Source organism: Bacillus cereus group sp. BfR-BA-01316, assembly GCF_022664195.1.
GTDB lineage: Bacteria > Bacillota > Bacilli > Bacillales > Bacillaceae_G > Bacillus_A.
In genome coordinates, this window is sequence record NZ_JAKUGX010000005.1 from 1 (window position 1) to 218,185 (window position 218,185).

Below are 218,185 nucleotides of genomic sequence, written 5' to 3' on the forward strand. Positions count from 1 at the left end.
AGCAAGATGGATGGCTTTGCTTAGGGACAAATCAATGGGTATACTATGATTCAAGTTATATTCAATATGGTGTGCAATAAAGTAAAACTTTAATTGATGAGGATTGTCCACACTGATTATTGGACAATTGACCAATACCAATTGTTTTTTACCAGCAGTTTTACTATAAAAAGGCATCTTACTTGAGATGCCTTTTTATAAAAAAAATATAATTTTTACAAAGTGGATATTAAAAGCATAGTATAATATAATCGATATATTTATAAAAATAATTGGACGTGAAATAAAGGAGAAAAAATATGGAGTATGTGCTAATAGGTGGAATTTTAATATTATTAGCTGCAGTGTTTGTACTGTTTTATAAAAATAAACAGTTAGAATCAGAAAGTCAGCAAGTGGAATTTGAAAAGAAACAAGCGATTGAAACGTATGAAAGTGAAATTGCAGCTACGATTACAGAGCATAAAGAACAACAAAGTACTTTAAAGAATATGGAACAGAAAAAATATAACGATTTACAAGTGAATACAGCTAGAGAACTTGAAAATATGCGTATGATGAAAAATCAATTGGCTGTTCAACATAGTAAAGAACGTAGTGAAATGCAAGATAAGCATAGTAATGAAATACATATGTTTCAAAATTTAATTGCGGATTTACGAGAATATGCCAAAAATGGTGCTGAAGTGAATGCACATGAAACATTACATTATATGAAGCGAGGTTTCGTTGAGCAAGGAATAATACTAGAAGAAGAGTTTCATATTATACCAAACGTTTTTGTGAGAAGTAATAAATATAGAGATAAACGTGGCATAAATGATAATCGAATCCAGCACCTCACCTTATGTAAAACTGGCATTTATTTACTTGAGACGAAAGAATGGACGGGGACATTAATTCATGGTTTAACGAGAAAAAATGCTGGTATATATTCATTTATGATTGAGGAAATTGGTAAGTATCAACATGAAAGTGAAAAAGAAGAGACGTTTGAATTTATTACGGATGGAACTTCATTAACTTTGCAAGTAAGAAATGAAGTGAATCCAGCATATAAAGCGAAAAAATTAGCTCAAACTGTATATGACTATTTGGAAGAAGTGCAAGTAGATATTGTAAAGGAAAAAGTAAAACCTGTTGTATATTTTGAAAATGAGAGTGGAAAAGAAGTTATCGATCTTTCTAATGAAAAATTGCCGAGATTAAAAGATAGAGAGCAAATTGTAGCGTTTTTCAGAAATGAAATTTTAACAGGTAAAGTAATATATACAGCACAAGAACTACAAAAGATTAGACATATGATTGGTCAGATGAATTATGTTATGAAGTGAAAAATAAAGTAGGTGTTATTTGGATGGAGAAAGGTAAAAGCGCTATATTGTGGGGAATGTTGTACGCTTATTTTTGTTTGTATATATTAATGTACATTGTGTTTATTTTTATTATTGATATGGTTCATGTGCCATTGAGTGTAATGAGTATTTTTGTGGTAGTAATGCCTTTTATTTTATTAGTTATTATTCAAAAGTCTATATTACATGTTTCGGCAAGACGTAATAAAGATAAGAAACAACTGTTCACTGTAATGGTGGTGGGTCTTATACTATTGATAGTGTGCACCGTACAATTAGGTATAAATGAATACACTTCAAACTTTAATCAAGAGCGATGGTTAAAGTTTGAAGATAAACGGGTACATATGGTAGATGACCTAATGCAAGAACATAAATTAATAGGGAAATCAAACGAGGAAATTACAAAATTATTAGGGGCCCCTACAGAAACAAGAAGTTTGGAAGAGGGAATTACCACTTTGTACTATCTTGGGAATGAACGTGGTTTCATTCCTATAGATAGTGAATGTCTTGTTTTGCAATTTGATAGAGATGGTAGGGTTATAGAATATAAGGTGCAACGAGATTGAAATAGTGAGAGGAAGAAGCTATACCTTTTATAGCTTCTTTTCTATATTCCAATATAGAAAAAGTAGGCAAATAGTAGTCATTCCTATCTATACGAATGGGGTAGAGTTTGTTATATTGTAAATGGCTATTTAGTTTAGAAGTTTACTAGATAGTATTAAATTTTTTAGATTAGGGAGGGAAGTTAACACGAATTTCGATATAAGCGTGTTAAATAATTATTATGAAAAAAGGATTTTATAATGTTTTAGCTGCATCAATTGTATTTAGTATGGTAACGATTCCAACTTCTTCCTATGCTGACACAGTAGAAAAGACCGTAACAATTTCAACTGACGAGCAAGCTTTAAAAAGTATTGAAACCCATATGAAAGATGAAGATGGGCGTGGAGAGGACAAAGGAATAACAAATGAAGCGCAAGGAGATTTTCTTGTACATATAATAAGTTCAGCACCTTTATATGATTCTGCTGATTTACAAAAAGCGACAGGTGTTCAGATTTCAAATCAAGTAGTGAAAGCTGAGAAACGAAAAGGAAACGCTTACTATGTTGAAACATCATCTGGAGCTGGGTGGATACAAAATAGTGAAGGAAACGTAGAGGTTAAGGAAATTTATCACTTATCAAATGAACAGTTAGTAATTAATGAAGAAACAGCTACATATTCCGCACCATTCAATTCATATAAAGAAGAGAAAGTATTACAGCCGCAAACAATTATTGCAATTGGACAAGCTGGAGAGTGGTTCCAAGTCCAAATAGATAATGAGGTGAAATGGATCTATTCACCTTCAGCAAAATTTGAGGGTACAAAAGCATCTCTTATTCAAAGTACAACCCCAACGCGTACGAAACGTGAAGCGGTTATGTATGCAGCACCATCAGCAGAGAAAACAACGGATATTTACGGTGTACCATTAAAGGAAATGATTGTACCAACAGGAAATGAAAATATTCGTCCAGGTTATGCGATGAAACCAAAATACATTACAATTCATGAGACGGATAATTATAGTGTTGGAGCAAATGCTAGAAACCATGCGCAATATTTATACAGCCAAGCAACAGGAACGACTGATCGTTCAGCATCTTGGCATTTTACAGTAGATGATAAAGAAATTTATCAACATCTACCATTAAATGAAAATGGTTGGCATGCTGGAGATGGAGCAGAAGGAACTGGTAATAGAGAATCAATTGCTATTGAAATAGCTGTCAACCAAGATGGTGATTATAAAAAAGCTGTGGAAAATGCTCGCAAATTAGCGGCTTATTTAATGGGAGAATTAAATATACCTTTAGAAAATGTGAAAAAACATCAATTTTGGAGCGGGAAGAATTGTCCGGCTATTATGATAAAGAATAATGAATGGGAGCCATTCTTACAGGGAACAAAAGCTTATTATGATGCAAATCATAAAGATGATATTACAGGTGGTTGGTACGAAGCGGATATTCGTGAATTAGATAAAAGAGGTATTATGGTTGGAGATGGAAAAGGTTCTTATTGGCCTGAGCGTCTTGTAACACGCGGAGAATTTGCGAATTTAGTTTCAAGATCATTACAATTACCTGAGGGGAAATCGAATTTCAAAGATTTAAACACAGCACATCCATCGCTAGTAGATGGTATTAATCGTGCAGCTAGTGCTGGAATTATAAGTGGACGAGGGAATGACCTATTTGCACCGAATGATACGATTAAACGTGATGAAGCTGTCATTATGATTGATCGAGCGTTACAATACAAAAATATTAAGGGTAATTTAGTTCAATTACCATTTACGGATCAAAATTTAGCGTATGATAAACAAGCTGTCCAACGTGTTTATGGACTTGGAATTGTAAAAGGAAATGAGAACAATGAGTTTATGCCGAAAGGTTCTGCAACACGTGGAGAATCGGCAGCATTTATTAATAGAATGTTAAAAGTAATAGAGAAGTAAATAATAGAAAGGCATTCGCTTTAGCGAGTGCTTTTTTATTTTTCAATATGTTATAGAAAGGGGCTGTGAATTTTGACTGGAATAAGGAATGAAAGCGGAGGTGATGCATATATTTAGATGCATTGGGTAGTTTTTTATAATTTTGTATAAAATGAAAAGGAGGTAAGACGGTGAAAGCGATACCGACTGATGTCCTGAGTAAGGAATTGATGGAAAGAGAAGGGGTTATATCTATTACAGTGAAGGAATTTGAAAAGATAGAGGTGGCCGGAGTTGTTGTCTCTGGACCAGCTGTAATTTTGATTAATCAAGATTAAGTACATATTATCAATATAGAAAAGTAGTAAAAGCATCCGTTTAGGGTGCTTTTTGTTTGTATAGAAGTGTGCATATGATAGATAATTGGGGTATTGGAGGGGGAGTATGTGGCAATTATTATAACAATGTTATTAATGGGAGTTTTATTAGGTTTTGTCGGAGCCGGAGGAGCAGGATTTATCATCGCCATACTCACTCTAGTATTCCATATCCCTATTCATGTTGCGCTTGCAACATCTTTAACTGCTATGGCATTTACAACATTATCTGGAGTAGTAAGTCATTACCGAGAAGGGAATGTTGTGTTTGTAATAGGTGGGATTGTTGGGGGATTTGGAGCAATTGGTTCCTTTATTGGTTCAAAGTTTGGTTCGCTAATACCAGCGCATCTTCTGCACTGGTTTACAGCGGGTATGTTATTTTTATCTGCAATTTTTATGTTTATTCGATTGATTATGTTCCAAAACAGGGAGCAGTCGTCTTTAAAAGAGGGAAAAGAACTTACGAAAGATAACTTGATTAAATGTATATGTCTCGGACTGGTTACTGGAATTTTAGCTGGTTCGTTTGGGATTGGTTCAGCACCCTTTATCCAACTCGGGTTAATGGTTCTATTAGGTTTAACGATCCGTCAATCTGTAGGGACGACAATGCTCGTTATATTACCAATCGCAATTGGAGGTGGGCTTGGATATAGTTCGGAAGGGTATTTAGATTATGTATTATTAGTACAAGTTTTAATCGGGACAATGTTAGGCGCATATATAGGAGCTAAGTTTACAAATTATGCACCTCGCATGCTTCTAAGGTTTTCGATGATTATGACACCAATATTAGCTGGATGTATGTTGTTAGTAGATTAAAGAGAATATATAGAAACGTATTAATATATTTTACGAATGAATTATGTAAGTAATTCATATTTCCCATATAAAAGGATTTGCTTTAATATAATGAGTGTAAAGTTCGAGTATTCGAAGTATTACTTGAATTATATCCCTATCCCTTTTCTAAAAATGCGAACAAGTTTTGCCCTATTCTATTCAATAGTTTATTGTATAGAAATATATTGTTCGATGACCATTATGGAACGCACATAATGGGAAAATCCCGATCCTTAAAGAGGATGCCCCTAATCTTCATGTGAAAATATGATCGGATAAGAAAGCTGGCCAATTTATGGTCAGCTTTCTTTTTGTTCAATAAGTAATTCTTCTTTAATTTCTGTTTGCAATAATAAAGTTTTTCCGAAGCGGCGTTTGCACTCAGCTCTTACCTTTTGAATTGCCAGTAGCTGAGAAGTGGCGGGCACTGTGACAATGGCTTGCCGAGGTTTTCGATTTTCTTCACAAAAGACACACTCCACAACATATTTAGAAATCATATTTTCATCCTTCCATATTGAATTTCTAAGAAGGGACTGCTCATGAAGTTGATGTAATCTTTCGTCATCGTTTTACTTTTTTCCTCTTTTTTCAAGGATAAATATAAAGAAAGATCGAAATTTAATATGGGGGGAGATAGGATGAAAAGATGGATTGGGACGGCAGCTATATGTATGAATGAAAAGAATGAATTTTTAATGGTACTACAAGGAAAAGTAGATGAAGAGAAAAGATGGTCTGTGCCAAGCGGGGGACAAGAAGAGGGAGAAATACTTGAAGAGTGTTGTGTTCGTGAAGTATGGGAAGAAACGGGTTATGAAGTGGAAATTATAGAAAAACTATGTGAAAAGAAAGGGATAACATATGGGGTACCAGTTCATGTGCATTACTATATTGTAAAGTTAATAGGCGGTAACATGAAAATACAAGACCCCGATGAGTTAATACATGAAATAGATTGGAAAGGAATAGATGAAGTGAAAGAATTATCTTTATCGTTTCCAGAAGATTATGATCTATTATATAAATATATAAATAAAAAAGAAAGTGTTTAAACACTTTCTTTTTTAATGTATCCAAGATAAGAAAAGTGGAACAATGACTAAACTAGCTCCGGCTGTTAAAAGCATTGATAAACTTGCAATTGTGCCTTCTACAGGACCGATTTCAAATGCTTTTGATGTTCCGGTTCCATTCGCGCTAGTACCTAGCATTATACCTTTTGCGAGTGCTGTTTTAATGCGGCATATTCGTATGAGCGTAGGACCGAGTAATGCTCCAGTTAAGGCAGTTAATACGACGAAAACTGCTGTTAATTGTGACATGCCACCAATCATTTCTGAAATAGCCATTGCAATAGGTGTCGTTACAATATGTGGTGCTAAACTCTGTTCTATTGATGAATCAATTTGAAAAAAATTAGCTAATAGTGCTGAAGTAATAACTGATAGAAAAGAACCGACAATGACATTAATTAAAATAGCAGTTCCATGTTTTTTTAATAGATCAAAATATTTATAGATTGGCCATGCGAAAGCAACCGTTGCAGGTTTTAATAATTCTGTTAGCCAATGACTACCAGATTCGTAGGTTTCGTATGGTGTATCTAATCCGAGTAATAAAGCAATTAAAATGATTGGGCATACAAGAAGGGGAGAAAGTAAGCTCCAATTCCAGCGTTGATACATTTTTTTAGATACCCAATATGTGAATAGTGTTAATAGTAAACAAAGAAAGCCGATCATTGTGTTGATCCTTTCCGCTTTAATAGCAATTCTGTTAAAAGTCCTGTTACGAGAGTGACACAAAGTGTACTAATCACGATAATTAAAATGAGATCGATTCCATATTGTGATAATGTATCTTTGTAACGAATGACAGCGACTGCAGAAGGGATGAAAAATAAAATAAGTTCTTTTAATAAAAAGTCTGCGCCGTCTTGTATCCATTCTTTTTTCACTATGTTAAATTTTAATGATATTAACAATAAAAAAATACCGATTATACTTCCTGGAACTGGGAGGTGTGCCTGTTTTGCAATCCATTCACCTGTCCAAGCGAAACAAAATAATAATAAAATTTGTCCGCTTAACTTCCACCATTTCATACAGTAACCACCTCTTTGTTTTTTACATAAAAATTGTAAAAAATAATTAACAATTTCTACTATACGTTCATTCGAAAAATTTGTCTAATATATAAATTATATGTTATTAATATATTAGATGTATTAATCGAAAGTGAAAAGGGTGTCCAAAATGGAATTACGGCATTTGCAATATTTTGTTGTAGTGGCAGAGGAATTGCACTTTGGACGAGCGGCTGCTCGTCTACAAATGACACAACCACCACTTAGTCAACAAATTCAGCAATTAGAAAAAGAAATGGGAGTTATGTTATTTTCAAGAACGAAGAGAAAGGTTGAATTAACAGAAGCAGGAGGAATGTTTTTAAAAGAAGTAAAAAAAGCGTTTGAACAAATTGAAAAAGCAGTAGAAGTTGCACAAAGTGCTCAAAGGGGAGAAGTTGGATCACTTTCAATTGGTTTTGTAGGTGCGGCGATATATGATATTTTACCGTCAATTGTCAGGGAGTATAGAAAGAAATTTCCAAGAGTGTCTGTTGCATTACATGAATTGTCAACACCGGATCAGGTGCATGCACTTCATGATAATCGAATCGATATTGGATTTTTACGTCCGCCAATTCCAACGCAATTACTTGAGTTAGAACCAATTCAAAAACTTTCGTGTACGTTATGCTTACCGAAGGCGCATCCACTTGCTGAAAAGGACGAAATACATATCGAAGATTTAAGGGATGAACCGTTCGTATTTATTACGAGACCAGTATGGCCAGCGTTATACGATACAATTTTATCACTTTGCCGCGATGTCGGTTTTAGTCCGCACATTGTACAAGAAGCAACGGAGTATCAAACTGTCATGGGGCTTGTAGCAGCAGGTATTGGAATTACAGTAATACCTGTATCCGCAAATAAATTGTATAAAACAGAAGTTGTATATAAAGAGTTATGTGATTCTAATTTTGTTGCAGAAATGTCAGTGGCTTATAAAAAAATGAATAACAATCCAGAGTTGTTAGAGTTTTTGAAAATTGCAAGAGAGAAAAAAAGGATTGAAGTGGAAGATGCGAAGGCTGAATAGTTGATGAAGTTACAAGGCAGTCATGATAATTAAGTTATATAAAGATTCACTTCGTTAAACAAAAAACGGAAATGTAACTAAAGTGCATTTCCGTTTTTTGTTTTTTTGTTCAATGCTAAAGAGGTAAATATGCTTGGTTTCTAGGACTAAAGTCTTAGAAAAGATTCCGATTGAAGTGCGATGTTTAAAATGTCATATTTTCATACACTAGTAGTATAGAATGCGTATGTTATGAAGTAAGGTAGGGGAAGGGATCTATGTCTTTATGTCGGTTAGCGAGAAAAAATATACAAACATTTGCTGCCAAAAGGTTAAAACAATTTATGTGGATTGCTATGAATACAATGATTTGTTTTTTTATGATATCATTCCGATTCAATGAAGCTGTAATAAGTAAAGTGGGATATACACCTATATTTGTAAAGTGGTTTTATGCTATGTTTCTATTTGTAGTTTTTGTATGTATTTTCATTACATATAAAATGACAACCTCTCTTTTACAGGTAAGAAGAGAGGAGTTTAAATCGTATGAAGTAGTGAAGATGACAAGAAAAGAAATGTTATGTTTATTATGTCAGGAGCAATTATTAATTTACGGAGGAGCTTTTGTTTTCGGATTAATTCATGGTATGTTATTTTTGAAATTATTTATTATTATTTTTATGAAAGCAGTAGGAATCCAAGGAGTAACAAATGCACCGATTACGACGTATGCGATAATGGTAACAGCAGTTGTTATGATAACCGTCATTATAATATCAATGTGGCAATGTTGTAGGTTTACACAAAGGTTAAAGGGTGAAAAGTCATATGAAACAAGGAGAAAGGCATGAGAAATCATGGCTTTTTCTTCATTTTACACATGTTATTAATCATGATACAGTGGGAAGAACTGAAAAAAAAGAGTTAAGAAGAAAGGTTGTATGGAATGATAAATGAGCAAGCGATCGTAAAAGTTGATCGATTAACAAAACGAATTGGTTCAAAGACGTTAGTAGAAAATATTAGTTTTGAAGTGAAAAAAGGTGAAGTAGTTGGCTTATTAGGACCAAATGGTGCTGGAAAAACGACATTAATGCGAATGATGGTCGGAATGATTCGTATGACAGAAGGAGAAGTATGGATTGATGGTCAATCTGTAAAACAGCAATTTGAAAAAACTGCTGCGAAAATTGCACATGAACAAGGAAAAGCTGTTCTTGTCTCTAGTCACTTACTTTCAGAAGTTGAACTAATGTGTGACAGGGTTATTATTATTCAGCACGGAGAATATGTCGCAACTCAAAATATTCAAAGTGATAAAAAGGAAGAAACTGAAAAGATACATATACGTGTAGATGATGCGAATAAAGCAGCTGAAGTTTTAGAGTACGATGTTTTAGTAAAAGGTAATGAATTAATTATAAATGTGAAAGATGAAGAAATCCCAAATGTTCTTCGTACATTGATCGAGAAAAACATTCAAGTTTATCGTGTATATGAAGAAAGAAAAACGCTAGAAGAGCAGTTTTTAGAATTAACAGGGGGAAAAGATATTGTTTAATTTAGTTTATAACGAGCTGTATAAAATATTTAAGCGAAAGCGAACGATTATTCCTTTTGCAGTTATTGCGGTATTAATTATTGGGTTAGGATGGGTTACGGTAAAGTATTTAGAGCCAGAAACAAAAGGATGGAAAGCGGATTATACAGAACGCACTGTAGAAATTGAGAAAAAGCTCGGCATGAAAAAAGAGGATATTTTAACGGAAAAGTCAGGAGACGAGATTGTAAAGGAATACCAGCTTAAAATGAAGCATTTAGATACGAATACAGCGCCAGCAAGTAGTTCTCCACTTTCTTTCATGAGAGATACTGGCTTTATTGTTTTTCCTATTTTACTTCCGTTTATTCTCGTATATGCGAGTACAATTTTTGCGAATGAATATAGCTGGGGAACATATAAATTTTTAACGATTCGTCCAGCGAGCAGATTTAAAATTTTAACATCGAAATTTTTGGCCATCGTTATATTTGCGGCATTATTATTTATCTTTAATATGATTTTTTCAACATTATGTGGGCTAATTGTTTATAAATTCCAACAACCATCCTGGACTGAATTTATCGTTCAAGACGGAAATATTATAAAACAAAACATTTTCGTGGAAGCAAGTAAATATTATATTTTATCTTGGTTACCAACTCTTGTATATGCTGCATTTGCTTTTATGATTTCTGTTTTAACGAGATCAAGTGGAGGTGCAATTGGTATTTCTTTATTTCTTGCTTTATCAGGAGGAATAGCGCTAATTCCAGCAGCAAGATATGAATGGGCGAAATATTTATTACCAGCGAATACAGATTTATATGGGCTTTTAAAGGGTGGAAGCTTTATTGATGGAGTAACATTCCCATTTGCTTCTTGTATGCTTTTTCTATACTTAGCTGTATTTTTAGGGGTTTCCTATACTGTATTTATAAAACGAGATTTAACAGCATAAGCAAAAGCCGTTAAGGGTAACTTAACGGCTTTTTGTTTGCAATAATTGATGAATAGCTCCTTCGGCTAATAAGGCGAAATACTCCGCGCTAATAGGCAATGCTTTTTCATCTACTGTAAAAGCTGGATGATGCCATTCATGTGTACCACTTGTTCCCATAAAGACGAATGAACCTGGTGTTTCTTGTTGGTAAAAAGAAAAATCTTCTCCTGCCATTGATGGTGTAGGAGAGATAACGTTTAGGTCCATTTGCTCTGCAATTTGAACAGAAAGATTAGTGAGTACTTTATCGTTATGAACAGCAGGAGGACCTGGGTAAAATCGAAACTCTGTTTTTACACCTAGTGCATCAGAAATACCTTTAATGATACGTTCCATTAGTGCTGGAATCTTTTCACGTGTTTCAGCTTGGAATGTACGAACAGTTCCTTCTAATGTAGCTTTTTCAGGAATAACGTTCCACGTATTCCCTGAATGAATGTTTGTTACACTTACGACAGCGTTATGAGAGGAACTAATATTTCGGCTTACAATTGTTTGAAGTGCCATAACGATTTGAGATGATGCAACGATAGGATCGACGCCGGCATCAGGCACAGCTGCATGTGTTCCAACACCATGAATTTCAATTTCAAATCGATCTACTCCAGCCATTAGTGGACCGTCTTTAATACCGATTGTACCTACTGGTAAATCGGGCTTATTATGCATACCAAACACGGCTTGCACATTCTTTAAATGTCCAGCTTCAACAACTTTACATGCTCCGTTTCCACTTTCTTCAGCAGCTTGGAATATAAAGCGAACAGTTCCGTTAAGAGAAGCTTCTTTTTCTTTTAATAAGTAAGCCGCTCCCAACATAGCAGCTGTATGAAAATCATGCCCACAAGCATGCATTTTACCTTGTATTTTTGAAGTGTATGGAAGGTCTGTTTCTTCCTGGATAGGAAGGGCATCGATATCAGCACGAAGCGCTACAACTGGTCCGTTTTTATTACCAGCAATTTCAGCGATAATTCCTGTTTCTAAGTTGGAATCAATAATAGTGATATTGGCCTCTTCTAACCAATTTTTTATCGCTTTTGTCGTTTCAAATTCTTCGTATGATAGTTCTGGATTTTCATGTAAATGCCGACGAATGGAAATAAGTTTTTCTGTTAATTGATCTGGGATAGATGCCACTTATTATACCCTCTTTCTTAAGTGAAATATTTGTATTCATTATATAACACAATAATAAAAGAGAGGATTCTCAAATGAAAATCCTCTCTCGTTTATGCCGCAACTTTTTTATGAGTATGCTGTTTTCTATACCGTCCACGCATTGCATAGGCAATTTGCGGGATTGCGATACCGATTAAAATAAGTGATACACCGTACCATTGTGAAGATAGTACAGCTTCTTTTAAAACGAATACCGACATAATTGTTGTAACTGGTAGTTCCGCTGCGCCAAGAATAGTTGCTAAGCCAGATCCGATTTTTGGAATACCGATTGTAAAGGCAATGGACGGAATAACGATACTAAATATTCCTAATCCTAAGCCGTATTTCCAAAGGCCTTGAGAAATCGTTCCGTTAAAAATAAATGTTGGCGGGAATACGATCATGACTAAAGTTAAAGCACCAGCCATTAAAAGGACACCGCGTGGTAATGAAGGTACTTCAACGGCAACTTTACCACTTACAAAAATGTATGTTGCAAATGTAATAGCAGATAATAAGCCTAAAATGATTCCAGTCATATCGAAATCACCTGCTGATTTTTCTAATAACCCGCTTGATAAAAATGTACCTGCAAGTAAGAAGATAACCGAGATAACTTTTTCTTTTGAAGGCAATGTTTTCGTTGCGACCGCCTCAATGATAATCCCAACCCAAACGAACTGGAATAAAAGTATAATTGCAATTGAAGCTGGTACAGTTTTTAAGGAAGCGTAATAAAAAATCCCAGTAAAACTTGCAGACGTTCCTGCGACGAATAAAATTAACATTTGTTTCAGTGGAACACGATGTCTAGAAAATAGAAGTGTAATAGCAAGTAAAATAATCCAACCGAACAAATACTGGCTACCAATTACCTCTCCAAGTGAAAATCCTTCTGCATATGCAAGTTTAACAAAAATAGCTAAAACCCCATAACTACACGCTCCTAATAAAACTAAAAGAGAATAACGAAGCATGAAAAATTCCTCCCATCTATATGAAATTGTTCCGTAACGGACATATATAACTAGAGGGAAGTATACAAAATTAAAAATGAAGGGTCAAATGAAAGAAAAATGAAAAATTTTATAGAATAATAATAAAAGTATGATATTTATGCATAATCTTGAAATTTATAATAATTAAAGTATTGTAAAATCAGCTTTATGTTGTATAAAGATAGCATTTGAAAAAAATTTTTTAGGGTCGATATGTGTGAAGTTAATTGTAATGTGCTAATGATTTGAGAAACTGTGGAACCTTTGTTATGTTAGTAACAATTAGAAAGAGTTTCATAATTCAATTGAGATTTTTCTATATAATAGAAGGAAATAAAAACGTTTTATCCCGCGTTAACGGGCAGTAAGACTCCCACCTCAAAATTCGGCTGGAGCAAAGAAGTTAGATGGGAGATCAACTGCCCGTAAACGCCCGATTGGTTCAACTAATAATCAGTGGGATGAACAAAACCCCACTGATTAAAGTTTCACTTTATTAGAAACTGTGTGAAAGGGTAGTTTTTCTTATTATCACGTTGGAAACGTGAGTTCACGAATTGTTCATAGTATTTTTATGTGTTTTTGCTACAATATGTAAGGAGAGGAGTGGAATCATGCAAGATATTAGTATTTTTTTAGCGTTTGGAGCTGGGTTCCTATCATTTATATCCCCATGTTGCTTACCGCTTTATCCGGCATTTTTATCATACATAACAGGTATGTCGGTTTCTGAATTGAAAGAAGAAAATGCAATGCTTCGCAAAAGAAGTATGATACATACAGCATTTTTCTTACTTGGGTTTTCTATTATATTTATCGCAATTGGATTTGGTACAAGTTTTATCGGAGGAATCTTTACGAATTATAAAGATTTAATTAGGCAGTTAGGTGGTATATTTATCATTGTGTTCGGTCTTATTATTGTCGGTGTGTTTAAGCCGAAGTTTTTAATGCAAGATCGTAAATTTACTTTTAAAAATCGTCCGAGTGGTTATTTTGGTTCAGTTCTAATTGGATTGGCATTTGCTGCAGGATGGACACCTTGTACAGGGCCTATTTTAGTGTCTGTAATTGGATTAGCTGCAACAAATCCAGAATCGGCAATGATTTATATGATTGCTTACATACTTGGATTTGCTATCCCGTTTTTCGTACTTTCATTCTTTATTACGAAAATGTCTTGGATTAAAAGAAATAGTATGGCGTTCATGAAAATAGGAGGATACATTATGATTGTCATGGGGGTCTTTCTATACTTTAACTGGATGACGAAAATTATCGTATATTTCTCAAGTTTATTTGGTGGATTTACCGGTTTTTAGTATTATTCTGTGAAAATGTTGGAAATACTAACGGAAAAGCATATAATGAAATTATATTTTGCGTATAGCCACAAAAAAAGGATGAGAAAATATGAACATAGTTCTTTTATCAAGTATCGTTGCTGTTTGTATGGCTGTTGGTGCGATGTTTATTCGTTTAAAAGCAGCTAAGAAACCTGCAACATTGAAAAAAATTATACTCCCACCGTTTTTTATGAGCACAGGAGCACTGATGTATGTTTTTCCAGAATTTCGATTAACTCCAGCAGAAATGTTAGAAGCGATTGTCGTTGGTCTATTTTTCTCTATTTTTCTTATTAAAACATCTAAGTTTGAAATACGCGGACAAGAGATTTATTTGAAGCGTTCAAAAGCATTTGTATTTATTTTAATTGGATTACTTGTAGTGCGTATTGTGTTTAAAACATACTTAAGCCAATCTCTTGATTTAGGACAACTTAGCGGCATGTTCTTCTTACTTGCATTCGCAATGATTGTTTCATGGAGAATTGCGATGTACCGTTCCTTTACAAAATTACAGAAGGAAATGGAAAAAGAAGACGGTTTTTATAATGAAAAAGATATGAAGCTAACGTAAAAACTGTATATGTATAAAATAAAAAGACAGCGTCAAAGACGCTGTCTTTTTATTGGTATTGTTAACATCTTCTGTCCCAACCACGACGTATAAAACGTTTACCATTGATGTTAACTTGTTGAAAATAGGGGAAAAAATGAAGATTATTTTGCAAGTAAAGTTTTATAGTTAGAATAATCAATCTCTTTTTCTTGTAGTTTCTTAATTAAAAATTTATGATCGCGCTTCGGTGTAGCAACGATATATCCTTGTATGATTAAATCTTGTGTAATTTTTGGAGCGTTTTCCTTTATTGCAAGTTCCCCAATTTTACCAGCAATTTTTGATTTAGCAACATCGCGAAATAGTTCAGGAACAGGGCTTACGAGTTCTTCTAATAATTGTTTCTGCTCGTTATCCCATAAGTGTCGTGTTTGATCAATGTAGTGTTGCTCCCAATCTAAAATGGACATACCATCTTCTTTTGGTAATCGTTTTAGGAATTTTCTGAACATAAAATATCCACCAATAGACATAAGTCCTAATAATACAACAGTCCAAACGACAATAAACCAACTAAACCATCCTTCTAGCAATCGTATTCCCCCTTAACGAAAGCAGTTTTCTTTTATTTATATTATAAACAGTGAGATTCATAGAAAGCAAGAACGCTTGATCATTTTGACCAAGCGCTGTGATTTAAACGAAGTATAGTTGTTCAACACATAAAATATCATTGTCATTTTCTACATATTCAATGATGAGTGTGCCAACTTTACGATCTTTATCTTCAGTTGTGAAAATAGAGTAAGAAGTAAAACGTGTTGTTGATAGGCCGCTTATATGTGTAGGTAAAGAAATGTAGTCGTTATCGCGGAAGAATTCCATCAGTTCAATATCTTCAAATTCTTTTCGGTCAACTTGTTTGTTTGTATAGCGGCGTTGAAGTTGTTTTAAAGATTCATTCCAAGAAATTGCTTTTGTGTCGTATACCATTGTTCTATCTCCTTACTGTATGTAATTATTAAGAACATACGTTCTAAGCTAGTATACTCTTTTTATAAGAAAAGGGAAAGCAAAAAATAATGTAAGCTTGGATTTCCAAGCTTACATTATTTTTGAGTCCATCATAATCTCTATTTTTTATTATAAGTTAGATAAGTATAAGAAACAAGATGATATATATTTTGTTGATAGTTTTCAAAATTCTGTTTATTATTTATGTATTACAGTACAAGGGAATGAGAGGGATGACATACGTAATTTCACTCCAAGGACCGATGGCAAGTGGAAAAACAACATTGGCAAAAAGGTTAGAGCAACATGGGCTTTCGGTTATATATGAAAATCCATATCCAATTGTAGAAAAAAGAAAAGAATTGCATTTAGATATGAACTCAAAAGAGGGATTTATTAAAAATCAAAAAATGTTTATTGAAGCAAAAATAAAAGAGTTTCAAAATGTGAAAAGTTCAGTCATGATTTTTGATCGCGGACCAGAAGATATTGAATTTTATACACTCTTTTATCCGAAGATGATAGGGAAAGAGTGGGATATAGAAACAGAATTAAAAGATGAATTGTATAAATTAAGAGAATGCCGTTCGGATGCAATTTTTTATTTAGATGTTTCGAAAGAGAGTTTGTATGATAGAAAAAATAATGATAGGGCAAGAAATCGAAGTACATTTGAGGAACAATTTAAATTAGTAGAAGTTGAAAAAGAATGGTATAAACAATTTCCCGTAACTTATGTGGACACTAATATATTATTAGTGGACGAATTAGAGGCATATCTTATAGGGTGGCTAAGGAAGAAAAGGCTATGAAAAAAATATTATTATTCGTATACCCAACATTTGCGGAGTTTGAAATTACGGTAGCAACGGCATTGCTGAAAAATAAATATGAGATCATTACAGCAGGTTTAACAAAAGAAATAATTATAAGTGAAACGGGCTTGCAAGTACAGCCGCACATAGAATTAAATGAAGTGCGTGTGGAAGAGTATGAGGGTATTATTATTCCGGGCGGAGATGAAATACATATGAAAGAGGCAGAACTGCTTTTTTCAGTTATTCGTCAATTTTCTGAGCAAGAAAAATTAGTGGCAGCGATTTGTGCTGGACCGTATGCGTTAGCAAGAGCAGGTTTACTAAAAAAAATTTCTTATACAGTGACCATAGATTATCAAAAATTAGATTGTTTTCCAGTAGAAAATTTTGTGTATACAGAAGTTGTACAGCACGCAAATATTATTACAGCACAAGGACATGCATTTGTGCCATTTGGACTAGCGATTGCCTCTTATTTTGGAGTAGTGAATGAACATGATACAAATTTTTATCGTGGAAAGGGCAATATAATGATGGAGAATCTTTTACCGGAAAACGTGTAAAAGCTAGCAAATGCTAGCTTTTTTCCTTTTTACATCGATAAATCACTAACGTTTTCGGATCGCTCCAAATACCGTCATGAATTGTTAATTCATTTTCTATTTCTTTTTTCAGCCAGTCCTTCATTTCGGTGTGAAGAGACATATTATCAGGTATATTCAGCGACGGAAACATGCTAGAAATATAGTTTACGATTGGAGTGGCGCGATGAAAAACAAGTGCATTATGAATAATTGTTTCTTCAACAGTTGGAAAAACAGAGTGTAATAGCTCTTTACCATTCTCTAAACAAAATGGAGCTGCTGACGGTGATGTTTTTGGTAAATCAAATGCGACTAACATTTTGTTACACATTTCATCTATACGAGGCAATGAAACTTTAGAGTTTGTTGTAGCTAAAAGGGCGCCGCCAGGACGAATTACTTTATGGAATCCTTGAATAGTTTTTTCGACATCTTTCATGTGGTATAACATATGTCTTGCGATTATCCAATCATAACAATTAGCTTCGAAAGGAAGTTTACTAGCATCGCCGAGTTTCCATTCGATCATATTATTCTGTATAGCCGCTTCAGAAAGCATGGTTTCTGATTGGTCAAAGCCAGTTAACGGGCCTTTATGACCATTGTTTTGCAAAAGGGAAAGGAATTTTCCGTTAGCACAACCGACCTCTAATATTTTTTCTTCCCCTTGAAGTTGTAAATGTTCAATGACGACTTCATCTACATTCACTTGTTTCTCTTCGAAATGTTTATGCGTATCGATACGTGTTTGTAAATGGTTACTCACGTTGTATTGGCGTTTTACATCATTCATTTTTTCACATTCCACCTTTATGCAAAATTGCTGGATCGCATGTGTTAATACGTCTGTTTTCCTTAAAGCTTCGTAATGGAGTGCGTCTTCAAACCTTGCAAGTAATTTTTCTTCAATTCGAAAATGAATATCTTTTCGCTTCGCCACTGAAATCTCGCCCCTTTGCATCTGTTAGTGAGACTATAGCACGTCTGAAAAAAATCTGTAAATAAATTGTGTACACAAGTATGAGAGAGATAAAAAAATGCTTGAATAATATTTTAAACTATTGACGGTTTAACCGTTTTCATATATTCTTAAATTAAGTAATATTCAAATAATTCAAAAGAAATGAGAGAGTCACATGCTTCTTCAAGGAACACATCGAATTGGTCGTATGGCCATGCTGTTGGCGCTTGCGGATGAGAATGAAAGCCCTGTATTATCTATTCCAAAAGGTTGGAAATATTGTACTGGGAAAGTTGGTTCTATGAATTCGCAAAAAGTAGTAGCAGCAATGGAAACAGCGGCTAAGAGCAACCGAGTTATTGAAACAGATGTTTACAGAGAAACACATGCACTTTATCATGCAATTATGGAAGCTTTGTACGGAGTGACGAGAGGTCAAATTCAGTTAGCAGACGTTCTTCGTACAGTAGGACTTCGCTTTGCGATTGTGCGCGGTACACCATACGACGGAAAAAAAGAAGGCGAATGGGTTGCTGTTGCACTTTATGGAACGATTGGTGCACCTGTAAAAGGATCTGAGCATGAGGCGATTGGTTTAGGAATTAATCACATATGATTTGCCCATAGTCTATTAGTTAGAAGGGGGCCTTATTTTTTAGGACAGAAGTCTGTCTTAAAAAGATAAGGTCCCCTTTTGCCTTTATAAGGAGGAAAAAGAATGATTACGTTAACAGGACACACATTGACAGTTGAAGAAATGAAGAGGTTGTTACTTGAAGGTGAAGGTGTAACAGCTTGTCCAAATAGTATGCAAAAGGTAGCGGAGTGCCGCGAAGTAGTTGAGAAAATCGTGGAGGACGGAAAAGTCGTTTACGGTATTACAACTGGATTTGGAAAGTTTAGTGATGTGCTTATTCAAAAAGATGATGTAAAGGCACTTCAGCACAATTTAATTCAATCACATGCGTGCGGAATAGGCGATCCATTCCCGGAAGAGGTATCACGCGGTATGTTAATTTTACGAGCGAACACGATGTTAAAAGGAGTATCTGGTGTTAGACCGCTTGTTGTAAATATGCTTCTTGAGTTTGTAAATCGTAAAATTCATCCAGTCGTTCCGCAACAAGGTTCACTAGGAGCGAGCGGTGATTTAGCACCTTTATCTCATCTTGCTCTCGTTTTATTAGGTGAAGGTGAAGTGTTCTACAAAGGAAAACGAGTTCATGCGATGGTTGCTCTTACAGAAGAAGGACTTGAACCTATTGAACTTGAAGCAAAAGAAGGTCTTGCGTTAATCAATGGTACGCAGGCGATGACAGCGCAAGGAGTTCTTTCTTATATAGAAGCTGAAGCAACGGCTTATCAATCTGAATTAATTGCTTCTATGACAATTGAGGGATTGCGCGGCATTATTGATGCATTTGATGAAAATGTTCATAAAGCACGTGGTTATAAAGAACAAGTAGAAGTAGCAAGCAGAATTCGTGACGTTCTTCATGATAGTAAACTTATTACAAAGCAAGGAGAACTTCGGGTACAAGATGCATATTCACTTCGTTGTATCCCGCAAGTGCACGGTGCTTCTTGGCAAGTTTTAAATTATGTGAAAGAAAAATTAGAAATTGAAATGAATGCAGCAACAGATAATCCGCTTATTTTTGATGGCGGGGAAAAAGTAATTTCTGGTGGTAATTTCCACGGACAACCGATTGCATTTGCGATGGACTTCTTAAAAGTAGGAATGGCGGAACTTGCTAATATTTCAGAGCGTCGTATTGAGCGCCTAGTAAATCCGCAATTAAATGACTTACCACCATTTTTAAGTCCAGAGCCAGGACTTCAGTCTGGTGCAATGATTATGCAATATGCAGCGGCATCACTTGTTTCAGAAAATAAAACGTTAGCACATCCGGCGAGTGTAGATTCCATTCCATCGTCAGCTAATCAAGAAGATCACGTAAGTATGGGAACAATTGCTTCACGTCATGCACATCAAATTATTCAAAATGCAAGACGCGTTCTTGCAATTGAGATGATCTGTGCGATGCAAGCAGCAGAATATCGAGGAATTGAAAACATGAGTACAGTGACGAAGAGCTTCTACCATCAAGGTCGTCAGCAAGTACCTTCTATTACAAATGATCGCATATTCTCAACGGATATTGAAAATATTACGCATTGGTTAAAAACGAATTATTCGATAAAAGAAAGATTAGATGTAAACGCAGCACTATAAAATGAGAAAAGGGAGAGATTGAAATGGAAAATGTAAAACAAACAATTCGTGCGCCAAGAGGTACTGAATTACAAACGAAAGGGTGGGTTCAAGAAGCTGCACTTCGTATGTTAATGAACAATTTAGATCCTGAAGTTGCTGAAAAACCAGAAGAATTAGTTGTATACGGCGGAATTGGCCGTGCAGCTCGTAACTGGGAAAGCTACCATGCAATTGTTGATTCATTAAAAACGTTAGAAAGCGACGAAACGTTACTTGTTCAATCAGGAAAACCAGTTGCAATTTTTAAATCACATGAAGATGCGCCTCGCGTTCTTTTAGCGAACTCAAACTTAGTACCAAAATGGGCGAACTGGGATCACTTCCGTGAACTAGAGAAAAAAGGTCTTATGATGTACGGACAAATGACAGCGGGTAGCTGGATTTATATTGGAACACAAGGGATTTTACAAGGAACATATGAAACATTTGGTGAAGCGGCACGTCAACATTTCGATGGTTCATTAAAAGGTACAGTAACACTTACTGCTGGTTTAGGTGGTATGGGTGGTGCACAACCGCTTGCTGTAACGATGAACGGCGGTGTTGTAATTGCTATTGATGTAGATAAGCGTAGTATCGATCGTCGTATTGAAAAGAGATATTGTGATCTGTATACAGAATCTTTAGAAGAAGCGTTAACTATTGCGAACGAGTATAAAGAGAAGAAAGAACCGATTTCAATTGGATTGCTAGGAAATGCGGCAGAGATTTTACCAGAGCTAGTGAAGCGTAATATTACGCCAGATTTAGTTACGGATCAAACATCTGCTCATGATCCATTAAACGGTTATATTCCAGTAGGTTACACGTTAGAAGAAGCATCGAAGCTTCGTGAAGAAGATCCAGAACGTTATGTACAATTATCAAAAGAAAGTATGAAAAAACATGTAGAAGCAATGCTTGCAATGCAAGAAAAAGGTGCGATTACATTTGATTACGGAAATAACATTCGCCAAGTTGCTTTCGATGAAGGATTAAAAAAAGCTTTCGATTTCCCAGGATTCGTTCCAGCATTTATCCGTCCATTATTCTGTGAAGGAAAAGGACCATTCCGCTGGGTAGCACTTTCTGGTGATCCAGAAGATATTTATAAAACAGACGAAGTTATTTTACGCGAGTTCGCGGATAATGAGCATTTATGTAATTGGATTCGTATGGCACGTCAGCAAGTTGAGTTCCAAGGTCTTCCATCACGCATTTGTTGGCTTGGTTATGGCGAGCGTGCAAAATTTGGCCGCATTATTAATGAAATGGTGGCTAATGGTGAATTATCAGCACCGATCGTTATCGGCCGTGACCATTTAGATTGCGGATCAGTAGCATCTCCAAACCGTGAAACAGAATCTATGAAAGACGGTAGTGATGCAGTAGCAGACTGGCCAATTTTAAATGCATTAATTAACAGTGTAAACGGTGCAAGCTGGGTATCAGTTCACCACGGTGGTGGCGTTGGTATGGGTTATTCACTTCACGCTGGAATGGTTATCGTTGCAGATGGAACAGAAGCAGCGGCAAAACGTATTGAACGTGTATTAACTTCTGACCCTGGTATGGGTGTTGTTCGTCACGTTGATGCAGGTTATGACTTAGCGGTTCAAACTGCGAAAGAAAAAGGCGTTAACATTCCAATGATGAAATAAGGAGGAAGAAACATGCTGGACACTTTACTAATAAATATCGGTCAATTACTAACAATGGATCAAGAAGATGGTTTGTTAAGACGGGAAGCGATGAACACGCTTCCTGTAATTGAAAATGGTGCTGTTGGAATTGAAAATGGCGTAATTACTTTCGTTGGAACAGCCGAAGAAGCTAAAGGATTACAAGCGAAAGAAGTTATTGATTGCGGCGGGAAAATGGTTTCTCCTGGTCTTGTAGATCCGCATACTCATCTTGTATTTGGTGGATCTCGTGAAAATGAAATCGCGCTGAAATTACAAGGAGTTCCGTACTTAGAAATTTTAGAAAAAGGCGGAGGGATTCTTTCGACTGTAAATGCAACGAAACAGGCATCGAAAGAAGAACTAGTTCAAAAAGCTAAATTCCATTTAGACCGTATGCTATCTTTCGGGGTTACAACTGTAGAAGCGAAGAGTGGTTACGGACTAGATGATGAGACGGAATGGAAACAATTAGAGGCAACTGCACAATTACAAAAAGAGCACCCAATCGATTTAGTTTCAACATTTTTAGGGGCGCATGCAGTTCCGAAAGAGTACAAAGGAAGATCGAAAGAATTTTTACAATGGATGCTAGATTTATTACCAGAAATGAAAGAGAAGCAATTAGCTGAGTTTGTTGATATTTTCTGTGAAACAGGTGTGTTCTCTGTAGAAGAATCGAAAGAATTTTTATTAAAAGCGAAAGAGCTTGGCTTTGATGTGAAAATTCATGCAGATGAAATCGACCCTCTTGGTGGTGCGGAAGCAGCGGCTGAAATCGGTGCAGCATCAGCGGACCATTTAGTTGGCGCTTCTGATAAAGGAATTGAAATGCTTGCAAACTCTAATACAGTAGCAACTTTATTACCAGGAACAACTTTCTATTTAAATAAAGAAAGTTTCGCACGCGGCCGAAAAATGATCGATGAAGGTGTTGCAGTTGCTTTAGCTACAGACTTTAATCCAGGTAGCTGTCCAACTGAAAACATTCAGCTTATTATGAGCATTGCGATGCTGAAACTGAAAATGACACCAGAAGAAGTGTGGAATGCTGTAACGGTTAACTCATCTTACGCAATTAATCGTGGTGATGTAGCTGGGAAAATTAGAGTTGGTCGTAAGGCAGATTTAGTTTTATGGGATGCTTATAATTATGCTTACGTACCATATCATTACGGAGTAAGCCATGTGAACACAGTATGGAAGAACGGTAATATCGCATATACAAGAGGTGAACAATCGTGGAGCACGGCCACTATTTAAAGAAAAATGCAAAGTTTATCGATCGTGAAGTGACGAAATGGAGTGAGATGATTAAAGATTGGGAGGAAGGCGTAGAAATATTCGGTGCTGCTTTAATTGGAGCGCCTCTTTCTAAACCGTCTATTAGTCATTCAGGAGCATGTTTTGCACCGAAAACGATTCGTTCAATGTTAGATGCATATAGCACGTACGCAATTACAGAAGAACACGACATGAAAGAAAGTGTTCTTCATGATTGCGGTGATATTACGATGCATGTTACAGATATAAAAGAGAGTCATAACCGAATTGCGAAAACAGTTGGTCATTTGACGAAAGTAAATCCGAAAATGATACCAATCGTTCTTGGTGGTGACCACTCGATTAGTTTTCCGAGTATAACTGGTTTTGCAAATAGTAAAGGGAAGGTCGGTATTATTCAATTTGATGCCCATCATGATTTACGTAATCTAGATGATGGTGGTCCATCAAATGGTACACCGTTCCGTAGTTTGCTAGAAAATGGTGTGATTACAGGAAAACAACTCGTTCAAATTGGGATTCGTAATTTTTCAAATGCACGAGCGTACCATGAATATGCAAAAGAGCATGGCGTGACAGTGTATACAATGAAAGATGTAAGAGAGCGAGAAATAAAAGATCTTATTTCAGAAAGTATTGAAGTATTAAGAAAACAAGGTGTGACTTCTATTTATATTTCTCTTGATATGGACGTACTAGACCAAGCGTTTGCGCCAGGCTGTCCAGCAATTGGCCCTGGTGGAATGGATAGTACAACTTTACTTGATGCAATTGAATTCCTTGGTAAAGAGCCACTAGTTCAAGGGGTGGATATAGTAGAAATTGATCCAACTCTTGATTTTAGGGATATGACGAGTAGAGTAGCTGCGCAAGTGATTATGAGTTTTCTTTTAGCACGAGAAACGATTAGTAAACAGGTTAGTATATAAGCGAAGAATCGTGTGTGTGAAGTTTTGAAGTAACTGTTTCTGTCTTTCATGTTGCACATTATATAAAAATACATCGCTACTTATATGTAGTGATGTATTTTTTTGTTTTACAAGGTATATAAAATTGGAGAAAATGGGTGTGGAAATGTAACAAAATCGCGGGTTTTTTAGTGTTTCTGTACAGCTTGAATTTTTATGTGTAAATAAATTGACATAGAAAATAATTTTGTGATATTATAAAAATTTTGCTAAAAAAATAAATATGTGTTAAGATTGAGAAGGTTACCATATATGGAGGTGGATTATTTGTTTCAAATTGGCGATAACATCGTTTATCCAATGCACGGAGCAGGTATAATTAAAGCCATAGAAGAAAAGGAAATCTCAGGAGAAAAAAAACAGTATTATGTCATAAAAATGTCGGCTAGTAATATGGAAGTAATGATTCCTATGGGAAAAATATTGAGTTCAAATATACGACCAGTTACGGATATAAAGGCATTAACAAACATAATAGATATTTTTCAACATGGAGAATCAGACAGATTACTGACGTGGAAACAAAGGTATAAATTGAATACAGATAAAATAAAAACGGGTAAAATACAAGAAGGTGCTGAAGTTGTACGTGATTTATTACGTATGCAGAAAGAAAAAGCACTTAATGCAAGCGAAAAGAAAATGTTAGATAACGCACATGAATTTTTGATTAGTGAACTGGGATTAATTGAAGGTATCACAGAAAATCAAATAAAAAGCTTTTGTTAAGGTTCATTACAAATAATATATTACATCCCAAAAAAGATCTTGAATTTTTTGGGAATATAATTATAGAAAATCAATCATTTCAAAGACATTCAACTCTTTCAAACCACTTTTAAAGCATTAACCTCTTTTATTATTACTACAATTTAATCCATTTTTATTTTTTAATTTCTTTTACGAATGTTCGAAGTTTAATTAGCTACTTTGATAAAATAGTTACTTAATTTTTGCAATCCTGATTCACACTGGCACGGACAAGGAGCCGTAAGGATGAAAGAGAGGTAGGGCTTTCATTGTTTTAGGTATATATAAGTTTTTATTTTTAGAAGAATACTGAGCCACTCTCATTTCTATTGTTAAGAGATTTTCCATATGTGAGGAGATAATAATTGTTTATTTTCTTTATGTAAAAGAGATAAACGAATTGTTAGCCTTATATGGTCAACTAAAAAAGGTTTCCTAATTAGGAAACCTTTTTAATTTTTGTTTTTATCATTCTGTTTGTTTAATATACGAATGTTTAATAGTAAAGACATATAAATTGACGTTACTATTTAAAAGTAAGTATGATGCGATTATAGTAAGTTTTTTATAAGGAGGAAGAAAAATGACAAGTTCAAACAATAAAGCAGCAAATATTTATGCAGGAACAAATATAAATAATTGGGGATCTTTTGAAAATATCGATGAAACAAAGCTGTTTGATCCGATTCAAATTGGATCTTGGTCTCTTCACAATCGCATAGCGATGGCACCGATGACGAGATGTTTTGCAAATAATGAGACTGGCGAAGTTGGTGCTGACGTAGCCCGATATTACCGAAAGCGTGCTGCTGATGGGGTTGGATTAATTATTACAGAAGGAATCGTCATTAGCCCAAGAGCAAAAGGGAATCCGGGAGTACCAGGTATTTATACGAAAGAGCAAGTTGATTCTTGGAAACCTGTTACAGAGGCAGTACATAAAGAAGGCGGAACGATTATTGCTCAAATATGGCATGTTGGACGTATGAGTCATCACGAAATAATTGGTGATCAAATGCCACAAGCGCCGTCTGCTATTGCTGCGGAGGGTAATGTTCCGCGTTTTCGTAAACCGTTTGATACACCAGAAGCAATGACAATAGAAGAAATAAAAGAAGTTATCGGTCAATATGCACAAGCTGCAAAGAACGCAATCGAAGCTGGATTTGATGGAGTAGAAATTCACGGTGCACACGGATATTTAATTGATCAATTTACTTATGAATTTGCAAATAAGCGTACAGATAAATATGGTGGTGACTTAAAGCAAAGGTTAACATTTATGAAAGAAGTAACCGCGGCTGTAATAGAAGCAGTTGGAGCTGATAAAACACTTCTTCGTTTCTCTGCATTTAAAGGTGATAATCCTGCTTATATGTGGGAAAATCCAGAGCTTGCGATTGAAACGTTCGTAAATATGTTCAAAGAAGTTGGATTAACGATGATCCATCCGTCAACGATGAATTATACGCAAGTTATTACTGATGGAAAGAATTTTCATCAATTAGTAAGAAAATATTGGGAGGGTACTATCGTTGGAGTGGGTAATTTGAATCCGAAAGAGGCAGAAGAAGCATTGCAAGAAGGAACAATTGATGTAGCGGCGTTCGGAAGACCATTAATCGCTAACCCAGACTTTGTTCATCGAATTAAAAATGCTGAAAGTTTGGTTGAATATGACGCGAAAGAGCATCTTGCTACGTTATTGTGAATAAGGATAAAAAGAGAACACATCGAGTGTTCTCTTTTTATTATGGAATTTCATATATAGGGGGAAGCGGAATGAGTGAAGCGCTACTCGTTATTATTAGTATATTGCTCTTTTTGATGCTACTTTTAATTGTCTTTTTTATCATTACATTTTTTATTAAAAAACGGACGCATCATTCTATATTAAAACTGCATCCATACTTAGGTAGAATGCGCTATTTACTCGAAAAAATAGGCCCGGAATTTCGGCAATATTGGTTTGATCATGATACTGACGGAAAGCCTTTTTCGCGCTACGATTTTCAAAGTGTTATGTTTCTAGCAAAATATCGTTCTGAAATACTTGGTTTTGGATCAAAACGAGATTTTGATGCTTCTGGCTATTATATTGCTAATACATTATTTCCGATATTAACAGATGAATTAAGTGTGAATCTTACGCAAGAACGTGAGGGGAAAAAGTATGTAATTCATAAAGAAGGGTTATTTTCAAGAAGAGAAAAATTGACAGCGGATACAACAAACCTTTGGTTGTATGAAGAAGATGATGCAATTATAGTCGGCGAAAATCGTAAATATCCATGGAAACTGTATGGGATGTTTGGAGCGTCAGCGACATCTTACGGTGCGATTGGAGAAAATTATATTTTATCAGCTGGGTTTGGTGCAAAAATGGCAGGTGGTTCGTGGATTAATACTGGGGAAGGGGGCGTAATTCCAGAACATTTACATACGGGTGCGAATATCGTTGCGCAAATTGGTCCGGGATTATTCGGGTACCGTGACGAGGACGGGAATTTTTCGATGAAGGAATTTATGGAGAAGGCGAAAGAAAGTAATATTAAAGCGTTTGAATTGAAATTTGGGCAAGGAGCAAAAATACGTGGTGGTCATTTAGAAGGACAGAAGGTAAATGAGAAAATCGCTTCCGTTCGGAAAGTACGAGAAGGTGAAACGATTAATTCGCCAAATCGATTTTCATTTATTAATAGTGCGGCAGAGGCTTTATATTTTATTCAAGATTTGCAAGGAAACGGTGGTAAACCAGTGGGCATGAAAATTGTAATTGGTCAACAGAAGCCTTTGGAAGATTTATTAAAAACAATGAAAGAATTAAACATCTATCCAGATTTTATTACAATCGACGGTTCAGAAGGTGGATCAGGTGCAACGTATAAATCGATGGCAGATAGTATGGGGCTTCCACTTATACCGGCATTACTTACATTTATTGATACGGCGAATCATTACGGTGTTCGGGATAAATTAAAGGTGTTTGCCTCAGGGAAATTAATCACACCAGATAAAGTAGCGATTGCTTTAGCTATAGGTGCAGATGCCGTAAATTCAGCACGCGGCTTCATGATGGCAAGTGGCTGTATTATGGCGCTTCAATGTAATTCAGGGCAATGCCCATCGGGTGTTGCAACTACGAATCCGCACTACCAAAAAGCGTTAGATCCGTATGAGAAGAAATGGAGGGTAATGAACTACATTATTAGTATGAGATATAGTTTGTTTTCATTAGCGGCAGCGGCGGGGGTAAAGAGCCCGCGCCATTTAACGAGAGAGCATATTGTGTTTAAAGATGAGATGGGGCGGGTAGTTCCACTTTCGGAATTGTTTCCTTCCGTAATTGGAAAGTAAATATGTAGCTTAACAAAAAAATGAGTAAAAAGTCATACATTTGTATGGCTTTTTTGATTATGGGAAAAGTAGAAGTTTATTATATGAATGTTCCCGCTTGTCTGTTGCTCTTTTTCAAACAAATTATTTGATGGAGATGAGTTATCAGAATATTGTTTTTGATGAAAAAATGAAACGATATACGCATTGACAATAAAAACTAATTAGACTATAATAAATCTCGAATTCAAGATATTTTTGAAGGATAGTCAAAATCATAAAATCAATATTTAAAATATAATCATAAGAACTGTAGTTTTTTTTGTAAATTATCTCGAATTCGAGATAATTACTGAAAGAGATGAAATGTGTTAGTTTTTTAGAGAGACATCTCGAAATTGAGATAAAGTAGTATTGTGGATTGAATTTTATCATATGGACAAAATGAATAATGAATTTTAGCGAATAAACGTTTTTTATAATGAAATAAAAAAGGGCGTGGAGAAGACGATGGGTGAGGAATTAAAATTACCAGAGCGATATGATCAGCATAGAAAACAGATCGAACAAGGGTTATTACCAATTGAAGTAAGAGAATTAGACTAATTATATAAGTAATTGAAAGGGGAGAAAAAATGATGAAACATGTTTTTCAAAAAGGAAAAGATGAGTCAAAACCAACGCTATTATTGCTTCATGGTACGGGAGGAAATGAATTAGATTTATTACCGCTTGCAGAAAGAATTGATCCAAAAGCTTCTGTATTAAGTGTTCGTGGAAATGTATTAGAAAATGGGATGCCTCGTTTCTTCCGTCGATTAGCAGAAGGTATTTTTGATGAAGAGGATCTTGTTTTCCGTACGAAGGAATTAAATGAATTTTTAAATGAAGCAGCAAAAACATATGAATTTGATAGAGATAATATCGTAGCTGTTGGGTATTCAAATGGAGCAAATATTGCAGCGAGTTTATTATTCCATTATGAGAATGCATTAAAAGGTGCCATTCTTCATCATCCAATGGTCCCAAGAAGAGGGATAGAACTTCCTAATTTAGTAGAGAAAGCAGTGTTTATTGCTGCTGGAACAAATGATCCAATTTGTTCATCGACAGAGTCAGAGGAATTGAAGATGCTATTAGAAAATGCAAACGCTAATGTAACAATGCATTGGGAAAATAGAGGACATCAATTAACGATGAATGAAGTAGAGAAGGCAACAGAATGGTATGAAAAAATGTTTTCACATGCATAAATAGTAGACTAAATCGAGTATAAAATCACAAAGATTTTATACTCGATTTTTTTGTTGTAATTTAAGGAATTAAAAGAGAATAGGAAAGTTATGTTAAAATATAAAGAAAAGCAAAGGGGTTCCTGTTTTATTAATGAGCAGGAGTGTAGAATAATTGGCAATTTGTTTTAAGTGTGTCGATTTTTCTAATAATGAGGGGGAACTATTAGATATCAAACTACGAAAATGAAGAAATGCTAACGGGAGGGAATGTCTCAAACGTATATCGTTCGGAAGATACTGTTCGACGAGAATTAAAGCAAGGCAGTACCAAAATTCATAAGCTATTAAATCATTTGGAAAACAAAGGTTTTAGTTATGCACCAAAGTTTTTAGGTATTGATGATAAAGATAGAGAGATATTATCATTTATTGAAGGGAAAGCTGGTAATTATCCTTTAAAAGAGTACATGTGGTCTAATGGTGTTTTAAAAGAAATAGCGAAGATACTCCGTCTTTATCATGATGCTGTGAGTGATTTTCCTTTATCAGATGATTGGAAACCAATGGATAATACTCCAAATAAAATAGAGGTTGTATGCCACAATGATTTTGCAATATATAACATTATTTTTAATAACGAAAAACCAGTAGGTATTATTGATTTTGATGTTGCTGGTCCTGGACCAAGACTTTGGGACATAGCCTATACTCTTTACACTTGTGTCCCATTAAGTAGAGTTTATTATACGGAAACAGGTGAGGCAGTTTATTATAATTCATTACAGCATGCGGAGTGTATAAAGCAAAGGGTTAAATTATTTTTTGAATCTTACGGTGGGGGTATGGAAGAAGATTATCTGGAGATGGTATTGCTACGATTAGAAGGGTTATGTAAATATATGAAAAGAAAAGCTAAAGAAGGCGATATGAACTTCAAAAAAATGATAGATGAAGGACACCTTGAACATTATGAAAATGATATTAAATTCATTCGTGAACATGGAAGAGAATGGTTGTAATGAAATACGTTTTATACGCTAAAAAGCTCAGAGTCATATAGGGACTTTGAGCTTTTTAGCGTATTAGTGTAGATGTTTTCCACAATAACTGAACTACTTATAACATCTTGTAGATGCCTTTTATAGTTACGAGTTTGTTACAGGCTGAGATGTAGCAATTGGTAATTGGATATCGACAGTTGTTCCTATGTTTAATTCACTTGAAATGAATAATTTTCCGTGATGCTCTTGAATGATTTTATAGCACATCATTAAGCCGAGACCAGTTCCTTTTTCTTTCAAGCTATAAAAAGGTTCGCCAAGACGAGCCATGCGCTCTTCGGGAATCCCACAACCTTCATCGATAATGCGTATTGAAACAAAATCATTTTCTAACGAAGTTGTTTGAATGAATATGTTACCACCATCAGGCATCGCCTCAATCGCATTTTTTAATATGTTAATAAAAACTTGTTTTAATTGATTACTGTCACATTGAATGTCAGAAATATAATCGAAATGGTCCATAATGATATGAACGCTATGCATAATCGCTGTTGGTAAAATAAAAGTTACAACTTCTTCAATTAATGTTTGTACGTTGCATGTATGAATAGATAACACTTGTGGTTTAGACATCGCCATAAATTGGCTTGTTATAGATTCCATTTGTGAAATCTCACTCAGCATAACGTCCACATACCATTTATTTTCCTCATTTATTTCTGGATGTAATAATGTTAAAAATCCTTTTAATGAAGTGAGCGGGTTTCTAATTTCATGGGCAATTCCAGCTGTCAGTTGTCCTACTACTGCAAGCTTTTCGGATTTTCGTAATAACTTTTCAGTTTCTTTTAGTTCGGTAACGTCCCTTCCCATCACTATAAGACCTTTGCGTGAGCCATCAGGATGGAAGAGTGGGACCTTTGAAATACTTAAAACTAGGTCGAAATCATCTCTATGTATAATAAATTCCTCTCCGTGAAGAATTTGTCCTTTTTGCCATGTTAGTTCATCGACTTCTTCACAATGCAAAAAAGATTCGCGGTACGCTTCGTTATATTGAATGAGTTCATTATCTCTTTTTCCATGATAAGGTACGTTATGGAAATTGAAACAAGAAAGCGCATAGTCATTCGCTTCAAGCCAGCGTCCTTCATGATCCTTAAAAATAACAAATGCAGGCATTGAATTCATTAATGTGCGTAATCGTTTCTCACTCTCTTGTAATACTTTCTCAATTCTTTCTGATTTTTCAAGGGGTTTCATAATGGCGTATACACCTGTTAAACGATTTTTAACAAAAATAGGAACTAGTTTTGTTACGACATCTAGTAAATATCCGTCTTTATGATAAATAGAGACGATATACTCTTTTTGATTATCAGCTGCAGTATTTTTTATGTATTGTAGTACTTGATCAGAAATATGTGCTTCTAAAATAGAAGTGATTGTTTTTCGCTCTAATTCGTTAGAAGTATAACCTAATATTCTTTCAGCAGAGGGGTTAATATGTAAAATAACTCCTTCTAAATTCAATGAAATAATACTATCAGGGTTATGTTCAAAAAGAGATGCATACATTTCTGCTAAAGAACGGTTTTGTATATGGTTTCGCAATCGCCCAGATATGTTTGGGTGACGCTTTTTTTGAGTAGATGAATATTTTTTACGACTCATAATATTTCCTCCGTACAACTGGCATCTAAAAAAGATGGATCTATTAATAACTATAATATAGGTGTGATGTGTATTTCTATAAAAAATGGAAATTACATAGTGAATTTTCTTTTTTTATTTTTAGTGGAAGGTATAAAAGGTAGTAATAAGAGAATCTTATATTGCTTTATTAATTTTTTGTAAGTTACATGAATGTATTTTCGTTATAACATTAGACTAGAGAGGGGGAGAAAAATGAAAAGCTATATTCAAGGAATTGATCATGTACAAGTGGCGGCACCTGTAGGATGTGAAGAAGAAGCACGAGAATTTTATGGTAATAAAATTGGTATGAAGGAAATTCCGAAACCAGAAGAGTTAAAGAAGCGTGGCGGATGTTGGTTTAAGTGTGGAAATCAAGAGATTCATATTGGGGTCGAGCAAAACTTTAATCCAGCTAAAAAAGCGCATCCAGCTTTTTATGTTTTAAAAATTGATGAATTTAAACAAGAGCTAATAAAGCAAGGTGTTGAAGTAATAGATGATAATGCACGACCAGATGTGATTAGATTTTACGTATCAGATCCGTTTGGAAATCGAATTGAATTTATGCAAAATAAAAACTAGGTGAAGGTCCACCTAGTTTTTTATGCTTTTCTAAACAATCCTAATACTTCAACAGTTTCTGTAATATTAACGAATGCATGAGGATCAATTTTGGAAATCGTTAGTTTCATACTTGCTAACTCTTCACGAGAAACGACTGTCATAAGTACACGTTTTTTCTCGTTTGAATAAGCACCTTCACCATCAAGTAACGTAATTCCGCGTACTACAGTTGAAAGAAGTTTTTTTTTCATTTCTTCCGCTTGATTTGTTACAATCATAAGTGTAACTTTACGATGTTTTGTATGAACGGCATCAATTACTTTACCAGTTACATAAATTGAAAGTAAGCTTGTAAGGGCAACATCCCAAGTGAAGAAAAATCCTGCAATGACAACAACAACTGTATTTAATCCAATAAGGAATCCACCAAGTTTAATATCTCGCTTACGAGATAATAACATACCGATAATATCAAATCCACCAGTTGAACCATGGCAGTTAAAGACAAGGCCAATACCAGCGCCGGCGATGACACCGCCAAATACAGAAGATAAAAGTGGGTCTGTTGCTACGACTTTGACAGGAACATAGTATAGTGCAACAGATAATACAATTACAGAGACAACTGTGTTAAAAATTACTTTTTTTCCAAGACCTATGTATCCTAAAATAAGGATAGGTAAGTTCAATACAAAGTTAATAATGCCTGTGTTCACAGGGGTTGCAATTCCTAAAATAATGGCAATTCCGCCAATTCCACTACTTAAAATTTTATGGGGGATAAGGAAAAGATTAAAGGCAATTGCAATAATAATAGAACCAAAAATAACACCAAGAAATCTGACCATCTCTTTCCCGTCCTTCACTAAATAATCATATTATTTCAAGATTATATATGAAATTGAAAGTTTTAGGGGAAAACAGTTTATTTCGGAAAATTAGATTAATCTAAATAATTCGAGTGTTTGAAAATTTAGGGGGGATATAGATATGAAGATAACAACGTACCAACAGAAGAGTCCTTTAAAACAAGAGTGTGAGGATTCATTTTTTTGTAATGAAGATAAAATGATTTACGGTGTATGTGATGGAGCAACACCGCTCGTTCCGTTTTGTGATGAAGAAGGACATAATGGAGCATACATGGCTTCGCATTTATTTGCAAGTCATTTTACTTCGTTACGGGAGATTAATAGTTTACAAGGTGAAGTTGCAAAGGTGAATGAATTATTGCAAAACAAGATGCTAGAGTACAAGGTTGATACGAGAAAAAAAAATCATCTGTGGTGTACATGTATTGCAGCAGTTCAAATAGAAGGCGAGAAACTTGAATATGCACAGTTAGGTGATTGTATGATCGTTGCAATACTTCAGGATGGAGCGATGAGAGTATTAACGAAAGATACAGTTAAGGGAATTAGTAAACGTGCAAAAAAGAAGAGAGAAGAGAATCGTAAAAAAGGTTTACTAGTCCCGGAAGAACACGTTTTTCAAGATGTTCGGGAGCAGTTAAAATACAATCGCTATCTTGCAAATATGCCAAACGGCTACTCAGTTGCAAATGGGATGAAAGAAGCAATGACTTATTTACAACATGGGGAATTACATGTAGCTGACGTAAGTGGAATCTTTATTTGTTCGGACGGATTGTTCCATCCAGAGTGGTCGTTAGAACAAACTGTAGTATATATAAGAAAGAATAGTATAAAAGAGTATGTAGCAATCATTGAAAGACTAGAAGGAGAAAATAGAATAAGACCCGATGATAAAACAGTAATTATGATCGATTTTTAAGAGGAGGATGTTCATATGGAAATTAAATTTGCAAATTTAACATTTCAAGATGAGTTAGTTCCTTTAGAAAAAGTAAATAAACTAATTATCCACCATACGTCAGAAGATGGATGGGATGTGTATAAAACTCACGAATTTCATCAAAAGGTAAGAGGATGGAGCGGGATTGGTTACAATTATTTTATTGAAGAAGATGGAACTGTAGTCGAAGGGCGAGGTTTACATATTGGAGCACATGCGAAAGATAATAATAGTGATACAATTGGAATATGTATGACGGGAAATTTTGATAAATATGATCCTACTACCGCACAAATGAATTCATTATATTCTTTATGTAAAATGTTTATGAAGCAGTTTGCCATAGAGAAAGGAAATATACTCGGCCATAGGGAGTTAGAAGGGGTTACAAAAACTTGTCCAGGAAATCGCTTTTCTATGGTAGAGTTAAGAAAAGTATTATCTTAAATATAGAGGAGTAACTAACGATGATGAACATAAAAATACCAACTGATAAAAAAGAAGAGCTTGTAGCACAAATTCAGCAATTTTTCGTTGAAGAAGATTTAGATGAAATTGGACGTTTCCAAGCAGAACGTTTAATAGAAGAAATGATTAAATTAGTAGGACCATTTGCATACAATCAAGCAATTGGAGATGCAAGAAAACTTGTAAGTGAGAAATTAACGAATATTGAAGAAGATTTGTATGTGTTAGAGAAGAGTGAAGGTAAATAAAAAGAGCCAGATGGCTCTTTTTTTATTTGTTTTCTTTATGTTCTTTATATTCATGTACTTTTTCTTTTATATTACCGACAGTAATTTTGGCATTACCCTTTATCTTATCGTATTCGTAAAAAGAGCAGCTAGCAAAAGCTAACTGCCCATCTCCAAGGAGGAATCGTAGAAAATATAATGTTGTCTACAGTATTGACGGAATATTGAGTCTTGTTCATTTGGGGAGAATTTATTTATTATGTATGTTACATGAAAAGACCTATTAACATCCATGCTGCTCCTATAAGAATTAAAGATTCGAATGTAATCCAAAATTTACTTTTTTCTGTTTTTTGAAACTCTTTAATTACAGAAAACACGGCACTTATTCCTACAAGAATGAACAGAATAATTCGGATTGTATCAGTCGTTTGTATCACCACCTAAGATTTGAATAATTTAATTATATATTAATTACCATTTTGTAGAAACTTAATAAAATAATCCTTTGAATAGAAAGCGAGGAATAACAATGGGACTAGGAAACCGTGGAATGGCATTTGAAATGCTTATCAATCTAGCGAATGAAATGGATCAAAGAGGGGGAGTGGCGCTTATAAACAAGCGTCCCACTCCTGTGAAGGTGTTAAAAAGTAAAGGTGGCCGTGTACTAAATGGATTCTATGAAGCTAAAAGTACAGTAGACTATGACGGCGTGTATAAGGGACGAGCTATTGCATTTGAAGCGAATTCTACAGAGAATGCTGGAAGATTTGATTTAAAGAACATTGCACAGCATCAATTAGATTACCTGAAGAAAGCAGGGGAGATGGGAGCGATGTTAGATGGCATGATAAATTGATTTGGATCATAAGAGAGTAGCGAATAATATTGAAACAGCGAAAGAGAAGATGAATAACAAGAAACGTAAAATTTTAAAAGCTTAATGGATAACGGAACAATGCGCTTTTTTTCTATTCTATTAACCTTTTAAAACTATCTCTTTTTTAAACATGAGTTTATTTGCTTTCATTACAGTTGCTACAATTCCTACTCCTATTACAATAAATAACAGTGGCATTAATGGGAGTGCATATCGTTCATATGCCACATACAGACATGTTAGGTACGTTTGTAATAAAAGGATTAACCATAAAAACGTAGTCTCTCTCCACCTTTTCAAAAGAAAAACAAATGAAAGTACTGTACATATTAAAAACATCTGTTTTATGAAGTTAAAAATCTCATTCATATCTTTTGCAGAGACATCAAAAACTTCAATATTATGCTCTATAGAATAATACGGTTTCTTCCAAAGAATTTCTGGTTTTAAAATTAAATAACTCCGGATCATAGACTCTTTGTCTGTCTTCCACCATGCTTTCATTTTATCTATAGCTATTTTTTGTTCTAATTCCATAAATTCATGTGCTTCAATGTCAGGGTATTTTGCATGTAATTCTACTTCAAGTTCTCCCATATCCTTTCCTCCTGGATAGCCTTCTCCTTGATATGTCCCTAGTAATAATGGATTCCCTGCTCCAGCAGTTAACGGAATAAATTTATTGAATTGAATATAATTACGAGCCCACCATGGTCCAAGTACTATAAGTGCTATTCCTATACTTATAAATGCCTGTTTCGTCATAATACGGAACGGATAACGCTTCATCACAAGATACATAAACAGCAATATTGGATATAAAGCTATTTGCACGCGGAAGTACAATGCTAAAAAGTAGAATGTTAATACAATCAGAAGGTCTTTCGTTGAATGAGTATCAGCTAATTTTAAACTCCAATATAATAGTCCTAACGAAAAGAATAAAAATGGACCTTCTGTTAATGTTAAATTTTCTATAACGATTTCCGGAGGATAAATTGCTAATAAGAAAGCACCTATTAATCCTGCTGCGGGATTCAACAAATAAGTACCAATCTTATACGTTAGAAAAATACTTAGTACTCCTAATATTATAATGATTAATTTAGCCACAAAGAGACCGTCAACGCCATTACCAAAAAAATAAAATACAGCAGCTAATAAAGCTGGAAAACCTGGCATAATATGAATAGTTGGTTTATCAGGCTCATGATATGTTAACGTTCCCGTTTTTAATAAAATAGTAGCTGTTTTTTGATAACCTATATCATCACTAGCTATGGTCAAATCTGCACCATGTGTTTGTATAGTTATAAAACGAAGTGCAAAACCAACTATCATAATGATTCCTAAAAGAATCATACTAGGTCTGCGAATAAATCGGCCTAACATTTCATCCTCTCCTTTCATACATACACCTTTAGTAAACGGCAAGTAACTCCAAAATATACAACAAAGGTTGATTTTAGAGTTGCTTTTTGTTTTCTTCACTTTTTTTCGGTACTTTGCAACTAGATGGTAAATCCATTGACCACGGTAAGACTTTATCAATTTCCTCTTTATTGTTTAAATCGATATTTGGGAGCGTTTCAAACAAATATAGAAGATAATGATAGGGACTTAAATTGTTCTCTTTTGCGGTTTCAACCAAACTATACATGATGGCACTTCTTCTAGCACCTCTCGGTGTATTTGAGAACATCCAATTTTTTCTCCCAATCACAAATGGTTTAATAGAACGTTCACTTCTGTTGTTATCGATTTCTAAACGACCGTCTAATAAAGAAGCTTGAAGTGATTCAATTGTAGGTTGATTTGAGTAAGAAAGTGTTGTTTTCATAGAAAAATATATTCAACAAAATCATCCAAATTCCTTTGCGCCTTCTACTTTTTCTTTTAAACCATAGTCATGCTTTGTCATACATTACTCCTTCTTGTAGTTTGATCAGAATTCTCTTTTCATATTGCAAGTTGAATGATGTATCTACTATTAGTGTAAAGGGATTTATTTAAATATTCAAACGATTAATGATATAGAAAGGTAATTGTCATAGAATGTATACATTCGTAATGGTAAAAAAGAAAGTTAATTATAAGTATTTTGAAGTCCATATTGATTTCGTATAAGCAATTTTCAAATGAGCACGTTCCATATTATTTTGACTACTGCTACCAAATCGCGCTTGTCCAACTATTAAATTGCAATTGGATTCAATAGCGGTCTCAATTCGTTTTTGAATTAATGCTGTATGACAACCTTTACGTTGAAATTCTGGCAAAGTAGCAGAAGCAGCTAGTGAGGCGATATCTTTATTAACATACAGGACACCAATACTTGCAGGGATATTTTGAATTTCAGCTATGAAAAAATGCCAGCCTGGTTTATTGTAAAGAACTTCGTTATTTTGACGGACACCATCCTTTGTAAATGATGGCATATTAAATCCACGTACATAAATGTCTGCAAAAATATGAAACTCACTTTCTTTTAGTTTACGTACTGAAATGTTAGAAGGAAGAAGGGACGAATCTTCTCTCGGTATACTATATAAAGCGGTATGGAAGCTAGATTGGTAAAAACCTTTTTGAGATAAGTGTTGAAATAGTTCAGTTGTACCTTGCGCTGGTGTGATTTCAAAACGGCAAGGAATTTGTAGTGATTGATAATAAGAGATGATTGCATCTAACTCATCTGTATTTGTAAATGTAATGCCTTTTACCGTATTAAAAGCAGGACCAGCAATTACTTTTGATGAAAAGGCAGTGGAACTTCCAAATTTTTTCATTTGCACTTGCATTGGATTTTCTGCTATCGCTTGTAATGCCTTTAATCTAGAAGATAGCATATCTATTTCTGCGTTTTCAATTTCTTGTGCTACATCGAGCGTCATAATCGTACTCATAAAATTCCTCCGTTAATAAATATATTCTATATTACATATACGAGTTTTATTTTGGGATTCCTGTTGTAATGTAAGAGAACAAGAATTTTTTGGAAGGGAATTGGAAGTTTGCTGTCGAAGGGAGTAGAAATATATTAAAGGTGGTGCTCTCATGAAAAAGCAAGGCGTGCAGACATGCTCTAATTGCGGTTCTCATAATATAGGAGAAGGTGAGTTTGTCGGTTATGCACAAATACGGAAAAAAGAGACGATGTTTACATCATCTCCGGTAGATGCTTACATTTGTACGGACTGTGGTCATATCCTTTTATTAAAAGTACGAAATTATGAAAAGTTTAAACAAAATCCGTTATGATTGTTGAGAAGTGGTCGTATCCAACTCTGTATACGAGCCGTCTTATATTAAGAAAGCTTGATATGAGTGATATTTTACATATATATGAATACGCCTCAGATAACGAGTTGACAACTTATACTGTATGGGGTATTCACCAATCGCTAGATGACACGAAAATATTTTTAGAAAAAATTGTGAGTCGATATGAGAAAGAAAAAGTCGCTCCTCTTGGGATAGTATTAAAAGAGAAGCAGAAACTCATAGGGACATGTGGATTTATAAGTTATGATTCAATTATACATAAAGCGGAAATTGCATACGCTTTATCACGAAAATATTGGGGAAGAGGATTAGCTACGGAGGCTGCGTTAGCTTTCTTTAACTATGGTTTTAATGAATTACGTCTTAGCTGTATTGAAGCGGGATGCGATTTAGGTGATGAAGTATCTGAAAGGCTAATGAGGCGGTTAAGTATGGAGTATGAGCGTACGATTCAAGATGATTTATTTGTCAAAGGTAAGTATCGTGATACGAAAAGATATAGTATATCGCGAGAAAGATATATGAATAAATGAAATATTTCATATTGAAAACTCCTTTAAATGAATAAGGGAGTTTTTATTTTATAACAATAATTACCTTTAATTGTTATAATTGGTTATTGAGAGGTGTTGTTTTTATTAACTTTATAATCATATAAGAAAAACAGCTAAATCGTATATAAAACCGCTATATAACATAATCGCAACCATAAGTTGACAAAGTGCAACCGTAGGAAGATAGAGATAGGAGCAATGTTTTACGTATAATTTAGTTAAGAAAACAAAGGGGGACACACATATGGGATTTGGTGAGAAACTATTTAAATTAAGAAAGGAAAAGGGTCTTTCTCAAGAAGCATTAGCTGAGAAATTAAACACGACAAGGCAAGCGGTTAGTAAATGGGAAAATGGTCAAGGGTTTCCTGAAACTGAAAAACTAATAATGATTGGAAATGTATTTGAAGTATCTCTTGATTATTTATTAAAAGAAACTGCTGAGCAAAGTAATGAAAAGGAACATGGTTATTACGTAAGTAAAGAAATGGCAGAAGGGTATGTAGTGTATGGGCAAAAAATATCTAAATATATCGCGTTAGGATTTAGTTTGCTCATTTTATCTACAATACCGTATTTATTATTTAAGGAAGATGCAACAATGTCTACATTCCTTATCATTATTATTGCAGTTTTTGGAATTGGAGCAATGATGGTACCTGTAACTATAGAAGAGAGTCGATACAATGTATTAAAAAAGGAAGAACTACTATTTGATCAAAACTTTTTAAAAGAATTGACAAAAAGATATGCGACTATTAAGAAGAAGTATGCTGCAGTAGTGATCGTTGGATTATGCTTCATAGCAGCGGGTGCAATACCATTTTTGTTTGAGAAAAAGCGTATCACTTCAGGAGAGTTAGTACAGTATTATCCTTACTGTGTTGTACTTATTGCTATCGGATTCTATCTGTTTGTTCGTGTGTTAGGAGTGTTAGAAACGTATAGAATTTTAGTGGAAAATGAAGAGTATAGTAATCGTTTTATTTTCAAGCTAAAAAAGAAAGTAAGAAAAAAAGTAGATAGTTTTTAAATAGGAGAGAAACGTGTTTTGAATAATTTGTATTCAAAACATGTTTTTTTGTTTCTGAATTATTTCCAAAGAAATAATTCAGAAAATACAGAAAAATATCGTAATTATTTGTAGAAGTCTGTTATAATATACAGAAATGAAAACGCTTTAAAAGGAGGCTGTAAACAATATGATGATGAATGTACCGCTAACAATTAGTTCTATGATGGAAAGGGCAGAAAAACTATTCCCAAAGAAAGAAATCGTTTCACGCACACATGATACAGTTACGACATTAACGTATAAGCAGTTAGGAGAAAGAACGAGAAGACTTTCTAGTGCGTTAAAAAAGCTTGGGATTCAAGAAGGCGAACGTGTAGGAACGTTAGCGTGGAATCATCATCGACATGTAGAAGCATATTTTGCTATTCCGGGTATTGCTTCCGTTTTACACACAATTAATATTCGTTTATCTCCTCAACATATTTCATACATTATTCAACATGCAGAAGATCGAATGCTACTTATTGATGAAGATCTCGTACCACTTGTTGAAAATATTCAATCACAATTATCAACTGTACAAGCCTACATTATTATGACTGATAAAGACGAACTTCCAAAAACTACACTGGAGCCTGTATATCACTATGAAAAACTATTAGAAGAAGGCGATCCCAATTTCCAATTTGTAAAAGATATTGATGAAAATACACCTGCTGGTATGTGTTATACGTCAGCGACTACAGGAAATCCAAAAGGTGTTGTTTATACACATCGTAGTACAGTTCTGCACTGTATGGCACTTGGTTTAGCTGATACAGCAGCGTTATCGGAAAGTGATGCGGCAATGGCTATTGTACCAATGTTTCATGTGAACGCTTGGGGACTTCCTTTTGCAGCTACTTGGTTTGGGTCAAAACAAGTTCTGCCGGGACCGATGTTTACTCCGAAAATTTTATTAGAAATGATTCAAACTGAAAAAGTAACGATAGCTGCGGGTGTGCCGACAATTTGGCTTGGTGTTTTACAAGAGTTAGAAAATAATAGTTACGATTTATCTAGTATTACGAGAATATTATGCGGTGGTGCGGCTGCACCGAAAAGTGTTATTAAAGCATTTGAGAAAAAATATAATGTTCCTTTCGTACATGCATATGGCATGACTGAAACGAGTCCACTCGTAACGCTTGCACGTCTAAAAAGCTATGAAACAGATTTGTCGTATGAAGAACAACTTGAGATTCGCTCGAAGCAAGGATATCTTGTTCCTGGTGTAGAGATGAAAGTAGTTGGTGCAGAGGGTGAAGTGAAGTGGGATGGTACGGAGATGGGAGAACTATGTTTACGAGCGCCATGGATCGCTGCAAGCTATTATAACGATGAGCGTACTGTCGAAGGTTTTCGTGATGGTTGGTTATATACAGGAGATGTCGTTACGGTTGACGAGGAAGGGTGCGTAAAGATTGTTGATCGTACGAAGGATGTTATTAAAAGCGGTGGAGAATGGATTTCCTCAGTTGACCTTGAAAATGCTTTAATGGCACATGATGCAATATTTGAAGCAGCTGTCGTTGCAATTCCTCACCCGCAGTGGCAAGAGCGTCCAGTTGCCTGCGTTGTACAAAAGAAAAATAGTACTGTGACAAAAGAAGAGTTATATGAGTTTTTAAAACCGCAGTTTGCAAAATGGTGGTTGCCGGACGATATTGTATTTATGGAGGAAATACCGAAAACATCTGTTGGGAAGTTTTTAAAGCAAGCGCTTCGCAAAGAACTTGAGCATTTGCATAAAGAGAAATAAGATAAGTTTAATTGTAAACTTATCTTAAAAATTAGTTGACAAAAATTAAGTGGAAAGATAATATAACTCCTATAATATGTTATCTAAAATAGAATTTAAGTTTACAAATAGGAGAAGCAAATATGAATACAAAAAACTTAGTTTTCGTCGCTTTATTTAGTTCTATTATGGGAGTGTTAGGGTTAATACCTCCAATTGCTCTTGCTATTACACCAGTTCCGATTACATTACAATCACTTGGTGTTATGCTTGCTGGTGGACTGTTAGGATCACGTCTCGGTGCATTAAGTCAGCTTATTTTCTTACTTATAGTTGGAGTTGGAGCACCATTACTTGCTGGTGGACGCGGGGGTCCAGGTGTATTTGTTGGGCCAAGTGCAGGATATTTACTTGGTTATATCGTTGGAGCGTTTGTCATTGGATATTTAATTGAGCGTTTACGTGAAGTTTCTATTATAAAAGTATTATGCATTAATATAATTGGTGGTATTTTCGTAGTTTATGTATTTGGTATCATTGTCCAAGCTTTCGTAATGGATATTTCCGTATGGGAAACGATGAAAGTAAGTGTCGTATTTTTACCAGGTGATTGCATAAAGGCGATTATAGCAGCGATTCTTGTGACAAGATTACATCGCTCATTGAAACATATTATTACGCCTGCTTTGAAGAATAAAAAAATTACAAATGCAGGATAAGAAAAAGGAGAAACACGTTACGTGCGTGTTTCTTTTTATTATTTTGTAAAGAAAGGACGTCTCATATGGGGATTACAAAAGAATACAAAAAGTATGCCTCTTTACAACCGAATAAAATAGCGATTAAAGAAAATGATAGAGTGTTAACGTATAAAGATTGGTTCGAGTCAGTTTGTAAAGTAGCAAACTGGTTGAATGAAAAAGATACAAAAAACAAAACAGTAGCAATTGTTTTAGAAAATTGCGCTGAATTTTTACAAATATTTGCTGGAGCAGCGATGGCAGGTTGGATTTGTGTGCCATTAGATATAAAGTGGAAACGAAATGAACTTGAGGAAAGAATAGAGCTTAGTAACCCACATATTATTGTTGCAGAGCGGTACAGACTAAATGATATATCTAGGGAAGGAGAACATATACTTTCAATTGATGATTGGAAACAAATGATAGGAATTTATAATTCTACATATCACACGTTAGAAAATGTAGAAAATAATCCTTTTTATATGGGATTTACATCAGGATCTACTGGAAAAGCAAAAGCATTTTTACGTGCACAGCAGTCGTGGGTCCATAGTTTTGATTGTAATGTACATGACTTTCATATGAAAAATACAGATTCTATTTTAATAGCTGGAACATTCGTTCATTCTCTTTTCTTATATGGGGCAATAAGTGCATTATATTTAGGACAAACGGTGCACATAATGAGAAAGTTTGTACCAGTTCAAGTGCTATCTAGTATAGAGATGGAGAATATTTCTGTCATGTATACAGTCCCTACAATGCTTGAATCTTTGTATAAAGAAAATAAAGTAATTGAAAGTGAAATGAAAATTATTTCGTCAGGAGCAAAATGGGAAGCGGAAGCGAAAGAAAAGATAAAGAATATGTTTCCTTGTGCAAAAAGATATGAATTTTATGGTGCGTCTGAGCTGAGTTTTGTAACTGCATTGATCGATGAAGAGAGCGAGAGAAAGCCGAATTCAGTAGGGAAACCTTGTCATAATGTACAAGTTGGAATATGTAATGAAGCAGGAGAAGAATTACATATAGGCGAGATAGGAACTGTTTATGTAAAAAGTGATCAGTTTTTTATGGGCTATGTATCGGATGGATCTATAATCCCGCAATTGACCAAAGATGGTTGGATGACAGTGCATGATGTAGGCTATCAAGATGAGGAAGGCTTTATATATATAGTTGGTAGAGAGAAGAATATGATTCTATTCGGAGGGATTAATATTTACCCAGAAGAGATAGAAAGTGTGTTATATACTCATCCAGCTGTTGAAGAAATTGTTGTTGTCGGTGTAAAAGATAGTTATTGGGGTGAAAAGCCTGTCGCTATCGTAAAAGGGAGTGCTACAAAACAGCAATTAAAGAGCTTTTGCTTACAACGATTATCATCTTTTAAAATCCCTAAAGAATGGTGTTTTGTAGATGAAATACCTTATACGAGTAGCGGGAAGATAGCTCGTATTGTAGTGAAAAGTATAATTGAAAATCAGGAGAAAATATATGAATAAAGCGGTTATTGTAGAAGCGAAAAGGACGCCCATTGGTAAGAGAAATGGGATGTTGAAAGATTATGAAGTTCAGCAATTAGCAACGCCGCTTCTTACGTTTTTAAGTAAAGGAATTGAGAGAGAAATAGATGATGTCATATTAGGAAATGTCGTTGGACCAGGAGGTAACGTTGCAAGATTATCTGCTTTAGAAGCGGGGCTCGGTTATCATATTCCTGGTGTAACGATTGATCGGCAATGCGGCGCTGGATTAGAAGCAATTCGTACTGCATGTCATTTTATTCAAGGTGGGGCCGGTAATTGTTATATTGCTGGGGGAGTGGAGAGTGCAAGTACGTCACCTTTTCAAAATAGAGCGCGATTTTCACCTGAAACAATTGGAGATCCTGATATGGGATTAGCGGCTGAGTATGTTGCAGAGCAGTATAACATAACGAAAGAAATGCAAGATGAATATGCTTGTCTTAGTTATAAACGAACGCTGCAAGCATTAGAAAAAGGATATATACAAGAAGAGATATTACCTGGCTATTTTAATGGATTATTAGATGAAGCAGTAAAGCGAGAAATGAATTATGAAAGAATGATCAAGAGAACGAAGCCTGTATTTTTACAAAATGGAACAGTAACAGCAGGCAATTCGTGTGGTATAAATGATGGGGCATGTGCTGTTCTTGTAATGGAAGAAGAGCAAGCTCGAAAATTAGGATATAAGCCTGTTCTTCGTTTTGTTCATAGCGCTGTAGTTGGAGTAGACCCAAACCTTCCGGGAACTGGTCCGATATTTGCCGTGCAAAAATTGCTCAGAGAAATGAATTTAGTAATAGAAGATATTGATTGTATTGAGATGAATGAAGCATTTGCCGCTAAAGTTGTTGCATGTGCGCAAACGTTACAAATTCCGTATGACAAGTTAAATATAAATGGTGGTGCAATAGCACTTGGTCATCCGTACGGTGCGTCTGGAGCTATGCTTGTAACGCGCTTGTTTTATCAGGCTAAAAGAGAGTATATGAAATATGGAATTGCGACATTAGGAATTGGTGGGGGAATTGGGCTTGCTCTATTATTTGAGAAAGTAGAAGACTAGCAAGGAACTAGTTTTCTACTTTTTGAGGGACATATACATTACTTCCAGGTTTTGATTTTATTTCGTTCCAAGCAGCAATAGCATCAGCTTTTGATTTTCCTTTGTTGCATGGATCTTCGAAAAAAGCACGAGTAAAACGATTGTATTCAAACTGTGCACCGATAGTTGTTTTATATGAGGGATCTTTTTTGCGATCGTTTTCTTCATACCAAAAAGTGATAGCATCCTTATATGTTTTTCCTGCATTCTCTTTAAAAAACTTTTGAAGGGCTACTGTAAAGCGGAAGTTTTCTCCAATTTTTTCTTTGAAAAAAGTACGGACATCTTCGCTACAGCGGTGATTTTTAGTAATAATCGTTTGAAGAGAAAGATCTTTATAAGAGAGGGAAGTTTTACTTCCTTTTTGCTGAGGACTATTTTTAAATATTTTACCCGTAGTTAAATAATGTGAGATACGCTCGGTTATTTCGATTTTAGAGCCACTAGCTGGCAAATCATACTCACGACAAAATGTTTGTAGTTCTGTTTTTAACCAATAATAGTTTTGGAAATCTTCGAGTGATATAGAGTTTGTTAAAGGTGGACGCATGAATGTAACAACTTCTTTCTTCCATAATTTTCTTTAATTATAAAACGTATGTTCTTTTTGTGGAAGGATTAATTTGTAAATTTAATAGGAAGAGGAGATTGCATATGGAAAATGTAATGCAAGTTCGTGTTACGGGAATTTTAATTGAAGGTGAAAAAGTATTGTTAGTAAAACAAAGAGTCGCTAATCGGAATTGGTCTTTACCTGGAGGAAGAGTAGAAAATGGTGAAATGCTAGAAGAAGCGATGATTCGGGAAATGCGAGAAGAAACAGGATTAGAAACTAAGATTAAGAAATTACTCTATGTTTGTGATAAACCAGATGCTATACCATCTTTATTACATATTACATTTCTACTTGAAAGGGTTACAGGGGAACTTACGCTTCCGTCTAATGAATTTGATCTCAATCCAATTCATGATGTACAAATGGTAGCGATAGAAGAATTAAGTAGTTATGGTTTTTCTGAGAAGTTCATTAAACTTGCATCTGAAAAGTTCTTGAACGCAGGGAGTTATCAAGGATTAAAACAAAATATTGGTTTGTAAACATAAGAGGAGGCTGTGATTTTGAAACAGCCTCCTCTTACTATATAAGTTACGATTGTTGTCGCATTTTATAGGTAAATCGGTATTTCTTATGGAATTGTTCATATAATTTCATTTACTGCATTATTACGTACGAAGCAGAAAAGAGAATGGGATATCACCTAGTTCAATGGCATCCCATTCATAAAATAATCTACACCGCTGATTGTAAAGAAGAAACAAGTTGATTTAAAAACTCATCCCCAGTCATAATCGCTTTCCCACCGCCACGAGTACTCTTTTTATTTCCTCCGCCTTTTCCTTCAATAGAAGGGAGGGCATCTTTTAAAAGTGTATTCATATCAAGTGTCACTGCCTTACCGCAAGTAAGGATACATTGTAGTTTTTCGTCATTTTCAATGACGAAGTATGTAATTGCCTGTTCTTGTTGCTCTGTAATGATAGCAGAAAGTTTTGCGATTTCTTGCATAGAACGATTTGTAAATACTTTAGAAATAAGTATTCCAGCATGTATTTCTGTACGTTGTTGCAGTAGTTCATTTGCTTCTGCAAATAATAATTTTTCATTCATTGCTTGTATTGCTTTTTCGTTTTCTTTTTGAGAAGTAAGAAGTTGTGCTACTTTTGCTGGAATATCAGTTTCGCTACTGTTTAATTGTTTAGAAACATCTTTCATAATTTGTTGCTGCTGTCCCATTAATTTAAGTGTGCGCCAGCCAGCGATAAACGTTAAGCGTATCCCACCTTTATTTCGCTCCCATCCTAGTACTTGAATAGGACCTACCTCACCTGTGCGTTTCGGATGTGTTCCACCGCAGCCGTTGTAGTCATAGTTTTCAATAATAACAACGCGTATATTTTCTGTCATAGTTGGTTCTTTGCGAAGAGGTAATTTTTTCGCTTCTTCTAAGTTCATCCATTCAATACGAATAGGGTGGTTTTCAAAAACAATTTGATTAGCAATTTGTGCGGCCTTCTCAATCGTTTCTGTAGGCAGGTTTGCCGTTTCTAAATCAATTGTTACCGTTTCTTTTCCAAGATGGAATCCGATAGTGGGTATGTTAAAATGATCCCAAAAAGCAGCGGATAAAATGTGCTGAGCCGTATGTTGCTGCATATGATCAAAACGGCGTTGCCAATCGATTTTCCCGTCTACTTCTTCTGTATGTAATTGTTCTACTATGAAATGACGAATTTCCCCGTCTACTTCTTCAACATTGATTACAGGAATGTCATTTAATGTTCCAGTGTCATGTGGTTGTCCACCACCTGTCGGATAAAATGCAGTTTCATTTAAAACGACATATAAGTTTCCTGCTGCACTATAATCTTGCTTTATAACTTTAGTTGTAAAAATTTGCTGATAAGCGTCGATGTAATATAATTTTTGCTCCACTTCTCTTGCCCCTTTCTCATTCGCTAGTTTCATTGTAAAGCAATCTAAATAAGTTTCCTAATATTTCAGAAGAAAAAAACTCTTTTTAGAATTTTCTTGCTATAATGAGAAAAAGAGAAATACGGGGGTGGATGAAAATGTTATATGAAAACGGCGTAGATAAACTGCTTCGTCTCAACACAAATATTTCTGAATTATATCGAGAGTTAAATGAAATGACTCGGATTTTAGCGGAATGTAATCGAGAAAGTGTGAAATTTGATCGGTTATATGTGAAAGAGTTACTTTGGAAAAAAGAAGATGTGATAGCTAAGTATGATCAATTACTCGTCCAGCTTTGTATTAATGAGTGCTTTGATTTAAAAAGTGTAATTACTGGCGAATATAAATATACATATGAAGAAGTGGAAAACATTGTTTTAGAATTTAATGAAAAATATAATGTAGCTATTTTGATTAAAGATGTTTGTAAAGAACTACAGTTTACATATGGAATTGATATGGAAATAACGAGAACAGTTCGGGTATAAACATCTCAAGTATAGAAAAAGGAAAAAGAAAGCAGGTCCTTTGCTTTCTTTTTTTATGTAAGAAAAGGGAGAGTAGGTTTAAAGATGAAGGGGAAGTTACAGCATATTCATCCACTTGGAATGAGTATCATTATAGGGACATTATTTGCTAGGTTTGCAACTTCAATGAGCATTCCTTTTTTAGCAATATATTTAACGACTGTTAAAGAGGTATCAGCTGGAATGACTGGTGCTATTATTGGAACGAGTGCGCTTGTTGGAGTGTTTGCTAGTTTTATTGGGGGTAATTTATCGGACCGATTTGGCCGGCATATAATTATAATGTGGTCCATGATCGTTTGGATTTTTGTATTTATAGGATTTTCAGTTGCAGATCATGTTTTAAGTTTCTTTCTATTAAACGCTTTGAATGGATTATGTCGTTCTTTTTTTGAACCGACATCAAGAGCGTTATTATCAGATTTAACAAAACCAGAGTATCGTTTACTTGCGTATAATTTACGGTACGGTGCAATAAATGTAGGGGTAGCGATTGGTCCACTTGTTGGATTGCAGATTGGAAGTGCAAAATCAACAATTCCTTTTTTAGTAGCAGCAGGAGTATATATTCTATATACAGCTATATTAGCGCTTCAATTTAAGAAGTATCCACTTGAAAAAAAGAAAGTAAATACAGAAAACCCGGTCACAATGTTAAATGCGATTCATATGTTGCGAAAAGATATAGTATTTTTAGTTGCTTTAGTTGGTATTATTTTGAGTAATAGTGGTTTTTCACATTTAACAACGACAGTATCTCAATATTTTGCAAACGCACATATATTTCAAGATGGGATAAAGTTGTTCTCATATATGCTAACTTTAAATGCAATTACAGTAGTAGTTATTCAATACCCTGTTATTCAAATGTGTAAAAAGTATACGCCATTAGCGTCTATTATGGTAGGAACGTTATTTGTGAGCGGGGGATTGTTTGGATTTGGACTAGTAGAATCTATGTTAGGGGCTGCTATATGTACAATTATTTTTACATTCGGAGAAGTATTAATGTTTTCAATGACAGATGTATTTATTGATGAGATAGCTGTTTCACATTTGAAAGGGACATATTTTGGAGCTATGGGCTTTTCAGGAATTGGAGGAGTAATTGGTCCTTGGTTTGGCGGGATACTTCTCGATCATTATGGATATCAAAATGGCTTTATAGTATTTTTTATGTTAGCTGTTTTTTCAACCATTGCATTTCCAGTCCTATTAGTTACAAAAAGCTTAATGAAAAAAAGATATATTAGAAATTCTAAAATAGAAATACGTGCGAAATAACATAAGCCCCAGCAAACTAAAAGGTTGCTGGGGCTTATGTTTGTATTGATATCAATCCTTAATTCGAAAAAAGACTTTCTTTTCATGCGTATTGGCAACTTCATTTTTGGAAATATGAATAGCTAAATATCCATTCTCTAAACAGGCTAGCATCTTGTTATAAATGATATTAGCAGGTAAAGGGATGATCCGCTGTAAAGAAGTGTTTTTATGAAGTATGCAAATGTTTAGGCCTGTCTCCATCTTTTTAATGAGTACATTTTGTGCAGTTGCATTTGGTACATCTGTTTCCAAAATGTATTCTTGTTCTGTTTCACAAAGGTCAATATGAATTTGATTTGGAAAACTAAAATTACTACAAGAATCAGAACAAAATTGATCCATCCATTCTTCGAAACCATCAACATGAAAAAGACAATCCTTCTTTTTCTTGCCCATGAAAGACACCCTCCGTAAAATCTCAATTCATACTATGTTATGCATGAATGAAATAGAGGTGAAGAACAAATAGAAAAATATAAATATTTTATGTGTAAGATGCAGTGTGTGTGAATGTTTTTGTTTTACATATCATGATGTGCATGGTTTTTTTGACGTGAATGATTACGATTTTTAACTTTATGAGATCCACTTAAAGGTTCGGGCTGTCCAGAAGATTGCCCTTTTTTCTCGTTTTGACGATTTGATTGATTATTGTTTTTACCCATTGTATTTTACACCTCCTCTTCCTCTTTAGAATGAGAGAAGTTTGCGAATTTATACGAGAATGTTTTTCGGGAAAAGGGTAAAGATAAGTAGGACTAATTAATATAATATAGAAAGGGGAAAGTGCTATGCCGTATCATAAAGATAAGCAACAAGCTTTTCAGGCCGCAGAGCAAGGATTTGTTCAAGCGGAAAATACATTCAATAATATTGTGAAAAATGATCCGAATTACGGTCATGACTTAAAAGAGTTGCGCCAAGAAGTTCAGGAGGCGTACGAACAGATTCAAAATGCACTTGAAGTAGCATCAGAAACACAGCGTCCACAACTTGAGCAATATGAAAGTAATCTCCAAAATATTATGCGAAATGTAGATCAAATAGAAAAGTGAAAAGGTTGTTGTGAATTCAACAACCTCATTACTTTTAGTGCTACTATGCTGAAACAAAAAATTATTCTATCAATTCTTTCTTTAATTTGTGCAGTACATATATTTCAAGTGGACAAAGTGGAAGCTAAAATGTTGTTAAGAAAAGAGTTAGAGCCAACTGGCTATGTAACATGGGAAGTGCCAAATAATGAAAAAATTATCGCAATTACATTTGATGATGGACCGGACCCAACTTATACACCGCAAGTATTAGAATTATTACGTCAATATAAAGCGGAAGCGACTTTTTTTATGATTGGCTTTCGAGTTCAGCGTAATCCGTATTTAGTAAAGCAAGTGTTAAAAGAGGGACATGAAATTGGAAATCATACGATGAATCATTTGTATGCGAATAATTCATCAGACGAAAAGTTGAAAAATGATATTTTAAATGGAAAGAAATATTTTAAAAAATGGGTGAAAGAGCCTTTATTGTTCCGTCCACCAGGTGGATATATTAATGATGCTGTATTTACAACAGCGAAAGAAGCTGGATATCAAATTGTTTTATGGTCATGGCACCAAGACCCACGTGATTGGGCAAATCCAGGTACTGAATCCATTGTTAATCATGTTGTGAAAAATGCTAGAAGTGGAGATATTGTACTGTTACACGATGGGGGAAGTGATCGTAGTCAAACAGTGGCGGCATTAGCAAAAATTTTACCTGAGCTTAAAAAGCAGGGGTATCGATTTGTGACGGTTTCGGAGTTGCTACGTTATAAGCATTAAAAAAAATCCCAAAAGGCGTACCTTTTGGGATTTTTCGTTACTGATTCTTTTTTCGTTTCTTATTATTTTGTCGCTGCGCAGGTGTTAAAGGTTCATTTGCGAACTCTTCGTTATAACCAGTTCCTTGCCCTTGGGCGGATGCAGCATTCATTCCTGAAATAGTATGATTTGCTTTTCGTTTACCCATTTTTTCTCACCTCTACAATGTTTTTTATAGATGAATCATGAGTTGTTCATAACATATATGAACGTAAAGTAGAGTGCTTTACTTTACAATAATAGTATTTATAAGGAGCATGGACACTATTCAAATTTAGAAATATAAAGAAAACTTATTATAATCCATAAGTTTCTTATTATTTACTTATTTAGAAAGTTGTAATAAGATATTATCGTAAGGTATTGAAAAGTTTGTCTACATTTTATATTCAGACAAATTAGTCACGTTTAACAGGGGGGAAACATAATGGTCAAACATAATCCATTTCAATCACGTGCAACTTTTGAACTAGATGGAAAGACGTATCATTATTATCAATTGAAAGCGCTTGAAAACGCAGGGGTTGGCAACGTATCTCAATTACCATATTCCGTTAAAGTTTTACTTGAATCTGTACTTCGTCAAGTAGACGGACGCGTAATTACAGAAGAACACGTTACAAATTTAGCGAAATGGGGAACGAAAGATGTTCAAGATATCGATGTTCCGTTTAAACCATCTCGCGTAATCTTACAAGACTTCACAGGTGTTCCAGCTGTTGTAGATTTGGCTTCGCTTCGTAAAGCAATGGCAGACATGGGTGGGGATCCTGATAAAATTAATCCTGAAATTACTGTAGACCTTGTAATTGACCACTCTGTACAGGTTGATAGAGCGGGTACGGCAGACTCGCTTGCATTCAACATGGACTTAGAGTTTAAACGTAATGAAGAACGTTATAAATTTTTAAGCTGGGCACAGAAATCATTTGATAACTACCGTGCAGTTCCACCAGCAACAGGTATTGTACACCAAGTAAATCTTGAATATTTAGCACCGGTTGTTCATGCGGTGAAAAATGCTGAAGGTGACTTAGTTGCATACCCAGATTCATTAGTTGGAACAGACTCACATACAACAATGATTAATGGTATCGGTGTTCTTGGATGGGGCGTTGGTGGTATTGAAGCAGAAGCAGGAATGCTTGGACAGCCTTCATATTTCCCAGTACCTGAAGTAATCGGTGTGAAATTAACTGGTACACTTCCAAGTGGTACAACAGCAACTGACGTTGCATTAAAAGTAACACAAGTGTTACGTCAAAAAGGTGTAGTTGGTAAATTTGTTGAGTTCTTCGGTAATGGACTAAAGAGCATGCCTTTAGCTGACCGTGCAACAATTTCAAATATGGCACCAGAATACGGTGCAACTTGTGGATTCTTCCCAATCGACGACATTTCATTAGAATACTTACGTTTAACAGGTAGAGATGAAGAGCAAATTCGCGTTGTTGAAGAATATTGTAAAGCAAATGGCTTATTCTATACAGCAGACAGTAAAGATCCAATCTATACTGATCTTGTTGAAATCGATTTAAATACAATTGAATCTAATCTTTCTGGACCGAAACGTCCGCAAGATTTAATCCCACTTTCAAATATGAAAGAGGAGTTCCATAAAGCTGTTGTAGCACCAGTTGGAACACAAGGACTTGGATTCAATGAGCAAGAGTTTGATAAAGAAGTGAAAGTTACATTGAAAGATCAAGAAGTAACGATGAAAACAGGCGGAATTGCAATCGCTGCGATTACAAGCTGTACAAATACGTCAAATCCATACGTATTAATTGGAGCAGGTTTAGTTGCGAAGAAAGCAATTGAAAAAGGACTTAAAGTACCTGGTTTCGTAAAAACATCATTAGCACCAGGATCTAAAGTTGTTACAGAGTACTTAGATAAGTCTGGTTTAACAACGTATTTAGATCAATTAGGTTTCCAAACAGTTGGTTACGGCTGTACGACTTGTATCGGTAACTCTGGTCCATTAGCAGAGGAATTAGAAGAAGCAATCGCAGCAAACGATTTATTAGTAACATCTGTTTTATCTGGTAACCGTAACTTTGAAGGTCGTATTCACCCACTTGTAAAAGCTAACTACTTAGCATCACCACCACTTGTTGTGGCATATGCGCTTGCAGGTACTGTTGATATCGACCTGAAAAATGATGCAATCGGTAAAGATGCAAATGGTAACCCTATTTACTTTAACGATATTTGGCCATCAGCTAAAGAAATTGAAGATGTAGTTCAAAGTGTTGTTACATCTGAATTGTTCAAAAAAGAATATGCACAAGTATTTAACAGCAATGAGCGCTGGAATGAAATCCAAACTTCAAATGAAGCTTTATATACTTGGGATAATGATTCAACATACATTCAAAACCCACCGTTCTTCGAAGGACTATCTAAAGAGCCAGGTGAAGTTGAAACATTATCAGGTTTACGCATAGTTGGTAAATTTGGTGATTCTGTAACAACAGACCATATTTCACCAGCAGGTTCAATTGGTAAGCACACGCCAGCTGGACGTTATTTACTAGAAAACGGCGTACAACCAGTTGACTTTAACTCTTACGGTTCTCGTCGTGGTAACCATGAAGTTATGATGCGTGGTACATTCGCAAATATCCGTATTAAAAACCAAATCGCACCAGGAACAGAAGGCGGATATACAACATATTGGCCAACTGGTGAAGTAACATCTATCTATGATGCTGCTATGAAATATAAAGAAGATGGCACAGGCCTTCTAGTTGTTGCCGGTAAAGACTACGGTATGGGAAGTTCTCGTGACTGGGCTGCGAAAGGTACAAACTTATTAGGTATTAAAGCAGTAATCGCAGAAAGCTTCGAGCGTATTCACCGCAGTAACTTAGTATTAATGGGCGTATTACCATTACAATTTAAAGATGGCGACAGCGCTGAAACATTAGGTCTTGTTGGTGACGAGTCATTTGAAATTCAAATTGACAAAACGGTTAGACCACGCGATCTTGTAAAAGTGGTTGCAATCGATGCAGAAGGCAAAGAAAAACAATTCGAAGTAGTGGCTCGTTTCGATAGTGAAGTTGAAATTGATTACTACCGTCACGGTGGTATTTTACAAATGGTTCTTCGTGAGAAAATCGAAGAGTCTAAAGTGTCAAACTAAAAAGATTCAACAATATTTGTTGAATGTATATTTTAAAGAGGGATGAGATTTTCTCATCCCTCTTTAGTATGAAAAAACATCGGCATATTTAAAGGTCTCTAAGTGGAAAACTTATTGTCAGTTAATGTGGGATGGATTAAAGTTTTTTGTAAAATTAAGGGAGATTTAAAGTTGCATAGCCCATGTTAATGGTAAAATTAAATGTAAGGAATATTCAGATGATAAGGTGGTGTTTTTTGAAATGAACAAAGAAACTCGTATGTAGAGAGGGAGGATTCACATAATACAAAATTAAAAGGAGGTGGAATATGACAAAAAGGTATTGGGGAGTCATAATAACTTACATATTACTTTACTTTTCCATTTATTTATTCGAGCCGCTTTTTATAAATTTATTTAATTTTACAAAGGAAGCAGCCAATGCCTACGGTAGAATCTTCGGTTATTTTTTAGCTTTCATAGTAATTTTAATATTGATGAAACCTGATATTAAAAAAGGTTCTTCAAATGCTTATCCGCCCAAAAAAACTATATTATGGTGTATCTATGGTGTTCTTATTTATTTTTTAGTTCAAGCTATTTATGGATTAATAGCTATTGTTGTATTTAATATGGATCCTAACTCAGAACACTCAGAAATGATAAAAACCAATTTTATATCTTTCCCATTTAGAATAGTGAATATTGCAATTTTGGGGCCTATAATGGAAGAGATTCTAACAAAAAAAATCATTCTTGATACGTTACGCAAACGAACAAATGTCTACATTGCTTGTTTAATTACGTCTCTTGTATTTGCCTTACTTCATATGGAGTTAGCAAGTGTTATTCCTTATACTTTAGCAGGATTGGTGTATGCTTTTTTATATGTAAAAACTAATAGATTAATTGTTCCTATTGTTGTTCATATGACAATAAATACACTTGCTATTTTAATAAAACTTATATAGTAATACATATCGGCATTTAATAGGTCGTTGGCAGAAGAATATCCCCAGATAAAGTAGTGATTTTTATTTTATGTTTTGGAACTTAGGTTTTTAAAATAATATGAGTAAACAAAGAGGAAAGGGATGAAACCAAATGGTTTCATCCCTTTCCTTTTATTATGCAAAATTGGAGGAATGACAATGAATGAGTATAGAAGAATAATGTTGCCGCTATTACAAGAAAAGCTATTGCTAATTAGTGCGATTTGTAGCGGGATAGTAGCTGCCATTTTAAATTTATCTAGACCGCTTTTAATGGGATTAATTGTAGATAACCTTATTCAGCGGGAGTTAAAAGGTGCGTATGTATATATCGCTTTGTTTGCGGGTAGCCGCTTTATGATGTGGGTAAATAACTTGTTATTTGATTATATAAGCTCAAAAGCGAGTCAACGAATATTACGAAAGAAGCGTATAGATGTATTACGTCATTTTTTTTCACTACCGTTTGAAGAGAGCGAGAAGATCAAGCAAGGGGAGTTAGAAACTTTGGTCGTGTCTGATATTCCGAACTGGGTCAGATTATATGGATCTATATTAATAGAATATATACACGCTATTGCACAATTTATTGGTGCGATCATAGCACTGCAACATATAGATACACAGTTTATATTGTGGGTGACTCCATTTTTATTTTTAAGTGCAATTGTTCCAATGCTTATGGGGGGGAAAGTAAGGGATATTGCGGGTATTGCTCAAAAAAATCAATCAAGTGTTGTAGAGATAGTGTCACAGTTTGTAAAAGGTACACAAGATTTACGTAGTTTACAAAAAGAAGAATGGGCCATTGGCTTATTTAAAGGAGTGACGGCACAATCTTATAAAACAGAAGTAAAGAAGACGATGATGCAACATGGTATTGGGATAGTAGGAACGGTAATAGAAACAGGAGCATATATAGTTGTTCTTATTATAGGAGCACAAAAAATAATGAAAGGGGATATGGAAGTTGGATCACTCGTTGCGATATTAGCTACAATTGAGATGTTATTTTTCCCTGTTCGTTATGCGAGTGATTTATTGATGATGACACAAGTTGCTATTGCTTCGGCAAATCGAATTTTTTGCTTTTTATATATACGAGCTGAAGATAGGAATGTAGAAAGAGCGATGGGAATGAAGTTGAAAAATGTTTCATTTCAAGAGAACGGTGAAGAGAAGTATAGAATTAAAAATATTGATTTGCAAATTTATCCAGGTGAACTTGTTATCATTGTGGGAGAAAGTGGTGCTGGGAAAACAACCCTATTAAAGTTATTAACAGGATTATATAAACCGTCAAGTGGTAAGGTTGCTTATTACGGTAAGAAAGCTCGTATGACTACTGTATGGCAGGAACCGCGTTTTTTTCGGACGACAGTAAAAGAGAATATACATTTTCAAGAAGATATCATAGAAAAACAGTTTAAAAAAAGTATTGGACTTGTAAATATGAAGCCAATCTTAAAAAACTTATCGGAAGGAATCCATACTGTACTGCACAAAAGTGGAGAAGAGTTTTCGGGAGGAGAAAGAAAGCGTTTTGCATTACTGCGAGCGATTGTAACAGAGCCGAACATCGTTATTTTAGATGAACCGACTGCTGGATTGGATCCGAGTAATCAACAAGCTGTTTGGAATATGATTGAAGGGTTAGGAGAAAACGTAACGAGAATTGTGACGACACATGATGTGGAGAGGGCGATGATAGCTGATCGGGTTATTGTCATGAAGAATGGAATTATTGTGGAATGTGGGAATCCTAAAGAATTATTAAATTGCAACTCATTGTGCAAAGAGATGCAAACAAAAAGATAGGAGCTATGTAGCGTTCTTATCTTTATTCAGTCTTATTAAGTTGATACGTATAAGATTCAGGATCGCTAGTACTAAATTCTTTGACTAAAGTAAGTTGATTTGTATCTGGGTTATATTTGGAAATTTTGACCGTATGTTCGCTACTTAGTGATGGATTATATTCTTGAATAGCACATGTATTTTCAGCAATCTGTGTCATATTACTGGTGGAAACATTTTCTATGGAATCGTGATTTGTAGAAATTTCAACGACTCTCTCACCGTTGAAAAATAAAAGAACGATTACTAAAACAACTAAACATATTCGTATATAGCGAAGTTCTTTACTAATAGGGTGTTCTCCCAAAATAATCATCCTTTCTGTAACTATTGTATAGTAGTGGTGGTGATAGTCATCGTGAAAAAACTAACAATACCGAGGCCGGCTAAAAGGATAAATGAGATTAAAGCGATATAGAGACAAATGCGTCCAACTTGCTTTTTCTCAGGATCTTTACTGAAGAGCGAGATGATCCAAGCGATAATCCCGATTGGGGAAAATATAAAACTAAGAATATATAATAGTATTTTTTCAAATAAATTCATAAAAATAGCCCCCCTTTTTGAAGGTTTTACATGTGTAGTTTTCTTCGTATTAGCGCTGCTATTATGTAGGAAAGTACAGAATAAACAGCACTATAAACAATCCAAGCGTCTAAGTTTTGTAAAGCTATGTGTATATCAAATTCAGAGACGATAATGAAAAATATAAGTGGAATAGCAAAAGAAATAATAATAGCAGCCCATTTGAATTTGTATAGTAAGGTGCTAAAAAAAATACATAGTAATGGTAAAGTGAAAAAAACAAAAGTAAAAGGGTTGATAAGTAATTGTAAAATACATATCACCTCGAAGATTTTGTATGTATTTCTAATTATATGATAAAAAGGTAAAAATTTCATGCTAACTTAAAATATTCTAACTATTTCGAATGTGAATATTTCCAAGCTTGTCCGTATAAGCTAAAATAAGGTATATAGTATGTAGTTAATTATGTAATAAGAAGATAAACACGTAAGGGTGATATAATATGTGGCGGAAGCTTACCATTATTGTAGTGTTACTTTGTTTAGCGGGATATGCAGCTTATGAACAGTTTGGTAAAGAGGATCAAGTAGTACAAGAAAAGCCTGCCAAAAGTGAAGCTGCTATGAAAGAGATTTTCGCAAGGAACGGTATTGAAATTGGAAAGAGCGCACCAGATTTTGAATTACCAAAGATAGATGGAACGAATATAAAGTTATCTGATTTAAAAGGGAAGAAAGTTATTTTAAACTTTTGGGCAACGTGGTGTGGGCCTTGTCAGCAAGAAATGCCTGATATGGAGGCCTTTTATAAAGAACATAAAGAAAACGTAGAAATTTTAGCTATAAACTATACTCCTTCAGAAAAAGGAGGGGGAGAAGATAAGGTAAGGAACTTTGCTGCGGAAAAAGGAATTACTTTTCCTATTTTATTGGACAAGAACATTGATGTGACAACAGCGTATAAAGTAATTACGATCCCAACCTCTTATTTTATAGACACAAAAGGGGTCATTCAAGATAAGTTTATTGGACCAATGACACAAAAAGAGATGGAAAAACGGATTGAGAAATTAAAATAATAAGTGAGAAGGCAGAGATGGGAAGTGGCCATTTCTGCCTTTTCTTTTTCAAGTAGTGATAACTTCGTGATATGATAAAGTGAAACTTTAATCAGTGGGGGAGGTGTTCATCCCCCGCTGATTATTAGCCTGCACCAATCGGGGTAAAAGAAATATAATCGTTAATAGATGAAGGAGTGTATGGAGTGGGGAATGTATCCTTACCGTTAGATTATGTTGTAATTGATTTTGAAACAACAGGATTTAACCCTTATAATGATAAAATTATTCAAGTAGCAGCAGTGAAATATCACAATCATGAACTAGTAGATCAGTTTGTTTCGTATGTGAATCCAGAGCGTCCAATTCCGAGCCGGATAACGAGTTTAACAGGTATTACAAATTATCGTGTTTCAGACGCACCGACAATTGAAGAAGTATTACCGTTATTTTTAGCGTTTTTAGACGCAAATGTTATAGTGGCACACAATGCTTCTTTTGACATGCGTTTTTTAAAGAGTAATGTAAATATGCTTGGACTACCTGAGCCGAAAAATAAAGTTATCGATACTGTGTTTTTAGCGAAAAAATATATGAAGCATGCGCCTAATCATAAACTTGAAACGTTAAAACGAATGCTTGGAATTCGTTTAAGTTCTCATAATGCATTTGACGATTGTATTACATGTGCAGCTGTTTATCAAAAATGTGCAGCGGTTGAAGAAGAAGGAAAAAGAAAAGCGAATAAGGAAGTACTTGATGAAACAGCGGTATTTGAAGCGGTAAAAGAAATGCTTGTACGAAATAAACGTAATATTGAATGGATTCGCTGTATGAATGTGGGGAGTTATTTAGATATAAAAGCTTTTTACCCAATTATAAGGTTAAAGGTCAAAGGGCGAAAGAAATATGTGTTAACAGAAAAAATGGAAGACGATGTAAGAGAAATTTGTACGAGCTTAACATACGAGGCAGCATTGAAAAGTGAGATTGGCAACACGAGAATTATGATTGACAGTGTAGAGGATATTTTGAAGTTAGAGAGCTACATTGTAGAACAATACGATTCTGTATTCCGAGCGCTGGATGAATATAGAGCAAATAAAGTAAATGCGGATGAAGAAATTACAAAATATTTAAATATGATGGTGTAAAAAATCCCATGTGCAACATATGCGCATGGGATTTTTTATCAAAACATGAAATTTTCTTGCAAATCTGATTAAAGAGTTTTTCATTTGCTCATACTATGTAATAAGAAAACGTAGAAGAAAGGGTGAGCAGCATGAGAAGAAGTCGCCGTAGATCGTTTGAAGAGCTTGTAAATGAAAATAAACAACAATTATTAAGCGATCGTGATGCAATCGATCGAATTGAAAAACGTATTGAAAAACGTTATGAAATGCAACTTTTTAAACAGGCTGAATAATTCTTAACACTAGTACGATACTAGTGTTAAGGAGGCGATAGTAATGGGTAATCCAAAAAAGAATTCAAAAGACTTTGCACCAAATCAAATTGGAACACAATCGAAAAAAGCTGGTGGAAATAAAGGGAAGCAAATGCAAGATCAAACTGGTAAACAACCGATTGTAGATAACGGTTAAAGAAAAGGAGAATGTTGCATTCTCCTTTTTTATGTATAGATTTGAAGGGATATAGGTAATTTAAGATGGTATGTATTTATAATTAGGAGGGAAGTAAATGCCGAATCCAGACAATCGAAGTGACAATGCTGAAAAATTACAAGAGATGGTGCAAAATACAATTGATAATTTTAATGAAGCAAAAGAAACAGCGGAACTTTCTAATGGAAAAGATCGTGCTGCCATTGAAGCGAAAAATGAAAGACGTTTAGAAAGTATTGATTCATTAAAAAGTGAAATCAAAGATGAGTCTTAACAGAATGTACAAAAAGGGCTGACAAAAGTCAGCCCTTTTTCGTGATTGTAAAGTTTTCAACGAGTAAACGCCAATTTTGCGGGAACGGTAAACCGATTTTCCAATAACTAATACCGCCTATTCCTTGCTCTTTCATTAAATTAAATTTACTTTGCACGGACCGTGAATCTTCAAACCAAACTTCATGTTGGACGCCGTTTTCGTCAAAGTAATTAAAATGTGGAGCTTGAGCCGTGAAATCATAGCGGATAGGAACATTGTATTTACGAGCTAGTGCAACAGCTGCAACAGAGCTAATTGCTTTTGCAGGTGGATTTCCTTGTTTGAATGGCAGTTTCCAATCGAAACCGTATAAATTTTGCCCCATCATAATTTTTTGTGGTGGCATTTGAGATTTTGCATATTGAAGTACTTCTTTCACAGGACCAATAGGAGAAATCGCCATCGGTGGCCCGCCTTGCCAACCCCAGTCGTATGTCATAATGACGACGAAATCAACAATTTGTCCTTGTGCTTTATAATCATGAGCTTCAAAAAATTTCCCTTTTTGATTGGAACTTGTTTTCGGTACAAGCGTTGTACTTAATGTGTACCCGCTAGGTAAGCGTGTTTTTACATTTCGTAAAAAACGATTATATGCTTCGCGATCTTCAGGTGCTACATTCTCGAAATCAAAGTGAATGTCTCGCATACCGTATTTTTCAGCTGTTTGCAAAATGTTCGTAATAAATTTGTTTTGAATCGTTGCGTCACGTAAAAAAACAGATGCCAAATCGGCACTGAAATTTCCATTTTCGATATTTGTAATAACGAGCATAGGGATGGTTTTACCTTGCGTTGCAATATTAGCGATTTTAGCTGTTTCGGTGGGTTCTTTTAAAGTGCCGTCTCGTTTTGCTTCAAAGCTGAAGTAGGCTAAATATGTTAAAAATGGATTAATAGCACGTGTAGCATTTACTAAACTTTCTTTTATCGGTATTGTTGAAGGTTGTAAATAAGCAATGGATTCTGCTGCTCGTTTTGTTCCTTTTGGTACATATAATTGTTGTCCGACATGGAGAATAGATTTTAATGATAGGTTATTGACTTTAGCTAAACTGGCGAGAGGAACATTATATGTTTGAGAAATTCGATAAAGGCTGTCACCAGGCTGTACATAATAGTTATTGCCTTTTGTATTAACGATAAGTGCCTGACCAACAACGAGTGTTTCGGCTGGATTTAGTCCATTATCTTTTACAATCTCTTCAGGTGTAGATCCATATTTTGAAGCTAAACTATATACACTATCACCGCTACGAACAGTTACAATTTGAATCATGTGCTTGCCCCTTTCGATAAAAGATTCACTGTTTTTATTTTATTTTTGATTCCGCTGTATTATGATTAAATGTATGCAAGGCAGCAGAAGTGAAAGAAGGCGAATAGAAATGTTTGTAGCAGAACATGAAGTTGAAATCCGCTATGCGGAAACAGACCAGATGGGTGTTGTTTACCATTCAAACTATTTAGTGTGGCTAGAACTTGGGCGCACGAAACTTATACAAGAATTAGGATTTTCGTATGTTGAAATGGAGAAAGAGGGAATTATCTCTCCTGTATTAGACTTGCAAATTTCATATCGTAAAGCGATGCGTTACGGAGAAAAAGCAATTGTGAAAACGTGGATTGATACTGTGAGCCCGCTTCGTGTTGTATATGGTTATGAAATTTATAACGGTGATGGCGAGCTTTGTATTACTGCAAGTACAACGAATATTTGTGCGAAAAAAGAAGGGTTCCGCCCTGTATCATTTAAAAAATTATATCCTGAGTGGTATGCGAAATATGAGGAAATTAAAAAGAAATAAAAAAAGCGTGGCAGAAGCCACGTTTTTTTATTTTTCATAATTAAATTGTGGGAAATCATCACCGTCGTTAAGTGTAACTAATAAATTATGTCCATCGAAGAACCACTCATCATCGCCTTCAATAAAGAAGTTAATACCTTCTTCTTGAATTTGAACAGCAGGGTGCGCAGGGTCATCTTTACGAATACCTAAAGAAAGTCCTTTTTGCACAGTACTGCAACCACCGTATTGTACGAAAAAGCGTAGTGTTTCACCTGATTGTAAGTGTAATTCGTTTTTATACCATTGTGCTGCTTCTTTTGTTACGGAAAGATTCATGTATAGTTCCTCCAAATTATGTTGCTTTTTCTTTAGTATAAAAAATAACGCAAAAAGACGCTATTAATATGCTTCACGTTTTCTTTTTGCGTTATGTGGGTTACGATCTTATTTTTGCTTTTTTGAAAAGTTTGCTTTTGGTTCAGTTTTATTTATAATTCGTCCGATATTTGCACGGTGTTTATAAATAACCATACCTGCTAATAAACACATCGCAATAATGAAGATTTTATCCCCGCTAACAATGGATGCAATAACAGCAACGACAGCTGTTACCATAGAAGAAAGTGATACGTATCTTGTTGTAAATAAAAGGCTGAAAAAGACAACAGCTAATATTGCAAAAACAACTGGTGAATAGCATAATAATACCCCGGCAGAAGTTGCAACTGCTTTCCCCCCGCGGAATTTTGCGAAGATCGGATAGACATGTCCAAGAACAGCGGCTAATCCAAACCATAGTGGGTGAATATCTGACCCGAAAATAATCGGTAGAACTGTTGCTAATGTACCTTTTAAAATGTCAGCAATTGTTACGATAAAACCTGCTTTTTTCCCTAATGTACGGAATGTATTAGTTCCGCCTAGATTACCGCTTCCATGCTCACGAATGTCGATTCCATAACCGATTTTTCCAACGACTAATGCAAATGGAATCGAACCGAGTAGATAGGCAACGATAAATAAAAGATATGTAATAACCATGAGTTCAGTCTCCTTTATACAAATGTGTTGATAAAGGGTAAAAAGAGTTTTTCCCGTTTATTGTACCATACATTTGTAAAGAGCACATTTCTTTTTTATAAATGAAAAAGTCATTAATTTTTAAAAAAACTTTCACAGGAATGTTACATTTTTCACAAAAACACTAGAACTATATGTTGTATGATTTTAATCAAAAGACAACAACATGTTGATGGAGGGTTATGAATGTTGAAACAAAATGTACGTGGAGAAGAATTAATGAAAGTATTTGAGACAATTATCCACGGTAATGAACAAGATTTAATGCAGGAAAATGCAAATGTAGATGGCCGATCTCCAATGGGAGTAATGGGAACGTTCGCATCTGAGAGCGCAAAGTATTATGCAGTAGAAAAATTATTATCAGATCAAGTGAAAAAAGCGATAGATCAAAATATATTATATCCACATGATTTAGATTTTTATGCAACAGGAACGACGACTTGTTCACAAATTCCGTTAGCGCAAATGCTTGCTCACGGTTTTCATACTGGACATGGACATATGAGACAACCGCAAGACATTAAAAGTGCGTTGGCGCTTTCTTCAATTGTTTTTCAGGCGAATCAAAATATGCAGCACGGTGGTCAATCGTTTGCGCTCTTTGATATTGATTTAGCTCCATATGTGAGAAAAACAGTAGAGAGACATAAAAAACGATTACAGTCATATCCGCTTACGAAAGAACAAATAGAGGAATTTGCATGGAAAGAAACAGAAAATGATACGTATCAGGCGTGTGAGGCTTTCGTTCATAATTCAAATAGTATGCATAGTAGGGGCGGGGGACAAGTACCATTTATTTCTATTAACTACGGAACAGACACATCGCAAGAGGGAAGACTTTTAATTAAGCAACTTTTAAAAGCGACGCAAGCTGGACTGGGTAAAGGGGAAACACCGATTTTTCCTATTCAAATTTTCAAAATGAAAAAAGGCTTGAACTTTGAAGAGTGTGATCCGAACTATGATTTATTTGAATTAGCGTTAGAAACGACAGCTGAGCGATTATTCCCTAACTTTTCGTTTTTAGATGCTCCGTTTAATGCAGTGTACTATGATGGGCGACCTGAAAGTGAAGTATGTTATATGGGGTGTCGTACTCGTGTTATGTCTAATATACATGGGGAAGAAACAGCAATTGGAAGAGGGAATTTATCGTTTACTTCTATTAATTTAGTGAAATTAGCGCTAATTAGTGGTTCAACAGAAGCGTTTTTTGAAGCGCTAAGTTATTACTTAGATTTGGGCGTTAAGCAATTATTAGAGAGATTTGCTTATCAATGTACAAAGAGAGCAAGAGATTTTCAGTTCTTATATTCACAAGGTGTATGGCGCGGTGGAGAAACGTTACAACCTGAAGATGCTGTGGCACCCATTTTAAAACAAGGGACGTTAAGTCTTGGTTTTATCGGTCTTGCAGAATGTTTAGTAGCGTTAACTGGAAAGCACCATGGAGAAAATGAAGAATCGTGGAAGCTTGGATATGAAATTATTTCCTTTATGAGAGAGAGAATGGATAAGGCGACGGAAGAACATCAACTCAATTTCTCTGTAATTGCAACGCCAGCAGAAGGGTTATCAGGAAAGTTTGTGAAGAAAGATAGAGAAGAATTTGGTGAAATTAGCGGTGTGACAAATCATAATTATTATACAAATTCGTTTCATGTACCGGTGTATTACAATATTCAAGCGATAGATAAAATTCGATTAGAAGGACCGTTCCACGCTCTTTGTAATGGCGGACATATTACGTATATTGAACTAGATGGTGCAGCTGTGCATAATCAAAAGGCGTTAAAGCAAATTGTACAAGCGATGGCGCAGTACGGCGTAGGCTACGGTTCAATTAACCATCCTGTCGATCGTTGTAAGTGCTGTAGTTATCATGGCATTATCGGGAATGAATGTCCGAGCTGCGGAAATGAAGATGAGAATGAAATAGAAAGAATTCGCCGCATAACAGGATATCTTGTAGGAGATATGTCAAAGTGGAATAGCGCGAAACGTAGTGAAGAGATGGATCGGGTGAAGCATAAATGAAAGTTATGAATATCATTCATGATAGTGTAGTAGATGGAGAGGGGTTGCGGACAGTCGTGTTTTTTGCGGGCTGTCCGCATCGTTGTATCGGTTGCCATAATTCGAAATCATGGAATGTTTGCAATGGAACTGAAATGACGGTAGAAGAAATTGTGAAAGAGATTGAAAAAAATTCATTAACCGATGTAACATTTTCAGGTGGAGATCCATTTTTTCAAGCTGCTGAAGTGAAAAAAGTAGCAAAAGCAGTGAAGGATTTGAAAAAAAATCTATGGATTTATACAGGTTACACGTTAGAAGAGATACAGAGTGCTCAAAATAATGATATGATAGAATTGTTACATTATGGGGATGTTTTGGTCGATGGAAGATTTGAACTTGATAAAAAAGATTTAACACTTCCATTTCGCGGAAGCTCCAATCAACGTATTATTCGATTGAAAGAGTAAAAAGGCGGGATAGGTTATATGAATAAAACAGTATTACTTGTTGAAGATGAAAGAAGATTACGTGAGATTGTTAGTGATTATTTTCGTAATGAAGGCTTTGAAGTAATCGAAGCGGAAGATGGAAAAAAAGCGCTAGAATTATTTGCTGAACATACAATTGATTTAATTATGTTAGATATTATGTTACCAGAAATAGATGGTTGGTCTGTTTGTAGACGAATTAGAAAAGAGTCAGCGGTACCAATTATTATGCTGACAGCACGTTCTGATGAGGATGATACATTACTAGGCTTTGAACTAGGTGCAGATGAGTATGTCACAAAACCTTTTAGTCCGAAAGTATTAGTAGCTCGTGCAAAGACGTTATTGAAACGTGCGGATGGAGCGGTAGGAGTATCAGAAGAGAATACTATGTCTTTAGCTGGAATAGAAGTGAATCGACTATCTAGAACAGTTTTAGTAGATGGAGAAGAAATTATATTGACACATAAGGAGTTTGAGCTTCTCGTTTATTTAATGGAGAACAAAGGAATTGTGTTGTCACGCCAACATTTATTAGATCAGTTATGGGGATATGATTACTACGGCGATGACCGAACGGTTGATACACATATTAAAAAACTGCGAAATAAGCTAGGAGATAAGGCGAAGCATATCGGCACTGTTATTCGAGTAGGTTACAAATTTGAAGAATAACCTTTAAGTTACTATGCATCTCGGCTTTGGGATATAGCAAATTTACACTCTCCTTTGTAGGTGGAATGTACAAAAAATACTTTTCTTGTCTACAATGATAGATAGGAGTATTTTTTTAATTGGATTTCACGATGAGTTCACAAGAAGGACACAAACTGTGACTATACTGAAAGTACGAATTCACCAGAGAGGGGAAATAAAACATGGGATATTACGACGGACCGAATTTAAATGAAGAGCATAGTGAAACGAGAGAAATGAAAAAATCAGGTAGTAAAAAAGGATATTTTTTCACAGGTTTAGTTGGAGCTGTAGTCGGGGCGGTTTCGATTAGTTTTGCAGCACCATACATGCCATGGATGCAAAATAATGGGGCAGCAGTTTCGTCATTCAACTCTAATCAACAAGTGGAAGGTACTGTAGCTCCTGTTGTTAATAAAGTGAAGGGCGAAACAGATTTGCCAGGTATGATTGAAGGCGCAAAGGATGTTGTAGTTGGTGTAATTAATATGCAGAAGACTATTGATCCGTTTGCGATGCAACAGGCAGAACAAGAGCAAACAGCTGGTACAGGATCAGGTGTTATTTATAAAAAGTCAGGAAATAAAGCATATATTGTAACAAATAACCACGTAGTAGACGGTGCAAATAAACTTGCTGTTAAACTGAGCGATGGAAAGCAAGTTGATGCAAAATTAGTTGGTAAGGACCCTTGGTTAGACTTAGCAGTTGTAGAGATTGATGGATCTACTGTTAATAAAGTTGCAACTTTAGGTGATTCCAGTAAACTTCGTGCTGGTGAAAAAGCAATTGCAATCGGTAACCCACTTGGATTTGATGGCAGCGTAACAGAAGGCATTATCAGTAGTAAAGAACGTGAAATTCCAGTAGATATTGATGGGGACAAACGTCCAGACTGGCAAGCACAAGTTATTCAAACAGATGCAGCGATTAACCCTGGTAATAGTGGCGGTGCATTATTTAACCAAAACGGTGAATTAATTGGAATTAACTCAAGTAAAATTGCGCAGCAAGAAGTTGAGGGGATTGGTTTTGCAATTCCAGTTAATGTTGCAAAACCAGTTATTGAATCGCTTGAAAAAGACGGAGTAGTGAAACGCCCAGCTCTTGGTGTAGGTGTAGTTTCATTAGAAGATGTGCAAGCTTATGCATTAAACCAATTAAAAGTACCAAAAGAAGTAACAAATGGCGTTGTATTAGCTAAAATTTATCCTGTGTCACCGGCAGAAAAAGCTGGCTTAGAGCAATATGATCTTGTAGTAGCATTAGATGATCAAAAAGTAGAAAATTCACTTCAATTCCGTAAATACTTATATGAAAAGAAAAAAGTAGGCGAGAACGTAGAAGTTACATTCTACCGCAACGGTCAAAAAATGACGAAAACAGCTACATTAGCAGATAATTCAGCTACAAAAAATCAATAAATGTAAACTTTAATCAGTGGAGAGTTCTCTTCCTTCTGCTTATTAGCGTACATCAATCGGAATAAAGAAAGTCTCTTTCATGTTGAAAGAGACTTTCTTTATCGGATATAATAAAGGTATAGGAGGGATTAATTATGACAATTGAAAACCCAACTCGTACGGAAATTGGTGAAGTATTGAAGAAAAGTAAAACGATTGCAGTTGTTGGATTATCAGATAAGCCAGAACGCACATCGTATATGGTTTCAAAAGCAATGCAAGATGCTGGGTACCGCATTATTCCAGTAAATCCAACAGTAGATGAAGTACTCGGAGAAAAGGCGGTTTCTTCACTGACGGATATTAAAGAACATGTTGATATTGTAAATGTATTTCGTCGCTCAGAATTTTTAAAGGATGTTGCGAAAGAGTTTGTAGAGATTGATGCAGATGTTTTCTGGGCACAATTAGGAGTACAAGATGAAGATACATATAAACTTTTACAAGAAAAAGGCTATACAGTAATAATGGATCGTTGTATTAAAGTAGAGCATGTAATGACAAAATAGTATAGACTTTAAAGATAGAAAGATTGAGTCAGCCCTCGCTTTTTACATAAGTAGGGCGGATGAACGAGGTGTTCATCATGAGATTTTTTAAAGGCTGTTTTTGGGGATTGTTACTTGTTATCCCGTTTTGGATATTGATCATTTGGATCATGATAAAGGTTTGGAATGTATAATGTTGGAATACATATCCATTTCTCGTTGACAAACGATTATTTTTCTGAAATAGTAGCCTAGAGGAATCCTTGTGAAAAAAAACAAGGATTTTTCTATTGAAAATGGTATATAAAAGAGATAAGATAACTTGCCAAAACTATAGTCGAGGCGTTATTCTATAATAGAAACATATGTTCTGATTTGATTAGGAAAGGGGCAAGGAGTTTGGCGAAGCATCAGTTCCAATACAATGAAGATGCAATTCAAGTGTTAGAAGGACTTGAAGCCGTTCGAAAACGCCCGGGTATGTATATCGGGAGTACGGATAGCCGTGGATTGCATCATTTAGTATATGAAATAGTAGATAACTCCGTTGATGAAGCATTAGCGGGATTTGGCGACGAAATTTCTGTCGTAATACATAAAGATAATAGTATTAGCGTTATTGATAAAGGGCGAGGAATGCCTACGGGAATGCACAAGCTTGGAAAACCGACACCTGAAGTTATTTTAACTGTACTTCATGCTGGTGGTAAGTTTGGCCAAGGAGGCTATAAAACGAGTGGTGGTTTACACGGTGTTGGGGCATCAGTTGTAAACGCCTTGTCAGAATGGCTAGTAGTAACGATTAAGCGTGATGGTAGCATTTATGAACAACGCTTTGAAAATGGTGGTATTCCTGCAACGACGTTAGAGAAAATCGGGAAAACGAAAGAGTCTGGTACAACGATGCACTTTAAACCAGATACAACTATTTTCAGCACAACGAATTACAACTATGAAACATTATGTGAGAGATTACGTGAATCTGCATTCTTATTAAAAGGAATGAAAATCTCGATAAAAGACGAGCGTAATGATTTAGAAGATGTATTTCATTATGAAACAGGAATTGAGGCTTTCGTTTCATACTTAAACGAAGAGAAAGATTCGATTCATCCAGTTGTATATTTCTCTGGTGAGCAAAATGGAATTGAAGCAGAGTTAGCATTTCAGTTTAATGATGGCTACTCAGAAAACATTCTTTCGTTTGTAAACAACGTACGTACAAAAGACGGTGGAACACACGAAGCTGGATTTAAAACAGCAATGACACGTGTGTTCAATGAGTATGCTCGTAAAGTTTCTTTATTAAAAGAAAAAGACAAAAATTTAGAGGGTACAGATATTCGTGAAGGATTAGCTTCGATTGTTTCTGTACGTGTACCAGAAGACGTACTCCAGTTTGAAGGGCAAACGAAAGGGAAACTAGGTACAAGTGAAGCTCGTTCTTCAATTGATGCAATTGTATCTGAGCATTTAGCTTACTTTTTGGAAGAAAACCCGGATGTAGCTACACTTCTTGTGAGAAAGGCAATTAAAGCAGCACAAGCACGTGAGGCTGCTCGTAAAGCGAGAGAAGAAGCGCGTACTGGTAAGAAGAAGAAAAAATCAGAAGGTACTTTAAGCGGGAAGTTAACACCTGCACAATCACGTAATCCTCAGAAAAACGAATTGTATTTAGTAGAGGGTGACTCGGCTGGTGGTTCAGCAAAGCAAGGGCGAGATCGTCGTTTCCAAGCGGTGCTACCATTACGTGGTAAAGTAATTAACACGGAAAAAGCAAAGCTTGCTGATATTTTTAAGAACGAAGAGATCAATACGATTATTTACGCAATTGGCGGCGGCGTAGGGAATGAGTTCGCTGTTGAAGATATTAACTACGATAAAGTTGTTATTATGACCGATGCAGATACGGATGGAGCACATATTCAAGTGTTACTATTGACGTTCTTCTACCGTTATATGAAACCACTTATTGAAGCTGGTAAAGTATTTATCGCACTTCCACCTTTATATAAAGTAAGTAAAGGAAAAGGGAAAAGTGAAGTAATTGAATATGCATGGTCTGATGAAGAATTAGGTGGTGTAACGAAAAAGGTCGGTAAAGGCTATATGTTGCAGCGCTATAAAGGACTTGGCGAAATGAATGCCGATCAATTATGGGAAACAACGATGAACCCTGAAACACGTACGTTAATTCGTGTGAAAATTGACGATGCATCAAGAGCGGAGCGCCGAGTTACGACATTGATGGGTGATAAAGTAGAACCTCGCCGTAAATGGATTGAGCGTAATGTACAATTTGGTATGCAAGAAGAAGGAAATATTTTAGAAAATGAAATGATTATGGAGACGGAGGTGGAATAACATGCAGGCAGAGAAGTTTCATGACCTCCCGCTTGAAGACGTGTTAGGTGACCGCTTTGCGCGTTATAGTAAATATATTATTCAAGACCGCGCGCTTCCAGATGCGCGTGACGGTTTAAAACCAGTACAAAGACGTATTTTATATTCCATGTATGTAGAAGGAAATGTACATGATAAAGCGTTTCGTAAATCAGCTAAAACAGTAGGTAATGTTATCGGTAATTATCATCCACATGGTGATTCCTCTGTATATGAGGCGATGGTACGCTTAAGTCAAACTTGGAAAGTACGTAATGTTCTAGTTGAAATGCACGGAAATAACGGTAGTGTTGATGGGGATCCAGCAGCAGCAATGCGTTATACGGAAGCACGGTTATCACCAATCGCATCTGAGTTATTACGTGATCTTGATAAAGAAACAGTAGAATTCGTGTCAAATTTTGATGATACGAGTGAAGAACCTGTTGTATTACCAGCAATGTTCCCGAACTTATTAGTGAACGGATCTACAGGGATTTCCGCTGGTTATGCAACAGAAATTCCACCGCATCATCTTGGAGAAGTAATTGATGCGACGATGATGCGAATTGATAATCCGAATAGTACTGTTGATGATTTATTAACAGTTATTAAAGGACCAGATTTCCCTACAGGTGGTATTATACAAGGGATAGATGGCATTAAAAAAGCGTATGAAACAGGTAAAGGTAAAATTATTATTCGCGGAAAAGCAGAGGTTGAAACGATTCGTGGCGGGAAGCAACAAATCGTTATTACAGAAATTCCGTATGAAGTAAATAAAGCGAATCTTGTTAAGAAAATGGATGAATTACGTATAGATAAAAAGCTAGATGGAATTGCTGAAGTACGTGATGAGACAGATCGTACAGGTCTTCGTATCGTTGTAGAATTAAAAAAAGAAGCGAATGCTGAAGGTATTTTAAATTATTTATATAAAAATACAGATTTGCAAATTCCATACAACTTTAATATGGTAGCGATAAATAATCGTCGTCCGACACTTATGACATTACCTAAGATTTTGGATGCATATATTGGGCATCAGAAAGAAGTTGTTACAAGACGCTCGCAATATGAATTAAGAAAAGCAGAAAATCGTCAGCATATTGTAGAAGGTTTAAAGAAAGCATTATCAATTTTAGATGAAGTGATTGAAACGATTCGTGGGTCTAAAGATAAGCGTAATGCGAAAGATAATTTAAGTGCGAAATTTGGATTTACAGAGGCGCAGTCAGAAGCAATTGTTTCACTGCAATTATATCGTTTAACGAATACAGATATTACAGCGCTAGAGCAAGAAGCAGCGGAACTTAGTAAGAAAATTATAGAGTTACAGACGATTCTACAAAGTGAAAAAAGACTTTTTCAAGTTATAAAAACAGATTTGAAGAGAGTAAAGAAAACATATAGTGATAATCGCCGTGCGATAATTGAAGAGGAAATTGAAGAAATTAAAATCGATGTGGAAGTTATGATTCCGCAAGAAGATGTCATCGTTACTGTAACGAAAGAAGGCTATGTGAAACGAACAGGTTGGCGTTCGCATAATGCATCGAACGGGAAATACTTCGGTATGAAAGAGGGTGACATCTTACTTGAGCGTTTCGATACAAACACGACAGAAACCGTTCTTTTATTTACGAACAAAGGAAATTATATTTATCTTCCTGTGTATGAAATGCCAGAAATTCGTTGGAAAGATTTAGGTCAACACGTTGCGAATCTTGTTTCACTCGAGCGAGATGAATCGTTAATTTGGGCAACAGTCGTACCGAATTTTGAAGAAGAAAAACGATTTATCGTATTTGTTACACGAAACGGTATGATTAAGAAAACAGAATTAAACCAATATAAAGTACAGCGTTATTCACGGGCGTTCGTTGCTGTAAACTTGAAAAAAGATGATGAAGTTGTTGATATATTTGCGACAGATGGGACAAGTGATATTGTTCTTGCAACACATGGTGCATATGCACTTGTATTCAATGAAGAAGAAGTAAGTCCAGTTGGTGTAAGAGCAGCTGGTGTGAAAGCAATTAATTTAAAAGAAGATGACTATGTTGCTTCTGGTAAACCGTTAAATGGTGAAAAAGATCAACTTATTCTCGTTACGCAGCGCGGTGCTGTGAAACGTATAAAGGCATCAGAAATTGAGAAATCAACGAGGGCGAAGCGCGGCCTTGTAATTTTTAAAGAGTTAAAACGTAATCCGTACCGTATTGTCGGTATTGAAATTGTTCGAGATGATGAATTAGTTTACATGAAGACAGGGAAACACATTGTAGAAGAAATTGATCCGAAAGCGTTTCGAAATAAAGACCGGTATAGTAATGGTAGTTTAGTACTAGATGTTAATGATACTGGTGAAGTAATTGAAACGTGGACAAAAAAACGAACAGAGTAAATGTGAAAAAAACCTTGCTAGTGTATAACTAGCAAGGTTTTTAGTTATGAAAAGGTATGTATGAGCAAAACGTTATGTATATAAAAATAATCTTGTTATAATAATGAAATGAAATCGTTCTCACAAATGGAGGGGCAACATGAAAAAAATAGGTGTAGGGATTGTAGGATTTGGATTTTCTAGTACAACATTTCACATCCCGTTATTACAAACGATAGAAGAATACGATATCCGTGCTATTTTATCATCAAAAGAAGAAGTAGTGAAACAAGCATTACCAAATGCTGAAGTTGTTGGTACAATTGATGAATTAGTAAACCGAGCTGATATTGACTTAGTGGTCATTACTTCACCGAATACAACTCATTTTCCATATGTAAAAGAAGCGATTGTACACGGTAAGCATGTTGTTGTGGAGAAACCATTCGTTGTTTCAATTGAAGAGGGAGAAGAACTTATTTCATTAGCGAAGCAACATAATGTCGTTTTAAGTGTGTATCACAACCGTCGTTTTGATAATGATTTCTTAACGATAAAGAAACTATTACAAGAAAATAGAATAGGGAATGTATACGCATATGAAGCGCATTTCGATCGTTTCCGTCCACATGTACGTGATCGCTGGAGAGAAAAGAATTTACCAGGTTCAGGAATTTTATATGATTTAGGATCGCATTTAATGGATCAAGCGTTATCATTATTCGGGAAACCAGATGCGATAAATGCAGATGTAATAAAACAACGACCAGGTGCAGAAATTGATGATTATTTCCATGTCGTACTTCACTACGGAGTAAAACGTGTCATTTTACATAGTAGCAGTTATGTGAAACAAGCTGGACCACATTTTACACTGCATGGCGATAAGGGTTCTATCGTGAAGTATGGTATGGATTCACAGGAAGAACAATTAAAAACTGGAATGAAGCCAGGGGATAATGGTTATGGAGCAGACTCTGAAGAGAATTTTGCTATTTTAGAAACGGAAGAAAAGTTAGAGCGTATTCCGACAGAAGTCGGCTGTTATGACATGTATTATAAAGGTGTAAGAGATAGTATTGTAAATGGTGAGAAACCACCTGTAACAGCAGAAGAAGGCTTGGAAGTTATTAGACTTATTCAATTGGCAATTGAAAGTAGTGAAACTGGTAGAGTTATTTCGGTAAAATAAAAAAGACACGATTCTGTGTCTTTTTTTATTTTTGCGGAACAGAAAGTCCGTAAAAGAACATTGTAACTATATCTTGTATATGTTTTTCTCGATCTCCTTCAAGAAGCTGTGCCCCGAAATCATCACCTAATTTAGTGAACATTTGAATGTACAGTAACATCATTTCTTTTGAAAGATGAGGATTAATTTCATTTTTGCGCTGTGCTTGTTCTAATATTTCTAAATACCAAGGCAGGATTTTTTCGTTTTGATAACTATAAATAAATTCTCGGAGCTCTTCGTCTCTTTGCATCATTTGTAGTAGCATATCAGGCTGAAATAATCCGCCCGTATTCATTTTTTTTACAATCATTTTTTGCATCATATCATGAAAAGGTAATTTTTCTTCTGCAAGATCTTTATAATATTGAAATTCAGATATTATAAATTCTTGTATAAGTTCCCTAAATAACGCATCTTTACTTCCGAAATGATTATAAATTGTAACTTGAGAAACGTTTGCTTTTTTTGCAATATGTTCTATTTTCACTTCATTAAATCCACGTTCTGAAAATAATACGAAGGCTGCCTCTTTAATGGCACGTTTTTTCTTTTCTTTCACTTTTTCAAAGCCGTTCAATACAATCACCTCATTTAAAATATACAAGAAAAAATAATTGAAAACAATATTTTTGAAATATGGACATATAAATATTTCAAAAAGTTGTTGCGAATATGAAAGATGAGGAGTACAATAATTTTGAAATATCATACATTAAATATTTCAAAAAATGAGGTGGGCTTATGATTTCAGTTCAAAATGTCACAAAACAGTTTTCAAATGGGAAAGGCTTGTTTGATATTACATTTGAAGTGAAAGAAGGGGAAGTTTTTGGCTACTTAGGACCAAATGGTGCTGGGAAATCAACAACAATTCGTAATTTAATGGGATTTATAAAACCGACGGCTGGTAAAGCGACAATTTTCGGATTAGATTGTTGGGAAGATGCTGCGAAAATTCAAAGAGAAGTTGGCTATTTACCAGGAGAAATTTCTTTTATTGAAGGAATGAATGGATTAGAGTTTTTAAATTTGATGCAAGGAATGCGTGGGCTAAAGGAAACGAAGAGACGTGATGACTTGATAGAGCGTCTGCAATTCGATGTGAAAACACCAATTCGAAAAATGTCTAAAGGAATGAAACAAAAAGTAGGGATTGTTGCTGCATTTATGCATGATCCAGAAGTACTAATTTTAGATGAACCAACATCAGGACTCGATCCACTTATGCAACAAGTGTTTATAGATTTAATATTAGAGGAAAAGCAAAGAGGAAAAACGATTCTTATGTCGTCGCATATTTTCACTGAAATTGAGAGAACTTGTGACAGAGTGGCTATTATTAAAGATGGTCGCCTTGTAACAGTTGAAAACATTCATGATTTACAAGGCATGAGAAGACAGGTGATAGATGTAACTGTATCATCTCAAGAAGAAATCGAGTCTCTTAAACAATGTGATTTGCAATTTGAAGGAGTGAAAGGTAGAGAGGCGTCAATTATTGTGCAAGGAAACTATCAAACTGTTTTACAAATACTTTCAAACTATAATGTAACGGCACTTCAAACGAGAGCGACGGATTTAGAACATTTATTTATGCATTATTACGAGAAGAAAGAAGGGGTAAAGCATGAATAAACAACTATTTTTAGCTAGTTTGAAAGAAACTCAAAAAAATATTTTGAGTTATGCTACTGGTGCAGCTCTTTATTTATGGTTATTAATTTGGATATTCCCATCGATGGTTTCAGCGAAAGGGTTAAATGAATTAATAAGTGCCATGCCTGATAGTGTAAAAAAAATCGTTGGAATGGAAAGTCCGATTCAAAATGTAATGGATTTTTTAGCTGGTGAATATTATAGTCTATTGTTTATTATCATTTTAACAATTTTTTGTGTCACGGTTGCAACGCATTTAATTGCTCGTCATGTAGATAAAGGGGCGATGGCATATTTATTAGCAACACCTGTATCAAGGGTGCAAATTGCAATTACACAAGCTGCCGTTCTCATATTGGGGCTACTAATCATTGTATTTGTTACGTATGTAGCGGGTATAGTAGGTGCAGAATGGTTTTTAAAAGACAATAACTTAAATAAAGAATTATTTTTGAAGATAAATATAGTCGGAGGACTCATATTTTTAGTAGTTAGTGCCTATTCATTTTTCTTTTCTTGTATATGTAATGATGAAAGGAAGGCACTTAGTTATTCAGCAAGTTTAACAATCTTATTTTTCGTATTAGATATGGTAGGGAAATTAAGTGATAAGTTAGAATGGATGAGAAGTCTATCATTATTCACGCTGTTTCGTCCGAAAGAAATTGCCGAGGGATCATATAATATATGGCCGGTAAGTTTAGGGTTAACCGTTGGAGCAGTTTGCATCTTCTTGTTAGCAATAGTTGTGTTTAGAAAGAGAGATTTACCGTTATAAAGTAAAAAGTCCACTGTGAAAGTGGACTTTTTTGTTTGTGAATTTGAATCGATATGTTTATTGTGTAGCACCCTAAAAAGGATATTTATCTTTTAATTTACAAAAATATTCAAAAAAATAAACCTTTTTATAGGCTCCCCCGTCTAATACGTGTAAAGTTAAATTTGAAGTGAGGCTGAAACAGGAGGACCAATTGTGAAAGTAATTCCTTTATATAAGATGATTGTAAAAGAAGAAACGGATGTTTCTTTAGCAAAAAAGGGTAATCATGAGGCTTTTATGACACTTATACATACAGAAAAAGTAAAAATGTATCGCATTGCGAAGGCGATGTTACGTGATGAGACGAATATAGAGGATGCGATGCAGGCAACAATCTTAAAAGCTTATGAAAATATAAAAAAACTGAAAAAGGAAGAGTTTTTTCAAACTTGGCTCATTAGAATTTTAATAAATGAGTGTAACAATATAATTCGCTCTTATAAAAAAGTAATTGTAATTGAGGATCATGATAGTAATATGGTGGCGTTCGATCGATATGAAGATATTGACCTTTGTAATGCTATTCAGTCTTTAACGGAAGAACTAAGAGCTGTAACTGTACTTTATTATTATGAAGATATGAATCAAGAAAGTATTGCAACGCTTTTAGAAATTCCAAAAGGAACGGTTAAATCAAGATTGTCACGTGCAAGGGAACAATTAGAAGAGCGATTAAAGATGGAGTAGGAGGTGGTTAAAATGGATAAAGAAAAATCATTTGATGAAAAATTAAAAAAGAGAATAGAAAAAGATAATACCGTATTGCCACAGGCACTAAACGAAAAAATTAATGATACACTTCGTAATCTTCCTGTAAAAAGAAAGAGTTATAGAGTACATATGATGTTTATTAGTGCCGCTGTTCTAACACTGTCAATTGTATCTATGTCTGAGTTTTCTATACAGAGCTTTGCACAAAATGGAGGGATGTTTAATTACGTAAAGAAGAATGCGTTTTCTGATTATGAGAATGAAGAAGAAATAAAGTCGAACGTCAATTATCCAGATAAGGAAAAGATTCATCAAAAGATGCTTGATTCAATTGATCATTTCCAAAATGTTTCAGGGCAATTCGAAGAATATTCTAGCTCTACAAGAATTGCTACAACATATAAATATGCGATTGATACGGAGAAACAAAGTGGTATTTCATCTAAAGAAGACAAACTATCGAAAAAAAGCACGATTATTTATAGCGAGGACGGAAAAAAAGAGTTTAATGATAAGAATAATACGTATAAAGAGACGAGATGGAGCCCAAAAGCAAGAAATAATGAACTATTAAAATTAAGTCCTACGGAAAGGTTGTTGAGAAAATCAGGTGAGAAGAAACGGTATGATGACGAATATGTGGGATTCGCTAAGTACAGTATTCAATCAGAATTTGCTGATCTATTAATTCGATATAAAGATTGGAGTTATAAAGAAACGAAGTATCTTGGACTCGATTGCTACAAAATAGAAGGGGTAATAAACATAGAAATGCCTGTAAGTACATCTGAAGATTTGAGAGGGAAATTTGAAATGGTTGTAGATAAAAATACGGGGATTATGTTGAAGTTCCTTAGTTTCCATGAAGGTATGATTCAATATTCGATTACGACTGAATGGATACAAAGAAACAAAGGATTGAAAGAGAATGTATTTCAAAAGGATAGCACTAATTATGAAAAATTGAAAAACATATTAGATGAATAGAAAACGGAGGGAACTATATGGAGAATACCTCTCCTTCAAGAGAAAATAAAAATAAACGAAAATATAAAAAGACAACGATAATAAGTGTATTGTTAGGAGTATTACTATTTGGCGGAGTTGGTTATGGTGCTTATGTATATATGAAAACTTCTAATCTCGTACAAAAATCTAATTTGAACTTATCGCGTGGTGAAAAATCAAATTTACGTGAGAGAGCTGTAAAGCCAATTACAAACAACGTTTCAATGTTAATTATGGGAATTGATGAAAATCAAGAACGGCAAAAGGGGTATAATGGTGCATTTCATACGGATGCATTATTATTAGCTACGTTTAATAAAGAAGATAAGACAGTGAAGTTAACCAGTATACCACGAGATACATATACATATGTTCCAATCGAAAAGAAAAAAGATAAAATAACACATGCATATGGAAGTGGTTTCGTTAAAAACGGAAAAGATGGAGGGCCACAAGCTTCTGTTGAGGCAGTAGAAAAGTTACTGCAAGTGCCGGTAGATTATTTTGTGAAATTTAATTTTGGTTCATTTATTAAAATTGTTGATGGGCTCGATGGTGTTGAGGTAGATGTCCCGGTTGAATTTACTGAACAAAATAGTAAAGATGAACCTGATACGATTCACTTGAAAAAAGGGGTTCAAAAATTAACGGGAGAAGAAGCACTTGCTTTGGCGAGAACTCGTCATATTGATAGTGATGCAATGAGGGGACAGCGCCAACAACTTGTTATTGAGGCGATTTTAAGTAAATTAAAAAGTGTAGGGTCTATTACAAAACTGGAGAAAATGGTTGAGGCCGTCGATGGTGATTTTAAAACAAATTTAGCAGTGGATGATATTTTATCTTTTTATAAATATGGTTTAGATTGTTCAGTTGAGAAGATTCAGCTAAATGGTGATGATTTATATTTACCAAATGGCCCAAATGGACAGCGTGTATATTATTATAATCCTAATAAAAAAGACTTACAAAATTTGAGTAATACACTCAGAACACATCTTGGATTAAGTGCGAAACAAATTGAGGAAAATTAAAGCAGATTTTATATCTGCTTTTTTTGTTTTTGTAAGAAAAAGATTTCTAAAATATACATTATTTATTAACGATAATCTACAGTCTATTTATTAGAAAACATAATTAACACTATTAAATTAGTGTATATGTAACGATAAAAAACGATGTTAAAAAACTATATGGAATTTTTATGAATATTACTGTAAGAAAATAATTTTTTAAAAATTTTCAATAATAATACTTTACAAATTTTAAAAAATTAGTAGAATAAGAAGTAGTAAGAATCGTCTGATAAGTATATAAAGAAAAACAGAATTATCAGAAAATTCTTAAATAGGTATCGTTTAGAATTAGGGAGGGTACAGAAAATGAAAAAGAAAAAAATGAAAAAACTAACAGCAGTTGTAGTACCGGTTTTAGCAATGAGCATGGCACTAACAGCATGTTCTACATCAGGCGGAGATAAAAAGACAAGCACAAACTCAAGTGGAGATAGCAAGTCAGAGGGAAAATTAGCGGCAAAACAAGTGTTGAATCGAACAGTAAACCAAGAGATTCCAACGATGGATTCTTCTAAATCAACAGATACAGTATCTTCACAAATGCTAGGGAATACGATGGAAGGATTATATCGTCTGGATAAAGATAATAAGCCTATTCCAGCTGCAGCAGAATCTAGCACGAAAAGTGAAGATGGTAAAAAATATACATTTAAACTACGTAAAGATGCAAAATGGTCAAATGGAGATCCAGTAACGGCGAAAGATTTCGTATATGCTTGGCAACGTCTATTAGATCCAAAAACAGCTGCTGAGTATGCATTTATCGCATTCCCAATTAAAAATGCAGAAGTGGTTAATAAAGGTGAAAAACCTGTAGCTGAATTAGGAGTGAAAGCGGTAGATGATCTTACGCTTGAAGTTGAATTAGAGCAAGCGGTACCGTACTTCTTAAACTTAGTAGCATTCCCATCGTACTACCCATTAAATGAAAAATTCGTAAAAGAAAAAGGGGAGAAGTTCGGTATAGAGTCTGATACAACAGTTTATAATGGACCGTTCGTTCTTAAAGATTGGAAGCATGAACAAGGATGGCAATTAAAGAAAAATGATCAATATTGGGATAAAAAGACTGTAAAACTTGAAGAAGTTAACTTCAGTGTTGTTAAAGAACCAGCAACTCTTATCAATTTATATGATAGCGGTCAAGTTGACTTTGCTTTATTAACTGGAGAGTTCGTAGATAAATACAGAAATAAGAAAGATGAATTCGGAACATATTCACAAGTGAGTACGTATTTCATTCGTATGAACCAAAAACGTGATGGACAAGATACACCATTAAAGAGTAAAAAGTTACGTGAAGCAATTGCACTATCAGTTGATAAAAAGAATTTAGCAAACGTAATTTTAAATGATGGATCAAAAGAAGCTGACTTCTTAGTACCAAAAGGTTTAGCAACTGGACCAGACGGTAAAGACTTCCAAGAAACGTTTAAAAATGGTTTAAAACCAAATGCTAAAAAAGCTGCTGCAGCTTGGGAAGAAGCGAAAAAAGAGCTAGGTAAAGACCAAGTTACAATTGAATTCTTAAACTATGATACTGGTAATGCGAAAAAAGTTGGAGAATATATTAAGGACCAAATTGAGAAGAACTTAAAAGGTGTAACAGTTAACATTAAACTTCAACCATTTAAGCAAAAACTAAAATTAGAATCTGAGCAACAATATGATATTTCATACGGTGGTTGGAATCCAGATTATGCAGATCCAATGACGTTCTTAGATATGTTTGAGACTGGACATTCTCATAACCAAATGAGCTTCTCTGACCCTAAATATGACGGCATGGTGAAAAAAGCTGGAACGGAATTAATGAGCGATGCAAAGAAACGTTGGGAAGAGTTAGGAAAAGCTGAAAAAACATTACTTGAAGAAGATGTAGCGATTGTACCTTTATATCAACGTGGAGATTCTTATGTTTTACAACCAAATGTAAAAGGTGTAGTAAAACATAATATCAGTCCAGAATTTAGCTTTAAGTGGGCATACGTGACTGAAAAATAATAGAGTTAAAAAAGCATTTTAAAGTAGCTTAGCTACTTTGAAATGCTTTTTTTAGTTCAGTTAAATAGAGAAGAATAAGGCGTATAGTACGTACATACAGTAGATGGGGGATAAATCCTACTAAATTACGAAGAAAAAATCTGAATATTTAAAATAAAACTATTTACAAACGCGGAAAATAGAGTAGAATAATATTAGTTATAATTTTCTGAAAAGTAAATCGTTAACAAGGGGTCTCTCAAGGGTTGGTATTGTACATATAATTGGGGAGGGTATAAAAATGAAGAGAAAAAAGATGAAAAAGTTAACAGCAGTTGTAGTACCAGTTTTAGCGATGAGCGTTGCATTGACAGCGTGCTCTGGGTCAGGTGGAGAGAAGAAAACGACTACTACATCTAATAGTGGGGAAGAAAAAAAATCTGATATTAAATATGCAGCGAAGCAAGTATTAAATCGTACGGAAAACCAAGAAATTCCGACGATGGACACTTCTAAATCTACTGATACGTTAGGGGCACAAATTTTAGGGAACACAATGGAAGGATTATATCGTCTTGATAAAGATAATAAGCCTATTCCGGCTGCTGCAGAATCAAGTACGAAAAGCGAAGATGGTAAAAAATATACGTTTAAACTGCGTAAAGATGCGAAATGGTCAAATGGAGATCCTGTAACAGCGAAAGATTTCGTATACGGATGGCAGCGCTTACTTGATAAAAACACAGCGGCGGAATATGCGTTTATTGCCTACTATATTAAAAATGCAGAAGCGATTAATAAAGGTGAAAAACCTGGAACTGAATTAGGAGCGAAGGCGGTAGATGATTACACGCTAGAAGTAGAATTAGAAAAACCGGTACCGTACTTCTTAAATTTATTAGCATTCCCGTCATACTATCCATTAAATGAAAAGTTTGTAAAAGAAAAAGGAGATAAGTTTGGTTTAGAAGCAGATACAACGGTGTATAATGGGCCATTCGTTATGTCTTCATGGAAACATGAACAAGGATGGCAGTTGAAGAAAAATGATAAATATTGGGATAATAAGACTGTGAAATTAGAAGAAATTAATTATAGTGTAGTAAAAGAAGTTGCTACGAAAGTAAATTTATATGATACAGGATCAATTGATTTCACACTACTATCAGGAGAGTTTGTAGATAAATATAAATCGAATAAAGATGAATACGGTGAGTATGCAGAATCAAGTACATTCTTCTTACGTTTAAATCAAAAGCGTAACGGACAAGATACACCGTTAAAGAGTAAAAAACTTCGTGAAGCAATTGCATTATCAGTTGATAAAAAAGGTTTAGCAAATGTTATTTTAAATAATGGATCAAAAGCAACAGATCAATTGGTTCCAAAAGGGCTTGCGACAGGACCTGACGGTAAAGATTACCAAGATACGTTTAAAAATGGTCTGAAACAAGATACGAAAAAAGCAGCAGCTGCATGGGAAGAAGCGAAAAAGGAACTTGGAAAAGATCAAGTTACAATTGAATTACTAAGCTATGATGATGGAACTGCGAAAAAGATTGCTGATTATGTTAAAGATCAAATTGAGAAAAATTTAAAAGGTGTAACGATTAATACGAAAATTCAGCCGTTCAAACAAAAATTAAAATTAGAGTCAGCGCAAGATTATGAAATCTCTTATGCAGGTTGGAGTCCAGACTATGCGGATCCGATGACATTTATTGATATGTTTGAATCGAAGAGCCCATATAACCAAATGAGTTATTCAAACCCGAAATACGATGAAATGGTACAAAAAGCAGGTAATGAATTACTGTCTGATCCGAAGAAACGTTGGGAAGCGTTAGGGAAAGCAGAAAAATTATTCCTTGAAGAAGATGCAGGATTAGTTCCTTTATATCAAACAGGAAGATCATATGTAATGAAACCGAATGTAAAAGGCATCGTTAAACATAACATCAGTCCAGAATATAGCTTTAAGTGGGCGTATGTAACTGAGGATGGCGGGAAAAAATAATATAGAGGCATTTTAAAAGTGGCTAAGCTGCTTTTGAAATGCTTTTTTGTATGAATAGGAGAATAAGGCACATGGAAATTTTGAGAAATGTTGAGGTTGCTTTTAAAATTCTACTGTAGGAAATTAGAAAAGAGTTCAACAATTGGATAGATAAATGATAGCAGAGATTTCATATTGATGAGAAAAATATAGAACTTAGTAATAGAGAAGAATAAGAGGAGGTATGTTTACATATAGTAGATGGGGGATAATTCATATAGTAGTAATAGTAAAATAACAAGTTACTATCATAAAAAAATAAAATTTTAGAATATTCTTAAAAATACTTTACAAAACTGAAAAAAATAGTAGAATATTAATTAATAAGAATTTTCTGATAAATAAAGTTGGTAGAAATCTCTAAAAGTTAGTAGCGTACATATAATTGGGGAGGGTACAAGAATGAAGAAAAAGATGAAAAAGTTCACGGCGGTTGTAGCGCCAGTATTAGCAATGAGCATGGCGTTAACAGCATGTTCTGGATCTGGTGGGGAGAAGAAGACGACTACTACAACGTCTAATAGTGGGGAAGGGAAAAACTCTGATATTAAATACGCAGCAAAGCAAGTATTAAATCGTACAGAAACGAATGAAATTCCGACGATGGATACTTCAAAAAATACAGATACATTAGGATCTCAAATTTTAGGGAACACGATGGAAGGATTATATCGTCTTGATAAGGATAATAAGCCAATCCCAGCTGTAGCAGAATCTAGTACAAAAAGCGAGGATGGTAAAAAATATACATTCAAATTACGTAAAGATGCAAAATGGTCAAACGGTGATCCTGTAACTGCGAAAGATTTCGTATTTGCATGGCAACGTCTAGTAGATCCACAAACAGCTGCTGAGTATGCATTTATTGCTTACTATCTTAAAAATGCAGAAGCAATTAATCAAGGGAAAGCAGAAGTTTCTACGTTAGGTGTAAAAGCAGTTGATGATTATACGCTTGAAGTTGAATTAGACAGACCGGTACCATATTTCTTGAACTTAATGGCATTTGCATCATACTATCCGTTAAATGAAAAGTTTGTAAAAGAACAAGGGAAGAAATACGGTTTAGAGTCCGATACAACAGTTTATAACGGTCCATTTGTGCTTACTGATTGGAAACATGAGCAAGGTTGGAAGTTGAAGAAAAATGATCAGTATTGGGATAAAAAGACAGTGAAATTAGATGAAATTAATTATAGTGTGGTAAAAGAAGCAGCTACTAGGGTGAATTTATATGATACAGGCGCAATTGATTTTGCACTTTTATCTGGAGAATTCGTTGATAAGTATAGAAATAAAAAAGATGAGTTTGGAGCATATTCGGAAACAAGTACGTTTTACTTACGTCTAAATCAAAAACGTGGTGGGCAAGATACACCGTTAAAGAGCAAAAAATTACGTGAAGCAATTGCATTATCGGTTGATAAGAAGGGTTTAACTAATGTAATTTTAAATGATGGTTCAAAACCAGTTGATTACTTAGTAGCAAAAGGTTTAGCAAGTGGACCAGACGGTAAAGATTTCGCAGAAACATTCAAGAATGGTTTAAAACAAGATTCCAAAAAGGCAGCAGCAGCTTGGGAAGAAGCGAAAAAAGAACTTGGAAAAGATCAAGTGACAATTGAATTATTAAATTATGATACTGGTAATGCGAAAAAAGTTGGGGAGTACGTAAAAGATCAAATTGAAAAGAATTTAAAAGGTGTAACAGTAAATATTAAACTTCAACCATTTAAGCAAAAACTAAAATTAGAATCAGATCAAGATTATGATTTCTCATATGGTGGCTGGAATCCAGATTATGCGGATCCGATGACGTACCTTGATATGTTTGAAACAAAAAATTCTCAGAACCAAATGAGCTACTCAAATTCAAAATATGATGAAATTATTGATAAAAGTAAGACGGAATGGATGGCTGATGCAAAAAAACGTTGGGCAGAGTTAGGGAAGGCAGAGAAATTGTTACTTGAAGAAGATGTAGCGCTTGTACCTTTATATCAAAGTGCTAAAGCATATGTTATGCAACCAAATGTAAAGGGAATTGTGAAACATAATATTAGTCCGGAATATAGTTTCAAATGGGCGTATGTAGAAGAGAAATAATAAAAGAAAAAAGCATTTTCAAGTTGCGGTATTATAGCACTTGAAAATGCTTTTTTTTCTGTGCACTATTTTTTTATGGATGAATATATGTATTATAGAAAACTCAAAGGAGAATCTCATGAAACGAAACACATACATTGATTTTCTAGCTTATTACGGAATAGGGAGTGCTCATCCTGGTGGTTTTACATTAACAAAACAATTATTAGCACAATTGCCACTTAGACATAGAGCGAATGTCCTTGAGATAGGTTGCGGCACGGGGAAAACGGCGGCTTATATGGCAAAAGAATTTAGCTATCAAGTAACGGCGGTTGAAAAGAATGAAATTATGATTCAAAAAGCGAAAGATAGATGGTCGTATGAAGGGTTAAATATTCAATTGATTCAAGGGAATGTAGAACAATTACCTTGTTTACATGATTCATTTGAACTAGTGCTTGGGGAATCTATACTAGCTTTTACAAATAAAGGAAAGGTTATCTCGGAGTGTTATCGTGTATTGCAGAAGGATGGAAAGCTTGTTGTGATTGAGATGATTATTGATAGACATATTGAGAAGAATGAGGAAGAAAAAATTGTACAATTATACGGTATGAAAGAATTATTAACTGAAGATGAGTGGATTCATTTATTTCAGAAAGCAAACTTTAAAAGAATTATAATTGCAGGTGGCGGCACTATTGCAGAAACAGTTGCAGGACATATGGAAGAGCCGGAGTGGAATGTATCACCATTTATTCCAGAAGAATTGTATGAGGCGTGGGTACAACACGAACAAGTACTGTTTATGTATCAACATATTTTAGGGCATCGTGTTTTTATATGTGAAAAATAGAAAAAAGAGTTGGCTAAAGATAGTCAACTCTTTACTATGTTAGATGAAAAATAATGCAGCCAAAGTAATTCCGAAAATAAAACCAAATCCGAGTTCTAAGCCCCAGCCGCCACCAAAGCCACAACCGCCGCAACCACGACGACCACATCCGCAGCCACCGAATCCACCACTGAATTCACCATCGAATTCACCACCACACCCAAATCCACAGTTATCACATCTGCTAATACCACCGCAAATATCACATCCGCCGTTTGAATATGCGCCATGGTATCCAAATCCTGTATCAAAAGATGAACGCTGCTGCATTGGCTCAATCCAAACAGAATCATTTGTCACGTCTATTATTTTTCCTAAATGGATATGACCATCACGATCTTCAATTCGAACAACTTTGCCGAAATAACGTTGGCATGTATTATAACATTTTTGTCTATGCATGTTCTTTCCTCCTTCCCCCATTACAGTAATACGATATGTAAGGGGGACAAGTGCGGCTTGTACGAATGACCTATCTATCATAATTGTTACTCTTTTTAGGGGAGTATGGGTGAACAATAGAAAGGGAAATATTTCTTATGAAAAAGGAGTAGTGGCACTTTAAAAACAATTTTTGTTAATTATAGTAACTGTATTGTTTGGAATCAATACAGCTTGTGAAACTAAAAAAATCTATAATAGACTGTAGACAAAATGTAATAGTGCATTACGTTGTAAAACTTATGTATAAAAAGAGTATCTATTGAAGTGGAAAATAGTGAGCGTAACCACAGACACGGGTATGATGTGGCATCTTCATGGGGTATGCAAATACAAGGAGAGCTGACGATATTCGCCGTCAGTTCAAAAAGAATCGTGAGTTTAATGAGAGAAACAAGTTGAAAAATGATATAAAGAAAGGCGACTTTTCGTTCACAGTTGATCAAAAAGTCGTCTTTCTTATTTTATGTCCATTTTGTGAACTGAAAAACGTAAGTTTTTCAGTGACCTTGAAAAATCTAAAACTCGCTATTGTTCATTCGAATGTGAAAATTTTCTATATTAGTTTGCTTTCAAAACACTATCAATAATTTGTTTAAAGAGCCTATGTATAAAAAACACCATAAAAAAGTCCGATTGGTTAGAGCTAATAATCAGTTGCAGATGGAAACTTCACTTTATTCTAAAGAGTTTTTTTCTTAATCCACTGATCCGAGATCGAGATAGGAAAGGATACATTTCCAAGGACGACAGCGCTTTTTGCACCCGTAGCATTTGGAACGTTACTTGCGTTACCATGGTAGGTTTCATTTGCAAGAAGAGCGAATGCTACAGCTTCTTTAGCCTCCGAAGAGTATCCTAACTCTTCTTGGGTATAAACTTGAATTGATTCCCCAAGTAGTGATTGAATCATGTTGAGTAAAGTTTTATTATAGCTGCCACCACCTCCAACAATGACTTCGTCGATTTTAACTTGTGGAAAGATGAATTTACAATAGTTCTCTACAATGGATTTTGCTGTGAACATTGTTATAGTTGCTAATATATCGTGGCTGGAAAGCGAATTAAACTTATTTAATAGTATGTCAATATACTGCTTACCAAACAATTCTCTACCTGTTGTTTTGGGAGGAGGGCTCATAATATAAGGATGATTTATACAGTATGATAAGAGCTGTTCGTTTATTTTTCCTTTTTTAGCTAAATTACCACCTTCATCGTACTCTACGCTAAACAATTGGCGACATACTTCATCGATAATCATATTCCCGGGCCCTGTATCAAAGGCATACAGTTCATTAAGTGAGGCTTGCTTAGGAAAAACAGTTACATTTCCAATACCGCCTATGTTTTGTAACAATCTGCCCTTTGTTTCACTTCGATAAAGAACATATTCGGTATAAGGTACCAGAGGAGCGCCCTGTCCACCTGCTGCCATGTCCATAGTACGAAAGTTAGATATTACGGTTGTATTGGTTTCATAAGCAATTACCGAGGGTTCACCAATCTGTAGCGTTGAGGGTACCCAGTTTTGTTCTTGTAAAGGTTGATGGTAAATAGTTTGTCCATGGGATCCTATAAGGTCCAACTGTTCTAAAGGTAGTTTAGCTTTCTTGCAAACTTCCTTTGTAGCATCTGCAAATAATTTTCCGAGCTTAAAATTTAAACTACAAATTAGTTGCACGTTAGATGTATCTACAGACAAAGACTGTATAATTTCTCCTTCAACATCTTTTGGGAAAGGATATGTTAGAAACTCAATCATTTCTATTTCCGTCCTTACGCCGCTATTATTCACACGTACAAGCGCAGCATCAATACCATCTAATGATGTTCCAGACATTAACCCAACAATGTACATTATTATTACACCTACTTTTCATAGATTTTTAAGTTCCTTACTAATCAACAAAACGAGTTCTTATAAAACCATGATAAAGTGAAACTTAATGGCTTGATTAATATATATAACAAGATTATATACATTGTCACAGCGCCAGTTTTCTATAGTTATAAATATACTTTTTCCGCATTCTATATGTAGCTTCATCAGAAAAAGGGACTTTAACAATCTTGTAAGGATAGAATAATCATTCATGTGTACTACATTGATATCATAATTCTTAACACCTGACATGATAGCGTCAATCATAAATTTTTGTTCTTTTGGAAGGCTTGGATAAAAGCACAATTGTTCATGAGGCAGTACCCAATCTTGATGCTCTCAGGTAGTTCATTAAGATTCGAAAGTTCAGTTGATTCTCTAAAGGTATTTTAATCTACCACGAATTTTTTACTCAATAGCATGAACCTCTTTCTTATCCGTATAGTTTATAATTGTGTAAGCGTTAACAATTATGTATTATACTCGCTAATATTCTAGTTGTATATACAGTTTTGAAATTTCATTTTAATTTTACGGAAAATAATTGAAATTTATTTTTAGTGGTGTTATAGTCGTATCAAAGAAAGTGATTAGATTACGAATGGTAGAGGGATGGTGTATATGATAGAACATTTAACAACGGAATGTCGTAATGAAAAAACTATGTTTTTAGATGAAATGAAAACGCTTAATTTACTGGAGGTGATGAATGAAGAAGACATAAAAGTTGCTCACTGTGTTCAAAAGGAACTTCCTCAAATTGCAAAGGCTGTAGAGATGATTGTTGTAGCAATGAAACAAGGCGGCAGATTAATCTATATAGGTGCTGGAACAAGTGGACGGATTGGATTGTTGGATGCTGTAGAATGTCCACCAACGTTTAACACTGATCCTAATAAAGTAATAGGTCTAATCGCAGGTGGGGAAAGTGCATTTATTAAAGCGGTTGAAGGGGCAGAAGATAGTTTCACATTAAGCCTTAAAGATTTAAAGGAAATTCAATTAACTAGTAAGGATGTTGTAGTAGGTATTGCTGCAAGTGGGCGTACTCCTTATGTTATTGCAGGCTTAAATTATGCAAATCAACTTGGGGCAGGTACAGTTTCAATAAGTTGTAATAAAGAGTCAGAGATTGGAAAAATTGCTACAATTGCTATTGAAGTTGTAAACGGACCTGAGGTACTGACGGGATCTACTCGCTTAAAAGCCGGAACGGCTCAAAAATTAGTATGTAACATGCTCTCGACAGCTTCAATGGTTGGGATTGGAAAAGTTTATGGGAACTTAATGGTAGATTTACAGCTAACAAACGAAAAGCTAGTTGAACGTGCAAAACGTATTATTATGGATGCCACTGAATGTAGTTACAAAGTGGCAGAAGAATACTTAGTAAAGGCAAATAATCAACCTAAAATTGCCATTGTTATGATTTTGACAAATATTTCTTATGAAGAAGCGGTAGAACGCTTAAAAGTTGCAGAAGGATTTATAAGAAAAGCGCTTTGAAATTTATTAAATAAAAAAGAAGTAGTAGGGGGAATAAAGATGAAGGTATTATTCGTATGTTCTGGTGGAATGTCAAGCGCAATTATTGTAAGCGCTTTAAAAAAAGAGGGTGGAAAACAAGGGGTGGATTTAGAGGTATTGGCAGTTGGTACTCAAGAATTTGATTCAGAAGTACGTAACGGTTGGGATGTTGCTATGGTAGCCCCACAAGTAAAACATCGTTTTGATAGTTTTAAAAGCTCTGCAGATGAAGCCGGAGTACCATGTCAAGTAATCCCAGCCCAAGCATACAGCCCTCTTGGTGGACCTATTCTATTAAAGTTAGTAAATGAACTTATAAAGTAATAATCCAACAAATAGGTTTAACTATTAAATAGCTAAAGGGGAAATTGCAAATGGATAAGTTTATCGCTTTTTTAGAAAATAATCTTTCAACACCCATGGCTAAATTGTCTGAGCAAAAACATTTACGTGCAATACGTGATGGGGTAGTTTCTGCTTTACCATTCATCATCTTCGGGAGCTTATTTCTTATTATTGCCTTCCCACCCGTAGCAGCAGATTCCACAATAGGTGAATGGGCAGCAAAACACGTCGCAGATATTTTAATACCCTATCGATTAACGATGTTTATTATGACTCTATATATTACTTTTGGAATAGGCTATAGTTTGTCTCAAAGTTATAAGTTAGATCCTCTATCAGGAGGATTACTATCGGTAGCTGCTTTCTTGTTCACAATAGGCGTGAAAATGATAGAGGGTGTAGGTTTTGTGTTGCCGATGTCAAATCTTGGTGGGCATGGACTCTTTGTAGGGATGATTGTTTCCATATTTGCGGTTGAAATTTTACGTCTATGTAAGACCAAAAATATTACAATCAAAATGCCAGATTCCGTTCCAACTTCTGTAGCCCGTTCATTTGAAGCGTTAATACCAGTTACAATTGTACTGGTTATCATGACATTAATTACAGTAGTCTTGGGTATTGATCTACATTCACTTGTTGATAAAGCTGTTGCACCACTTATTAAAGCAGGAGATACACTACCGGGCGTATTAATCCCTGTCTTTTTAATAACATTCTTCTGGGCATTCGGTATTCATGGGGTATCAGTTGTAGGTGCTGTTGCTCGTCCAGTTTGGGAAGTTTATTTAGCTAATAATTCAGCAGCAGTTGCAGCTGGAAAGGCAATCCCTCACATAGCTCCTGAAACATTTTTCCAATGGTTTATTTGGATTGGTGGTTCTGGCGCAACATTAGGGTTAGTAATTGCTATGTTATTAACAGCAAAATCTAGTTATAGTAAGACGATGGCGAGAGCGACAATTGTTCCGAGCATATTTAACATCAATGAACCTGTTATTTTTGGGATGCCAATTGTATTAAATCCAATCTTAATTATTCCGTTTGTTATAACACCATTAATTGGTGCGACACTTGCGTACATCGCGACGTCAATAGGATTAGTTAATCCAACGTATGTAATGGTTCCATGGACATTGCCAGCCCCAATAGGTGCCTATCTTTCAACAGGCGGTGATTGGAGAGCAATCATTCTTGTATTAGTCAATCTTGCAATCTCAGTTACTATTTATCTACCATTCTTTAAAATGTATGATAAAAAGCTTTTAGAACAAGAAAATACAACAGAAACAACAGAAGACACGAACGTGGCCTTATAAAAATATTTGAAAGGAGTTTGGGACTAATTGCTTCAAGCTCCTTTTAATATGAAAAGAGAAGGGGGATAAAAATGAATTCAACATCCAAAATTCACTTTTTTAGTTACAAAAGTGCATTTTTACTTTTTAGTTTTATTCTTGTTTTTAATCTTATCTTTAATCCTTTAATGAATGTGGGTGGGATAGATAAACAATTGTCATTGTACCTAGGTAATACCTTTGCCTTCAGTGCAGGATTAACTGTTGTTATTACTTTGGTTGAAGGTAGGTTTAAAAACAAGAAACAAGCGTTAATTTTGTTCTTGTCTTTAATAGTAGTGAGTGCACTAATTTGTTACCCTATTGTCTATGCGTAAATGAAAAGAAAAAGTTCGTTATCTAAAATGAGGTGTTAGTGAAATGGAAAAGCAAAAGGGAATAAAAATTGCTACAATTGGTGGCGGATCCAGTTACACGCCAGAATTAATTGAAGGTTTCATTAAACGTTACGATGAGCTACCAGTTAGAGAAATTTGGTTAGTGGATATTGAAGAAGGAAGAGAAAAACTTGAAATTGTAGGGTCCTTAGCACAAAGAATGGTTGAAAAAGCAGGAGTTCCAATGGAAATTCATTTAACATTAGACCGTCGTCAAGCTTTACAGAATGCTGATTTTGTGACAACGCAAATGAGAGTCGGTTTACTAGATGCTCGAGTTAAAGACGAACGTATTCCTTTACAACTGGGATTAATTGGCCAAGAAACAAATGGTGCAGGTGGGCTATTTAAAGCATTACGAACAATCCCTGTGCTTCTAGAAGTCGCAGAAGAAATGCAAGAACTTTGCCCAAATGCATGGTTAATTAACTTTACAAACCCTGCTGGAATGGTAACGGAAGCTCTTCTTCGTTACAGTAAGCATAAAAAAGTTATTGGTGTATGTAATGTGCCATTTAATATGCATATGTCTATTTCAAAAATGTTAGGTATGGAGATGGGGAGAGTACACATTGATTTTGCGGGATTAAACCACATGGTATTTGGGACACACGTGTACGTTGATGATCAAGAAGTGACAGAGAAAGTGCTTGAAATGCTAGGAAATCCAGAAATTCAAATGACAATGAAGAATATTGCACCTCTTCCTTGGAATCCAAGATTTTTGAAATCATTAGGTGTAGTACCATGCCCATACCATCGTTATTATTACAAAACAAAAAATATTTTAGATGAAGAATTAGAAGCATTTAAATCAGGAAAAACCCGTGCTGAAATTGTCAAAAAACTAGAGGGAGATCTGTTTGATTTGTACAAAGATGAAAAACTTGACATTAAACCTCCACAATTAGAACAGCGGGGTGGTGCGTACTATAGTGACGCGGCGTGTAATGTTATTTCTTCTATTTATAATGATAAAAAAGACATTCAAGTATTAAATGTCCAAAACAAAGGATCCATTACCGAAATCGATTATGATTCAGCTGTTGAAGTAAGTTGTATTGTAACAAAAAATGGACCAGCCCCTATAACAATGGGGAAATTACCAGTTCAAGTTCAAGGGTTAATTCAACAAATCAAATCATTTGAAAGAGTAGGTGCTGAGGCAGCTGTAACAGGTTCTTATGATAAGGCTTTATTAGCCTTATCAATTAACCCGCTTATTCCAAGTGATGATTTAGCAGAAGCTGTATTACAGGAACTATTAAAAGCACATAAAGAGTATTTACCACTATTTTTTAGCTGATTAGAATAATAAGAAATTTAATAGTAAAGACCAATTGAAATCTGATATTCTCTGAAACATTGATTCTTTTAGGGAATGCCGTATTTAAAATTTATTAAGATGAGGAGTGTTAAGATATGTCAACAGAAATCAATAATAATGAAATGGAAATTTTTGAAATTATTTCTCATGGTGGAAATGCGAGAGGATTAGCTTATGAAGCATTAACAGCCGCAGAAGAATTTAACTTTGAAAGAGCGACAGAACTTATTAACCAAGCTGGGGAAGAACTTAGCTTGGCTCATAAAACACAAACAAAGTTAATTCAAGCTGAATTGAATGGAGTTCCAAGTGAAAAAACATTGTTAATGATCCATGCTCAAGATCACTTAATGACAGCGATAAGTGAACAAAAGCTGATTGAACATATGATTCGTATCATAAAAAAACTAGCGCCACAACAATAATGGAGGATGTAGAAAGGTAAAGGTGGTTTAAAGATGAGAAAATTAGGTGTTTCTATTTATCCGGAACATTCAACTATAGAAAAGGATAAAGAGTATATTGTACTGGCGCAAAAATATGGGTTCAAAAAAATCTTTACTTGCCTACTTTCGGTAGAAGGTGATAAAGAAAAAATTATTAAGGAATTTAAAGAAATAATTGAATTTGCAAATCAATTAGGCATGGAAGTAATGGTCGATATTTCTCCTCGAGTATTTGGGGATTTAGATATATCCTATGCTGATTTATCATTCTTTTCTGATTTAGGAGCGTATGGAATTCGTCTAGATATGGGGTTTACAGGGAATGAAGAGTCTATCATGACATATAATCCCTATAATTTAAAAATCGAAATTAATATGAGTAATGCAACGAATTATTTAGATAATATTATTGCTTATAAGCCTAATAAAGAGAACTTAGTAGGTTCACATAACTTCTATCCTCATCGTTATGCAGGATTAAGTTATGATCATTTTCTAAAGTGTTGTGAAAAATTCAAATTTCATAATATTCGAACTTCTGCATTCATCAGTTCGCACGCAGCAACTTATGGGCCTTGGCCAGTAACGGAAGGTTTATGTACACTTGAAATGCATCGTGAATTACCAATAGTAACGCAAGCGAAACACTTATTTGCAACAGAAGTAATTGATGATGTGATTATTGCTAACGCATATGCATCAGAGGTTGAATTAGAAGCGCTCGGTAAATTAAACCGTGAGCTATGTACGTTTAATATAGAACTATATGATACGATTACAGAGTTAGAAAAAAAGATTGTGCTAGAAGAACCTCATTTCTATCGTGGAGACGTTTCAGAATATCTTATTCGCTCGACTCAATCACGTGTAAAATATAAACGAGAAGAATTTGAACCAACATATACCCCTGATATTAGAAGGGGAGATATTTTAATTGAAAATAAGCTATACGGACAATATAAAGGTGAACTGCAAATTGCATTGAAAGAAATGCAGAATTTAGGTAAAACAAATGTAGTTGGTAGGATAGTTGAGGAAGAAATTTTTCTCCTTGATTATCTAAATCCTTGGGAGAAATTCCAATTTTCAATTAAGTGATTTTATCAAAAAAAATCTCAAACCAAGGGGAAAGGAAGGAACAGAACGCTCCTTCCTTTTTTGTTTATCCCACTATTCGAGGATAGGAATACTTTCACCTCAAAATTTGGTGGAAGCGAAGATGTTAGTTAGGCGGTAAACTACCTATAAAAGCTCGTTTGGTTAGGTGGAATAATCAATAGGGGATGAAGAAAACACCCACTGATTGAAGTTTTACTTTATGAATGAGGAGGAATCTATATGAATTATATTATCGGAGTAGACGGTGGTGGCACTAAAACTGAAGCAGTGGCTTATGATTTAACTGGTGAAAAAATAAGTGAAGGTAAAGCAGGATACGGAAACTTACTTTTAAATGAAAAGCAAGCTCTTATTAACATTATTGATGCTATTGCAAAATGCTTAGTTCCTTTGAAAAATGAAGAATGCCAGTATATATGCTTAGGGTTAGCGGGGTATGGAGGGGTTAAAAATACAAAAGGTATAAAAGATGCTCTTTCTGATGCGTTTAATATTCCATTTATGATTGTAAATGATGGAATTATTGCACATGCTGCTTTACTAAAGGGGAAAAATGGTATCTTAACAATTTCAGGGACAGGATCTGTTAGTATTGGAGTTCAAAATGATACTGAAAAATTGGCAGGTGGCTGGGGACATATTCTTGGTGATGAAGGAAGTGGCTATTGGATTGCTATGCAGGTTTTCATGAAAATGACGCAAGAAGAAGATGAAGGATTAAATTATAGTGACCTAACTAAGTTGATACTAACAAAACTTGGTTATCAGAGTGTGCTTGAGTTAAAAAAATTTATTTATTCCTCAACTAAGGCAGAGATTGCTTCTTTTGTTCCGATAATCGTTCAACAAGCAAAAGCAGGTGATGATTTTGCAAAGAATATTCTCAAACAAGCAGGCTGTCACCTTGCCAAGATTACGCTTGATGTTTGTGGAAAATTAAATTTTGACAACAATGTTACAATTGCTATTAAAGGAAGTGTGTTAACTAATATACAGATTGTACAAACTTCCTTTATTGAAAAAATTAAACAAGAAAAACCGGAAGTGCAATTTATTTTAGAAGATGTATCATCTACATTAGGCTGTTATTACTTAGCTCTGAAATATATGAGCTAATTAAAAGTTAAAGGGGCAATTCAATATGCATGTAGTGAATGTATTATTAAAAATTGAAAGTTTATTATATCAATTACCAAAATCTGAAAGAAAAATAGCGCAATATATTTTAAACAATCCACAAGAAGTTATTAGAATGACTATACATGAATTAGCTACTCATGCTAATGCGAGTAGCTCTGCGGTCACTAGGCTTTGTCGTTCTATTGAAATTTCTAGTTTTTCAGAGTTAAAGGTATCTTTATCATCGCATCTCTCATACCCAGAGAAGAAAGGTTTTTATGACATTGAACCAAATGAAACAATAACGGCTATTAAAGAAAAAATAGTTTCCAACTCTGTACAAGCGATACAAGAAACAGCACTTTATTTAGATGAAGTTGTTCTCAATCAAATAATTGAAGCTATGAGAAATGCAGATGTTATTTATGTTTATGGATTAGGAGCTTCATGGCTTGTTGCGGAAGATATTACTCATAAATGGTTACGTTTAGGAAAGATTGTAAGTGCATATCAGGATGCACATATCATGGCTACTGGACTTGCTGCATCAACAAAAAATTGTGTGTTTTTTAGTATATCCAATAGTGGAGAAACTGGAGAAGTACTGCGACTTGTTGATATTGCAAAAGCATCTGGTATTCAAACAATTGGATTGTCTCGATTTGGGAATAACAGATTAACCAATAAAGTTGATATGTCCTTACATCATGTTCGTGCACCAGAGGCTCAATTTCGTAGTGCAGCAACAAGTTCATTATTTGCCCAATTTCTGACTATTGACATAATCTTCTATGCATACGCATCAAAATATTATGATGAAAACATTAAGGAAATTGAACGTTCAAGAGAATCTGTATTAAGGTTCATAGGGAAAAAAAACACTAATTAAAGTTTCTTTTACTGTTGTATATCTTACGCGAAAGGGGAAATATACGAACAGGATACATAACGAGGAGGAAGAGAAATGAAATCTACAGATCAATTTCAGACGTACGAAGTTCCTTGGGAAGAATTTATTGAAGCATTGCGGGGGGAAATGAAGAAACAAGTAGGGGCGGATATTATTGATACGGTCGTATGTAATTTGAAAGATGGTTTTGAAGTGTATACATATGTGCAAGGAGATTTGGATTTTGAATATAAGGAGGCGCTTGAAAGAAAATACGGAAGCGATGCGAAGATACCTAACTTACTAACGGTTATGCTGTTAGCTAGTATTTACAATACAAGTGAAGAGAATATACGTTTACATGCAGATCAAAAGGAAAATCCGATTGTTGAAGTATATGTGAAGAAGTAAAGAGTGCGCTAATTATAGCGTGCTCTTTATTTCTTGTATTGAAAAGAAAATCAAACTTTAATGGTGGAATTTATAGCGGGAAAAGTATGAAAGCTATGTGTTATTTCAGATATATAATAAGGAAAAAACTCGAAATAAAATATGGGAGTAGTTCATTTTTGTTTACATAATGTAATTGTTGTGAACTGTTGTCCTAAAATACAAGTCATATATCTTGTTTCCCCTCATAAATTTAAACATAGGAATTTGTCTACAAAGGTGGCGAAGCCTCATCGTGAAAATTCGAATTTGTGCCACGTTCATGTTGTTTCTATTTATATGTTTACCTTTTTCAGCTTTTGCAAAAGGAGAGGAGGCAAAGGAAAGGGTCGTTTCACTTGTATATGATGATTCGGGCAGCATGAGAAATAACGATCGCTGGAAGTACGCCAATTACGCCTTGCAAAGTTTAGTTGCGCTATTAGATGAGAAAGATAAATTTTCTTACGTTCCAATGAGTAAGCAAAATAATCCGTTAAACATTTCGTTAACAAAGGATCAAAGGCAAACAGAAATTAATGGAATCGGCGCGTGGAAAACATATTTAAATACTCCATTTAGCGCAGTAGAAACGGCGATGCAATCTATAAAGAAGGAAGCAGATATAGATGGGAAACGTGAATTTTGGCTTATTGTATTAACTGACGGGGTATTTAATGATTTGGAGAAAGATAAGGTTGGCGGAAAAGAACAAATTACACAGAAGTTAGCACAGTTTAAGAAAGAGATGGATTCTAAAAAGATCTCTTTGCACCCAGTCTTAATCACGATGGAAGAGGATTTAGGGCAGCAAGAAAAAGAGCAGTTAAATACGTTTAAAGAGATTTGGAAAAAAGAAATGAATGGAGTTGTCATGCCGTCTAGCGGTGAGGATGGTATTGTGCAAAGTGTGAATCAAGTGGCGGCATTAGTTGCAAATCGTGATCCATTTTCTTCTGTTGAATCGATTGTCAAAACGAAAATAGTAGGGAAAAAAGTAGAGATTACAACACCGTTTCCATTAAAGCGTATGACGCTTGTACGACAATCACCTTCTTTGTCTAATTATAAAGTTATGCAACTTTCCAAACCGTTACAATTGCAGTCTTCTTTTTCCATACATGCACCAGGAGAAGCTAAATTATTCGGAAATATAGTGCATGTAAGTACAGCGAATCAGGAAGTGATTAAGCCAGGGACATATACGATAGAAGTGGATCAGGACATTGAGAATGAGGGATTACAAGTACTTGTTGAACCAGCGCTTAACTATACTGTTTCTACGTATGACAAAGATGATAAAGATAGAAAAAATGTTGAGAAAATGTATGAAGGTGTGACAGCTGTTATTGAAGCGAAACCTACTGAATTACCAATTCAAACTTCTTATTTCGAAGCAGAAGTAGAAATAGACGGAAAGCAGTATCCGATGAAGTGGGATGATAAAAGACATGTGTTTTATTACGAGACAAAAGTTGGTAAAGAGTTAGTACGCGGGAAAGTCCATATGAATATAAAGGGATTTTATAGACAGACGAAAGAATTCAAGATTGAACCAGCTGAAAAACCAAAATTAACACTTCAAGCTGTTACGAAAGATTATGAAGAAAAGGTAACAAATTTAGAAAATAGTAAACCATTTATTTTACAGCCACAGTTAAATGGTAAACCGATGACAGAAGAGGCTGTAAAGAAACTATTAAAATCTACTGGTGTCACATCGAATCAATCGATCAACTATGAATTAAAACAGCATGGTAGTCAAGTTTATGTTTATCCTCGACCTTATTACTCCGACACATTCAATTTTACAGATACCGGCACCGTAGAGGCTACCATCACGATCAATGATTCAAAATTACAAGAAGTAAAGGAAAAGATTGTACTGCACATTGAAAATGCGCCGTTTTTTGAGAAGTATACGCTCGTTTTTAAATTTGTAATTCCTATTACTTTATTACTTTTAATTGTAGGAATTATTATTTTAGGATGGATTGTTCGTCCGAGATTTCATCGGAAAGCATTACTATATTACGAATGGGATCAAGAAGTAGCGAAAGATTGGCTTTATCAATCTGAACCAGAGTTACTTAAAAATAAATGGTGGAAGCACTATTTTGGCATTCCATTCCGAGCAGAAAGAAAGACTGTGCAATCTGTAACATTAATAGCGAAAAAAGGATCGAAATCTATATTTGTAGCGAAAGAATCGCAAGTAGTTGGGATGATTATTGATGGAATGTTTATTACAGAGGAAGAAGTGGGAATGGAGCATAAGACGTTGTATCCAAATGAACTTTTAGTAATTGATAGAGGATATGGTAAGGAGATTTACCGGTACGAATGTGAATAGTAGATAGGGTGTAAGAGGGGCGGAGGAGGCCCGGCTCTCTTTATTCTTCTTTTCAAACAAGCAAGAATAGGAAGGTGGTTCACATGACATTACAAGTTCCAACAATTTTAATTGGCTTAGGTGGAATCGGTAGTACTGTCACACATCAAATATATGAAAGATTATCTGAGGAGCGTCGTAAAAAGGTAGCGATGCATGTATTTGATACAGATGTGAATACATTGAGTAAATTTGATCATATTCGGAAGTTTAAGACGCAAACGAGCTCGAGTAAAACACCGAGAGAGTATATTGCGGGAGATCCAACGATTCCAGAGTGGTTCCCGATGGACCCGACTATACTTGATAAACCGTTAACGGAAGGAGCGGGACAGTTACGTGTCATTTCACGTTTAGCGTTACGTGCTGCGATGAAAGAAGATAAACTCACATCGTTTTGGCAAGAAATCGAGAAGATTTTTCCAGTTACAAGTGATCAGACGGAATATGGTGTACGTGTCATTATTGTAACATCACTAGCTGGCGGAACAGGCTCAGGGATGTTTTTACAAATCGCATTATATTTGCGTGAAATGCTCCGGAAAAAATTGCAGCATCACAACATTTTAATTCGCGGTGCGTTTTTAATGCCAGATGTTTTAGTTAAGACGAGAACGGTTAGTGCGAAAGAGTTTGAAACTGTGCAAGCGAATGGTTATGCATCGTTAAAAGAGTTGCACGCTATTACGCTCGGGTCGACTGGTGAATTATCAAAACGAGGCGGCGTAACGATTGAATTAGAATATCGTCCTGATCAAGTGGATGAAGATGGAAGAACAAATCATACGATAAAGCAGCATCATTTACCGTACAATTATTGTTTCTTATATGATTATGAAAATTTACATGGGCACCATTTGCACAATTTATCGGATTATATGGAGCAAATGGCAAATACGATTTATTTACAGTTATTCAGTCCAATGTCTGCAAATCATTTTGCGCAAGAAGATAATCAAATTCAGCAATTGGCAGAATCGAGTGGGAAAGGGAGATATTGCGGAGCAGGAACGGCGAAGCTCATTTATCCGTATGAGCACGTTTTGAAATACTGTGCTTTAAAATGGGCGGTGCAAGGTTTAGATGAATCTTGGCTTCATTTAGATCAACTGTTTCAAGAGAAGAAGCAAAGATATGATCAAGATGTAAAGCGCGGTATGCAGCGTGAAAAGCCAGAGCGCGGGAAAAGTTATTTAGAAGATTTAGAGCATCTTGCTACTCGTCCAGAACAGGCCCATATTTTTTATAGACAAATGTTCAATGAGACGCGCGAAGGGGCCGAGGGCGGTAAGGTCGGTGTTGCAAAATCAAAATTGTTTTTAGATGCTGTAGAGAGTTACGTACACCGTACAGTGCAAAAAGATGAAGAATTAAACCGCCTGCAGCATGAGTGTAAAATATCGGCTGCGAAACTGAAAATGATGGAACAAATGAAAGGTGAAGTAGCGAGAGTTGATCATGCGGTTCGTTTATATGCTTATGCGATTCCGAGCCGTGTACATGAGCATGTGACTACACTTTTATATGACATGGTCGAATCAGACCGCTTTATACCGAGTGGATCAGAAGGACAGTCTTATCAATTAAATACATGGTTTTTAAAGAAAACGGATCCGGTTCATCCTGTCGCAGCACGTTTTATGCTGTATGAAATTCGTAAGCAGTTAGTAGAGAAGATGAATCGACTGCATGAAAATAATGAACAAAAGCGTAATTTAATTCAAAACTACGATAAGAAATTTAATGTGAGTAATATTGATGGAACGGTAACGGCTGTTCGCCGCGTTGAAATTGCTCAGCAACAAGGCTGGGTCGGGAAAATGTTTTATAATCAGCAACGTTTGTTCAAAAAAGAATTTGAAGATATCGTAACGCAATATGTCCACAAATTAAGTGAGTATCGTAAAGAAATGTTATTAGAACTCGTGTATCAATCGCTATACCAAGCAGTTGATAAAATGATCCAATATTGGGAAAGATTCTTTGATAATTTACACGAAACACGTGAAAATTTATTGTTTGAAATCCAAAAGCGAAGCAAGGAATTTGAGGGGAAAACGAACCCGACGAATGTATATGTATTAGCAGAAGAGAAATTGCAAGAAAAGATTTGGCAAGATATGCAGCAACATTTAAATTTAGGTGTATTACCGAAAGATATATCGTCCGAAATTTATATGAGCTTGTACGGGGAATATTGTCGTGATGCGAAAGCCGAAGAAATTCAGTCGAAAAAGGTGGAAGACTTCTATCGTGAACATATATTGAGTTATTGTTATGACGAACTTCAAGTGCGCTATCGTGACAAACTAGAGCTTAATATCGTTGAAGCATTGCGAAAAGAAGCAGATTTCAAGAAACGTGATCGTGATGAATACGTTCGTGAAAAAATTGAAGATCTTTTCCATTTAGCAAGTCCGTTCGTTCCGAAAGTTTCTCATCATAGAGAGTTACAATATTGGGGCGTACATCCATCTTTAAAACAAGAATTGCAAGAAGAGTTATTGCAAGAAATGTTTAAAGAAAAAGATACGGTAAACGAGGCGTTTTCACCATTTGAAGTGATTTGTTATCGTGCTCATTACGGATTATCGCTACAAGATTTCCCTAAGCTTTCATCTGGACATATTGCGAATGGTTTTATGAACGATAAAGGTGACTACTTTCAATCGTATTATCGCCGCGTGAACAAATTAAATAGTAAAAAATCTAGTTTGACGCCGCATTTAGATAAATATTGGCACTTACCAGCCTTTATGCCAGACTTGAATGCAACGCAAACGAAGTTAGATTACGATAAATGTAATCGTGCTCTTCTGTACGCGTATATGTATCGCTGGATTAGCTTAGTGGCTGTAGATGGACAGTTCGTGTATCAATATAACGGTGTCGGCCGTAGCTTTTTAATCCAGTCGATGGGGAAAAATATTTCAAGCGAAAGTTATAAGTTGCACAGAGCATTGCTTCATAATCCGTTTATTTATGAAAATATCTTGTCCAGGTTTGAAGAAGAGCAAGAAAAGGCAATGATACAAGGTGGGCATTTATATACACATGCATTTGTATTAGGTGCTCAAGATATTAGATGGCTTCGTAAAGAGCATGTCCATAATATTTTAGATATGATTTTAATGTATGATCGTGAGGCAAAATATGACCCGACGTTAGAAGAAACATCTGATGATTTGTTAAGGCTATTCCTTGATGAAATTGAGCTGTATTTCCAAAACTATTACGGAACAGGTGCAGATATGGTTGCAAAGAAAGAGAAAGAGATGTTTATGAAACAATTGTGGGATCGTTCGTATGCGAAAGGGTATGTGGATCCAAATAGTGCGCCTTATAAAAAATGGCAAAATGTATTACATGTTCCCGATGAAGAAGAAGTTCCAAAAACGAATGTATAATGAGTGAAAAGGGAATCCTTAAGAATGGCAATACAACTTTAGAAATGAGGGATTCCGATGCCGTTTTTAGGAAGTGTATATCAAATATTTGGATTATATCCAGAAATTTATTATGGAATGATTTCAGCAGAGCTGCAAGAAGAAGCTCAAAAGGAACATATCGATAATAATAGTACAGAAATTGAAGCGGAAGAATAAAGCGCAGATGAACATCTGCGCTTTTTTTATTGTCTTAAGTGAAAATACTGTTTGCAATTTGTAGGGAAGTTAATCGGTCTAACAAGATGAATAATTATTTCTATATAACGAATCGACTGGTTTTATCGTGTTTGCATATGGGGATTTCATTGAGTCCGATGTATAAAAATGAATTCCGAAATAATATAAAATGTATTGAAATGGGAATTAACAGTGTTTTCAAGTAGTATCGTATATTTTGGAATGCTATTTTGTTTATAATTATTCAATTCGGGTGAATTAATTATATTGTTGACAATATAATTAATCGTGTGATAAATTCAATCAATCTTCTAAAAATATGCCTGTTAATAAGCGTATTTTTAGAAGATTGATTTTTCTGATTTTTAGGTGTGTAATTTGTGGAGTTTATATAGGGAGTGGAAGTAAAGCATGAATATTATTAATGTGTAATAGCAAAAGTAATAAAGGTTGTAATGAGTAAGGGATAATTTTGAAAAAGAGGTTTCTACGAATGAGTTTATTTATAAAGAAAGCAATGAATGAAGAAAAGAAAAAAGTGTTACAGCAAACTTTAGGAGCAATTGATTTAACGCTTTTAGGAATTGGAGCAATTATTGGTACAGGCATTTTCGTATTAACAGGTATTGTAGCAGCGAAACATGCTGGTCCAGCAATTGTATTATCTTTCATGTTAGCTGCAATTGTATGTGCTTGTGTAGCCTTTTGTTATGCTGAATTTGCATCTACAGTCCCGGTCTCAGGAAGTGTGTATTCGTATACGTATATGACATTAGGTGAGATTTTTGCTTTTATAGTTGGCTGGTGTGTTATGTTAGAGTACTTATTAGCTACTTCTGCAGTGGCGGCGGGATGGTCAGCCTATTTTCAGTCATTGCTACTAGGGTTTAATATTCATATTCCGGCAATCGTTGCTTCTGCACCAGGGATGGGGAATGGTGGAATTATTGACTTGCCAGCGGTTATTATTATTTTAGTTGTTACATTTTTACTAAGTCGTGGTGTGAAAGAAAGTGCACGTATAAATAATATAATGGTTATTATTAAACTGGCTGTTATTTTAGTATTTATTATTGTAGGAGCAAAATATGTAAAGCCAGAGAATTGGCAGCCGTTTCTTCCTTTTGGATACCATGGTGTTATTGGAGGAGCTGCTACTGTATTTTTTGCCTTTTTAGGTTTCGATGCAGTTGCAACAGCAGCAGAGGAAGTGAAACGCCCACAACGTAACGTTCCAATTGGATTACTTGTCTCTTTATGCATTTGTACAATTCTTTATGTTGGTGTTTCATTCGTGTTAACTGGAATGGTTCCATTTACGGATCTGAATGTAGCTGATCCAGTTGCATATGCACTGCGTATTGTAGGAGAGGATAGAATTGCTGGTCTATTATCAGTTGGAGCGATAGCTGGTTTAACAACAGTTCTGTTAGTTGCTATGTTCGCATTTGTTCGAGTATCATACTCGATGAGCCGAGATGGATTATTACCAAAAAGATTTTCGAGCGTTCATAAACGTTATCAAACACCATTTTTTAATACATGGATTACGGGTATTCTTGCGGCTGTATTAGCAGGTTTATTGGACTTGAATTTGTTGGCAAACTTAGTGAATGTGGGAACGATAACAGCTTTTATATTTGTATCTATAGCTGTAATAGTATTAAGGAAGACACATCCTAATTTGAAAAGACCGTTCCGTGCTCCGTTAGTTCCATTCTTACCTATACTTGCGATAGTAAGTTGTTTATATTTAGCATCAAATCTTTCTAAAACTACTTTAATCAGTTTTGCAATTTGGGTTATTGTAGGTATTTTTATCTATTTTATATACGCGAAAAAACATAGTAATATTAGAAATAGAGTATAAGGTATTACAATGATGGTTGTAGGCTAAAAAGATTTATTTTTTACCTATAGCCATTTTTATTTGTGCGCACCTTGTTTTCGTGTTAACATAAAGCGAATTTTTTAAGGGAGAGAAAGAGATGAAATGGATTTATTTTATTATTATCAACGTTATAGCATTTAGTATGATGGGGCTTGATAAGCGAAAAGCAAAGAAAAAGCAGTGGAGAACGCCAGAAAGTACGTTGTTTTTATCAGCTGCAGCTGGAGGAGCGGTTGGAGCTTGGATTGGTATGTATATGTTTCATCATAAGACACATAAAAGTAAATTTGTCTTCGGTATTCCAGTGCTCGTTATTATAACAGTAGGAGTGTTTTTATACATATAACGGATTTGCAAGAGGGATGTCGAAAGAAATGCAGATTGAATATTGGTAAAGTAAGCATGTGAGACTTTATAATGAAGAAAAAAAGAGAAGAGGAGAAAAAGAAAGATGGGGAGTCAAACAGCACAGCAAAAGCAGGGGATTATATATGCAGCAGGTGCGTATACGATGTGGGGAGTTCTTCCGATTTATTGGAAATGGGTGGAGGAAGTTCCGGCAGATGAAATATTAGCACATCGCATCGTTTGGGCATTTGTTTTTATGTTGTTAGTTTTAGGAGTAACGAAGAGGTTTCGTCAGTTTGGTGGGGAGTTAGTGACCCTTTTTAAACGACCTAAATTATTAATCTCATTAACAATTGCTTCGGTACTTATTAGTGGAAACTGGTTTGTATACATATGGGCCGTAAATCATAACCATGTAATCGAAGCAAGTCTTGGGTATTATATTAATCCACTTATAAGTATTTTACTTGGTACAGTTGTTTTAAAAGAGAAGCTTAATTTTTGGCAATATGTTGCGGTTGGTTTAGCTGGATTAGGCGTTGTTATTTTAACGATACGTTTCGGATCAATTCCATGGGTTTCTCTTTCACTTGCTTTTTCATTTGGATTATATGGATTAACGAAAAAATTATTAAATTACGACGCAACAATTGGGCTTACGATGGAAACGATGTTAGTGACGCCATTTGCACTTATATATTTGTTTATGACAGGAGTGCATGGTTTCGGTTCGTTCGGTTCTATTTCGGCAATATCAACGTTTCTTTTAATAGGGGCGGGTATTGTTACAGCATTACCACTCTTTTATTTTGCTAAAGGAGCACAACTTATTCCGCTCTATATGATAGGATTTTTACAATACATCGCGCCGACTATTAGTTTAATTTTAGGTGTGTTCGTTTTTGGTGAACATTTCACATCTACTCATATGATTGCGTTTTTCTGTATATGGATTGCTTTATTTGTCTTTTCAATGGCGAAAACAAAGTTTCTACTACAGAAACAACCAAAATTTATTAAAAATAAATCAGCAAAAGTATCATAATGCGTAGTATTTTCTACGCATTTTTCTTTATACTTATATTATATAGAAATTCCATTATAGTCAGTGAGGAGCTGAAAAACATGGAAACAATTTTACATAATGACCCACTTATAGCAGCTGTAATTTCTTGGTTTTTAGCACAGTTAACGAAAGTCGTTTTTAAATTAATAAAAACAGGCGAGTTTGATTTTGCTAAGTTCTTTGCTTCAGGTGGAATGCCAAGTTCGCATGCTTCGACTGTTACTGCACTTGCTACAGGTGTCGGAGTGGTGGAAGGTGTGGAGAGTCCAATATTTGCGGTTGCCGCTATTTTTGCCATTATTGTTATGTACGATGCTTCAGGAGTAAGGCTTGCGGTTAGTAAGCAAGCGAAAATATTGAATGATTTTTTTCATGGTAGACAAACAGAATATAAAAAGTTAAATGAGCTCGTTGGACATACACCCTATCAAGTTGTTGTTGGTGCACTATTAGGAATTGTTGTCGGGGTTGGGTATTGTTTGTAAGCAGAATGTGTGTAATACACGTTCTGCTTTTCTTTGTTTTCATACATATTTAGCTAAGTTTTCGAATATCGTATACGGACTTAGAAAGGGTGGGTGAGCGGTGTGCTACTATATGACAAAGTGCGTGAGGAGATAGAGCGGAGAACGACTGCACTTCAAACGATGCAAAGGCAAGACGGAACGTGGTCATTTTGTTTTGAAGGAGCTTTGCTAACGGATTGTCATATGATTTTTTTACTCAAATTATTAGGGCGAAATGACGAAATAGAACCGTTTGTGAAAAGGTTAGCATCTCTTCAAACAAATGAAGGAATTTGGAAATTATATGAAGATGAAAAGGAAGGGAATTTATCCGCGACGATTCAAGCATATGCTGCTTTACTTGCTTCGGAAAAATATTCGAAAGAAGATATGAATATGAGGCGAGCTGAAATGTTTATTAAGGAACATGGGGGAGTTTCTCGTGCTCATTTTATGACGAAATTTTTATTAGCGATTCATGGAGAATATGAATTTCCCGCGCTTTTTCACTTTCCAACGCCAATCTTATTTTTACAAGATGACTCCCCCCTCAGTATATTTGGGCTAAGCAGCTCAGCGCGTATACATTTAATTCCGATGATGATTTGTATGAATAAGAGATTCCGTGTAGAGAAAAAGTTATTGCCAAATTTAAATCATATTGCAGGCGGGGGTGGACAATGGTTTCGAGAGGAGCGGTCTCCGCTGTTTCAATCGTTTTTAGGTGATGTGAAAAAGGTAATATCTTATCCATTATCGTTACATCATAAAGGATACGAAGAAGTAGAGCGCTTTATGAAGGAGCGTATAGATGAAAATGGAACATTATATAGTTACGCGAGTGCTACGTTTTATATGATTTATGCTTTGCTTGCATTAGGGCACTCTATTCAGTCTCCAATTATTGAGAAAGCTGTGACAGGATTAAAATCTTATATATGGAAGATGGACAGAGGAAGTCATTTGCAAAATTCTCCTTCTACCGTATGGGATACCGCTTTACTTAGCTATTCATTGCAAGAAGCTAAAGTTACAAATGAAAATAAGATGATTCAAAGGGCGACAGAGTATTTATTGCAAAAACAACAAACTAAAAAGGTAGATTGGAGCGTACATGCATCATCACTTGTAGCTGGCGGTTGGGGATTTTCAGATGTTAATACGACGATCCCTGATATAGACGATACTACAGCTGCTCTTAGAGCGTTAGCGCGAAGTAGAGGGAATGATAGAGTAGATGATGCGTGGGGAAGAGGCGTGGAATGGGTAAAAGGATTGCAAAACAATGATGGAGGCTGGGGAGCTTTTGAACGAGGGGTAACGAGCAAGTTACTAGCGAATTTGCCGATTGAAAATGCGAGTGATATGATAACCGATCCGTCCACACCAGATATTACAGGTAGGCTGTTAGAATTATTCGGAACGTATGCACCGAATGAATTGCCTGAAGAGCAAAAAAAGAAAGCCATCAAATGGTTAATGGATGTACAGGAACAGAATGGATCATGGTATGGAAAATGGGGGATATGTTATATATACGGGACATGGGCAACGATGACAGGCTTACGTGCATTAGGAGTGCCTTCTACTCATCCATCGTTGAAAAAAGCAGCTTCATGGCTCGAGCATTTGCAGCATGAAGACGGAGGGTGGGGAGAATCCTGTCAAAGTAGTGTAGAGAAAAAATTTATTTCTTTACCCTTTAGCACGCCGTCACAAACAGCGTGGGCACTTGATGCACTCATTTCTTACTACGATCAAGAAACACCGATTATTCGAAAAGGAATTTCATATTTGCTCGCGCAGTCTACTATGAATGAAAAATATCCTACTGGTACAGGGTTACCGGGTGGTTTTTATATTCGCTACCATAGTTATGGGCATATATATCCGTTACTTGCTTTAGCGCATTACGTAAAGAAATATAGAAAATAAACCGAGAGATACTCTCGGTTTATTTTGATGGGTAGTAGGTCCCTGTTGAAAAGAATAAGGAACGTTGTAGTGCCTTATTTTTCTGTTGATTGGCGTTTTTGACGTGCATCAGCGGCATTTGCACGTGCGTTTGCTTCTAAGTCATTGTGATCAGCGAGTTCGCGAGCGAACTCAACATCAATGCCATCGGCAGCTTTGTTTCGATTTACATTCTTTTTTTTCATTCGACACAATCTCCTTGTGTTTTATGCGGCGTTGCATAGTTAGTTTGACACAAATAGACTTTTTTATACAAAGAGGATTTGGAAAGCATAGAGCCGAAATATACAATATAACTAATAGAAATGGGGGATAGGGATGGACTTATTGAATGGGAAAACAGCTGTTGTAACGGGTGCTGCGCAGGGGATAGGAAAAGAAATCGCACGAGTTTTTGCAAAACTAGGGGCTAAAGTATTAATTAGTGATGTAAATGAAGAGAAGCTACAAGAAACGACACGTGAATTATCAGATGAAGGGTATGATGTGAGCTTATATCGATGTGATGTGAGTAATCAAAATGAAGCGAAGTCGTTAATTGAATATGCGGTGCAAAAATTTGGTACATTATATATTTTAGTCAATAACGCTGGGATTACAAAAGATGCAATGTTACATAAGATGGAGAAGTCTGCTTGGGAACAAGTATTACAAGTGAACTTAACTGGCGTTTTTTATTGTATGCAGCCAGCACTTCTTTATATGAGACAACAACAGTATGGACGGATTATTAATATTTCTTCTATTAGTAGGGAAGGAAATATTGGACAAGCAAATTATGCGGCTACAAAAGCAGGGGTTGTAGGTTTAACAAAAACAGCAGCGAAAGAGGTTGGAAGTTTTGGTATTACGTGTAATGCGATTTGTCCAGGATTTATGGATACTGATATGACAAAAACAATACCGGATAAAGTAAAAGAGAAAATGGTTGGAGCGATTCCAGTTGGAAGAATCGGAACACCGGAAGATATTGCAAACGCAGCTGCCTTTTTAGCATCAGAGTATGCGTCTTACATTACAGGAGAGGTATTAAATGTGAGCGGTGGATTGCAAGTGTAAATGAATACATAATGAAAAGAACCTGACCGAGTAGGTCAGGTTCTTTCTCGTTAATTTAAGTTAATCCAAACGCTCTTCACTTCTGTATAGTTGTTCAGCGCGTAAGATCCCATTTCGCGGCCAAGGCCAGATTGTTTAAATCCTCCAAATGGAGATGCTGCATCAAAGACGTTATAACAGTTTACCCATACTGTACCTGCACGTACTTTGCTTGCAATATAATGTGCCGTTTTTACGTTCTCTGTCCATACACCAGCCGCTAAGCCGAATTGTGATTTATTCGCACGATCAATTACTTCATCAATATCGTTAAACGGTAATGCGGAAATAACTGGACCGAAAATTTCTTCTTTAGCGATTGTCATCTCATCATTTACATCAGCGAATACTGTAGGAGAAACGAAGTAACCTTGATCGAATGGTTTGTTTCCTCCGCAAAGTACTTCAGCACCTTCTGCAATTCCTTTTTCAATATAACCCATTACACGTTTTTGTTGTTCTTCAGAAACAAGAGGTCCGATTGTAGTTTCTGGATTTAGACCAGCGCCTTGATTTAATTTTTTTGAATATAGAACGAGATCAGCCATGACATTATCGTACATTTTCTTCGGAATAAATAAGCGTGACCCAGCACAGCACACTTGTCCTTGGTTAAACATAACACCAGAAAGCGCAGCTGGAATCGCTCGAGATAAGTCAGCGTCTGGTAAAATAATGTTTGGCGACTTACCACCAAGCTCTAATGTAACGCGTTTTAACGATTCAGATGCTTGTCTCATAATTTGTTTGCCGACTGGAGTAGAACCTGTAAATGCAATTTTATCTACGAGTGGGTGATTAACGAGAGCTTGTCCAGCTGTTTCACCGAATCCAGGAACGATGTTAACAACACCTTTCGGGAATCCAGCTTCTTCAATTAATTCAGCTAAGTATAGAGCGGATAGTGGAGTTTGTTCTGCAGGTTTTAAAACGATTGTACATCCTGTTGCAAGGGCTGCACCCATTTTCCACATTGCCATAAGAAGTGGGAAGTTCCATGGGATAATTTGACCGACAACACCAACAGCTTCATGGCGTGTATAGTTAAAATATTCACCAGAAACAGGGATTGTTTGTCCAACGATTTTTGTAGCCCATCCAGCATAATAGCGCATATGTTCAATTGCAAGAGGAATGTCTGCTGCTAAAGTTTCGCGGATTGGTTTTCCATTATCTAAAGTTTCGAGCTGTGCCAGCTCTTCTTTATGTTCTTCCATTAAATCAGCAAGCTTGTACATAAGGCGGCTGCGTTCAGCGGTGCTCATGCGTGACCAAGGACCTTCATCGAAAGCCATTCGAGCAGCTACAACAGCTTTATGAATGTCTTCGCGACCAGCTTCAGCAACGATAGCGAGTGTTTTACCAGTTGCTGGGTTAGGAGTTTTAAACGTTTTTCCGGAAGCGCTTTCGAGGAACGCTCCGTTCACATATAGTTTCTTTGTGCCTTGAAGAAATTTCTCTACCTTTTCATGAAGATTTATAGCTAGTTGACTCATTGTATAACCCCCTTGAAAATATAATTTAAACGCAGTACGAGACGGCGTTTATTCCGAAATCAAGGATGTGGGAACTAGATGAAAAGCCTCTACTTAAAATCATAAATAACAAATACTGAAAATTCAAATTTCATTTTCATTACAATTGTAAAAAATATGTAATGAAACATTGTATTCTATATAATTACAAAAAATCCTGCGCGTTTTTGTTTTCTAGTAGGAAAAACTAGAAAAACAGTGGTACAATTATACATCGTGAGAGGAGGGAGAAAATGAAGAATTATCATGATGATCCGCGCTTTCGAGTTGCCCATAGAGAAGCGTTAATTGGTCTTGGATTAGCTATTATTAATTTTATAATATGGTATGGATTTGCTTATGGGCTTGGAAGTAAGGATCCGAGTGAATATACATATGTATTAGGTTTTCCAGCATGGTTTTTTTATAGCTGTATCGTTGGATTTATCGTAATGGTTATTTTGCTTATTTTAGTTGTTCGTTTTTTATTTCAAGATATTTCACTCGATGAGGAAGAAAAAAGTGAGGAATGATAGATGAATTGGTATGTAATAATCCCAATGATAATTTCTTTTATCGTTGTGTTTTTAATTGGCGTATATGCATCAAGACGTGTACAAGCAACCGCTAATAATAAATTTTTACAAGAATATTTTCTTGGTGGGCGTGAACTAGGTGGCTTATTATTAGCTATGACGATGATTGCTACGTACGGTAGTGCAAGTAGCTTTATTGGCGGGCCTGGTATTGCTTACAATATGGGTCTTGGATGGGTGCTGTTATCAGCGATTCAAGTTGTAACAGGATATATCGTTTTAACGGTTATTGGTAAAAAGTTTGCTATTATCGCTAGGAAGATGGAAGCAATTACGCTTATTGATTATTTAAAGGGCAGATACAATAATAAAGCGGTAGTTGTTCTTTCTGCGTTATGTATTATAATCTTTTTGTTCTCAGCAACAGTAGCCCAGTGGGTTGGCGGCGGACGATTAATTGAGTCGCTAACAGGACTTTCCTACACAACGGCACTATTTTTATTTACATTGTCTGTACTTGTGTATGTGTTAATTGGTGGATTTCGTGCAGTCGCTTTATCAGATACGTTATTAGGAATCATTATGCTAGTCGGAACAACGATCATTTTAATTGCTACTGTCATTGCTGGTGGCGGAGTTGAAAAGATTATGCAGGAACTTATTCAAATTAATCCGAATTTAATAACACCGTTCGGAGCGGATGGAAGTTTAACGAAATCATATGTCACATCATTTTGGATTTTAATTGGAATTGGTGTCGTTGGATTACCGCAAATTAGTGTGCGTGCTATGTCTTATAAAAATTCAAAAGCTATGCACCAAGCATTAATCATTGGAACGGTTGTCGTCGGTACAATTATGATTGGTATGCATTTAACAGGTGTGTTTGCAAGAGTAGTCCTTCCAGGCATAACGGTACCAGATAAAGTAATGCCACTACTCGCGATGGAAGTGTTGCCACCTTGGTTAGCTGGAGTTTTCTTAGCTGCACCAATGGCAGCGATCATGTCTACTGTGAACTCATTATTATTACTTGTAAGTTCGTCAATTATTAAAGATATATATGTGAACTACATAAATAAAGATGCCGCGGATAGTACGATAAAGAAAGGTAGCCTATGGATTACTGGTATCGTAGGATTACTCGTATATGCCGCCGCTATTAAGCCACCAGACTTTTTAATTTGGTTAAATTTATTTTCTTTCGGTGGTTTAGAAGCAGCGTTCATTTGGCCGATTGTGTTAGGTTTATATTGGAAAAAAGGAAATGCAACTGGAGCTCTCGCATCTATTTTAGTTGGAGTAGGTTCCTATATGTTTATTCACCTTTGCTACCCTAATCCATTCGGTATACATACAGTTGTTTTCCCGATTTGCTTTGCATTTATTTCTTATATAATTGGTAGTATGGTTACGATGAAAAAAGTAGCATAAAAATATAGAAAAACGTAGGGACTTCTAATATGAAGTTCCTACGTTTTTTGTTTATACAAAATTTATCTTTTTCATTCTGTATTCCGTCATGCATTCATAAAGTAATAACAATTGATGGGATGGAGTTGAGGTCTATGAAAAAAATATTATTTTTAGGAGACCCAGGAATTGATGACTCTTTAGCAATTATGTATGGATTGTTGCATCCTGATATTGATATTGTTGGAGTAGTAACGGGATATGGGAATATAACACAAGAAAAGGCGACGAGTAATGCGGCATATTTATTACAGTTAGCAGGGCGGGAAGATATACCTGTTATTAATGGAGCGAAAATTCCTTTATCTGGGGATTTTATAACGTATTATCCGGAAATTCACGGGGCAGACGGTTTGGGACCTATTAAGCCTCCTAAAACTTTTTCACCCAATATTAAACCTTTTTGCGCATTTTTCGATATCATTGAAAAATATAAAGGGGAACTAATCATTGTTGATGCCGGCAGATCAACAACATTAGCGACAGCGTTTATTTTGGAGAAACCGATGATGAAGTATGTGAAGGAATATTATATAATGGGCGGTGCTTTTTTAATGCCCGGAAATGTTACACCAGTCGCGGAAGCCAATTTTCATGGTGACCCAATTGCATCACAATTAGTTATGCAAAATGCGAAAAATGTGACATTAATACCGCTTAACGTTACTTCAGAAGCGATTATTACACCAGAAATGGTGAAATACATTACGAAACATTCTAAAACGAATTTCAAGAAATTAATAGAACCGATTTTCAATTATTATTATAAAGCTTATAAAAATCTGAATCCTAAAATAACAGGAAGCCCAGTGCACGATGTAGTTACGATGATGGTAGCGGTAAATCCATCTCTTTTAGATTACGTGTATCGCCGTGTTGATGTCGATACGATTGGAGCTGCAAAAGGAGAGAGTATCGCTGATTTTCGTCCGCAGCCTGAAGCGAAAGCATTGAAAAATTGGGTGAGAATTGGTTGGTCTTTACATTATAAAAAGTTTCTTGAGGATTTTGTGAAAATTATGACGTAGACATAATAGGAACATACAAGTAAAATAATGGAGATGATTATTTAAATAATCATCTCCATTATTTTGTTTTTTATATAAAGAGAGAAGAGTTACACAATAGGAGAGGAATTTCACTTGAAAAAAACTATAGTATGCGCAGTGATTGTGGGTATTTTTGTTTTGCTGATATCAGGTAACTTTTTAGTGGAAAAAGTGTGGAGTTCAAATAATGATGATGCGCAGTACATAGCATCCTTTATTGAAGAACATAAAGATGAAAAGAATAGTGCACTTTTAATAAAAAGAAATGATAAAGTCGTGTATTCTGTAAATCCAGATGTTGTATTGCCAGTTGCTAGTACGATGAAGTTAATTGTGGCGCTTGAATATACGAAACAAGTTACAGAGGGGAAAATCGATCCGTCTAGTTTCGTTTCAATTAATGATGTGAATCGTTATTATGTGCCGAGTACAGATGGTGGTGCACAAGATAGATGGCAAAATTATTTGCAAAAAAAGGAAAAGATAACTGAAGGAGCGGTTTCTTTAGAAGAAGTTGCAAAAGGAATGGTTAAGTTTAGTTCTAATGCAAATACTGAATATTTAATGGAGGTATTAGGATTAGACAATATTAATCGGAATTTACAAAGTTTAGCGCTTCCTGCACATCAACCGCTATTTCCGATCGTTTCATCTTTATACATTCCGGGATATTTGCATAAAGAATTACATGTTCCAAAATATAAAATAGAGAAAAAGTTAAAAGAAATGTCTCAAGAGCAATATCGTGAATATGCTATGATTATTCATGAACGCTTAAAAAAGAAGGGACTATTATTACAAAAGGAAATTCCTCTATATTTAGAGGAACGTTACGATAAAATTTGGTCGGATAGATTACCGGCTGCTTCCGCTAACGATTATATGGTACTGCTTCAAAAGGCAAATCATCAAGGTGGTCTTACAGAAGCAGAAGAAAAAGTGTGGGCGAATATCGTTGAAACAGATATGAGTGCAAAAAAATATCGTAAAACATTCAGACATGCCGGGCAAAAGAATGGTTATACACCATGGACGGTAACAAAAGCAGTTTATGCAATGGATAAACGCGGAAACTGTACAGAAATTGTTTTCTTGGCAAATAATTTAAATGAAGATGACAGTGCTGAAATACGTAAACATTTAGCAAATCTACACTTCCAAGTGTTGCAAAGTGATAAGTATGATGCGACTGTTATTAAATAAACTCGGTGCTATCAGCGCCGAGTTTATTTTTATGTACAAGCACTTTTTCACCATCCCTGGGTATGATGGGTAGTAACACTTAGGCGAAAGGGGAAAAGGTGATGAAACAGAGTAAAGAAGAGTTTATTAAGAATGAAGGCGCTGATTTCCCTGGGAAAACATATGTAGATTGTGTATTACAGCACGTATTTAATTTTCAGCGTAATTATTTATTAAAAGATATGTTTCAAGTGCATAGGGCACATATTACTATGTTAACTGAAGAAAAGTTAATGAAAAGAGAAGAAGCGAAAGTTATATTAACCGCACTTAAAAAAGTAGAGGGGATTCCAAAGGAGAAGTTGCTATATACAGAGCAACATGAAGATCTTTTTTTCTTAGTTGAACATTTGCTTTCTCAAGAAGCAAAGTGTGAATTTGTAAGTAATATGCATATCGGTAGAAGTAGAAATGATATGGGTGTAACGATGTATCGCATGAGTTTACGGCAATTTGTATTGCGGTTAATGGAACATCATTTATTGCTGCAAGAAAGTATGCTGGAGCTCGCCGGTGAACATATGGAAACAATTATGCCCGCGTATACACATACACAACCGGCGCAGCCGACAACATTTGGTCATTATGTTTTGGCAATTTACGATACGATGCAACGAGATTTAGAAAGAATGAAAAAAGCGTATCATCTTTTAAATCATTCTCCAATGGGGGCAGCTGCCCTTTCTACAACAAGCTTCCCAATTAAGCGAGAACGAGTGGCACAGTTACTTGGGTTTACAAATGTAATTGAGAACTCATATGATGCTGTTGCTGGAGCGGATTATTTATTAGAAGTTAGCTCGTTACTAATGGTTATTATGACGAATACGAGTAGATGGATTCATGATTTTTTACTATTAGCGACGAAAGAATATGATGGGATTACTGTAGCGAAGCCATATGTGCAAATAAGTAGTATTATGCCGCAAAAACGAAATCCTGTTTCAATAGAACATGCCCGTGCTATTACGAGTAGTGCTTTAGGGGAAGCATTTACTGTATTTCAAATGATTCATAATACACCATTTGGCGATATTGTCGATACGGAGGATGACTTGCAGCCATATTTATATAAAGGAATCGAAAAGGCGATTCGTGTTTTTTGTATTATGAACGCAGTTATTAGAACCATGAAAGTAGAAGAGGAAACGTTAAAAAATCGTTCATATAAACACGCGATTACGATTACAGATTTCGCAGATGTTTTAACAAAAAACTATGAAATACCATTTCGGCATGCACATCATGCAGCAAGTGCTATTGCGAATATGTCATTGGAGCAGAAAAAGGAGTTACATGAATTAAATTTCAAAGACATAAATGTATACTTACAAGAAAATTTGAAAGTAAATTTATTAGAAGAAGAGTGGAAAGAAATTATATCACCAGAAGCTTTTATTCAAAAAAGAAATGTATATGGTGGACCGAGTAAAAAAGAGATGGAGCGTATGATTAATAAACGTAAAGAATCGTTTCGAAAAGAAGAAGAGCTATTTGAGAAGGAAAAGAAGAGAGTGTTGCATGCTGAAAATGATTTGAACACATTAGTTTCAAATATTATTGAATCGTAAAAGAAGGATTTAATGAATTAATCGCCAATACTTAATTAAAATATAAATCGAGGGAAGAGATTGTCGATGATTCAATTGCATGTATATGAAGATGTTCTTCATTTCAAAAAGGATGTTATATCATTTTTAGAAAAGAACGAGCAGGAAAATAATTTACTATTAGGTGTATTACAAGTTGTTCAAGAGCCAAAGTTTATGGGGGTAATGAAACAAGGAGAAGAAGTTGTGACTGTGTTTCTTAAAACAGAGGAGAAACAAATTATTGTTGCTACATCTGAAATTTCCGAAGATGCTATAGTGGAACTTGCAAAGCAATTAACGCGCATATACCCGGATATTCCTGGACTGATTGGTAATAAGAAAATCGTACAGAAATTAGCGGAAGAGATTGCGATATTAGAACATAAAAAAACTACTGTTGTGATGGAGCAAGGTATATATGTATTAAAACAAGTAAAGAAAAAATGGGATAGGGAGGGTATTCTTCGGGAAATAAATCGTGATGAGCTACCGTTAATAGAAAAGTGGGTATATCAATTTTGTGAAGACGTGAAGCTCCCTACTACAAAAGAAAAAGCAAAACAAACTGCACATACATTAATAACTACAAATCGTCTATTTGGTCTGGAAGTGGACGGGAAATTAGTTTCTGTAGCTGCAAAAACGAGACCGACTACAAATAATATAACAGTCAATTTTGTATATACACCGAAAGAAGAACGGAAAAAAGGGTATGCTTCAAATTGTGTAGCCGCCCTCAGCCAACGAATGTTAAATGAAGGGTATAAAACAACTACATTATATACTGATCTAGCAAATCCAACATCGAATAAAATTTACCAGAAAATTGGTTATGAACAAATCATGGAGTCAGTACTTATATTTTTAGAGAAATAGAATGAAATGATTTATTTTAATTGAATATATATGAATGATAAAAAAGATAGTAGGGATTGATTATCCCTACTATCTTTTTTTTAACCGAGTAATAAATAGATAATCTGTGTTATTATCAGAATATTGATTGTTTTCTATCTCAGGATGGAGGTTATCGCAAAAAGTGCTATTAAATAGTGTTTTTGTTTTTCTTATTTAACTAAATTAGGCAGATTAGTTGAATGAGGAGAGTGTGGTGATTTTTGAAAAATACATATGCAAATAAAGATTTATGGAGGCAAGTATTTACAATGCTAAGTTATAAAAATAGTACAAGAGAAATAGTAGAGAATGGAACAGATACGGCAATAATTTCGGTTGGTGCAACAGAACAATTTGGTCCATATTTACCGATGCACTTGGATACATTGATAGCAGAGAAGTATGCAGAATCATTTGGAGAAGTTTTAAATGCTTACGTTTTGCCAACTATACCTTTTAATACATCGGAAGAACATGCAAACTGTAAAGGAACAATAACTGTAAGTCCAAATGTTTTAACTACAATGTTAGAGGAAATAGTATTTAACCTAAAAAGACAAGGGTTTAAGAAATTTGTGCTATGTAATGGACATGGTGGTGCATATTGGGAAGCTGCATTCGTTAAACATATGAATTATAAATATCAAGATATATTGCTAATAACTACGCATCGCCATAGGGCGTGGGAAGAATCATTGGCGGAAGCTGGCCTGGAAAACTTGAATGAGGTACATGGAGGATTATTATCTGTATGTACAGCAATGTGGTTATGTCCAGATTTAGTAAATCTTGAGTCTATGGGTTCAGCTGTTCCGAAAGAAAATAGAAAATTCGCAGACTATATTTACTGGGATAAACTAACAAAAGATGGGTGCTGGGGTGAATTCGAAAATAATGTGTATACACCTAAGCAACTTGCTGAAATTGGAGAAAGATTTTGGACCGCTTTTATCTCAAAAAGAGCAGAAAATTTAAAGTCAATACTTGAGGAAGCATATCATTTGAAAATGAAAAGATAAGGGCAGTAGTTGAAGAAGGAATAAATGAAATGGGGAAATTGTCTTTTTTCTTTTAATGAAATATTTATAACATAGTTGAGCACATTTAAATAAAGAATCCCGTATCGATAATTATTTAGTAGTTGTCGATACGGGATTTCAAATCCAATGCTCGGTCAAGAGTATGTGTATTTTATAAAATACAGCTCTCGTTATTCATCAATTCGAATAACCTCGCCTTGCGGGAAGTCTTCAGTTTCTAGTAAGTTACGAATAGCTTTCGCCACATATTCAGGTGACAGTAGTTTTCCTTCTTCTTTTAATGCGATGAAGCGTTCTAAGTTAATAAAGTCTTCCTTATTTGTTTCACGAATTTGTGCTTGCATATTTGTATCAACAACGCCAGGTGCAAAAGCGACAATTTTTACAGGACATTCTTTTTCTGCTTCTTCAGTAGCTACGCATTGTGTAAACATATTTACACCGGCTTTCGTTGTACAGTAAGCTCCCCATCCAAAGTAAGGATTTTTTCCTGCACCAGATGAAATGTTTATAACACGTTTATCTACTTTCCAGTCTTTCGTATGTTTCATGAAAGTGGAAGTAAGGATCATTGGTGCGATTAAATTAATATGAACGTTCGTAATGAATTGTTCACTTTCTGACTTTTCAATAGGTTTCATTGGTGCAAGTGTGCCTGCATTATTAATTAAATGAATAGATGAGACAGTGTCTTCTTCAATAGATGAAAAGATTTCGTTAAAGCGATTTTCTAAATTATGTACATCTTGAAGATCTATGGAATGGAAAATACAATTGCTGTTGTTTTGCTCTGCGAGTTTTGCAAGCTTTTTATTTTCTCTCCTAGAAATAGAGATAACGGTTGTATTTTCTTCTAACAATTGTACGGCGATTGCCTCACCTAAACCTTGTGAAGTTCCTGTTACGATAACGTAGCGCATAATGTAGCGAACTCCTCTCATATGTGTGGAATTTTGTTGGACAACGTATACAGTATAGCATCATTATTATTAATTCTTCACTTCTAACAACCGGTAAGATTGTTAAGTTTAGTATTTCTGAGGAGAGGGAAGATGAATATTCCTGTATGAAATGTACAAGTTCTCATAATAGCTATATGTTAGACTAATGAAGAGGAGTGGAAAATATGAGACATCAAATGGGACTATATAATGAACCTTTTCAATCTATTTATTCTGGCAAAAAAGTATATGAAGTTAGATTGTATGATAAAAAGCGTCAACAAATAAAACAAGGTGATGAAATTGTATTTACTAACCTTGTGACGGCAGAGAAAATTGCTGTAATAGTAACAGAAGTTAGGCGATACGAGAGCTTTAAAGAAATGTATGAACAAATTGATGAAAAATTATTTGATCGTGAAAATGTTAGTTTAGAGGAAAGGTTAGAAAGTACATACAAAATATATACGAAAGAACAAGAGCAAGAGTGGGGAACAATTGCAATTGGTATTAAGGTAATACTATGAGAAGAAATCGCGGTGCAGCCATAATTATACAGGATGGTAAAATCGCTCTTATAAAACGTGTTCGAGAAGGTGAGATGTATTTTGTTTTTCCAGGCGGGGGAATTGAAGAAGGAGAAACACCTGAAGAAGCAACGAAGCGAGAGGTTTACGAAGAATTAGGGATACATATACAAATGGGGCACCTTATCGCAACGGTGGAGTATAACGGTACCGAGTATTATTATGATGCCCATATTATAGATGGAATTTTTGGAAGCGGTAAAGGTGAGGAATTCAAACGGAAAGATAGAGGCAGCTATATTCCTTTATGGATGCCGGTAAATGAATTGGAAAATGTAAATATAAAACCTTATGAAGTGGTTGGAAGTATCTTCGATTATTATATAAGATAAGGTCTGACAACATACAAAAAAAACCATTGACATAGCCTTCTGATTTAAGTATTGTATTCGAGTATGTTTATAATCAGGAGGTTTATATGAGCAATCAAACTACTACACATCATGTGAAAATGACAACAGCAGATCCATCTGGAATTGGTCTATTTGGATTAGCGATGGTAACACTTGTAGCATCATCTCAAAAGTTAGGCTTAACAGATGGCGTTTCACTTGTATTACCATGGGCAATCTTTTTAGGAGGATTTGCACAAATCTTTGCATGTATTCACGATGCAAAGCATAATAATACGTTCGGTACAACAGCATTTGGTGCTTACGGCCTATTTTGGTTAGGTGTTGGAACGACTTGGTTAATTCAACTTGGAGTATTTGGCGAAAAATTAGCCCAAACTGCAGATTCAAAACAGCTTGGTGTAGCCTTTATCGGATACTTGATTTTTACGATCTTTATGACAATTGGTGCAATGGAAACACACAAAGTATTATTTATGATTTTCGTCCTTATTGATTTCTTATTTATCGGTCTTTCATTAAGTACTTTAGGTGTTATGCCGCATGCAATGCATAATTTAGCAGCGTATTCTGAACTATGTATTTCATTATTATCTTTCTATGGTTCAGCAGCAGCTGTGTTAAATACACACTTCGAAAAAGTTGTATTACCAGTTGGAAAACCATTTGGTATTTTTAAAAAGTAATAAAAAAGAACGGATGATTGTATAGTCATTTGTTCTTTTTTTTATGGAATTAAATAAAATAACAAAAAGTATAATTGAAATTGATTCTCATTATTAATATAATGAGAATGAGAATCGTTTATTGTAAGAGGGGGATGTCAAAGTGGCGAAAATTTTAATAGCGTATGCAAGTATGTCAGGAAATACAGAGAGTATTGCTGATTTAATTAAAGTAAGTTTAGATGCCTTTGATCATGAAGTAGTATTGCAAGAGATGGAAGGTATGGATGCTGAAGAATTATTAGCTTATGATGGAATCATTTTAGGATCTTATACGTGGGGTGATGGTGAATTACCATTTGAAGCGGAAGATTTCCATGATGAGTTAGAAAATATAGATTTAACGGGTAAAAAAGTGGCTGTTTTTGGATCAGGTGATACGGCGTATGAACTGTTTTGTGAAGCGGTAACGATATTTGAAGAACGTCTTGTAAAATGCGGGGCAGAACTTGTACAAGAAGGATTGAAAATTGAATTAGCTCCAGAAGATAAAGAAGACGTTGAAAAATGCAGTGATTTTGCAATTGCTTTTGCCGAGAAGTTCTAGGAATGGGAGTGTCAACGTGGAAACAATGTTAAGTGCAACTGCTATTACAAAGTTAAGAGATGGAAAGCTTTTGTTAGCTACTACATATAATGGTTTATTCATCGAAAAAGATGGAGAATGGAAACAGGTTTTAACTGATTTCCAAAAACGAATTCGAGATTTACATAGTGAAGGTAACGTAGTTTACGGAGTAGGAGACGAAGGAGTTTTTATTCGTAGTATGAATGGTGGAGAAACGTGGACGATCCAGCGCTTTCCAACGAAAGCAACGAGCTGGAATGTATGTAGTAATGAGAATGGAACAGTAATTGCTCATGGGGATAAAACACTGTATCATTCTAATAATTTTGGTGCCACATGGGAGACTATTCAGCCATTTCTTAATTACGGTAGTGAGGCACCCATCTATTCGATCATTATTTTTATATAAACATTACTTATTTATCGGTACGAAAATACATACTAAATATGGTGGTGTTTGGCTTTTTGATTTAGAGACACGTAAATTAAAAAGAATTAAAATAGCGATGAATCAGATGATTTCTGCGTTGACTATACATAATTCCTATTTAGTAGCGGCAAGTGGATCTTGCAGGGGAATTAGCGGGAATATTGCTTTTTGTAGAATAGATGAGAGTATCGAAAGTGATAAAATATGTTGGCATACATGTCAAAGTGAACAAAAAGCTAGTAGCTATTTAGACTTAAGCGTAGATCAACATGTGTTATATACAACGTCAACGCAAAATAAGGCGGGGATTAGCAATGTTTGCCGTGTGCTTCTTGAAGAAGGAATTGTTACAGTATGTGATTCGGTTAAAGGGCATGGTTGGCGCATTGTTAATGAAAAAGAAGGCTATGTTGTAGCTGGATCAGGTGAATTAAAAGCGATGCAGTGGAAGAAAAAAGCTGTATAGCTTTAAAAAAACTTTACTTTTATTATATTGATATGATATAGTTACTTTAAACCATTTTACTTTTAATAATATAGAGATTTAAATGAGCTGTAACTTCCGAGGAGGATAGCAATGTTAAATCTCCTTCGGGGGGTTGCAGTTTTTTAATTTATAGAGTATTATTGTAAAGTGGTTGAAAATGAATATGTACATATAGGTACATTGTAGGAGGATTTTTTAAATGCAAAACGGTAAAGTAAAATGGTTTAACGCAGAAAAAGGTTTCGGTTTCATCGAGGTTGAAGGCGGAGAAGACGTATTCGTTCATTTCTCAGCTATCCAAGGCGACGGCTTCAAATCTTTAGAAGAAGGTCAAGAAGTTACTTTCGAAGTAGAACAAGGTAACCGTGGACCTCAAGCAACAAACGTAAACAAGAAGTAATTATGAAAAAAAGAAGGGCTTGCCCTTCTTTTTTTTTGCGTTTTTTTTGATAAGTGAATGTCCTCCTATGTATATTTGTGAATAAGACTGAATTTTTGATTTATATTTAAGTTTATTAAATGTATAAACTGCATGTATAAATAGATACTGAAAATAAAGTGAAGCTGTTAATTAGGCTTTTCATATTAATAGGAATTAGAAAGAGGTATACAAATTGAAAAAGGCTACACATTTCATTGTGTTTGATATTGAAAGGAATTTTAGGCCGTATAAATCAGAAGATCCGTCAGAAATAGTTGATATTGGAGCTATAAAAATAGATGTGAGTACAATGAAGGTTATTGGAGAATTTTCAGAGTTAGTAAAACCAAGTGCCCCATTAACTCGTCATACAACAAAATTAACTGGAATTACAAAGAAAGATTTAATTGGTGTCGAGAAATTCCCTCAAATTATAGAGGAATTTATTCAGTTCATCGGAGAAGATTCTATATTTATTTCATGGGGAAAAGAAGATTATCGTTTTCTATCTCAAGATTGTACATTACACGGTGTAGAATGCCCATGTATGGAAAAAGAGAGCAGGTTTGATTTGCAAAAGTTCGTTTTCCAAGCGTATGAAGAATTGTTTGAACATACGCCAAGTTTACAGTTCGCAGTAGAACAGATCGGTTTAACATGGCAAGGAAAGCAACACCGAGCTTTAGCAGATGCTGAGAATACTGCAAATATATTTCTTAAAGTATATGGCGAGAGAGATATTAACAAACGATATAAAAGACATGGTGAGCTTGAACTTGTAAAGAACGGGAAACTAACAGAAAAAGCGAAAAAAAAGATGCGGAAATGGGTATTTAAAGAAATGAGAAAAAATACAGAGCGTCCTTTTGTATGGAGTGCATTCGAAAGTAGTGACACGTGGGAAAGTATAACGGAAAGATATTATATAAGTGAATCTGCAGTAGAACTTCTGAAAAAACACTTTCCTACGGCGGTGAGAAAAGCGGAGCGGCAGTTGAAGTATTTGGCTGAGATGAAGAAGCTGGAGAAAGAGGGAAAGGTAAAGTAAACGTATTACGGTATCTACGGCTAGTCCTCTTTTTATAAGGAGAATTTATTAGTGAGCAATGTAAAAACTCCTATTCCATTTATAGATATAGGAGTTTTTTAGTATTTACTTTTTAAGTGAGTTGATCACTCTTTATATTCTCGAATAAACTCACTGACATTATCTGAAAGAAGAAAATGTAAAGACGCCGTGATAGTAGATATATCCCAGTCCCACCAGGAAATTTGTTGAAGTTCTTCAATCACGTCTTGCAACTCATCCGGCTTCAAAAACTCAAATAGTAGAAAGTTTTAGTACCCATATACTTTTAGTGACCACCAAATAGATGCATAAATGTGACCAAAATAAAAGAGCGCTTGTTAAAAGCGCTCAGTAAAAAATAGTTATATGGAAGCATTTATTTAATATTGGAACCAAGAATTTTAGTACTGGATGTTTACAAACGTGGTCACGCTTGTGAACACATAATTGATATTATAAACACTTTATTAGTCACTGTTTATAAAAGAGTTCTATTCAATCCCGCTCGGATCATACTCATACTGTTGCTTCTTCTCAATCCGCTCAATCACGTCTTGCAATTCATCTGGCTTCAGAAACTCAATTGGAGAGAAGCCTTTCTCAAACGTAAGTGTATCAGCCTCAATCATTAATACATAGCGGTCGTTTACCTTTGCAATATGTATTAGGTCTCCGAAATCAGCCAGCAAAGCCTTCACAGAGATATGATCTGCTTTTAGCTTTAATTCCACCTCAGGGGCGTGCTCGACGATTTGAGCAGTAGCTTCCATTACTTCTTCTGTTGAAAATTGTTCCATAATTTCACGTTTCGGACTGGCAGCCCATACTTCCATTGCTTGGTCGAACTGTTCGCGTTCTTCTGTACCTTCTTCAAATACATCTTCAATTTGGTCGTATACCATGTCCATTACTTGTGTTTTCATAATTTCAGGCATAGAGCGTTCGTACTCGACGAATTTTAAGAAGTCCTCAAAGTAACGGGCGTGTGATGCTTGGTGTATTTTTAGTTCGCCAGGCTCCACCATACCTTCTTCAGGCATGTATGGATATTGGATAGATTTCATATTCTTTGTTGTGATGGCCATTTCAACGTTACGAATAAGCGTTGATTCATCAGAAATGGAAGCAACCTTTGGTTCGAAGTCACATTTCATTACGAATACGAATGGATCATCAAAGTATTTGCGTAGTTTTGCTTGAGCGATTAAAAATACACCACCACGTACAGCGCTTGTGTCAAGGTATGTATAAACGAGAGGTTCGCTCATATCTTTGAAGTTTTCTTTTGTTTCTGCAAAACGAATACGATTAAATAAGTTATAATGAGGGTTTGAATCAAGTTCGTGCCCTTCTTCTACAATAAAGCGACCAATCTTTGTTGGGGCTTGTTCTGTTTTTGCGTGACGTTCTACTTTTCGCTTTGAAATTTTTAATAATTCACCATTCAAAAATTCTTTTAAAGAGCTATCTTCATACTCTTCAGCATCTAATGTTTGAAAATGTTTATAGCGTTTATCAATTGCTTCACCTTTTCCTTCTACTTGTACTACATAAAAGGAAAGAAAATTTATTTCAAAATCCATATTTATCACCTTGTTTCATTTCATTAACTCTTATCAGTATAGAGATGGAAAAAACTTTCGTCAATTTATATAAGGAAGGGGGAGTCCCTTCCTTATATATTTGTTATTTTCGAAATTAAAATCCGTCTTCTAATGCTGAAAATGGTATGTTTAGTCTATTTTCTACTGTACGTAAACGCTGATTTAAGCGGTTTAATCTACGCGTATGACGCTCAACTGTGTTTTCTAGTTGACGTACTCTTTGCTCAAGCTCATTTACTCGTCTTTCTAATTGACGGTTTCCAGTACCAGGGAAAGAGATTGGAAGTTGAAATTGGCGATTTGAATCATATGGATTAATTTGCTCTGTTGGATCTATATATTGTTGGTATTGTGCCTGTAAATCATACTGAGGTTGGTAACCATATTGGTTATATGGATCATAAGGATTGTAGGGATACATAAAAACATCCTCCATTTCTTTATAATTAGGTTAAATTCACCATAATGTATGTGCAAAAGCGGAGTAGTGGCACGGCAAATACCTATATACGCTGAAGGGATTAATTGTTTTTACCTATAAAAACTCGGTTTAAGTTGTTTAATAATGATCACATATGAGAAATCGGTATTACGGTTTTTGAAGCATGCAGGTGAATAGAGAGGTGAAATGAAAGAGTTTTACATTTGTATTTCATCTGTCGAATGGTATATACTGGATAGAAATAGGTTGCATAAAAGTTACAATCTTATCAAACTCGAAAATTTATATAAATATGTATAGACATTTACAAAAGAAAAGAGTAATTTAAATAGAGTAAAAAACAACTTGTAACATTTTCTAAATATATTGTAAAATGATTGTAACAAAACATACATAAAATGAAATAATACATAAGAAATAATGTTGGGGAAAAGGAGAGAGTATATTGTTCCGAAAAATAAAGGGTATATTAGTAGGGGTGCTATGCGTAGCTGTAGTAAGTGGTTGTGGCACAAAAGTAAGTGATGTGGCATTAGTAAGTGATTTTGGTGGGAACGTTGTAGAGGCTAAGGCTGATGTACAGGATTCAATTAGCTTAGTGGATGGGCGTACTGGTACTGAAGTGAAAAAAATAGACTTATCGAGTTTAGGTTATTTTGAAGATGAGGCGAAATTCAAAAAATCGGTAACGAAGGTTGCAGGTGAAGTCGGGAAAAGCGTCGACAAAAAGATGGTCCCTTCACGTATAGCGCCTGATGGATCATGGCAAGAAGGAAAGCCTTCTTATGAATTAATGGAAAAAGAGTTAGTAGACAAATTATTAAATGTAGGTATGTGGGATTCTACTTATCAGTTACCAATTGTGGAGAAAAAACCTACTGCAACATTAAGTGATGCGCAAGGCAGTGGTACTGTAATTGGTAGGTATGAAACGAATTTAGGTGGTTCAACTGGTGGTCGTATTGAGAATATTCGTTTATCTGCTCAGAGCGTAAGTGGAGTTGTTTTAGCGAAAGGAGACCGTTTCTCTTTTAATGCACTAATTGGAGATACAACACCAGATAAAGGGTACCAATTAGGAAAAGAAATTGTAGATGGTAAATTAGTAGATGGTTATGGTGGTGGCGTTTGTCAAACATCATCTACTTTATTCAATGCAGCAGATCAAGCTGGTTTGAAAATGGTAGAGAGAACTACACATTCTAAAACAGTAGGTTATGTACCACAAGGAAGAGATGCTACAATTGCGTATCCATATTTAGACTTAGTATTTGAAAACACGAATGATGCTCCTGTTAAGCTTTATATGGGCATACAGGGCGGGAAGTTAGTTGCTGAAGTACATAAGATGAGATAAATATCATAAGCTATAAGAATAAAAGATTTGAAGCCGGTATTTCTAAGTTTGTTAGAAGTACCGGCTTTTTGTGTACAGTTTATTAAGAATAGTAATTTTGGTGGTGTATTGTTTGTATGTTCGAAAAAAGTGTAGATTTAATTCTTAGTTTTCCTATTGATATTGTTATGATTTAACTGTATTCTTCATAATAACAAATTAATAAATGGAAAAATTTATTAGTTTTTTATCAAGAGAGATGGAGGGACTGGCCCGATGAAATCTCAGCAACAGGCTATAAAAGTACTGTGCTAATTCCAGCAAACGTATGAGGCGTTTGGGAGATGGGGGAAATGGATTAACATTCAACTCTTCTTATATGTGTAAGAAGAGTTTTTTGTCTAGAAAGGGGGGAGCAAAGTGAAATTTGATGTGGCGTATTTTTTAGAAAGTTTTCCGCAATTATTTAAGTATGTATACATAACTTTAGGGATTACTGTTGTTTCAATGATTATTTCTTTCGTTATAGGGATTGGCCTGGCGATCATTACAAAAAACAAAACGGAATTGTTATATCCAATTGCAAGGGTGTATATCTCTTTCTTTAGAGGAACACCGTTATTAGTTCAATTGTTTGTGTTGTATTTCGGATTGCCACAAATATTTCCGACTTTTACAGTACTTACAGCTATGCAAGCAACTTTAATTGGTCTCAGTTTAAATAATGCTGCTTATTTGTCAGAGATAATTCGAGGTTCATTAAATGCTGTAGAATCAGGACAAATGGATGCTTGTTTATCCGTAGGAATGACAAAAGCACAAGCGATGCGACAAATCATCTTTCCGCAGGCTATTCGTGTAGCTGTGCCGTCACTTGGAAATAATTTTGTTGGATTGTTAAAAGAATCTTCGTTATCTTTTGCACTTGGGGTAGCTGAAATTTTAGCGCAAGCGAAAATGCTAGCGGCGCAATCGTATCGTTATATGGAAAGTTATTTAGCGGTAGCGATTGTGTATTGGGTTATTACAATCGTAATTAGCTGGGGACAGAAAAAGTTGGAGAAGAAACTTGACGCACCGTATCTATAACAGAAATGAGGTGATATATGTGATTGAGATAAGTGATTTGTATAAATCCTATAAAAATAATGAAGTACTAAAAGGGATCTCACTTGCTGTGAAAAAAGGGGAAGTGGTAGTAATTATTGGACCTTCTGGTTCAGGGAAATCGACATTGCTGAGATGTTTGAATTTATTAGAACAACCGGATGATGGGAGTATTAGAATTGAAGATTTAGAGATTCATACGAAAAAACTTTATAAAAAAGAAATAATACGATTACGCCAAAAAACAGCTATGGTTTTTCAAAACTACAATTTATTTAAAAATAAAACAGCATTGAAAAATATTACAACGCCATTAACGGTTGTACAGAAAAAAAGTGAAGAAGAGGCAAAGGGAATAGCGAGAGAAATATTAAAACAAGTAGGCTTAGCTGGTAAAGAAGATTTTTATCCGGCAATGTTATCCGGCGGGCAACAGCAAAGGATTGGGATTGCTAGAGCAATGGCTTTAAATCCAGCTGTACTTTTGTTTGATGAACCGACTTCAGCACTTGATCCAGAATTAGTTAATGAGGTATTGCAAGTTATTAAAGAATTGGCAAGACAGCATATAACGATGGTTATTGTTACACATGAAATGAATTTTGCAAAAGAGGTGGCGGATCGCATTATATTTATGGCTGATGGAATTATCGTAGAGCAGGGAACGCCAGAAGAGATTTTCCGAAACCCACAAAATGAACGTACGAAAAAGTTTTTACGGCAATTAAATGCTTCTGAAGAAGGCAATCATTTCGTTATTTAGGAGGAAGAGTTATGAAAAAATCGTCATTATTACTAACATTAGCATTAACGGTATCGACAGGGATTTTGTCTGCTTGTGGTTCTAATGCAGCAAGTGAAAAAACAAATGAAAAAGTAGTGAAAGTTGGGACTTCTGCAGGTCGTAGCCCATTTATTTTTAAAGAAGGTGAAAAAGTAAAAGGTTTTGATGCTGAAATTATTGAAGCGGCTGCTAAAAAGGCTGGATATAAAGTAGAATGGAATATTTCTGATTTTGAAGGATTATTCGGTTTATTAGATTCAGGCCGTATTGATACGATTGCAAATGAACTATCAGTTTCTCCAGAAAGAAAAAAGAAATATGACTTTTCAATCCCATATGTGTATTCAGGCTCTGTTTTCGCGGTGAAGAAAGATAATAAAACAATTAAGTCGCTAGAAGATTTAAAAGGAAAGACGGTAGGAGTTGGGCTTGGCACAGCAGGAGAACAAGAGTTAAAAGCATTAAACAAAGATAATGTCTTTACAATTAAAACGTTCTCAGAAGATCCAACAGCGGAATTGAATGAAGTAGGGCTGGGGCGTGTCGATGCTTATTATAATGATAAAGTTCAAGTGGAAACAACAATCACAAAGGCGAAACTAGATAATGTGAAAGTGGGATTTGGTCCACTTGAATGGGGAGAGATCGCATTTCCATTTGCAAAAAAGAGTGAAAAGTTAGAAGATATAAATAAGGCGCTAAAAGAATTAGAACAAGATGGAACATTAAGCGAAATATCGAAAAAATGGCTAAAAGTTGATGCTACAAAAAAACAAAATTAAGGTGTATTCGTTGAATAGGGCTATTGCCTATCAACTTATATAAAAAACTAAAGGAAACTGGAGAGGAAGTTATTCATGGTACAAATTCATCCAAAAACACGTATTGGTCATGTGGAATTTAAAGTGAAAGATTTAGAGCGTCAAATTGTTTTCTATGAGAATGTAGTAGGCTTAGAAGTAATTAAGCAAGAGGGGAATAAAGCATATTTAGCTGGAAAAGGTGGTAAGAATGCTTTACTCGTTCTTGAGCAGGTGGAAGATGCAGCGCTTCAAGAACCACGTACGACGGGTATATATCATGTCGCCTTTTTAGTTCCAACTCGTGAAGCTTTTGCTTCGGCACTATTTGGTGTTAAAAGGTAATTGATAGTCCGATTGAGCAAGAAGGACGTTATACATATTCAAATGAAATTTTACCAATTTCAAGGTTTAATAGCGCAAGTGATCATACGTATAGTGAGGCGTTTTATTTACAAGACTTAGAGGGTAATGGTATCGAAGTATATGCAGACCGTCCGCGTGATCAGTGGGGAGAGGGACTAGGAGGAAGTACGCCACTTGATTTAAAAGAACTAGCAAAGCTCGTTGATTATGAGTTTGATGGATTACCTGCTGACACTGTCGTTGGGCACGTACATTTACGAATAGCTGATGTCGAGAAGTCACATGAGTTTTATGTAGATACAGTAGGTTTTGAAGTACAACAGCGTGAAGATGATTGCTTATTTATTTCGGCAGGAGGTTATCATCACCATATCGGTGCAAATACGTGGAATGGGGTAAATAACCCGCATCCACCAGTACATGCAACGGGACTAAAAGTGTATACGATTGTACTGCCTCATAAAGAAGCGTTAGATGAAGTAAAAGAAAGATTAGTAGAAAAACAACATGAAATAAATGAAACTACAAATGTATTTACGGTAGTAGATCCGAGTGGTATTACAGTGCAGTTTGAAATAGAAGCAGTATAAAAGGAACCAGAAAGTGTGTAATCACTTTCTGGATTTTTTTTGATTATTTAGAGTTCAATCCAATACCTTCTCACAACATTACCATCTTCTTCAGTGTAATCTTCATCACGGAGACCACCGTTATGTAAAATCGTTTTCTCTGAAGCAGTATTCACTTCATCGCAAACGACAAGTGCTTTCGTGATGTTTAATTCCTTCGTTTTCTCCAATGATAACTCGAGTAGTTTCGTAGCATAACCTTTTCTTCTTTCAGAAGGGCGAATGCCATAACCGATATGACCGCCAGCATGAAATAAATGCTCTGTTAAACTATGGCGAATATTAACGGCTCCTACAACTCTATTTTCGTTTGTGACGAGCCAATAAGTAGAATCTGGCACCCAAGTTTTAGGTATGTTTATTCCGTTATGTGCGTCGTGTAATTCTTGAATCATTACCGTGAAATCGGAAGGGTCTTTTGAAATAACCCACGGAATCATCGTTTCACCACTATCTTTCCATTCGTTATAAAAATCTAAATATTCTTCTTGTAAATCAGTAGTAGGTGTAATTAAAGATACATTCATCATTTGTAATCTCCTTTATTTCAACAAAATTTCAGCATAAAAAGAAAGTGATTTATAACTTTCTCAACCTCATTTCATATGCCATTTTCAACTGCAAGTAAATTACACGTTTCACTTTGAAGATTTTCGTATGAAAAGTAGGTCAGTTTATTTATGCTAATATTTAAAATATTAACATAAATAAACTGGAATATTAAATGTATTTTAATAAAATGCTTTTATATCGATGGATAGATACATGTGATAATTTTCGTTTTATCTCTCTATAATGAATAAAAGGGGGAAGGGCTCGTGAGTTTAGATATTGATTTTATTATACGAATAGGGGTTGCTGGATTATTAGGAGCGATGATCGGTATTGAAAGAGAAATTCGTTCAAAAGAGGCAGGATTAAAAACGCATTTTTTAGTAGCGGTAGGAAGTGCTTTAATAATGGTTGTTTCGAAATATGCTTTTTCAGATATTGTGTTTGAAGACCATATGTCTCTTGATCCGAGTCGTATTGCAGCACAAGTTGTGAGTGGAGTAGGGTTTTTAGGTGCAGGTACAATTATTATTCAAAAGCAGGCAGTGAAAGGATTAACGACAGCGGCTGGTTTATGGGCAACTGCAGGAATTGGATTAGCAATTGGTGCAGGCATGTACGTAGTAGGAGTTGGAGCTACGATTCTCGTTTTAATTGGTTTAGAGATTGTAAGCCGTATTTTTAAGGTGCAATTTTTATTTCCACAAAATATATCAGTGCAAATGTGTATGAATAAACACGAAGCAGTTCAGCAAATATTAGAAATGTTACAAGCGAAAGCCATTCCAATCCTTTCGTATGAAGTTGATGTTTTACAGCAAGAGGAGGGAGTATTCTATAAAGTAGGAATGCAACTAAAAAATATATCGGCAGAAGAAAAGAATACATTCATTCAACATATGCAATCGTTACCGGAAATTACGTTTATAAAGCTAAAATCATAATAATGAAAAAGTGGGATAAATAATAGCGGGAATTTCGCTATTATTTATTCTTTTTTGACATAAATCGCAGAAGAAGTCAAGAATCGATGTTACTTTAAATAGATAAATGTGTAAACGTTTTCAAAGTTTTTCTCAATACATAATAAATAGTCAGAATAGTAAAAAAATGGAGCGGGACACTAAAAAATGTAAGGTAGGGGAGAGTATGAAAGGCTATTCGAAAAAAATGTTAGTAGGGGTAAGTTTTGCTAGTTTACTGTTAGGTAGCTTTCAAGGGAACATATCGGCAGAGGATACTAAGGGGGAACAAGTTTCTTATCGCAATGTGCTCAAAATGGAGCCGGTTGGTGTACAACTGCCAGTGCAAGAATTAGCTCATTCATCGAAAGTGCTCGAAAGCAAGTCTTTTGAGAAAAGGCTACAATTTGCTGATTTATCGCAAAGACCGCCTGAAGTAAAAAAGGAAAGTAAGCAATTAGCTGTGGCGAAAACTTATACAATTGCTGAATTAAATCAATTAAGTAATCAGCAGTTAGTAGATTTGCTCGTAACAATTGATGGGGAACAAATTACGGGGCTATTTCAGTTTAATAAGGACAGCCTTGCATTCTATCAAAATGATAGTAGGATGCAGGCGATTATTGATAAATTGAAGCAGCAAGGACAAGCTTATACGAAGGATGATTCAAAAGGGATTGAAACGTTAGTAGAGGTATTGCGCTCTGGGTTTTATTTAGGGTTTTATAATGCAGAATTAAGTAAACTTAATGAGCGGAGCTATCATGACAAGTGCTTGCCTGCATTGAAATCGATTTCCCAAAACCAAAATTTCAAACTCGGTACGTTAGAACAAAATAAAGTTGTATCATCATATGGGAAATTAATAGGAAACGCTTCTAGTGATGCGGAAACGATTTCATCAGCTGCGAACATTTTCAAGCAATATAATGATAATCTTTCTACATTTATAGATAATCGTTCATCAGGTAATGCAGTGTACGATATTATGCAAGGTGTCGATTATGATATTCAGTCGTATTTGTACGATACGAATAAAGCACCGAAAGATACAATGTGGTATCAAAAAATAGATAGTTATATTAATGAGTTAAGTAGATTTGCGTTAATGGGAACGATTACAGCGAAAAACGGATGGCTTATTAATAATGGGATCTATTATACAGGTAGACTCGGTATGTTCCATAGTACAGGGACGAAAGGATTGCAAGTTGTAACAGATGCGATGAAAATCTATCCTTATTTAGGTGAGCAATATTTCGTAGCAGCTGAGCAAATTACGACGAATTATGGCGGGAAAGATGCAAATGGTAACGTTGTTAATTTAGATCAAATACGAGAAGATGGGAAGAAAAAGTATTTGCCGAAAACGTATACATTTGATGATGGAGCAATTGTTTTAAAAGCTGGAGATAAAGTGACAGAAGAAAAAGTAAAACGGTTATATTGGGCGGCAAAAGAAGTGAAGGCTCAATTCCATCGTACTGTGGAAAGTGATCAGCCTTTAGAAAAAGGGAATCCTGATGATGTATTAACGATGGTTATTTACAATAGTCCAGCTGAATATCAATTTAACCGTCAATTGTACGGATATGAAACGAATAACGGCGGCCTTTATATAGAAGGAACAGGTACGTTCTTTACTTATGAACGTACACCCGAGGAAAGTATTTATAGTTTAGAAGAATTGTTCCGACATGAGTTCACGCATTACTTACAAGGTAGATATGAAGTGCCAGGACTTTGGGGACAAGGTAAATTATATGAAAATGAGAGATTATCTTGGTTTGAAGAAGGAAATGCTGAGTTTTTTGCAGGGGCAACGAGAACGGATAATGTTGTACCGAGAAAGAGCATTATAGGAGGACTATCTTCAAATCCAGCAGAACGTTATACGGCAGAGCGAACGTTAAATGCAAAGTATGGAACGTGGGATTTCTATAATTATTCCTTCGCTTTACAATCATATATGTACAATAAGAGATATGATATGTTTGACAAAATTCATGACCTTATTAGGAAAAATGATGTGACAGCATATGATGCATACCGCTCTGCTTTAAGTAAAGATGCAAATTTAAATAAAGAGTATCAAGACTATATGCAAATGTTAGTAGATAATCGTGAGAAATATAATGTGCCACTCGTGTCAGATGATTATTTAGCAACTCATGCACCGAAACCAGTTTCGGATATTGCGGCAGAAATTACAGCGGAAGCGAAATTAAATAATGTATCAGTAAAGAAAAATAAATCACAGTTCTTTAATACATTTACACTGCAAGGAACGTATACAGGTACTGCTGCAAAAGGAGAAAATGAAGACTGGAAAACAATTACGCAAAACGTTAATGATACGTTAAAACGTTTAAGTGCAAAAGAATGGACAGGCTATAAAACAGTAACAGCTTACTTTGTGAATTACCGTGTAAATGCATCAGGGCAATTTGAGTATGACGTTGTGTTCCACGGCATTAACACAGAAGAAGGTGCAGTGAATAAAGTGCCAGTTGCGGTTATAAATGGTCCGTATAGCGGAAATGTGAATGAAGCAATCTCGTTTAAAAGCGATGGATCAAAAGATGAAGATGGGAAAATTGCTTCTTATAAATGGGAGTTTGGCGATGGTACTGTAAGTAGTGAACAAAATCCAACTCACGTATATACAAATGAAGGAACATATACAGCGAAATTAACAGTAACAGATGATAAGGGAGCAGCTAATACGAATACAACAAGCGTGACAGTTCAAAAGAAAGAAGATAACAGTGTAGAACAAGAGCCAAATAATTCATTTAAAACAGCGAATAAACTGCAGTTAAATCAAGTTTTACGTGCTAGTTTAGGAAATGGTGATACAAGTGATTACTTTGAAATAAATGTAGAAATTGCGAAAAACCTTCAAATTAATGTAACGAAGGAAAATAATATCGGAGTAAACTGAGTGCTTTATTCAGAAGCAGATTTAAATAATTATATTACGTATGCTCAGCCGCAAGGGAATAAATTAGTAGGCAGCTACTATACGTATCCAGGGAAGTATTATTTACATGTATATCAGTATGGTGGGGGAACAGGGAATTATACGGTAGAAGTGAAATAGTAAAAGGGTCGCCGTGAATGGCGACCTTTTTTATTATGCGTTATACCCAAATAATTTTAGATCTTCTCCTGAGTCTGAAATTATTTTTTCGAATCGTAATCCTACTTTTTCTAAAAGCTTTCCTGAAACAGTGTTATCTATAGAAGTAATTGCTACAATTCGTTTCATTCCTAGCTTCTGTACACCGTATTCCATTACAGCAGAAGCTGATTCATAGCCGTATCCTTTCGAACGGAATTTTTCTAAAAAGGCAAATCCGATATCAACGTCTTCTAACGAGTCTCTTTTAATAAGACCGCACATACCAAGTGGAGTAAGATCTTCTTTTCGTTCTACTAAGTAAAGACCAAATCCAATTTTGTTATACATAGCGATTGGGCCGTTTAAAATATAATTTTTAGCATCTTCTAAGTTTCTAACCCCTTTATCGCCAATAAACTGAATCCATGCAGGATCATTTACTAACTCGAGAATAAACGGAGCATCTTTTACGTCGAACCAGCGAAGAGTGAGTCGTTCAGTTTCAAGAACTATCAATCTATTGCACCACCTTTAAAAGTTATAACAATTAGTATGGATTGTGCAAAATAAAAGTGCAAGTTATTTTAATTGATCTCTACTTGTTCACATAAAGTTCGATTGTTTTGTATAGAAGGATATTTTATAATTAGGATTGATTGTAAAGAGTGAGATACTTATACAATGACTCTTAGGAAACTAGGAGTTTTTACTATATAACTATCATTATTACTAAATATAACACACTACACATTCTACTTAAGGAGGTACATAATGAAGAAATTATATAATGCATCGTTTACTTATTTAATCATTGGTTTATTGTCAGGGATATTCGCTAGGGAGTATGGAAAATATAAAGGGATTCTAGGATCTACACTATTAAATCTTTTGCATACACACACTCTCGTACTTGGATTTTTCTTCTTTTTAATTGCTTTAGGATTAGCAAAAGTATTTGCGTTTCATGAAGTGAAAGGATTTAATAACTGGTTTATCTTACATAATATTGCGTTAACATTAATGTTAGGCTCGCTGGCAGCGAGAGGGCTTCTTCAATTAAATGGAGCGGACTTTAAAGGGTTAACTTATATTGTAGGTTTCTCTCACTCAATGATGGCATTTACTTTAGTTTGGTTTATGATTTTATTGAAGAAATCGTCTGAAATCTAGTTTTATAAAAAAGATCTTGTAGGGAATACTGCAAGTTCTTTTTTTATATGAAATTATATGAATCTTACTATTCTGATTATTTTGTATAAAAATGGTATAATTATTGTGGAGTAAATAATATAAAAGGGGAGCTCGTTATGGAAATAACAATTGAACGTTTAGTAAATGAATTAAAGGATGTACTTCCTGAAGAGCAAGTAGTGGTTAATAAGACAGTTAGAGAGTTACATAGTAAAGATGAATCTTACCATACTAGTAGTTTACCTGATGTAGTTGTTTATCCAAAGACGGCTGAGGAAGTTAGCGAGATTATGAAAGTAGCGAGTCAGCATGGAAAGGCTGTCGTTCCATTTGGAGTGGGCTCCAGCTTAGAGGGGCATATAATTCCGTATGAAAAGGGGATTACGGTTGATTTTTCATTAATGAACAAAATACTTGAAATAAGAGAGAAAGATTTTCTTGTAAAAGTACAACCGGGGGTGACTCGTTCTCAGCTCAATAAAGAATTGAAAAAGTATGGCTTATTTTTTAGTGTAGATCCAGGTGCAGATGCAACATTAGGAGGAATGGCTGCTACGAATGCGAGCGGAACGACAGCGGTTAAGTATGGCGTAATGCGTGATCAAGTTCGGGATTTAGAAGTGGTACTTGCTGATGGACAAGTGATACATACTGGCAATTTAGCGGCGAAGTCATCATCAGGTTATCATTTAAATGGTATTTTCGTAGGATCAGAAGGTACGCTTGGATGCTTTACAGAGCTAACATTAAAAGTATACGGCATACCAGAACATGTTATGGCTGCGAGAGCATCGTTTCCAACTATAAATGATGCAGTAGAAGCTGTTATTAATATACTGCAAGCTGGTATTCCAATTGCGAGAATAGAACTTGTTGATGAACTATCTATGAAACAAGTAAATCATTATAATGAAACAAATTACAGAGAAGAACCAACACTGTTTTTAGAGTTTCACGGAAATGAAGCAGGGCTAACGCAAGATATTGAATTTACGAAGGAAATTGTTTTTGATCATAAATGTAAAGAAGTTGCTTTTGAAACTGAAACAGCGGCGAGAAATAAATTGTGGGATGCAAGACATAACTTAGCTTATTCTTACGTTCATAGTTATTCAGGTAAAAAGCTAATGAGTACGGATGTTTGTTTACCAATTTCAGAATTAGCTGGTGCCATACAACATGCGAAAGAGACATTAGATAAAGTTGGTCTTGTTGGTGGTATTCTTGGTCATGTAGGAGACGGGAATTTTCACGTGCTCTTAATGGTTGATCCAAATGATAAAGATGAAGTGAAAAAAGCGGATGAAATAAATGAAAGTATCGTTCTGTATGCTCTTAAGCGTGGCGGAACGTGCACAGGAGAGCACGGCGTTGGAATAGGGAAGCAGAAGTATCAAGAAGAAGAACATGGGGCTGCGCTTTTAGTAATGGAAAAAATAAAGAAAGCTCTTGATCCGCAAAATATTTTAAATCCGAATAAAATTTTTAAGTTAAAAGATAAGGAATGATGAAGTTTGGAGAAACGAATTATACACTTTGAAGGATTGGTCGTCTTATTAGCTGCGGTTTATATATATGCATTATGTGGATTTAGCTGGCTATTATTTATCGTATTACTTTTTGCGCCTGATTTAGCGATGGTGGCGTACGCTATTAACAAACGTGTAGGTGCACAAATTTATAATCTATTTCACACATACATCATATCAATATTACTTGTTTTAATAGGGGTCTATTTTAAGGTGGATACAATTTTAATGGTTGGTTTAATATGGACAGCACATATTGGGATGGATCGAATGCTTGGGTATGGATTGAAGTATGAGACTGATTTTAAGGATACTCATATTCAGAGGTTATAAAAGTGATTTAAGAAGGAGGGATCAATTGAAACGATTTATTACTATTGAGAAATATAATACACAATGGGATAGTGAATTTTGTAAATTACAGACGTTTATTAATAACGTAATGGGAGAACACATTTTTTCTATAGAGCACGTTGGGAGTACATCCGTTAAAGGGCTTACTTCTAAACCAATATTGGATATAGATGTTGTAATAGAAGATTATGATGTTTTTCCAAAAGTAATAAAGAACCTTGAAAAGATAGGTTATTTTCATCAAGAAGAGTGGAGTTTTAAAGGGAGAGAAGCTTTTGGGAGAAAGAATCAATATGTTCCGAGGGATGGAAAGTATACAATTTGGATGGAACATCATTTATATGTATGTGATAAGAATAGTGAAGAGTTAAGAAGGCATGTAGTATTTCGGGATTATCTTCGTGAACATCCAGATGTTGTTATTGAATATGGGAAGTTAAAGAAAGAGTTAGCAGAAACGGCGGAAAATCGCTCAAGTTATAGCTTGGGTAAAACGGAATTCATTGAAGCTGTATTAGAAAAAGCTATGAAGGATAGTTGAATAAGGGAGTTTGGATCAATAAAAAAATTGACTAAGGTGGCAGAAATTATATAATGCCACCTATTATTTTTGAAGAAGAGGTTTTATTATATGCACTGACTTTATAAAACAATTACAATCTGTCCCTGCCAAATAATAAATTACATAAATATAATGGGAAATAAGAAGACAAGAAAAGGGGAAGTTTATGTATATACCAAAATATTTCACTATACAAGATGAAGAGACGAAGTACGAAATTATTGAACAAAATGGTTTTGCAACTTTATTTTCTCAACATAACGGAGCACCATATGCAACACATTTGCCGTTATTGTTAGATCGAGAAGCTCGCATTTTATATGGTCATTTTGCACGTTCAAATGAGCAGTGGAAAGATAGTGGAAATCAACAAGTGTTAGCTGTTTTTCAAGGGCCACATAGTTACATCTCTCCGTCATGGTATGAAACAAATAAAGCAGTACCAACATGGAACTATGTTGTGGTGCATGTATATGGAGAGTTAGAAATTGTTGAAGATGAACAGGAATTAATAGATTCTCTTCAAGATTTAGTACATAAATATGAAAATCCAAAGAGCACCTACTCACTGAATGATGTAGATCCGAATTATATTGAAGGATTAAGTAAAGGTATAGTTGGTTTTAAAATTAAGATTAGCAAGATAGAAGGAAAAGCGAAGTTAAGTCAAAATCATTCTGTGGAGAGAAGAGGATTAGTTATAGAAGAACTTGAGAAGGTTGGGAGTGAAGGGAGTAGGGGGATTGCAGGGTTGATGAAGAAGGGTGTTTAAAATAATGGTGGAGTGTGAATACACATTTATAAAGTGTTAATATATTGTATTTATAGATTTTTATAGTGATTTAGACGCTGTATTTATGGGTGGCAATTTTCTTTAGTGTTTTAAAAAAATTACAGCATGTGATTAATTTAATGGATTTAATGTTAAATAAATGTTGAGAAATATTAATGAGATATTTATATCTTAATATCTATTTGTTATTATTTATGTGAGAATATTCAAAAAAAGGGGATCTTATGAACATTCCAGTGAAGGGAAGCGAACAGGTTACAAAGCAACTTAATGAATGGTATCAAGCAATGTTACAACAACAATTGTCAAAAGCAACTAATTTAAAACAAGAAATTGATAAAAATATTGATGTTTTGAAACAAGAATCAAATAAAATGTTGCAAGAACAAAATTTATTATATTATTTCTTACTAGATTTTCGTTATAAAACGCTTGTTGATAGATTTAGTATCACAAAGAGAAGCTTTGACGAAATAGATTCTTTTAAAATTCCGACGGATGGTTTCTTATCTTATTATTACCATTTTTGTAAAGCGGTATATGCTACTATACTTAAAGATTATAAAGAAGCGAAAAAATATTATGAAAAAGCCGAGTTTTTTTTGAAAGACGTTCCAGAAGAAATCGAACAAGCTGAATTTCAATCTAAGTTAGCCTTATTCTATCATAATAATAATGAACCACTTTTAGCTATTCACTATGCAACTATTTCAAAAGATATCTTCTCTAAACACCAAGGTTATGAAAGTAATACTGCTTCTTGCGAAAATACTATTGGAATGAGTTGTGTATCTCTAAAACAGTTTGAACAGGCCGAGGAACATTTAAATTCTGCATTAAATTTATTACAAAAAAATAATGAAGAAAGATTAATTTCATTCGTGCGGCACAACTTAGGGTGGCTATATGCAAATCAAAACCTTTCTGAATTAGCTATCCGTCACTTATCAGAAGTAACAGAGAACATACCTAATCATTTCAAAGCTGTTTTTTTACAAGCTAGGGAATATTCTAAGTTAGGTGAAACAAATGTATCTTCTACCCTTATTGAAAAAGGATTGGAACTTTGTTCAGAAGTAGAGAATGAAGAATATACACATCATTTCAATATTTTAAAAACATTAAATAATAATGTGACTATCGAGGAATTAAAAAGGGTAATTGTTACAGGGATTTCTTATTTCAAAGAAGAGAATCTTTCTTATTATGTAGAAGAATATGCTGAGGTGATGGCAGCTAGGTTATATGAGGTATGTGATTATAAAACGTCTAGTGAATATTTTTGTTTAAGTCTTGAAGCAAGAAAAACAAATTTAGCTAAAGGGGCGTTAAAATAATGAAGAAACTGAGTTTAATGGTAATGAGTTTAGCTGTTACAGGTATTACAGTTTTTACGATAAATACTACTCCAAAGATTCAACAAACAGCAACCGCAAATACTGTCGTCAATAAGTTACAATCGACTCACGGAGAAGGGTGGTCTCCAACGAGACCTGAGTTAGTATACTTAGAGGGAAGACAACTCTAAAGTATTATTTTAAGAGTGCTAGCTTTAGTTGATATTATTTACTGGCTTGTAAACATTAAAGGTTTACAAGCCAGTTTTTTTTGTTAGAGCTACCTTCACATTATGTTGAAAGTAATCCGTCATAATTTTAAAATATTGTAATGAATTTTAATAAAAGATTGTTGAGGAATATAGTGAAGATATTGGAACATGCAAATTCTCATTAGTGATATTAAAATGGATTCATTCTCTTCTCCTTTATTTTTTATCAATATTTGTACAATAGCTGGATTTTTATATTCGAGAATAGTTGTTCCTTATCGATGTACCTGGATATAATAAGAAAAAATGAAGATTGAATAGAAGAATTTTAATAGAACAGTTACCAAGTTAACGCATTAGGAAAGAAATAGGTAGGAAGTAAAGAGCTCTCCTTTGTTCGTGACAGCTTGTTTGGTGTATGTACCTTTTTCGCATGGGAGGAAATTGATAGAGGTGATAATATACAACTGTAATCACATAGAATATGCTAACGATATGTAATACATAAAAGAAACGCAAACTAGAGTATTAAATTACGTTTTTTTACAAGATGGAGAAAAAAGTAGAGAAGGTGTTTTTATACGAAAACACCTTTTCTATTTATAATGTTCCTTTATGAAAAATAACGAATCGTGTACTTGAATTTAGTGGGAATTACACTAATAAATAATACAATTAGGAGCAGAAAAACAGTCTTAGTGCTCTAAATCACGTCCCGCAAAAAGTCCTATAAGGACGATTAGTCGGCGCAGGAGGTGTACAGTAATTCGCTTGTTCTGGAGAATATTCATAAGGATTTGCTAAAGTTTCAAGAAGTTTCTCCATTACGCTATAGTCTCCATCTTTAACAGCTGCTTCTAGTGCTTCTTCTACTCTGTGGTTCCTGGGGATGATTACTGGGTTGTTATTTTTCATTAATTTGTATGCATCATCTTTCGATTCTTTTTGTCTTTCTAACCGAGATTGCCATAGCTCGTACCATTCTTTAAATTCAGGACTTTCAAATAAAGGTGTATTTTCTAATGTAGTGTCAGTTAATGCACGGAATGTATTTGTATAATCTGCTTTATATTTTTCCATTGCTTTTAAAAGTTTCTCAATAAGTGATTGATCTTGCTCTTCATTGCTAAATAGTCCTAATTTCTTCTTCATTCCGAGGAACCAATTGTTTTCGTACTGCACGCTGAACTTTGAAATTTCATCTTGTGCAATCTTTAGCGCTGCTTCTTCATCTTCGTGTAGAATCGGCATTAAAGACTCAGCTAATCGTGCAAGGTCCCATGCAGCCATATACGGCTGATTTCCAAATGCGTAGCGGCCCTTTACATCAATAGAGCTAAATACTGTTCCTTGGTCATAACTATCCATAAAGGCACAAGGACCGTAATCAATCGTTTCACCGCTAATCGTTATATTGTCAGTATTCATTACGCCGTGAATGAAGCCGACGAGTTGCCATTTGGCGATGAGGCTGGCTTGTTTCTTAATAACTTCTTGTAGTAATGAAACGTATGGATTTTCAGTAGATTCAATTTCTGGATAATGTCTTTTTATCGTATAGTCAGCTAACGCTTTGAGATCCTCGATTGAGCCGCGAGTAGCGGCATATTGGAATGTTCCAACGCGTATATGACTGCTTGCAACTCTAGTTAAAATAGCTCCAGGTAGCTTTGTTTCGCGATATATTGGTTCGCCAGTTGAGACTACTGCTAAGCTACGAGTTGTGGGAATATCAAGCGCGTACATCGCTTCACTAATAATATATTCACGTAGCATCGGACCGAGCGCAGCACGGCCATCACCACGGCGAGAGTATGGAGTTGGACCGGAACCTTTCAGCTGAATATCAAAGCGTTCGCCTGAAGGAGTAATTTGTTCTCCAATTAAAAGGGCACGGCCATCTCCTAACATGTTGAAATGACCAAATTGGTGTCCAGCATATGCTTGAGCTAGCGGGTGAGCTCCTTCTGGAATTGCATTACCAGCGAGAATAGCAATTTCAGCTTCCTTTTTTAGTTCCTCAGGATTAAAGCCAAGAGATATTGCCAATGAGTTATTTAGTTTAATTAACTCCGGTGAGCTTACAGGAGTTGGGGGGATTTCTGTATAAAATGATTGTGGTAATGTAGTATAACTAGTATTTAAATTCCAACCAGCTTCATTATTTTTAGTCATTTTATCTCCTCCTTTTTATTATGTATTTGTACTTATGTATTCTTTGCAAGCTTAACTAAAAGTATTATATGGAATCTCCCCTTGCAATCTATTGTAAAGACTTCATTACACGGTGTCTATTTAACAGCAAATACAAAAACTCCATTTTTCAAAAAGATTGATCAAAATGGAGTTTTGTTATCATTCATTATTGAGCGAACTACATAGTAAACTTGCTTTGTTTAATTATTATTTGATTTTTACAATTATTTTACCTTTTGCTCTTCCAGACTCCGAATATTCCATTGCTTTTTGAGCATCTTCAAAAGGAAAAACTCGATCGATTATAGGTTTGATTTTTCCGGATTCAATATAGTTTGCAATTATACGTAATTGATCCCCACTTGGCTTCATAAATAAAAACGAATATTGAGAATTATGCTTTTTTTCAAGGGTAGTAAGTTTATTACTTGCTAATGAAAATAAGAGAGTTTTAAAAAATCCTGAACCAAATTCTTTACCGAAGCGAGCATTCGGTATTCCTGAAACGGAAACAATTTCCCCTCCGCTTTTTATAATATCGAATGATTTTTCAAGGGTTTTCCCGCCGATTGTATCAAATACAGCATCATAATTTTTTAGTATATCTTCAAATTTCTCTGTTTTGTAATTAATAATTTCATCTGCACCAAGAGATTTTACTAAATTCGCCCCAGCTTCACTAGCAGTCGTTGCAACAGTAGCACCCATTATTTTTGCTAACTGAATAGCGAAAGTACCGACACCACCGGATCCAGCGTGAATCAAAATCTTTTGTCCTTTTTGTAATTGCATGATGTCATGTAATGCTTGATATGATGTTAAGCCAACAAGTGGAATCGAAGCAGCTTCCTCAAAACTTAAATTTTTTGGCTTTAAGGCTATATCATCCTCATGAATGGCTATATATTCCGCAAAAGTACCGATTTTACCTTTTCTTGGACGTGCATATATTTCATCACCAACTTTAAAGCGGGTCACTTTTGCTCCAACCTTTACGATGACACCGGAAAAGTCATTCCCAAGGATTAGGGGCATTTTATATTTAAGCAACATCTTCACTTTTCCATCGCGTATTTTAAAATCAATTGGGTTAATACTAGCTGCATGAATTTCTGCGAGCACCTCATACTCATTTATTTCAGGAGTGGGCATCTCTGTCATACGCATTGGGACTTTCCCATATTTATCAATTACCATTGCTCTCATTTCCTATACCTCCAAATACCGTATCCTTATTTCAATAAAAGTTTTGCATTAGCTTCTCAATATCTAATACAAGATTTTTTAATAAACCTAATTTTGTACGTATATCAATATAATAAAAGTTTTTTGTACCTTCTTTTCGCATTAAAATAATACCGGCTTCTCGTAAAATTTTAAGGTGATGTGATACTGCTGGTCGAGAAAGGTGTGTTTGTTTAGTGATTTCTCCTACACGTAATCCTGTTTGACATTCCGTTTTCATTAGAACTAACAAAATAGCTTGACGTGTTTCATCACCAATTGCTACTAATACTTTTTGACAATCAATAAAATCTTCTTTAATAATATTTAACTGTTCTTGTTTATTCATTTCAATCACTGTACCTCCAATAATTAGTCGAAAGGTTTAAGATGATGAACCATTACATCGATACGGTAATGCTACATGATTGTTGTATGAGGTGCAATATTGAGAAAGAAAATCGAGACGAATCAATTTTTAGATAATGAAAATCATGAAGCATTTATTATAGGGAATAGAAAAGGATTAGAAGATTTACGTAATACAATGGATGAAGTTTAAAAAATAGAAAATGATCTAACAATGCTTCGTCTATAGATGGTGAAGGTTATGAAGTATTAGTCGCTATGGTATCTATATTTAATGAAGAATCCCCCTAAAATTAAACTTAGGGGGATTCACAAATTTATAATCATAAGATATTTTTTAATGTCTACTTTAGAAGGCTCTTCTTATTTTTCCATTTTATACATACATAATTTTCGAGATTATAGAGGTATAAAATGACAAAAGTAATTTGGGGAGTAATCTATCTATATGGTAATTCAAAATGAAATATAAGTCTATATTTTTGTTGTTTTTTTGATTATATTTATGTCACTGAGCTCAGAAGAATATATGTGGAGGGAAAATATATGAAATCAAAACATGTACCAGTTTTAATTGTTGGAGGGGGATTATCAGGATTAGCGTCTGCGTTATTTCTTGGAAAACAGAACATTGAGTACTTACTTATTGAAAGGCATCCGTCTACTGCAATTCATCCGAAAGCAGGCGGGATTACTTTTCGTACGATGGAGTTATTTCGAGAATTAGGTCTAGAAAAAAGAATTCGATTAGCTGGTAAAGCATTAGAGAATTGTCACGGGAGAATTGCGGTTCAAACAATAGCTGAGGTGAAGAATGAAGAGTTGGAACAAATAAGGGTGGCACAGTATGAAAATAACGAAAAGTTAGTTCGTAAAGTGGAAGAGATTAGCCCATCAAAACAAACTGCTTGTTATCAAATTACTTTAGAAGAGATGATGTTGCAAGAAGCACAGAGATTAGGCGGGAAGCTATCTTTTTATCATGAACTAGTTTCTTATGAGCAAAATGGAAACGGAGTAATAGCAACGATTCGAAATCGTGAAACGAAAGAAGAGAGCATGATTCATTGTGATTATGTAATTGCAGCGGATGGGGCGAAAAGTAACATACGTGAAGAGTTAGGGATTTTAACCGAGGGCCGCGGTACAATCGGTGGTTATTATATGAACATATATTTTGAAGCTGATTTGAGTGAATTTATAAAAGGGGACGCATTTGGTTTTACGATGATACGACATCCAGAAGTGCTTGGTGCACTTATTCCGGTTGATAACGTAAGGAAATGGATTTATCATGTAGCTTATGATCCAATAAAAGGAGAGAGACCAGAGGATTTCTCTATAGAACGCTGTAAACAAATTATTCAAACTGCAATCGGTAGCACAAATATTGAAACGGAAATATTAAGTGTTTTACCGTGGGAAGCGACTGAAAGTACTGCGACAAAATTTCAAGCCAATCGCATCTTTTTAGTTGGTGACTCGGCACATATTATGCCGCCAACAGGAGGATTCGGTTCAAATACAGGAATACAAGATGCACATAATTTAGCTTGGAAATTAGCGGCTGTTTTAAAAGGGAAAGCAAATCCAAAATTGTTAGCAACGTATCATGAAGAGAGATATCCTGTTGCAAAATTAACGACGGACCATGCAAGTAGTATATTATTTCGTGCTGCGGGTAGAGATGAAAGTAATTTGAGTAATATGGATAGTTTAGCTGTTACTGTTGGCTATCAGTATTCTTCAGAAGCAATTATAGAAGAATACAATACTCCGCATAGAATGGATATAGTAGATTTGAACGGACGCCCGGGAACACGCGCACCACATTTTTTGGGGATTTATGAAGGAAAGGAAGTTTCTATACTTGATCTATTCGGTAGCAACTTTGTGTTACTTACTGGGGCAGAGCCTAGTGTTTGGACTGAAGCGGCACATGACGTTTCATCTGAATTAGGAGTAAGTATAAAAGTATATCGGGTTGGTTTAAGTGGAGACTTTGTTGCTCAAGAAAATGTTTTTAGTGAATTATATGGGATAGGGCATGAAGGAGCTATAGTAATTAGACCAGATGGCTTTATTGGATGGCGTACGGAAAAAGCGGTAGTAAATCCAGATGTAGTACTTAAAGAGGTAATTAAAAATTTGTTATGTAATTTTTAAGTAATTAAGGAAGTGTTGTCTTATACAGAAGACAACACTTCCTACTATATAAAAACAAAATGGACGGTTAGTAAAATGACAGAAAAGACATTAACGAGAAATGTTGTTTTGGATGCAGCGGAAAAAGAATTAATACAATACGGATGGAGTAGGACGAAACTTGTTAGTATTGCAAAATTGCTTGATGTTAGTGTTGTTTATATAGAGTGCTACTATTATCGAATCGTGGATATAATTGTATTATGTTAACTCTCCAATGAACAAAATTTCTCCTTCATCATAAAATCCATCTTCATTATTAATTATCTCTTGGAAATGCAATGTTTGGACGTTGTTAGAAATTGATATTCTCCATTCATGCCCAAAGTCGGACGCATTTGAAAGTGGAATCCATTTTTGAAATTCGTTATCTCTATTGAAAAAATTGTGAAAGTATTCATCGTTTTTAAATATGATGATTTGTGAGTGCCATAAGCTTGCTACAGTGATTAAAACAATGACTCGATATGTATTTGTATCGTTCGGTTTTATTGTCATTAATTGATTCGCTTGATTTAATAAGGTTTGAATGCACAATCGCTTTACTTTCTTAGGTGTTTTACTAGAATCGATAAAAGTTTGTGAGACTGGTAAAGGGATGTGCCAGGATTCACAGTTATAGAAAGTAGATGGAAAGGCTTTAGTAGCGTCTTCAATTCTTTTTATAAGAGTTTTTGTTCTTCGCCCCATACCGCGTATTTTCTTTTCACGCATTGTTGATCATCTCCGTAAATTCTTGTAAGGCAGCTGAGTGAAAAATATCTTTTCGAGTAATAAAGGTAGTAGGAACCTTTTTAAAGTTATTTGGTAATGTATTTAAAGATAAACCATGTTCGTAATCTGGAATAATAGATTTCATCATAATAGCCGCGCCCATACCTGATTTTACACATGCAAGTATTGCTTCAATTGTTCCAAACTCTAGTAATCTTTTAGGTGAGATTCCTTCTTCTTGCAACCAGTTTTCTAATAGTCTTCTATAATAGCAACCGTGACTAAAAGCGAGTAAATTCATTTCGCCTAGTTCTTTAAGGGAAGATAAAGGGTTCTTGCTAATGAGAATTAATTCTTCTTCGCGAAATAAAATTGTATGAAGTCCAGTGTGCTGAATATTTCCAGCGATAAGAGCCCCGTCCAGTTTTCGCTCTAAAACGAGCGTAGTTAGTTGGTCTGTCGTATTTGTTTCTAAAATGAATTCGACTTCTGGAAATTTTTCGTAATAAGTCGTTAATATAGAAGGGAGGTGAACGGCCGTTGTAGATTCTGTACACCCGATTTTTAACGTTCCTTTCGGATGGGTTCCATTACTTTGAACAGCTTTAATGGATTGATCCATTAAGTGGATGATTTGTTTTGCATATGTTAATAAAATTTCTCCGTTAGAAGTTAAAGTAACGCCTTTTCCGTTTCGATAAAATAAAGGCACACCTAATTCGTTTTCTAGTTGTTTTATGCGCATCGTTACGCCAGATTGTACATAGTTTAAATTTTTAGCGGCGTGAGATATATTTCCTTCTCTCGCTACTTCGTAAAAAACAGTTAAATCTTTAATGTCCACATATCATCCCTCCGAAAAAGGTATCAATTTTTTTGATGGATTCTATTCTTAATGTTTATTTTACATGATATCAGAACCTCCATACAATGAAAGGGATATGGGGGAGATAACGTTGATAAGTGAAGAAAAAATTGAAAGGTACGGTAGTTCTAATAAATGGATCATGTTAGCTTTGGCAACGGTAGCACAGGCAAGTGCAACACTTATAACATATGGCGTAGGGGTGTTCGCTTTATTTTGGAAACAAAAATATGCACTTTCGAATATGCAAGTTGGTTTGTTAATAAGTGCCGTGAACATTGGTCCACTTTTTTGTATGCTTTTTGTTGGAAGGTTGCTTGATCGATATAACGAAAGAATATTAATTGGAGCGAGTTCTGTGTTACTTGGAGGGGCACTTTTACTTGTTCATACGGCAAGGGGATTTATTGGGCTGTTATTTGTCCTTCTTTTAATAGGGACTTTTTATAGCGTATCCCAGCCAGGGGGAAGTAAAGTAATCTTGAAATGGTTTCCGAAAGAAATACGTGGATTAGCTATGGGAATTAGGCAAGCTGGTATACCTATTGGCGGAGCGTTCGCAGGAGTAATAATCCCTTTGCTTACAATTAAATTTAGTTTAGCTTATACGATAAATGTTATTGCAACTATATGTATAGTAAGCGGGTTATTGTTTTTCATATTTTATAGGGAATCGTACGCCCGGGAACACACTAGCCAAGAAAATGTAAGTCTGTCTTTTTGGACACAGTTAAAAAAGGTGATATATAAAAATGATCTGTATCCAATTTTAATTACGGGTATTTGTATGATTTCTTTGCAAATGATATTAGTCGGACATTTTATGAAATTTTTAGCTGTTGAAAAATCGATAACACCTATTTTAGCAGGGGAAGTATTTTCGGTTATGCTATTTGCAGGAATGATAGGCCGAATTATATTAGCTACAATAAGTGATACATATTACAAAGGGGATCGTCATACACCTTTATTAATAACTGTATGTATTTCTTTTTGTTTAATTTTAGTTACTGTAATGAATATACACACAATGATGATTGAAGCATTATTTGTGGTAAGTGGACTGTTAGGGTTCTTTTCAATCGGTTGGTTTAGTCTTTTTATGGTTGAAGTTGCTGAGTCTGCAAGTGAGGAATTGATAGGCCTAACAGTGAGTTTTGCGCTTACACTTAATCAAATTGCTATTATCCTTGCACCTGCTTTGTTTGGTTATATAGTAGATGGAAAAGGCTACACATATGCATGGATGGGTATAGCTGCATTACTAAGTATCTCAGCGGTAAGTTTATGTAAAAGTAAAAGAATATTAAAAATGTAAATCTTTTATGAAGAAAATCTAAAGAAATGTCGTGGGAGTGACATTTCTTTTTTAATATGTTGTATAATCAAGTTATAAATGAGATTCGTTTTCATTAGCGTTCATTTCCTCTTTTGAAGTTACCTGTAATTTTAGCCATAATAAGTTGTTTTTCTTTTTCATTATTTGCCCGAGTTATTTTGTTTAAAAAATTTTCAACGTCATTTCCTTTTAAAATCATAATCTGTTTTCTGTAATATTCGATTATAACTATGTTATTTTTTGTTACTCGATAATGAAACATCAAATCATCTAAACGATTGCATTTATCAGTATTTTTCAAATTAACACCTCCATTCTTGTTAATGTGTAGCGAATGTTACATAAGAAATTGAAATTCAAGTTGGATGCATCCGATTGTAAGGTGGAAATTTTACAAAAAAGAAATACAATAGAGAGTAGTCAAAATTTGAGTGTGAGAAAAAGGAATCTAGTGTAATATGATGAATGATAGATAGATGATATAATTATAAAATGTTTAGAAATTAATAGATATAGAATAGGAATAGAATGGAAAAGTATAAAGTGAAACTGGATAAAAGAGGGTCCCTATATGTTTAAGAAATGGCTAATTGTTTTCTTTATTTTTGCTATTTTTTGTGGGAGTGTCGCTGCTCTCATACATGCAAATAAAGATAAGAAATATAATTTAAAGTCCTTTTCAGGTTATAAGAATAAATTTGAAAATGATAAACCGAAAGTCGATGCGAATCAACAAAAACGTTATGAGATTGCAGCAGCAAAACTAGATCAATATTTAAAAGATAAAGGATTTAATGGAACGGTTCTCGTAACAGATAAAAATAATGTAGTTTTACGAAAAGGCTACGGGTATGCGAATGTACAAGATAAAGTTTTAACAACGCCAAGTACAAAATATCGTATCGGTTCCATTACAAAAACAGTAGTTGCAATATCTATATTGCAGTTAAGAGAAAAAGGAAAATTAAATATAGAAGATAATGTGAATAAATATATTCCGTCATTTCCAGCAGATAAAAATATTACATTGAGAAATTTGCTAACGCATACTTCGGGGTTACCAGATCAGGGACAAGGTAGTGTTGATGCGGCGTCACGTTTAAAGTTAGTAACATGGATTGGAGCGCAAAAGTTGCAATTCCCTGCAGGGACAGGATGGAAATATACAGATTATAATTATATGGTACTTGCGTATATTGTAGAAAAGTTATCGAATAAACCGCTGGCTGAATATGTGAAAGAAAATATTTTTACTCCTGTTGGCATGCATGAATCTGGGATGGGGGCAACTTTCCCTGGAGATATGTTTTTAGCAGAAGGATATACGAAAAAAGATAATGAGTTAGTAGCTACGCCTCGTTTAAGAATGAATTGGCTATATGGTTGTGGTGAAATGTACACTACAGTTGATGATATGAAAAGGTTAGATGAGGCAATTATGGATGGTAAATTGCTTTCTAAACAAAGTTTATCAGATATGTTTACTGTATCACCTGCTAGAAAGTATGGATTTAGTTTCTATATTTACCCAGATTATTATCATAATCATGGGGTGTTAGCTGGTTGGAACACTTTTAATAATTTTAACTGGGATAAAAGAACATTTGTAATATTATTCTCTAACGTACAAAATGGTATGAATGATACATTTAATCAAGAGTTTAGGAAATTAGCGAATGATTTAATAGAAGGAAAATAATTATTTGAAAATCGGTATTGATATAAAATTATCAATACCGATTTTTTTATTTAGTAATGTTTTATTTAGTGAACAAGCAGGTATGAGAGGGGATTAATATTAGAATAAATTTATGAAGGAAGTTAAATGATATTAGTGTTAAATATAGGAAATGTATTTTGTGAATGTCATCTATTTGTATTGAAATAATGTGATTATCATGCGGAAGAATAATTGGTAATTTTTACATTGATGAAAAAGCTTGAGCTTCACACTATGTTAAACCTTACATTATTGTAGATATGAACAGGAGGTTGAAAAATGAAAAAAATAGTAAAGCTTTGTTTAATAGCTACATTATCTACAACGATTATTAGTGGATGTTCTTTTGAGGGGAATAATGAAAATGTCAAAGGGAAAGAGGATAAAAAAGTAGAGGTACAGAAAAACGCTGGAAAATATACGATGCCGGATGAAAAAGATAAACATGAAGGTACATGGCTACAATGGCCTCATGAATACACATATGGTCAAGAGTATAAACAAGAAGTCGAACCTATTTGGATTAAGATGGCAAGTGCTTTAACTGAGGGTGAAAAAGTCCACATTGTTGCATATGATGAGGAGGAGAAAGAGCGAATCAATAAGCTTTTAATAGATAAAGGGCTGAATATGGATAAAGTTGATTTCTTTATCGCTCCTACTGATGATGTGTGGGCAAGAGATAGTGGACCGATTTTTGTTTATGACAATAATAAAAATCTAAAAATATTAGATCCAGCATTTAATGGTTGGGGAAAGAAAACTCCATATAAAGATGATGCTCGTATACGTGAGAATGTTAGTAAACAATTAGGGATTGAAAGAATTGATTGGGGGAAATTTGTCCTTGAAGGTGGCGCAATTGAATTAGACAGCAATGGGACTGCTTTATTAACTCGAAGCGCAGTAACGAATAAAAATAGAAATCCTGATTTATCAGAAGAGGGAATTGAAAAATATATAAGTGACCTTGGGCTGACAAACTTTATTTGGTTAGATGGAGTGCCTAATTTAGATATTACTGATTTTCATATTGATGGATTCGCTAAATTTCATGGTAAATCTACAATCGTAACGATGGCAGAAGATGACTTGGCTGAATGGGGTTTGTCAAACAAAGATATGGATACATTGTTAGATGCAAAAAATGCTTCAGGAAAGAAATATAAGTATGAATACTTACCGCTTAGTAAAGATAAAGTTACTTTAGAAGGTGGAAAAACTCTTGATTATAAAGGATCGTATATCAATTATTATATTGGGAATAAAGTGGTATTGGTTCCTAATTATAATGATCCAAATGATAAAATCGCAAACGATACGATTCAGAAGTTATACCCAGATCGCAAAGTAGTGGGAATTGACGTGAGAGAACTTTATAAAAATGGCGGAATGATTCATTGTGTTACACAGCAACAACCGATTCAATTGAAGTAATCGATTATAGTTTCGTTATGTTGCTTTATAGACAAAATAGGTGAAATGCTATCTTTACTTATTTTGTCTTGTTTTAACATCTGTAATAAGAATGAAATGTATAATTTTAATGTAATGATAATTAAATAAAGTATATTGTCATTATTGTTTTATATGGAAAAGGAGAAAAATGTTTGTGTTAAAGAATTTTAAAAAAGTTTTTTCGTTGTTCCCTATCGTTCTACAGTACATTTTAAATGTTGCTTTGATCTGTTTGGGAATTGTTTTAAGTGTGTTTCTGATGAAAGAAGTTATTCAATTTATACAAGAACTGAAATTAAATAGTGAGGAATCTAGTTATCATTTGATTGATAGTATCGTCGTATTCTTTTTATATTTTGAATTCATCGTAATGATTATAAAGTATTTTTAAATGAACTTTCATTTTCCATTACGTTATTTTATATATATAGGTATTACGGCTATTGTTCGTCTAATTATTATAGACCATGATAGTCCAATGGATTCATTGTTATATGCTTGCGCGATTCTTGTATTAATTAGTGCTTTATTCATTGCAAATTCTAAAATAATACGTCGTGATTTAGAAGAGTGAACATTTGTTGTTTAAATCAAAAAAGATGTTTTATCTTTTGGTAAAAAGGAGTAACGGTATTGAAAGAAATAATCTTAACTAGTTTCATAATAATAGGGTTTATGATTCTACTATTTAATTGTATACTTTCATAATTTTTAAGATGAAAGAAAGCGTAAAATAGTAGTCAAGAAAGAGGTTTTGGTAAATATGGTTCATTACAATAATCAAAATAGTTTACATCAAATATTTACATTAAAGGGAACAGTTATAAGAGATATTTTCCCGCAGATTTTATTATATATATGCGTTTCAACGGTAGTAACTGTAATTAATTATTATTATGTAGCAATAAAAATGAATCAAACCCCTTGGGTAATTGTTGGAGGAGCTTTAGGTCTACTGTTAGTTTTTCGTACTAACACTGCCTATGATAGGTACTGGGAAGGTAGAAAGTTATTTGGCACGATTGGTGCTTGTACTAGAAATTTAGCAGTTAGTTTTTTATGTTATTGGGAGTCCGAAGGGAAAAAGACGGATCAGAAAAAACTAAAATTTTTACATCTATTAATTGCTTTTCCAAAGATAGCGAAAGGACATTTGAGAGATGAAAAAGATTTATCCGAAATAAAAGCATTGTTTGATATTTGTTCTGAGAAGGAAAGAGAAATGTTGACTGAGTCTATTCATTTACCGATTAGTATAGTTTTTATGTTAAAAACTATACTATCAAAAGGTTTGAAAACGGGTCAAATTCACCCAAATGCAATAATTAATATGGAAGCTGATTTGAATACTCTGCTTACGGCTGTGGGTGGATGTGATCGGATCAAAACAACGCCTATTCCTTTTGCGTATTTTGCTCATATTAAAATTTTACTGCTCATATTTTGCGGGACTTTATCGATTGGTCTTGTTGATAGTCTTGGATGGTTTACAGTACTTGCAACTACGTTTATAAGTTTTGCATTTATAGGGATTGAAGCAATAGGGGTTGAAATTGAGGATCCATTTGGTCAGGATCCAAACGATCTTCCACTAGAAGGAATTTGTATAGGGGTAGAAATGCATTTAGTGAATTTATATAATCAAAACGCTCTATCAGAAGTAATGGATTTGAATCTTGATAAAAAAATCATCTAATCCTTCATTGTGTACGACGATTGAAATTTTAAAATCTTGTCAAGAGTCAGTTTACGGCTTAACGACGGCTTTATATTTTTTATATAAATATATAATATTTCTCCGTGCTATAATCCATTCATGAAATGTGCACGTTTCAAAAATTGTAATGAAAAGAGAAATGAATTGGGGAATAGTTGGCTTATTGAAAACAGTTATTCAATCATTATTAAAAAGCGAGGTAAATAATATGGAACAAAAACATAATGGAATTATTTTTACTGCAATACCAGATAAATCGAATGAATATTATCGACCATTTTATGAAGACATTATTTATTTTAATGAATACTTAAATGAAAATAAAGCATTTACCGATCAACTTATATCTTTATCTGTTGAAGAGCAAGACTTTCATACAAACTTTTTTGAGTATGATGATATTTGGCTAAGAGATGTTGCACCAGTTGTAACAAATCATCTAGTTAAATTCAAATATCAACCAAATTACTTACCGAAAGATCAAGGACGATATTTAGATCAACAATTTAATAAATGGTTGAAAAAGAACGACTTTGAATATGTGACATCTCCATTGATATTAGACGGTGGAAATCTTATTTGGAATAAAAAAGATACCGTTATATTAACGGAACGCATATTTGATGATAATTATGATTGGACGGAAGAAGAAATTATAGAGCAACTGGAATGGGATTTAGATGTGAGTCGGGTTATTATTATTCCTGCTGAAGAGGGAGATGTACTTGCACACGCAGACGGAATGGTTAAATTTATTGATGAACATATAATGTTTATTAGTGATTTTTTAGGGGATCATGAATTTAGATATAATGTTCAAGAGATTATTCAAGAGATTATTCAAGAGCAAATGCCAGAGGCTGAATTTATAGTTGTTCCTTCGTCATATACAGAGAAGGGGCAATACGATGAAGAGATAGCGTCAGCAAAAGGTTTATATATAAATATGTTAGAAACATGTGATACGCTTTACGTTCCTAAGTTTGGATTAGCTAAAGATGAGGAAGTTTTACGATATATTCAACAGCATACTGAGAAACAAGCTATTCAAATTCATGTAGGAGAAATATCGACAATGGGAGGCGCGATGAATTGTTTAACGTGGTATTGTCCTCTTCATTTGTTACCTTCAAATATGAAGAGATTGAAAAATCAGAATAAAGATTTTTCAATTAGGAAGATTTTTGATTGGTTTTAATTAATAAGTTTAAAAAAGAAAATGTATTCAAGGAGTATTTATATGTATACCATCACTGAGTTTTCTCGTATTTGTAAGATGAGTAAGCGGATGTTAAGGCATTATGACAAAGAGGAGATATTAAAACCAGCATATGTGAATCCGGTAAATGGATATAGATATTATGAGCAAGGACAGCTAGAAATAGCATTGAAAATTAAAAAGCTGAGGGAGTACAAGTTTCCTTTACCGAAAATTAAAGTAATTCTCCAGTCGGCAGATCAAAATTCATTTATTAAACATATGCAAGCGCAAATTATAGAGTTGTCTCATGAGGTGAAACAAAATTTACAGGTTATTTCTGAAATGAATGAAATGGTAAGTATGAATAATGGTTTAAATATTGTTCGTCATAGAAGTTACGATATATTAATTGGAATGAGAAATGAAATAACGGTAATTGCTCAAAGATTACAAATAGATATAGATGATATGGATGATTATTTTTATGACTTATATGAAAAAGTACAAAAAAATAGCTTTCAAATAGTCGGTTCTCCATCCGTAGTTTTTTATGATAAAGAGTATATTCCAAATCACAGTGATATTGAATTAAGAATTCCGGTTATGAATGAAGACAATAGAGGCGTATTACAAGAGTGCGAAATAAAAAAGCTAAATCAGCATCAAATCGTTACTACTATGCATTATGGCAGCTATGACTATATAGGTTATGCTTATATGGCATTAGAAGAGTGGGTGGAAAGGAATGGCTATATAATAGATAGTTACCCATATGAAGTCTATATAAAGGGACCTGAATGTGATTGTTTAGTAGAGGAGTATGTTACACAAATTTGTTTTTTAGTTACGAAAATAGAATGAGAATAAGGATTGACATTAACATTATGTCAATCCTTATTCTATATACGTAAGCAATTTATCCCGCTATTTGCGGCAGTAAGACTCCCGCCTCAAAATTCGGCGAATGCGAGAGAGTTAGGTGGGAGTCGGGCTGCAAGTTAATGCGGGATAAAGTGATTCAAATGAAAAAAGCATGCAGAGCATATACTCTGCATGCTTTTTTCTACAATGCTGAAAACTCTTCAACAAGTGCATTAAAACGATTTAGTGCACTTTCAATCGGTTCTGGCGTAGTTAAATCAACGCCAGCTTTTTTCAGTAGGTTTAATGGATAGTCAGAACTTCCGCCTTTAAGGAATTCAATATAGTTTTTCTGTGCATTTGGATCACCGCTTAATAATTTATCGGCGATTTGAATGGCAGAGGCGAATCCAGTTGCGTATTTGTACACGTAAAATGGACGATAGAAATGAGGGATTCTAGACCATCCATATTTTACTTCTTCATCAAATACAAGTGAATCACCGTTATATTCTCTAAATAGCTTTTCATAAATTTCGCTAAAGACTTGGGCATTTAATGGTTTACCTTGCTCGGCCATTTCATGTGTGATTTTTTCAAATTCTGCGAACATGATTTGTGTAAAGAAGGTACCTTTAAATTTCTCGATGAAATGATTTACTAAATGATTACGTACATCAGTCTCTTTTGCTTCTTTTAATAAATGATGAATTAATAACACTTCATTTACTGTAGAAGCGACTTCTGCGACAAAAATGGAATAATGTGCAGAAATTCTTGGCTGGTATCCGTGTGAGTAATGCGTATGCATACCGTGACCACATTCATGAGTAAGGGTGAAAAGGCTATTTAAATCATCATGATGATTTAAAAGAATGAAAGGATGAACACCGTATACACCAAAGTTATAAGCGCCAGAACGTTTTCCTGGTGTTTCTCTCACGTCTATATAGCGTTTATCTTTAAAGCTTTTTAATGTTTCGATATATTCTTCACCTAAAGGAGCTAGTGACGCGATCATTATGTCAAACGCTTCGTCGTATGGAATGTCTTGTTTTACACCTTTTACTAAATCAACACTCAAGTCGTATTGTCGTAGTTCATCTACATTTAATTTTTCTTTTCTAAGTTCATTATATGTATGTAATGATTGAATATTTTTTTTCGTCGTATCGATTAAATTTTCATATACTTCTTTCGGAACCATGTCGCCAAATAATGATTTTTCTAAAGCTGATGGATATTTTCGTAGCTTTGAAACAGTAACATTATTTTTAATAGCTGCGGACAAAGTAGAAGCGATAGAGTTTTTTAACTGAACATATGGCTTGTAATAAGCTTTATAGGCTTCTTTACGTTTCTCACGATTCTCATCTTCTATTAACTTTGCATACATTCCGCGTGTTAAATTAACTTTTTCTCCATCATCATTAGTCACTTCACCAAATAGTATATCTGCATTATTTAACATGCCAAATGTATGCTGCGGGGAGGAGAGTGCTTCACCCATTTGTGATAAAATCTCTTCTTGGTCTTTATTCAAAACGTGTTTTTTATAACGGTATAACTCAAATAAGTCTTCTTTATAATAGTGTAAGCCTTCTGTTTCTTCTATGTAAGAATGCAATGTGTTTTCATCTACACTAAGCAAGAATGGAGAAAAGAAAGATTTAGCCGCACTTACTTTTACATGTAATTGTGATACTTTATCGACAAGAGCTTGGTTTGAAGTATCACGTGTATCAAGGTCAGATTGTAGTCTTGCATAAGCGAACATTATTGATAATATGCTAGATATTTCTTCACTTTTTGTTAAGTAAGCTAGCAGACTCTTCCCATCATGAATATTTCCATTAAACTCGTTCAATTCATTCGTTAATACTTCAATTTTATTAAAATCGTTTTCCCAATCTTCAATTGTATGGTAAATGTCCGTTAAATCCCATTTTTCTTTATCAGCAACTTGTAGTCGATCTTTAAGTTCTGTCATAATCATTTCCTTTCTAAATATGTAGTTATATTCCTATATAACTATGAAATACAACAAATTGCAAAAAATCCCTGCTGGAAAATAAAAAGCTTTGCCGGAAATGGCAAGGCTTTAAAAGTTATAATGTAATACCAAACGTTGAATGTAAAAGATTTTTATATTGCTCGTCTGTAACTGTTTCTTTCGTTTTTTTACCGTTTTTCGCTATTGTAAGGCTATCTTTTGTTAAAGAGGCATGCCCATCTTCAGTTAGTTTTACAATAAGAGGTACTTTATTAAAAGGGGAACCCTCATGTTCAACGATAATTTTTTGTGCTGCATTTGCTTTTTCCACATTTACTTCTTCCAAGTAAAATGCATAACCTACTGTCCAATCATCAGTAGAAGATTGATCTAGAAACTCATTATTTTTACGCATTTCTAAAATATAATTACCTTTTTCAGTCGTTTCTTTGCGAATACGATAATCTCCTGTTATGGAGTGAACGACTTCACCTGAGAAAGGGACAGGTGCAAGAGGTAAGTATGATCCGAATCCAACTTCAATTAAATAAAGTTCATGATGATGTTGTAAAACGGTTGCGACATGTCCGGAATCAACAGCCCATATAGAATTAGCAGCGTTATAAACTGTCCCTGAAACTAAATGAACATCGAATCCAGAGTCTTTAAGAAAGTAATACATAGTAGGATTTAATTCATAACAAAGACCGCCACGGTTGTTTACTAAAATTTTTTCTTTTAGATTTTCTTTTGATATTTCTTTAAAGTTATTTTCGAGAACGTTTAAGTTTTCAAATGGAACAGTTTGTGCCATTGCATACATAATGTGAGATAAATCTTCAAATGAAACTGTTTCTTTTTCTTCTATATTTAATCGTGTGAAATATTGTTTTTGAAAGTCTGTCATGAAAATCCCTCCGTTATGATTTTATAGGTAAATTGTAAACAATTTTGAATACGATGTGAATTTTAAACTATGTGGGGGTATTTATGGAATATTTGAAGTTACACCCAAGAAATAATGTGAGAGATTAAAAGATTACTACTTTACTAACGGTAGAACGAATATTATAATAATTTTAATGAATTATGCAAACGCTTTCTTGAAGGGGATGGTGTAAATATGTTGAAAAGGATTATGGTAGTCTGTTTATTGTTTGTTTTTCTTTTCCCTAATAAATATGAGGATAATAAGGTAGAGGCAGCAACGATAAACAATGGAACATTAATGCAGTATTTTGAGTGGTACGCTCCGAATGATGGAGATCATTGGAATCGTTTGCGTACTGATGCTGAAAATTTAGCTCATAAAGGAATCACATCTGTATGGATACCACCTGCATATAAAGGGACTTCACAAAATGATGTAGGGTATGGAGCTTATGACTTATATGATTTGGGGGAATTCAATCAAAAGGGAACGGTGCGGACGAAATATGGGACAAAAGCACAGTTGAAATCTGCAATTGAAGCTTTACATAAGCAAAGCATCGATGTGTACGGTGATGTAGTTATGAACCATAAAGGTGGGGCTGATTATACTGAAACCGTAACAGCTGTTGAGGTAGACCGTAACAATCGAAATATTGAAGTATCAGGTGATTATCAAATTAATGCGTGGACGGGGTTTAACTTTCCAGGGCGTGGAGATATTTATTCTAATTTCAAATGGAAATGGTATCATTTTGACGGAACGGATTGGGATGAAGGAAGGAAATTAAATCGAATTTATAAATTTAGGGGTATAGGTAAAGCGTGGGACTGGGAAGTGTCTAGCGAGAATGGGAATTATGATTATTTGATGTATGCAGATCTTGATTTTGATCATCCTGATGTTGCGAATGAGATGAAAAATTGGGGAACGTGGTATGCGAGTGAATTAAATTTAGATGGCTTTCGTTTAGATGCTGTTAAACATATCGATCATGAATATTTACGCGATTGGGTAAATCATGTCAGACAGCAAACGGGGAAAGAAATGTTTACAGTAGCTGAATATTGGCAAAATGATATCCAAGCTTTAAATAATTATTTGGCGAAAGTCAATTATAATCAATCTGTGTTCGATGCACCGCTTCATTACAATTTTCATTATGCTTCAAAAGGAAATGGGAATTATGATATGAGAAATATTTTAAATGGAACAGTAATGCAAGATCACCCTGCACTCGCAGTTACTCTCGTTGAGAATCATGATTCACAGCCTGGGCAGTCATTAGAATCTGTAGTAAATCCGTGGTTTAAACCGTTGGCATATGCATTTATTTTAACACGTGCAGAGGGCTATCCTTCAGTTTTCTATGGTGATTACTATGGGACAAGCGGAAATAGTAGTTATGAAATTCCAGCGTTAAAAGATAAAATTGATCCAATTTTGACGGCACGAAAAAACTTTGCATATGGTACGCAGCGTGATTATTTAGACCATCCAGATGTGATTGGCTGGACAAGAGAAGGTGATGGTGTACATGCTAATTCTGGTTTAGCGACATTAATCTCTGATGGACCAGGAGGATCAAAGTGGATGGATGTTGGAAAGAATAACGCAGGGGAAGTATGGTACGATATTACGGATAATCAAATAAATACTGTAACAATTAATAAGGATGGATGGGGGCAGTTCCACGTAAGTGGAGGCTCAGTTTCAATATATGTTCAGCAGTAAATCTGCTATGAAAAGAAGAGGCAGACTGGAAGATAAGTTTTCCTCTTCTTTTTTACATGCCGTATAGTTATTAAAGTATGACACCTTTACTTCTTATAAAACATATAGTATGATGATTTCAATAAATTAGATTTCAATGACTATAATATAAATTAATGAGAGGTGCTTTTTGTGAGTGCGGTAGGTTCTAAATAGGAAAAATTTAATGAAATAAATCGGATAAGAACAGGGGATTTTTATGTGCATCATACCCCTAATTTTGTCATGGATTTATTTCGAAACCTATGAAGATACCTACACTACTTTATAAAGCGTGTAATATGAGGAGTGCCATATACTTTTTAGATGGCTTATTTCCTTATACGTTATTACACTTGCCTTGTAAATGTAAAAGCTGCGGTATCCCCGCAGCTTTTTTGTATATGTTTTTAATGTATAAAAATGGTAATTGAATAATGTAGAACTCATTGGAATCTAATGAATAGGTATCTTCATTGATGATAGAAATCAATCATAGTGAGGAGAAACAAAATGAATACGATGACTTTTGAAAAGTTACAATATAACGAATTAATGGAAATAGTGAAATCATATTGTGTAAGTGGATTAGGAAAAGAATTATTAAATAAATTAGTGCCGAGTACGAGTATAAAAGTAGTGAGAAATCGTTTAAATGAAACGACAGAAGCACGAGCTATACTAGATGCAGAAGGGCATGTTCCTTTCTTCGGAATTTCTAATATTGCTAGTACAATTCAAAAATTAGAAAAAGGGATGATTTTAGACCCAGCAGAGTTAGTGAGCGTTTCAGACTTTTTACGTGGGTGTAGAAAGATTAAAAAGTTTATGATGGATAAAGAATTTTTTGCGCCAGTATTAGCTTCTTATGCAAATTCAATGACTGAATTTAAAAGTATCGAAGAAGAAATTAATTTTTCGATTAAGGGAAATAGCATTGATGCAGCGGCTAGTAAAGAGTTGAAACGAATTCGAAATAACATTGATTCTGTTGATGGAAAAATAAAAGAACGTTTAACGAAGTTATTAAATAGTAGTGCAAATAAGAAATATATTCAGGAATTCTTTATTAGTAAGAAGGATGATCGCTATACGATTCCGATCAAATCTACCTATAAAAATCAAGTTGCGGGAAGTATTGTTGAAGCATCTGCAAAAGGTTCTACTGTATTTATAGAACCACATACGGTTACAAAGTTAAATGCGGAACTAGCAAGTTGGAAAGCAGAAGAAGCGATGGAAGAGTATCAAATTTTAGCAACTTTATCAGGAATGGTATTAGAAAATATTTATCATATAAAAATTAATATGGAATTGATTAGCCAATATGATATGGTATTTGCGAAAGCGAAGTTTAGTAAATCGATCGATGGAATAGAGCCGAAATTAAACGATCATGGCTACATTCATTTAGTGAATTGTAAGCATCCGCTTTTAAGTGAGAAAGTAGTACCATTAAACTTTGAAATCGGTCAAGAATACCGTAGTTTAATTATTACTGGGCCGAATGCAGGCGGGAAAACAATCGTGCTAAAAACAATTGGATTGTTAACATTAGCGACGATGTCTGGTTTGCACATTGCTGGAGATAAAGAAACAGAAATTGCTATTTTTGAAAATGTGTTTGTAGATATTGGTGATAATCAAAGTATTGAAAACGCACTAAGCACATTTTCATCTCATATGAAAAATCTTTCCGAGATTATGAGGATGTCAAATAATAATACGTTGCTATTATTTGATGAAATAGGAAGCGGCACAGAACCGAATGAAGGTGCTGCGCTTGCGATATCAATTTTAGAAGAATTTTACCTTGCAGGATGTATTACAATTGCGAGTACGCATTACGGTGAAATTAAACGATTTTCAGAAATGCATGGTGATTTTATGAACGCGGCAATGCAATTTAATAGTGAGACATTGGAGCCGCTTTATAAATTAATGATCGGTAAATCTGGTGAAAGTAATGCACTTTGGATTGCAAATAAAATGAACGTAAAAGAACATGTACTGCAAAGAGCGAAAGAGTATATGGGGAATAAAGAATATCGTTTAGAAAAAGTGAATGAAAGTAAAATTAGAAAACCGAAATTCGTGCAAGAAAAAAGAGAAAATGACTATGAATATAAAATCGGCGACCGTGTGAATTTATTGGATCATGATGATTTTGGTATCATCTATAAGGAAAAAGATAATTTCTATAATGTCGTTGTATATTATAATGCTGAATTCGTTGAAGTGAATGTAAAACGTATTACTTTAGAGGTAGCGGCGAAAGAATTATACCCAGAAGGATATGATTTAAATACACTATTTGTCGATTATAAAGAAAGAAAAATGCAACACGATATTGAGCGCGGATCGAAAAAGGCGCTTCGTAAAATTGAAAAAGAAATGAGAAAGAATAGAGGATAATATAGAATGGTAACGATGAGACAAGAACAACAAAATGATTATAGTAAGACTGAAGAAGTTGTAAAAGCAGCGTTTTCAAAAGAAGAATTCAGTGATAAAACAGAACACGAACTTGTGAGTCGTATTAGAAAATGTGATGCATTTATTCCAGAATTATCATTAGTTGCGGTAGATGAAGAAATAGTTGGGCACATTCTGTTATCAAAAATTAAAATAGAACAGGATGGAACTTCTGTAGAATCATTGGCACTTGCACCAGTATCGGTTGCTCCAAGTCATCAGAAAAAAGGAATTGGTGGCAAACTTATATTAGTGACGCTAGAAAAAGCGAAAGAACTTGAATATGGATCAGTTGTAGTATTAGGGCATCCGGAGTATTATCCGAAATTTGGTTTTGAACGCGCGAGTAAGTGGAATATAAGAGCGCCATTTGAAGTGCCGGATGAAGTGTTTATGGTTATGGAACTAAGATTGAATGCTCTTCAAGGTGTTGAAGGGGTTGTTCAGTATTCGAGTGCTTTTTCTGAATAAAAGTACCGATTAAGAAATGTAATCATAAAAAACGCTATCTTTTTGTAGGGATGTACAGAAAGATAGCGTTTTTTTATTAAGCAGATCCACTTACGTATATGTATATTTTGCTCAATGAATAATTGAGATGGTAAAATTGATATAGAAATGTAAAGGGAGAGAATATGATGAAGAAGCGAGAAGCTAATAGTAAAGGTAATCTAGTCACGCTATATGTTACAAGACACGGTAAAACAATGTTAAATGCTAGTCATCGCGTGCAAGGTTGGGCGGATTCTCCACTAGTAGAAAAAGGTGTTGAAATTGCCGCAAATTTAGGAACTGGATTAAAAGATATAAATTTTGCTAGCGTTTATAGTAGTGATAGCGGTCGAGCGATTGAAACTGCTAATTTAGTATTAAAATATAGTGAGCAATCAAAGTTTAAACTTGAGAAAAGAAAAGATTTACGTGAATTGAATTTTGGCACTTTTGAAGGTGAAAAGGTTGAAAATATGTGGGACGCTATTGGAAAAGCGGCGGGTGTTAAATCACCAGATGAACTAATGAAATTTTCTATTGAAGAAATTATTAATCTAATTAGGGCAGCAGATCCTACGAAACAAGCTGAAGATTGGGAAGTATTTTCTACTCGTATAAAAACAGAGATTGATAAAATTAGTGAAGAAGCTGCTGAAAATGGTGGAGGTAACGTTTTAGTTGTAGTCCATGGACTTATGATTACTGCATTAATAGAAATGCTAGATCGCAGTAAAACAAAACTTGGAGTGAAAAATGCAAGTGTGACGAAGATTTTATATCGAGATGGAACATACACCGTCGAATCGGTTGGGGATATGAGTTATGTTGAAAAAGGAAAAGAAAGTGTGGAAATATAATAATATCTCAAATAGAAATAAGAAAAGGAAGTTAGAAAAATCTAGCTTCCTTTTCAGTTTGTGAATTATGGGATTAATAAAATCTTCCCAGTACTTTTTCTGCTTTCTAATAATTCATGAGCGCAGGCACCGTCTTGTAAAGAGAATGTAGTAGGACTCGCGATTGTTACTTTTCCGGTCGCAATCCATTCGAATAATTGAGAGGATCGTTTTTTCCGTTCTTCATAAGTCGTAAGAACATTCCAAAGGTCTCCGCCAGTTAAAGTTTTTGAAGTATCCATAAGCATACGCGGATCAACGGGCGCAGGATTACCACCAGCCATTCCGTAAAATACGACAGTACCACCAGTTTTAGTAGCATTAAAACTTTCCTCTAATGTAGAGCCTACTGATTCATATACAACATTTACTCCAGTACCATTTGTTATTTCAAGTACTTTCGTATGCCATGATTCAGTATATAAAAATACGTGATCGGCACCAGCGAATGCGGCTACTTTTGTTTTTTCATTTGATGACGTTAGGCCGATTACTTTTCCGCTTTGTAGTTTAATCATTTGAATAAGAAGTTGACCAACACCACCAGCTGCGGCATGAACTAAAGCTATATCACCCTGTTTTATTTGATAGCTATCTTTCGTTAAATAATGTGCTGTTAATCCTTGTAATAAGACAGAAGCGGCTGTTTCAAAAGAAATAGAATCTGGAAGTGGGATTGCTTTTTCTGATGGAACGGCAACTAATTCTGCATTTGCAAATGGAACGTCAGCAAATGCAATGCGGTCTCCAGGATTGATTGTAGTAACGTCAGCTCCTACTTTTTCAACAATACCAGCCCCTTCATAACCTAATATATAAGGCGGGTTGCCAGCGAGATGATAATCACCACGGCGTCTATAAATATCAGCGAAATTTAAACCGATTGCTTTCGTACGGACAAGAATTTCATTTGGATTTATGATTGGATTAGGTATTTCGTTATATTGTAGTACATCCGGATTTCCGAACTGTTCGAAACAAAGTGCTTTCATATGGAATACCTCCATTTATATTGTTTGTAGATGTTCTTTATCATACAATACAACTATCAATAGAAAAAGAAGATTATTTCGATGAAATCAATCGAAAATACCGATTGAGAAGAGGGATGATAAATGGAGATAAAACAATTAATTACATTTAAAGTAGCAGCAGAAAGTTTGAATTTCACACAAACTGCGAAGAAATTAAACTTTGCTCAGTCGAGCGTGACAGCGCAAATTAAAACGTTAGAGGCTGAGCTCGGTACGCCGTTATTTGAGAGATTAGGAAAACGCCTTTTCTTAACTGAAGCAGGAAAGAAGTTTCAACTATATGCCGATAAGATGATTGCGCTTAGTAATGAAGCGAAAATGGCTGTGAAAGATGATGAGGAAATAGCAGGTACGTTAATAATAGGTGCGCAAGAAAGTCAATGTACATACAGGCTTCCTTTCATATTAAAGAGGTTTAAAGCACAATTTCCACAAATAAAGCTTATATTTAAACCTGCGCATTCCAATAAAGATGCGAAGGAACAATTGATGGAGGGGAAAGTAGACCTTGCGTTTATTTTAGACGAATGTAAAACAGAAGATGTTTTACATGTGGAGCCACTTTTGAAAGAAGAATTAAAAGTAGTAGTTGCTCCGGGGCATCGTTTACTTGAACAACCGTCCGTTTCTACAAAAGATTTAGAGAGTGAAACACTTTTACTAACAGAACTCGGTTGCTCCTATCGAACTTTATTTGAAGAGTTATTTCGTGCAGATGACGTATATCCAGCAAATAAGATTGAGTTTGTTAGTGTAGAAGCAATTAAACAATGCGTCATTGCAGATTTAGGTATAGCGGTTTTACCGGCGATAGTAGTAGAAAAAGATATACGAGAAGGAACGATAAAAGAGTTACATCTAGAAAATACAATCTCTCCAATTTTTACGCAAATTGCTTGGCATAAAGATAAATGGATGACAGCGCCGTTACAACAATTTATTGATGTAACGAGGGAGTCTTTTAATTAACAGGTGTTGCAGTTGGACGAGTAACATAATAAATGATTAAGCTTATTTATGGAAAGAAAGAGCGTGCTTTGAAAAAGATTGATCAAAACGTGCTCTTTCTTTTTGTGATTATTTAGTTCAGTTGTATTAGTATAAATAAATTTTAACGTTATTGGCGGTTATTATAAGTCGATCTTTAGAACAATTGAATTAACTAAGGTCTGTATCAGGAGGAGTGTATCCGAGGTGACGAGCCATTGATACAATTTGTCCTTTATGATGAAATTCATGTGTTTCCGTATGAGTTAAAAGCCATAGCGGAGTTGTGCTCCAAGGTTCTTTTTGCCATTTCACTTCATTTGCTATATTTTCGAGCCACCGGTCATTGTATTCATCTAAAAAATGTTGTACAGTTTCATCTACTAACTTAAACCTGGCACGGACTTTCGCGACATCTGCATGTTCAATTTCATAATCGCTAGCAAATGAAAAATCTGCTCGTTTTTGGTTAAATGCGAATGATCCGAGCCAGTATCGATAGCAATCTGCTACATGAATATGGGTTTTTATAATGCTGCCATTTCCGAAGTTAGGAACCGTGCTGTGCAATTTTTCTAGTGAAATTTCTTCTAAAAACGTAAATAAAGCTTCTCGAGTGGAGCTAATAAGATTATATTGTTGTTTTAAAACATCTAACATGTAATTACACTCCTCTTTTGTTTACTGAAATATTTGTGCAGTAAGTAATTCTATATTTACGAGGAGTGGACCTTTTTTTATTGTTTTCAGTAAGCATATTAGGTGTATTTCTTGATTGTTTCTGATAGATTAAACAAAGTGAAACTTTAGTCAGTGGGATATTCTCCGCTGATAATAAACTGTATATAAGAAAGGAAATGATAGAGTGAATAGAATAGTTGGTTTAAAACAATTTGAAATAACGCGTGGAGCATTACTTAAATTTATGGAAACTTTAGATGACAAAACTGCGGATACGCAGCCGGATGGCTTTAATAACACAATCCGTTGGCATATCGGTCACGTGTTAAGTGCAGCAGAAACTTTCATGTTTGGAAGAGAGTTTAAACACTTACCAACTGAATATCCAGGTATGTTTGGATATGGATCGAGACCATCTAAATGGGGAAAAGAAGGACCATCATTAGAAGTGTTAACAGCTCAATTAAAAGAACAAGCAAAGCGCATTCATGAAATTCCAGCAGAAGCATTTGAAAATAAACTTCCAGAGCCATTCCTAGGATTGGAAACAGTAGGGGAGCTTTACGGTATGATGCTTTACCATGAAGCGGATCATATTGGTCAAATGAAGGCGATGGAACGAATTATTAAAGCTCTTTAGTAAAAAAACGAAATCCTAGATGGATTTCGTTTTTTTATTGAGCAAGCAAAGAAGATTAGTTGTTTCTAATATGTATTTACATAATCATCATTATCTTTTCGATTGCTTCAAATGTTTTAATTGTGTAACAATCATAATGCTAATGACAACGAGTAAAAACCATGAGCTAATTTTGCTAAGGTGAACGAGGTTCCATGTTTCCCGTTGATTTGGGTATTGCCATGCTCCGAAGAAAGTAGCGATGTTTTCTGCAATCCAAATAAAGAATCCAATAAGGAAAAAGGAGAGAACGAGCGGCATTTTATATGTAACACCTTGTAATGAAAATTCCACAAATGTTCGAAAGAAAACAATAAATAAAAGTAAAGTTAATACCCATCTAAAGTCATATAGAAAATGGTGTGTGAAAAAATTGAAGTAAATCATTGCTCCTAACGGCACGGCAAAAATGGCTTTCGGCCAATTATACATTTGTAAATGCAATCTTCTCCACGCTTGACATATGTAACTTGCGACGCTTGCATACATAAAACCGCTATAAAGTGGAACTCCAAAAACCTTCGAATACGCTTCTTCAGGATAACCCCATGAACCGAAATGTACTTTATATATTTCTAGTAGAAGGCCAATGAGGTGAAAAACAGTAATTACTTTTAATTCGTCTTTCGTCTCAAGTCCAGTCTTGTACATAATCCATTGCATAAGAAGACATACAATGAGTATGAAATCATAGCGATATAATCCTGGGATAGAAATGATTTTTGAAAGGGCTAGTGTTAAAAAAATAACGACTGGGAACAAGCAGGATAATGCTTGCTCGTAAGTGAAATGTAGTAGTTGTTTTATATAGAACATTGTGTCACCTTTGGTGTATTTATTAGAAAACTCAAAATAATGACTAAGTATACTACAATTTTAAAAATAAAACAGTAGTCTATTTTGCATGTATTTGTAAGTTTTAGAAGGGAATTGTAATAAGTGTTTTAATATTTTAACAAAGTAAAAAAATAGTTTGCTATTTAAAAAAAGTGGGGATATAATATCTAAATGAAAATGATAATTATTATCAATAATGATTATAAATAAAAAATAATTATAAAAAACAACTGAATATAAAGGATGAAATGAAACATGTTACATAAGTCTACTGTACATGCTGGTAATAATCGCTGGATACATATTAAGTTCGTATGTTTCATGAGCTTAACAATTGTATGTTTAATTGGATCTATATTTTTAGCCGTTGCATTCGGTGCAAAGGATATTCATTTGCAAACGGTATGGGCAGCGGTTTTTGATTACAATCCGAAATTAACGCAGCATCAAATTATTTATGAATTAAGGCTCCCAAGGGTAATTGGAGCGGCAGTTGTAGGAGCTGCTTTTGCAGTTGCTGGTGCTGTTATGCAAGGAGTAACACGAAATCCTTTAGCTGATGCAGGTGTGCTCGGAATAAATGCAGGTGCGATGTTTGTAGTAGCACTTAGTTTTGCCTTTTTCCCGCATATGCCGTATTCCTACTTAATGATTGTTTCCTTTATTGGAGCAGTTTTAAGTACCATACTCATTTTTATTATCGGATCGGCAACATCAGGAGGGTTAACACCGATGAGGTTAACGATTGCTGGGGCAGTTATGGCAGCGCTTTTACACTCATTAAGTTCAGGTATTGCAATTTATTATGATTTAAGCCAAGATTTAGCGTTTTGGTTTGCTGGTGGTGTTGCGGGGGTTAAGTGGGAACACTTGAAATTTTTAGTGCCTATTATTCTCATAACGATTGTTTTTGCAACAGTGCTAGGGCGATCTATTTCACTCATATCAATGGGGGATGATGTTGCTACGAATTTAGGTGTGAAAACGAACCGAACGAGAATACTTGGGATGATTATAGTAGTCATTCTTGCAGGTGTGTCTGTTTCAGCTGTTGGTTCCATTGGATTTGTAGGACTTGTTATTCCGCACATCGCTAGAAAATTAGTAGGTGTTAATTATCGGCTTATTATTCCTATGTCAGCATTATTAGGAGCTATGTTATTGGTGTTAGCTGATTTAGGGGCAAGAACAGTAAATCCTCCTAAAGAACTTGCGATAGGAATTATGGTAGCTCTTGTTGGAGTTCCGTTCTTCCTTTATATAGCACGTAAAGTTGGGAGGGAGTTATAAGTGAAGGATCTTTTTAACACGGATAAAAAGAGAGCTATTACTGTAACTACAATTTTCGGATGTATAAGTATCGCTGTAATTTTAATTAGTTTAAATACAGGTACGCTGAGCATCGCACCGCTCAAAGTAATTCAAATGCTTTTTGGCTATGGTGATTTTGAGAGTGCAACCGTGCTATACGATTATCGTATGCCAAGAATAATCATCACAATGTTAGCAGGTATTGGCCTTGGAGTTTCTGGTGCGATTTTGCAAGGGCTATCTCGTAATGCACTCGCAGATCCAGGTATTCTCGGATTACATTCGGGTGCATCTTTCGGGCTAATTGTATTCGTTACTCTCTTTCAGTCTATTAACGAGAGTGCATCGATTTTAATACCGTTATTTACGTTTGGCGGGGGAGTGTTAGCTGCATTTCTTATTATTTTACTTGCGAGTGACCGGTCAAAAGGTTTACTTCCTATAAGACTTATTCTCGTTGGGATTGCAGTTTCAGCTGGTTTTAGTGCACTTTCGTTATTTTTCTCTCTCAAGTTAAATGATGAGACGTATACATTCGCTTCTAGATGGCTAGTTGGTAACGTGTGGGGAAAAGATTGGATTCATGTTCTTGCATTAGTACCGTGGATTTTTATATTAACTCCGTACGCATGGTTAAAATCTAAAACGTTAAATGCACTGTCACTAGGTGATAGTGTAGCAGCAGGACTTGGTGTATCTGTTCAAAAAGAACGGTTACTGCTTTTAGCTACAGCGGTAGGATTGTCTTGTGCAAGTGTATCAATGGCAGGGGGAATTGGCTTTATCGGCTTAGTTTCTCCGCATATTGCAAGGAAGTTAGTAGGTACTACCTATCAACACTTCCTTCCGTTAGCTGGCATTATTGGAATGATTATTTTAGTACTCGCAGATACGATAGGTCGTTCTGTATTCGAGCCAAACTCTATTCCAGCTGGTGTAGTAGTAGCGGCTTTAGGAGCGCCGTATTTTCTTTATTTACTTACAAAAACAAAATAAATACTTCAAAGAGGAGAACATATGAAAAAGAAACTTTCCATTTTATTTAGCATTATGTGTATTTTAGTTTTATCAGCATGTGGTCAAACGAAATCTAGTGAAGAGGCAACTAAAAAAACAGGAAAAAGTAATGATCCAAAAATTGCTTCGATGTCTATTCACTTAACGAATAATTTACTTGCATTAGGAATTACACCAGTAGGTTCTGTTATTGGTGGAGATTTAAAAGATTTCTTACCGCACGCAAAAGAACGGCTGAAAGATACGAAGAAACTTGGTGTTGTAACAGATCCAAATATGGAAGCATTACTACAATTAAAACCATCTGAAATTTATGTTGATGAAAAATATGCTGGCAAAGATTTAGCGAAATACGAAAAAATTGCAAAAACACATTCTTTCAATTTAGATGAAGGCACGTGGAGAGATCATTTAAAAGAAGTTGGTAAGCTTGTAAACCGTGAGAAAGAAGCAGATAAATATATTCAAGACTATGAAGAACAATCAAAACGAGTAAAAAGTTTAATAGATAAAGAACTAGGTAATAACGAAAAAGTAATGGCAATTCGCGTTACTGCAAAAGAATTACGTGTATTTAGTACGAAAAGACCGATGGGACCAATCTTATTCCAAGACTTAGGATTACAACCTGCAAATGGTGTAGAGAAAATTGATGGAAACCGTCCTTTCGAAGTAATTTCACAAGAAGTATTACCTGACTTTGATGCGGATGCTATTTTCGTTGTCGTAAATAGAGACGATAAAGCAAAAGCAGCATTTAAACAACTTCAAGAAACACCGATTTGGAAAGATTTAAAAGCTGTTAAAGGTAAGCACGTATACATTATTAATGACCAACCATGGCTTGACTATTCTGCCTTAGGTAACAAAATAGCAATGGATGAAGCGGAGAAAATGTTTACGAAGTAATATCGTTTGGTTGTTAGGAAGGCCCTCTAAATTTGGAGGGTCTTTTTATCGTTGTTATTGTTAGAATAAATGAAAAATTATACAATGAAGTTAATTCAATGTAGAGGAGATGTGCCAATGTCGGCGCTTATTGTAAGTATCCTATTAAAAAAAACAGTTTATGGAACAAGGGGATAAATAGGCTAGAATTACTGTCCCCGCTATTTTAAAAAAGGGGAGTTTCAGATGACAATTAATCTTTTTCGAGATAAAACAATTAAATTATCAGCTATTAGAGCAACGGATGCTGAAGTAATGGCTGTGTGGCAAGAGGATAGTGAGTATTTAAGAAATGTAGATACAGATTTAGCATTCCCGCAATCTTTACATGAAATATCAAATGATGAACTACTAAAGGGACGGAGATCAAATAGTATTTCTTTCATGTTAAGAACAGTTCAAGATGATCGCTTAATTGGTTTTGTTGCAATTCATGGCATAGAGTGGAATAACAGAACAGGTTTATTAGCCATTGGAATAGGGGATGCAAATGATAGGGGAAAAGGATATGGGAGAGAAGCAATACATCTTATTTTAAAGTATGCTTTCTATGAAATAAATTTACACCGGGTTGGTCTCGATGTTATTTCCTATAATAAAGCTGCCGTTGCACTGTATAAAAAGATGGGTTTTCAGATGGAAGGATGTATGAGAGAAGCAGTTCAAAGAGATGGAAAGTGTTTTGATCGTATGATTATGGGGATATTGCGGGATGAATGGATAGTGCTGCAAGATTAAAAGTACATTCCATATTATATATGTAGTATGCAGGAGATATAACGGTAATTGGCGAAAATTTACAGTGCACTGATTGAATTTATAAGGAGTTATGCGAGATGAACTTAGAAAAAAGTAAGCCAGTAAACGAAGAGGTCGCTGAATTAAAAGAACTAATTAAAGAACTACACGGAAGTGTACATCAACTTCAAAGTGAAGTCCAACAACTAAGACACGAAAGACCGGTTGTTGAAGTGAGAAAAGGTGTTCAATTATCACCGGCAATCATCGGACAAATTGGTGGTATGATTTTAGGTGGATTAGCAATTATAGGTATATTCTGGTGATGAAAAAGGTTTGCAGCACTATGCTGCAAACCTTTTGTATTTGACGATATAATTTCATGCAATACAACCTTTACATTAAATAACGCAAATAAATGTAAGCATGTGATAACAATAGCGCAATGATTGTTAATGGGAAACCGATTTTTAAGAAGTCCATATAAGAGAATCCATGTCCTTCACGTTTTGCAATACCAGCAACGACTACGTTTGCTGATGCTCCGATTAACGTTCCGTTTCCTCCTAAGCAAGCTCCGAGAGATAACGCCCACCATAGTACTTCGATTTGCGGAGAGTCGACAGATAGTCCGAGTCCTGTAGCTAAATCTTGAATAAGCGGGATCATTGTTGCGACAAATGGGATATTGTCGATCGTCGCAGATGCGATGCCAGATACCCATAAGATAAGTATCGCAGCGAAACCGATGTCACCGTTTGTTACGTCGATTACTTCTTTTGCGAGTGAAGAAATAAGTCCGATATCAATTAACCCGCCAACGAGAACGAATAGTCCGGCGAAGAAGAAAATGGTTACCCATTCAACGTGGGCGAATATATCTTCAATATCATGTTCTTTCACGCCGATTAACATAAGGAGTGTAGCACCTGTCATCGCAATAACGGCAGCGTCTACATGAATAATAGAATGAAGTACAAAGCCTAAAATAGTTAGTCCTAAAATCGTAATGGATTTTAAAAGGAGGCTTTGATCTTTAATATAATCTTTTTCATTTAATGCCATTAGTTTATCGATTTGCTCAGTTGTTGTTTTTAGTTTGTTACGATACATGAAGTAAATAATACCGAGTGTAACGATAGAAATAATGATTACGATTGGAGCTAAGTTTAATAAGAAGGCATTAAAGTCTAAATGCTTATTAGCTGATCCAATCATAATGTTAGGCGGATCACCGATTAATGTTGCTGTTCCGCCTATATTTGAAAATAGTACTTCTGAAATTAAATAAGGAACAGGGTTTACTTTTAAAATACGTGTAATGGATAGTGTAACAGGTACGATTAATAATACGGTTGTTACGTTGTCCAAAAATGCAGAACCAACAGCGGTTAATAGGGATAGTAATAATAAAATGCGGATTGGTTTTCCGCCAGCTGCTTTTGCTGCTTTAATGGCTACAAATTCAAATACGCCTGATTGACTCGTAATATGTACGAGAATCATCATCCCAATTAAAAGGGTGATCGTTTCCCATTGAATATGTGATGTGAAAGCAGTATGTAAATCTACAATTCCAAAAATAATCATAATAACAGCACCGAATAGTGCGATTACAGCACGATTCAATTTCTCAGAAATAATAAAACCGTACGTGACTAAAAATACGGCAATTGCAAAATAATATTGCCAATTTGCTACTTCACGTGCTGATTGTTCCAAGCATGTCACCTTCTTTAAAGTATGTATTCAATTGTCGAAATGTATCTCACTGCATTAACATGGGATAAAATATATTGTAGCAAATTCAAAAAAGAAAGAAAACTATTTAACAAAGTGAAGGAAAAAATGAGATTTTTACATATCATATAAAAAATATAAAAAACACAGTGCAAATTATTAGGAAAAGTGAGCGTTGTCCTCTAATATAGAGATAGCAATTTACATTATTTTTGCGTAAAATGGTTTAAAGAGGTGAATTCCGATGGAAATAGTAAAAGATAGTTCTCTTATTCAAAATGAAATTGAACGTTTTGTAAATAAAGATGTATATATTCATTTAGAAACGACGAATGGAGCGTATGCGTCACACTTTAATGAAAAGATGATGACAGTTGGAGCATTCATTCGAAATGCAATTATTCGCTTTGAGCGCGGGAAAATAACTGGAACAAACCCATACCGAGTTGGTTTGAAAATGGATCATGGCTGGGTATATGCAGAAGGCATTACGCACTGGGAAATAGACGATAAAGAGCGTTTATTACTAGCAGGGCATGATAACCAAGGTCGCTTAGCGGTAGCGCTTGAGTTAAGCTTAACACCATTTAAGTAAGAAGGAGGGAAACTTATGGAGAGACATGTACTTGTTGTATTTCCGCATCCAGATGATGAAGCATTTGCTGCGGGAGGAACAATTCGCTTATTAACAGACCAAGGAGTACCTGTAACGTATGCATGTGGTACTCTTGGACAAATGGGACGTAACATGGGGAAAAATGTATTCGCTAACCGTGAAACGATTCCAAATATCCGTGAAAAAGAATTAAAAGATGCATGTGAAGCGATGGGGATTCAAGATTTAAGAATGCTTGGTTTCCATGATAAAACGTTAGAATTTGAAGATGTTGATTTTGTTGCAGATAAAATCGAAGCGATTATTCAAGAAGTAAATCCATCTCGAATTATTACATTTTATCCAGAACACGGAGTACATCCAGATCATGATGCATTTGGCCACGCTGTAGTTCGCGCTGTATCGCGTATGCCAAAAGAAGAGCGTCCAGTCATTCATGCGGTTGCGATTACGAGAAATCGCGAAGCTGTTTTAGGTGAGCCGGATGTTGTAAATAATATTAGTGAAGTATTTGAATATAAATTAGCTGCACTAGGCGCGCATCGTTCACAAACAGAAGCAATGCTTGAAGAAACACATGCAAAAATAAAAAACAAAGATGCAGCAACATTAAAATGGCTGCAACTTGAACAATTTTGGACTTATAAATGGGAGTAGGCTAGAAGGATCTCTTCTAGTATCTCTTACATATAAAAAGCGCCGTCACTTGTGATGGCGCTTTTTTGTGCTATTTTTTCGTACTAGCCAAATACATGAGCATGTGGAATTTTTCGTCTATTACATGATAATCAAAATAAGGTCCTGGATCTGTACAGTAACCGATATTTTCACTTTGCGTGATTTGAAATTTGTGGCCTGATAAATTTTCTTCTAAGTATTTTGGATATAAAATATGTTCGTGAGAATTTGGATATAAGGCTGAAATATTTTTCAAGGATTTGGCCGGGCTATCATAATACGAGTATCCGCCGACAATTGTTGAACTGCTATGTAAATAGTTTTTTAGAACGTGAATTGGGAACTGCGGATTGAGTAGTGAAAAATCAGTTACTGAAAAACTATCCACAAAAACATCGATGCTAAGCGGTTTCAATGGCAGATTTAAATCGGAATTTAAAATATAAAGGACGCGTGGCTTCGGATTCATACGCTCAATTCTGTTTCTAACCTTCTTGAGCATCGCAAGCGAGTAGCCACTGAATACATAGGATGCGCTTGGTTCAAGAACATCGATATATTTGGGTAGTGACACAAAAGCGTCAACGTTTGTTTCCACAATTAATTTGTTTGTCAAATCTATATTTTGTAGAACTTTTTGAAACTGAAAATTAATTTTTTCAAATAAGTTAATCATTTTGGGATTGATCTCTTTAATCGTTTCTTTATCGTAAAAATAAGATGGATAAGGAGACGTCTCGTACAAGTTCGCAGTAATGATAATACCCTCCTCGATAGCTGCTTCGTACCCACAGTTACAAGTTAAACTCCCCGTGTGAATGTAGACTTTTTTAATCGTTACATCTTTTATTTCAAGTGGAATGCGGCATTTCGGACAATAGAGCAGATTTACAAAGTCAAGCGGGATTCCTGTAATATTCTCTTCTTTGGATGAAGGCGAGCTAGTTTGAACCGCTTTTTCAATCAATTGGATAGCTTTTGATATGTCTTCTTTTTTTTGGGTCAGCTGTTCCTTTTTATCAATGAGCAAGTTGTTGTAGTAGTCGATATCCTCATGGTCCGAGAAGTTTGTGACACGCCGATATGATAAAATTCGTTGGATTTCTATCAATGAAAAATGAAGTTTTTTCAGCTCAGTAATAAAAGCCATGTCGTCGAAACACAATTGGTTCATTTGATACTGGGTGTTTTTTTTGTCTGGTATTAATAATCCTAGTTCAATGTAATAACGAACGGTATCAGTCGTAACATGAAAAAACTTCGCAAATGTACCAATTTTCATAGATGTCCCCCCAATGAAAAAAGTGGAGTTACTCCATTTTTTTCGCAAAATGAATTCAAAAAACTCTCAAATAGCTATTGACTTGGAGGAAGCTCCAAGTCATATGATTAACTTAATAAGTTTGAATATTGAGAATATTTTTGACTGTATTGTAACATACATGTCACGAAAGGAGAAGGATTAGCTATGGATAAGATGGATCATATGGATACTCTCTCACTATGGACAGCGACTGCAAACAGCTATGACAAAGGAAAACCTCTTGAAGGAAATGAAGAGGCGGATGTTGTCATTATTGGCGCAGGTTTCACAGGTCTTTCTTCTGCATATCATTTGCAAAAGTTAGGGAAGAGTGTCATTGTCCTTGAGCAGGAAACAATCGGATATGGCGCAAGCGGTCGCAACGGCGGGATGGTATTGCCGGGCTATAAGTCAACGATACAGGAGCTTGCCAAGAAGTATGGTGCCGAAGAGGCGAGACAGCTTAACGATCTTTCTCTGCTTAGTGTTGAATTAGTTAAAAACATTATCGACGAGCATCAAATCAACTGTAACTTCAGAAAGACAGGTCACATTGTGGCGGCTTACAAAGCCAAGCATTTTGAAGGATTGAAACATGAAAGTGAATACTTAAACAAAAATTTTGGATACGAATCAAGCGTGCTTAATCGAAGTCAGTTGCACCAAGAGATCGATTCCCCGCATTATTATGGCTGTTTAGTCGACAACTCGAGTTACTCGTTCCAACCACTGAACTATGCAATTGGTTTGGGAGAAGCAGCTAAATCGATCGGTGCAAAAATCTTTGAGCATTCGAAAGCACTATCTATTGAGTACGGCCGAAATAGTGTGAAAGTTGTAACAGAAAAAGGTGCTGTTACTGCGAAAGACATTATTGTGGCTACAGATGGTTACTCTGGAAAAATCATGACTGAACTGAATAAAGGCGTACTGCCAATTTCGGCACGTATTATTGCTACTGAACAGCTTCCAGAATCACTGGTGAATACCGTCATTCCTAAAGATCGCATGGTTTTTGATACAAGCAGTTTCCTTTACTATTTCAGGCGCACACCAGATAATCGGATCATATTTGGCGGTGGCGATATTCGTCCAAACTTAGGCGATGCTGTTTATCAAAATGTTTACGATGCCATGGTTAAAATAATGCCAAAACTAGAAGGAAGCAAGATTAATTTCCGGTGGGGTGGATTTATCGGGGTTACAATTGATACGTTCCCGGTTATCGGTAGATCCAAAGAAGGCGCATATTTCGCAACGGGTTATACGGGCCATGGCGCGTCTCTCTCGACATTGTTTGGTAAGTTATTGGCACAATGGATTGTTACGGGGAGTGCAGGTGGATACCGATTTGAAAAGGAACGCCTCAAATCATTCCCATTCTATAATCAGAAAACGATGCTGGTCAATATAGCACATATTGGTTTCAAACTGGTAGATATTATCGCGTAAAGGAGAGGTGTTTATGGAAATTAACATGTTCATTGACGGGAAATGGGTAGAAGCATTATCCGGTGCTAGACGAAACATTATCAATCCTGCAACGGGAGAGGTTATCGCAACGTCTGCTCATGGATCAGCAGATGATGCGAAGATAGCAATTAAGGTGGCTCGTAAAGCGTTTGACAGCGGAATCTGGTCGGATTTATCGGTTGATGAAAGAGCTGACTATCTATATAAGATTGCAGACCGTCTTGAAGAGAAGACAGCTGAAATTGCCCGTTTGGAAACTACAAATAACGGTAAGGTTATCCGTGCAACAACCCATGTAGATATTCCGGTATCGATTCAATGCTTCCGCTATTATGCCGACTTGATCAAAGGTATGAAAAAGGAATCTTACACTCGTGCTGATTCTTCGGAAACAATTATTATTCATGAACCGATTGGTGTTTGTGGACTTATTGTACCTTGGAACTTTCCGCTTATGTTAGCTGTTTGGCAAATTGCTCCTGCACTTGCCGCAGGGAATACAATTGTAATTAAACCTGCTGACGTCACTCCTGTAAGCGTATTCAAATTATTTGAAATTATCGAAGAGGTTGGACTTCCGGACGGAGTGGCAAACTTGGTATTGGGACCTGGGTCAAAGGTTGGAAATGAGCTTGCAGAGAGCCATGATGTTGACAAAATTGCCTTTACCGGTGGAACAAAAACAGGTCAAAGTATTATGCACGCAGCTGCGGGTAATATGAAAAAAATAACACTTGAACTGGGTGGTAAATCTCCACTTATTGTGTTCGACGATGTGGATTTTGAAACCGCAGTCGATAATGCGATGTTTGGTATTTTCCACAATGCTGGGCAAGTTTGTTCAGCTGCATCCCGTTTGCTTGTACAAGAGACCATTTACGATAAGTTTGTTGAAAGATTGGCCGAGCGTGCGAGCAAAATTGTAGTTGGCAACGGGGAAAGTGAGAACATTGAAATGGGAGCCCTCACAAACGAGTCTCATATGAATGAAGTTTTACATTATATAAAGAGAGGAATCGAAGAAGGTGCAAAATTAGTTTGTGGTGGTAAGCGCTTAACAGAAAATGGGCTTGATCGAGGGTTTTTCATTGCACCAACAATCTTTGCTGATGTAAATGCGAATATGTGTATTGTGCAGGAAGAGATTTTTGGTCCAGTCCTTGTTGTACAGAAATTTAAGGATGAGGAAGATGCCATCCAAAAAGCGAATGATTCCATTTATGGATTAGCCGGTGCTGTATTTACTGAAGATATGGACCGAGCAAAACGTGTTATTAGTAAATTGCGTGCGGGAATTACTTGGATTAATAGTTATCATCTCGCTTATGTGGAAGGCCCTTGGGGCGGATATAAGCAAAGTGGAATCGGCAGGGCGTTAGGTACTGTTGGGCTGGAGCACTTTATGGAAACGAAGCAAATCAATATCCACCAGCATGCTAAGCCTGTAGGTTGGTATGCGAATTAATTGAGCTTAACTTGCTATATAAATTATTTATAAGGGGATATGCTCATGAAAATAGTGGACAACCGTCCGTCATCAAAAATAGAGCAACCAGAAGTAATGAATAAGCCGGTGGATGATTCAGTGCTGGGAACCAAAAGTATTCCGTTACTATATTTACGGTTTGCTTTGGCAGGAATTATGGCTAACGTAATTCTAGGAGTTGTATCGGTTGTTGATGGTTATTTCGTCAGTGGCTTTCAAGAGCTGGAAATAGAAGGAATCGGAATTGGATTTACGGTCATGGTTATTACCCGTATGATTGGTGTTCTTTTGGGTGTGGGAGCCGGAGCGGTCATTTCACTTCGACTTGGAAAAGGGAAGATCGAAGAAGCTAGAAGTATTATGGGGCAAACTTTATGGTTTACTCTTTTCCTTTCCACTTTGTTAGCTATACTTGGATTGGTCTTTGAAAATGATATTATGATTTTATTCGGAGCAAGTGATGAAGCACTTCCATATGCAGTGCAATATAGCCGACTGCTATGGATTTCGTTGCCATTAACGATATTGGCCGTTGTATTAAGTATTTTAGCTAATATCGATGAAAAACCTATATTATCAATGAACAGTTGGCTAGTCGCAGCAGCTGTTGCTGGGATTGCAGAATGGATTATGGTAACGAAGTATGATATGGGGATGATGGGTTCTTCATGGGCCAATACGATTTCGCAATCAATTCCTGTTCTCCTAATCTTTTATTTCTGGTTTGGTAAAACAAAACTTAAGCCAAAAATGAAAGATATGATGATTAATCTCAAGAAGATTGGTGAAGTGGTTTGGACAGGCTTTGCATCTTTCTCGAGTCAGTTCATGATGTTTATTGCAATTATTTTCACCAACAACTTACTGCAAAGCTACGGTGGTGGTCTGCACGTTGCAGCTTTCACGATTCAAAACGGTTACATTACAAATCTCCTCGCCTTAGCAGCGCTCGGTGGGATGACAGGACTTCAACCAATTATTAGTTATAATTACGGTGCGGGCAACCTTGATCGTGTGAAACAAGCAATTAAGATGGGACTCATTTTTACAGTTTCCTTCTTTGTGATTGTGACAGCCATACTAATCATTTTTGCAGACCCAATTGTGTCATTTTTTTCTGGTGGTAATGCTGAATTGCAGAAACTGGGCATTTGGACGACAGTTATATTCAATTGTTTGTTTACGCTTAGTGCAGTTAGCTTGCTTATCTCTGGTTATTTCGAATCACAAGAGAGAAACTGGTCCGCAACGTTTATTAGTGTAAGCAAAATATTGTTGTTCATGTTACCGTTTCTATTTATTTTCCCGAAATTCTGGGGTGTAGAAGGTGTATGGTACGCTGCTCCTGCTGCAGAAATTCCAGGTGTTCTCATTGCCATATACTTTATGAAAAAAGAGTTTAAACGTTTAAAAAATACAAATGTTAAGACAGTAGATTTATAGACTTATTCCTTCAAAATTACCAATAAGAAAGAGAGAGGATCATTATGTTTTTTGCGAAAAAACTTACAGCAGAAGAAGCAGAGCAACTAGGTGCCTACACATGGGAACCATGGGTAGGCGAACCGAATAAAGGAACGTGGCATGTAGAAGAGCAGGAAGTTTTCTACGTGACAGATGGTGAAGTGTTTATTACTGTTGATGGGAAAAAATATCATATTACAAAGGACTGGATCGTTTCCTTGGCTAAGGACCTTGTTTGTGAATGGGATTGCCCAGTATTTCTGAAAAAGAATTATAAGATGAACCATGAGATTAATCTAAAATAATGTGAACTGGGGAGTGGACAAATGCTGAGAAGATGACTGCTCCTGCGTATGCAATGGATAAAATTAAGATTAGTAATGTTGAAGAAATGTATTGTAAATAAGTTTGCATACCGTCAAATGAATGCGCTTTCTTTTGTGGGTGCAATAAATACATAGGACGGTTATTTTAAAATAGGAGGCTTCACCATGGTAGTAATGAAAAATGTACAAACGTTGAAAAATTATATTGGTGGACAATGGATAGAATCCACAAGTAAACAAGTTGAAGATGTACCAAATCCAGCAACAGGAGAGATTATTGCTCGTGTGCCGCTTTCGACTAAAGAAGATGTAGATAGAGCTGTAGCAACTGCTAAAGAAGCATTCAAAACATGGAGAAGGATCGCAGTGCCTCGGCGTGCTCGGATTCTATTTCGCTATCAACAGCTATTAATTGAAAACTGGGAAGAGTTAGCTAAACTCGTAACCTTGGAAAACGGAAAAAGTTATAAAGAAGCATATGGTGAAGTACAGCGGGGGATTGAATGTGTTGAATTTGCCGCAGGTGCACCCACTTTAATGATGGGAGAGCAACTTCCTGATATTGCTACTGGTGTTGAATCAGGGATGTATCGTTACCCAATCGGAGTAATCGCAGGAATAACGCCATTTAACTTTCCGATGATGGTTCCATGCTGGATGTTTCCACTCGCGATTGCATGCGGAAATACGTTTGTATTAAAACCATCTGAAAGAACACCGTTGCTGGCTAATCGCATAGCTGAACTGTTTAAAGAAGCAGGTCTTCCAGATGGAGTACTAAATGTTGTGCATGGTGCACATGACGTCGTTAACGGCATTCTTGACAATGAGGATGTGAAGGCTGTATCTTTCGTGGGTTCTCAACCTGTGGCTGAGTATATATATAAAACAGCAGCAGCTAACGGCAAACGTGTACAAGCTCTTGCAGGGGCAAAAAATCATTCGATCGTATTAAAAGATGCGGACATTAGTTCTACAGTGAAAGAAATTACAAGTGCTGCTTTCGGTTCAGCTGGTGAACGATGCATGGCTGCGTCTGTTGTTGTCGTGGAAGAAGACGTTGCAGATGAGCTCGTTAATAGACTGCTTCAAGAGGCTAATGCTATTACTATTGGTAATGGCTTGGAAGAAGGTGTTTTCCTTGGTCCCGTTATTCGTGAAGGACATAAAGAGCGGACACTCGGATACATTCAATCCGGTGTAGAGCAGGGAGCGACACTTATTCGTGACGGACGTGAAGACGATGCAGTAAACAGCCAAGGTTATTTTGTTGGCCCAACGATTTTTGACAATGTGACACAGGAAATGAAAATTTGGCAAGATGAAATCTTCGCACCGGTTCTTTCTGTTGTACGCGTAAAAGACTTGATGGAAGCGATTCATGTTGCTAATGCATCGCCATTCGCAAATGGTGCATGCCTGTACACCGATAGCGCTAAAGCCATTCGTGAATTCCGTGAAGGAATTGATGCAGGTATGCTTGGGGTCAATCTTGGAGTTCCCGCTCCAATGGCATTTTTCCCATTCTCAGGTTATAAGAAATCCTTCTATGGTGATCTCCATGCAAATGGAAAAGATGGCGTAGAATTCTATACTCGTAAGAAAATGCTTACGGCTCGTTATTGAAAGAGTGATGTAAAATCATAAAAAGATAGAATGGAGTTGGTGATTGTGCAAGCGACAGAACAAACACAAAGTTTGAAAATAGCAGATGAAAAGTACCTTTGGCATGCAATGAGAGGAGCAGCCCCTAGTCCAACGAATTTAATTATCACAAAAGCAGAAGGGGCATGGGTGACGGATATTGATGGAAACCGTTATTTAGACGGTATGTCTGGTCTTTGGTGCGTGAATGTTGGGTATGGTCGAAAAGAGCTTGCAAGAGCGGCTTTTGAACAGCTTGAAGAAATGCCATACTTCCCTCTGACACAAAGTCATGTTCCTGCCATTAAATTAGCAGAAAAATTGAATGAATGGCTTGGTGACGAATACGTCATTTTCTTTTCTAACAGTGGATCGGAAGCGAATGAAACAGCGTTTAAAATTGCTCGTCAATATCATCAACAAAAAGGTGATCACGGACGCTATAAGTTTATTTCACGCTATCGTGCTTACCACGGTAACACAATGGGGGCTCTTGCAGCAACAGGTCAAGCACAACGAAAGTATAAATATGAACCATTGGGGCAAGGATTCCTGCATGTAGCACCGCCTGATACGTATCGCAATCCAGAGGATGTTCATACACTGGCAAGTGCTGATGAAATCGATCGTGTCATGACATGGGAGTTAAGCCAAACAGTAGCCGGTGTGATTATGGAGCCAATTATTACCGGAGGCGGAATTTTAATGCCTCCTGATGGATATATGGAAAAAGTAAAAGAAATTTGCGAGAAGCACGGTGCGTTGCTCATTTGTGATGAAGTTATATGTGGATTTGGCCGAACAGGGAAGCCGTTTGGATTTATGAATTATGGAGTCAAACCAGATATCATTACAATGGCAAAAGGCATTACAAGTGCGTATCTTCCTTTGTCAGCAACAGCAGTCAGACGAGAGGTTTATGAGGCATTCGTAGGTAGTGAAGATTATGATCGCTTCCGCCATGTGAATACGTTTGGAGGAAATCCTGCTGCTTGTGCCTTAGCTTTGAAGAATTTAGAAATTATGGAGAATGAGAAACTCATTGAACGTTCCAAAGAATTGGGTGAACGACTGCTAGATGAACTAGTGGATGTAAAAGAGCATCCAAACGTAGGAGATGTTCGCGGAAAAGGCCTTCTTTTAGGTATTGAACTAGTGGAAGATAAGCAAACAAAAGAACCGGCTTCCATTGAAAAGGTGAACAAAGTCATCAATGCTTGTAAAGAAAAAGGTCTAATTATTGGTAAAAATGGTGACACTGTTGCAGGTTACAATAATATTTTGCAGCTTGCGCCTCCATTAAGCATCACAGAGGAAGACTTTACTTTTATCGTTAAAACAATGAAAGAATGTTTAGCTCAACTTTAATTAATTATTGATAAATCTTGTTGAAAAGCGGAAGAGCCTATTGAGAGATATAACTTTAAATTCAGAAAGGGTTGAGTTTATGAAAGCTGATGTTGTATTGATAAATGGAGAAGTTATTACAGTAGACAAAAAGAATACAGTAGTCGAAGCTGTAGCAATAAAAGATAATCGTATCGTAGTCGTTGGCTCAAATCAGGAGGTTAAGAGTTTTATAGGAGAAAAAACGGTTGTAATTGACCTGCAAGGAAAAACGCTTCTTCCTGGATTCATTGATTCCCATATTCACCTCATTTCTCATGGATTGAATCAATTGGCGGTCAGTTGTAAAGCTGAACATATTGATTCTATCGAGGCTTTGTTAGATGATCTGAAAAAGAAGGCCTTAGAAACTCCAAAAGGTGAATGGATACGTGCTTGGGGCTTTAATGAAACCGCTGTGAAGGAAAAGCGTTATCCAACAATTACTGAGCTGGATGAAATTTCAGTTGAACACCCTATTATTGTATCCCGTACTTGCCACCACATAAGCGTGGTGAACAGTAAAGCACTAGGAATTGCGCAGATTAACGAGAACACACCGGATCCGAGTGGGGGGATTATTGAAAAGAATCAGGCAGGAAGGCTTACAGGAAAGTTAATTGAAGCAGCAAATATGAGGATGAGCGAAGTTGCAAGTTATACAGAAAGTGAAATGATGAAGGCTGTGAAAATTGCATCAGATCATTTCGTTGCAGCGGGCATAACAAGTATACATGACGCAGGTGGAGATGGACCTGAGAGTTACCGTTTACTACAACAAGCTGTGAAGAGTAAGGATATTCGTGTCCGAATATATGCAATGATATGTCAGATAAATAACTCCCATGAATTTGTTAATAAAATGGTCGAAGCTGGTGTGGTAACTGGTACCGGAGATGAGAGATTCAAAGTTGGACCAGCTAAATTGTTTACAGATGGAAGTAGCACCGGGCCTACAATTGCAACCCGTGAGTCGTACTCCAGTGATCCTAACAATTATGGCATTCTTTATTATAGTGAGGAAGAAATCTATCGGGTTTTAGGTGAAGCGCATAAAAAAGGTTATCAAATCACTGTACATGCACAAGGTGATAAAGCAATTGAAATGTATTTAAATTGTGTAGAAAAGGCATTGGAGGAATCACCAAGAAAAAACCACCGTCATCGGATCGAGCATGCGGGAATTTCTTCACCAGATTTACAAGAGAGAATGAAAAAACTCGAAGTGATTCCTATTCCAAATCCTCCATTCCCATATGAATTCGGAGAGATATATGCCCGGCACTATGGTGATCGTGTTAATCACATGTACGCTGCTCGGGATTTTATTGATCGTGGCATCATTGCAGCAGGTGGATCGGACGCGCCAGTTACTGACTATAATCCTTTATTAGGAATTCATGTTGCTGTAAATAGAAAAACCAAGTCTGGAATGGAGGTTGGTGCTAATCAATCTATAAGCGTAATGGAAGCTGTTAAATTATACACATGGAATGGCGCTTATGCGAGTTTTGAAGAAGAGATAAAAGGAAGCATAGAGATCGGAAAGTTGGCGGATTTAGTTATATTAGATGACAGCATTTTAAGTGTCAATCCAAACAAAATTAAAGATTTAAAAGTAGAAACAACTATTATTGATGGTGAAATTATCCATCAAGAAGAACAATCAGTGAAAATTTAGCCATAAAAAACTCCCCCTCCAATTGTTAGACTATGTATAACAATTGGAGGGGGAGTTCAGTTGTTTAGTTGAGCTTTTTAAATCCTGTCTAATTGACAAGGGTCACTGCATTATGTTTTTGATTGGTCAATTCATAATCGTGAAGGTACGAATGCGAGAATTATTTCATAATAAGGTAATTGTATTAAGTTATTAACTTTTTTGAAACGAATCGATTTTCCGAGAGAATAAAAAGGACATTCGTCTACTAACAAATATTCAGATTATGAACACTAGAAAACAAATACAACCTATCATATAATTGAAAGACTATATTGTAAAATCAATGTTAATATTACCCTCCTATAAGTATTAACATACGTGATTGAGGTGTTTTCTTTGTTGTTTTATGATCGAATTTCTATAATGGCCCCTCCTGTTCCATAGCTAAGGAAAGTCTATTCATTTCTGAGATTTTCAAAGTTATAGGAGGGTATTAAAAATGAAAAAAGTCTCAGTACCATCGCTTTGGTTAATGATAATTCTTGTGGCATTTCCGCAAATTAGTGAAACGATTTACACACCGTCTTTACCTGACATTTCAAAGGCGTTGCACGTAAGTAATAATGAGGTACAGTTAACACTTAGTGTTTATTTTGCTGGATTTGCTTTAGGTGTATTTTTTATTGGATGGTTATCCGATATAATTGGTCGTCGCCGGGCAATGTTACTTGGAATTGTCGTATATGGCGCTGGAAGTTTCTTATGCTTTATTGCAAGTTCCATTGAAGTTTTATTGTTAAGTCGTTTTATTCAAGCGTTTGGAGCAAGTGCTGGTTCAGTTGTGACACAAACGATTCTTCGTGAAAGTGTAGAAGGGCATAAGCGTCATGTTATGTTTGCTCAAATTTCAGCAATCATTGCTTTTACACCAGCGATAGGTCCTTTAATTGGGGGCTTTCTTGATCAAATGTTTGGATTTAAAATGGTGTTTTTAAGTTTAGTAGTTATGAGTGTTGGAATTTTGCTGTATACTTTTGTTTCTCTTCCGGAAACAAAAACGGACACAGTAACGGACAAAATAAATGTGTTTTCAGTGTTAAAAAGATTAATTACAAATCCGAAAGTAGTAACATACGGTCTATTGATTGGAGGAGCGAATGGTGTTTTATTTAGCTACTACGCAGAAGCGCCGTTTATCTTTATTGAATACTTTCAGTTATCACCTAGTATGTACGGATTTCTAGGAATTGTAGTTGCGTCTGCTTCTATTATTGGAGCGAAAGTTTCAAAACGGTTACTGCCTATTTATAAACCGGAGAAAATCATATATATAGGTTGTATTGTAATGACAGGGGGAGCAGTCATTTTATCTGTTATTACTTATGTTGGATCAAATCCCAACATAATATATATGATTGGATTTTTAGTAGCGATGTTTATATTGCTATTAGGAATTGGGGTAGCGTTACCGAATTGTCTTAGCTTAGCGTTAGTAGATTTTCAGGACGTCATTGGTACAGCAGGAGCATTGTTTAGCTTAGGGTACTATATAATAGTGACAGTGACAATTTGGGGTATGAGCCAGCTGCATACAGGTTCCTTAGTAGTCATGCCCCTATATTTTTTAGTTATTGTAGTAATTATGGTAGTTTTCACTCGAGTATTTATTTTGAATGATAGAGCTGAAAATTCTGTTTAAATATATAAAAAAGAGAGTCTCATTGAAAAATGAGACTCTCTTTTTTATAAAAATTATCATTCGAGCTGATAATTTTAGTACTACAGTTTTACAAATTTTATTTATTAAACAAGAGATTTTTTTAGCAACTGTTTTTTATCATCTACAATAAATTGTGAATATAGTTGCCATGTGGGGGGATATAAGATTTTATCTAAAACCTGGTATTGGCCTGTGTTTGTTCTACGTTTGGTTTATATTTGGTTTATGCTTGGTTTATATTTGGTTTATGTTTCGTTTTCGTTTGGTTTATGTTTGGTTTCATTAATTACAAAATCAGTTACAAAAGTTACAAAAGCTATTTTTGTTATCAAAATAGACTTATATTACGGAGGAGAGCATGAAAAAATGTCTTTAGGAGGGGACAAAAAATTTTGGTGAATAAAAATGTATTATCAAACTTGGACATACTCATGTTATGAATCTAAACATAAAGGGAAATAGTATGAATAAACCAATAGCATTTAAATGAAAACATTATTAATCAAAAATTTATGCTCATTTTAAGATGGCAGATATGATACAACATAAGATTTCGAGATTTGATAGGGATGATGAAACGATGTAATTATTTCGATTACAACGTTATCAGTAGTTGCTTAGTTTGTAAATATTAAAATTAGTAAAGATAATAGGGAAATATAGATTGTTTTTTGTTTGTACAATGATTATAAACTAGGTTTATCAGTATGATTTAGAATTAAATAGTTTATATAAAAGTAAGAAGATAATAGATTTACTTATAGCGTGCCGTTGATTCAGAAAGAAATACAATTGATTTTTATTTAGGTGAAACAAGAAAGCATAAGGCCGCAGAGCGTTTTTTTAAGAAAGCTTTGCGGCCCTTTTTATAGTTTAAACCTTTGTATTATTACTCTATACAAGTATGCGGTTGGTCCTAGGGTATTTCAGAACGAATCCATCATTGTAATAGGGAATTGTTTATTGTTTCTAGTTGGAAAATTTATATTGGGAGTCTTAAAGATATAGTAAATATAAAGGAGATGGGTTAAATAATGAAATACACACTTAAAGATCTTATAAATATAAACGAGTTTAAGAATATAACAGAGCAATTTTATAATTTAACTAAAGTTCCATTCTGTCTCCTTGATAATAATCAAAATGTTATATTTTCCAAAGGTGACCCTTTTTTTCATAATCCAAAAATCCAATCGTCCCAAGAAATGCATATTCCGATCATTATTGAGCAGGAGCATATAGCAACCTTTGTTATAGGAACAAGTATTAATAAAGAGGTTATTGCGGATTCTCATATAACACATTTTAAATGCATTGCAAATCTAATTGAAGAGATGGCAACACAACAATTACACCTTAAAAAATTTCATGAAAAAGATTCACAAATAAATGCGATAACAACTCATGAAGAAATTTGTTTAAGTAGTATATTACAAAATATGCCGATTATGATTAATGCTATTGATGAAAAAGGAAATATTATTATGTGGAATCGGGAATGTGAATTAGTAACTGGATATAATGCAGATGAAATAATTAACAATCCAAAAGTGATGAAATTGCTACATCCTCATAGACCTTATAGTAACGATTTGTTGGAAAATGGTCACGATTTTAGGGATTGGGAGATGGATATCACATGTAAAAATGGTGAGATGAAAACTATTATGTGGTCCAATATTTTACATAGTATTCCAGCTTTAGGATGGAGTATCGGAGCAATTGGAATTGATATAACTAAGCGTAAGAGGATGGAAGAGAAACTTAAACAAACCTCGACTGAACTAGAATTAATTTTTAAAGCAATTCCTGATTTGTATTTTTTGTCGGACCTTGATGGGACCATTAGGGACTGTAAAGTTAATTCCATATCTAAATTTTATGTTCCAATTGAAGAATTTATAGGAAAGAAATTCCAAGAAATATTACCAGTTTCTATTATAAAGCAATTTGAGAAGGCTATTAATCAAATAAAAACTTCAGCCGCTCCTGTATTAATAGATTATTCTCTACAACTAGATGATGAAATTTATTATTTTGAAGCAAGACTTTTACCGCTTTTTGAGGATGAAATTATGATTATTGTACGTGATATTACAGAACGTACAATAACGACGGAGTTATTAAAGAAATCAGATACCCTTAATGCAGTAGGACAATTGGCAGCTGGGGTCGCTCATAAAGTTCGTAACCCATTAACAGTAATTAAAGGGTTCGTGCAATTATTGCAACAGGAAGTAGGGAAGGATAAAGGATATTTAAGCCTAATACTTTCTGAAATTAGTAGTATTGAAACAGTTCTTCAAGAATTTTTATCTATTGCAAAACCGAATGCTGCAGTATTTGAGCCTAAAAATCTTTGTACTATATTAGATAATGTAGTTGACTTAATAAGTACACAAGCAATTATGAAGAATATTCGTATTGTATTAAATATGGATGTTGAAACCTTATTGGTTGAGTGTTGCGAAATTCAATTAAAACAAGTTTTCTATAGTATTTTACAAAATTCTATTGAGGCTATACAAAATGGTCAAGAAATCATTATAAGCGTGAAAAAATATAATAGTACCGAAGTTAAGATTAGTATTTTGGATAAAGGAGTAGGTATTCCTTCAGAAAGAATTAAAAGACTAGGTGAACCTTTTTATAGTACAAAAGAAAAAGGGACGGGTGTTGGGCTTATGATGAGTTATCGAATCATTGAAAGTCATGGTGGAAAAATCAGTATAAAAAGTCAAGTTGGGAAAGGAACTGCTGTTACTCTGTTTTTCCCAATTTATAACGGTAACTCAGTTGGTGATGCTAGTACAAATAACATGTAATCATAACTAGCAAATAAATCTCTGAAAATGAAAAATCAAACTATTATCTTGTAGAAACATAGGGAGTCTGAAGTGATTTGATCAGGCAAAGAAAAATGGATTTAATAGGGATAATTTAACTTGAATTTGAAGTACAACTCCTAATTTTATTAGACGTTACATTTTATGCATGAAGTAAAAGGATTCTTTCAAAATTTACTTAATAAGTTAGATTGATAATTCATGATGTAACAGAAGATAAAAAAGTTAATTTAGGGAAAAGAAGGTCGCTCTAAATACCATTTAGGTTAAGTTGCATGTATGTCTTAAAAGTGAAAAGTTTCTTTTTCTCGGCTATAGAAAAAGAAACTTTTTTACTTGAGTGATAATTTTTTATGATAGTTGTGAAAGGGTTTTGTTATATTTTCGAAAGAAAAATGCAATGTATATAAACTAAGATGAATTTACGCATATTGATTTTATATCATTCGCCATTGATGAAGGAACAGAGGAGATTTAATGTATGAAAACAAAAATTGCAATTATAGAAGATGAAGATAATATACGAGAGATATGTAAACGGTACCTAGAAAGAGAAGGGTATGAAGTATGCACTGCTGTGAACGGAACAGAAGGATGGAATGTATTTCAAGAATTTCAACCTGATCTAATTATTTTAGATTTGATGATGCCAGAAAAAGATGGATGGGAACTATGTGAGGAAATTCGCCAACATTCCAATGTACCTATTATTATGTTAACTGCGAGAGGAGAAGAAAGAGAACGGATTTTAGGATTAACAATGGGAGCGGATGATTATGTAACAAAACCCTTTTCACCTCGTGAATTAGTATTAAGGGTACAAATTATATTAAGAAGAGGAAGTCAAGTGACAATTCAAGGAATAGAGCCTACATCAGGAATGATAGAGTTTCCAGATTTGAAAATTGATCCAACGAAAAGAAGTGTATTTGTTTGTCAATATGAAATAGAGTTAACGGTGAAAGAGTTTGAGGTACTTTATCTCATGGCAAAACATCCTAAACAGGTGTTTTCAAGGTCTCAACTTCTTGAACAAATTTGGGGATTTGAGTATGAAGGTTGCACAAATGCAGTAACTGTATTAATGAGTCGTTTACGTGAGAAATTGGAGAAGCCTACAACAAAGAACCGTTGGGTTCATACGGTTTGGGGCATCGGTTATTGTTTTGAACCAGATGGAGGAAACGATAAATGAAGTTACGAAATCAACTTTTATTGATGAATCTATTAAGCACGGGTATCATGGTAATTTCTATATGGTACAGTGAAAGGCAAATGTTACTTAGACCAGAACAGACACGTTTATTAATAGTAATAGTAATTGTAGCGATGATTATATCTACAATTATTTACTGGTTAATGACACGTCCTATTATGAGATCTATTCAAAATTTAATTGCCTTAACCAAACAATTTAGTGATAGACAATTTGGAACGATGTACATAATAGGGAAAGAACCGGAAGAGTTTAAAGAATTAGCAGAAGCTTTTCAAGAAATGGCCAAAAAATTGGACGAAAGCTTTGCTAAGTTAGAAAAAGGAGAAAAAGCGCGTACAGAGCTGATTGCGAATATTTCCCATGACTTACGAACTCCCATGGCTAGCATACAATTGATGATAGAAGCGTTACAAGATGGATTAATTGAAGATCCTAATATGAAACAACAATATTTAACGACAATCCTAAATGATATACAACGATTAAGTGGATTAATTAATGATTTATTTGACCTTTCTAAGTTAGAACTTGGACAAGAAGTTTTTTATCCAAGTTTAATACATGTAGATAGCATTCTATTAAAAGTAATAGATTCACATGCTATCTTATTGCAAGATAAAGAGATTGATTTGCAATTGCACGTTTCTGAGACATTACCAAGAATTTGGATTATGCCATGTAAAATAGCGCGAGTTATCAATAATTTGTTGCATAACGCGATTCGGCATTCTCCTACATGTGGAACAATCGAATTAATTGTAGAGGAAAATAAACAGAAGCAGCAAGTCCAATTCACTTTGTGTGATGAAGGGGAGGGGATTTCTCCAGAGGATCAATTGCGTATATTTGACCGTTTCTTTAGAACGGATCCATCAAGAAGTTCACAATCTGGAGGCTCTGGACTTGGTTTAGCTATTGCAAAATCGCTAGTTGAACTGCATAAAGGACAAATTGGTGTTCGGGACCGCCAAGATGGGAAACAGGGATGTGAATTTTGGTTTACTCTTCCTGTTACATCAGAAAAAAATGAGGCGGTTGAAAGACTTTTGTAACATTTACGAAAGGAAATTGAAAGATATATATAATAAGAGTACTGTATCGAAGGTGATTATATTTTAATCTGAAGTATAATTTCATCTTTTGTGATTTTGTAGATATGATGAAAGAGAGGAAGAAATAAAATGGATCAAATGAAAAAAAAGTAACTCCCGCAAGATTAGTATTTGCTGTTCTAGTAAGTCCAGTTTTTTCTTTAAAAGCGGGAGCAAGTACAGTATCTTCAGCTTTTAGTGCGATCACTTCTGTTGAAAAAAAAACCCCGTCATTAAATATTAAAAATGGACAGGTGCCAGAAGAAAGTTTCAATTTCAACAGATGTAATTAAAACAGATGATTAAAAACTAGTTCGTTCAGATGTACTAGAAAAATAAAGTGGTATGGAAAAGGAACCTTATTTTCTAAACTGCCTTTATAGAATGAAAATAAAGAATCACATACATAAAAAATATACGGAACAGAGGTAACTACACGATGATTTTAAAACTATTATTTATACTTTTTGGCGTAATCTTAGTATTATGGGGTATATATAGAATGAAAACGGATGAAGCATTTATAGGAAAAACACAAACAAGAAAAAATATTTTTAATTTCTTTATTTTAGGAGAAGCAGCGGGACTGGGACAATTCTTAAGCGGAATTGCATGTATAATTATAGGGATTTTATCTTTTATAATTAAATAGTTTATAAATAAAAGGAACACAACTTTAAAATAAAAGTAGTGTTCCTTTTATTTTTGTCACCTGTCAGATTTACAATTTATCAGGTAGCAAAGTAAAACAGGGAGCAAGCATAGAAAATTTATTTTTCCTTTTTGTAGAGCTTCGTACGCCAAATACAGATGATCTTGAATCATGTAAACAGCTTTATATTCGCTTAATTTTTTTGCTTTTTCTGTAGTAACAATTGTCTCATTTTGGGAGATGTACGAGACAGGTGTAAATTCAGGGGAATCCAATATTTCCTATTTGGGTATGATAGAATAGTAATATATCTAAAACGGAGGAAAGACAAATGGACTCAAACACAAAGCAGTTTATTTATGATATCCGGCAAAGACAGAACAATTATATGGAAGATGTATTAACAGCAATACAGCACCCTAAAAAAGAGCAATCTAAACAAGTCATTCAAAATATAGTAGAGAAGATGGATATGATGATCAGTTTAGTTACTACTTACATGGCTATTGAATCAGAATCTATGAAAGAATTAAAAGAGCTTCAAGAAGAAATTATTCATGCTCAAGCATATATTCAAAAAAGAAAATTTGAAGAAACACAGAGATAATATCCTGTGTTTTTATTTTCGTTTCTTTCGGCTAACGACCTAAAGAAGTGTATACATAAAATGAATGTGTTGAAATTTTAAAAAAACTAAGCTGAGGTTTCCAATAGCATCTACAACCTCTTGTTTAAATTTTTCTTGGTTCTTTTTTTGCTATAAAAATATCAGTTCTGGTGCAAAAAGATGATAAATAAAAAAGAATCAAGGATTCCTAACAGAATCACCTGTTAAGCAGTTAATACAAACAATTCGTTGATAATGTTTCCACTTAAATATATTCTCCTTTTCCATACTGATCACACACCTTTTATAGAGTAGTACTATCAATATGTCCAAGTTTGATAGACCATTTCTCGTAGCACGAGGGATTTATTTGAATTAGTTGATTATAAAAAATAAAAAAGCTAACTTAAACTCATTAAAAGATACATGGTTGGATTTATCTGAAGAAAATCCAATTGCTGATTTTTTAAATGTTGATAGAACCACTATCTATCGCATATTAAAGCGAAATGGTTATTAAGAAAATTATTCATAACGAGTGCCATCTATACTTCTATAGACTATGTACATTTTTAGAAAAAATCTTTGTTTTGCCTAAAGACTTTATCATCATAAAAGGAGCTAAGTTCTATATCTTAGCTCCCTTATTGGCAAATTATTTAATTATAAAGGCTACGATTGCTAAAACGATACACACAATCCCACTTAATAATTGTCCTATTCCAGAACTCTGTCCATTAATTAACAAGTTGAAAAGATTTTTTCTGGTTTGAGTTTTTCCTACGAATGCATCATACTTCTTCATTTTATATACACCCGATAAAATTAATGCTGCACCAATAACGATAAGTACTACTTTTAAAGCCACTATATTTGCCTCCGCTTATTATGTATATGTTGAATTTTTCTCAATCATTTTTTAGTTGTTGTTATAGTCGTGAACAACACTCGTCTATAATTTATAAAAAATAGACTTTTTGTATCATTTATCGTTTGTGTCCATGACTGTCAAATTTATAACTCCTGCCATTAATTTCAACAGTGACGTCTTGATAAATTGAACCGTCCGCTTTAGCATAATATGAAAAGTATCCATAACCATGGGTAGTGGTTTCGTAAGGACCTTGGAACCATCCTATCTTAGCTGCTCCAGAATCATCGAAATAATACCATTTACCATCGATTTGTTGCCAACCCTTTTGCATTTCGCCTTTATCGTTATAATAGTATATCTTACCATCAACTTTATCAAATCCTGTTAGTTTAGCTTCTCCGTCATGATTAAAATAATATCTTTTTTCCTCAATGGTTTCATAACTATCTAAATTACTGTTTTTACCATCTTCGAAATGATATTTTTTACCATTAACTTCCTTCCAACCAGTATAGTTAGGCCCTTCTTCTAAGCTGTAATATACCAGTGTAGGCTTCTCTTTTCCATCCCATCCAGGTAAAGAAATTTTAGAAACCCCATTTTTTCTAATAGAACCATCTTTTCCGAATACTAACACTTTGTCATTAAAAATAACAGTCTCCCAATTATTATCTAGCGCTTCTCCATTGAACTTAGAAGCTCTCTCAAGTACGCCTTTGTCAGAAAAGTGAAGAATTCTATTTTCATCTTCTACACGTATTTCATTTGTAGTTGCCTTGTAATTTTGGAAATAATAAATTTTACCATCAATTTCCCGCAAACCTTCTTTAATAATTGCTCCAGAAGCATCAGAATAGTGTAGACCATTTTGATCTTCCTTCCATGCTGATCGTAGCACAGAACCATCGTCATTGAAGTTGTAGTACTTCCCATCATTCTCGAATCCATTTGTATTGATTAATCCTTCATACAAGCCAAAATAATATGTCTTTCCCTCAACTTCATGCCAACCTGTCAAGAGAATTCCATCAGAGCCTGCATAATACTGATTGCCATCTCGGTTTACCCAACTGTTCTTTATTACGGTTCCAGAAGAATCTTTTGCAATCTGTTTAGTAGGATCCTTTTCATCAGCTATTATCTGTATTCCGTCATACTTCTGTTTCTCATTTTCTTTACCTGGATACCACTCTCTTAGCCAGTTATGAATTTCATTGTTGCTTTTTGCAGTGAAACGAATTTCGGATTTGAAACTCCAATCAGTAGCGAATCCATGAATGTTTTGATTACCAGCCAAACTTACTCCATTCTTGTTTTTCAAATGGAACTGAACATTATTGTAAAAAGATTTTTGATCAATCTGGACAAGTTCAAACACTTCATCATCACCAATTGAATCGGAATATTGAAGTGCATTTCCTTCTTTCCCTGAAAGATATTTTGAACCTGTTTTTACCAATACTTTATTCGTCCCTTTTTTATAGGGGATAATTTGATAAGGTTTACCATCATTTAGTGTAGTAAATGGTAGTGCAATAGGTGTCTCTAGGATGCTAGTACGATCTGCCAATATATCAGGTAACCGATTATTAAAATCTGCAAGAGCTTCGGAGTTATTCGTAACATAATTAGAAAGAACATCTTTGCCTACTGGCTGTGAAGTAATTGTTGCTAATATTCGTTTTCCTTCTGGTAGTTTACTAAAAAGATCTTCATTAACATAACGAATATCACGTAAACCAGAACCATTAGTAAGAAAATATCCTGGGAATTCTTGACGTTCAAATTCAGCTGCTAAAACATTTTTACCACCGCTATTGTCACTTTTTAGATAATAGGTTTTGAAATTCGTAAGTGAAACACCCGTATTTCCTTCATCTAATTGTTTTTGTGTAATATACAAAATATCATGTTTAGATAGTTCTGGTTCATCAGGAGTTAAGTCTACTATTGTACCAGCGCCCTTAATACGAATTTGTTCTCCATGCTTGATTGTTTTATATTCAACTTTCCCATTGGTATAAGCAATTTTAATTTTCTTGCTAAAATTCTGATCTTTATAATAATCAAACACACTAATACAAAATTCCCCTTTGTTAAAAGTAGGAGCTTTATAAGCAACATTTTCTAAACGAGATGCATAACTGTTTTTTGCATCTTGTTCTTCTAACCATTTCCCAAATGGCTCTTTAAGAAACGTGTCATATACATTTCCAAATGTTGTAACAATCGTTGCGAATGTATCAACATCTGCTTTCACTTTATATTCTGTTACGGGGCTGGCGCTGAATAAAATCCCCATTGCAATCCCTACAGGAAGGACTTTTCGCATACTTTTTTTTGCATTTCCATTCATAATTGTGCTCCTCACTTTGTGCTAACTTATTTTTTCTATTTGTTAAACTGCATTTAACGTTCCGAAGTTTATCTTAGTATAAACACCTTTCAAATTTCTTTCATAAATGTTACAAAAGTCTTGCATGAATACCGTATAAAATTCTGAATTTTATACGGTATTCTATATTTTTTCAGCCTGACCCCATGCTCATTAAGCGAAGATTTTTAAGTATCCCAAAATAAAATTTTCATTTGTAAAATGAATTAAGTAGTAAACAAGAAAGGCTGGCAAAATGCCAACCTTTCTTGTCTTTTGGGTCTCAATTTTTATTTTAATAAATCAATAATAACTAAAAGGAATAGTTTATATCGTTCTTGTTATACAAAGGCCTTTTTATTAAACTATCCATTTTATGGGGTACAGTTCATTTCGTATTGGGTTATTTGTTAGCCTGATGGATATGTAGCGAAACCCAGGACAGTAATACCTAAAAAAATATGAGTGTTATTACAATTTAAAATGAATTCATAAGAAAAGACACTCTTAAGAGTGTCTTTTCTTAGCAGCCGAATCCGCTGCAGCTAGCTCCAACTATGATTAATAAGATAAAGAGCACAACTAGTAAGGCGAATCCGCCACCAAAACCACAGCCTCCACTGCAACTACCACCATATCCCATAATAATTTCCCCTTTACGTAAGAGGGGAAATTATTGTTTCACTCTTTTGTTTTAACGGGTTTACATTACTTTATGTTCTTTAATAATGAATGAGCAGGTCCTTTGAGAAATGATTAAAGAAAAACAACATGCAGGAATAAAGTTAGCGAAACGAAAAGGAATTTACAGAGGAGAGATAGTTAAGGTTTTGTTGAATAAAAATGCGTTACAATAGTTTATTATTTAATAGAGAGTTTTGGAAAAAAACCTTTATTTTTCAATAATATTGAATTTATGTTTTTAGTTACTAATATAGTGATGGATTGTATTCGATTCGTATATAACAATTTTCCAGAAAAAGTAATTGTATTTTTCAGATAAATGAATTATTATAAAATAAGAAATTTTACAATTTTAAAAAGGGAGGAAAATGAAGAGGCTTTTACGACTTAATAATAAAGAACAACTTTTAAGTGTGATAAAAATGATACTCGCCTCATCATTTTCAGACCAAAAAGGAATTAGGGTACAGCGTCTTACTTTAAAATGCGGCTATGAATCATCTAAGAGGGGGAAGTGAAGTGGCAAACAAAGAATTGAAAAGAGGTTTAGAAGCACGTCATATTCAAATGATTGCTTTAGGCGGAACAATTGGTGTTGGTTTGTTTATGGGGTCAGCCAGCACGATTAAATGGACAGGTCCTTCAGTAATGCTTGCATATGCAATTGCAGGTATTTTTATCTTCTTCATCATGCGTGCCATGGGAGAAATGTTGTATATGGAGCCAAGTACAGGCTCATTTGCGACGTTCGGTCATAAGTATATTCACCCGTTAGCTGGTTATATGACAGCTTGGAGTAACTGGTTCCAGTGGGTTATCGTTGGGATGTCAGAGATTATCGCGGTTGGAGCGTATATGCAATATTGGTTCCCGGATTTGCCAGCTTGGATACCGGGTGTTATTGCAATGGTTATTCTTGGTGCAGCTAACTTAATTTCTGTTAAGTCATTTGGTGAATTTGAATTTTGGTTTGCGATGATTAAAATCGTTACGATTTTATTAATGATTATTGCGGGGTTTGGTCTTATTTTCTTCGGAATTGGTAACGGCGGAGAAGCAATCGGCATATCTAATCTTTGGACAAACGGTGGTTTCTTTACAGGTGGTTTTTCAGGATTCTTCTTTGCATTATCGCTTGTAGTTGGAGCATATCAAGGTGTGGAATTAATCGGGATTACTGCTGGTGAAGCGAAAGATCCGAAGAAGACACTTACAAGAGCAATTCAAAGTACAATTTGGCGTATTTTAATTTTCTATATTGGTGCTATTTTCGTTATTGTAACTGTTTATCCTTGGGATCAATTAAGTTCAATTGGTAGTCCGTTCGTAGCGACTTTTGCGAAGGTCGGTATTACGGCAGCTGCTGGACTTATTAACTTCGTTGTTATTACAGCGGCAATGTCTGGTTGTAACAGTGGTATTTATAGTGCTGGACGTATGCTTTATACGTTAGGTGTAAATGGACAAGCACCAAAATACTTTGCGAAAATTTCTAAAAATGGTGTACCTTTATTCGGTACAGTTGGCGTGATTATCGGTTTAGCGGTTGGTGTTGTTTTAAGCTACATTGCACCGAAAAACTTATTCGTATATGTATATAGTGCAAGTGTACTTCCTGGTATGGTACCATGGTTTGTCATTTTAATTAGTCAAATCCGTTTTAGAAAAGAAAAAGGAGCAGAGATGAAAGATCATCCGTTCAAAATGCCATTTGCTCCTGTTACAAACTATTTAACAATTGCCTTTTTAATTATGGTATTAATCGGTATGTGGTTTAATGATGATACTCGTATTTCACTAATTGTAGGTATTGTTTTCTTAGCTATCGTAACAATTAGTTTCTATGCTTTCGGAATAGGGAAGAGAGCTCCGTTAGACGTTCAAAATGATCAAGAGATTTCAAGTAAATAAAGGTAATAAAAAAGTCCGATTTCTTATTTAGAAATCGGACTTTTGTTATTAAAACTTTTCTAATACAATCTTCCCAATTGTACGTCCACTTTCAAGTAATGCATGTGCTTTTTTAAGGTTTTCTGCATTAATTGGTGTTAACGTATCATTTAAAGTAGTTTGAAGAATACCTTCATCTAATAGTTCGCTTACTTTATTTAATAGTTCATGCTGCGTAATCATATCACCAGTTTCATACATCGCTTTTGTGAACATAAACTCCCAAACGAATGTAGCGCTTTTACTTTTTAAAATCCCCATCTCAAGAGGGTGTTCATTTTCTACGATAGAGCAAATTTTCCCTTGTGGTTTAATGATGTCACCCATCGCGTGCCAATGTTGATCAGTATTGTTTAAGCAGAAGATATAATCTACATCTTTTAGCCCAAATTCTAATATTTGATCTTTTAAAGGTTGGTGATGATTAACTATATAATCGGCACCGAATTTTTCAACCCAGTGTATGGTTTCGTTGCGGGATGCGGTTGCGATTACGTTTAGTCCAGCCCATTTAGCTAACTGAATAGCAATCGAGCCAACCCCACCAGCTCCGCCGATAATTAAAATGTTTTTAAATGAATTTTCATCTTTCTTATTATAATCAATCCCTAAACGTTCAAACAAACCTTCCCATGCTGTAATTGCTGTTAAAGGAAGTGCTGCAGATTCAGCGGCAGTTAAAGTTTTTGGTTTTTTACCGACAATTCTTTCATCAACCAAATTGTATTCACTATATGTACCTTGTCTCGTAATACTTCCAGCGTAAAATACTTCATCGCCTTCTTTAAATAATGTACAACCTTCGCCAGTTTGTACGACAATACCACTAGCATCCCAGCCAAGTATTTTCGCTACATCTTCTTTTTTATCTTTCGGAGAGCGAACTTTTGTATCAACTGGATTAACGGAAATAGCGTTAATTTTAACGAGTATATCTCTTCCTGTGGCAACAGGTCTTTCAACTTCAATATCAATTAAACTGTTTTCTTCTTCAATAGGTAAGTATTCATGTAAACCAATTGCTTTCATTTGTATTCCCTCCATTAAAGTAAGAGTCTATTCTTTTTTATTATAGTGGGTAAAGCACCGTTATGTAAAAAAGTAGACTCCTTTTTATGCTGTCGTTTGTTTAGTTTTAAAATTCTGATAAATAATGTGCAATCGGTATAGAAAGCGATGCGAGGTGAATGACTAATGACAGTAAAACTAAGCAAAAGCGATTATTTAATCGTAATGGCAATTATCATTATGTATTCGTTAATTGGTCACGTATTAAATTTAGATGTTTTAAAAGTTATGGCTATTCAACAAAATGGATTTAGCATTAGTTTTGTAGGCATTGCTATATGTTATATCACGGCTGTTTTATTGTTTTTTGTTATTCGGAAATTAAAAACTGATAAGTAATGCTGTAATGAAGAATTTGTGAACAACCTGAAAAAATAGTTGAAACAATGAAAGAAGAGAAGGAGTTTATTCCTAACAGGCGGAATGCTTTACTGTATTACTTTATTCAAAACTAAATGTAAAGGTGGATACATAATGACAGTAAAGAAGCTTTATTTCGTCCCAGCAGGTCGTTGTATGTTAGATCATTCTTCTATTAATAGTACACTTGCATCAGGTGAATTATTGAATTTGCCTGTATGGTGTTATCTTTTGGAAACAGAAGAGGGGCCTATTTTAGTAGATACAGGTATGCCAGAAAGTGCGGTTAACAATGAAGACCTTTTTAACGGCACATTTGTTGAAGGACAAATTTTACCGAAAATGACGGAAGAAGATAGAATCGTAAATGTTTTAAAACGTGCAGGGTATGAGCCGGAAGACCTTCTTTATATTATTAGCTCTCACTTGCATTTTGATCATGCAGGAGGAAATGGTGCTTTTATAAATACACCAATCATTGTACAGCGTGCTGAATATGAGGCGGCACAGCATAGCGAAGAATATTTGAAAGAATGTATACTGCCGAATTTAAACTACAAAATCATTGAAGGCGATTATGAAGTCGTACCAGGAGTTCAATTATTGTATACACCGGGCCATACTCCAGGGCATCAGTCGCTATTAATTGAGACAGAAAAATCCGGTTCTGTATTATTAACAATTGATGCATCTTATACGAAAGAAAATTTTGAAGATGAAGTGCCGTTCGCTGGATTTGATTCGGAATTAGCTTTATCTTCAATTAAACGTTTAAAAGAAGTTGTGATGAAAGAGAACCCAATTGTTTTCTTTGGTCATGATATGGAGCAGGAAAAGAGTTGTAAAGTGTTCCCTGAATATATATAAGTAGAAAAAGTCATGGGCCTATTAGCTCATGACTTTTTCTATTAAATAACCTTTTTAAATAAGTTATATACTTTTTTCGAATTACCTTCATTTAATTGATAATAAGTAAGATCTACGTCATCAGGAGTTTTTTGATGGGCAATCATAACTTCACTACTATTGTTATCTACTATCCAAATTAAATATTGTTTATAAGTCCCATCTTGGAAAGTAATCCACATGTTACAATCTACTAAATCAGAACCTTCTTCATCGAGCGTTAAATCGCCTTTTTTTGCTGTATCCATACTGTTAATGAATGTTTTTAATTCATCTGTTTTTGTAAGGAAGATAGATTTTTTTGTCTTAAGCGACTCTACATGTATATCTTTTATTTCCTGTTTTCCTAAAAAAACAGGAGGTGCATTTGGGTCTCTTTGAGTTGAAATAATAGTAGCTTTCTTCTTCGGTTTATTTGTTGTATAGAAATCTTGAATAGATTTTCCAGAGTTTAAAAACCATACGATTCCAAAAACAATGAATGCGCTACCTAGCAGTAAAATGATTTTCTTAATAGGGTATTCTCCTCTCTATTGCTTCATGTGAAGAGCTTTTCTATTAATATATGATAGGTAAGCGTAAAGTATTATAGTTGAACGTGATTATGCTTCACGGTTTTTATAGGGCGGTCAACGAGTAAATTGTAAGTAAGCCCAATTAATACGAAAATTCCACCGACAACTTTGCCAATTGAAAGTTTGTTTGACAGGAAGAGATCAATGACAGTTCCCGTAAACAATTGTCCAATAAAGATGAGTAACGTTAAATAAAACGCTGGTATTTTAGGAGTAATATAGTTTGATAATGAGATGACGATAACGCCTACTAATCCGCCTAAGTATACGGCGATAGGAATTGATTGCAACGTATGACTAGGAATATACAATGAATCTGAACTGAAAATTAAAAATAACATAGAGAAAAATAATCCAGTAATATAATTGAAAAATGTACCTTCCCAATTTCCAATTTTCTTTGCTAAATTCGCGTTAATAATTCTTGCAATAACGATAGAAACACCAGCTAAAATAGCGATACAAATATATAACATTTTCTTGCCTCCATTAATAAATTGTCATGATTATAATTCCAGAAGAGATGAATAATAATCCAATTAGTTTTTTCTGTTCAAACTTCGCAACCTTCATTCCTAATAAACCGAAATGATCAATAACAATTGAAGCAATGGATTGACCGAGTAAGCTTAATGCGATCGTAATAGAGGCACCAAGGGCGGAGAAACTTATGTTGTTAAAAAGAACAGTAAAAACTCCAATGGCTCCGGCGCTATATAAATAAAGTGGAATACCTTTATCAAAATGGATTTTATTTTTGTTAATGAATAAAACGAAAATGACTGCTATTAAACCTACAAGATGAATGATAACACTCGCTGTATAATTGCCAGTCGACCCAGATAAAATCCCATTCAATGGGAGCATAATGGCAATAAGCACACCAATAAAGACAGAAAGAAAGTTATACAATGTAATATCCCCTTTTTATATTTCATATTTGTAATGACTGTATCATGCTGAAATTGTGTATTACTATGACATATGTCATAGTGAAAGAAGAAAATTTTGTTTACAATTGGGATAAGTTGTAAAGGTGGGGGACTATGAAGAAAGTATGTAATTCTAATAAATTAGCAGAGTATATGAAACAAAATAATATTGATTCATTTTTTAGTAGTGATATGAAACCATATATGGAACTTATATTTTTTAAAAAGAATGAGTTTATTTGTAGAGAAAATGAAGAGATTGATTATTTATATTTTTTTGTTGAAGGAAAAGCGAAAGCATTTAACACATTAAGTAACGGGAAATCTGTATTACTATGTTTTTATGATAGTTTGCAGTTACTAGGAGATGTTGAGTTAATTCACTCTCAAAGAATCACTTCAAACGTACAAGTAATGGCAGATTCTTATTGTGTTGGTCTACCTTTAGGAAAAGTGAGAAACCAACTATTTCATGATGCGAAATTTTTAAGATGTATTTGTGGATCATTAGCTCACAAATTAAATAGACTTTCAAAAAATAGTACAATTAATTTACTATATCCACTTGAAAATCGACTTGCGAGTTACATGTTAGCAGCAGGGGAAAGAGCGGTTCAGCACGGAAACAGAATTGTATTTAGTGGGAATTTAACGGAAACAGCTGAATTGTTAGGAACGAGTTATCGGCATTTATTGCGCACATTGAATACGTTTTGTGATAAAGAGATTATAAAGAAAAATAATGGTTGCTTTGAAGTGATGAATGTAAATGTTTTGCGGGAATTGGCGGCGGATGTTTATAAATAGGAGGGTATTATAAATGATTACACCTATATTTAGAATTTTTGATATTGAAAAAGCTCAGTTATTTTACTTTAACTTTTTAGGATTTAAACTGGATTGGGAACATCGGTATGAGGAAAATATGCCATTATATATGCAAATTTCGTTAAATGGTGCTGTAATACATTTATCTGAACATCATGGGGATGCTTCACCAGGCGGTGCAATTCGTGTGAAAATAGAGGATTTAAAAAGTTATTATGCTATTTTATCAAGTAAAGATTATGCGTATTCAAAACCTGATATAGCGAGAACACCTTGGGATACAATGGAATTAACTGTGATTGATCCATTTTTGAATAGAATAATATTTTATGAGGAAATGGTTTAGAAATTGAGGTGTCATAAATAATTTATCAAAATAGGGGTTACAATGAAAAGAAAACTAGCGATAATTTCAGATATTTATGGAAATAGTCACGCTTTAAAGGCGGTATTAAAAGATATTTCACGTCGTAAGGTCGAAATGATAATAAATTTAGGTGATAGTGTGTATGGGCCGTTAGATCCTTTAGGGACAATTGAAATATTAATGAGTAACGAGATGATACATATTAAGGGGAGTTTACTTTATAGTGAACTGCTCTTTTTATTTTGGGTAGATATTGAATTATATAAAAATAAAATGTTATGATTACGGAAACGCATGAACACATGAACATATATTCATGTGTTTGTGAGAAGGAGGGATTGGAGTGAAAGATATAATTATCGTTGGAGCTGGACAAGCTGGATTAACAATGGGATACTACTTGAAGCAGGAAGGATATAATTTCTTATTACTTGAGGCGGGAAATAGAATTGGCGATTCTTGGAGAGACCGCTATGATTCTTTGCAGCTCTTCACACCAAGGGAATATAGTAGTTTACCAGGTATGATATTAAAAGGAGAAGGTAATGGATTTCCATGTAAAGATGAAATTGCAATTTATTTAGAAGAATATGCAAGGTATTTTCAATTGCCGGTACAATTACAGACTGAAGTTTTAAAAATAAGAAAAGAGAAAGAAACTTTTGAATTACACACTCCTACAGAAATTTTACAATCGAAAAAAGTTATTGTTGCAACAGGTGGTTTTCAGCAACCATTCATCCCCTCATTTTCACAACATCTTTCATCACATATTTTTCAAATACATTCATCACAATATAAATCACCATTACAAATTCCAAAGGGAAAAGTACTTGTAGTAGGTGGTGGGAATTCAGGCATGCAAATAGCAGTAGAACTTGCAAAAACTCATGAAGTTACAATGGCTATAAGTCATCCTTTAACGTTTTTACCGTTATATCTTTTTAGAAAAAGCATTTTTAATTGGTTAGAAAAAATGGGTTTATTGTATGCCGAAATACATACAAAGAGAGGAAGGTGGTTTCAGAAAAGAAAGGATCCCATTTTTGGTTTTGAAGGTAAGGAACTTATTCGTAGTGGAGCAATGAAACTACAGGGAAAAGTAGTAAGTGCATCAGAAAATAACATTATGTTTCAGAATGGTGATACGTATAGTGCACAAAGTATTATATGGTCAACTGGTTTTGTTCAAGATTATAAATGGATTGAAATAGAAAAGGCAGTAAATGAGAATGGATTTCCTAATCATATAAAGGGAATCAGTCCAGTAAAAGGATTGTATTATATTGGATTACCGTGGCAATCTCAAAGGGGTTCTGCGCTTATTTGTGGTGTAGGAAAGGATGCGGTGTATTTGCTTTCTGAAATCAAAAAATAGATCAGTAGCAATAGCTACTGATCATCCATATGTACATGAATTAGGAGAGGTCAAACATTTATTAGCTTTATTATAATAGATTTTCATAGATAAAAAAACTGAAAATTCGCATTTAAATGTTGAGAAAGTTTTTTGTATCGAAATATATAAAAAAATGGGGATTTTTATTGAAAGAAAATATGATATTTATATTTTAGTAAAGTATGATATAGTCTATATAAGATTCGTTTCCTTAAATTAGGTTTTTTGTATAGTAATTACATTCGCAGTTGGGAAGGGGAAAAGATTGTGAAGTTTGATGATCAACGTCTACTAGGAATACGATTAGGTTCTGTACTCATAACAGAAGAAAATCAATATTTAGTAATTAAGAAGAAAGATCATTATGCACTATTAAACATACATAGTTTAGAATGCACACATGTCGAAGTGCAGTTAGAGCATATTGAAGAACTGCTGCATGAAGATTTCCAAGAAAGTATAACGGAAATTATCGCACCAGAACATATTAAAATTGTGGTGAAAAATGTTATATAAAGAAAGAAGCTGGGAGAATCAGCTTCTTTCTTTATATCTGTTTCGCTCATTATATAGATAATATTTTTAAAACCTCACCAATAATCCCATCCTTTTGATGGACACCTAAATCGGAATTCGTCATAATAACAGCGCCATTACCTCGGTATGGATTACATACCATCATACATTGAAATCCAACACCCCATCCAAGTGAGTAAATTTGTAAGTCTTCATTAGAATTATCTAGAAAAACACCTAACCCAGTCCATTTTGAGCAGCCTTGAGGAGAAATCATATCTAGTACTGTTTTTTGAGAAAGTTTTAGTTTGCTATTTCCCTGTAAGGAATGAATGATTTCAATAATTAAAGTTGATAAGTCAGTTGGTGTTGTCCAAATGCCTGAAGCAGCTGCGAATGGATAAAATGGATACTTCTCATTTGTTACAGTTCCATCTTTATTATGCCCGCAAGCAAAATCATCGGTTTTATCTATGTCTTCGGGAGAGAAGAGTGTACTATTTTTCATTTGTAGTGGCTGGAAGATAAGTTCTTCTAGTAACTGACTGAAGGATTTCCCCGTAATATCTTCAAGTAGTTGTTCGATTATACAAAAGTTTGCGTCTGAGTAATGAAATTCACTTTCTGGTTCATAATTCATTTCTATAGGTACTGGGCAATATAATGTTCTACCAGAAAGGAGTTCAGGAATTTTAGGTATTCCTTTCTCTAGCTTATAATGTTCAAAACTATTAGGAGGATCAATGATTCCAGATTGGTGACTTAATAAGTTTCGCAACGTGATTTTTTTCTTTGAAGTAAATAGATTGGTAGGGATATTCCAAGATGTGAGTCGATTATTTACGTCTTCATCTAAATGTACGATTTCTTGATCAGATAATGTTAGTACGAGTATTGCGGTGATGAATTTGCTAATAGAACAAGAATTGAATATGGAATCCGTAGTGACAGTTCTAGTTGTTCCAGATTCAAGTGTTCCGAAGGCAGTCGCTTCATCAAGTCTACCATCACGTATAACAGCAAGGCTTAATCCGGCAACGTAATATTGGTTCATTTTCTCGTATATATTGTTACTTTTTAAGTTCATAGTAACTCCCTTCTTTTAAAAACAGAATATTTATTTTATTATACATGAGTAAATAGAGAGAGGATCTGTAATTGAAACAAAAAGAGAGGTTTTAATAGAGGGAAGGAGAGTAAAAGCAAACACTTCATCTTTTATCGATGAAGTGTTTCTTATTTTAAGTTAATTCGAAGTGAACATGTGAAGGAATTTATCCCGGTACATGTACATAAGCCATGAGGTTGTTATTAAGGAAATAAGTGCTCCTTTGTTTTCAATTGGTGCATTGAAAACAAGCCAACCAACTATATCAAATAATAAATGTAGTGCGATTGAAAGAACTACAAATAGTAATAATGTCTTCAAAAATCTTTTCATAAAGTGTCCCCCTAAAATAAAAGGTTTTATCAATAATGTTGTATATTACTATTATACATTAAATGTGTCTTGTGGTAAAATTTACATAAGTTACTTAAATAAAACATATGAAAGCTAGTGAAGGAGGAGCAGTCATGGGATTTTGGATTGTCATACCGATTGTGGCTTTTGGGTTAATTTATATTGCGGAGAAACTAAATAAAATTGAAAAGAGAACAGATGCAAGGTTAAAAAGGATTGAGAAGCAGCTGCAATTAATTACGAAAGAAATGGGGATTGTAGAAAGAGATCCTGAAATTAATAAAGAATTGCGTCAGCTTGTGGAAGATGGAAAAACGATTACAGCAGTTAAGAGAGTAAGAGAAGCATTTGGTTTTTCAATACTAGAAGCAAAGCAATATGTCGATAAATTATAAAAAAGATCATCCATTTGGAAGATCTTTTTTAATGAATCATTCGTGTATTTACATAAGCCGCAATTAAAACGTGGCCAATTACAATGATGGGAATAATAATTTTGACGTTAGGAGTAGTGAAGACACTACCGAGTGTTGCGAGGACACCAGCACTTAAATTATAAAGCCCAACAATTTTTGATAACTTCACTTTATCTGATACACGGCGTTCATTGTAACCTGATAAAAGCCAAGTGTACTGTTTTACTCCAATGAAATAAGCTAGCGAAAATGAGATGATTGCTACTATGAATAATGATGGAGAAGCGAAGAGGGTCACCGGAACCACCTCCATTAATGAACTATAAATTAATTATAGTATGAATGTTATAATTTAACAAAATACAATTGTGATTATAAGCTTAATAGCAAAAATGGAGTATTTGTTAGGAAGGGAGATTACATATGAATATTTCAGAATTCCAGAGATATGTAGCAAGTTTTAGTAAAGAAAAAGGGTTTCAACATACAACAATTGAAGAGCGTACGATGTATGCAATGGCGGAATTAGGGGAATTAACAGAAGCTATATTAAAGCGTGATAAAATACAAGATTCGAAACGAGAGATCGGTTTAGAAATGTTTGATGTAATTTGGAATGTATGTGATTTAGCAAATAAATTAAATATTGATTTAGAGAAGGCGTTTGAAGAAAAAATGATGATTAATAAAAAGCGTGAATGGTAAAAGGAAGGTTAAGTTTCAAAGTGTACAAAATTTTGTACGCTTTTTTATTAATGGCATGAAAAATATGTAAGTAAAGATGGAACAAACTTTTGAAATGAATTGTCTATTTTAGGTAATAACCATTTAGTTTGAAAGAAAGGATCGATAAAAATGAAAACGAATATATTATTAAAAGTAGGGTTATGTGTAAGTTTACTAGGAGTAACTCAATTTGTTAGTGCAATATCTTCCGTGCAAGCAGAACAAAAGCTAGGGCAAAAAGTAATAAAGAATGAGACAGGAACAATTTCAGTTTCTCAGTTAAACAAGCATGTATGGGTTCATACAGAATTAGGTTATTTTAACGGAGAAGCAGTTCCTTCGAACGGTCTAGTTCTTAATACTTCTAAAGGGTTAGTACTTGTCGATTCTTCTTGGGATGATAAGTTAACGAAGGAACTAATAGAGATGGTAGAAAAGAAATTTCAGAAGAGAGTAACGGATGTCATTATTACACATGCGCACGCTGATCGAATTGGTGGAATTAAAACGTTGAAAGAAAGAGGGATTAAAGCACATAGTACAGCGTTAACTGCAGAACTAGCAAAAAAAAATGGATATGAGGAGCCGCTTGGAGACTTACAAACGATTACGAATATGAAGTTTGGAAATATAAAAGTAGAAACGTTCTATCCAGGTAAAGGGCATACAGAAGATAACATTGTTGTATGGCTGCCACAATATAATATTTTAGCTGGAGGCTGTCTAGTAAAATCAGCTGACTCGAAAGATTTAGGAAATGTTGCTGATGCGTATGTAAATGAATGGTCCACATCGATTGAAAATGTGTTGAACCGATATGGAAATATGAAATTAGTAGTACCTGGTCACGGTGATGTAGGTGGCAAAGGATTGCTTTTACATACAATGGATTTGTTGAAATAAGAAACAAGAAATAAAATACGCTATTCTTTCTATTGGATTATAGGAAAGAATAGCGTATTTATATGTGAAATTCTGTATTCATTGAATCACAATTATTTACTCAAGAGATTCAAAACGCTTTATCGCCAAATATATTAAGAAATCTTAGTTTTGTACAATGAGCTAGTAAAAGATTCATTTTTATTTATATATTGCTAGACGTTCTTTAAAGTAATTATTTAGCCTTTTGGAAGCATCAACAGAAGTGTACATGCTTATGTATGAATTTTATGGTGTCAATAAAAAAATTATGTCAACAAGATGAACTGTCACAAATTTTTATATATTATTGTGATTGATATCACATCCCTTTTTCTCAATGGATATTATGCTTAGTTTGTAAGGAATGATTGGGAGAGGGTGGGATGATATGTTTTGTTATCAATGTGAACAAACGCCAACAGGCGGATGTAAAGTAATGGGTGTTTGCGGTAAAAATGAAACAATCGCAAGTTTACAAGATACGATTGTGTTTGGATTAAAAGGAATTGCGGCTTATCGTACGCATGCTGCTCAGCTAGGGTATACAGATGCATTTGTAGACGCTACAACGCAAGAAGCGTTATATATGACATTAACAAATTCTAACTTTAATGAACAAGAGCATATTGATATGGCTATGAAAGTAGGGAAATCAGCTTTACGAGTGATGGAGTTGTTGGATGAGGCACACACGAATCACTTTGGTGTTCCAGAGCCTGTTCAAATTACACAAAACCATGTAGAAGGTAAGGCAATTGTAGTTACTGGTCATAATCTATTTGCATTAGAGGAATTATTAAAGCAAACAGAAGGAAAAGAAATTAATATTTATACGCATTCCGAAATGCTACCAGCACACGGATATCCAAGGCTGAAAAAATATAAACATTTAAAAGGAAACATTGGTAAGGCGTGGTATGATCAACGACGTCTTTTTGAAAAATTTACTGGTGCAATATTGGCAACAACGAATTGTGTTATGCCAATTAAAGGGTCATACTCTGATCGATTCTTTTCATATGACATTGCAGGCCTAGAAGGTGTACGAAAAATTGAAAATGATGATTTTACACCATTGATTCAAAAAGCGCTAGAACTTCCAGAAGTACATATGGAGTCGGATGAACAGTTAGTAACAGGGTTTCATCATAATACCGTATTATCATTAGCTCCAGAAATTATTGAGGCAGTAAAGGAAGGGAAAATAAAGCGTTTCTTTGTTATTGCAGGTTGTGATGCCCCAGGAAAAGGCGGAGAATATTATCGTGAATTAGCAACGTCACTTCCGCCAGAAACGGTTATTTTAACAACTTCTTGTGGGAAATTCCGCTTTAATGATGTAAATTATGGTGTTGTTCCCGGTACGGAGATTCCACGTTACATTGACTTAGGACAATGTAATAATTCAATTTCTACAGTGAAAATAGCCGCCGCTTTAGCAGATGCTTTTCAATGTGAAGTGAATGAATTGCCAGTGAGTATTGTCCTATCTTGGTTTGAACAAAAAGCGGTTGCCATTTTACTTGGGCTATTTAGTCTTGGGATTCAAGATATTCGCATTGGTCCAGAGGCACCTGAATTTATTTCGCCTGGTGTGCTTGATGTATTACAAGAAACATTTGGTTTAAAACTAATTACAACCGCAGCAGAAGACATGAATATGATGTTATCGTAACAAAAAGGATGTCCTATATGTAGAGTTGGCTTTATAAAGAATTTGTATGTATTCGCAAACTTATGTATTAGATGCACAGGTGCATTAGTAGAAGAACAAAAGAATGATCCGTCTCCTTAATAAGGAGAGCTAGCCACATTCATTAACTTCGGAATAGTATAGCGCCCCAAAACAAAAATGTAGAATTTTTGTTTTGGGGTATTTCTTTTTCTTAGCTGGATAGGTATGTGGTGAGATTTCTTAAAAAGAAAATAGGCAGTATCCAATAGGTAATAGCGGATTTTTTAAAAAAATTTAAAAGTCTAGTTGACATTCACCGCTACTTAGTCATACAATGTACTTGTAATAAG

General features: G+C 34.9%; 210 protein-coding genes, 14 pseudogenes and 1 riboswitch. Of the genes and pseudogenes, 166 read left to right on the forward strand and 58 right to left on the reverse strand.

Annotated elements, in window-relative coordinates:
* Window positions 1-299 precede the first annotated feature (299 nt).
* The 5 genes from MR071_RS05770 to MR071_RS05790 all read left to right on the forward strand — a co-directional run bounded on the left by MR071_RS05770 (window position 300) and on the right by MR071_RS05790 (window position 5,054).
* Window positions 300-1,334 carry an NERD domain-containing protein gene (locus tag MR071_RS05770; RefSeq protein ID WP_242235368.1) on the forward strand — a complete coding sequence of 345 codons (1,035 nt, stop codon included), beginning with the start codon at window positions 300-302 and terminating at the stop codon, window positions 1,332-1,334.
* A 23-nt stretch (window positions 1,335-1,357) separates the two neighbouring features.
* Window positions 1,358-1,927 (forward strand): hypothetical protein, encoded by a 570-nt coding sequence (locus tag MR071_RS05775; RefSeq protein ID WP_105585321.1) that lies wholly within the window; start codon window positions 1,358-1,360, stop codon window positions 1,925-1,927.
* Between the two features lie 221 nt (window positions 1,928-2,148).
* Window positions 2,149-3,873, forward strand: a complete 1,725-nt coding sequence (locus MR071_RS05780) for an S-layer homology domain-containing protein (RefSeq protein WP_242235370.1) — start codon at window positions 2,149-2,151, stop codon at window positions 3,871-3,873.
* 170 nt (window positions 3,874-4,043) lie between these two features.
* Complete coding sequence (locus tag MR071_RS05785) at window positions 4,044-4,190, forward strand: BC1881 family protein (protein WP_002146257.1); 147 nt, start codon at window positions 4,044-4,046, stop codon at window positions 4,188-4,190.
* A gap of 108 nt (window positions 4,191-4,298) precedes the next feature.
* Window positions 4,299-5,054, forward strand: a complete 756-nt coding sequence (locus tag MR071_RS05790; RefSeq protein WP_002160876.1) for a sulfite exporter TauE/SafE family protein — start codon at window positions 4,299-4,301, stop codon at window positions 5,052-5,054.
* Window positions 5,055-5,374: 320 nt separating this feature from the next.
* On the opposite strand, the gene MR071_RS05795 is transcribed toward MR071_RS05790, so the two are convergent.
* Complete coding sequence (locus MR071_RS05795) at window positions 5,375-5,575, reverse strand: DUF3903 domain-containing protein (protein ID WP_070144415.1); 201 nt, start codon at window positions 5,573-5,575, stop codon at window positions 5,375-5,377.
* A gap of 141 nt (window positions 5,576-5,716) precedes the next feature.
* On the opposite strand from MR071_RS05795, the gene MR071_RS05800 reads away from it, so the two are divergent.
* Window positions 5,717-6,130 (forward strand): NUDIX hydrolase, encoded by a 414-nt coding sequence (locus MR071_RS05800; RefSeq protein ID WP_105585319.1) that lies wholly within the window; start codon window positions 5,717-5,719, stop codon window positions 6,128-6,130.
* A gap of 12 nt (window positions 6,131-6,142) precedes the next feature.
* Here the strand turns inward: MR071_RS05800 and MR071_RS05805 are convergent, their stop codons facing one another.
* The gene (locus tag MR071_RS05805) at window positions 6,143-6,820 is read right to left on the reverse strand and encodes an LrgB family protein (protein ID WP_105585318.1); all 678 of its coding nucleotides are present in this window, start codon (window positions 6,818-6,820) and stop codon (window positions 6,143-6,145) included.
* Window positions 6,817-7,182 (reverse strand): CidA/LrgA family holin-like protein, encoded by a 366-nt coding sequence (locus MR071_RS05810; protein WP_000872360.1) that lies wholly within the window; start codon window positions 7,180-7,182, stop codon window positions 6,817-6,819. Before MR071_RS05810 ends, MR071_RS05805 begins: the two co-directional genes overlap by 4 nt.
* A 151-nt stretch (window positions 7,183-7,333) precedes the next feature.
* Here MR071_RS05810 and alsR point away from each other — a divergent pair, with 151 nt between their 5' ends.
* From alsR to MR071_RS05830, 4 genes are all read left to right on the forward strand, one after another.
* Window positions 7,334-8,242 carry an acetoin biosynthesis transcriptional regulator AlsR gene (gene alsR, locus MR071_RS05815; RefSeq protein ID WP_105585317.1) on the forward strand — a complete coding sequence of 303 codons (909 nt, stop codon included), beginning with the start codon at window positions 7,334-7,336 and terminating at the stop codon, window positions 8,240-8,242.
* Between the two features lie 257 nt (window positions 8,243-8,499).
* Window positions 8,500-9,075 (forward strand): FtsX-like permease family protein, encoded by a 576-nt coding sequence (locus MR071_RS05820; RefSeq protein ID WP_105585316.1) that lies wholly within the window; start codon window positions 8,500-8,502, stop codon window positions 9,073-9,075.
* Between the two features lie 95 nt (window positions 9,076-9,170).
* Window positions 9,171-9,785, forward strand: a complete 615-nt coding sequence (locus MR071_RS05825; RefSeq protein WP_242235375.1) for an ATP-binding cassette domain-containing protein — start codon at window positions 9,171-9,173, stop codon at window positions 9,783-9,785.
* Entirely contained in the window at window positions 9,778-10,725 is a 948-nt protein-coding gene (locus tag MR071_RS05830) for an ABC transporter permease (RefSeq protein ID WP_242235377.1), read from the forward strand. Before MR071_RS05825 ends, MR071_RS05830 begins: the two co-directional genes overlap by 8 nt.
* 21 nt (window positions 10,726-10,746) lie before the next feature.
* Here MR071_RS05830 and MR071_RS05835 read toward each other — a convergent pair whose 3' ends face one another.
* On the reverse strand, window positions 10,747-11,907 hold the full coding sequence (locus tag MR071_RS05835; protein ID WP_105585313.1) for a M20 peptidase aminoacylase family protein: 1,161 nt from the start codon (window positions 11,905-11,907) through the stop codon (window positions 10,747-10,749).
* Window positions 11,908-11,999: 92 nt separating this feature from the next.
* Window positions 12,000-12,908 carry an EamA family transporter gene (locus tag MR071_RS05840; protein ID WP_242235379.1) on the reverse strand — a complete coding sequence of 303 codons (909 nt, stop codon included), beginning with the start codon at window positions 12,906-12,908 and terminating at the stop codon, window positions 12,000-12,002.
* Between the two features lie 535 nt (window positions 12,909-13,443).
* Between MR071_RS05840 and MR071_RS25615 the strand changes: the two are divergent.
* The 3 genes and pseudogenes from MR071_RS25615 to MR071_RS05850 form a co-directional block, all read left to right on the forward strand.
* Window positions 13,444-13,527 (forward strand): annotated as a pseudogene (locus tag MR071_RS25615) (peptidase T); the annotation flags it as partial.
* 16 nt (window positions 13,528-13,543) lie between these two features.
* On the forward strand, window positions 13,544-14,251 hold the full coding sequence (ccdA, locus tag MR071_RS05845) for a cytochrome c-type biogenesis protein CcdA (protein WP_105585311.1): 708 nt from the start codon (window positions 13,544-13,546) through the stop codon (window positions 14,249-14,251).
* A 91-nt stretch (window positions 14,252-14,342) separates the two neighbouring features.
* Entirely contained in the window at window positions 14,343-14,849 is a 507-nt protein-coding gene (locus MR071_RS05850) for a CcdC family protein (protein WP_002160885.1), read from the forward strand.
* Window positions 14,850-14,992: 143 nt separating this feature from the next.
* On the opposite strand, the gene MR071_RS05855 is transcribed toward MR071_RS05850, so the two are convergent.
* Together MR071_RS05855 and MR071_RS05860 are read right to left on the reverse strand one after the other, a co-directional pair.
* Window positions 14,993-15,424, reverse strand: coding sequence for a DUF2621 domain-containing protein (locus MR071_RS05855; protein ID WP_105585310.1), 432 nt, complete (start codon window positions 15,422-15,424; stop codon window positions 14,993-14,995).
* A 103-nt stretch (window positions 15,425-15,527) separates the two neighbouring features.
* Complete coding sequence (locus MR071_RS05860) at window positions 15,528-15,824, reverse strand: hypothetical protein (RefSeq protein ID WP_002160887.1); 297 nt, start codon at window positions 15,822-15,824, stop codon at window positions 15,528-15,530.
* Window positions 15,825-16,078: 254 nt separating this feature from the next.
* Between MR071_RS05860 and MR071_RS05865 the strand changes: the two genes are divergently transcribed.
* On the forward strand, window positions 16,079-16,657 hold the full coding sequence (locus tag MR071_RS05865; RefSeq protein ID WP_242235382.1) for an AAA family ATPase: 579 nt from the start codon (window positions 16,079-16,081) through the stop codon (window positions 16,655-16,657).
* The gene (locus tag MR071_RS05870) at window positions 16,654-17,226 is read left to right on the forward strand and encodes a DJ-1/PfpI family protein (protein ID WP_242235384.1); all 573 of its coding nucleotides are present in this window, start codon (window positions 16,654-16,656) and stop codon (window positions 17,224-17,226) included. The genes MR071_RS05865 and MR071_RS05870 overlap by 4 nt, the downstream gene beginning before the upstream one ends.
* A gap of 13 nt (window positions 17,227-17,239) precedes the next feature.
* Here the strand turns inward: MR071_RS05870 and MR071_RS05875 are convergent, their stop codons facing one another.
* Complete coding sequence (locus MR071_RS05875) at window positions 17,240-18,187, reverse strand: class I SAM-dependent methyltransferase (RefSeq protein ID WP_105585306.1); 948 nt, start codon at window positions 18,185-18,187, stop codon at window positions 17,240-17,242.
* A gap of 196 nt (window positions 18,188-18,383) precedes the next feature.
* Between MR071_RS05875 and hutP the strand changes: the two genes are divergently transcribed.
* The 11 genes and pseudogenes from hutP (at window position 18,384) to MR071_RS05930 (ending at window position 30,739) form a co-directional block, all read left to right on the forward strand.
* Entirely contained in the window at window positions 18,384-18,824 is a 441-nt protein-coding gene (gene hutP / locus MR071_RS05880) for a hut operon transcriptional regulator HutP (protein WP_000926519.1), read from the forward strand.
* 102 nt (window positions 18,825-18,926) lie between these two features.
* On the forward strand, window positions 18,927-20,444 hold the full coding sequence (hutH, locus tag MR071_RS05885) for a histidine ammonia-lyase (protein ID WP_242235386.1): 1,518 nt from the start codon (window positions 18,927-18,929) through the stop codon (window positions 20,442-20,444).
* A gap of 23 nt (window positions 20,445-20,467) precedes the next feature.
* Entirely contained in the window at window positions 20,468-22,126 is a 1,659-nt protein-coding gene (gene hutU, locus MR071_RS05890; protein ID WP_105585304.1) for a urocanate hydratase, read from the forward strand.
* 12 nt (window positions 22,127-22,138) lie between these two features.
* Window positions 22,139-23,410 (forward strand): imidazolonepropionase, encoded by a 1,272-nt coding sequence (gene hutI / locus MR071_RS05895; RefSeq protein ID WP_105585303.1) that lies wholly within the window; start codon window positions 22,139-22,141, stop codon window positions 23,408-23,410.
* A complete protein-coding gene (gene hutG / locus MR071_RS05900) occupies window positions 23,389-24,360 on the forward strand; it encodes a formimidoylglutamase (protein ID WP_193657768.1) in 972 nt (323 codons plus the stop codon). The genes hutI and hutG overlap by 22 nt, the downstream gene beginning before the upstream one ends.
* A gap of 306 nt (window positions 24,361-24,666) precedes the next feature.
* On the forward strand, window positions 24,667-25,128 hold the full coding sequence (locus MR071_RS05905) for a CarD family transcriptional regulator (protein WP_181149476.1): 462 nt from the start codon (window positions 24,667-24,669) through the stop codon (window positions 25,126-25,128).
* Between the two features lie 604 nt (window positions 25,129-25,732).
* Window positions 25,733-26,860 carry an alkene reductase gene (locus tag MR071_RS05910; RefSeq protein WP_105585300.1) on the forward strand — a complete coding sequence of 376 codons (1,128 nt, stop codon included), beginning with the start codon at window positions 25,733-25,735 and terminating at the stop codon, window positions 26,858-26,860.
* A gap of 71 nt (window positions 26,861-26,931) precedes the next feature.
* Window positions 26,932-28,506: an FMN-binding glutamate synthase family protein gene (locus MR071_RS05915; protein ID WP_105585299.1), complete on the forward strand. Its 1,575-nt coding sequence runs from the start codon at window positions 26,932-26,934 to the stop codon at window positions 28,504-28,506.
* 483 nt (window positions 28,507-28,989) lie between these two features.
* Window positions 28,990-29,091, forward strand: a pseudogene (locus MR071_RS05920) (ring-cleaving dioxygenase); the annotation flags it as partial.
* A 32-nt stretch (window positions 29,092-29,123) separates the two neighbouring features.
* On the forward strand, window positions 29,124-29,738 hold the full coding sequence (locus MR071_RS05925; RefSeq protein ID WP_105585440.1) for an alpha/beta hydrolase: 615 nt from the start codon (window positions 29,124-29,126) through the stop codon (window positions 29,736-29,738).
* A gap of 209 nt (window positions 29,739-29,947) precedes the next feature.
* Window positions 29,948-30,739 (forward strand): phosphotransferase, encoded by a 792-nt coding sequence (locus MR071_RS05930; protein ID WP_105585298.1) that lies wholly within the window; start codon window positions 29,948-29,950, stop codon window positions 30,737-30,739.
* Between the two features lie 126 nt (window positions 30,740-30,865).
* On the opposite strand, the gene MR071_RS05935 is transcribed toward MR071_RS05930, so the two are convergent.
* Window positions 30,866-32,398, reverse strand: a complete 1,533-nt coding sequence (locus MR071_RS05935) for a BA3702 family sensor histidine kinase (RefSeq protein WP_105585297.1) — start codon at window positions 32,396-32,398, stop codon at window positions 30,866-30,868.
* Between the two features lie 234 nt (window positions 32,399-32,632).
* Here MR071_RS05935 and MR071_RS05940 point away from each other — a divergent pair, with 234 nt between their 5' ends.
* Window positions 32,633-33,004 carry a VOC family protein gene (locus MR071_RS05940; protein WP_002111168.1) on the forward strand — a complete coding sequence of 124 codons (372 nt, stop codon included), beginning with the start codon at window positions 32,633-32,635 and terminating at the stop codon, window positions 33,002-33,004.
* Between the two features lie 20 nt (window positions 33,005-33,024).
* Here the strand turns inward: MR071_RS05940 and MR071_RS05945 are convergent, their stop codons facing one another.
* On the reverse strand, window positions 33,025-33,834 hold the full coding sequence (locus MR071_RS05945) for a YitT family protein (protein WP_105585296.1): 810 nt from the start codon (window positions 33,832-33,834) through the stop codon (window positions 33,025-33,027).
* A 142-nt stretch (window positions 33,835-33,976) separates the two neighbouring features.
* On the opposite strand from MR071_RS05945, the gene MR071_RS05950 reads away from it, so the two are divergent.
* From MR071_RS05950 to MR071_RS05960, 3 genes are read left to right on the forward strand one after another with little or no spacing between them, the layout of a single operon-like run.
* The gene (locus tag MR071_RS05950) at window positions 33,977-34,780 is read left to right on the forward strand and encodes a protein phosphatase 2C domain-containing protein (RefSeq protein WP_242235388.1); all 804 of its coding nucleotides are present in this window, start codon (window positions 33,977-33,979) and stop codon (window positions 34,778-34,780) included.
* 15 nt (window positions 34,781-34,795) lie between these two features.
* A complete protein-coding gene (locus MR071_RS05955; RefSeq protein WP_242235391.1) occupies window positions 34,796-35,248 on the forward strand; it encodes a peptidoglycan recognition protein family protein in 453 nt (150 codons plus the stop codon).
* Between the two features lie 20 nt (window positions 35,249-35,268).
* On the forward strand, window positions 35,269-35,517 hold the full coding sequence (locus MR071_RS05960; RefSeq protein WP_105585293.1) for a DUF2164 domain-containing protein: 249 nt from the start codon (window positions 35,269-35,271) through the stop codon (window positions 35,515-35,517).
* Between the two features lie 22 nt (window positions 35,518-35,539).
* Here MR071_RS05960 and MR071_RS05965 read toward each other — a convergent pair.
* A pseudogene (locus MR071_RS05965) lies at window positions 35,540-35,632 on the reverse strand (CsbD family protein); the annotation flags it as partial.
* A 396-nt stretch (window positions 35,633-36,028) separates the two neighbouring features.
* Between MR071_RS05965 and MR071_RS05970 the strand changes: the two are divergent.
* Window positions 36,029-36,443 (forward strand): annotated as a pseudogene (locus MR071_RS05970) (Holliday junction resolvase RecU).
* Between the two features lie 35 nt (window positions 36,444-36,478).
* Here the strand turns inward: MR071_RS05970 and MR071_RS05975 are convergent.
* The 3 genes and pseudogenes from MR071_RS05975 to MR071_RS05985 all read right to left on the reverse strand — a co-directional run bounded on the left by MR071_RS05975 (window position 36,479) and on the right by MR071_RS05985 (window position 39,282).
* Window positions 36,479-37,771 carry a glycosyltransferase family 39 protein gene (locus tag MR071_RS05975; protein ID WP_142395800.1) on the reverse strand — a complete coding sequence of 431 codons (1,293 nt, stop codon included), beginning with the start codon at window positions 37,769-37,771 and terminating at the stop codon, window positions 36,479-36,481.
* A 73-nt stretch (window positions 37,772-37,844) separates the two neighbouring features.
* Window positions 37,845-38,180: pseudogene (locus MR071_RS05980) on the reverse strand (IS66 family transposase); the annotation flags it as partial.
* A gap of 289 nt (window positions 38,181-38,469) precedes the next feature.
* A complete protein-coding gene (locus MR071_RS05985; RefSeq protein WP_242235393.1) occupies window positions 38,470-39,282 on the reverse strand; it encodes a GNAT family N-acetyltransferase in 813 nt (270 codons plus the stop codon).
* A 151-nt stretch (window positions 39,283-39,433) separates the two neighbouring features.
* Between MR071_RS05985 and MR071_RS05990 the strand changes: the two genes are divergently transcribed.
* The 7 genes from MR071_RS05990 to MR071_RS06020 all read left to right on the forward strand — a co-directional run bounded on the left by MR071_RS05990 (window position 39,434) and on the right by MR071_RS06020 (window position 46,348).
* Window positions 39,434-39,637 carry a hypothetical protein gene (locus MR071_RS05990; RefSeq protein ID WP_105585291.1) on the forward strand — a complete coding sequence of 68 codons (204 nt, stop codon included), beginning with the start codon at window positions 39,434-39,436 and terminating at the stop codon, window positions 39,635-39,637.
* Window positions 39,634-40,194 (forward strand): GNAT family N-acetyltransferase, encoded by a 561-nt coding sequence (locus MR071_RS05995; RefSeq protein WP_105585290.1) that lies wholly within the window; start codon window positions 39,634-39,636, stop codon window positions 40,192-40,194. Before MR071_RS05990 ends, MR071_RS05995 begins: the two co-directional genes overlap by 4 nt.
* 265 nt (window positions 40,195-40,459) lie before the next feature.
* Window positions 40,460-41,248 carry a helix-turn-helix domain-containing protein gene (locus tag MR071_RS06000; protein ID WP_105585289.1) on the forward strand — a complete coding sequence of 263 codons (789 nt, stop codon included), beginning with the start codon at window positions 40,460-40,462 and terminating at the stop codon, window positions 41,246-41,248.
* Between the two features lie 169 nt (window positions 41,249-41,417).
* Window positions 41,418-43,031: a long-chain fatty acid--CoA ligase gene (locus MR071_RS06005; protein ID WP_105585288.1), complete on the forward strand. Its 1,614-nt coding sequence runs from the start codon at window positions 41,418-41,420 to the stop codon at window positions 43,029-43,031.
* Between the two features lie 122 nt (window positions 43,032-43,153).
* Entirely contained in the window at window positions 43,154-43,729 is a 576-nt protein-coding gene (locus MR071_RS06010; RefSeq protein WP_002066624.1) for a biotin transporter BioY, read from the forward strand.
* Window positions 43,730-43,794: 65 nt separating this feature from the next.
* Window positions 43,795-45,258 carry an acyl-CoA synthetase gene (locus tag MR071_RS06015; RefSeq protein WP_242235395.1) on the forward strand — a complete coding sequence of 488 codons (1,464 nt, stop codon included), beginning with the start codon at window positions 43,795-43,797 and terminating at the stop codon, window positions 45,256-45,258.
* A complete protein-coding gene (locus MR071_RS06020; RefSeq protein ID WP_242235397.1) occupies window positions 45,251-46,348 on the forward strand; it encodes an acetyl-CoA C-acyltransferase in 1,098 nt (365 codons plus the stop codon). Before MR071_RS06015 ends, MR071_RS06020 begins: the two co-directional genes overlap by 8 nt.
* Before the next feature lie 7 nt (window positions 46,349-46,355).
* Here MR071_RS06020 and MR071_RS06025 read toward each other — a convergent pair whose 3' ends face one another.
* Window positions 46,356-46,937 carry a DUF6434 domain-containing protein gene (locus tag MR071_RS06025; protein WP_105585285.1) on the reverse strand — a complete coding sequence of 194 codons (582 nt, stop codon included), beginning with the start codon at window positions 46,935-46,937 and terminating at the stop codon, window positions 46,356-46,358.
* A gap of 104 nt (window positions 46,938-47,041) precedes the next feature.
* Here MR071_RS06025 and MR071_RS06030 point away from each other — a divergent pair, with 104 nt between their 5' ends.
* Window positions 47,042-47,485 carry an NUDIX hydrolase gene (locus MR071_RS06030; protein WP_105585284.1) on the forward strand — a complete coding sequence of 148 codons (444 nt, stop codon included), beginning with the start codon at window positions 47,042-47,044 and terminating at the stop codon, window positions 47,483-47,485.
* A 193-nt stretch (window positions 47,486-47,678) separates the two neighbouring features.
* Here the strand turns inward: MR071_RS06030 and MR071_RS06035 are convergent, their stop codons facing one another.
* Window positions 47,679-48,881, reverse strand: coding sequence for an alanyl-tRNA editing protein (locus MR071_RS06035; RefSeq protein WP_242235398.1), 1,203 nt, complete (start codon window positions 48,879-48,881; stop codon window positions 47,679-47,681).
* Window positions 48,882-49,018: 137 nt separating this feature from the next.
* On the opposite strand from MR071_RS06035, the gene MR071_RS06040 reads away from it, so the two are divergent.
* Together MR071_RS06040 and MR071_RS06045 are read left to right on the forward strand one after the other, a co-directional pair.
* Window positions 49,019-49,411, forward strand: coding sequence for a hypothetical protein (locus tag MR071_RS06040; RefSeq protein WP_142395799.1), 393 nt, complete (start codon window positions 49,019-49,021; stop codon window positions 49,409-49,411).
* A gap of 84 nt (window positions 49,412-49,495) precedes the next feature.
* Window positions 49,496-50,734 (forward strand): MDR family MFS transporter, encoded by a 1,239-nt coding sequence (locus tag MR071_RS06045; RefSeq protein ID WP_105585281.1) that lies wholly within the window; start codon window positions 49,496-49,498, stop codon window positions 50,732-50,734.
* Window positions 50,735-50,785: 51 nt separating this feature from the next.
* Here the strand turns inward: MR071_RS06045 and MR071_RS06050 are convergent, their stop codons facing one another.
* Both MR071_RS06050 and MR071_RS06055 read right to left on the reverse strand, forming a co-directional pair.
* On the reverse strand, window positions 50,786-51,172 hold the full coding sequence (locus MR071_RS06050) for an Hsp20/alpha crystallin family protein (protein WP_142395798.1): 387 nt from the start codon (window positions 51,170-51,172) through the stop codon (window positions 50,786-50,788).
* Between the two features lie 125 nt (window positions 51,173-51,297).
* On the reverse strand, window positions 51,298-51,441 hold the full coding sequence (locus MR071_RS06055) for a small acid-soluble spore protein P (RefSeq protein WP_002014281.1): 144 nt from the start codon (window positions 51,439-51,441) through the stop codon (window positions 51,298-51,300).
* Window positions 51,442-51,567: 126 nt separating this feature from the next.
* On the opposite strand from MR071_RS06055, the gene MR071_RS06060 reads away from it, so the two are divergent.
* Together MR071_RS06060 and pdaB are read left to right on the forward strand one after the other, a co-directional pair.
* A complete protein-coding gene (locus MR071_RS06060) occupies window positions 51,568-51,831 on the forward strand; it encodes a hypothetical protein (RefSeq protein ID WP_105585279.1) in 264 nt (87 codons plus the stop codon).
* Window positions 51,832-51,876: 45 nt separating this feature from the next.
* The gene (gene pdaB, locus MR071_RS06065; RefSeq protein ID WP_105585278.1) at window positions 51,877-52,602 is read left to right on the forward strand and encodes a polysaccharide deacetylase family sporulation protein PdaB; all 726 of its coding nucleotides are present in this window, start codon (window positions 51,877-51,879) and stop codon (window positions 52,600-52,602) included.
* A gap of 37 nt (window positions 52,603-52,639) precedes the next feature.
* Here the strand turns inward: pdaB and sspO are convergent, their stop codons facing one another.
* Entirely contained in the window at window positions 52,640-52,789 is a 150-nt protein-coding gene (gene sspO / locus MR071_RS06070) for a small acid-soluble spore protein O (RefSeq protein ID WP_242235400.1), read from the reverse strand.
* A 279-nt stretch (window positions 52,790-53,068) separates the two neighbouring features.
* Here sspO and acnA point away from each other — a divergent pair, with 279 nt between their 5' ends.
* The 3 genes from acnA to MR071_RS06085 all read left to right on the forward strand — a co-directional run bounded on the left by acnA (window position 53,069) and on the right by MR071_RS06085 (window position 58,581).
* Window positions 53,069-55,792, forward strand: coding sequence for an aconitate hydratase AcnA (acnA, locus tag MR071_RS06075; RefSeq protein ID WP_105585276.1), 2,724 nt, complete (start codon window positions 53,069-53,071; stop codon window positions 55,790-55,792).
* A 308-nt stretch (window positions 55,793-56,100) separates the two neighbouring features.
* Window positions 56,101-56,742 (forward strand): CPBP family intramembrane glutamic endopeptidase, encoded by a 642-nt coding sequence (locus MR071_RS06080; protein WP_105585275.1) that lies wholly within the window; start codon window positions 56,101-56,103, stop codon window positions 56,740-56,742.
* Window positions 56,743-56,865: 123 nt separating this feature from the next.
* Window positions 56,866-58,581: an ATP-binding cassette domain-containing protein gene (locus MR071_RS06085; RefSeq protein ID WP_105585274.1), complete on the forward strand. Its 1,716-nt coding sequence runs from the start codon at window positions 56,866-56,868 to the stop codon at window positions 58,579-58,581.
* Window positions 58,582-58,603: 22 nt separating this feature from the next.
* Here the strand turns inward: MR071_RS06085 and MR071_RS06090 are convergent, their stop codons facing one another.
* On the reverse strand, window positions 58,604-58,936 hold the full coding sequence (locus tag MR071_RS06090) for a YmzC family protein (RefSeq protein ID WP_105585273.1): 333 nt from the start codon (window positions 58,934-58,936) through the stop codon (window positions 58,604-58,606).
* Window positions 58,937-58,947: 11 nt separating this feature from the next.
* Window positions 58,948-59,166, reverse strand: coding sequence for a hypothetical protein (locus MR071_RS06095; protein ID WP_105585272.1), 219 nt, complete (start codon window positions 59,164-59,166; stop codon window positions 58,948-58,950).
* Window positions 59,167-59,650: 484 nt separating this feature from the next.
* Here MR071_RS06095 and MR071_RS06100 point away from each other — a divergent pair, with 484 nt between their 5' ends.
* From MR071_RS06100 to tlp, 5 genes are all read left to right on the forward strand, one after another.
* On the forward strand, window positions 59,651-60,226 hold the full coding sequence (locus tag MR071_RS06100; RefSeq protein WP_105585270.1) for a TlpA family protein disulfide reductase: 576 nt from the start codon (window positions 59,651-59,653) through the stop codon (window positions 60,224-60,226).
* A 185-nt stretch (window positions 60,227-60,411) separates the two neighbouring features.
* The gene (locus MR071_RS06105; protein WP_105585269.1) at window positions 60,412-61,359 is read left to right on the forward strand and encodes a 3'-5' exonuclease; all 948 of its coding nucleotides are present in this window, start codon (window positions 60,412-60,414) and stop codon (window positions 61,357-61,359) included.
* Window positions 61,360-61,490: 131 nt separating this feature from the next.
* Window positions 61,491-61,634: an FbpB family small basic protein gene (locus tag MR071_RS06110; protein WP_105585268.1), complete on the forward strand. Its 144-nt coding sequence runs from the start codon at window positions 61,491-61,493 to the stop codon at window positions 61,632-61,634.
* Between the two features lie 43 nt (window positions 61,635-61,677).
* Window positions 61,678-61,812 carry an acid-soluble spore protein SspN gene (gene sspN, locus MR071_RS06115; protein WP_000527988.1) on the forward strand — a complete coding sequence of 45 codons (135 nt, stop codon included), beginning with the start codon at window positions 61,678-61,680 and terminating at the stop codon, window positions 61,810-61,812.
* A gap of 97 nt (window positions 61,813-61,909) precedes the next feature.
* Window positions 61,910-62,107: a small acid-soluble spore protein Tlp gene (tlp, locus tag MR071_RS06120; RefSeq protein WP_105585267.1), complete on the forward strand. Its 198-nt coding sequence runs from the start codon at window positions 61,910-61,912 to the stop codon at window positions 62,105-62,107.
* Window positions 62,108-62,135: 28 nt separating this feature from the next.
* Here the strand turns inward: tlp and MR071_RS06125 are convergent, their stop codons facing one another.
* Window positions 62,136-63,428, reverse strand: a complete 1,293-nt coding sequence (locus MR071_RS06125; RefSeq protein ID WP_105585266.1) for a glycoside hydrolase family 18 protein — start codon at window positions 63,426-63,428, stop codon at window positions 62,136-62,138.
* Between the two features lie 109 nt (window positions 63,429-63,537).
* Between MR071_RS06125 and MR071_RS06130 the strand changes: the two genes are divergently transcribed.
* Window positions 63,538-63,957 carry an acyl-CoA thioesterase gene (locus tag MR071_RS06130; protein WP_000495819.1) on the forward strand — a complete coding sequence of 140 codons (420 nt, stop codon included), beginning with the start codon at window positions 63,538-63,540 and terminating at the stop codon, window positions 63,955-63,957.
* Between the two features lie 27 nt (window positions 63,958-63,984).
* On the opposite strand, the gene MR071_RS06135 is transcribed toward MR071_RS06130, so the two are convergent.
* Both MR071_RS06135 and plsY read right to left on the reverse strand, forming a co-directional pair.
* Window positions 63,985-64,275: a HesB/YadR/YfhF family protein gene (locus tag MR071_RS06135; RefSeq protein WP_105585265.1), complete on the reverse strand. Its 291-nt coding sequence runs from the start codon at window positions 64,273-64,275 to the stop codon at window positions 63,985-63,987.
* Between the two features lie 108 nt (window positions 64,276-64,383).
* Complete coding sequence (gene plsY / locus MR071_RS06140) at window positions 64,384-64,980, reverse strand: glycerol-3-phosphate 1-O-acyltransferase PlsY (RefSeq protein WP_105585264.1); 597 nt, start codon at window positions 64,978-64,980, stop codon at window positions 64,384-64,386.
* A gap of 225 nt (window positions 64,981-65,205) precedes the next feature.
* Here plsY and MR071_RS06145 point away from each other — a divergent pair, with 225 nt between their 5' ends.
* From MR071_RS06145 to MR071_RS06180, 8 genes are all read left to right on the forward strand, one after another.
* Window positions 65,206-67,062 carry an anaerobic ribonucleoside triphosphate reductase gene (locus MR071_RS06145; protein WP_105585263.1) on the forward strand — a complete coding sequence of 619 codons (1,857 nt, stop codon included), beginning with the start codon at window positions 65,206-65,208 and terminating at the stop codon, window positions 67,060-67,062.
* Entirely contained in the window at window positions 67,059-67,511 is a 453-nt protein-coding gene (gene nrdG / locus MR071_RS06150) for an anaerobic ribonucleoside-triphosphate reductase activating protein (protein WP_105585262.1), read from the forward strand. The genes MR071_RS06145 and nrdG overlap by 4 nt, the downstream gene beginning before the upstream one ends.
* Window positions 67,512-67,529: 18 nt before the next feature.
* Entirely contained in the window at window positions 67,530-68,207 is a 678-nt protein-coding gene (locus MR071_RS06155) for a response regulator transcription factor (protein ID WP_002087776.1), read from the forward strand.
* A 203-nt stretch (window positions 68,208-68,410) separates the two neighbouring features.
* Complete coding sequence (locus MR071_RS06160; protein ID WP_105585261.1) at window positions 68,411-69,652, forward strand: S1C family serine protease; 1,242 nt, start codon at window positions 68,411-68,413, stop codon at window positions 69,650-69,652.
* A 134-nt stretch (window positions 69,653-69,786) separates the two neighbouring features.
* The gene (locus MR071_RS06165; protein WP_002137699.1) at window positions 69,787-70,200 is read left to right on the forward strand and encodes a CoA-binding protein; all 414 of its coding nucleotides are present in this window, start codon (window positions 69,787-69,789) and stop codon (window positions 70,198-70,200) included.
* 378 nt (window positions 70,201-70,578) lie between these two features.
* Window positions 70,579-72,543 carry a DNA topoisomerase IV subunit B gene (parE, locus tag MR071_RS06170; protein WP_085312101.1) on the forward strand — a complete coding sequence of 655 codons (1,965 nt, stop codon included), beginning with the start codon at window positions 70,579-70,581 and terminating at the stop codon, window positions 72,541-72,543.
* Between the two features lies 1 nt (window position 72,544).
* Window positions 72,545-74,968 carry a DNA topoisomerase IV subunit A gene (parC, locus tag MR071_RS06175; protein WP_242235402.1) on the forward strand — a complete coding sequence of 808 codons (2,424 nt, stop codon included), beginning with the start codon at window positions 72,545-72,547 and terminating at the stop codon, window positions 74,966-74,968.
* A 139-nt stretch (window positions 74,969-75,107) separates the two neighbouring features.
* Window positions 75,108-76,139: an oxidoreductase gene (locus MR071_RS06180; RefSeq protein WP_242235404.1), complete on the forward strand. Its 1,032-nt coding sequence runs from the start codon at window positions 75,108-75,110 to the stop codon at window positions 76,137-76,139.
* A gap of 25 nt (window positions 76,140-76,164) precedes the next feature.
* Here MR071_RS06180 and MR071_RS06185 read toward each other — a convergent pair whose 3' ends face one another.
* Window positions 76,165-76,758 (reverse strand): TetR/AcrR family transcriptional regulator, encoded by a 594-nt coding sequence (locus MR071_RS06185; protein ID WP_142395797.1) that lies wholly within the window; start codon window positions 76,756-76,758, stop codon window positions 76,165-76,167.
* Between the two features lie 164 nt (window positions 76,759-76,922).
* Between MR071_RS06185 and MR071_RS06190 the strand changes: the two genes are divergently transcribed.
* The 9 genes from MR071_RS06190 to MR071_RS06230 all read left to right on the forward strand — a co-directional run bounded on the left by MR071_RS06190 (window position 76,923) and on the right by MR071_RS06230 (window position 88,435).
* Window positions 76,923-77,816: an ABC transporter ATP-binding protein gene (locus tag MR071_RS06190; protein WP_105585257.1), complete on the forward strand. Its 894-nt coding sequence runs from the start codon at window positions 76,923-76,925 to the stop codon at window positions 77,814-77,816.
* Complete coding sequence (locus MR071_RS06195; RefSeq protein ID WP_105585256.1) at window positions 77,809-78,615, forward strand: ABC transporter permease subunit; 807 nt, start codon at window positions 77,809-77,811, stop codon at window positions 78,613-78,615. Before MR071_RS06190 ends, MR071_RS06195 begins: the two co-directional genes overlap by 8 nt.
* Window positions 78,616-78,810: 195 nt before the next feature.
* The gene (locus MR071_RS06200) at window positions 78,811-79,344 is read left to right on the forward strand and encodes an RNA polymerase sigma factor (RefSeq protein WP_000864747.1); all 534 of its coding nucleotides are present in this window, start codon (window positions 78,811-78,813) and stop codon (window positions 79,342-79,344) included.
* Between the two features lie 12 nt (window positions 79,345-79,356).
* Window positions 79,357-80,355, forward strand: coding sequence for an anti-sigma factor (locus MR071_RS06205; RefSeq protein WP_242235407.1), 999 nt, complete (start codon window positions 79,357-79,359; stop codon window positions 80,353-80,355).
* A gap of 17 nt (window positions 80,356-80,372) precedes the next feature.
* Window positions 80,373-81,410: an LCP family protein gene (locus MR071_RS06210; protein ID WP_105585254.1), complete on the forward strand. Its 1,038-nt coding sequence runs from the start codon at window positions 80,373-80,375 to the stop codon at window positions 81,408-81,410.
* Window positions 81,411-81,758: 348 nt separating this feature from the next.
* Window positions 81,759-83,456, forward strand: a complete 1,698-nt coding sequence (locus MR071_RS06215; protein WP_002066447.1) for a peptide ABC transporter substrate-binding protein — start codon at window positions 81,759-81,761, stop codon at window positions 83,454-83,456.
* 280 nt (window positions 83,457-83,736) lie between these two features.
* Window positions 83,737-85,452 carry a peptide ABC transporter substrate-binding protein gene (locus MR071_RS06220; RefSeq protein WP_002185196.1) on the forward strand — a complete coding sequence of 572 codons (1,716 nt, stop codon included), beginning with the start codon at window positions 83,737-83,739 and terminating at the stop codon, window positions 85,450-85,452.
* A gap of 441 nt (window positions 85,453-85,893) precedes the next feature.
* A complete protein-coding gene (locus tag MR071_RS06225) occupies window positions 85,894-87,597 on the forward strand; it encodes a peptide ABC transporter substrate-binding protein (protein ID WP_105585253.1) in 1,704 nt (567 codons plus the stop codon).
* 118 nt (window positions 87,598-87,715) lie between these two features.
* Complete coding sequence (locus tag MR071_RS06230) at window positions 87,716-88,435, forward strand: class I SAM-dependent methyltransferase (protein WP_242235409.1); 720 nt, start codon at window positions 87,716-87,718, stop codon at window positions 88,433-88,435.
* A gap of 39 nt (window positions 88,436-88,474) precedes the next feature.
* On the opposite strand, the gene MR071_RS06235 is transcribed toward MR071_RS06230, so the two are convergent.
* Window positions 88,475-88,876: a hypothetical protein gene (locus MR071_RS06235; RefSeq protein WP_242235411.1), complete on the reverse strand. Its 402-nt coding sequence runs from the start codon at window positions 88,874-88,876 to the stop codon at window positions 88,475-88,477.
* A gap of 288 nt (window positions 88,877-89,164) precedes the next feature.
* Here MR071_RS06235 and MR071_RS06240 point away from each other — a divergent pair.
* A pseudogene (locus tag MR071_RS06240) lies at window positions 89,165-89,317 on the forward strand (IS5/IS1182 family transposase); the annotation flags it as partial.
* 280 nt (window positions 89,318-89,597) lie between these two features.
* On the opposite strand, the gene anmK reads toward MR071_RS06240, so the two are convergent.
* Window positions 89,598-90,776 carry an anhydro-N-acetylmuramic acid kinase AnmK gene (anmK, locus tag MR071_RS06245; RefSeq protein WP_242235412.1) on the reverse strand — a complete coding sequence of 393 codons (1,179 nt, stop codon included), beginning with the start codon at window positions 90,774-90,776 and terminating at the stop codon, window positions 89,598-89,600.
* A 60-nt stretch (window positions 90,777-90,836) separates the two neighbouring features.
* Window positions 90,837-91,124: pseudogene (locus tag MR071_RS25760) on the reverse strand (family 10 glycosylhydrolase); the annotation flags it as partial.
* A 297-nt stretch (window positions 91,125-91,421) separates the two neighbouring features.
* Here MR071_RS25760 and murQ point away from each other — a divergent pair.
* The 18 genes from murQ (at window position 91,422) to MR071_RS06335 (ending at window position 111,500) form a co-directional block, all read left to right on the forward strand.
* Complete coding sequence (gene murQ, locus MR071_RS06250; protein WP_242235414.1) at window positions 91,422-92,306, forward strand: N-acetylmuramic acid 6-phosphate etherase; 885 nt, start codon at window positions 91,422-91,424, stop codon at window positions 92,304-92,306.
* Window positions 92,307-92,345: 39 nt separating this feature from the next.
* A complete protein-coding gene (locus MR071_RS06255) occupies window positions 92,346-92,651 on the forward strand; it encodes a PTS sugar transporter subunit IIB (RefSeq protein WP_105585246.1) in 306 nt (101 codons plus the stop codon).
* Window positions 92,652-92,701: 50 nt separating this feature from the next.
* Entirely contained in the window at window positions 92,702-93,991 is a 1,290-nt protein-coding gene (locus tag MR071_RS06260; protein ID WP_002146353.1) for a PTS sugar transporter subunit IIC, read from the forward strand.
* A 71-nt stretch (window positions 93,992-94,062) separates the two neighbouring features.
* Window positions 94,063-94,347, forward strand: a complete 285-nt coding sequence (locus MR071_RS06265) for a hypothetical protein (protein WP_242235416.1) — start codon at window positions 94,063-94,065, stop codon at window positions 94,345-94,347.
* A 43-nt stretch (window positions 94,348-94,390) separates the two neighbouring features.
* Window positions 94,391-95,713, forward strand: coding sequence for a 6-phospho-beta-glucosidase (locus tag MR071_RS06270; protein WP_105585245.1), 1,323 nt, complete (start codon window positions 94,391-94,393; stop codon window positions 95,711-95,713).
* 116 nt (window positions 95,714-95,829) lie between these two features.
* A complete protein-coding gene (locus MR071_RS06275; protein WP_078181164.1) occupies window positions 95,830-96,159 on the forward strand; it encodes a PTS lactose/cellobiose transporter subunit IIA in 330 nt (109 codons plus the stop codon).
* Window positions 96,160-96,192: 33 nt separating this feature from the next.
* Window positions 96,193-97,278, forward strand: coding sequence for a DUF871 domain-containing protein (locus MR071_RS06280; RefSeq protein WP_242235417.1), 1,086 nt, complete (start codon window positions 96,193-96,195; stop codon window positions 97,276-97,278).
* 240 nt (window positions 97,279-97,518) lie between these two features.
* Entirely contained in the window at window positions 97,519-98,415 is an 897-nt protein-coding gene (locus MR071_RS06285; RefSeq protein ID WP_105585243.1) for a BadF/BadG/BcrA/BcrD ATPase family protein, read from the forward strand.
* 25 nt (window positions 98,416-98,440) lie between these two features.
* Window positions 98,441-99,307 carry a MurR/RpiR family transcriptional regulator gene (locus tag MR071_RS06290; RefSeq protein WP_002146363.1) on the forward strand — a complete coding sequence of 289 codons (867 nt, stop codon included), beginning with the start codon at window positions 98,441-98,443 and terminating at the stop codon, window positions 99,305-99,307.
* A gap of 75 nt (window positions 99,308-99,382) precedes the next feature.
* Window positions 99,383-99,718 (forward strand): hypothetical protein, encoded by a 336-nt coding sequence (locus MR071_RS06295; protein ID WP_078174159.1) that lies wholly within the window; start codon window positions 99,383-99,385, stop codon window positions 99,716-99,718.
* A gap of 274 nt (window positions 99,719-99,992) precedes the next feature.
* Window positions 99,993-102,089 carry a vWA domain-containing protein gene (locus tag MR071_RS06300; RefSeq protein WP_242235420.1) on the forward strand — a complete coding sequence of 699 codons (2,097 nt, stop codon included), beginning with the start codon at window positions 99,993-99,995 and terminating at the stop codon, window positions 102,087-102,089.
* Window positions 102,090-102,172: 83 nt separating this feature from the next.
* Window positions 102,173-105,535 carry a tubulin-like doman-containing protein gene (locus MR071_RS06305; protein ID WP_242235422.1) on the forward strand — a complete coding sequence of 1,121 codons (3,363 nt, stop codon included), beginning with the start codon at window positions 102,173-102,175 and terminating at the stop codon, window positions 105,533-105,535.
* 57 nt (window positions 105,536-105,592) lie between these two features.
* Entirely contained in the window at window positions 105,593-105,733 is a 141-nt protein-coding gene (locus tag MR071_RS06310) for a hypothetical protein (protein ID WP_002128471.1), read from the forward strand.
* Between the two features lie 514 nt (window positions 105,734-106,247).
* Complete coding sequence (locus tag MR071_RS06315; RefSeq protein WP_105585240.1) at window positions 106,248-107,624, forward strand: branched-chain amino acid transporter BcaP; 1,377 nt, start codon at window positions 106,248-106,250, stop codon at window positions 107,622-107,624.
* A 118-nt stretch (window positions 107,625-107,742) separates the two neighbouring features.
* On the forward strand, window positions 107,743-107,991 hold the full coding sequence (locus MR071_RS06320; RefSeq protein ID WP_000871335.1) for a DUF1294 domain-containing protein: 249 nt from the start codon (window positions 107,743-107,745) through the stop codon (window positions 107,989-107,991).
* A gap of 105 nt (window positions 107,992-108,096) precedes the next feature.
* Entirely contained in the window at window positions 108,097-109,038 is a 942-nt protein-coding gene (gene rarD, locus MR071_RS06325; protein WP_105585238.1) for an EamA family transporter RarD, read from the forward strand.
* Window positions 109,039-109,118: 80 nt separating this feature from the next.
* Entirely contained in the window at window positions 109,119-109,544 is a 426-nt protein-coding gene (locus MR071_RS06330) for a divergent PAP2 family protein (RefSeq protein ID WP_002111092.1), read from the forward strand.
* Window positions 109,545-109,646: 102 nt separating this feature from the next.
* Window positions 109,647-111,500, forward strand: a complete 1,854-nt coding sequence (locus MR071_RS06335) for a terpene cyclase/mutase family protein (RefSeq protein ID WP_105585237.1) — start codon at window positions 109,647-109,649, stop codon at window positions 111,498-111,500.
* 74 nt (window positions 111,501-111,574) lie between these two features.
* Here the strand turns inward: MR071_RS06335 and MR071_RS06340 are convergent, their stop codons facing one another.
* Window positions 111,575-111,724, reverse strand: a complete 150-nt coding sequence (locus tag MR071_RS06340) for a YfhD family protein (RefSeq protein ID WP_002066466.1) — start codon at window positions 111,722-111,724, stop codon at window positions 111,575-111,577.
* A gap of 133 nt (window positions 111,725-111,857) precedes the next feature.
* Here MR071_RS06340 and fabG point away from each other — a divergent pair, with 133 nt between their 5' ends.
* Window positions 111,858-112,598 carry a 3-oxoacyl-ACP reductase FabG gene (gene fabG / locus MR071_RS06345; protein ID WP_242235424.1) on the forward strand — a complete coding sequence of 247 codons (741 nt, stop codon included), beginning with the start codon at window positions 111,858-111,860 and terminating at the stop codon, window positions 112,596-112,598.
* Between the two features lie 50 nt (window positions 112,599-112,648).
* On the opposite strand, the gene dhaS is transcribed toward fabG, so the two are convergent.
* Window positions 112,649-114,133, reverse strand: a complete 1,485-nt coding sequence (gene dhaS / locus MR071_RS06350; protein WP_242235425.1) for an aldehyde dehydrogenase DhaS — start codon at window positions 114,131-114,133, stop codon at window positions 112,649-112,651.
* Between the two features lie 272 nt (window positions 114,134-114,405).
* Here dhaS and MR071_RS06355 point away from each other — a divergent pair, with 272 nt between their 5' ends.
* The 7 genes from MR071_RS06355 to MR071_RS06385 all read left to right on the forward strand — a co-directional run bounded on the left by MR071_RS06355 (window position 114,406) and on the right by MR071_RS06385 (window position 121,959).
* A complete protein-coding gene (locus tag MR071_RS06355; RefSeq protein WP_002014357.1) occupies window positions 114,406-114,684 on the forward strand; it encodes a YhdT family protein in 279 nt (92 codons plus the stop codon).
* Window positions 114,685-114,687: 3 nt separating this feature from the next.
* The gene (panF, locus tag MR071_RS06360) at window positions 114,688-116,121 is read left to right on the forward strand and encodes a sodium/pantothenate symporter (protein ID WP_242235427.1); all 1,434 of its coding nucleotides are present in this window, start codon (window positions 114,688-114,690) and stop codon (window positions 116,119-116,121) included.
* 134 nt (window positions 116,122-116,255) lie between these two features.
* Entirely contained in the window at window positions 116,256-117,188 is a 933-nt protein-coding gene (locus tag MR071_RS06365) for a nucleoside hydrolase (RefSeq protein ID WP_242235428.1), read from the forward strand.
* 114 nt (window positions 117,189-117,302) lie between these two features.
* Window positions 117,303-118,412 carry a serine hydrolase gene (locus tag MR071_RS06370; protein ID WP_242235430.1) on the forward strand — a complete coding sequence of 370 codons (1,110 nt, stop codon included), beginning with the start codon at window positions 117,303-117,305 and terminating at the stop codon, window positions 118,410-118,412.
* A gap of 101 nt (window positions 118,413-118,513) precedes the next feature.
* Window positions 118,514-120,022, forward strand: a complete 1,509-nt coding sequence (argH, locus tag MR071_RS06375) for an argininosuccinate lyase (RefSeq protein WP_105585233.1) — start codon at window positions 118,514-118,516, stop codon at window positions 120,020-120,022.
* Window positions 120,023-120,082: 60 nt separating this feature from the next.
* Entirely contained in the window at window positions 120,083-120,919 is an 837-nt protein-coding gene (locus MR071_RS06380) for a GNAT family N-acetyltransferase (RefSeq protein WP_242235432.1), read from the forward strand.
* A 242-nt stretch (window positions 120,920-121,161) separates the two neighbouring features.
* Complete coding sequence (locus tag MR071_RS06385) at window positions 121,162-121,959, forward strand: creatininase family protein (protein WP_242235434.1); 798 nt, start codon at window positions 121,162-121,164, stop codon at window positions 121,957-121,959.
* Between the two features lie 191 nt (window positions 121,960-122,150).
* Here the strand turns inward: MR071_RS06385 and MR071_RS06390 are convergent, their stop codons facing one another.
* Window positions 122,151-122,900, reverse strand: a complete 750-nt coding sequence (locus MR071_RS06390; RefSeq protein ID WP_105585231.1) for a (S)-benzoin forming benzil reductase — start codon at window positions 122,898-122,900, stop codon at window positions 122,151-122,153.
* Window positions 122,901-123,106: 206 nt separating this feature from the next.
* On the opposite strand from MR071_RS06390, the gene MR071_RS06395 reads away from it, so the two are divergent.
* From MR071_RS06395 to MR071_RS06425, 7 genes and pseudogenes are all read left to right on the forward strand, one after another.
* Window positions 123,107-123,448, forward strand: coding sequence for an ASCH domain-containing protein (locus MR071_RS06395; RefSeq protein ID WP_105585230.1), 342 nt, complete (start codon window positions 123,107-123,109; stop codon window positions 123,446-123,448).
* On the forward strand, window positions 123,445-123,840 hold the full coding sequence (locus tag MR071_RS06400; RefSeq protein ID WP_105585229.1) for an NUDIX hydrolase: 396 nt from the start codon (window positions 123,445-123,447) through the stop codon (window positions 123,838-123,840). The genes MR071_RS06395 and MR071_RS06400 overlap by 4 nt, the downstream gene beginning before the upstream one ends.
* An 86-nt stretch (window positions 123,841-123,926) precedes the next feature.
* Window positions 123,927-124,547: an acetate uptake transporter gene (locus MR071_RS06405; protein ID WP_002199725.1), complete on the forward strand. Its 621-nt coding sequence runs from the start codon at window positions 123,927-123,929 to the stop codon at window positions 124,545-124,547.
* A 142-nt stretch (window positions 124,548-124,689) separates the two neighbouring features.
* Window positions 124,690-125,133, forward strand: coding sequence for a flavodoxin (locus tag MR071_RS06410; protein WP_001062757.1), 444 nt, complete (start codon window positions 124,690-124,692; stop codon window positions 125,131-125,133).
* A gap of 16 nt (window positions 125,134-125,149) precedes the next feature.
* Window positions 125,150-126,050, forward strand: a pseudogene (locus MR071_RS06415) (WD40/YVTN/BNR-like repeat-containing protein).
* Window positions 126,051-126,270: 220 nt separating this feature from the next.
* Complete coding sequence (gene cspB, locus MR071_RS06420) at window positions 126,271-126,471, forward strand: cold shock-like protein CspB (RefSeq protein WP_001179147.1); 201 nt, start codon at window positions 126,271-126,273, stop codon at window positions 126,469-126,471.
* Window positions 126,472-126,685: 214 nt separating this feature from the next.
* Window positions 126,686-127,540 (forward strand): exonuclease, encoded by an 855-nt coding sequence (locus MR071_RS06425; RefSeq protein ID WP_242235437.1) that lies wholly within the window; start codon window positions 126,686-126,688, stop codon window positions 127,538-127,540.
* A 512-nt stretch (window positions 127,541-128,052) separates the two neighbouring features.
* On the opposite strand, the gene MR071_RS06430 is transcribed toward MR071_RS06425, so the two are convergent.
* Together MR071_RS06430 and MR071_RS06435 are read right to left on the reverse strand one after the other, a co-directional pair.
* Window positions 128,053-129,144 carry a DUF3900 domain-containing protein gene (locus MR071_RS06430; protein WP_105585226.1) on the reverse strand — a complete coding sequence of 364 codons (1,092 nt, stop codon included), beginning with the start codon at window positions 129,142-129,144 and terminating at the stop codon, window positions 128,053-128,055.
* 115 nt (window positions 129,145-129,259) lie between these two features.
* Window positions 129,260-129,586, reverse strand: a complete 327-nt coding sequence (locus tag MR071_RS06435; RefSeq protein ID WP_142395794.1) for a hypothetical protein — start codon at window positions 129,584-129,586, stop codon at window positions 129,260-129,262.
* A gap of 466 nt (window positions 129,587-130,052) precedes the next feature.
* Between MR071_RS06435 and MR071_RS06440 the strand changes: the two genes are divergently transcribed.
* The 5 genes and pseudogenes from MR071_RS06440 (at window position 130,053) to MR071_RS06460 (ending at window position 134,590) form a co-directional block, all read left to right on the forward strand.
* Window positions 130,053-130,964, forward strand: a complete 912-nt coding sequence (locus MR071_RS06440) for a VanW family protein (RefSeq protein ID WP_105585224.1) — start codon at window positions 130,053-130,055, stop codon at window positions 130,962-130,964.
* A gap of 223 nt (window positions 130,965-131,187) precedes the next feature.
* Window positions 131,188-131,294, forward strand: a riboswitch (SAM riboswitch).
* Between the two features lie 69 nt (window positions 131,295-131,363).
* On the forward strand, window positions 131,364-132,032 hold the full coding sequence (locus MR071_RS06445; RefSeq protein ID WP_105585223.1) for an amino acid ABC transporter permease: 669 nt from the start codon (window positions 131,364-131,366) through the stop codon (window positions 132,030-132,032).
* 19 nt (window positions 132,033-132,051) lie between these two features.
* The gene (locus MR071_RS06450; protein ID WP_242235439.1) at window positions 132,052-132,813 is read left to right on the forward strand and encodes an amino acid ABC transporter ATP-binding protein; all 762 of its coding nucleotides are present in this window, start codon (window positions 132,052-132,054) and stop codon (window positions 132,811-132,813) included.
* Window positions 132,814-132,824: 11 nt separating this feature from the next.
* On the forward strand, window positions 132,825-133,616 hold the full coding sequence (locus MR071_RS06455) for an amino acid ABC transporter substrate-binding protein (RefSeq protein WP_105585221.1): 792 nt from the start codon (window positions 132,825-132,827) through the stop codon (window positions 133,614-133,616).
* A 75-nt stretch (window positions 133,617-133,691) separates the two neighbouring features.
* A pseudogene (locus MR071_RS06460) lies at window positions 133,692-134,590 on the forward strand (VOC family protein).
* A 47-nt stretch (window positions 134,591-134,637) separates the two neighbouring features.
* Here the strand turns inward: MR071_RS06460 and MR071_RS06465 are convergent.
* On the reverse strand, window positions 134,638-135,156 hold the full coding sequence (locus MR071_RS06465; protein ID WP_105585436.1) for a GNAT family N-acetyltransferase: 519 nt from the start codon (window positions 135,154-135,156) through the stop codon (window positions 134,638-134,640).
* Window positions 135,157-135,447: 291 nt separating this feature from the next.
* Between MR071_RS06465 and MR071_RS06470 the strand changes: the two genes are divergently transcribed.
* Both MR071_RS06470 and colA read left to right on the forward strand, forming a co-directional pair.
* The gene (locus MR071_RS06470) at window positions 135,448-136,125 is read left to right on the forward strand and encodes an MgtC/SapB family protein (protein ID WP_105585219.1); all 678 of its coding nucleotides are present in this window, start codon (window positions 135,448-135,450) and stop codon (window positions 136,123-136,125) included.
* Window positions 136,126-136,330: 205 nt separating this feature from the next.
* Window positions 136,331-139,246, forward strand: a pseudogene (gene colA / locus MR071_RS06475) (collagenase ColA).
* 33 nt (window positions 139,247-139,279) lie between these two features.
* Here the strand turns inward: colA and MR071_RS06480 are convergent.
* Complete coding sequence (locus MR071_RS06480) at window positions 139,280-139,783, reverse strand: GNAT family N-acetyltransferase (RefSeq protein ID WP_105585217.1); 504 nt, start codon at window positions 139,781-139,783, stop codon at window positions 139,280-139,282.
* A gap of 255 nt (window positions 139,784-140,038) precedes the next feature.
* Here MR071_RS06480 and MR071_RS06485 point away from each other — a divergent pair, with 255 nt between their 5' ends.
* The 7 genes from MR071_RS06485 to MR071_RS06515 all read left to right on the forward strand — a co-directional run bounded on the left by MR071_RS06485 (window position 140,039) and on the right by MR071_RS06515 (window position 145,224).
* Entirely contained in the window at window positions 140,039-140,437 is a 399-nt protein-coding gene (locus tag MR071_RS06485; protein ID WP_242235441.1) for a DUF2871 family protein, read from the forward strand.
* 137 nt (window positions 140,438-140,574) lie between these two features.
* Window positions 140,575-141,966 carry an FAD-binding oxidoreductase gene (locus MR071_RS06490; RefSeq protein ID WP_105585216.1) on the forward strand — a complete coding sequence of 464 codons (1,392 nt, stop codon included), beginning with the start codon at window positions 140,575-140,577 and terminating at the stop codon, window positions 141,964-141,966.
* Window positions 141,967-141,972: 6 nt separating this feature from the next.
* Entirely contained in the window at window positions 141,973-142,320 is a 348-nt protein-coding gene (locus MR071_RS06495) for a DUF4260 domain-containing protein (protein ID WP_105585215.1), read from the forward strand.
* A 25-nt stretch (window positions 142,321-142,345) separates the two neighbouring features.
* Entirely contained in the window at window positions 142,346-142,882 is a 537-nt protein-coding gene (locus MR071_RS06500; RefSeq protein WP_105585214.1) for a GrpB family protein, read from the forward strand.
* Between the two features lie 187 nt (window positions 142,883-143,069).
* Window positions 143,070-143,675, forward strand: coding sequence for an FMN-binding negative transcriptional regulator (locus MR071_RS06505; protein ID WP_242235443.1), 606 nt, complete (start codon window positions 143,070-143,072; stop codon window positions 143,673-143,675).
* Between the two features lie 245 nt (window positions 143,676-143,920).
* Complete coding sequence (locus MR071_RS06510; RefSeq protein WP_105585212.1) at window positions 143,921-145,033, forward strand: response regulator aspartate phosphatase; 1,113 nt, start codon at window positions 143,921-143,923, stop codon at window positions 145,031-145,033.
* Window positions 145,033-145,224, forward strand: coding sequence for a Phr family secreted Rap phosphatase inhibitor (locus tag MR071_RS06515; protein ID WP_002165311.1), 192 nt, complete (start codon window positions 145,033-145,035; stop codon window positions 145,222-145,224). The genes MR071_RS06510 and MR071_RS06515 overlap by 1 nt, the downstream gene beginning before the upstream one ends.
* 729 nt (window positions 145,225-145,953) lie before the next feature.
* Here the strand turns inward: MR071_RS06515 and MR071_RS06520 are convergent.
* From MR071_RS06520 to MR071_RS06530, 3 genes are all read right to left on the reverse strand, one after another.
* The gene (locus MR071_RS06520) at window positions 145,954-147,420 is read right to left on the reverse strand and encodes a protein adenylyltransferase SelO (protein ID WP_105585211.1); all 1,467 of its coding nucleotides are present in this window, start codon (window positions 147,418-147,420) and stop codon (window positions 145,954-145,956) included.
* Between the two features lie 228 nt (window positions 147,421-147,648).
* On the reverse strand, window positions 147,649-148,647 hold the full coding sequence (locus tag MR071_RS06525) for an NADP-dependent oxidoreductase (protein WP_105585210.1): 999 nt from the start codon (window positions 148,645-148,647) through the stop codon (window positions 147,649-147,651).
* Window positions 148,648-148,678: 31 nt separating this feature from the next.
* Window positions 148,679-149,023: an ArsR/SmtB family transcription factor gene (locus tag MR071_RS06530; protein WP_105585209.1), complete on the reverse strand. Its 345-nt coding sequence runs from the start codon at window positions 149,021-149,023 to the stop codon at window positions 148,679-148,681.
* A 557-nt stretch (window positions 149,024-149,580) separates the two neighbouring features.
* On the opposite strand from MR071_RS06530, the gene MR071_RS06535 reads away from it, so the two are divergent.
* Together MR071_RS06535 and MR071_RS06540 are read left to right on the forward strand one after the other, a co-directional pair.
* The gene (locus MR071_RS06535; protein ID WP_242235445.1) at window positions 149,581-151,200 is read left to right on the forward strand and encodes an FAD-dependent oxidoreductase; all 1,620 of its coding nucleotides are present in this window, start codon (window positions 149,581-149,583) and stop codon (window positions 151,198-151,200) included.
* A 75-nt stretch (window positions 151,201-151,275) separates the two neighbouring features.
* Window positions 151,276-151,449, forward strand: a complete 174-nt coding sequence (locus MR071_RS06540; RefSeq protein WP_242235446.1) for a hypothetical protein — start codon at window positions 151,276-151,278, stop codon at window positions 151,447-151,449.
* Here MR071_RS06540 and MR071_RS06545 read toward each other — a convergent pair.
* Window positions 151,441-151,953 (reverse strand): DUF3916 domain-containing protein, encoded by a 513-nt coding sequence (locus MR071_RS06545; RefSeq protein WP_242235448.1) that lies wholly within the window; start codon window positions 151,951-151,953, stop codon window positions 151,441-151,443. The two genes, MR071_RS06540 and MR071_RS06545, sit on opposite strands and share 9 nt — an antisense overlap.
* Window positions 151,946-152,797 (reverse strand): LysR family transcriptional regulator, encoded by an 852-nt coding sequence (locus MR071_RS06550; protein WP_105585206.1) that lies wholly within the window; start codon window positions 152,795-152,797, stop codon window positions 151,946-151,948. Before MR071_RS06550 ends, MR071_RS06545 begins: the two co-directional genes overlap by 8 nt.
* A 112-nt stretch (window positions 152,798-152,909) precedes the next feature.
* Between MR071_RS06550 and MR071_RS06555 the strand changes: the two genes are divergently transcribed.
* Window positions 152,910-154,136 carry an MFS transporter gene (locus tag MR071_RS06555; RefSeq protein WP_105585205.1) on the forward strand — a complete coding sequence of 409 codons (1,227 nt, stop codon included), beginning with the start codon at window positions 152,910-152,912 and terminating at the stop codon, window positions 154,134-154,136.
* Between the two features lie 94 nt (window positions 154,137-154,230).
* On the opposite strand, the gene MR071_RS06560 is transcribed toward MR071_RS06555, so the two are convergent.
* Entirely contained in the window at window positions 154,231-154,458 is a 228-nt protein-coding gene (locus tag MR071_RS06560) for a hypothetical protein (protein WP_242235450.1), read from the reverse strand.
* 270 nt (window positions 154,459-154,728) lie between these two features.
* Here MR071_RS06560 and MR071_RS06565 point away from each other — a divergent pair, with 270 nt between their 5' ends.
* The 6 genes and pseudogenes from MR071_RS06565 (at window position 154,729) to MR071_RS06590 (ending at window position 161,114) form a co-directional block, all read left to right on the forward strand.
* Complete coding sequence (locus tag MR071_RS06565) at window positions 154,729-155,856, forward strand: serine hydrolase domain-containing protein (RefSeq protein WP_105585203.1); 1,128 nt, start codon at window positions 154,729-154,731, stop codon at window positions 155,854-155,856.
* A 300-nt stretch (window positions 155,857-156,156) separates the two neighbouring features.
* Window positions 156,157-157,314, forward strand: coding sequence for an agmatine deiminase family protein (locus tag MR071_RS06570; protein ID WP_242235452.1), 1,158 nt, complete (start codon window positions 156,157-156,159; stop codon window positions 157,312-157,314).
* Between the two features lie 175 nt (window positions 157,315-157,489).
* Window positions 157,490-157,909: pseudogene (psiE, locus tag MR071_RS06575) on the forward strand (phosphate-starvation-inducible protein PsiE).
* Between the two features lie 189 nt (window positions 157,910-158,098).
* Window positions 158,099-159,031: a bestrophin family protein gene (locus MR071_RS06580; protein ID WP_242235454.1), complete on the forward strand. Its 933-nt coding sequence runs from the start codon at window positions 158,099-158,101 to the stop codon at window positions 159,029-159,031.
* Window positions 159,032-159,260: 229 nt separating this feature from the next.
* Window positions 159,261-160,250, forward strand: coding sequence for an agmatine deiminase family protein (locus MR071_RS06585; protein WP_105585435.1), 990 nt, complete (start codon window positions 159,261-159,263; stop codon window positions 160,248-160,250).
* Window positions 160,251-160,292: 42 nt separating this feature from the next.
* Window positions 160,293-161,114 carry a MerR family transcriptional regulator gene (locus MR071_RS06590; RefSeq protein ID WP_242235456.1) on the forward strand — a complete coding sequence of 274 codons (822 nt, stop codon included), beginning with the start codon at window positions 160,293-160,295 and terminating at the stop codon, window positions 161,112-161,114.
* Window positions 161,115-161,316: 202 nt separating this feature from the next.
* Here the strand turns inward: MR071_RS06590 and pepF are convergent, their stop codons facing one another.
* Together pepF and MR071_RS06600 are read right to left on the reverse strand one after the other, a co-directional pair.
* Window positions 161,317-163,104, reverse strand: a complete 1,788-nt coding sequence (gene pepF / locus MR071_RS06595) for an oligoendopeptidase F (protein ID WP_105585199.1) — start codon at window positions 163,102-163,104, stop codon at window positions 161,317-161,319.
* 118 nt (window positions 163,105-163,222) lie between these two features.
* Window positions 163,223-164,014: an arylamine N-acetyltransferase family protein gene (locus MR071_RS06600; protein ID WP_105585198.1), complete on the reverse strand. Its 792-nt coding sequence runs from the start codon at window positions 164,012-164,014 to the stop codon at window positions 163,223-163,225.
* A 216-nt stretch (window positions 164,015-164,230) separates the two neighbouring features.
* On the opposite strand from MR071_RS06600, the gene amyS reads away from it, so the two are divergent.
* The 4 genes from amyS (at window position 164,231) to MR071_RS06620 (ending at window position 169,614) form a co-directional block, all read left to right on the forward strand.
* Window positions 164,231-165,772, forward strand: coding sequence for an alpha-amylase (amyS, locus tag MR071_RS06605; RefSeq protein WP_105585197.1), 1,542 nt, complete (start codon window positions 164,231-164,233; stop codon window positions 165,770-165,772).
* 531 nt (window positions 165,773-166,303) lie between these two features.
* Window positions 166,304-168,205 carry an endonuclease MutS2 gene (locus tag MR071_RS06610; RefSeq protein WP_242235458.1) on the forward strand — a complete coding sequence of 634 codons (1,902 nt, stop codon included), beginning with the start codon at window positions 166,304-166,306 and terminating at the stop codon, window positions 168,203-168,205.
* 6 nt (window positions 168,206-168,211) lie between these two features.
* The gene (locus tag MR071_RS06615; RefSeq protein WP_242235460.1) at window positions 168,212-168,736 is read left to right on the forward strand and encodes a GNAT family N-acetyltransferase; all 525 of its coding nucleotides are present in this window, start codon (window positions 168,212-168,214) and stop codon (window positions 168,734-168,736) included.
* A 167-nt stretch (window positions 168,737-168,903) separates the two neighbouring features.
* Complete coding sequence (locus MR071_RS06620) at window positions 168,904-169,614, forward strand: histidine phosphatase family protein (RefSeq protein WP_105585194.1); 711 nt, start codon at window positions 168,904-168,906, stop codon at window positions 169,612-169,614.
* Window positions 169,615-169,679: 65 nt separating this feature from the next.
* On the opposite strand, the gene MR071_RS06625 is transcribed toward MR071_RS06620, so the two are convergent.
* Window positions 169,680-170,645, reverse strand: a complete 966-nt coding sequence (locus tag MR071_RS06625; RefSeq protein ID WP_242235462.1) for a quinone oxidoreductase family protein — start codon at window positions 170,643-170,645, stop codon at window positions 169,680-169,682.
* Window positions 170,646-170,768: 123 nt separating this feature from the next.
* On the opposite strand from MR071_RS06625, the gene MR071_RS06630 reads away from it, so the two are divergent.
* The gene (locus tag MR071_RS06630; protein WP_242235464.1) at window positions 170,769-171,656 is read left to right on the forward strand and encodes a LysR family transcriptional regulator; all 888 of its coding nucleotides are present in this window, start codon (window positions 170,769-170,771) and stop codon (window positions 171,654-171,656) included.
* 189 nt (window positions 171,657-171,845) lie between these two features.
* On the opposite strand, the gene MR071_RS06635 is transcribed toward MR071_RS06630, so the two are convergent.
* Entirely contained in the window at window positions 171,846-172,334 is a 489-nt protein-coding gene (locus MR071_RS06635; protein WP_242235466.1) for a DinB family protein, read from the reverse strand.
* A 205-nt stretch (window positions 172,335-172,539) separates the two neighbouring features.
* On the opposite strand from MR071_RS06635, the gene MR071_RS06640 reads away from it, so the two are divergent.
* Window positions 172,540-172,995 carry a DinB family protein gene (locus tag MR071_RS06640; RefSeq protein ID WP_242235469.1) on the forward strand — a complete coding sequence of 152 codons (456 nt, stop codon included), beginning with the start codon at window positions 172,540-172,542 and terminating at the stop codon, window positions 172,993-172,995.
* A 90-nt stretch (window positions 172,996-173,085) separates the two neighbouring features.
* Here MR071_RS06640 and MR071_RS06645 read toward each other — a convergent pair whose 3' ends face one another.
* Window positions 173,086-173,850 (reverse strand): DUF817 domain-containing protein, encoded by a 765-nt coding sequence (locus MR071_RS06645; protein ID WP_242235471.1) that lies wholly within the window; start codon window positions 173,848-173,850, stop codon window positions 173,086-173,088.
* 276 nt (window positions 173,851-174,126) lie between these two features.
* Between MR071_RS06645 and MR071_RS06650 the strand changes: the two genes are divergently transcribed.
* The 5 genes from MR071_RS06650 (at window position 174,127) to MR071_RS06670 (ending at window position 178,211) form a co-directional block, all read left to right on the forward strand.
* A complete protein-coding gene (locus MR071_RS06650) occupies window positions 174,127-175,161 on the forward strand; it encodes a FecCD family ABC transporter permease (RefSeq protein WP_105585189.1) in 1,035 nt (344 codons plus the stop codon).
* Window positions 175,162-176,178, forward strand: a complete 1,017-nt coding sequence (locus MR071_RS06655) for a FecCD family ABC transporter permease (RefSeq protein ID WP_242235473.1) — start codon at window positions 175,162-175,164, stop codon at window positions 176,176-176,178.
* Between the two features lie 21 nt (window positions 176,179-176,199).
* Entirely contained in the window at window positions 176,200-177,108 is a 909-nt protein-coding gene (locus MR071_RS06660) for an iron-hydroxamate ABC transporter substrate-binding protein (RefSeq protein ID WP_242235475.1), read from the forward strand.
* 225 nt (window positions 177,109-177,333) lie between these two features.
* Entirely contained in the window at window positions 177,334-177,885 is a 552-nt protein-coding gene (locus tag MR071_RS06665; RefSeq protein ID WP_105585186.1) for a GNAT family N-acetyltransferase, read from the forward strand.
* 98 nt (window positions 177,886-177,983) lie between these two features.
* Window positions 177,984-178,211, forward strand: a complete 228-nt coding sequence (locus MR071_RS06670) for a coiled-coil domain-containing protein (protein WP_002111012.1) — start codon at window positions 177,984-177,986, stop codon at window positions 178,209-178,211.
* Between the two features lie 70 nt (window positions 178,212-178,281).
* Here MR071_RS06670 and MR071_RS06675 read toward each other — a convergent pair whose 3' ends face one another.
* A complete protein-coding gene (locus MR071_RS06675; protein WP_242235477.1) occupies window positions 178,282-179,607 on the reverse strand; it encodes an ArsB/NhaD family transporter in 1,326 nt (441 codons plus the stop codon).
* A 262-nt stretch (window positions 179,608-179,869) separates the two neighbouring features.
* On the opposite strand from MR071_RS06675, the gene MR071_RS06680 reads away from it, so the two are divergent.
* Together MR071_RS06680 and bshB2 are read left to right on the forward strand one after the other, a co-directional pair.
* On the forward strand, window positions 179,870-180,220 hold the full coding sequence (locus MR071_RS06680; protein ID WP_098220375.1) for a YojF family protein: 351 nt from the start codon (window positions 179,870-179,872) through the stop codon (window positions 180,218-180,220).
* A gap of 15 nt (window positions 180,221-180,235) precedes the next feature.
* Window positions 180,236-180,898 carry a bacillithiol biosynthesis deacetylase BshB2 gene (bshB2, locus tag MR071_RS06685; protein ID WP_242235479.1) on the forward strand — a complete coding sequence of 221 codons (663 nt, stop codon included), beginning with the start codon at window positions 180,236-180,238 and terminating at the stop codon, window positions 180,896-180,898.
* Between the two features lie 70 nt (window positions 180,899-180,968).
* On the opposite strand, the gene MR071_RS06690 is transcribed toward bshB2, so the two are convergent.
* Complete coding sequence (locus MR071_RS06690; protein WP_105585183.1) at window positions 180,969-182,201, reverse strand: MerR family transcriptional regulator; 1,233 nt, start codon at window positions 182,199-182,201, stop codon at window positions 180,969-180,971.
* Window positions 182,202-182,387: 186 nt separating this feature from the next.
* On the opposite strand from MR071_RS06690, the gene MR071_RS06695 reads away from it, so the two are divergent.
* The 15 genes and pseudogenes from MR071_RS06695 to MR071_RS06765 all read left to right on the forward strand — a co-directional run.
* Entirely contained in the window at window positions 182,388-183,674 is a 1,287-nt protein-coding gene (locus tag MR071_RS06695) for an NAD(P)/FAD-dependent oxidoreductase (protein WP_105585182.1), read from the forward strand.
* Between the two features lie 13 nt (window positions 183,675-183,687).
* Window positions 183,688-185,160: an aldehyde dehydrogenase family protein gene (locus tag MR071_RS06700; RefSeq protein ID WP_242235480.1), complete on the forward strand. Its 1,473-nt coding sequence runs from the start codon at window positions 183,688-183,690 to the stop codon at window positions 185,158-185,160.
* Between the two features lie 45 nt (window positions 185,161-185,205).
* Window positions 185,206-186,624, forward strand: a complete 1,419-nt coding sequence (locus tag MR071_RS06705; RefSeq protein ID WP_105585180.1) for an MATE family efflux transporter — start codon at window positions 185,206-185,208, stop codon at window positions 186,622-186,624.
* Window positions 186,625-186,668: 44 nt separating this feature from the next.
* The gene (locus MR071_RS06710; protein ID WP_105585179.1) at window positions 186,669-186,950 is read left to right on the forward strand and encodes a cupin domain-containing protein; all 282 of its coding nucleotides are present in this window, start codon (window positions 186,669-186,671) and stop codon (window positions 186,948-186,950) included.
* A gap of 186 nt (window positions 186,951-187,136) precedes the next feature.
* Complete coding sequence (locus MR071_RS06715) at window positions 187,137-188,597, forward strand: CoA-acylating methylmalonate-semialdehyde dehydrogenase (RefSeq protein ID WP_305037868.1); 1,461 nt, start codon at window positions 187,137-187,139, stop codon at window positions 188,595-188,597.
* A 30-nt stretch (window positions 188,598-188,627) separates the two neighbouring features.
* Window positions 188,628-189,983, forward strand: coding sequence for an aspartate aminotransferase family protein (locus MR071_RS06720; protein WP_242235482.1), 1,356 nt, complete (start codon window positions 188,628-188,630; stop codon window positions 189,981-189,983).
* Between the two features lie 79 nt (window positions 189,984-190,062).
* Window positions 190,063-191,682, forward strand: coding sequence for an amidohydrolase (locus tag MR071_RS06725; protein ID WP_242235484.1), 1,620 nt, complete (start codon window positions 190,063-190,065; stop codon window positions 191,680-191,682).
* A gap of 481 nt (window positions 191,683-192,163) precedes the next feature.
* The gene (locus tag MR071_RS06730) at window positions 192,164-193,363 is read left to right on the forward strand and encodes a multidrug effflux MFS transporter (RefSeq protein WP_105585176.1); all 1,200 of its coding nucleotides are present in this window, start codon (window positions 192,164-192,166) and stop codon (window positions 193,361-193,363) included.
* Between the two features lie 785 nt (window positions 193,364-194,148).
* Window positions 194,149-194,250 (forward strand): annotated as a pseudogene (locus MR071_RS06735) (DDE-type integrase/transposase/recombinase); the annotation flags it as partial.
* 168 nt (window positions 194,251-194,418) lie between these two features.
* Window positions 194,419-196,209, forward strand: a complete 1,791-nt coding sequence (locus MR071_RS06740) for an ATP-binding protein (RefSeq protein ID WP_242235486.1) — start codon at window positions 194,419-194,421, stop codon at window positions 196,207-196,209.
* Window positions 196,210-196,711: 502 nt separating this feature from the next.
* Window positions 196,712-197,425, forward strand: coding sequence for a response regulator transcription factor (locus MR071_RS06745; RefSeq protein WP_215553710.1), 714 nt, complete (start codon window positions 196,712-196,714; stop codon window positions 197,423-197,425).
* Entirely contained in the window at window positions 197,422-198,501 is a 1,080-nt protein-coding gene (locus tag MR071_RS06750; protein WP_105585172.1) for a sensor histidine kinase, read from the forward strand. Before MR071_RS06745 ends, MR071_RS06750 begins: the two co-directional genes overlap by 4 nt.
* 478 nt (window positions 198,502-198,979) lie before the next feature.
* Entirely contained in the window at window positions 198,980-199,192 is a 213-nt protein-coding gene (locus tag MR071_RS06755) for a hypothetical protein (protein ID WP_078174106.1), read from the forward strand.
* A 331-nt stretch (window positions 199,193-199,523) separates the two neighbouring features.
* The gene (locus MR071_RS06760; RefSeq protein ID WP_105585171.1) at window positions 199,524-199,799 is read left to right on the forward strand and encodes a hypothetical protein; all 276 of its coding nucleotides are present in this window, start codon (window positions 199,524-199,526) and stop codon (window positions 199,797-199,799) included.
* 345 nt (window positions 199,800-200,144) lie between these two features.
* Window positions 200,145-200,268, forward strand: a pseudogene (locus tag MR071_RS06765) (recombinase family protein); the annotation flags it as partial.
* A gap of 186 nt (window positions 200,269-200,454) precedes the next feature.
* Here the strand turns inward: MR071_RS06765 and MR071_RS06770 are convergent.
* The 3 genes from MR071_RS06770 to MR071_RS06780 all read right to left on the reverse strand — a co-directional run bounded on the left by MR071_RS06770 (window position 200,455) and on the right by MR071_RS06780 (window position 203,690).
* Complete coding sequence (locus MR071_RS06770) at window positions 200,455-200,667, reverse strand: hypothetical protein (protein ID WP_105585170.1); 213 nt, start codon at window positions 200,665-200,667, stop codon at window positions 200,455-200,457.
* 118 nt (window positions 200,668-200,785) lie between these two features.
* Window positions 200,786-203,029 carry an N-acetylmuramoyl-L-alanine amidase family protein gene (locus MR071_RS06775; protein ID WP_242235491.1) on the reverse strand — a complete coding sequence of 748 codons (2,244 nt, stop codon included), beginning with the start codon at window positions 203,027-203,029 and terminating at the stop codon, window positions 200,786-200,788.
* Window positions 203,030-203,570: 541 nt separating this feature from the next.
* Window positions 203,571-203,690 carry a YjcZ family sporulation protein gene (locus MR071_RS06780; RefSeq protein ID WP_105585168.1) on the reverse strand — a complete coding sequence of 40 codons (120 nt, stop codon included), beginning with the start codon at window positions 203,688-203,690 and terminating at the stop codon, window positions 203,571-203,573.
* A 560-nt stretch (window positions 203,691-204,250) separates the two neighbouring features.
* Between MR071_RS06780 and MR071_RS06785 the strand changes: the two genes are divergently transcribed.
* Window positions 204,251-205,642, forward strand: a complete 1,392-nt coding sequence (locus MR071_RS06785; protein ID WP_142395793.1) for an amino acid permease — start codon at window positions 204,251-204,253, stop codon at window positions 205,640-205,642.
* Window positions 205,643-205,690: 48 nt separating this feature from the next.
* Here the strand turns inward: MR071_RS06785 and MR071_RS06790 are convergent, their stop codons facing one another.
* Window positions 205,691-206,710 (reverse strand): zinc-binding alcohol dehydrogenase family protein, encoded by a 1,020-nt coding sequence (locus tag MR071_RS06790; RefSeq protein WP_105585166.1) that lies wholly within the window; start codon window positions 206,708-206,710, stop codon window positions 205,691-205,693.
* Between the two features lie 165 nt (window positions 206,711-206,875).
* On the opposite strand from MR071_RS06790, the gene MR071_RS06795 reads away from it, so the two are divergent.
* Together MR071_RS06795 and aiiA are read left to right on the forward strand one after the other, a co-directional pair.
* Window positions 206,876-207,088, forward strand: coding sequence for a hypothetical protein (locus tag MR071_RS06795; protein WP_105585165.1), 213 nt, complete (start codon window positions 206,876-206,878; stop codon window positions 207,086-207,088).
* A 135-nt stretch (window positions 207,089-207,223) separates the two neighbouring features.
* Window positions 207,224-207,976 (forward strand): quorum-quenching N-acyl homoserine lactonase AiiA, encoded by a 753-nt coding sequence (gene aiiA / locus MR071_RS06800; RefSeq protein WP_105585164.1) that lies wholly within the window; start codon window positions 207,224-207,226, stop codon window positions 207,974-207,976.
* Between the two features lie 41 nt (window positions 207,977-208,017).
* Here the strand turns inward: aiiA and MR071_RS06805 are convergent, their stop codons facing one another.
* The 3 genes from MR071_RS06805 to MR071_RS06815 all read right to left on the reverse strand — a co-directional run bounded on the left by MR071_RS06805 (window position 208,018) and on the right by MR071_RS06815 (window position 209,502).
* On the reverse strand, window positions 208,018-208,512 hold the full coding sequence (locus MR071_RS06805; protein ID WP_105585163.1) for a hypothetical protein: 495 nt from the start codon (window positions 208,510-208,512) through the stop codon (window positions 208,018-208,020).
* Between the two features lie 89 nt (window positions 208,513-208,601).
* Entirely contained in the window at window positions 208,602-209,066 is a 465-nt protein-coding gene (locus tag MR071_RS06810; protein WP_242235493.1) for a DMT family transporter, read from the reverse strand.
* Window positions 209,067-209,079: 13 nt separating this feature from the next.
* A complete protein-coding gene (locus tag MR071_RS06815; RefSeq protein WP_242235495.1) occupies window positions 209,080-209,502 on the reverse strand; it encodes a DMT family transporter in 423 nt (140 codons plus the stop codon).
* A gap of 134 nt (window positions 209,503-209,636) precedes the next feature.
* Here MR071_RS06815 and yeiL point away from each other — a divergent pair, with 134 nt between their 5' ends.
* The 5 genes and pseudogenes from yeiL (at window position 209,637) to MR071_RS06840 (ending at window position 212,632) form a co-directional block, all read left to right on the forward strand.
* Entirely contained in the window at window positions 209,637-210,329 is a 693-nt protein-coding gene (gene yeiL / locus MR071_RS06820; protein ID WP_105585160.1) for a transcriptional regulator YeiL, read from the forward strand.
* Window positions 210,330-210,342: 13 nt separating this feature from the next.
* Window positions 210,343-210,696, forward strand: a complete 354-nt coding sequence (locus tag MR071_RS06825; protein ID WP_105585159.1) for a glyoxalase superfamily protein — start codon at window positions 210,343-210,345, stop codon at window positions 210,694-210,696.
* Between the two features lie 42 nt (window positions 210,697-210,738).
* Window positions 210,739-210,930 (forward strand): annotated as a pseudogene (locus tag MR071_RS06830) (metallophosphoesterase family protein); the annotation flags it as partial.
* A gap of 130 nt (window positions 210,931-211,060) precedes the next feature.
* Window positions 211,061-212,095: a flavin-containing monooxygenase gene (locus MR071_RS06835; protein ID WP_105585157.1), complete on the forward strand. Its 1,035-nt coding sequence runs from the start codon at window positions 211,061-211,063 to the stop codon at window positions 212,093-212,095.
* A 288-nt stretch (window positions 212,096-212,383) separates the two neighbouring features.
* A complete protein-coding gene (locus MR071_RS06840) occupies window positions 212,384-212,632 on the forward strand; it encodes a hypothetical protein (RefSeq protein WP_105585156.1) in 249 nt (82 codons plus the stop codon).
* Window positions 212,633-212,681: 49 nt separating this feature from the next.
* Here the strand turns inward: MR071_RS06840 and MR071_RS06845 are convergent, their stop codons facing one another.
* Entirely contained in the window at window positions 212,682-213,719 is a 1,038-nt protein-coding gene (locus tag MR071_RS06845; protein WP_105585155.1) for a serine hydrolase domain-containing protein, read from the reverse strand.
* Window positions 213,720-213,878: 159 nt separating this feature from the next.
* Window positions 213,879-214,073, reverse strand: a complete 195-nt coding sequence (locus MR071_RS06850) for a hypothetical protein (RefSeq protein ID WP_105585154.1) — start codon at window positions 214,071-214,073, stop codon at window positions 213,879-213,881.
* 134 nt (window positions 214,074-214,207) lie between these two features.
* Between MR071_RS06850 and MR071_RS06855 the strand changes: the two genes are divergently transcribed.
* Window positions 214,208-214,489, forward strand: a complete 282-nt coding sequence (locus tag MR071_RS06855) for a hypothetical protein (RefSeq protein ID WP_105585153.1) — start codon at window positions 214,208-214,210, stop codon at window positions 214,487-214,489.
* A 28-nt stretch (window positions 214,490-214,517) separates the two neighbouring features.
* On the opposite strand, the gene MR071_RS06860 is transcribed toward MR071_RS06855, so the two are convergent.
* Window positions 214,518-214,808 carry a DUF3784 domain-containing protein gene (locus MR071_RS06860; RefSeq protein WP_105585152.1) on the reverse strand — a complete coding sequence of 97 codons (291 nt, stop codon included), beginning with the start codon at window positions 214,806-214,808 and terminating at the stop codon, window positions 214,518-214,520.
* A gap of 125 nt (window positions 214,809-214,933) precedes the next feature.
* Between MR071_RS06860 and MR071_RS06865 the strand changes: the two genes are divergently transcribed.
* The 3 genes from MR071_RS06865 (at window position 214,934) to hcp (ending at window position 217,835) form a co-directional block, all read left to right on the forward strand.
* Complete coding sequence (locus tag MR071_RS06865) at window positions 214,934-215,215, forward strand: MazG nucleotide pyrophosphohydrolase domain-containing protein (RefSeq protein WP_105585151.1); 282 nt, start codon at window positions 214,934-214,936, stop codon at window positions 215,213-215,215.
* 150 nt (window positions 215,216-215,365) lie between these two features.
* Window positions 215,366-216,139, forward strand: a complete 774-nt coding sequence (bla2, locus tag MR071_RS06870; RefSeq protein ID WP_105585150.1) for a BcII family subclass B1 metallo-beta-lactamase — start codon at window positions 215,366-215,368, stop codon at window positions 216,137-216,139.
* 409 nt (window positions 216,140-216,548) lie between these two features.
* Window positions 216,549-217,835 carry a hydroxylamine reductase gene (gene hcp, locus MR071_RS06875; RefSeq protein WP_242235498.1) on the forward strand — a complete coding sequence of 429 codons (1,287 nt, stop codon included), beginning with the start codon at window positions 216,549-216,551 and terminating at the stop codon, window positions 217,833-217,835.
* Window positions 217,836-218,185: the final 350 nt, after the last annotated feature.

What these genes read in the sequence shown, in the direction of transcription:
- MR071_RS05975 (WP_142395800.1), bottom strand. Translation starts at nt 37,771, where the DNA reads ATGTTAGGCCGATTTATTCGCAGACCTAGTATGATTCTTTTAGGAATC.
- MR071_RS06465 (WP_105585436.1), bottom strand. Translation starts at nt 135,156, where the DNA reads ATGAATGTATCTTTAATTACACCTACTACTGATTTACAAGAAGAATAT.
- MR071_RS06745 (WP_215553710.1), top strand. Translation starts at nt 196,712, where the DNA reads ATGAAAACAAAAATTGCAATTATAGAAGATGAAGATAATATACGAGAG.
- MR071_RS05775 (WP_105585321.1), top strand. Translation starts at nt 1,358, where the DNA reads ATGGAGAAAGGTAAAAGCGCTATATTGTGGGGAATGTTGTACGCTTAT.
- MR071_RS06740 (WP_242235486.1), top strand. Translation starts at nt 194,419, where the DNA reads ATGAAATACACACTTAAAGATCTTATAAATATAAACGAGTTTAAGAAT.
- MR071_RS06630 (WP_242235464.1), top strand. Translation starts at nt 170,769, where the DNA reads ATGGAGATAAAACAATTAATTACATTTAAAGTAGCAGCAGAAAGTTTG.
- MR071_RS05935 (WP_105585297.1), bottom strand. Translation starts at nt 32,398, where the DNA reads ATGAGTCGTAAAAAATATTCATCTACTCAAAAAAAGCGTCACCCAAAC.
- MR071_RS06225 (WP_105585253.1), top strand. Translation starts at nt 85,894, where the DNA reads ATGAAGAAAAAGATGAAAAAGTTCACGGCGGTTGTAGCGCCAGTATTA.
- MR071_RS06865 (WP_105585151.1), top strand. Translation starts at nt 214,934, where the DNA reads ATGAATATTTCAGAATTCCAGAGATATGTAGCAAGTTTTAGTAAAGAA.
- MR071_RS06195 (WP_105585256.1), top strand. Translation starts at nt 77,809, where the DNA reads ATGAATAAACAACTATTTTTAGCTAGTTTGAAAGAAACTCAAAAAAAT.
- yeiL (WP_105585160.1), top strand. Translation starts at nt 209,637, where the DNA reads ATGAAGAAAGTATGTAATTCTAATAAATTAGCAGAGTATATGAAACAA.
- nrdG (WP_105585262.1), top strand. Translation starts at nt 67,059, where the DNA reads ATGAAAGTTATGAATATCATTCATGATAGTGTAGTAGATGGAGAGGGG.
- MR071_RS05940 (WP_002111168.1), top strand. Translation starts at nt 32,633, where the DNA reads ATGAAAAGCTATATTCAAGGAATTGATCATGTACAAGTGGCGGCACCT.
- MR071_RS06005 (WP_105585288.1), top strand. Translation starts at nt 41,418, where the DNA reads ATGATGATGAATGTACCGCTAACAATTAGTTCTATGATGGAAAGGGCA.
- MR071_RS06270 (WP_105585245.1), top strand. Translation starts at nt 94,391, where the DNA reads ATGGAAAAGCAAAAGGGAATAAAAATTGCTACAATTGGTGGCGGATCC.
- amyS (WP_105585197.1), top strand. Translation starts at nt 164,231, where the DNA reads ATGTTGAAAAGGATTATGGTAGTCTGTTTATTGTTTGTTTTTCTTTTC.
- MR071_RS06515 (WP_002165311.1), top strand. Translation starts at nt 145,033, where the DNA reads ATGAAGAAACTGAGTTTAATGGTAATGAGTTTAGCTGTTACAGGTATT.
- MR071_RS06780 (WP_105585168.1), bottom strand. Translation starts at nt 203,690, where the DNA reads ATGGGATATGGTGGTAGTTGCAGTGGAGGCTGTGGTTTTGGTGGCGGA.
- MR071_RS06750 (WP_105585172.1), top strand. Translation starts at nt 197,422, where the DNA reads ATGAAGTTACGAAATCAACTTTTATTGATGAATCTATTAAGCACGGGT.
- MR071_RS06110 (WP_105585268.1), top strand. Translation starts at nt 61,491, where the DNA reads ATGAGAAGAAGTCGCCGTAGATCGTTTGAAGAGCTTGTAAATGAAAAT.
- MR071_RS06620 (WP_105585194.1), top strand. Translation starts at nt 168,904, where the DNA reads ATGAAGAAGCGAGAAGCTAATAGTAAAGGTAATCTAGTCACGCTATAT.
- MR071_RS06285 (WP_105585243.1), top strand. Translation starts at nt 97,519, where the DNA reads ATGAATTATATTATCGGAGTAGACGGTGGTGGCACTAAAACTGAAGCA.
- MR071_RS06090 (WP_105585273.1), bottom strand. Translation starts at nt 58,936, where the DNA reads ATGATTATTTTGGGAGAACACCCTATTAGTAAAGAACTTCGCTATATA.
- MR071_RS06135 (WP_105585265.1), bottom strand. Translation starts at nt 64,275, where the DNA reads ATGAATCTTTCCGTAACAAAAGAAGCAGCACAATGGTATAAAAACGAA.
- MR071_RS05870 (WP_242235384.1), top strand. Translation starts at nt 16,654, where the DNA reads ATGAAAAAAATATTATTATTCGTATACCCAACATTTGCGGAGTTTGAA.
- MR071_RS05810 (WP_000872360.1), bottom strand. Translation starts at nt 7,182, where the DNA reads ATGAAATGGTGGAAGTTAAGCGGACAAATTTTATTATTATTTTGTTTC.
- MR071_RS06260 (WP_002146353.1), top strand. Translation starts at nt 92,702, where the DNA reads ATGGATAAGTTTATCGCTTTTTTAGAAAATAATCTTTCAACACCCATG.
- MR071_RS06680 (WP_098220375.1), top strand. Translation starts at nt 179,870, where the DNA reads ATGGAAATAGTAAAAGATAGTTCTCTTATTCAAAATGAAATTGAACGT.
- MR071_RS06100 (WP_105585270.1), top strand. Translation starts at nt 59,651, where the DNA reads ATGTGGCGGAAGCTTACCATTATTGTAGTGTTACTTTGTTTAGCGGGA.
- fabG (WP_242235424.1), top strand. Translation starts at nt 111,858, where the DNA reads ATGGACTTATTGAATGGGAAAACAGCTGTTGTAACGGGTGCTGCGCAG.
- MR071_RS06845 (WP_105585155.1), bottom strand. Translation starts at nt 213,719, where the DNA reads ATGAACTTAAAAAGTAACAATATATACGAGAAAATGAACCAATATTAC.
- MR071_RS06230 (WP_242235409.1), top strand. Translation starts at nt 87,716, where the DNA reads ATGAAACGAAACACATACATTGATTTTCTAGCTTATTACGGAATAGGG.
- plsY (WP_105585264.1), bottom strand. Translation starts at nt 64,980, where the DNA reads ATGGTTATTACATATCTTTTATTTATCGTTGCCTATCTACTCGGTTCG.
- cspB (WP_001179147.1), top strand. Translation starts at nt 126,271, where the DNA reads ATGCAAAACGGTAAAGTAAAATGGTTTAACGCAGAAAAAGGTTTCGGT.
- MR071_RS06825 (WP_105585159.1), top strand. Translation starts at nt 210,343, where the DNA reads ATGATTACACCTATATTTAGAATTTTTGATATTGAAAAAGCTCAGTTA.
- aiiA (WP_105585164.1), top strand. Translation starts at nt 207,224, where the DNA reads ATGACAGTAAAGAAGCTTTATTTCGTCCCAGCAGGTCGTTGTATGTTA.
- MR071_RS06850 (WP_105585154.1), bottom strand. Translation starts at nt 214,073, where the DNA reads ATGAAAAGATTTTTGAAGACATTATTACTATTTGTAGTTCTTTCAATC.
- MR071_RS05770 (WP_242235368.1), top strand. Translation starts at nt 300, where the DNA reads ATGGAGTATGTGCTAATAGGTGGAATTTTAATATTATTAGCTGCAGTG.
- MR071_RS06610 (WP_242235458.1), top strand. Translation starts at nt 166,304, where the DNA reads ATGAATACGATGACTTTTGAAAAGTTACAATATAACGAATTAATGGAA.
- MR071_RS05925 (WP_105585440.1), top strand. Translation starts at nt 29,124, where the DNA reads ATGAAACATGTTTTTCAAAAAGGAAAAGATGAGTCAAAACCAACGCTA.
- MR071_RS06760 (WP_105585171.1), top strand. Translation starts at nt 199,524, where the DNA reads ATGGACTCAAACACAAAGCAGTTTATTTATGATATCCGGCAAAGACAG.
- MR071_RS06255 (WP_105585246.1), top strand. Translation starts at nt 92,346, where the DNA reads ATGAAGGTATTATTCGTATGTTCTGGTGGAATGTCAAGCGCAATTATT.
- MR071_RS05825 (WP_242235375.1), top strand. Translation starts at nt 9,171, where the DNA reads ATGATAAATGAGCAAGCGATCGTAAAAGTTGATCGATTAACAAAACGA.
- MR071_RS05865 (WP_242235382.1), top strand. Translation starts at nt 16,079, where the DNA reads ATGACATACGTAATTTCACTCCAAGGACCGATGGCAAGTGGAAAAACA.
- bshB2 (WP_242235479.1), top strand. Translation starts at nt 180,236, where the DNA reads ATGGAGAGACATGTACTTGTTGTATTTCCGCATCCAGATGATGAAGCA.
- MR071_RS06220 (WP_002185196.1), top strand. Translation starts at nt 83,737, where the DNA reads ATGAAGAGAAAAAAGATGAAAAAGTTAACAGCAGTTGTAGTACCAGTT.
- MR071_RS06395 (WP_105585230.1), top strand. Translation starts at nt 123,107, where the DNA reads ATGAGACATCAAATGGGACTATATAATGAACCTTTTCAATCTATTTAT.
- MR071_RS06625 (WP_242235462.1), bottom strand. Translation starts at nt 170,645, where the DNA reads ATGAAAGCACTTTGTTTCGAACAGTTCGGAAATCCGGATGTACTACAA.
- MR071_RS06000 (WP_105585289.1), top strand. Translation starts at nt 40,460, where the DNA reads ATGGGATTTGGTGAGAAACTATTTAAATTAAGAAAGGAAAAGGGTCTT.
- MR071_RS06455 (WP_105585221.1), top strand. Translation starts at nt 132,825, where the DNA reads ATGAAAAAATCGTCATTATTACTAACATTAGCATTAACGGTATCGACA.
- MR071_RS06020 (WP_242235397.1), top strand. Translation starts at nt 45,251, where the DNA reads ATGAATAAAGCGGTTATTGTAGAAGCGAAAAGGACGCCCATTGGTAAG.
- MR071_RS06695 (WP_105585182.1), top strand. Translation starts at nt 182,388, where the DNA reads ATGGATAAGATGGATCATATGGATACTCTCTCACTATGGACAGCGACT.
- MR071_RS05955 (WP_242235391.1), top strand. Translation starts at nt 34,796, where the DNA reads ATGGAAATTAAATTTGCAAATTTAACATTTCAAGATGAGTTAGTTCCT.
- MR071_RS05910 (WP_105585300.1), top strand. Translation starts at nt 25,733, where the DNA reads ATGACAAGTTCAAACAATAAAGCAGCAAATATTTATGCAGGAACAAAT.
- MR071_RS06635 (WP_242235466.1), bottom strand. Translation starts at nt 172,334, where the DNA reads ATGTTAGATGTTTTAAAACAACAATATAATCTTATTAGCTCCACTCGA.
- MR071_RS06795 (WP_105585165.1), top strand. Translation starts at nt 206,876, where the DNA reads ATGACAGTAAAACTAAGCAAAAGCGATTATTTAATCGTAATGGCAATT.
- MR071_RS06565 (WP_105585203.1), top strand. Translation starts at nt 154,729, where the DNA reads ATGTTTAAGAAATGGCTAATTGTTTTCTTTATTTTTGCTATTTTTTGT.
- MR071_RS05800 (WP_105585319.1), top strand. Translation starts at nt 5,717, where the DNA reads ATGAAAAGATGGATTGGGACGGCAGCTATATGTATGAATGAAAAGAAT.
- MR071_RS06320 (WP_000871335.1), top strand. Translation starts at nt 107,743, where the DNA reads ATGAAATGGATTTATTTTATTATTATCAACGTTATAGCATTTAGTATG.
- MR071_RS06520 (WP_105585211.1), bottom strand. Translation starts at nt 147,420, where the DNA reads ATGACTAAAAATAATGAAGCTGGTTGGAATTTAAATACTAGTTATACT.
- MR071_RS06355 (WP_002014357.1), top strand. Translation starts at nt 114,406, where the DNA reads ATGAAGAATTATCATGATGATCCGCGCTTTCGAGTTGCCCATAGAGAA.
- MR071_RS06015 (WP_242235395.1), top strand. Translation starts at nt 43,795, where the DNA reads ATGGGGATTACAAAAGAATACAAAAAGTATGCCTCTTTACAACCGAAT.
- MR071_RS05915 (WP_105585299.1), top strand. Translation starts at nt 26,932, where the DNA reads ATGAGTGAAGCGCTACTCGTTATTATTAGTATATTGCTCTTTTTGATG.
- MR071_RS06315 (WP_105585240.1), top strand. Translation starts at nt 106,248, where the DNA reads ATGAGTTTATTTATAAAGAAAGCAATGAATGAAGAAAAGAAAAAAGTG.
- MR071_RS06435 (WP_142395794.1), bottom strand. Translation starts at nt 129,586, where the DNA reads ATGTATCCCTACAATCCTTATGATCCATATAACCAATATGGTTACCAA.
- MR071_RS06365 (WP_242235428.1), top strand. Translation starts at nt 116,256, where the DNA reads ATGAAAAAAATATTATTTTTAGGAGACCCAGGAATTGATGACTCTTTA.
- MR071_RS05820 (WP_105585316.1), top strand. Translation starts at nt 8,500, where the DNA reads ATGTCTTTATGTCGGTTAGCGAGAAAAAATATACAAACATTTGCTGCC.
- MR071_RS06050 (WP_142395798.1), bottom strand. Translation starts at nt 51,172, where the DNA reads ATGGGCAAGAAAAAGAAGGATTGTCTTTTTCATGTTGATGGTTTCGAA.
- alsR (WP_105585317.1), top strand. Translation starts at nt 7,334, where the DNA reads ATGGAATTACGGCATTTGCAATATTTTGTTGTAGTGGCAGAGGAATTG.
- MR071_RS06535 (WP_242235445.1), top strand. Translation starts at nt 149,581, where the DNA reads ATGAAATCAAAACATGTACCAGTTTTAATTGTTGGAGGGGGATTATCA.
- MR071_RS06730 (WP_105585176.1), top strand. Translation starts at nt 192,164, where the DNA reads ATGAAAAAAGTCTCAGTACCATCGCTTTGGTTAATGATAATTCTTGTG.
- MR071_RS06155 (WP_002087776.1), top strand. Translation starts at nt 67,530, where the DNA reads ATGAATAAAACAGTATTACTTGTTGAAGATGAAAGAAGATTACGTGAG.
- tlp (WP_105585267.1), top strand. Translation starts at nt 61,910, where the DNA reads ATGCCGAATCCAGACAATCGAAGTGACAATGCTGAAAAATTACAAGAG.
- MR071_RS05995 (WP_105585290.1), top strand. Translation starts at nt 39,634, where the DNA reads ATGATTGTTGAGAAGTGGTCGTATCCAACTCTGTATACGAGCCGTCTT.
- MR071_RS05960 (WP_105585293.1), top strand. Translation starts at nt 35,269, where the DNA reads ATGATGAACATAAAAATACCAACTGATAAAAAAGAAGAGCTTGTAGCA.
- MR071_RS06525 (WP_105585210.1), bottom strand. Translation starts at nt 148,647, where the DNA reads ATGAGAGCAATGGTAATTGATAAATATGGGAAAGTCCCAATGCGTATG.
- MR071_RS06125 (WP_105585266.1), bottom strand. Translation starts at nt 63,428, where the DNA reads ATGATTCAAATTGTAACTGTTCGTAGCGGTGATAGTGTATATAGTTTA.
- MR071_RS06715 (WP_305037868.1), top strand. Translation starts at nt 187,137, where the DNA reads ATGGTAGTAATGAAAAATGTACAAACGTTGAAAAATTATATTGGTGGA.
- MR071_RS06390 (WP_105585231.1), bottom strand. Translation starts at nt 122,900, where the DNA reads ATGCGCTACGTTATCGTAACAGGAACTTCACAAGGTTTAGGTGAGGCA.
- MR071_RS05990 (WP_105585291.1), top strand. Translation starts at nt 39,434, where the DNA reads ATGAAAAAGCAAGGCGTGCAGACATGCTCTAATTGCGGTTCTCATAAT.
- bla2 (WP_105585150.1), top strand. Translation starts at nt 215,366, where the DNA reads ATGAAAACGAATATATTATTAAAAGTAGGGTTATGTGTAAGTTTACTA.
- MR071_RS06205 (WP_242235407.1), top strand. Translation starts at nt 79,357, where the DNA reads ATGGATAAAGAAAAATCATTTGATGAAAAATTAAAAAAGAGAATAGAA.
- MR071_RS06690 (WP_105585183.1), bottom strand. Translation starts at nt 182,201, where the DNA reads ATGAAAATTGGTACATTTGCGAAGTTTTTTCATGTTACGACTGATACC.
- MR071_RS06085 (WP_105585274.1), top strand. Translation starts at nt 56,866, where the DNA reads ATGAAACCAAATGGTTTCATCCCTTTCCTTTTATTATGCAAAATTGGA.
- hcp (WP_242235498.1), top strand. Translation starts at nt 216,549, where the DNA reads ATGTTTTGTTATCAATGTGAACAAACGCCAACAGGCGGATGTAAAGTA.
- parC (WP_242235402.1), top strand. Translation starts at nt 72,545, where the DNA reads ATGCAGGCAGAGAAGTTTCATGACCTCCCGCTTGAAGACGTGTTAGGT.
- MR071_RS06165 (WP_002137699.1), top strand. Translation starts at nt 69,787, where the DNA reads ATGACAATTGAAAACCCAACTCGTACGGAAATTGGTGAAGTATTGAAG.
- MR071_RS06775 (WP_242235491.1), bottom strand. Translation starts at nt 203,029, where the DNA reads ATGAATGGAAATGCAAAAAAAAGTATGCGAAAAGTCCTTCCTGTAGGG.
- MR071_RS06705 (WP_105585180.1), top strand. Translation starts at nt 185,206, where the DNA reads ATGAAAATAGTGGACAACCGTCCGTCATCAAAAATAGAGCAACCAGAA.
- argH (WP_105585233.1), top strand. Translation starts at nt 118,514, where the DNA reads ATGAAACAGAGTAAAGAAGAGTTTATTAAGAATGAAGGCGCTGATTTC.
- MR071_RS06545 (WP_242235448.1), bottom strand. Translation starts at nt 151,953, where the DNA reads ATGCGTGAAAAGAAAATACGCGGTATGGGGCGAAGAACAAAAACTCTT.
- MR071_RS06645 (WP_242235471.1), bottom strand. Translation starts at nt 173,850, where the DNA reads ATGTTCTATATAAAACAACTACTACATTTCACTTACGAGCAAGCATTA.
- MR071_RS06030 (WP_105585284.1), top strand. Translation starts at nt 47,042, where the DNA reads ATGGAAAATGTAATGCAAGTTCGTGTTACGGGAATTTTAATTGAAGGT.
- dhaS (WP_242235425.1), bottom strand. Translation starts at nt 114,133, where the DNA reads ATGAGTCAACTAGCTATAAATCTTCATGAAAAGGTAGAGAAATTTCTT.
- MR071_RS06600 (WP_105585198.1), bottom strand. Translation starts at nt 164,014, where the DNA reads ATGACAGACTTTCAAAAACAATATTTCACACGATTAAATATAGAAGAA.
- MR071_RS06190 (WP_105585257.1), top strand. Translation starts at nt 76,923, where the DNA reads ATGATTTCAGTTCAAAATGTCACAAAACAGTTTTCAAATGGGAAAGGC.
- MR071_RS06580 (WP_242235454.1), top strand. Translation starts at nt 158,099, where the DNA reads ATGGTTCATTACAATAATCAAAATAGTTTACATCAAATATTTACATTA.
- MR071_RS06130 (WP_000495819.1), top strand. Translation starts at nt 63,538, where the DNA reads ATGTTTGTAGCAGAACATGAAGTTGAAATCCGCTATGCGGAAACAGAC.
- hutH (WP_242235386.1), top strand. Translation starts at nt 18,927, where the DNA reads ATGATTACGTTAACAGGACACACATTGACAGTTGAAGAAATGAAGAGG.
- MR071_RS06040 (WP_142395799.1), top strand. Translation starts at nt 49,019, where the DNA reads ATGTTATATGAAAACGGCGTAGATAAACTGCTTCGTCTCAACACAAAT.
- MR071_RS06665 (WP_105585186.1), top strand. Translation starts at nt 177,334, where the DNA reads ATGACAATTAATCTTTTTCGAGATAAAACAATTAAATTATCAGCTATT.
- MR071_RS06340 (WP_002066466.1), bottom strand. Translation starts at nt 111,724, where the DNA reads ATGAAAAAAAAGAATGTAAATCGAAACAAAGCTGCCGATGGCATTGAT.
- MR071_RS06505 (WP_242235443.1), top strand. Translation starts at nt 143,070, where the DNA reads ATGTATATACCAAAATATTTCACTATACAAGATGAAGAGACGAAGTAC.
- MR071_RS06295 (WP_078174159.1), top strand. Translation starts at nt 99,383, where the DNA reads ATGAAATCTACAGATCAATTTCAGACGTACGAAGTTCCTTGGGAAGAA.
- MR071_RS06510 (WP_105585212.1), top strand. Translation starts at nt 143,921, where the DNA reads ATGAACATTCCAGTGAAGGGAAGCGAACAGGTTACAAAGCAACTTAAT.
- MR071_RS06235 (WP_242235411.1), bottom strand. Translation starts at nt 88,876, where the DNA reads ATGCATAGACAAAAATGTTATAATACATGCCAACGTTATTTCGGCAAA.
- MR071_RS06855 (WP_105585153.1), top strand. Translation starts at nt 214,208, where the DNA reads ATGGGATTTTGGATTGTCATACCGATTGTGGCTTTTGGGTTAATTTAT.
- MR071_RS06585 (WP_105585435.1), top strand. Translation starts at nt 159,261, where the DNA reads ATGGAACAAAAACATAATGGAATTATTTTTACTGCAATACCAGATAAA.
- MR071_RS05950 (WP_242235388.1), top strand. Translation starts at nt 33,977, where the DNA reads ATGAAGATAACAACGTACCAACAGAAGAGTCCTTTAAAACAAGAGTGT.
- MR071_RS06330 (WP_002111092.1), top strand. Translation starts at nt 109,119, where the DNA reads ATGGAAACAATTTTACATAATGACCCACTTATAGCAGCTGTAATTTCT.
- acnA (WP_105585276.1), top strand. Translation starts at nt 53,069, where the DNA reads ATGGTCAAACATAATCCATTTCAATCACGTGCAACTTTTGAACTAGAT.
- MR071_RS05780 (WP_242235370.1), top strand. Translation starts at nt 2,149, where the DNA reads ATGAAAAAAGGATTTTATAATGTTTTAGCTGCATCAATTGTATTTAGT.
- MR071_RS06310 (WP_002128471.1), top strand. Translation starts at nt 105,593, where the DNA reads ATGCCGTTTTTAGGAAGTGTATATCAAATATTTGGATTATATCCAGAA.
- MR071_RS05985 (WP_242235393.1), bottom strand. Translation starts at nt 39,282, where the DNA reads ATGAGTACGATTATGACGCTCGATGTAGCACAAGAAATTGAAAACGCA.
- hutI (WP_105585303.1), top strand. Translation starts at nt 22,139, where the DNA reads ATGCTGGACACTTTACTAATAAATATCGGTCAATTACTAACAATGGAT.
- MR071_RS06790 (WP_105585166.1), bottom strand. Translation starts at nt 206,710, where the DNA reads ATGAAAGCAATTGGTTTACATGAATACTTACCTATTGAAGAAGAAAAC.
- MR071_RS06405 (WP_002199725.1), top strand. Translation starts at nt 123,927, where the DNA reads ATGAGCAATCAAACTACTACACATCATGTGAAAATGACAACAGCAGAT.
- MR071_RS06660 (WP_242235475.1), top strand. Translation starts at nt 176,200, where the DNA reads ATGAAAAAGAAACTTTCCATTTTATTTAGCATTATGTGTATTTTAGTT.
- MR071_RS06045 (WP_105585281.1), top strand. Translation starts at nt 49,496, where the DNA reads ATGAAGGGGAAGTTACAGCATATTCATCCACTTGGAATGAGTATCATT.
- MR071_RS06160 (WP_105585261.1), top strand. Translation starts at nt 68,411, where the DNA reads ATGGGATATTACGACGGACCGAATTTAAATGAAGAGCATAGTGAAACG.
- MR071_RS06755 (WP_078174106.1), top strand. Translation starts at nt 198,980, where the DNA reads ATGATTTTAAAACTATTATTTATACTTTTTGGCGTAATCTTAGTATTA.
- anmK (WP_242235412.1), bottom strand. Translation starts at nt 90,776, where the DNA reads ATGTACATTGTTGGGTTAATGTCTGGAACATCATTAGATGGTATTGAT.
- murQ (WP_242235414.1), top strand. Translation starts at nt 91,422, where the DNA reads ATGATAGAACATTTAACAACGGAATGTCGTAATGAAAAAACTATGTTT.
- MR071_RS06180 (WP_242235404.1), top strand. Translation starts at nt 75,108, where the DNA reads ATGAAAAAAATAGGTGTAGGGATTGTAGGATTTGGATTTTCTAGTACA.
- ccdA (WP_105585311.1), top strand. Translation starts at nt 13,544, where the DNA reads ATGCAAGATATTAGTATTTTTTTAGCGTTTGGAGCTGGGTTCCTATCA.
- MR071_RS06095 (WP_105585272.1), bottom strand. Translation starts at nt 59,166, where the DNA reads ATGAATTTATTTGAAAAAATACTATTATATATTCTTAGTTTTATATTT.
- MR071_RS06080 (WP_105585275.1), top strand. Translation starts at nt 56,101, where the DNA reads ATGACAAAAAGGTATTGGGGAGTCATAATAACTTACATATTACTTTAC.
- MR071_RS05805 (WP_105585318.1), bottom strand. Translation starts at nt 6,820, where the DNA reads ATGATCGGCTTTCTTTGTTTACTATTAACACTATTCACATATTGGGTA.
- MR071_RS06215 (WP_002066447.1), top strand. Translation starts at nt 81,759, where the DNA reads ATGAAAAAGAAAAAAATGAAAAAACTAACAGCAGTTGTAGTACCGGTT.
- sspN (WP_000527988.1), top strand. Translation starts at nt 61,678, where the DNA reads ATGGGTAATCCAAAAAAGAATTCAAAAGACTTTGCACCAAATCAAATT.
- MR071_RS05840 (WP_242235379.1), bottom strand. Translation starts at nt 12,908, where the DNA reads ATGCTTCGTTATTCTCTTTTAGTTTTATTAGGAGCGTGTAGTTATGGG.
- MR071_RS06615 (WP_242235460.1), top strand. Translation starts at nt 168,212, where the DNA reads ATGGTAACGATGAGACAAGAACAACAAAATGATTATAGTAAGACTGAA.
- hutP (WP_000926519.1), top strand. Translation starts at nt 18,384, where the DNA reads ATGCTTCTTCAAGGAACACATCGAATTGGTCGTATGGCCATGCTGTTG.
- rarD (WP_105585238.1), top strand. Translation starts at nt 108,097, where the DNA reads ATGGGGAGTCAAACAGCACAGCAAAAGCAGGGGATTATATATGCAGCA.
- hutU (WP_105585304.1), top strand. Translation starts at nt 20,468, where the DNA reads ATGGAAAATGTAAAACAAACAATTCGTGCGCCAAGAGGTACTGAATTA.
- MR071_RS06810 (WP_242235493.1), bottom strand. Translation starts at nt 209,066, where the DNA reads ATGTTATATATTTGTATCGCTATTTTAGCTGGTGTTTCTATCGTTATT.
- pepF (WP_105585199.1), bottom strand. Translation starts at nt 163,104, where the DNA reads ATGACAGAACTTAAAGATCGACTACAAGTTGCTGATAAAGAAAAATGG.
- MR071_RS06060 (WP_105585279.1), top strand. Translation starts at nt 51,568, where the DNA reads ATGCCGTATCATAAAGATAAGCAACAAGCTTTTCAGGCCGCAGAGCAA.
- MR071_RS06275 (WP_078181164.1), top strand. Translation starts at nt 95,830, where the DNA reads ATGTCAACAGAAATCAATAATAATGAAATGGAAATTTTTGAAATTATT.
- MR071_RS06010 (WP_002066624.1), top strand. Translation starts at nt 43,154, where the DNA reads ATGAATACAAAAAACTTAGTTTTCGTCGCTTTATTTAGTTCTATTATG.
- MR071_RS06700 (WP_242235480.1), top strand. Translation starts at nt 183,688, where the DNA reads ATGGAAATTAACATGTTCATTGACGGGAAATGGGTAGAAGCATTATCC.
- MR071_RS06710 (WP_105585179.1), top strand. Translation starts at nt 186,669, where the DNA reads ATGTTTTTTGCGAAAAAACTTACAGCAGAAGAAGCAGAGCAACTAGGT.
- MR071_RS06570 (WP_242235452.1), top strand. Translation starts at nt 156,157, where the DNA reads ATGAAAAAAATAGTAAAGCTTTGTTTAATAGCTACATTATCTACAACG.
- MR071_RS06430 (WP_105585226.1), bottom strand. Translation starts at nt 129,144, where the DNA reads ATGGATTTTGAAATAAATTTTCTTTCCTTTTATGTAGTACAAGTAGAA.
- MR071_RS05860 (WP_002160887.1), bottom strand. Translation starts at nt 15,824, where the DNA reads ATGGTATACGACACAAAAGCAATTTCTTGGAATGAATCTTTAAAACAA.
- MR071_RS05850 (WP_002160885.1), top strand. Translation starts at nt 14,343, where the DNA reads ATGAACATAGTTCTTTTATCAAGTATCGTTGCTGTTTGTATGGCTGTT.
- MR071_RS06720 (WP_242235482.1), top strand. Translation starts at nt 188,628, where the DNA reads ATGGAGTTGGTGATTGTGCAAGCGACAGAACAAACACAAAGTTTGAAA.
- pdaB (WP_105585278.1), top strand. Translation starts at nt 51,877, where the DNA reads ATGCTGAAACAAAAAATTATTCTATCAATTCTTTCTTTAATTTGTGCA.
- MR071_RS06650 (WP_105585189.1), top strand. Translation starts at nt 174,127, where the DNA reads ATGTTACATAAGTCTACTGTACATGCTGGTAATAATCGCTGGATACAT.
- MR071_RS06725 (WP_242235484.1), top strand. Translation starts at nt 190,063, where the DNA reads ATGAAAGCTGATGTTGTATTGATAAATGGAGAAGTTATTACAGTAGAC.
- MR071_RS05795 (WP_070144415.1), bottom strand. Translation starts at nt 5,575, where the DNA reads ATGATTTCTAAATATGTTGTGGAGTGTGTCTTTTGTGAAGAAAATCGA.
- MR071_RS06305 (WP_242235422.1), top strand. Translation starts at nt 102,173, where the DNA reads ATGACATTACAAGTTCCAACAATTTTAATTGGCTTAGGTGGAATCGGT.
- sspO (WP_242235400.1), bottom strand. Translation starts at nt 52,789, where the DNA reads ATGGGTAAACGAAAAGCAAATCATACTATTTCAGGAATGAATGCTGCA.
- MR071_RS06485 (WP_242235441.1), top strand. Translation starts at nt 140,039, where the DNA reads ATGAAGAAATTATATAATGCATCGTTTACTTATTTAATCATTGGTTTA.
- MR071_RS06280 (WP_242235417.1), top strand. Translation starts at nt 96,193, where the DNA reads ATGAGAAAATTAGGTGTTTCTATTTATCCGGAACATTCAACTATAGAA.
- MR071_RS05945 (WP_105585296.1), bottom strand. Translation starts at nt 33,834, where the DNA reads ATGGTCAGATTTCTTGGTGTTATTTTTGGTTCTATTATTATTGCAATT.
- MR071_RS06540 (WP_242235446.1), top strand. Translation starts at nt 151,276, where the DNA reads ATGACAGAAAAGACATTAACGAGAAATGTTGTTTTGGATGCAGCGGAA.
- MR071_RS06055 (WP_002014281.1), bottom strand. Translation starts at nt 51,441, where the DNA reads ATGGGTAAAAACAATAATCAATCAAATCGTCAAAACGAGAAAAAAGGG.
- MR071_RS06290 (WP_002146363.1), top strand. Translation starts at nt 98,441, where the DNA reads ATGCATGTAGTGAATGTATTATTAAAAATTGAAAGTTTATTATATCAA.
- MR071_RS06210 (WP_105585254.1), top strand. Translation starts at nt 80,373, where the DNA reads ATGGAGAATACCTCTCCTTCAAGAGAAAATAAAAATAAACGAAAATAT.
- MR071_RS06590 (WP_242235456.1), top strand. Translation starts at nt 160,293, where the DNA reads ATGTATACCATCACTGAGTTTTCTCGTATTTGTAAGATGAGTAAGCGG.
- MR071_RS06670 (WP_002111012.1), top strand. Translation starts at nt 177,984, where the DNA reads ATGAACTTAGAAAAAAGTAAGCCAGTAAACGAAGAGGTCGCTGAATTA.
- MR071_RS06265 (WP_242235416.1), top strand. Translation starts at nt 94,063, where the DNA reads ATGAATTCAACATCCAAAATTCACTTTTTTAGTTACAAAAGTGCATTT.
- MR071_RS06145 (WP_105585263.1), top strand. Translation starts at nt 65,206, where the DNA reads ATGTTGAAACAAAATGTACGTGGAGAAGAATTAATGAAAGTATTTGAG.
- MR071_RS06025 (WP_105585285.1), bottom strand. Translation starts at nt 46,937, where the DNA reads ATGCGTCCACCTTTAACAAACTCTATATCACTCGAAGATTTCCAAAAC.
- MR071_RS06490 (WP_105585216.1), top strand. Translation starts at nt 140,575, where the DNA reads ATGGAAATAACAATTGAACGTTTAGTAAATGAATTAAAGGATGTACTT.
- panF (WP_242235427.1), top strand. Translation starts at nt 114,688, where the DNA reads ATGAATTGGTATGTAATAATCCCAATGATAATTTCTTTTATCGTTGTG.
- MR071_RS06400 (WP_105585229.1), top strand. Translation starts at nt 123,445, where the DNA reads ATGAGAAGAAATCGCGGTGCAGCCATAATTATACAGGATGGTAAAATC.